225 protein-coding genes, 2 tRNA genes and 2 pseudogenes (2 of these 229 cut by a window edge) are annotated in these 221,818 nt (G+C 64.0%); 105 read left to right on the top strand and 124 right to left on the bottom strand.

Annotated elements, in window-relative coordinates; all coding sequences use genetic code 11:
• On the bottom strand, positions 1–72 hold the start of the coding sequence (locus BV210_RS20195; RefSeq protein ID WP_172824876.1) for a hypothetical protein. 84 nt of this gene lie to the left of the window's left edge; the window shows 72 of its 156 coding nt (coding positions 1–72); it begins with the start codon at positions 70–72; the stop codon falls past the left edge of the window.
• Between the two features lie 5 nt (positions 73–77).
• Positions 78–1,010 carry a transcription initiation factor IIB family protein gene (locus BV210_RS05075; RefSeq protein ID WP_077205589.1) on the bottom strand — a complete coding sequence of 311 codons (933 nt, stop codon included), beginning with the start codon at positions 1,008–1,010 and terminating at the stop codon, positions 78–80.
• A 437-nt stretch (positions 1,011–1,447) separates the two neighbouring features.
• On the opposite strand from BV210_RS05075, the gene BV210_RS05070 reads away from it, so the two are divergent.
• Complete coding sequence (locus BV210_RS05070; protein ID WP_077205588.1) at positions 1,448–2,275, top strand: IS5 family transposase; 828 nt, start codon at positions 1,448–1,450, stop codon at positions 2,273–2,275.
• A gap of 356 nt (positions 2,276–2,631) precedes the next feature.
• Here BV210_RS05070 and BV210_RS05060 read toward each other — a convergent pair whose 3' ends face one another.
• The 3 genes from BV210_RS05060 to BV210_RS05050 form a co-directional block, all read right to left on the bottom strand.
• The gene (locus BV210_RS05060) at positions 2,632–3,144 is read right to left on the bottom strand and encodes a hypothetical protein (protein WP_077205586.1); all 513 of its coding nucleotides are present in this window, start codon (positions 3,142–3,144) and stop codon (positions 2,632–2,634) included.
• A gap of 692 nt (positions 3,145–3,836) precedes the next feature.
• The gene (locus BV210_RS05055; RefSeq protein WP_077205585.1) at positions 3,837–4,775 is read right to left on the bottom strand and encodes an ImmA/IrrE family metallo-endopeptidase; all 939 of its coding nucleotides are present in this window, start codon (positions 4,773–4,775) and stop codon (positions 3,837–3,839) included.
• A gap of 246 nt (positions 4,776–5,021) precedes the next feature.
• Positions 5,022–5,858 carry an N-glycosylase/DNA lyase gene (locus tag BV210_RS05050; protein ID WP_216640641.1) on the bottom strand — a complete coding sequence of 279 codons (837 nt, stop codon included), beginning with the start codon at positions 5,856–5,858 and terminating at the stop codon, positions 5,022–5,024.
• Between the two features lie 219 nt (positions 5,859–6,077).
• Between BV210_RS05050 and BV210_RS05045 the strand changes: the two genes are divergently transcribed.
• The gene (locus BV210_RS05045; RefSeq protein WP_077205583.1) at positions 6,078–6,911 is read left to right on the top strand and encodes a DUF6293 family protein; all 834 of its coding nucleotides are present in this window, start codon (positions 6,078–6,080) and stop codon (positions 6,909–6,911) included.
• Positions 6,912–6,917: 6 nt separating this feature from the next.
• Here BV210_RS05045 and BV210_RS05040 read toward each other — a convergent pair whose 3' ends face one another.
• Positions 6,918–7,580, bottom strand: a complete 663-nt coding sequence (locus BV210_RS05040) for a DUF6735 family protein (RefSeq protein ID WP_077205582.1) — start codon at positions 7,578–7,580, stop codon at positions 6,918–6,920.
• 102 nt (positions 7,581–7,682) lie between these two features.
• On the opposite strand from BV210_RS05040, the gene BV210_RS05035 reads away from it, so the two are divergent.
• Positions 7,683–8,546 (top strand): DUF2250 domain-containing protein, encoded by an 864-nt coding sequence (locus BV210_RS05035; protein ID WP_077205581.1) that lies wholly within the window; start codon positions 7,683–7,685, stop codon positions 8,544–8,546.
• Between the two features lie 111 nt (positions 8,547–8,657).
• Here BV210_RS05035 and BV210_RS05030 read toward each other — a convergent pair whose 3' ends face one another.
• The 19 genes and pseudogenes from BV210_RS05030 to BV210_RS04910 all read right to left on the bottom strand — a co-directional run bounded on the left by BV210_RS05030 (position 8,658) and on the right by BV210_RS04910 (position 36,632).
• Entirely contained in the window at positions 8,658–9,242 is a 585-nt protein-coding gene (locus BV210_RS05030) for a hypothetical protein (RefSeq protein WP_077205580.1), read from the bottom strand.
• Between the two features lie 140 nt (positions 9,243–9,382).
• Entirely contained in the window at positions 9,383–11,869 is a 2,487-nt protein-coding gene (locus BV210_RS05025) for an AAA family ATPase (protein WP_077205579.1), read from the bottom strand.
• Positions 11,859–12,116 (bottom strand): hypothetical protein, encoded by a 258-nt coding sequence (locus BV210_RS19730; protein ID WP_077205578.1) that lies wholly within the window; start codon positions 12,114–12,116, stop codon positions 11,859–11,861. The genes BV210_RS05025 and BV210_RS19730 overlap by 11 nt, the downstream gene beginning before the upstream one ends.
• Positions 12,117–12,224: 108 nt before the next feature.
• Positions 12,225–12,704 (bottom strand): PD-(D/E)XK nuclease family protein, encoded by a 480-nt coding sequence (locus BV210_RS05015; protein WP_077205577.1) that lies wholly within the window; start codon positions 12,702–12,704, stop codon positions 12,225–12,227.
• A 506-nt stretch (positions 12,705–13,210) separates the two neighbouring features.
• Positions 13,211–18,964, bottom strand: coding sequence for an FtsK/SpoIIIE domain-containing protein (locus BV210_RS19475; protein ID WP_084802567.1), 5,754 nt, complete (start codon positions 18,962–18,964; stop codon positions 13,211–13,213).
• On the bottom strand, positions 18,948–20,402 hold the full coding sequence (gene dptG / locus BV210_RS04985) for a DNA phosphorothioation-dependent restriction protein DptG (protein WP_084802566.1): 1,455 nt from the start codon (positions 20,400–20,402) through the stop codon (positions 18,948–18,950). Before dptG ends, BV210_RS19475 begins: the two co-directional genes overlap by 17 nt.
• On the bottom strand, positions 20,399–22,054 hold the full coding sequence (gene dptF, locus BV210_RS04980) for a DNA phosphorothioation-dependent restriction protein DptF (protein WP_077205570.1): 1,656 nt from the start codon (positions 22,052–22,054) through the stop codon (positions 20,399–20,401). The genes dptG and dptF overlap by 4 nt, the downstream gene beginning before the upstream one ends.
• 227 nt (positions 22,055–22,281) lie before the next feature.
• Positions 22,282–23,190 (bottom strand): Dam family site-specific DNA-(adenine-N6)-methyltransferase, encoded by a 909-nt coding sequence (locus BV210_RS04975; protein WP_077205569.1) that lies wholly within the window; start codon positions 23,188–23,190, stop codon positions 22,282–22,284.
• A 45-nt stretch (positions 23,191–23,235) separates the two neighbouring features.
• Entirely contained in the window at positions 23,236–25,098 is a 1,863-nt protein-coding gene (locus BV210_RS04970) for an ATP-binding protein (protein WP_077205568.1), read from the bottom strand.
• 442 nt (positions 25,099–25,540) lie between these two features.
• On the bottom strand, positions 25,541–26,935 hold the full coding sequence (locus BV210_RS04965) for a hypothetical protein (protein WP_077205567.1): 1,395 nt from the start codon (positions 26,933–26,935) through the stop codon (positions 25,541–25,543).
• 94 nt (positions 26,936–27,029) lie between these two features.
• Positions 27,030–27,425: a hypothetical protein gene (locus tag BV210_RS04960; RefSeq protein ID WP_077205566.1), complete on the bottom strand. Its 396-nt coding sequence runs from the start codon at positions 27,423–27,425 to the stop codon at positions 27,030–27,032.
• 73 nt (positions 27,426–27,498) lie between these two features.
• On the bottom strand, positions 27,499–27,864 hold the full coding sequence (locus tag BV210_RS04955) for a hypothetical protein (RefSeq protein WP_077205565.1): 366 nt from the start codon (positions 27,862–27,864) through the stop codon (positions 27,499–27,501).
• A 3-nt stretch (positions 27,865–27,867) separates the two neighbouring features.
• Entirely contained in the window at positions 27,868–28,359 is a 492-nt protein-coding gene (locus BV210_RS04950; RefSeq protein ID WP_077207975.1) for a hypothetical protein, read from the bottom strand.
• 104 nt (positions 28,360–28,463) lie between these two features.
• A pseudogene (locus BV210_RS04945) lies at positions 28,464–28,879 on the bottom strand (hypothetical protein).
• 486 nt (positions 28,880–29,365) lie between these two features.
• Positions 29,366–31,033 (bottom strand): hypothetical protein, encoded by a 1,668-nt coding sequence (locus BV210_RS04935; RefSeq protein ID WP_157525832.1) that lies wholly within the window; start codon positions 31,031–31,033, stop codon positions 29,366–29,368.
• Between the two features lie 178 nt (positions 31,034–31,211).
• On the bottom strand, positions 31,212–32,687 hold the full coding sequence (locus BV210_RS04930) for a hypothetical protein (protein WP_157525830.1): 1,476 nt from the start codon (positions 32,685–32,687) through the stop codon (positions 31,212–31,214).
• Positions 32,677–34,041: a hypothetical protein gene (locus BV210_RS04925; RefSeq protein WP_157525828.1), complete on the bottom strand. Its 1,365-nt coding sequence runs from the start codon at positions 34,039–34,041 to the stop codon at positions 32,677–32,679. The genes BV210_RS04930 and BV210_RS04925 overlap by 11 nt, the downstream gene beginning before the upstream one ends.
• Before the next feature lie 392 nt (positions 34,042–34,433).
• Positions 34,434–35,567 carry a homing endonuclease associated repeat-containing protein gene (locus tag BV210_RS19720; RefSeq protein ID WP_157525826.1) on the bottom strand — a complete coding sequence of 378 codons (1,134 nt, stop codon included), beginning with the start codon at positions 35,565–35,567 and terminating at the stop codon, positions 34,434–34,436.
• Positions 35,568–35,777: 210 nt separating this feature from the next.
• On the bottom strand, positions 35,778–36,632 hold the full coding sequence (locus tag BV210_RS04910) for a hypothetical protein (protein ID WP_077205559.1): 855 nt from the start codon (positions 36,630–36,632) through the stop codon (positions 35,778–35,780).
• Between the two features lie 735 nt (positions 36,633–37,367).
• On the opposite strand from BV210_RS04910, the gene BV210_RS19715 reads away from it, so the two are divergent.
• On the top strand, positions 37,368–37,577 hold the full coding sequence (locus tag BV210_RS19715) for a hypothetical protein (RefSeq protein WP_157525822.1): 210 nt from the start codon (positions 37,368–37,370) through the stop codon (positions 37,575–37,577).
• 10 nt (positions 37,578–37,587) lie between these two features.
• Entirely contained in the window at positions 37,588–38,094 is a 507-nt protein-coding gene (locus BV210_RS04900; RefSeq protein ID WP_157525820.1) for a hypothetical protein, read from the top strand.
• Positions 38,095–38,108: 14 nt separating this feature from the next.
• Here the strand turns inward: BV210_RS04900 and BV210_RS04895 are convergent, their stop codons facing one another.
• Positions 38,109–40,061, bottom strand: coding sequence for a hypothetical protein (locus BV210_RS04895; protein ID WP_157525818.1), 1,953 nt, complete (start codon positions 40,059–40,061; stop codon positions 38,109–38,111).
• A 244-nt stretch (positions 40,062–40,305) separates the two neighbouring features.
• On the opposite strand from BV210_RS04895, the gene BV210_RS04890 reads away from it, so the two are divergent.
• Positions 40,306–41,172: a hypothetical protein gene (locus tag BV210_RS04890; protein ID WP_077205556.1), complete on the top strand. Its 867-nt coding sequence runs from the start codon at positions 40,306–40,308 to the stop codon at positions 41,170–41,172.
• 728 nt (positions 41,173–41,900) lie between these two features.
• Here the strand turns inward: BV210_RS04890 and BV210_RS04880 are convergent.
• From BV210_RS04880 to BV210_RS04865, 3 genes are all read right to left on the bottom strand, one after another.
• Positions 41,901–42,116: a hypothetical protein gene (locus BV210_RS04880; RefSeq protein WP_157525816.1), complete on the bottom strand. Its 216-nt coding sequence runs from the start codon at positions 42,114–42,116 to the stop codon at positions 41,901–41,903.
• 1,188 nt (positions 42,117–43,304) lie between these two features.
• Positions 43,305–43,595 carry a DUF3006 domain-containing protein gene (locus BV210_RS04870; protein WP_077205552.1) on the bottom strand — a complete coding sequence of 97 codons (291 nt, stop codon included), beginning with the start codon at positions 43,593–43,595 and terminating at the stop codon, positions 43,305–43,307.
• Positions 43,592–45,064, bottom strand: coding sequence for a lamin tail domain-containing protein (locus tag BV210_RS04865; protein WP_077205551.1), 1,473 nt, complete (start codon positions 45,062–45,064; stop codon positions 43,592–43,594). The genes BV210_RS04870 and BV210_RS04865 overlap by 4 nt, the downstream gene beginning before the upstream one ends.
• Positions 45,065–45,340: 276 nt before the next feature.
• On the opposite strand from BV210_RS04865, the gene BV210_RS19710 reads away from it, so the two are divergent.
• The 3 genes from BV210_RS19710 (at position 45,341) to BV210_RS04850 (ending at position 50,008) form a co-directional block, all read left to right on the top strand.
• Positions 45,341–45,556 (top strand): hypothetical protein, encoded by a 216-nt coding sequence (locus BV210_RS19710; protein ID WP_077205550.1) that lies wholly within the window; start codon positions 45,341–45,343, stop codon positions 45,554–45,556.
• 146 nt (positions 45,557–45,702) lie between these two features.
• The gene (locus BV210_RS04855; protein ID WP_084802563.1) at positions 45,703–46,146 is read left to right on the top strand and encodes a hypothetical protein; all 444 of its coding nucleotides are present in this window, start codon (positions 45,703–45,705) and stop codon (positions 46,144–46,146) included.
• 319 nt (positions 46,147–46,465) lie between these two features.
• Positions 46,466–50,008: an ATP-binding protein gene (locus BV210_RS04850; RefSeq protein ID WP_084802562.1), complete on the top strand. Its 3,543-nt coding sequence runs from the start codon at positions 46,466–46,468 to the stop codon at positions 50,006–50,008.
• Between the two features lie 88 nt (positions 50,009–50,096).
• Here BV210_RS04850 and BV210_RS04845 read toward each other — a convergent pair whose 3' ends face one another.
• The gene (locus tag BV210_RS04845; RefSeq protein WP_077205549.1) at positions 50,097–50,855 is read right to left on the bottom strand and encodes a potassium channel family protein; all 759 of its coding nucleotides are present in this window, start codon (positions 50,853–50,855) and stop codon (positions 50,097–50,099) included.
• Positions 50,856–51,799: 944 nt separating this feature from the next.
• On the opposite strand from BV210_RS04845, the gene BV210_RS19705 reads away from it, so the two are divergent.
• Positions 51,800–52,003, top strand: coding sequence for a hypothetical protein (locus tag BV210_RS19705; protein WP_157525814.1), 204 nt, complete (start codon positions 51,800–51,802; stop codon positions 52,001–52,003).
• 15 nt (positions 52,004–52,018) lie between these two features.
• Here BV210_RS19705 and BV210_RS19700 read toward each other — a convergent pair whose 3' ends face one another.
• The gene (locus tag BV210_RS19700; RefSeq protein WP_157525812.1) at positions 52,019–52,225 is read right to left on the bottom strand and encodes a hypothetical protein; all 207 of its coding nucleotides are present in this window, start codon (positions 52,223–52,225) and stop codon (positions 52,019–52,021) included.
• 234 nt (positions 52,226–52,459) lie between these two features.
• Here BV210_RS19700 and BV210_RS04835 point away from each other — a divergent pair, with 234 nt between their 5' ends.
• From BV210_RS04835 to BV210_RS04825, 3 genes are all read left to right on the top strand, one after another.
• Positions 52,460–53,401, top strand: coding sequence for a hypothetical protein (locus tag BV210_RS04835; protein WP_157525810.1), 942 nt, complete (start codon positions 52,460–52,462; stop codon positions 53,399–53,401).
• Positions 53,402–54,112: 711 nt separating this feature from the next.
• Positions 54,113–55,057: a VOC family protein gene (locus tag BV210_RS04830; protein ID WP_077205546.1), complete on the top strand. Its 945-nt coding sequence runs from the start codon at positions 54,113–54,115 to the stop codon at positions 55,055–55,057.
• Positions 55,057–55,713 (top strand): alpha/beta hydrolase, encoded by a 657-nt coding sequence (locus BV210_RS04825; RefSeq protein WP_077205545.1) that lies wholly within the window; start codon positions 55,057–55,059, stop codon positions 55,711–55,713. Before BV210_RS04830 ends, BV210_RS04825 begins: the two co-directional genes overlap by 1 nt.
• Before the next feature lie 303 nt (positions 55,714–56,016).
• Here the strand turns inward: BV210_RS04825 and BV210_RS04820 are convergent, their stop codons facing one another.
• Positions 56,017–56,751: an SDR family NAD(P)-dependent oxidoreductase gene (locus BV210_RS04820; RefSeq protein ID WP_077205544.1), complete on the bottom strand. Its 735-nt coding sequence runs from the start codon at positions 56,749–56,751 to the stop codon at positions 56,017–56,019.
• Positions 56,752–56,990: 239 nt separating this feature from the next.
• On the opposite strand from BV210_RS04820, the gene BV210_RS04815 reads away from it, so the two are divergent.
• Together BV210_RS04815 and BV210_RS04810 are read left to right on the top strand one after the other, a co-directional pair.
• A complete protein-coding gene (locus BV210_RS04815; RefSeq protein WP_077205543.1) occupies positions 56,991–58,055 on the top strand; it encodes an amidohydrolase family protein in 1,065 nt (354 codons plus the stop codon).
• The gene (locus BV210_RS04810) at positions 58,052–58,414 is read left to right on the top strand and encodes a metal-sulfur cluster assembly factor (protein ID WP_077205542.1); all 363 of its coding nucleotides are present in this window, start codon (positions 58,052–58,054) and stop codon (positions 58,412–58,414) included. Before BV210_RS04815 ends, BV210_RS04810 begins: the two co-directional genes overlap by 4 nt.
• A gap of 90 nt (positions 58,415–58,504) precedes the next feature.
• On the opposite strand, the gene BV210_RS04805 is transcribed toward BV210_RS04810, so the two are convergent.
• The 4 genes and pseudogenes from BV210_RS04805 to BV210_RS04790 all read right to left on the bottom strand — a co-directional run.
• The gene (locus tag BV210_RS04805) at positions 58,505–59,518 is read right to left on the bottom strand and encodes an NAD(P)-dependent alcohol dehydrogenase (RefSeq protein WP_077205541.1); all 1,014 of its coding nucleotides are present in this window, start codon (positions 59,516–59,518) and stop codon (positions 58,505–58,507) included.
• Positions 59,519–59,701: 183 nt separating this feature from the next.
• Positions 59,702–60,742, bottom strand: a complete 1,041-nt coding sequence (locus BV210_RS04800; RefSeq protein WP_077205540.1) for a zinc-dependent alcohol dehydrogenase family protein — start codon at positions 60,740–60,742, stop codon at positions 59,702–59,704.
• A gap of 78 nt (positions 60,743–60,820) precedes the next feature.
• A complete protein-coding gene (locus BV210_RS04795; protein WP_077205539.1) occupies positions 60,821–62,584 on the bottom strand; it encodes a sodium:proton antiporter in 1,764 nt (587 codons plus the stop codon).
• Between the two features lie 249 nt (positions 62,585–62,833).
• Positions 62,834–63,181: pseudogene (locus tag BV210_RS04790) on the bottom strand (rhodanese-like domain-containing protein); the annotation flags it as partial.
• A gap of 198 nt (positions 63,182–63,379) precedes the next feature.
• Between BV210_RS04790 and BV210_RS04785 the strand changes: the two are divergent.
• The gene (locus BV210_RS04785; protein ID WP_077205538.1) at positions 63,380–63,940 is read left to right on the top strand and encodes a class I SAM-dependent methyltransferase; all 561 of its coding nucleotides are present in this window, start codon (positions 63,380–63,382) and stop codon (positions 63,938–63,940) included.
• Positions 63,937–64,305: a rhodanese-like domain-containing protein gene (locus BV210_RS04780; RefSeq protein ID WP_077205537.1), complete on the top strand. Its 369-nt coding sequence runs from the start codon at positions 63,937–63,939 to the stop codon at positions 64,303–64,305. The genes BV210_RS04785 and BV210_RS04780 overlap by 4 nt, the downstream gene beginning before the upstream one ends.
• A gap of 39 nt (positions 64,306–64,344) precedes the next feature.
• On the opposite strand, the gene BV210_RS04775 is transcribed toward BV210_RS04780, so the two are convergent.
• From BV210_RS04775 to BV210_RS04765, 3 genes are all read right to left on the bottom strand, one after another.
• Positions 64,345–64,776, bottom strand: coding sequence for a hypothetical protein (locus tag BV210_RS04775; RefSeq protein ID WP_077205536.1), 432 nt, complete (start codon positions 64,774–64,776; stop codon positions 64,345–64,347).
• Positions 64,777–64,821: 45 nt separating this feature from the next.
• The gene (locus BV210_RS04770) at positions 64,822–65,121 is read right to left on the bottom strand and encodes a hypothetical protein (protein WP_157525808.1); all 300 of its coding nucleotides are present in this window, start codon (positions 65,119–65,121) and stop codon (positions 64,822–64,824) included.
• Between the two features lie 110 nt (positions 65,122–65,231).
• Positions 65,232–66,053, bottom strand: a complete 822-nt coding sequence (locus BV210_RS04765) for a hypothetical protein (protein ID WP_077205534.1) — start codon at positions 66,051–66,053, stop codon at positions 65,232–65,234.
• Positions 66,054–66,708: 655 nt separating this feature from the next.
• Between BV210_RS04765 and BV210_RS04760 the strand changes: the two genes are divergently transcribed.
• On the top strand, positions 66,709–66,897 hold the full coding sequence (locus tag BV210_RS04760) for a hypothetical protein (protein WP_077205533.1): 189 nt from the start codon (positions 66,709–66,711) through the stop codon (positions 66,895–66,897).
• 48 nt (positions 66,898–66,945) lie between these two features.
• Positions 66,946–67,182 carry an HTH domain-containing protein gene (locus BV210_RS04755; RefSeq protein WP_077205532.1) on the top strand — a complete coding sequence of 79 codons (237 nt, stop codon included), beginning with the start codon at positions 66,946–66,948 and terminating at the stop codon, positions 67,180–67,182.
• Positions 67,183–67,383: 201 nt separating this feature from the next.
• On the opposite strand, the gene BV210_RS04750 is transcribed toward BV210_RS04755, so the two are convergent.
• The 10 genes from BV210_RS04750 to BV210_RS04705 form a co-directional block, all read right to left on the bottom strand.
• On the bottom strand, positions 67,384–67,950 hold the full coding sequence (locus BV210_RS04750) for a hypothetical protein (RefSeq protein WP_077205531.1): 567 nt from the start codon (positions 67,948–67,950) through the stop codon (positions 67,384–67,386).
• Complete coding sequence (locus BV210_RS04745; RefSeq protein WP_077205530.1) at positions 67,947–68,717, bottom strand: AAA family ATPase; 771 nt, start codon at positions 68,715–68,717, stop codon at positions 67,947–67,949. Before BV210_RS04745 ends, BV210_RS04750 begins: the two co-directional genes overlap by 4 nt.
• 33 nt (positions 68,718–68,750) lie before the next feature.
• Positions 68,751–70,307 (bottom strand): cobyric acid synthase, encoded by a 1,557-nt coding sequence (locus BV210_RS04740; protein ID WP_077205529.1) that lies wholly within the window; start codon positions 70,305–70,307, stop codon positions 68,751–68,753.
• 165 nt (positions 70,308–70,472) lie between these two features.
• Positions 70,473–71,135, bottom strand: a complete 663-nt coding sequence (locus BV210_RS04735; RefSeq protein WP_077205528.1) for a cob(I)yrinic acid a,c-diamide adenosyltransferase — start codon at positions 71,133–71,135, stop codon at positions 70,473–70,475.
• A gap of 27 nt (positions 71,136–71,162) precedes the next feature.
• A complete protein-coding gene (locus BV210_RS04730; RefSeq protein ID WP_077205527.1) occupies positions 71,163–71,873 on the bottom strand; it encodes an adenosylcobinamide amidohydrolase in 711 nt (236 codons plus the stop codon).
• Positions 71,870–72,922 (bottom strand): threonine-phosphate decarboxylase CobD, encoded by a 1,053-nt coding sequence (cobD, locus tag BV210_RS04725; RefSeq protein ID WP_077205526.1) that lies wholly within the window; start codon positions 72,920–72,922, stop codon positions 71,870–71,872. Before cobD ends, BV210_RS04730 begins: the two co-directional genes overlap by 4 nt.
• Before the next feature lie 36 nt (positions 72,923–72,958).
• Positions 72,959–73,534 (bottom strand): NTP transferase domain-containing protein, encoded by a 576-nt coding sequence (locus BV210_RS04720; RefSeq protein WP_077205525.1) that lies wholly within the window; start codon positions 73,532–73,534, stop codon positions 72,959–72,961.
• Positions 73,534–74,286 carry an adenosylcobinamide-GDP ribazoletransferase gene (gene cobS, locus BV210_RS04715; RefSeq protein ID WP_077207971.1) on the bottom strand — a complete coding sequence of 251 codons (753 nt, stop codon included), beginning with the start codon at positions 74,284–74,286 and terminating at the stop codon, positions 73,534–73,536. The genes BV210_RS04720 and cobS overlap by 1 nt, the downstream gene beginning before the upstream one ends.
• Before the next feature lie 119 nt (positions 74,287–74,405).
• Positions 74,406–75,314, bottom strand: coding sequence for an adenosylcobinamide-phosphate synthase CbiB (gene cbiB / locus BV210_RS04710; protein ID WP_172824923.1), 909 nt, complete (start codon positions 75,312–75,314; stop codon positions 74,406–74,408).
• A 16-nt stretch (positions 75,315–75,330) separates the two neighbouring features.
• Entirely contained in the window at positions 75,331–75,990 is a 660-nt protein-coding gene (locus tag BV210_RS04705; RefSeq protein ID WP_077205524.1) for an HAD family hydrolase, read from the bottom strand.
• Between the two features lie 297 nt (positions 75,991–76,287).
• Between BV210_RS04705 and BV210_RS04700 the strand changes: the two genes are divergently transcribed.
• On the top strand, positions 76,288–76,470 hold the full coding sequence (locus BV210_RS04700) for a hypothetical protein (RefSeq protein ID WP_077205523.1): 183 nt from the start codon (positions 76,288–76,290) through the stop codon (positions 76,468–76,470).
• A gap of 1 nt (position 76,471) precedes the next feature.
• Here BV210_RS04700 and BV210_RS04695 read toward each other — a convergent pair whose 3' ends face one another.
• Positions 76,472–76,774, bottom strand: a complete 303-nt coding sequence (locus tag BV210_RS04695; RefSeq protein ID WP_077205522.1) for a HalOD1 output domain-containing protein — start codon at positions 76,772–76,774, stop codon at positions 76,472–76,474.
• Positions 76,775–77,141: 367 nt separating this feature from the next.
• On the opposite strand from BV210_RS04695, the gene BV210_RS04690 reads away from it, so the two are divergent.
• Both BV210_RS04690 and BV210_RS04685 read left to right on the top strand, forming a co-directional pair.
• Entirely contained in the window at positions 77,142–78,161 is a 1,020-nt protein-coding gene (locus BV210_RS04690; RefSeq protein ID WP_077205521.1) for a site-specific integrase, read from the top strand.
• A gap of 807 nt (positions 78,162–78,968) precedes the next feature.
• Complete coding sequence (locus BV210_RS04685) at positions 78,969–79,280, top strand: hypothetical protein (protein ID WP_077205520.1); 312 nt, start codon at positions 78,969–78,971, stop codon at positions 79,278–79,280.
• Positions 79,281–79,696: 416 nt separating this feature from the next.
• Here BV210_RS04685 and BV210_RS04680 read toward each other — a convergent pair.
• Positions 79,697–79,770, bottom strand: a tRNA-Tyr gene (locus BV210_RS04680).
• A 149-nt stretch (positions 79,771–79,919) separates the two neighbouring features.
• Between BV210_RS04680 and BV210_RS04675 the strand changes: the two genes are divergently transcribed.
• From BV210_RS04675 to ftsZ, 3 genes are all read left to right on the top strand, one after another.
• Complete coding sequence (locus tag BV210_RS04675) at positions 79,920–80,477, top strand: zinc ribbon domain-containing protein (protein WP_077205519.1); 558 nt, start codon at positions 79,920–79,922, stop codon at positions 80,475–80,477.
• Positions 80,478–80,709: 232 nt separating this feature from the next.
• Positions 80,710–80,892, top strand: a complete 183-nt coding sequence (locus tag BV210_RS04670; protein WP_077205518.1) for a ribbon-helix-helix domain-containing protein — start codon at positions 80,710–80,712, stop codon at positions 80,890–80,892.
• A gap of 3 nt (positions 80,893–80,895) precedes the next feature.
• Positions 80,896–82,113 (top strand): cell division protein FtsZ, encoded by a 1,218-nt coding sequence (gene ftsZ, locus BV210_RS04665; RefSeq protein ID WP_077205517.1) that lies wholly within the window; start codon positions 80,896–80,898, stop codon positions 82,111–82,113.
• A 96-nt stretch (positions 82,114–82,209) separates the two neighbouring features.
• On the opposite strand, the gene BV210_RS04660 is transcribed toward ftsZ, so the two are convergent.
• Complete coding sequence (locus BV210_RS04660; protein ID WP_077205516.1) at positions 82,210–83,226, bottom strand: TIGR00269 family protein; 1,017 nt, start codon at positions 83,224–83,226, stop codon at positions 82,210–82,212.
• 41 nt (positions 83,227–83,267) lie between these two features.
• Positions 83,268–83,966, bottom strand: a complete 699-nt coding sequence (locus tag BV210_RS04655) for an alpha/beta hydrolase (RefSeq protein WP_077205515.1) — start codon at positions 83,964–83,966, stop codon at positions 83,268–83,270.
• Positions 83,967–84,074: 108 nt separating this feature from the next.
• On the opposite strand from BV210_RS04655, the gene BV210_RS04650 reads away from it, so the two are divergent.
• Positions 84,075–84,728: a hypothetical protein gene (locus tag BV210_RS04650; protein WP_077205514.1), complete on the top strand. Its 654-nt coding sequence runs from the start codon at positions 84,075–84,077 to the stop codon at positions 84,726–84,728.
• Positions 84,729–84,866: 138 nt separating this feature from the next.
• On the top strand, positions 84,867–85,031 hold the full coding sequence (locus tag BV210_RS19695) for a hypothetical protein (RefSeq protein ID WP_157525806.1): 165 nt from the start codon (positions 84,867–84,869) through the stop codon (positions 85,029–85,031).
• Between the two features lie 158 nt (positions 85,032–85,189).
• On the opposite strand, the gene BV210_RS04645 is transcribed toward BV210_RS19695, so the two are convergent.
• The 5 genes from BV210_RS04645 to trpC form a co-directional block, all read right to left on the bottom strand.
• Positions 85,190–85,993 (bottom strand): 2-amino-3,7-dideoxy-D-threo-hept-6-ulosonate synthase, encoded by an 804-nt coding sequence (locus BV210_RS04645; protein ID WP_077205513.1) that lies wholly within the window; start codon positions 85,991–85,993, stop codon positions 85,190–85,192.
• A 140-nt stretch (positions 85,994–86,133) separates the two neighbouring features.
• Positions 86,134–86,397 carry a hypothetical protein gene (locus BV210_RS04640; RefSeq protein WP_077205512.1) on the bottom strand — a complete coding sequence of 88 codons (264 nt, stop codon included), beginning with the start codon at positions 86,395–86,397 and terminating at the stop codon, positions 86,134–86,136.
• Between the two features lie 32 nt (positions 86,398–86,429).
• Positions 86,430–87,332, bottom strand: coding sequence for a tryptophan synthase subunit alpha (gene trpA, locus BV210_RS04635; RefSeq protein ID WP_077205511.1), 903 nt, complete (start codon positions 87,330–87,332; stop codon positions 86,430–86,432).
• Positions 87,333–88,580: a tryptophan synthase subunit beta gene (gene trpB, locus BV210_RS04630; RefSeq protein ID WP_077205510.1), complete on the bottom strand. Its 1,248-nt coding sequence runs from the start codon at positions 88,578–88,580 to the stop codon at positions 87,333–87,335.
• 3 nt (positions 88,581–88,583) lie between these two features.
• Positions 88,584–89,372: an indole-3-glycerol phosphate synthase gene (gene trpC, locus BV210_RS04625; protein ID WP_077205509.1), complete on the bottom strand. Its 789-nt coding sequence runs from the start codon at positions 89,370–89,372 to the stop codon at positions 88,584–88,586.
• A 91-nt stretch (positions 89,373–89,463) separates the two neighbouring features.
• On the opposite strand from trpC, the gene BV210_RS04620 reads away from it, so the two are divergent.
• The 3 genes from BV210_RS04620 (at position 89,464) to BV210_RS20190 (ending at position 90,987) form a co-directional block, all read left to right on the top strand.
• Complete coding sequence (locus BV210_RS04620) at positions 89,464–90,120, top strand: hypothetical protein (protein WP_077205508.1); 657 nt, start codon at positions 89,464–89,466, stop codon at positions 90,118–90,120.
• 100 nt (positions 90,121–90,220) lie between these two features.
• The gene (locus tag BV210_RS04615; RefSeq protein WP_077205507.1) at positions 90,221–90,685 is read left to right on the top strand and encodes an MGMT family protein; all 465 of its coding nucleotides are present in this window, start codon (positions 90,221–90,223) and stop codon (positions 90,683–90,685) included.
• Positions 90,686–90,825: 140 nt separating this feature from the next.
• Complete coding sequence (locus BV210_RS20190; protein WP_172824875.1) at positions 90,826–90,987, top strand: hypothetical protein; 162 nt, start codon at positions 90,826–90,828, stop codon at positions 90,985–90,987.
• Positions 90,988–90,990: 3 nt separating this feature from the next.
• On the opposite strand, the gene BV210_RS04610 is transcribed toward BV210_RS20190, so the two are convergent.
• The gene (locus BV210_RS04610; protein ID WP_077205506.1) at positions 90,991–91,908 is read right to left on the bottom strand and encodes a CPBP family intramembrane glutamic endopeptidase; all 918 of its coding nucleotides are present in this window, start codon (positions 91,906–91,908) and stop codon (positions 90,991–90,993) included.
• A gap of 3 nt (positions 91,909–91,911) precedes the next feature.
• Entirely contained in the window at positions 91,912–94,026 is a 2,115-nt protein-coding gene (gene lonB, locus BV210_RS04605) for an ATP-dependent protease LonB (protein ID WP_077205505.1), read from the bottom strand.
• Positions 94,027–94,193: 167 nt separating this feature from the next.
• Here lonB and BV210_RS04600 point away from each other — a divergent pair, with 167 nt between their 5' ends.
• Together BV210_RS04600 and BV210_RS04595 are read left to right on the top strand one after the other, a co-directional pair.
• Positions 94,194–94,727, top strand: coding sequence for a nicotinamide-nucleotide adenylyltransferase (locus BV210_RS04600; protein ID WP_077205504.1), 534 nt, complete (start codon positions 94,194–94,196; stop codon positions 94,725–94,727).
• Between the two features lie 22 nt (positions 94,728–94,749).
• A complete protein-coding gene (locus tag BV210_RS04595; protein WP_077205503.1) occupies positions 94,750–95,517 on the top strand; it encodes an S-adenosyl-l-methionine hydroxide adenosyltransferase family protein in 768 nt (255 codons plus the stop codon).
• Here BV210_RS04595 and BV210_RS04590 read toward each other — a convergent pair.
• The 3 genes from BV210_RS04590 to thsA form a co-directional block, all read right to left on the bottom strand.
• A complete protein-coding gene (locus tag BV210_RS04590; protein ID WP_077205502.1) occupies positions 95,514–96,032 on the bottom strand; it encodes a CinA family protein in 519 nt (172 codons plus the stop codon). The two genes, BV210_RS04595 and BV210_RS04590, sit on opposite strands and share 4 nt — an antisense overlap.
• Positions 96,033–96,083: 51 nt before the next feature.
• Positions 96,084–97,439, bottom strand: a complete 1,356-nt coding sequence (locus tag BV210_RS04585; RefSeq protein ID WP_077205501.1) for an APC family permease — start codon at positions 97,437–97,439, stop codon at positions 96,084–96,086.
• A 71-nt stretch (positions 97,440–97,510) separates the two neighbouring features.
• Entirely contained in the window at positions 97,511–99,070 is a 1,560-nt protein-coding gene (gene thsA / locus BV210_RS04580; protein ID WP_077207969.1) for a thermosome subunit alpha, read from the bottom strand.
• Between the two features lie 256 nt (positions 99,071–99,326).
• Here thsA and BV210_RS04575 point away from each other — a divergent pair, with 256 nt between their 5' ends.
• A complete protein-coding gene (locus BV210_RS04575) occupies positions 99,327–100,148 on the top strand; it encodes an amidohydrolase family protein (RefSeq protein WP_077205500.1) in 822 nt (273 codons plus the stop codon).
• A 50-nt stretch (positions 100,149–100,198) separates the two neighbouring features.
• Complete coding sequence (locus BV210_RS04570) at positions 100,199–101,695, top strand: glycosyltransferase family 39 protein (RefSeq protein WP_077205499.1); 1,497 nt, start codon at positions 100,199–100,201, stop codon at positions 101,693–101,695.
• On the opposite strand, the gene BV210_RS04565 is transcribed toward BV210_RS04570, so the two are convergent.
• On the bottom strand, positions 101,680–102,582 hold the full coding sequence (locus BV210_RS04565) for a glycosyltransferase family 2 protein (RefSeq protein ID WP_077205498.1): 903 nt from the start codon (positions 102,580–102,582) through the stop codon (positions 101,680–101,682). The genes BV210_RS04570 and BV210_RS04565 overlap by 16 nt on opposite strands.
• Before the next feature lie 40 nt (positions 102,583–102,622).
• Positions 102,623–103,330, bottom strand: coding sequence for a class I SAM-dependent methyltransferase (locus BV210_RS04560; protein WP_077205497.1), 708 nt, complete (start codon positions 103,328–103,330; stop codon positions 102,623–102,625).
• A gap of 273 nt (positions 103,331–103,603) precedes the next feature.
• Here BV210_RS04560 and BV210_RS04555 point away from each other — a divergent pair, with 273 nt between their 5' ends.
• Positions 103,604–103,891: a helix-turn-helix domain-containing protein gene (locus BV210_RS04555; protein ID WP_077205496.1), complete on the top strand. Its 288-nt coding sequence runs from the start codon at positions 103,604–103,606 to the stop codon at positions 103,889–103,891.
• 39 nt (positions 103,892–103,930) lie between these two features.
• Positions 103,931–104,704: an MBL fold metallo-hydrolase gene (locus BV210_RS04550; protein ID WP_077205495.1), complete on the top strand. Its 774-nt coding sequence runs from the start codon at positions 103,931–103,933 to the stop codon at positions 104,702–104,704.
• On the opposite strand, the gene BV210_RS04545 is transcribed toward BV210_RS04550, so the two are convergent.
• Complete coding sequence (locus tag BV210_RS04545; protein ID WP_077205494.1) at positions 104,701–105,648, bottom strand: MoxR family ATPase; 948 nt, start codon at positions 105,646–105,648, stop codon at positions 104,701–104,703. The two genes, BV210_RS04550 and BV210_RS04545, sit on opposite strands and share 4 nt — an antisense overlap.
• Before the next feature lie 105 nt (positions 105,649–105,753).
• Here BV210_RS04545 and BV210_RS04540 point away from each other — a divergent pair.
• Positions 105,754–105,838: transfer RNA gene (locus BV210_RS04540), tRNA-Ser, on the top strand.
• Between the two features lie 628 nt (positions 105,839–106,466).
• Entirely contained in the window at positions 106,467–107,795 is a 1,329-nt protein-coding gene (locus BV210_RS04535; protein ID WP_077205493.1) for a cytochrome P450, read from the top strand.
• A 6-nt stretch (positions 107,796–107,801) separates the two neighbouring features.
• On the opposite strand, the gene BV210_RS04530 is transcribed toward BV210_RS04535, so the two are convergent.
• Complete coding sequence (locus BV210_RS04530; RefSeq protein WP_077205492.1) at positions 107,802–108,053, bottom strand: hypothetical protein; 252 nt, start codon at positions 108,051–108,053, stop codon at positions 107,802–107,804.
• Between the two features lie 160 nt (positions 108,054–108,213).
• On the opposite strand from BV210_RS04530, the gene BV210_RS04525 reads away from it, so the two are divergent.
• Positions 108,214–110,523: a cation-translocating P-type ATPase gene (locus BV210_RS04525; RefSeq protein WP_084802559.1), complete on the top strand. Its 2,310-nt coding sequence runs from the start codon at positions 108,214–108,216 to the stop codon at positions 110,521–110,523.
• Here BV210_RS04525 and BV210_RS04520 read toward each other — a convergent pair whose 3' ends face one another.
• On the bottom strand, positions 110,524–111,312 hold the full coding sequence (locus tag BV210_RS04520) for an enoyl-CoA hydratase/isomerase family protein (protein WP_077205491.1): 789 nt from the start codon (positions 111,310–111,312) through the stop codon (positions 110,524–110,526). It abuts the gene before it with no gap.
• Positions 111,313–111,402: 90 nt separating this feature from the next.
• Here BV210_RS04520 and BV210_RS04515 point away from each other — a divergent pair, with 90 nt between their 5' ends.
• Both BV210_RS04515 and BV210_RS04510 read left to right on the top strand, forming a co-directional pair.
• On the top strand, positions 111,403–111,840 hold the full coding sequence (locus BV210_RS04515; protein ID WP_077205490.1) for a bifunctional nuclease family protein: 438 nt from the start codon (positions 111,403–111,405) through the stop codon (positions 111,838–111,840).
• 71 nt (positions 111,841–111,911) lie between these two features.
• Complete coding sequence (locus BV210_RS04510; protein ID WP_077205489.1) at positions 111,912–112,367, top strand: universal stress protein; 456 nt, start codon at positions 111,912–111,914, stop codon at positions 112,365–112,367.
• On the opposite strand, the gene BV210_RS04505 is transcribed toward BV210_RS04510, so the two are convergent.
• Together BV210_RS04505 and BV210_RS20185 are read right to left on the bottom strand one after the other, a co-directional pair.
• Entirely contained in the window at positions 112,368–112,838 is a 471-nt protein-coding gene (locus BV210_RS04505) for a phosphopantetheine adenylyltransferase (RefSeq protein ID WP_077205488.1), read from the bottom strand.
• 84 nt (positions 112,839–112,922) lie between these two features.
• On the bottom strand, positions 112,923–113,066 hold the full coding sequence (locus tag BV210_RS20185; protein WP_172824874.1) for a hypothetical protein: 144 nt from the start codon (positions 113,064–113,066) through the stop codon (positions 112,923–112,925).
• Positions 113,067–113,170: 104 nt separating this feature from the next.
• On the opposite strand from BV210_RS20185, the gene BV210_RS04500 reads away from it, so the two are divergent.
• On the top strand, positions 113,171–113,644 hold the full coding sequence (locus tag BV210_RS04500; RefSeq protein ID WP_077205487.1) for a DUF4112 domain-containing protein: 474 nt from the start codon (positions 113,171–113,173) through the stop codon (positions 113,642–113,644).
• Positions 113,645–113,691: 47 nt separating this feature from the next.
• The gene (locus BV210_RS04495) at positions 113,692–115,173 is read left to right on the top strand and encodes an AMP phosphorylase (RefSeq protein ID WP_077205486.1); all 1,482 of its coding nucleotides are present in this window, start codon (positions 113,692–113,694) and stop codon (positions 115,171–115,173) included.
• A 130-nt stretch (positions 115,174–115,303) separates the two neighbouring features.
• Here BV210_RS04495 and BV210_RS04490 read toward each other — a convergent pair whose 3' ends face one another.
• A complete protein-coding gene (locus BV210_RS04490) occupies positions 115,304–116,056 on the bottom strand; it encodes a hypothetical protein (protein ID WP_077205485.1) in 753 nt (250 codons plus the stop codon).
• A gap of 174 nt (positions 116,057–116,230) precedes the next feature.
• Here BV210_RS04490 and BV210_RS04485 point away from each other — a divergent pair, with 174 nt between their 5' ends.
• The 9 genes from BV210_RS04485 (at position 116,231) to BV210_RS04445 (ending at position 123,572) form a co-directional block, all read left to right on the top strand.
• Positions 116,231–117,304: a bifunctional oligoribonuclease/PAP phosphatase NrnA gene (locus BV210_RS04485; protein WP_084802558.1), complete on the top strand. Its 1,074-nt coding sequence runs from the start codon at positions 116,231–116,233 to the stop codon at positions 117,302–117,304.
• Positions 117,305–117,339: 35 nt separating this feature from the next.
• A complete protein-coding gene (locus BV210_RS04480; protein WP_077205484.1) occupies positions 117,340–117,765 on the top strand; it encodes a DUF5791 family protein in 426 nt (141 codons plus the stop codon).
• A 2-nt stretch (positions 117,766–117,767) separates the two neighbouring features.
• Positions 117,768–118,658: an SDR family oxidoreductase gene (locus BV210_RS04475; RefSeq protein ID WP_077205483.1), complete on the top strand. Its 891-nt coding sequence runs from the start codon at positions 117,768–117,770 to the stop codon at positions 118,656–118,658.
• A 100-nt stretch (positions 118,659–118,758) separates the two neighbouring features.
• Entirely contained in the window at positions 118,759–119,931 is a 1,173-nt protein-coding gene (locus BV210_RS04470; RefSeq protein ID WP_084802557.1) for a bifunctional oligoribonuclease/PAP phosphatase NrnA, read from the top strand.
• Positions 119,932–119,990: 59 nt separating this feature from the next.
• The gene (locus tag BV210_RS04465) at positions 119,991–121,061 is read left to right on the top strand and encodes a DUF4352 domain-containing protein (protein ID WP_077205481.1); all 1,071 of its coding nucleotides are present in this window, start codon (positions 119,991–119,993) and stop codon (positions 121,059–121,061) included.
• Positions 121,062–121,136: 75 nt separating this feature from the next.
• Positions 121,137–121,352, top strand: coding sequence for an antitoxin VapB family protein (locus tag BV210_RS04460; protein ID WP_077205480.1), 216 nt, complete (start codon positions 121,137–121,139; stop codon positions 121,350–121,352).
• Positions 121,353–121,757: a type II toxin-antitoxin system VapC family toxin gene (locus BV210_RS04455; protein ID WP_077205479.1), complete on the top strand. Its 405-nt coding sequence runs from the start codon at positions 121,353–121,355 to the stop codon at positions 121,755–121,757.
• Positions 121,758–122,000: 243 nt separating this feature from the next.
• On the top strand, positions 122,001–122,423 hold the full coding sequence (locus tag BV210_RS04450) for a hypothetical protein (RefSeq protein ID WP_157525804.1): 423 nt from the start codon (positions 122,001–122,003) through the stop codon (positions 122,421–122,423).
• A gap of 60 nt (positions 122,424–122,483) precedes the next feature.
• Positions 122,484–123,572 carry an aldo/keto reductase gene (locus BV210_RS04445; RefSeq protein WP_077205477.1) on the top strand — a complete coding sequence of 363 codons (1,089 nt, stop codon included), beginning with the start codon at positions 122,484–122,486 and terminating at the stop codon, positions 123,570–123,572.
• Here the strand turns inward: BV210_RS04445 and BV210_RS20180 are convergent, their stop codons facing one another.
• On the bottom strand, positions 123,573–123,743 hold the full coding sequence (locus tag BV210_RS20180) for an HVO_0758 family zinc finger protein (protein ID WP_172824873.1): 171 nt from the start codon (positions 123,741–123,743) through the stop codon (positions 123,573–123,575).
• Between the two features lie 145 nt (positions 123,744–123,888).
• Here BV210_RS20180 and BV210_RS04440 point away from each other — a divergent pair, with 145 nt between their 5' ends.
• The 6 genes from BV210_RS04440 (at position 123,889) to BV210_RS04420 (ending at position 128,063) form a co-directional block, all read left to right on the top strand.
• Positions 123,889–124,986 (top strand): glycosyl transferase family 2, encoded by a 1,098-nt coding sequence (locus BV210_RS04440; protein ID WP_077205476.1) that lies wholly within the window; start codon positions 123,889–123,891, stop codon positions 124,984–124,986.
• 42 nt (positions 124,987–125,028) lie between these two features.
• The gene (locus BV210_RS04435) at positions 125,029–125,499 is read left to right on the top strand and encodes a hypothetical protein (RefSeq protein ID WP_077205475.1); all 471 of its coding nucleotides are present in this window, start codon (positions 125,029–125,031) and stop codon (positions 125,497–125,499) included.
• A 57-nt stretch (positions 125,500–125,556) separates the two neighbouring features.
• Positions 125,557–126,156, top strand: coding sequence for a CoA pyrophosphatase (locus BV210_RS04430; RefSeq protein ID WP_077205474.1), 600 nt, complete (start codon positions 125,557–125,559; stop codon positions 126,154–126,156).
• 137 nt (positions 126,157–126,293) lie between these two features.
• Positions 126,294–126,464: a hypothetical protein gene (locus BV210_RS19690; RefSeq protein ID WP_157525802.1), complete on the top strand. Its 171-nt coding sequence runs from the start codon at positions 126,294–126,296 to the stop codon at positions 126,462–126,464.
• Positions 126,461–126,910 carry a hypothetical protein gene (locus tag BV210_RS04425; protein WP_077205473.1) on the top strand — a complete coding sequence of 150 codons (450 nt, stop codon included), beginning with the start codon at positions 126,461–126,463 and terminating at the stop codon, positions 126,908–126,910. The genes BV210_RS19690 and BV210_RS04425 overlap by 4 nt, the downstream gene beginning before the upstream one ends.
• Before the next feature lie 25 nt (positions 126,911–126,935).
• Complete coding sequence (locus BV210_RS04420) at positions 126,936–128,063, top strand: FAD-binding oxidoreductase (protein ID WP_077205472.1); 1,128 nt, start codon at positions 126,936–126,938, stop codon at positions 128,061–128,063.
• Here BV210_RS04420 and BV210_RS04415 read toward each other — a convergent pair whose 3' ends face one another.
• Complete coding sequence (locus BV210_RS04415) at positions 128,064–128,534, bottom strand: Hsp20/alpha crystallin family protein (protein WP_077205471.1); 471 nt, start codon at positions 128,532–128,534, stop codon at positions 128,064–128,066. It abuts the gene before it with no gap.
• The gene (locus BV210_RS20175; protein WP_172824872.1) at positions 128,531–128,689 is read right to left on the bottom strand and encodes a hypothetical protein; all 159 of its coding nucleotides are present in this window, start codon (positions 128,687–128,689) and stop codon (positions 128,531–128,533) included. The genes BV210_RS04415 and BV210_RS20175 overlap by 4 nt, the downstream gene beginning before the upstream one ends.
• A gap of 69 nt (positions 128,690–128,758) precedes the next feature.
• Here BV210_RS20175 and BV210_RS04410 point away from each other — a divergent pair, with 69 nt between their 5' ends.
• Positions 128,759–129,550 (top strand): DUF429 domain-containing protein, encoded by a 792-nt coding sequence (locus BV210_RS04410; protein ID WP_077205470.1) that lies wholly within the window; start codon positions 128,759–128,761, stop codon positions 129,548–129,550.
• Here the strand turns inward: BV210_RS04410 and BV210_RS20550 are convergent.
• Positions 129,541–130,185 carry a MaoC/PaaZ C-terminal domain-containing protein gene (locus BV210_RS20550; RefSeq protein ID WP_084802556.1) on the bottom strand — a complete coding sequence of 215 codons (645 nt, stop codon included), beginning with the start codon at positions 130,183–130,185 and terminating at the stop codon, positions 129,541–129,543. The genes BV210_RS04410 and BV210_RS20550 overlap by 10 nt on opposite strands.
• Before the next feature lie 85 nt (positions 130,186–130,270).
• Entirely contained in the window at positions 130,271–131,098 is an 828-nt protein-coding gene (locus tag BV210_RS04395; protein ID WP_077205469.1) for a hypothetical protein, read from the bottom strand.
• 112 nt (positions 131,099–131,210) lie between these two features.
• On the opposite strand from BV210_RS04395, the gene BV210_RS04390 reads away from it, so the two are divergent.
• On the top strand, positions 131,211–132,932 hold the full coding sequence (locus tag BV210_RS04390; protein WP_077205468.1) for a radical SAM protein: 1,722 nt from the start codon (positions 131,211–131,213) through the stop codon (positions 132,930–132,932).
• A gap of 20 nt (positions 132,933–132,952) precedes the next feature.
• On the opposite strand, the gene BV210_RS04385 is transcribed toward BV210_RS04390, so the two are convergent.
• The gene (locus BV210_RS04385; protein WP_077205467.1) at positions 132,953–133,138 is read right to left on the bottom strand and encodes a hypothetical protein; all 186 of its coding nucleotides are present in this window, start codon (positions 133,136–133,138) and stop codon (positions 132,953–132,955) included.
• Positions 133,139–133,341: 203 nt separating this feature from the next.
• On the opposite strand from BV210_RS04385, the gene BV210_RS04380 reads away from it, so the two are divergent.
• Positions 133,342–135,204 carry a flippase-like domain-containing protein gene (locus BV210_RS04380; protein WP_077205466.1) on the top strand — a complete coding sequence of 621 codons (1,863 nt, stop codon included), beginning with the start codon at positions 133,342–133,344 and terminating at the stop codon, positions 135,202–135,204.
• On the opposite strand, the gene yjjX is transcribed toward BV210_RS04380, so the two are convergent.
• The gene (gene yjjX / locus BV210_RS04375; protein ID WP_077205465.1) at positions 135,201–135,707 is read right to left on the bottom strand and encodes an inosine/xanthosine triphosphatase; all 507 of its coding nucleotides are present in this window, start codon (positions 135,705–135,707) and stop codon (positions 135,201–135,203) included. The two genes, BV210_RS04380 and yjjX, sit on opposite strands and share 4 nt — an antisense overlap.
• A 148-nt stretch (positions 135,708–135,855) precedes the next feature.
• Here yjjX and BV210_RS04370 point away from each other — a divergent pair, with 148 nt between their 5' ends.
• The 7 genes from BV210_RS04370 to BV210_RS04340 all read left to right on the top strand — a co-directional run bounded on the left by BV210_RS04370 (position 135,856) and on the right by BV210_RS04340 (position 142,277).
• Positions 135,856–137,169 (top strand): condensation domain-containing protein, encoded by a 1,314-nt coding sequence (locus BV210_RS04370; RefSeq protein ID WP_077205464.1) that lies wholly within the window; start codon positions 135,856–135,858, stop codon positions 137,167–137,169.
• A 230-nt stretch (positions 137,170–137,399) separates the two neighbouring features.
• Complete coding sequence (locus tag BV210_RS04365; protein ID WP_077205463.1) at positions 137,400–138,371, top strand: transcription initiation factor IIB family protein; 972 nt, start codon at positions 137,400–137,402, stop codon at positions 138,369–138,371.
• A gap of 101 nt (positions 138,372–138,472) precedes the next feature.
• Positions 138,473–138,877: a hypothetical protein gene (locus BV210_RS04360; RefSeq protein WP_077205462.1), complete on the top strand. Its 405-nt coding sequence runs from the start codon at positions 138,473–138,475 to the stop codon at positions 138,875–138,877.
• 32 nt (positions 138,878–138,909) lie between these two features.
• A complete protein-coding gene (locus tag BV210_RS04355; RefSeq protein ID WP_077205461.1) occupies positions 138,910–139,956 on the top strand; it encodes a site-specific DNA-methyltransferase in 1,047 nt (348 codons plus the stop codon).
• Between the two features lie 72 nt (positions 139,957–140,028).
• A complete protein-coding gene (locus tag BV210_RS04350; RefSeq protein WP_077205460.1) occupies positions 140,029–140,994 on the top strand; it encodes a calcium/sodium antiporter in 966 nt (321 codons plus the stop codon).
• Between the two features lie 89 nt (positions 140,995–141,083).
• Entirely contained in the window at positions 141,084–141,773 is a 690-nt protein-coding gene (locus BV210_RS04345) for a type I 3-dehydroquinate dehydratase (RefSeq protein WP_077205459.1), read from the top strand.
• A 96-nt stretch (positions 141,774–141,869) separates the two neighbouring features.
• Positions 141,870–142,277 (top strand): zinc ribbon domain-containing protein, encoded by a 408-nt coding sequence (locus BV210_RS04340; protein ID WP_077205458.1) that lies wholly within the window; start codon positions 141,870–141,872, stop codon positions 142,275–142,277.
• 19 nt (positions 142,278–142,296) lie between these two features.
• On the opposite strand, the gene BV210_RS04335 is transcribed toward BV210_RS04340, so the two are convergent.
• The 11 genes from BV210_RS04335 to BV210_RS04285 all read right to left on the bottom strand — a co-directional run bounded on the left by BV210_RS04335 (position 142,297) and on the right by BV210_RS04285 (position 155,199).
• Entirely contained in the window at positions 142,297–143,814 is a 1,518-nt protein-coding gene (locus BV210_RS04335; RefSeq protein ID WP_077205457.1) for an aldehyde dehydrogenase family protein, read from the bottom strand.
• A 92-nt stretch (positions 143,815–143,906) separates the two neighbouring features.
• Positions 143,907–144,164 (bottom strand): hypothetical protein, encoded by a 258-nt coding sequence (locus tag BV210_RS04330; protein WP_077205456.1) that lies wholly within the window; start codon positions 144,162–144,164, stop codon positions 143,907–143,909.
• 120 nt (positions 144,165–144,284) lie between these two features.
• Positions 144,285–145,451: a 3-dehydroquinate synthase II gene (locus BV210_RS04325; RefSeq protein ID WP_077207965.1), complete on the bottom strand. Its 1,167-nt coding sequence runs from the start codon at positions 145,449–145,451 to the stop codon at positions 144,285–144,287.
• A 109-nt stretch (positions 145,452–145,560) separates the two neighbouring features.
• Entirely contained in the window at positions 145,561–148,677 is a 3,117-nt protein-coding gene (locus BV210_RS04320) for a hypothetical protein (RefSeq protein WP_157525800.1), read from the bottom strand.
• The gene (locus tag BV210_RS04315; RefSeq protein ID WP_077205454.1) at positions 148,674–149,573 is read right to left on the bottom strand and encodes a hypothetical protein; all 900 of its coding nucleotides are present in this window, start codon (positions 149,571–149,573) and stop codon (positions 148,674–148,676) included. The genes BV210_RS04320 and BV210_RS04315 overlap by 4 nt, the downstream gene beginning before the upstream one ends.
• Positions 149,573–149,962, bottom strand: coding sequence for a hypothetical protein (locus BV210_RS04310; RefSeq protein WP_077205453.1), 390 nt, complete (start codon positions 149,960–149,962; stop codon positions 149,573–149,575). Before BV210_RS04310 ends, BV210_RS04315 begins: the two co-directional genes overlap by 1 nt.
• A complete protein-coding gene (locus BV210_RS04305; protein ID WP_077205452.1) occupies positions 149,940–150,410 on the bottom strand; it encodes a hypothetical protein in 471 nt (156 codons plus the stop codon). Before BV210_RS04305 ends, BV210_RS04310 begins: the two co-directional genes overlap by 23 nt.
• Positions 150,411–150,444: 34 nt before the next feature.
• The gene (locus BV210_RS04300; protein WP_077205451.1) at positions 150,445–152,190 is read right to left on the bottom strand and encodes a hypothetical protein; all 1,746 of its coding nucleotides are present in this window, start codon (positions 152,188–152,190) and stop codon (positions 150,445–150,447) included.
• Complete coding sequence (locus BV210_RS04295) at positions 152,187–154,094, bottom strand: ATPase, T2SS/T4P/T4SS family (protein WP_077205450.1); 1,908 nt, start codon at positions 154,092–154,094, stop codon at positions 152,187–152,189. The genes BV210_RS04300 and BV210_RS04295 overlap by 4 nt, the downstream gene beginning before the upstream one ends.
• A gap of 26 nt (positions 154,095–154,120) precedes the next feature.
• The gene (locus BV210_RS04290; RefSeq protein ID WP_077205449.1) at positions 154,121–154,615 is read right to left on the bottom strand and encodes a hypothetical protein; all 495 of its coding nucleotides are present in this window, start codon (positions 154,613–154,615) and stop codon (positions 154,121–154,123) included.
• Positions 154,615–155,199 (bottom strand): hypothetical protein, encoded by a 585-nt coding sequence (locus tag BV210_RS04285; protein ID WP_077205448.1) that lies wholly within the window; start codon positions 155,197–155,199, stop codon positions 154,615–154,617. The genes BV210_RS04290 and BV210_RS04285 overlap by 1 nt, the downstream gene beginning before the upstream one ends.
• 109 nt (positions 155,200–155,308) lie before the next feature.
• Here BV210_RS04285 and BV210_RS04280 point away from each other — a divergent pair, with 109 nt between their 5' ends.
• From BV210_RS04280 to BV210_RS04270, 3 genes are all read left to right on the top strand, one after another.
• Complete coding sequence (locus BV210_RS04280) at positions 155,309–156,388, top strand: tubulin/FtsZ family protein (RefSeq protein WP_077205447.1); 1,080 nt, start codon at positions 155,309–155,311, stop codon at positions 156,386–156,388.
• Between the two features lie 55 nt (positions 156,389–156,443).
• The gene (locus BV210_RS04275; protein ID WP_077205446.1) at positions 156,444–156,731 is read left to right on the top strand and encodes a DUF5789 family protein; all 288 of its coding nucleotides are present in this window, start codon (positions 156,444–156,446) and stop codon (positions 156,729–156,731) included.
• An 85-nt stretch (positions 156,732–156,816) separates the two neighbouring features.
• Entirely contained in the window at positions 156,817–157,254 is a 438-nt protein-coding gene (locus BV210_RS04270) for a DUF302 domain-containing protein (RefSeq protein ID WP_077205445.1), read from the top strand.
• Here the strand turns inward: BV210_RS04270 and BV210_RS04265 are convergent.
• The 4 genes from BV210_RS04265 to BV210_RS04250 form a co-directional block, all read right to left on the bottom strand.
• Positions 157,251–157,505, bottom strand: coding sequence for a hypothetical protein (locus BV210_RS04265; protein ID WP_077205444.1), 255 nt, complete (start codon positions 157,503–157,505; stop codon positions 157,251–157,253). The genes BV210_RS04270 and BV210_RS04265 overlap by 4 nt on opposite strands.
• 45 nt (positions 157,506–157,550) lie before the next feature.
• Positions 157,551–157,784, bottom strand: a complete 234-nt coding sequence (locus BV210_RS04260; protein ID WP_077205443.1) for a hypothetical protein — start codon at positions 157,782–157,784, stop codon at positions 157,551–157,553.
• Positions 157,785–157,828: 44 nt separating this feature from the next.
• Positions 157,829–159,085, bottom strand: coding sequence for a DNA repair protein NreA (gene nreA / locus BV210_RS04255; RefSeq protein WP_077205442.1), 1,257 nt, complete (start codon positions 159,083–159,085; stop codon positions 157,829–157,831).
• Between the two features lie 63 nt (positions 159,086–159,148).
• Positions 159,149–160,120, bottom strand: coding sequence for a transcription initiation factor IIB family protein (locus BV210_RS04250; protein ID WP_077205441.1), 972 nt, complete (start codon positions 160,118–160,120; stop codon positions 159,149–159,151).
• Positions 160,121–160,311: 191 nt separating this feature from the next.
• Between BV210_RS04250 and rnhA the strand changes: the two genes are divergently transcribed.
• Positions 160,312–160,905 (top strand): ribonuclease HI, encoded by a 594-nt coding sequence (gene rnhA, locus BV210_RS04245; RefSeq protein ID WP_077205440.1) that lies wholly within the window; start codon positions 160,312–160,314, stop codon positions 160,903–160,905.
• Positions 160,898–161,521: a rnhA operon protein gene (locus tag BV210_RS04240; protein WP_077205439.1), complete on the top strand. Its 624-nt coding sequence runs from the start codon at positions 160,898–160,900 to the stop codon at positions 161,519–161,521. The genes rnhA and BV210_RS04240 overlap by 8 nt, the downstream gene beginning before the upstream one ends.
• Here the strand turns inward: BV210_RS04240 and BV210_RS04235 are convergent.
• Positions 161,518–161,877, bottom strand: a complete 360-nt coding sequence (locus BV210_RS04235) for a PadR family transcriptional regulator (RefSeq protein ID WP_077205438.1) — start codon at positions 161,875–161,877, stop codon at positions 161,518–161,520. The genes BV210_RS04240 and BV210_RS04235 overlap by 4 nt on opposite strands.
• Before the next feature lie 320 nt (positions 161,878–162,197).
• On the opposite strand from BV210_RS04235, the gene BV210_RS04230 reads away from it, so the two are divergent.
• Positions 162,198–162,728: an inorganic diphosphatase gene (locus tag BV210_RS04230; RefSeq protein ID WP_077205437.1), complete on the top strand. Its 531-nt coding sequence runs from the start codon at positions 162,198–162,200 to the stop codon at positions 162,726–162,728.
• Here the strand turns inward: BV210_RS04230 and BV210_RS04225 are convergent.
• On the bottom strand, positions 162,725–164,011 hold the full coding sequence (locus BV210_RS04225; protein WP_077205436.1) for an ATP-grasp domain-containing protein: 1,287 nt from the start codon (positions 164,009–164,011) through the stop codon (positions 162,725–162,727). The genes BV210_RS04230 and BV210_RS04225 overlap by 4 nt on opposite strands.
• Before the next feature lie 608 nt (positions 164,012–164,619).
• On the opposite strand from BV210_RS04225, the gene BV210_RS04220 reads away from it, so the two are divergent.
• The gene (locus BV210_RS04220) at positions 164,620–165,966 is read left to right on the top strand and encodes an alkaline phosphatase family protein (RefSeq protein WP_077205435.1); all 1,347 of its coding nucleotides are present in this window, start codon (positions 164,620–164,622) and stop codon (positions 165,964–165,966) included.
• A 21-nt stretch (positions 165,967–165,987) separates the two neighbouring features.
• Here BV210_RS04220 and BV210_RS04215 read toward each other — a convergent pair whose 3' ends face one another.
• Positions 165,988–166,401, bottom strand: coding sequence for a universal stress protein (locus BV210_RS04215; RefSeq protein ID WP_077205434.1), 414 nt, complete (start codon positions 166,399–166,401; stop codon positions 165,988–165,990).
• Positions 166,402–166,437: 36 nt separating this feature from the next.
• Positions 166,438–167,685 carry an inorganic phosphate transporter gene (locus BV210_RS04210; protein WP_077205433.1) on the bottom strand — a complete coding sequence of 416 codons (1,248 nt, stop codon included), beginning with the start codon at positions 167,683–167,685 and terminating at the stop codon, positions 166,438–166,440.
• A gap of 288 nt (positions 167,686–167,973) precedes the next feature.
• Between BV210_RS04210 and BV210_RS04205 the strand changes: the two genes are divergently transcribed.
• The 5 genes from BV210_RS04205 (at position 167,974) to BV210_RS04185 (ending at position 171,232) form a co-directional block, all read left to right on the top strand.
• Entirely contained in the window at positions 167,974–168,222 is a 249-nt protein-coding gene (locus BV210_RS04205; RefSeq protein WP_077205432.1) for a hypothetical protein, read from the top strand.
• Positions 168,219–169,154, top strand: coding sequence for a hypothetical protein (locus tag BV210_RS20545; protein ID WP_077205431.1), 936 nt, complete (start codon positions 168,219–168,221; stop codon positions 169,152–169,154). Before BV210_RS04205 ends, BV210_RS20545 begins: the two co-directional genes overlap by 4 nt.
• Before the next feature lie 111 nt (positions 169,155–169,265).
• A complete protein-coding gene (locus BV210_RS04195; RefSeq protein WP_077205430.1) occupies positions 169,266–170,165 on the top strand; it encodes a hypothetical protein in 900 nt (299 codons plus the stop codon).
• Between the two features lie 140 nt (positions 170,166–170,305).
• Positions 170,306–170,629: a transcription factor S gene (locus tag BV210_RS04190; RefSeq protein WP_077205429.1), complete on the top strand. Its 324-nt coding sequence runs from the start codon at positions 170,306–170,308 to the stop codon at positions 170,627–170,629.
• Positions 170,630–170,632: 3 nt separating this feature from the next.
• The gene (locus BV210_RS04185) at positions 170,633–171,232 is read left to right on the top strand and encodes a hypothetical protein (protein ID WP_077205428.1); all 600 of its coding nucleotides are present in this window, start codon (positions 170,633–170,635) and stop codon (positions 171,230–171,232) included.
• On the opposite strand, the gene BV210_RS04180 is transcribed toward BV210_RS04185, so the two are convergent.
• From BV210_RS04180 to BV210_RS04165, 4 genes are all read right to left on the bottom strand, one after another.
• The gene (locus BV210_RS04180; RefSeq protein WP_077205427.1) at positions 171,229–171,627 is read right to left on the bottom strand and encodes a hypothetical protein; all 399 of its coding nucleotides are present in this window, start codon (positions 171,625–171,627) and stop codon (positions 171,229–171,231) included. The two genes, BV210_RS04185 and BV210_RS04180, sit on opposite strands and share 4 nt — an antisense overlap.
• 2 nt (positions 171,628–171,629) lie before the next feature.
• Positions 171,630–172,349 (bottom strand): tRNA (adenine-N1)-methyltransferase, encoded by a 720-nt coding sequence (locus tag BV210_RS04175; protein WP_077205426.1) that lies wholly within the window; start codon positions 172,347–172,349, stop codon positions 171,630–171,632.
• A gap of 1 nt (position 172,350) precedes the next feature.
• Positions 172,351–172,728: a nascent polypeptide-associated complex protein gene (locus BV210_RS04170; RefSeq protein WP_077205425.1), complete on the bottom strand. Its 378-nt coding sequence runs from the start codon at positions 172,726–172,728 to the stop codon at positions 172,351–172,353.
• Positions 172,729–173,000: 272 nt separating this feature from the next.
• Positions 173,001–173,495 (bottom strand): PUA domain-containing protein, encoded by a 495-nt coding sequence (locus BV210_RS04165; RefSeq protein WP_077205424.1) that lies wholly within the window; start codon positions 173,493–173,495, stop codon positions 173,001–173,003.
• Positions 173,496–173,662: 167 nt separating this feature from the next.
• Between BV210_RS04165 and BV210_RS04160 the strand changes: the two genes are divergently transcribed.
• On the top strand, positions 173,663–173,845 hold the full coding sequence (locus BV210_RS04160) for a hypothetical protein (protein WP_077205423.1): 183 nt from the start codon (positions 173,663–173,665) through the stop codon (positions 173,843–173,845).
• Here the strand turns inward: BV210_RS04160 and BV210_RS04155 are convergent.
• Entirely contained in the window at positions 173,842–174,339 is a 498-nt protein-coding gene (locus tag BV210_RS04155; protein ID WP_077205422.1) for an NYN domain-containing protein, read from the bottom strand. The two genes, BV210_RS04160 and BV210_RS04155, sit on opposite strands and share 4 nt — an antisense overlap.
• Positions 174,340–174,648: 309 nt before the next feature.
• Between BV210_RS04155 and dapA the strand changes: the two genes are divergently transcribed.
• From dapA to BV210_RS04120, 7 genes are all read left to right on the top strand, one after another.
• Positions 174,649–175,569, top strand: a complete 921-nt coding sequence (gene dapA / locus BV210_RS04150) for a 4-hydroxy-tetrahydrodipicolinate synthase (protein ID WP_077205421.1) — start codon at positions 174,649–174,651, stop codon at positions 175,567–175,569.
• The gene (gene dapB, locus BV210_RS04145; RefSeq protein ID WP_077205420.1) at positions 175,566–176,324 is read left to right on the top strand and encodes a 4-hydroxy-tetrahydrodipicolinate reductase; all 759 of its coding nucleotides are present in this window, start codon (positions 175,566–175,568) and stop codon (positions 176,322–176,324) included. Before dapA ends, dapB begins: the two co-directional genes overlap by 4 nt.
• A complete protein-coding gene (locus tag BV210_RS04140) occupies positions 176,321–177,151 on the top strand; it encodes a 2,3,4,5-tetrahydropyridine-2,6-dicarboxylate N-succinyltransferase (protein WP_077205419.1) in 831 nt (276 codons plus the stop codon). Before dapB ends, BV210_RS04140 begins: the two co-directional genes overlap by 4 nt.
• Positions 177,148–178,395 (top strand): diaminopimelate decarboxylase, encoded by a 1,248-nt coding sequence (gene lysA / locus BV210_RS04135; protein WP_077205418.1) that lies wholly within the window; start codon positions 177,148–177,150, stop codon positions 178,393–178,395. Before BV210_RS04140 ends, lysA begins: the two co-directional genes overlap by 4 nt.
• On the top strand, positions 178,383–179,291 hold the full coding sequence (gene dapF, locus BV210_RS04130; protein WP_077205417.1) for a diaminopimelate epimerase: 909 nt from the start codon (positions 178,383–178,385) through the stop codon (positions 179,289–179,291). The genes lysA and dapF overlap by 13 nt, the downstream gene beginning before the upstream one ends.
• Positions 179,291–180,364 carry a M20 family metallopeptidase gene (locus tag BV210_RS04125; RefSeq protein WP_077205416.1) on the top strand — a complete coding sequence of 358 codons (1,074 nt, stop codon included), beginning with the start codon at positions 179,291–179,293 and terminating at the stop codon, positions 180,362–180,364. The genes dapF and BV210_RS04125 overlap by 1 nt, the downstream gene beginning before the upstream one ends.
• Before the next feature lie 121 nt (positions 180,365–180,485).
• A complete protein-coding gene (locus BV210_RS04120; RefSeq protein WP_084802554.1) occupies positions 180,486–180,941 on the top strand; it encodes a hypothetical protein in 456 nt (151 codons plus the stop codon).
• Here BV210_RS04120 and BV210_RS04115 read toward each other — a convergent pair whose 3' ends face one another.
• From BV210_RS04115 to BV210_RS04105, 3 genes are read right to left on the bottom strand one after another with little or no spacing between them, the layout of a single operon-like run.
• Entirely contained in the window at positions 180,942–181,592 is a 651-nt protein-coding gene (locus tag BV210_RS04115) for a helix-turn-helix domain-containing protein (protein WP_077205414.1), read from the bottom strand. It lies immediately after the preceding gene.
• 55 nt (positions 181,593–181,647) lie between these two features.
• On the bottom strand, positions 181,648–183,036 hold the full coding sequence (gene purB, locus BV210_RS04110) for an adenylosuccinate lyase (RefSeq protein ID WP_077205413.1): 1,389 nt from the start codon (positions 183,034–183,036) through the stop codon (positions 181,648–181,650).
• Between the two features lie 48 nt (positions 183,037–183,084).
• Complete coding sequence (locus tag BV210_RS04105) at positions 183,085–183,279, bottom strand: hypothetical protein (RefSeq protein WP_077207964.1); 195 nt, start codon at positions 183,277–183,279, stop codon at positions 183,085–183,087.
• Between the two features lie 343 nt (positions 183,280–183,622).
• Between BV210_RS04105 and purH the strand changes: the two genes are divergently transcribed.
• Positions 183,623–185,236: a bifunctional phosphoribosylaminoimidazolecarboxamide formyltransferase/IMP cyclohydrolase gene (gene purH, locus BV210_RS04100; RefSeq protein ID WP_077205412.1), complete on the top strand. Its 1,614-nt coding sequence runs from the start codon at positions 183,623–183,625 to the stop codon at positions 185,234–185,236.
• A gap of 65 nt (positions 185,237–185,301) precedes the next feature.
• A complete protein-coding gene (locus tag BV210_RS04095; RefSeq protein ID WP_077205411.1) occupies positions 185,302–185,862 on the top strand; it encodes a hypothetical protein in 561 nt (186 codons plus the stop codon).
• A 43-nt stretch (positions 185,863–185,905) separates the two neighbouring features.
• Here BV210_RS04095 and BV210_RS04090 read toward each other — a convergent pair whose 3' ends face one another.
• Positions 185,906–187,111 (bottom strand): acyl-CoA dehydrogenase family protein, encoded by a 1,206-nt coding sequence (locus BV210_RS04090; protein ID WP_077205410.1) that lies wholly within the window; start codon positions 187,109–187,111, stop codon positions 185,906–185,908.
• A 163-nt stretch (positions 187,112–187,274) separates the two neighbouring features.
• Between BV210_RS04090 and BV210_RS04085 the strand changes: the two genes are divergently transcribed.
• Positions 187,275–187,934 (top strand): hypothetical protein, encoded by a 660-nt coding sequence (locus tag BV210_RS04085; RefSeq protein ID WP_077205409.1) that lies wholly within the window; start codon positions 187,275–187,277, stop codon positions 187,932–187,934.
• Here the strand turns inward: BV210_RS04085 and BV210_RS04080 are convergent.
• The 6 genes from BV210_RS04080 to BV210_RS04055 all read right to left on the bottom strand — a co-directional run bounded on the left by BV210_RS04080 (position 187,925) and on the right by BV210_RS04055 (position 192,667).
• Complete coding sequence (locus BV210_RS04080) at positions 187,925–189,130, bottom strand: acyl-CoA dehydrogenase family protein (protein ID WP_077205408.1); 1,206 nt, start codon at positions 189,128–189,130, stop codon at positions 187,925–187,927. The two genes, BV210_RS04085 and BV210_RS04080, sit on opposite strands and share 10 nt — an antisense overlap.
• Positions 189,131–189,292: 162 nt before the next feature.
• The gene (locus BV210_RS04075; protein WP_077207963.1) at positions 189,293–189,856 is read right to left on the bottom strand and encodes an SCP2 sterol-binding domain-containing protein; all 564 of its coding nucleotides are present in this window, start codon (positions 189,854–189,856) and stop codon (positions 189,293–189,295) included.
• Positions 189,857–190,066: 210 nt separating this feature from the next.
• Positions 190,067–190,798: an SCP2 sterol-binding domain-containing protein gene (locus BV210_RS04070; protein WP_077205407.1), complete on the bottom strand. Its 732-nt coding sequence runs from the start codon at positions 190,796–190,798 to the stop codon at positions 190,067–190,069.
• Positions 190,799–191,007: 209 nt separating this feature from the next.
• Positions 191,008–191,376 (bottom strand): 2Fe-2S iron-sulfur cluster-binding protein, encoded by a 369-nt coding sequence (locus BV210_RS04065; RefSeq protein ID WP_077205406.1) that lies wholly within the window; start codon positions 191,374–191,376, stop codon positions 191,008–191,010.
• Positions 191,373–191,633: a hypothetical protein gene (locus tag BV210_RS04060; RefSeq protein ID WP_077205405.1), complete on the bottom strand. Its 261-nt coding sequence runs from the start codon at positions 191,631–191,633 to the stop codon at positions 191,373–191,375. The genes BV210_RS04065 and BV210_RS04060 overlap by 4 nt, the downstream gene beginning before the upstream one ends.
• A gap of 2 nt (positions 191,634–191,635) precedes the next feature.
• Positions 191,636–192,667, bottom strand: coding sequence for a ribonucleotide-diphosphate reductase subunit beta (locus BV210_RS04055; protein ID WP_077205404.1), 1,032 nt, complete (start codon positions 192,665–192,667; stop codon positions 191,636–191,638).
• A gap of 265 nt (positions 192,668–192,932) precedes the next feature.
• Between BV210_RS04055 and BV210_RS04050 the strand changes: the two genes are divergently transcribed.
• Both BV210_RS04050 and folP read left to right on the top strand, forming a co-directional pair.
• Positions 192,933–193,589, top strand: a complete 657-nt coding sequence (locus BV210_RS04050) for a helix-turn-helix domain-containing protein (protein WP_077205403.1) — start codon at positions 192,933–192,935, stop codon at positions 193,587–193,589.
• 53 nt (positions 193,590–193,642) lie between these two features.
• Positions 193,643–196,081, top strand: coding sequence for a dihydropteroate synthase (gene folP, locus BV210_RS04045; RefSeq protein WP_077205402.1), 2,439 nt, complete (start codon positions 193,643–193,645; stop codon positions 196,079–196,081).
• Between the two features lie 27 nt (positions 196,082–196,108).
• Here folP and BV210_RS04040 read toward each other — a convergent pair whose 3' ends face one another.
• Together BV210_RS04040 and BV210_RS04035 are read right to left on the bottom strand one after the other, a co-directional pair.
• On the bottom strand, positions 196,109–197,557 hold the full coding sequence (locus tag BV210_RS04040) for an acetyl-CoA hydrolase/transferase C-terminal domain-containing protein (protein WP_077205401.1): 1,449 nt from the start codon (positions 197,555–197,557) through the stop codon (positions 196,109–196,111).
• 54 nt (positions 197,558–197,611) lie between these two features.
• Entirely contained in the window at positions 197,612–198,670 is a 1,059-nt protein-coding gene (locus BV210_RS04035) for a glycosyltransferase family 4 protein (RefSeq protein WP_077205400.1), read from the bottom strand.
• A gap of 193 nt (positions 198,671–198,863) precedes the next feature.
• Here BV210_RS04035 and BV210_RS04030 point away from each other — a divergent pair, with 193 nt between their 5' ends.
• The 4 genes from BV210_RS04030 (at position 198,864) to BV210_RS04015 (ending at position 203,159) form a co-directional block, all read left to right on the top strand.
• Complete coding sequence (locus BV210_RS04030) at positions 198,864–200,666, top strand: S9 family peptidase (protein WP_077205399.1); 1,803 nt, start codon at positions 198,864–198,866, stop codon at positions 200,664–200,666.
• A gap of 72 nt (positions 200,667–200,738) precedes the next feature.
• A complete protein-coding gene (locus BV210_RS04025) occupies positions 200,739–201,671 on the top strand; it encodes an ABC transporter ATP-binding protein (protein ID WP_077205398.1) in 933 nt (310 codons plus the stop codon).
• Positions 201,668–202,558, top strand: a complete 891-nt coding sequence (locus tag BV210_RS04020) for an ABC transporter permease subunit (RefSeq protein ID WP_077205397.1) — start codon at positions 201,668–201,670, stop codon at positions 202,556–202,558. Before BV210_RS04025 ends, BV210_RS04020 begins: the two co-directional genes overlap by 4 nt.
• A gap of 124 nt (positions 202,559–202,682) precedes the next feature.
• Positions 202,683–203,159 (top strand): hypothetical protein, encoded by a 477-nt coding sequence (locus tag BV210_RS04015; RefSeq protein ID WP_077205396.1) that lies wholly within the window; start codon positions 202,683–202,685, stop codon positions 203,157–203,159.
• Here BV210_RS04015 and BV210_RS04010 read toward each other — a convergent pair.
• Positions 203,152–204,207, bottom strand: coding sequence for an NAD(P)-dependent glycerol-1-phosphate dehydrogenase (locus BV210_RS04010; RefSeq protein ID WP_077205395.1), 1,056 nt, complete (start codon positions 204,205–204,207; stop codon positions 203,152–203,154). The genes BV210_RS04015 and BV210_RS04010 overlap by 8 nt on opposite strands.
• 43 nt (positions 204,208–204,250) lie before the next feature.
• Positions 204,251–205,240, bottom strand: a complete 990-nt coding sequence (locus BV210_RS04005) for an NAD-dependent epimerase/dehydratase family protein (protein ID WP_077205394.1) — start codon at positions 205,238–205,240, stop codon at positions 204,251–204,253.
• A 170-nt stretch (positions 205,241–205,410) separates the two neighbouring features.
• Here BV210_RS04005 and BV210_RS04000 point away from each other — a divergent pair, with 170 nt between their 5' ends.
• The 4 genes from BV210_RS04000 to BV210_RS20160 all read left to right on the top strand — a co-directional run bounded on the left by BV210_RS04000 (position 205,411) and on the right by BV210_RS20160 (position 207,922).
• Entirely contained in the window at positions 205,411–207,195 is a 1,785-nt protein-coding gene (locus tag BV210_RS04000) for a histidine kinase N-terminal 7TM domain-containing protein (RefSeq protein WP_084802553.1), read from the top strand.
• Positions 207,196–207,223: 28 nt separating this feature from the next.
• On the top strand, positions 207,224–207,439 hold the full coding sequence (locus BV210_RS03995; RefSeq protein ID WP_077205392.1) for a zinc ribbon domain-containing protein: 216 nt from the start codon (positions 207,224–207,226) through the stop codon (positions 207,437–207,439).
• Positions 207,439–207,690, top strand: coding sequence for a hypothetical protein (locus BV210_RS03990; RefSeq protein ID WP_077205391.1), 252 nt, complete (start codon positions 207,439–207,441; stop codon positions 207,688–207,690). The genes BV210_RS03995 and BV210_RS03990 overlap by 1 nt, the downstream gene beginning before the upstream one ends.
• A 73-nt stretch (positions 207,691–207,763) precedes the next feature.
• Positions 207,764–207,922, top strand: coding sequence for a YtxH domain-containing protein (locus BV210_RS20160; RefSeq protein ID WP_172824871.1), 159 nt, complete (start codon positions 207,764–207,766; stop codon positions 207,920–207,922).
• Between the two features lie 176 nt (positions 207,923–208,098).
• Here BV210_RS20160 and gltB read toward each other — a convergent pair whose 3' ends face one another.
• Positions 208,099–212,661: a glutamate synthase large subunit gene (gltB, locus tag BV210_RS03985; protein ID WP_077205390.1), complete on the bottom strand. Its 4,563-nt coding sequence runs from the start codon at positions 212,659–212,661 to the stop codon at positions 208,099–208,101.
• Between the two features lie 267 nt (positions 212,662–212,928).
• Positions 212,929–214,380, bottom strand: coding sequence for a proline--tRNA ligase (gene proS / locus BV210_RS03980; RefSeq protein ID WP_077205389.1), 1,452 nt, complete (start codon positions 214,378–214,380; stop codon positions 212,929–212,931).
• A 116-nt stretch (positions 214,381–214,496) separates the two neighbouring features.
• Between proS and BV210_RS03975 the strand changes: the two genes are divergently transcribed.
• Positions 214,497–214,892 (top strand): transcriptional regulator, encoded by a 396-nt coding sequence (locus BV210_RS03975; protein ID WP_157525794.1) that lies wholly within the window; start codon positions 214,497–214,499, stop codon positions 214,890–214,892.
• On the top strand, positions 214,889–215,608 hold the full coding sequence (locus BV210_RS03970; RefSeq protein ID WP_077205387.1) for a DICT sensory domain-containing protein: 720 nt from the start codon (positions 214,889–214,891) through the stop codon (positions 215,606–215,608). The genes BV210_RS03975 and BV210_RS03970 overlap by 4 nt, the downstream gene beginning before the upstream one ends.
• A gap of 245 nt (positions 215,609–215,853) precedes the next feature.
• Here BV210_RS03970 and BV210_RS03965 read toward each other — a convergent pair whose 3' ends face one another.
• Positions 215,854–216,336, bottom strand: coding sequence for a hypothetical protein (locus BV210_RS03965; protein ID WP_077205386.1), 483 nt, complete (start codon positions 216,334–216,336; stop codon positions 215,854–215,856).
• Between the two features lie 264 nt (positions 216,337–216,600).
• On the opposite strand from BV210_RS03965, the gene BV210_RS03960 reads away from it, so the two are divergent.
• Positions 216,601–218,526, top strand: coding sequence for a beta-CASP ribonuclease aCPSF1 (locus BV210_RS03960; protein WP_077205385.1), 1,926 nt, complete (start codon positions 216,601–216,603; stop codon positions 218,524–218,526).
• Here BV210_RS03960 and BV210_RS03955 read toward each other — a convergent pair.
• The 5 genes from BV210_RS03955 to BV210_RS20155 all read right to left on the bottom strand — a co-directional run bounded on the left by BV210_RS03955 (position 218,523) and on the right by BV210_RS20155 (position 221,164).
• Positions 218,523–218,873, bottom strand: a complete 351-nt coding sequence (locus BV210_RS03955) for a cupin domain-containing protein (RefSeq protein WP_077205384.1) — start codon at positions 218,871–218,873, stop codon at positions 218,523–218,525. The genes BV210_RS03960 and BV210_RS03955 overlap by 4 nt on opposite strands.
• A gap of 234 nt (positions 218,874–219,107) precedes the next feature.
• A complete protein-coding gene (gene nth, locus BV210_RS03950; protein WP_077205383.1) occupies positions 219,108–219,983 on the bottom strand; it encodes an endonuclease III in 876 nt (291 codons plus the stop codon).
• Between the two features lie 41 nt (positions 219,984–220,024).
• Complete coding sequence (locus BV210_RS03945; protein ID WP_077205382.1) at positions 220,025–220,492, bottom strand: hypothetical protein; 468 nt, start codon at positions 220,490–220,492, stop codon at positions 220,025–220,027.
• Between the two features lie 72 nt (positions 220,493–220,564).
• Positions 220,565–220,978: a DUF371 domain-containing protein gene (locus tag BV210_RS03940; protein ID WP_077205381.1), complete on the bottom strand. Its 414-nt coding sequence runs from the start codon at positions 220,976–220,978 to the stop codon at positions 220,565–220,567.
• A 21-nt stretch (positions 220,979–220,999) separates the two neighbouring features.
• Positions 221,000–221,164, bottom strand: coding sequence for a hypothetical protein (locus tag BV210_RS20155; RefSeq protein ID WP_172824870.1), 165 nt, complete (start codon positions 221,162–221,164; stop codon positions 221,000–221,002).
• A gap of 134 nt (positions 221,165–221,298) precedes the next feature.
• On the opposite strand from BV210_RS20155, the gene BV210_RS03935 reads away from it, so the two are divergent.
• Positions 221,299–221,818, top strand: the start of a protein-coding gene (locus BV210_RS03935) for a hydrolase (RefSeq protein ID WP_077205380.1). The gene runs 1,334 nt beyond the window's last position; 520 of the gene's 1,854 nt are visible here — the first part of the coding sequence; its start codon is at positions 221,299–221,301; its stop codon lies off the right edge, out of view.

The raw sequence follows: 221,818 nt of genomic DNA, 5'->3' as shown, positions 1-221,818 counted from the left end.
TCGACACTCGTGGATGGTCTGGCGGCCAGCCGTCCACGGCAGTACCTTAGTGACGAATCCACGGAGACTCATCCTGATCACACCCACTCCTCGGCGAGCAGCGCATCGCGCTGGGTTCTGACCGTTACCGGGCAGACGTCTGCAGCTGCAGCCAGCTCGAATTGCAGCACTTCAGTTCCGTGCTCGGCCGCGGCGACTTCGATGCACGCCGCCGCAAAGCCGGCCGGATTCCGTCCACTCGCCAGCCCTGTCTCGACTGCCTGAGTGGCCAGTTCGCGTGCGGTCCGTTCGACTGCGGGTGCAGCATCGACCGCAGAGGCCAGTTTCGGGATGAACTCCACTGGTTCCTGAGGGGGGACCGGGAGATCGAGTTCCCGGTTCAGCACCAGGTAGGCGTTCCGGATGCGATCCTCCGCAACGCGAGCAACGGTAGTAACCTCGGCGACAGTACAGGGGTGTTCGGAGCACCGACAGGCGGCATACACACAGCCAGCAGCGATCGCCTCGATGGACCGACCCCTGAGGAGGTCCGCGTCCTGGGCCGTCCGGAAGAGGGTCGCTGCCTGTTCGCGAAGGCCTCGATCGAACCCGAGCGCGGAGACCATTCGGGCGATCTCCGTACACCCGTGTCCGAGGTTGCGTTCGGCTTTCGAGCGCCACTTCGCCCGTGTGTGTTCCCGTCGCAGCCGTGCGAGCTGGCGTCGCTTCTGTGAAGACAGGTCGTTACCCTTCCCGTCCTGCCGCTGGCCGATGCACGTCGACAGTCCGCGATCATGGCGCGCGTTCGTCAGTGGACTCCCCGTCCGTTTGCGGTTCGAATCTGTCTCGTCGAACACCCGAGGTCCGCGCCGGTCGAGGCGCGCCGCCTCGATCACCAACCCACAGGATTCACAGCGCGTTTCGCCCCCGTCCGTGACGAGTGTGCCGGGACACTCCGGACAGTCCGTGGTCGATAGTTCGCCAGTCGTTTCCTCGTCGAATCCGTCCGTGGAGATGTCTCTCGTTGCCATCTCGAATCAGCGCGACCACTGCGTGTGGCCCCGCACCCCTCAGGGGCCACAAACAAACCACCACGCGACTGCAATCAATCGAGAACGTACCCGAGACGGTTAGGACTGGAGGTGACTATTCTGAGAATTGGTGGAGCCATGGTATTATGGAACCGAGTCAACCTGAATCCACAATCACTCAGTATGGCAGAATAAGGGGACTCCTCAGACAGATACCTGGTGTCTGTCAAAGATGGTATGCTGAATAGAGGGTGTGAATCTCGTACGCCAAAAGTATCTGAATTATAAATGTTTGAATTTGCTCCGTATCGATAGATAGAGTTCTAGAATGGGTCCTGTAGCGAGATATTGAATAGACCGGCACTGGTGAATCGCAGGACTGCGTCGGATTCGACCGTTAGAACTAGGAAGTTGAAGCGGGAAACCGTCGATGATTCATGTCTAAGATCTCCCGCTTCACAAGCAAAGTCGTTCAGTTAGCTAAAAATGCTGTTGGTGGGCGAGGCGAAGTCGCCGCCCCCGAAGGGGGTGGCGGCTTCGCCGATTATGCCGTCGTATCGCTGCATTGTCTGCGGGTTTACTTGGAGAAGTCCTACCGAGAAGCGTTGGATCTGCTGAGTGAGATGCCACATATTCTCGGGGAGATCGACCTCAAAGCGGCCGATCTCCCGCATCATTCGACGTTAGTGAAGTGGTTTGATAGGATCAAGACAGCACTCTGGCGAGTGCTGCTGCGCCTCTCGGCGCAGCTGCACGACCCATCCGGTCACGCCGCGATCGACGCGACGTTCTTCGACCGCGAAAACGCGAGCAAGCACTACTGCCGTCGGACGAATTACCGTGTTCAAACGCTCAAAACAACTGCTCTCGTCGATACAGAAACTCAAGCAATTCTGGATGTTCACTGTACGACTGAGAAACGCCACGACACACAGCTCGGCTGGCAGGTCGCCCTCCGCAACGCGGGCGACCTTGCCAGCCTCGCTGCCGACAAGGGCTATGACTGGATGGATTTGCGCGAAAAACTCCGCGAAGAAGGCGTAAGACCGCTAATCAAGCATCGTGAGTTCCGGCCCATCGATCACGCGCACAACGCGCGGATCGATGGGCCTCGATACCGTCAACGAGCGATGTGTGAAACCGTCTTCTCGACGATCAAGCGCACGCTCGGCGACGCCGTGCGTGCGCGAACTTGGTACGGTGAATTCCGAGAACTCGTCCTGATGTGTGCGGTTTACAACATCACGCAGGCGGTGAAACAGTGAAATTACGCTACGTCTGGCGATTCACCACAGCCAATAGACCTTACAGAGTGGTCATAGCACTCTTTAGACCATCCATAGATTATTTTCTATGTGGTGTTAGGCACCAATGGGCATACTCAGTTCCGAAACCGGTCAATGTGAACTGTGTGGTGGAAAAGTCTCAGGAAAGAATGGGCAGAAATGTGCAGACTGCGGGGCGTACATCCATGACCAATGTTTGAAGGAACGAGGTTTGGTTGATAGTGGTGGTATTCTCAGTTCCACGAAGGTGAAGTGTCCCCGTTGTCAGAACGTCGGGAAGCCCAGGTAATCCCGTGCACAATTTTTAGATAAATTCTATAATTCTCCAGGGTTAGTTATTCCTCCGCAGCCTCCAAGGCAGTAAGCAATTCAGTAAGCCTGTCCCGATGGGTCTCGATCTCGTATTGATCGACGAGATCGAGCGCGGCCAGAATGGCCCCATCGTTCGTGAGGCCATCCGCTGCGAGTTTCCACAGTCGCGTAACTGCGGCTGCTTCGTCCGTGTCGCACCGATGGAGATCGGGTACGAGGTCGAGACTCAGTTGCTTCCAGTCAGTGGCCGTTCCAGTGAGTTCTATCGACCAGTCGTCGATATCACCGTCACGCTGGTAACCGTCCATCGCGTGTTCCGCGAGGAGACCGTCGATGATTACGGGCTCGCAGACTGTTGGTCCACTACCCCTGAACGTGGGATCGACGACTGTCTCGAACGCGTCAGCCGACCGGATCTCCCGTTCGATGTGCAGGCTAACACTGTCGTGTTCCGCGAGAATGCTCGCTGCCTCATCAGTGCTCACCTGTCGGGTGAACGTCGCAGGACCGGTTGCGACAACCGACAGCGTCGGCACCGATGTGTCTGGTGTTGTCTGTGCGTGTGTGGTATCGGTCGTGGATTCGGGTAGCTCCGAACTCATCGTTTCTTGAGGGTATTGCTCCCTCCGCCCATGGAGGGGAGACAAAAACACAGTCGCTGAGAGCTGATTAGGATGGATATGTAGCTGGATGCTGGAGAAGTCATACAACGGTTCTCATACCGATCCGTCGCCCCTCAATCCGATCAGTACAGAGAGTGTAGTCGGCAGGGATAGATACAAGCGGTAAAAATATCACGAGTTCTATTCATCACGAAAACGGTTCCAATCAGAGGCTGAAAATGGATACACTCAAAATGGCGGTCGCTGCCGGCATTTTTGCGTTGCTCGGGACAGCAGTCACTCAATTAGTACAGCTGACGTTCATCGAATCGACTGTGGCCAATGCAGCAATAGAGGGACTTTTCGTAGGCGCAGTCGTCTATCTCGGTCTCAAAGCGCTCAAACGCTCTGTAGATGCAGGGTAATTCGCATCCAGTTTAAGAGGGCGTGTCTCAGACGGCTGGGGGTATCGGCGGTTTCAGTACTCGGCAGGGGCAATATATGCAGTCACACTGTGCAGGAGATACATTCCCAGACGTCCCGAAATCAATCTCCCAGGGAACGGTTCCATAACATCCTGTGAATGGTGTACTCGAATCTAAGAGACGATAGACAGGTAGCCGATGCTACGTTGTGTAGTCCCCCAGTTGGTCGTTGACTGCGTCGATAACTGTCGTTGCCGTCGTACTGATCCGCTGCAGGCGATCAGTGATCGTCTCAGTATTGTCCTCAGCCCACGCCGCCAGGTAGAACGCCGCGTTACGCGTATCGAGTCCGAAGTACCGACCGACGACGTACGCCACCGCTTCGGCTTCGACCTCGCGTTTCGCCCGTTCGCTGTCGTCGGCCACCTGGAAATGGAGCAACGCGTGGGCGTACTCGTGGATCAGTGTCGTCGCCAGATCCGCATCGTTCGCTCTGTTCTTTGCCTTCACTACCGGGAGCTGGTCCCCTCCTGACTGACTACAGACACCCTTGGCACCCGGATGGGACCAGTCGGACTCAGCCACGATCTGGACCTCCACATCGAGAGTGAGTGCAGCCGACTGTAGTGCGTCGACTAGCTCGCTTCCATCGCCGTACGTCTCAGTATCGAGTTCGGGAAGCGGCTCACCCTCGGTCTGGGAGACGTCGAACACTGGTGCGGGCTTGAACCCGACCAGCCCCTGGTCCCACTCCTCCGGTGGTGTCTCGTCGTACTCACAGTCCGATTCTCCGTGGTAGCTTGGCGCGTTCTCACACTCCGGGCACCGCGTCGTGATGATCGGTGCCCAGATCCAGATCGCCGACTCGCCCTCCTGGACGTGCCTGTCGAACTCCTCTTGCCACGTTCGGTAACCCGCGACCTTGGTCGCCTCTGGACATTGCTGTTTGATGAGCAGTGTATTGCGATGCGAGTAGTCGTGGAAGCGGCTCTTGACATCCAGCCACTCCTGGAACTCCGCGCTGGCCTGTGCTTCGTCGACGAGATCGGTGAGGTCTTCGACCCACTCGTCGATGGTCGCTCGCATCTGCTCGTCACGCGTCTCGCGGTCGTCGAATGTCGTGTTGTCACTAGTCGCCATCTCGAATCAGCGCGACCACTCCGTGTGGCCCCGCACCCTTCCCGGGGCCACAAACAATACTACCACGAACGCACGACAGGAGTCACGCTTCGATCAGTTGGCAGCCTTCGCAGGTGTCTCACTGAGGAGTGAACCGACGTTCTATCAGTGTTGTTCGCGGCCGCAAATCCCTATCCAAGACATGTGCGGTTTAGGGTATGACGCCCCCATCGTTGCAGATCCCAAAAGTCTCGAATCGACCTGGCCTTACATCTCGGCGGTCAGTTCACGAGCCAGGTAGTCTGCATCGTCGGCCGGGATGCCGACGTGTTCGAAGTGGTCAACAAGTGCCTCGCGAGCGGACGTCCGATTGGGTTCGTGATTGCCGATGATCTGGCCGGCCTGCCAGACGATCGAATCGATTCGGAGCAAGGAGACGTGCCGGCCGAGGCGGGCACTGATCGTCTCCATGACGTGGGCCCACCCACCCATTACGGTCTCGGCGTCGTCGCGCTCCGTGAGACCGGCCGTCTGTGCGACGCGTTCGACCTGCAAGTCACAGGGAATCGGGATGTCCGAGGGGAACTCCAGATACTCACCGTGGCGAACGAGGTGAGCAATGTCGTAGACCTTCATCGCGAACACGACGGTCTTGGCCCGCTTGCGCGTCTCCATGTCGGCAGCGAGACGCTCCCAGACCTCGATGGGAGCGGCCGACTCGTGCGTATCGAGGAACCACTCGTCGAACCCGTTCTCGAACAGGCGAATCAGCCGGTCGCGCTTCTGGTCGTTCAACCGCGCGTTCACGTCGGCGGCCATGAAGTCGCCGAGAACGTCCCGGACAGTCTGTGCGGAGTCGAGCGTCTCGTACTCCCGGACCGTCCGGTCGAGCGCCCGCCAGAACGCCTGGGCGTCACCGTTGAGCTGATAGTCCTGGGTTGCCGCACAGAGGGCCAGTAGCTTCACGTGCTCCGCCGAATCGAAGCGGTCGTACAGCGTCTGGAGCGTCTCGTACTCCGGTTCGGCACGATCGAACGCGGCAATGCCATCGTAGCCAAGGGCAACGATGGCCTCGGCGACCGAGTAGATACGTGTCTCGTTCAAGTTAGTGTACGGGACTGTCATGTGTTGTGAGTACGTGATGGTGGCGATGGTTCGCGTGTGAGCAGCGCCGACCGTCGACGCACTGACTGCCTCAGGCCGTGAACTGGGGCCGCTGGGTAGTCTGCGCGAACCACAGGGACAACCCGGGAGAGTGGAGAGGAGAATGTTAGTACGTTACTATCGTTACTATCAAGCTACTCTGGGGCCGACAGTGTCGGCATGGACGTTAGCGAGCGGGTCCACATCGCACCGCTCGGGTTCGAGTACGACCGCATCGTCGAGCCAGCGGTCGAGTACCGGGCCGACCGCGTCGTGCTGCTTGATTTTATCGCCGAGGACATCACTCGGCCAGCATACCACGAGGACGTGCTGGCCGATCTCGAGGCTGCAGGGATCGCCGTCGAGGTGGTCGACTGTGATCTATTCGACCTCTATGAGAGTATGGCAGTCATCGCCGACCAGATCGTCCAGTATGCTGACCAGGACAACCAGGTGTACGTAAACCTCGCCAGCGGGTCGACGATCACGGGTATCGCCGGGATGATCGCCTGCATGGTGACGGGTACTGCCGTACCATATTACGTCCGCGCCGAGGAGTACGCCTCCGGTACAGAGCCGGTCGGCCACGGCATGGAGTTCGCCGCTGAGTTACCCCGGTATCCTATGGAGGGCCCGGACCCCCAGCAGGTCGCCGTGCTGGCGTACCTGACTCGTGAATACCGGCGGTGCGAAGACGGCCCGTACACCTACAACGTCCGGAAAGACGATCTCATCGCGTTCGGCAAAGCAAACGACTTGCCATTCGCCGCGGCGTACACTGGCGAGACAGAGAAAGGGTACTACCGGCGGCTGGACAGTCACATCCTCGATCCGCTTGTGGAGCATGAGTATATCGAGATCGAGTCAGTCGGCCGCACGAAGCGTGTCGTCCCCACCGAGATCGGCCGCCGGACCGCGCGGGCGTTCAGTTACCTGCTTCGGGAGACAGCCGTGGATATCGACCCCGACGACATCGCCACTTCCGACAGGCCAGCCGGCACGCTTGGATCGTGACTACGGCTACAGGTAGTGGTCGGTTTCGGGGACCGTTTCGGATGCCCCCGGTGTGTAGACAAGGAGATCCTGTTCCTCGGTGAGCCAGTCGGCCAGTTTCGCCTGCATGTACTCGGTGGCGATCGCGGGTGTGAACACACCACGGTCGATCATGTCGCCGACAACGTCTTTCAGCGCCCGGAACTCCCCGCGGATGAACCCATCACCGACAGGGTGGCCGTCGAACCAGCGAACCGTCGCCAGCGCTCCGTTGCCGACCGTCGAACTCTGGTCGATGGTCTCGCAGTCGTACTCCAGGCCGAACCAGAACGTGCGGTACGCGGCCACGTCGAAGTCAGTGGGAACCTCGTAGAACGCTTCGTGGTGGAGATAGTCCAGATAGTGATTGCAGATTTCCTCGCGCGTGACCGCGACTGCCAGCGGGTCGCGGTCGACCTGTGCCGTCCCCAGTGAGCCCTCACCGACGTGGTGGCTTGCGCCCTCCTCGTCGTAGGCCTCGGTGAGTGCCTCGAACAGTGCCACCGTCCCGTCCGTGGATGACGCCTCCCCGAACGGTGTCTCGGGTGTGATGGCGTGTTTCAGTCTGAGGTCGCTTGCACCCCAGTGGGAGTAATGCAGGTTGTACAGGCTATCCGGTCGTTCGTATGCGACGAGTGCTCTGTGTCCCATTTCGAATCACGCGGGACGGGTGATCGCCCCGCACCCCTTCGGGGGCGATAAACAGACCGACGCGGTGGGTTCAAGCGGGCGAGGGGTGTACTGAGAGCCAGGATGGTCTCCGAGGCCGAGATCGAGCGCCTCCGGCTGGAAGCCGACACGATCATGACTCGCTATCAAACGGTCGAGGAGGTACTCCAGCAGGCGCGCAACGAATCCGGCGACCACTGGGAGGAAGGCGAACTCACGGTCACACTGGAGACCCCACAGGGTGAGGCCATCGAAGTGGTGCTGGATCTCGACCAGGACCCAGCGGCCAACGCCCAGCAGCGCTACGAGCAGGTGAAAGAGTTGGAAGCCGAACTCGAACAGCAACAGGCCGTCGTCGGCCAGCTCGCACCACTGCCGGCCGATCCGGTGGCCTATCGGATACTATATCACCTCGACACGGTCGAGGGGAACTATCCGCGGTCGATGGCCGGTCACCTCGATGCCGAACGGAAACAGGTCGAAGCGCTGTGTGAGAAAATGGAGACGGCCGGCCTTCTGGAGCGCGTCGAGTCGGGGACCGTCAAGCAACGCCGCGTGAAGGCCAAGCAAGCCGACGAGGTCCGCCAGCACCACACCTACTACCGGCTCTCGCGGGAGGGCGATCATCTCTTGCGGTTTCTGGCAGAACGAGAGGGGAAGAAGAACATCCTCCGGCACCTGCCGGATGGACAGACTATCGCGAAGCGGTTGGCTCGTGGTGGTCCCGACTACCCGCGGATGACCGCTGAGGAACTGGCTATGGACTTCGAGTACGTCCGCCATCTCTACCGTGCGCTTCGGCGTGTGGGACTGGTGACTACCTACGAGGGAAGTACGATCAAAGGCAGCGAGCGTAAGCTGAAGCCCAAAGACGAGACCCACCGCAAGCACACCTACTACGTGACGACATCCGTGGCCGAAGAATTGCTTCGGGAGTTAGGTGAGTAAGTTTGACTGTGTCCAGATTTTCACATCAGCACTGTTCCAACAACTGGATGAAAGGTAGGAGATAGGTGGTTCTTGAGGCTACATCTGGGACTGATCTGTATAACCCTCCACTCACACGAGCGAAAACGTGACAGTTGCTGTAACCGTGACCTGCTCATCAGCGTCTGCAAGAGAGGCTGCCGTATTGTCGAATATCAAATAACGTTGGGAGTATGGCTCTAATTCAGTGGTCCGAGACCCAGTTTGGTCAAGCAGAACATCGGTAAGTGGACTGGATTCAATGTCGCCACCATCGTCATACCTCTTAAACTCACTAGGACCAAGAAGCAAGACATCTATAGTCTCATTGGCCACTGTCTCGAATTCATAGGATAGTTCTGCTCGCTGATTGGCCCGGGCCGAAAAGCCAGCATAATAGCCAGACGGTATCTCGAACGTCTCTGATACTGTCTGGTTCTCAAGGGCTGTCTCAATCCGGTGTTGCCGGACTACTCTCTTCCCCTTGTTGGCGGCGTCATCAATGACGGACCCACTCTCATCGCCACCTCGGGCCACATCATCACCGCTCCTAGAACCAGCCTCAATGATTTCGTCACTACCGCGGGCGAGCATTGTGGCCGCCTCATCTCCGAACCTAGCCCCTGCAGCGACGAGTCCAGTAATCAGGTACAGTATCCCACGTCGTTTACTCGCCATTCTTGTGAGAGACGAATATCAGTGGTATTGAGTAAATAATATTTCGACAAATCTCCCGCAGAGGACAGCCGCATTAAGAGGAGATATCATTTTAGTTCATATACATGTTTGGGTGAATATTGGACGTGGCTGATGTTCGATTAATCGTTCATTCGTAGATTCCAATTGACTGAGGAGCAATTACATTTAACACTATCATCTGTATGTCCGTCTTTGACCACACGAAGACAGGAATCACACTCATTGCACCATAACATCTCATATAGTTCCCTATAGACATTGATTGCGGGCCTCAATTCTCCTGGCGTACAATTAGCGAATTCAGACTCCGTTTCATTCCAGTGGACATTCGGGTTAAGAGCAGCACCATCATGTGAAATACGCTCACTGATTTCAGTCATCTTATTGTCAAGCTCCTCAAAGTGGCTTACCCTCATATCCCGATTCCATGAATCCGCCGAAGCCTTCGCGCTCTTCACCAAGGACTTGTATCTTGATATAACACCCTGCTGGAAGTCACCTAAATTCCACTGACTATTTGCTTTGAATGGTACTTTTCCATCCAAACGATCGCATGCTTCACGCAGGAACCACTCAGCCATGCGTCGTGTCTGATGGGCCGCAATTGAAACGTTCCCATCATTGAGCTCTTCCTCAATCGTCTCCCACTCCATTTCTGGCCGATCAATTATTTTCGGCCCATCCTCGATGTTCCAATCTGAGAATTGAACTACCCCATTGGAGTTGACTACACCAGAAGAACGAAGGTGGCGGTGCCAGAGATCATCATGAGTTGTGATGAACAGTTGGTGATCCTCTGCAATCTCTGAGGCCATTAGCCTGGCTAGAGGCCGCCGATGCTCAGAGTCTATTGACATGACGACGTCGTCAAGCATCATGATCGATATTTCTTCCTGCTCTTGAAGCCAATCATAGAGAGCGAAGTAAAGGCAGATCCCCATACTATCTTGATGACCCTCGCTATGTAGGGCATGGGGCGGATGTTGGCCACGATCGTAGAATTCAACCTCCATTTCAAGTCCAGTCTCAGTAGGATCTAATCCAGCGCCAAAGTCTGTCTCATCGGTATGAATAGTCGTATAGTATCTCTCAAACTTATCTTCGATTTCGTCGTAGATTCGGTTTAGAACGGAATCACGGGCCTCGACGAATTTCTGGTGTGTAGTCCTGACATCTTGAGCGACTCGTCGATACTCAGCGGCGTTTCGACTGTTAGAATGCATCTCGTCATATCGCTGATTTGCCGCCTGAAGGTTTGACCACGCTGACTCCAGCTCATCTAACTCAGGTCCCGATGAAATATGTTGGTCTAACTCTTCAAGCATCGACTGAAGATCATCGGGTCGTAGCAATGCGTCACGATCGTCCTTCGTCATTTCGTCTTTAGGGGGCTTAGAAAGGAGGTCTTGATTATAGGCATCTTCCCAATCCTGAACCAATTCGACGAATTCCTCCAGTGGTTCCCCATCGAATTCGTCCACTCCAGTTAAGGTCTCATGTAGAGATTCGGCAACAACACGTACATCAGTCAATGATTGTTGAGCCGCATCGCGACGTTCTTCTAACTCATCAAGTTTCTTTTGTAGTTCTTCTGCCTCCTCAAGACGTTCAGAAAGATTTTCACGGAGCTCTTCCGGGTCCCACTCATTAAGACATAGAGGACAACGTTCGGCGTCGTCATCGATGGCCTCCTTTCCTAGTTCCACGAGACGTTGTCGTTTCAGATCACGGCGGGCCTCACCCTCTATATCGATCTCATTCCACTGTTCACGATAAGCTTCGTCTGCTTCGAGAAAATCCTCCACATCGGTATCGAACCATTCTTGGAGTTCCTCGATTCGCTGTCGGCCATCTGATCGCAAAAGCGGGGAAGCAATGACGCGTCGTGAGGGCGAATCGATATCCGAATCAAATTGCTCATCTAAATTTGTGAGTTCATTGCCACCGAGGTCCTCACGGAGATCGTTAACAAGTTGAAGAACAGAATCATCACTATCTGATTCTGATTCAAGAGCAGTATAAAGGTCCTCACGGAGACGATCTGCCTCACGTTCTAATCTGTTAGCTTCATTCTCAAAATAGCCAGCTGCATTATCTAAGGCAAGCCTTCTAGATTGAACATTTTGAAGGTCGAGAAGGGATCGAATGCTTTCGGATCGACTTCCAGCCTGAGCGGTAATAAAATCGAGAATTTCATCCCGGGATAACAAATGTAGCCCTCTTTCCGCCGCACGCGTCACTGATTCAAAATCCTCACCAAATTCTTCCTCATCGTCATCATCCCTGCCGATGGATGGATTAGTTCGATCTGAAACACTTCGGCGAACAGTTAGACTGTCTCCATTTAACATAAACTCGCCTTCAACCCAGGCATCGGTTGGATCCGAATCGATGTGGGGCCCGTGACGGGTTTCAGTCAACGATTGAGACCCTTCACCCGATAACTCCCTAATAGAACCAGTAAGAAGAAAATCAATCGCGGCGATCACCGAGCTCTTTCCGGATCCGTTCGGACCAACGATTACAACGTTCTCTGTTTTAGGTTCTAGTTCGAACTCACCATTGATACCTCGGAAGTTTGATATAGTGAGGCTATTAATCTTCATCGTCCAACATTTCCTCCTCAATGCATTCAACAATGAGATCTTCTCCACCGAAATCATCCTTATGGAGAAGCCCATTCATGACATCGGCCATGTCCACATCAACATCAGATTGCATTACCTTGAATATGAATGCGCTAGCAATCTGATCTTCTACGTCCCCATTTTCTTGAGCTGCAAGGTCTATATCTAGCTCATCATCTGATACATCTCCTCCAAGTCTCTGGTCTTCTCCCTGACCTTCTGACATAGAAAAATTGGGTACTGGTGAATTCATTAATGTATCGGAGAGTTAACTATATTGAAGCGCATAGAACCGAGCCCCCTGAATCTAAAATAATTCACTGATGTACGGGGTTTATTCCTCTATTACTGGTCGGACCAGGTCCATTAGATCCTCATGCGTAACCGGCTCGATATCGACGCGCTCGCCCTCAGCAGTGTAGAAGATACTGGTCGTGACGGTTCGGTCCGGATACCAGGCAGACGCCACGTGATAGTAGACACTTAGTTGCTTCCCGTACTCCGCCTGGGCGTGACGGCCACGATCGGTCTTGTAATCGATGATCTCGATACGCCCCGGCAGCACGTGGATGAGGTCAACGACGCCGGAGATCGTCACGCGCTCGTCATCGACGGTAAGCGGGAGAAACGCCACCTCCTCAACCAGTAGCTCGCCATCGAGCGAGTCGATCAGATTCCGGACGTGCGTATAGTCAGCTTCCCTGCCAGCGTCGGCCGAGTCGCCCAGTGCGTACGCTTCAGCGAAATCATGGATCTGTGTCCCGAAGTCCGTCCCTCGGCCCTCAGTGACATCCTCGAAGACATCGCCTTGCATCAGCGTGTGGGGAGTCTCACCGACTGGACCATCTGGTGTAGGAATAGTGGCACCGAGGGTTGTCTGTTCATGTGCAGGCCGAGACGTCTCTGATAATGCTGGTTCGTACTCTCTATTGTGACGTCGAGTTCTTCGAGGAACGTGTTGGGGGAGTCCCGGCCGGCGTAGACGACGTGATTTTTCGCTCGAATCGTCGCCATGTACAGAAGACGGCGTTCCTCGTCGTAGCTATCAGGTAGACACCGCCGCAGGATCTCCAGCCGCCAGTTGTCATAGACTTGGGAATGACCGTGATCCTCGGCGTAGATTTCGTGCTGGCGCAGACCGATCAACTCATCGTAGGTGATCGTCCCATTGGATCGGCTTCGGGGTGGTGGAGATTGGGAGGCCGCAAGTAACCAGAAGATCCACAGAGCTGACTTTCGGCTCCCAGTGAGTTAATTCGTATCCATCCGTGAACCACACCTTCCTTTGTGTAAGTTTATACTGAAACTTAATCCAGATGACTAGTCGTCACTGGTGATGTGTGCCCTGATAGTAAGAGCATCCTCGGGACGAAGTAAATATGACTGTAGATGGTGTTCATCACCAGCTGATGTCAAAGCAATCATGTCTCCTGCCCCCTCCAGATCTTCTGCGCCCGGTTGATCAAGGATCACTCGAGAGTCGGTGTTGGAAGGCAATTCAAAGCTAATTCGACAGTTGAAATTCGTCTTGATATTGCCGGACACAATATTTGCATCCGGCCGTTGGGTCGCGAGCAAAATAGAGTACCCCAGTGCCCGTCCGATCTGTGCAAGTCGCCCGACTGCATCCTCGAACTCCTGCTGAGTATCCGACAGGGCCATAATCAGATCAGCGTATTCGTCAATAATGATAACACGATATGGTATCCGATCGATGTCTCGGGATTCTGCAAGTTGGTTATATTCTTGCACCGATGAAGCGCCCATTTCCTGTAGCAAGTCACGTCGATCCTCCAGCTCAGATTCAAGTAGTCCTTCCAGGTACTCAACACACTGTTCGCCTGTGTCTAGATAGGTATCTACCTGCGGTAGGGGCTCAAATCGACCAAAGTCAATCCCTTTGGGATCGAGTAGACTCATTTTGACTAGGTCTGGAGAGTAGTTGACGGCGAGACTGCAAATCACAGATGCGAGGAAATTCGACTTACCAGAGCCTGTAGCACCACCAACCAGTGCATGATGTTCCTCAAGTAGGTCGATCGTCTTGTGTTCGTTCTCTGTGGTCACTCCAAGTGGAATATGAAGTGGTTCATTGAACGACTCAGCCGATGCCTCCAGTCCCTCACGAAGGTGGATATCTCGCGGTTCCCCATGTGGGATTTCCAAGCGGATTGCTCCTTCCGCGGGATTAGCAACACCAGTGACAGAACCAGATGCTTGGATATGCACACTCACCGAGTTCAGAACATTGATTATACTGTCGACTTTCTGTCCCGACTTCGGTCGAATATTCACGCCGATTTTTCGCGGACCGACTGACACATCGGCAGGGTTCGGTTCGTAGATATCGACCCCTAACGATTCGAATTGCTCCTTTAGATCGGTCGTGAGCCGTGTTACGTCTATGGATAGCTCTTGTTCAGGGCTCGGGTCCAAGGTTTCGATCAATTGCTGTCTGTCACTCGATGTCCACGAGTAGGCTCTTGTGCCACGTGCGTCTGCCGCATGTGTGTCCGAAGCTTCTGACGTATCATCATCTACTTTACTGTCAGAGTCTCCCTCATCATCTTCGGAGTTCTGACTCTGAATAGATGCTGATGCTTCTTCAGTGTCGCTGCTGTCAGTCGACTCTTTTTCCTCTTGCTGTTCGCTCTGTTTCTCAGCTGCAGCAGTGTCAGTCTCAGACTCCTGTCCGCTTGTTGTCCCGGAATCCTCTACTCGCTCCGGTTGTTTTTCGGATTGCTCAGTTTGGGCGTCTGAGCCAGTTGAGCTTGCTGACTCAGTCGTTGCTTCCTCTGTCTCTTCCGAGCCTGAAGAGGTATTTTGAGTCGGTTCTGCACCCTCAGCGATCGTTGACGAAGGCTCAGCAGTTTCTGCCTGTTCAGAATTCTCAGCCTCGGCCACACTTGTCTCTGCCTCTTCCACAGCCGCTGTCTCGGCCTCAGTTGTCTCTGTCTCTTGTGCACTTGCCGGCGTCTCGAATGAGACTTTCTCAGCTTTCAGATCCGGGTGGATCGAATTCTCACTAAGATTTTCGCTATTAATAAGTGATAACACATCCGCCGGTAGTTTGAGAACACGAACACCATCCTGAGTCTCAAGAGCGGGCAGCGCAATGTCTCGTTGAATTCGAATAACTTCTCCAATTCTCCGTTGGCTGTCCTCTAACAGGTTGATAGAGTATTCACCGTCAACTAGAGGGTCTGTATGCTGTTCGATTGTCTGTAGCCGCGTCTCGGAGATTACCCCGTAATGATACAGTCTACGCGCGATCTGCAGGATGATATCGCCAAATTCACTCCGGAGAACCTCGGTGTCAGCATAGTCCTTGTCCGGGTCAAACAGCTCTTTGAGGTTCTCTTTTGCTCCTTTGACCTGCTCGACTCCTTTCGAGATACCCGATGTTCCGCCTTTTGTCTCGACAATCCACAGATAGAGATTGAGATCTCCGGACTCAGCGTCTTTCGGGACACCCACGAAGCACAGGTCATCCGATGCTGCTCCCTCACCGAAGTACTGGAGCAGGCCCTCGTTTCCACCACGATATTTGCGATCGTGGCGAGCAAATTCGTCTAAACTGATTGGGATCCACTCGTACTCTGGCAACTCCCGAGCAAGCAACTCTCCGCTGACTGCCAGTCCCCCAACCAAACCGAGTAGTTCCATGACGGTGTTGTTTTCTGCGCTTTGGAGATCTAAGGCTAGCTCCCCGTCGATAGCAACCAAACGCGTAAGCACGGATTCCGGGTCGAGTTCATCCAGACCCGGAGTTGCCTCTAACTCTCGTTCAAGAGTCTTAATATATGGATCACGCTTGTCCGTTGTCGTGATGATATCGAATCCGGGGGAGGCAGCGTCATATTGATCACTGTAGTGGATCATCAAGGCCTCATCCGAAATGTCCGACGACTGGGAAGTAGAATTGATGTAGAAGCTGAGATCCACTTTCGGCTCGACGTGAAGGACCCAAAGGGATTGGTTCCAAATGTTCGGCAGATTTGATCGCCCACCAGTTGTAACCACTTTGCTGAGTGTCCGACCGTAGTTGAACTCACTGTCACGCATGCTCGCTTCTAATGTATTGATAGCGGCACCGATCTCACCAAGAATACCGCCCTCTTTAGGATCGAACGCAGCCCCTGAGCGAGAGACTATTTCACTCCCTGCAGACTCAACTTGGATTTGGTCTCGGGGTAGAAGTCCATTCAGCCGTGTTGCTCTAGGGAAGCTCGCAGTTTCAACGGCGCCCGGCTGTTCTTCCAGAATGCCGCGGAAAAGGGTGAGATGCGCGGATCGCTGTGTGTCTTCGTTGAATTTAGAATCAGCTCGAACATAGCTCACACGCCGGTCTAGCTTTTCCAGGATCTCATCTGTGTCTGAGGAGCCGCCCAACTGCTCTCGAAGTGGCGAGTCCCCACTATCAGTTGCAAAGAACCGCTCGAGCGTCCGGCCCTCATTTGGACCGCCGTAGATCTGTAGATTGACTTGCGGGAGATTCAGCTCTGGGTGTTCATTGACGTATTTGAAGAAGTCATATAGGCCCTCAATTACCGGCCCAAGGTCCCCCATATTCACCAGATTAATGTTGAGCGTTCGGTCCTCATGCAGTTTGAATAGGAGCGGGAACGCTCTGGCGAATGCTTCCAATTTATCGGAGATTACGTCAGCAATATAGTTCGGAGTGTCCGAACCCGGACCCGCGATTGGGGCATAAGAAGCCCAGAGGTGGTTGTTTTCCATCGTGTGCCCCGAAAGGATATTCCCACCGTCGCTTTGGCTCCACCTGAACGGTGAGAATCCAACAGGGTTGAACAGCGACCGGAACCGGCTAAATCTAAATCCATCAGTCATTCCAGCCTCCAACAGTTCATCGCGCCATCCTGCTACCCGCAGCCCATATGCCAACATCAGGGGATGAAAAGGGGTCAACCAGACGACATTCGCGGACGTCGACTGAATCGTGCCGAGCCGACGATATGGATTGAATTGTGGGGTTGTCCTTCCTGCCTCTATCGCCTGGATCGCCTTCGAATAGTTCTCCAAGACATCTGCAACATGGTCCTGCGTTTCCTGATCCCAGATGTCTGTCGATGGTATTGTATCACGTTGATCGAAGTGCTCGAGCAATGCCGTATATGCACTGATGAGATCTGGAGCGATATTCTCGAGTTCGACATCATCAGGAACGACTCCGAGCCCGACATCGACTTGCGCTGTCTCACGAGGGGCGATCGTCCCCTTCTGCACAATTCCTTGTTCTAAAGCGAGAAGTTTCCGATCAGGGTCAGGGATTTCAATCCGGCCGCGGGTCGGCGAGTGGAATTCGCCTGTGTCAATATTGGTGACGACAGCAGAATCGATTTCTAGGGAATCATCCCCAGCCCAGTCTGTCGGTGACATCAGTGCGGCGAAGGACAGTGGGAACTGGACTTCTTCCTGTGTTGGCTCATCTACCTCAGAAATGAAGTCAATATTGAGCGGTACAGGTGTGCCCGATGGAAGTGTAAGCTTACACCGAACCCGTCTGCCGCCTGGTAGTGGTTTGGGCCGGAGCAAAGCATGCAGATCCGCCTTATGATGAGTTTCTTCAGTAATTTCAACCGTTTCTGGGTTGTCACTCTCATCCGCTTCCGGCGGCGTAAGCTCGATCAATTCCTCGTCAAATGCTGTCAGAGACTCCTCATCAACATCAACACCGAACGTCTTGTCACCAGTCGGCAGCGTGTGGAACAGCGACTCAGGGATGAGTGCAAAATTGAATTGATTCTGCGGTGTTCCGCCCTTCGTCTTGTGTCCGATATATACTTCCAGGCGGTAGAACTGTGGCGCATCCGTATCGAGTCCCGACAATGAGACTTTTAGCTCATTGTTTTGTTGCTCCCAATCATCGCGCTCATTGCCGGCTCCATCAGTCAGCTTCACTGGCTCTCCTGAGATATCGATGTCATACTCAATCGTCGCTGAGAGGGTTCCAGTGTCCATCCCAATGATGACATTCCGGTCACCCTCAGCCTGACTGCCAGCTCCGTAGATTCGAACCAAGTCTTGTTCGACGGTTATATCCTCGAATTCCGGATCTCGACCTGTTCCAGTCTCAGACGTACCTGAGCTACTCGTGGTTTGACCACTTTTTCCAGTGCTTGCCCCCGTAGAACTACCACCACCCGTAGTACTGACCTCTCCGTCAGCTGCGTCAGACCGAGTTATTGTTCGCCAGTTTGACCTGCTGACTACTATTTCGATAAAGTCCTCTGTGTAGTAGGCTTTCAGTTCTGTTTCCTCATCCTTTGTGACACTCTTGGCGTCCGCAATCCGCTCTGCATGCTCTTGATTACGGTCCAAAATCTGTTCAGCCTGGCTTTTGAGTTCAGACTTGCTGTTTGTCTTGTCAAACCATTCTTCATCAAAGGCAGTTTCTGTCAGATATGTTCCGATCTTCGGAATGAGACTGGGCATTGCATCCCCATCAGAACGCATACAGGCATCATAGATGCCACAGTACGTGCGGAGCGGATCCAGGTTGTCTAATGGGTCATCTGGAAGTTCAAGCCGCGATTCAACGATCTCGATAAGCGCCTGCCCGGGGTCAGACAGCTTTTCTTTGCTTCCAAGTATCCGTTCTTGGAAGTCGGTTAGGGGGAGCTGTTCGTTGTGTGCAAAGAGAAGGTGGGTGGTCTCAAGCGTTTCAATGGCCACACCGGACTCATAAATCATGACGAGAGCATTATCGGCGAGGTCATCTTCTCCCTCGGCGATAATGTTCCGTAACGTTGTGGCATACGATCGGGATACCTCAAACTCACGACTCACAGCATCGCCCTCTCTCCGCACAGAAACGACGATTACTGACGTACCATCGACATCAATAACCGGAACATCCTGTTGTTCACCCTCGTACTCTACAGTCTGAAATCTAACCATCCCCTCGGAGTTTTCAAGAATAGACTCGGTGATTTTTTCCGCCGTTTTCGGGTCTGGGAGCTTCCCTGCATACCGGTCTCCCGACTGGGGATCCAGTTCCGGCATCTGTTCATAGAACCATCGAGCGACGTTCTGCTCAAAGGGTCTCGACATACATTGCCTCCCCACTGTCGCTTTGCTTCTGCAGCAGTCCCATTGCCTCTAATTGTGAGATTACCTCTTCTTTTGACCGGCGGTCAAATCTAATTCCTCGCCCTCGCATATACTCCCAGAACTCGTCTATATGACCCCGTTGCTTTCGAGCGTCAAAGAGCCGAGCAAACAGCCGAAGACTGCCTCTGTCCAGTCGGAGAATCGTTCCGACACCCCGACGTCGCTCTATAAATTGTCGTTCTGCACCTGTTCCAAGATCGCGAACCGAGTTCTCGCCTGCCGAATAGGCAGTTTGTGATGACGGTGTCTTACCCATGTTTTCGTAGTATCGGCGAACTGAGTGTGTGAACCTGATCGCTACGTCTCCCAGATCCGAGTCGACGTCAGGTCGTTGATCATCAGGGAATTCATCGAGTAACCGATCGATGACGTCCTGTTGGAGTTCATCTGGGAAGGCTTCAAGTGCTTCCGAGAGTGTGTATGGTTTTGCGTCAATCTGATTTCCGGAGTCCATCGCAACGCTCACTACGTGATTTAGTACCGCAAGCCGCCCCCAGGAGTCGTACAGGGCCCTCGATAGACCATCACCTTTCCAGGCATCCACGAATTCTCTGGATTCGGATGCAGTTTCACTCGCTAACCCAAACGGCACTGGGATGATGTCAAATGAGTATTCATACGGTGGCCCATCTTTGATCGTCTCGTATTCCTCTTGGAGAGTGTAGGCGGTTTGAATGACATACATCATATAGTGGTAGTTGAGGATATCGCGCAGTCCAAGCATCCACCGGGAGGCAGATTCAGATTCTCGGACATTGAGCCAAGCCTTGAGATCCTCGCGAAATGCTTCCGCACACCCCGGTACGAGCGGATCAATCTCAATCGGCGTCTGGTTGGAGAGAATTTCAGTAGCATCTGACGCCAATTCAACACCCTCTAGATTCTCGATCCCGCTAATAACAATTTCCTCTAGAAGGTTTGATATATCCATATCGAAGAGACCCTCAACGAATTCTGAGTGGAGATCCTCAACGACACCATCCCCTGGATCAGTCATCAGTAGCCAATAGAGGCGAGACCAGCGACGTTGGTCGATCTCAATTGCTGACGCTACAGCGTGATTGAATGGCACAAGGTAGTCCGCTTCATCGTTTTTTCGACCAAATCCTTTAGCTGAGACACCATATCCAGAGGTGAAAGCATTCCACAACTCTTCGGCTGTCTCGTCATCGCCGTCCAGTGCTGGCAGGTCTTTGAATGACTTCTCCAAATCAGCAATTTCGTGGCTGGGAGCGGCATCTAAGATTCCGGATAGTGTCTCGGAGAATGTTGCTTCTCGGACTGTCGCGGATATTGATACCGGGAAGTACGCGCGCTGATTTGTTCGGCCAGGTGCAGAATCGAATTCTGGAACGAATCCAAATCCACTATATGTCATTTGCTACCCTCCCGAGATATTCGCAGCGCAAGATTGTCGTCCTCGATAGTCACTTTTGTTTCATTTGACCGTCCCTCTACGACCACCTTTTCTCGTTTGTTCGTGAAGTCTTCCAAGCGTGAGTGGAGCACCCTGATAGCATGCGACTGATTAAGGTCGGTTGCATTGGGGGTATACCCTTCACTCACCTGTGTCAGCAGCTGATAGATATTGAATGAGATCGGGATCGGAATGAGTGGCTCTTCGCTGCTCGACGGCTCAGCCATTAGTTTGAGACGTCCAGGAACGGCTAGCGATTCGGTCTCCTCAGCGCACTTATCGGCATCAAACTCGGGCTGTTCCCAGTCCGAGAGATATCGATATGATGCGGACCGCTTTGCGTCAATGAACTCAACCAGGCCATCGCCTCTCTGCCGGCCGGTCCAGCCACCTAGAGCCTTCTGAACAGTACTGAGTAATTCCTGTGTCCGGCTTACATGTTCTTGCGGCCTACCGTTATTGAAGTACGTCAGTGCGGCAGCAAACTCTTGAAATGTTGGCTTGTCAAGGATAGTCTTCCCGTCACCCATGTTCAGGTATTGCTTTCGCAACACTGTACGAACGCGTTCGACTGACTCGTCAAACTCAACGGCTGGAAGCGAGGGTAGTGCCTCTTCGGTCCCGTTAGCTCCAGTTGCCCACTCCAACGCTTGTTGATCAATGGCAAATGTTGTGTGACTTGCGGGATCAATCTTACTGGCTTCATTCCGATTGTTTGTCCCCAGTGTATCGAATGTCGCATTCCATATGAGGTCCTCTGGGTGAGCAGTTGTGGTCCCATTCTCTAATGCAGCTCCGATAGGACAGACCTCATGATCCCGATCGTGAGGCTGGGATTTTGGGAGGAGGAGCGAGGCGATATTGTCAATGATGGTCCGTGGATTCAGATACGAACCTGTGACCACACTCCAGCCTGCAAACAACCGTGCGAGTTGCCTTTTGACTGATGTGGTCGAGAGTTGCCGGATGTTGTATTGAAGTGGGCAGTCATCGCCGGCAGGACACTCTGACTTTTCTCGTTCATAAGCCTCTGTGAACGGGCTATTTTCGTTCATTGGATCAAACCGATCAATCAGGTCGTAAACTAACCCCTCACCCAACGACTCAGGGGCAGTCTCGTATGTTTCGCGATGGCTCAAATTGAGTACGGAAATATTGTGCTCGGTCGACTCGTAGAAAAGTTCATTCTGTGATTCATCTATTGCACCCCAGATCTCATCAAATGTGTCTGCCATCCCTTTCCGCTGGAAATAGTCGATGGCAAGACCGTAGTTGATAGCAATCGCACTTCTTGGCCCGGACTCGGACTGAATGTCAGATTCGATTGTGTCAAAAAAAGAGGTGAGTCTGTCAGAATAATTCTCGTCCCGTCGTCGTGCCTCTGTCGCGTCCATCTTAACGCGCTCTTCTGGAATGTTTCCTTTAGCCTTCTCATAGCCACGGGCTAGCAAGGCACTCTTGCCGTCACCAGCACTCCCGGTTAGTATCAGCAGTCGCCCATCGTTCTCGTACTCATTATCAAAAAAATCAGCAATGTTTTCATCCTGATCTTGTTCCACGTACAACCCCTCACGGAGGGTATCTTCGTCAGTATGGCCGCCAACGATTGCCACTCGCTGGCCCCGTTGACAGGCATACAATAAGTCATAAAGAGAATCACTTGATTTCGTTAGTGACATTGGCGTCGGTTGACTTGATATGTTGCGTAGCATAAAATAAACCTTTGCCATAGCAGGCACCCCACAACGCAACCGAGCTTCGAATTTGATTCTGGTTCAGACTACGGGTGCTGGATGCTAAGTATCCAATATATTACTACATAGAATGAATTTTGCTTTGATTATCTGTAAGCATCAAATTCTCTTTGTTCCCAGAATTGTGGCGAATTCGTGACAATAATATCAGTAGCTCCAATTTGCGAGCGCTGAGACGAGTCGCTGTTGATTGACCGAGCAGCTTCGAGTTCCATCATTCTGAAGTTTTCCATGAACTCGCCATCGCTGCGGTACAGATCTTCGGCTTCATCAGAGTTCGTAATCATCACATACGCACCCCGATGATGAAGTTTTAGAGCGAGATCTCGGACATCAATTTGTCGATCTCTCCCAAATCCACCGGTGCTGTACTGGTTAAAGTAGCGTGCGTCAGAATTGCTTATGTATGGTGGATCCAGGAAAATTAGGTCCCCTTCTTCGACTTCTTCCTCGATATATTCGAAGTCTTGTGATGTTATCTCCGCATTTTGTAAAACCTTGTGCCCTTCTTTAAGCTTTTCTTCGATTGATTCGGTCAGGATAACCTTCTTTTTCATTGGGACATTGAAGTCACCCTTCTCGTTGGTGCGGTAGAGACCATTGAAACACGTCCGATTCAAGAAGAGAAAGAGAACTGCCTCCCGCAGTTCATCCTCACAACATCCGTTCTGCAACTCGTTGAACTCTCTTCTACGGGTATAATAGAATTCTTTCTTTGCGTCAAGTGTGCTATAGCGATTGAGGGCATCGTCCAGCTTCTTATTTTCTCTAATTATATAGTCTAGATTATTTTTGAACAGCTCATAGAAGTCCATCAGCGTCTCATTGATGTCGTTAATGAACGCGTTGCTCGGCTTCAGTTCAAAGAAGACAGCACCACCACCAAAGAACGGCTCGTAATAGTCATTATAGTCTCTTGAGGGTGGGAGCCTAGTGACTATGTCGTCGATAATCTGGCGTTTCCCGCCAGCCCAACGCAAGATCGGGTCTGCCATTCGTGATATTCAAATGAAGACGGTATCTATAAAGTCGTCCGGTCTTCAGTTCAGCGTATCATTGAGCCGTTGTTTCAATTCTTCCCAGAGGACTTCATCAGATGCTGAATGGTCGATATCAAGTTGACTAATTAGCTCGCGACGCGTAGTGTCCACTACTTTAGACCCCCGTTCATCCTCGCCATCGCCACCTAATACCAAGAAAATCTCGGCGTCCTCACTTGTTTTTGAGTCGTCCTCAAGTTCTTTAGCCGTATAGACGGCAGCGCCATGTTCAGTCGCGGCCTGACTCCTGTCTGCTACAGACAATTCAGCCCGAGAGGCCGGGAGATCTTCGGAAAGTTCATCAACGATTCTCAGATCCTGTTTACCGTGTCGCTCCATGAATGAATTGTAGCGAGCAGCCTCCCAGTCTTCCAACTCATCAGGGTGATAGACCCCATAGTCATAGTGGCGGTTTGCCAGTTCACCAATTTGATTCGCTATTTCGTGTGGGTGTTTGATTGCCTCTTCAGGTGGCTCCGAGGTAACCTGAGTCAGGTTCTCGCGGTTTCGGTCACTCTCATGTTCGAGCTGAATATTGTATGCATCGACCAGGCCGCTGTCAATAGCATTCTCACGGGAGATCAGCAAAGTAGCATCTGACTGCGCCTTTTGCGTCACCAATTTGACTTTCGGTATGTCCGTATCTGGACGGTGTTCATTTGTCACATGCGACCGGCCAGAATAGTCGTGGACTTCTGGCTTTCCCCCGTTTGCTGCCGCGGGATGATCTGCGCCATATGGCTCCAAGAAGGCACGTGGAACTCGATCTGCATCCATATCGAAGTATGCCTGGACCGTTCTCCGGAGCCAGTTGTAGACTCCGCGACAATGATCGGTCCCGCGCATTAGCGGATTGTGCCTGTCGATTGAGGACTTCTGTGTGTCCCATGGCAGTGCTTGGCCGTCGCCCTCAGTTTCTAATTCAACGATCACCTTAAGACGTTGGTGGCGAGGGTTGAAATTGCCAAGTCGATCTTTGCCAGTCCCAAACCCGCCCTGATCATCCCGAAGTCGGCCCGCAACTTTTCGCTCCTGACAATAGATATCCGTGCCGGCCTTCTGGTTGTCTTTCTTCGTCAATAGTCCAACCGTAATATGTAGGTGGACAACCTCATCGAACTCTTCGATATCCAATTCGATGTTCTCATATCGGCGAGCATGAAGTCCATCGAATGGAGGATAGGACCAGTCAGGCATGCCCTCTGGTTCGACCGACTGGCCATCGACAGTAATATTCAGCTCATAGTCTGTACCTCGGATTTTTTGCATCTCTTCGCTCAGAAAGAGGTTATAAGCCCTGCCCAGACGGTCGCGGAGTCCTTCAGCAGTTTCTTCGCTCCAGTTGTAGTTGAGATCCTCAATGTGGATCTCAGTTGTTCCCGGTGGAATGTCCTCTGCATCATGGACCGGCACCGTCCAATCCTCATCATCCTCAAACCACTCTTCGGTAATACGGTAGGTCCAACCGATATCTGCGGACTCGTGTCGTGAGACAATATGAAATGGGAGGCCCAAGTTCACTAAACTCTTTTTTGCCCCCACACCGAACGTACCAATTGCACCAGGGACCTCGTTCTTTGCAGTTTTGCCGAGTCCAAAGAGCATTGCGGCATCTTCTCGAGGAATGCCACCCGCGGTGTCTCGAATGACCAGTTCCGTTTGATCTCTGCCCTCATTGACTTCAATTTCGATTTGTGTAGATGTCGTTCGATTGCTGGAGCGTTTCCATGCATCAAGTGAATTATCACACAATTCTAGGATGGCCGATTCAAGCGTGACATCAGACTTGAGCGCAGTGAGAGTATCCTTTGTGGGGAGGAGTTGAGCATGGTCAGGGGTAGCATCCTGGTAGAACTGGGACATAGTGTTTATCGGGATCGACACTAGTTTAAAAGTTCCGGGTAGCAAGGTGGTGAGGCCGACTCAGTCCTTATGTCAATAATTTATTAAATATCAACGACCTCTATTGAAATAAAAAATCCGGTTCTGTCGAAAGACACTAATTAGCAGAAATGTTTCGATGAATCCTAGTTGGCTTCTTGTCGACATCAATCATAACCATCAGGTGTACGGTGGCGCGCATGGCGGGCGCACCAACAACAAGTAGAAGCTGCTTATCTAGGAGCGATAAACTGCCTCCATGAAACCCCAATTTTTCTAAACTGAACTTCTGAATAAAGAGCCTCCATTCAGTAAGTTCGCCTGTAGAGATGGTAGAGGGGAAACAGCTCTGCACTTAAGAAAGCTATCATGGTAAAAAGGACCATCAGCGGATAGGTGTTTGCCGTAAGATTCGGGAAGGCCGTCAGTGACAGTCCTCGACGGGGCGAAATTCAAACTCGCGACTGTTCGCGGGTGCGTCACCTGGGACTTCGTTGTGATTGAGTAGGTAATCGGGCCACGCCTCGTATGCGAGTCCGACCAGTAGCGGCTCGACTTCTGCGAGGTATGCTGGATAGCCGTACGGCCCTGGATACGTATCCGGGTCCCACGCGCGGATCCACAGGTACGTCTGCTGTTCAAGCTGGCGCGTCCCCTGTTCGAAGAGTTCGCTCGCCCAACTGAGTTTCTTCGACGTCTCGCCGAATACTGTCTCCGACAGCTCACCTACGTGCCAATAATTCCCGTCGCCCCACCGAGCGAAGCTCCGAGTTCCGCTCCGGTCTTTCGCTATCTCCTCGAAGTTTGCACTCAGTTCGTTCTTTTTTCCGTATGCCTCTGCTTTGCCGATGTACCGTGGGACGACATCCGTTGGGGAGGGATTCTCGGAGTTGAGTTGAAACATGACATAGAGTAATCCACTCTCTCCAGATCTCACACCGTCACTGTGCACACATCGTTTGCCCTCTCGACGGATCCGTTCGTCAATGGCGTCGCTTCGCTTGAGCACTGCCGAGGAGCCGAGAGTCTTCGTCTCGACAACGAGGTCGTCGTCAGTCTCGAAGAGCGGTATCGGATCTGTCTCTTCGGAATCGTTGATGTCTCGACAGATGGTTTTTTCGACCCACTCGTACCACAGTTCGGTCTTACTCTCCCCAGTCACCTTCTCATCGGGGAGTTCAGCGAGACGTGCTGGTTCTTCGTTCGATGGTTCGTTTTCGTCGTCGACCCATTCGGGCCCCACTTGGCCCATCTCGTGAGGAACGCGGTTCGGAACGAAGTCGCGATTGGCGAAGACGCGATCGAACCGTGGGAGCGAGTGAACGAGACCGACCATCTTCCCCTCGAGTTCGTGTCGGTACGTCGGGTACCCGTACGGACCTACCTCCAGGTCGTCAACGTTGACCACCCATGCGTATAGCTGTGAAGCCGATCGTTCGTAGACGGTCGCAATGTGATCATACTTCCCGTAACTGCCCCATGACCCATCGTCTTCCCACTCCGAAATGGGGAGGGCGTCCCGGAGCTTTCTGAAGTGGTTCATCAGTCGACTCGCGACGTTGCTCGTTTCACCGATGTACACCGGGATCACATCTTGGGGTCCGTCTGCGGATTCCTCAAGGAGATACAACATGTACAGATAGTCACCACTCCCTCGACCCAGACGGTACGTATCGTACTCGTCGGCCATCGACAATTCCGAGCCGCTGTCGTCGACCATTGGTACCGGGTCCGGGGTTGCAGCCGACTGGATATCTGCGAGAATTGTCCTCCGCACCCACTCCTCCCAGACATCCTCTTTCGATTGTCTATTCGTCATTGCTGGGAGGACACAACAGACGATTAAAAAGTTGATTGCGACGATTCAGAGCAATACTCGAGTACCAGTGGCCTATGAAGGATTCAACAGCTGACTACGCTAGATGGGACACTTCGTCGGGTTCCTCGACGTCGTCGAACTCTCCGCGCTCGACAGGTTCCCAGTCCTCACCCGGCTCCGGACTCCACCAGTCGACCTCGTAGTCGTCCGGTGCGCCGAAGACCTTCACGCGTGCCGACCCATCTGGAAGATCGCGACGAAGCTTCTCGTCGATGTGAAGGTTCCACGTCGTGTCGGTATCGAAGCAGGCGAGCACGGCCTCCTCGTAGCCGCGTGTCTCTCGGGACTCCTGAAGTTCGACCTGCGTGTTGCAGTTCTTGCAGAACACCCCCTCGAAGGGGATGTGGGTGAACACCTCCTGACCGCAGACGGGGCACCAGAGGAAGTCGAACAGTGCCTCACTGTGTCGGTCAAGTATTTCGAGACTCATTGTTTGCCCAACCCGGTCATACCGGGCTACCCCCTCGTGCCCGGACAAAAAACAGCGCCCAGCGCTCACCCTCTCACCGTTCAGTGCCGTAGACGATGCGTGAGGGGGCTTCGTACCCACAGTCCGGACAGTCGTACCACCGCTGGACCTTCGCCCCGTCTGCTGACTTCTCGCCAACGAGGACGTCGTCGCTCGGACACTCGGGGCATGCGAGCTTGGGTGCTGGCCGCTCTCGGAGCTTGTCACGGAACGACTTCTCGTCCTTCGTCTCGTACCCTCGTGACCAGACCGGGTAGCCGTCGACGAGGATTGTCCCACGCCACTTGTACCGGTAGGAGTCCGGCGCTCGATGCAGGATGGCTCGTGCATCGGTCTCGGTGTTCCGATACGCGAGTGCCGGCGAGCGCCTCTCACGTCGCCAGTTAGTGATCCTGGGCATTGGTCAGAAGTGGACGTCAGCGGGCACGATCCAGAGATACTCACTCTCCTCGAGAAGTCGATCCAGCTGCTTACGGTGGCGAATGCCAGTCGCGTGCTCGGTGTACAGGAAGATCGTCGGGCCGTCGTACGCACCGACCTGGTGGAAGGCGTGCCGGGCGAGGCCCTCGTCGCGCATGATCTCCTCGTCGGAGAGCTCGTCGAGGGCTTCCTTCACCCGATCGAGATTGCGCTCGAACTCCTCCTTCGTCGCCTCCCAGCCACGCTCGAGCAGGCCCTGGCCGTCATCGGAGTCGACAGGAACCGCTGCAGGGAGCTCGCCCCATCGCGCCTTGCCTGCGACAGACGTGTCTTCCTGGTCGAAACAGACGTAATAATCGAAGACGGCGCCAGCGTGTGGGTCCGCGCCGACCAGGCGGTCGAATACCGTCTTTCCAGTGGCCAAAGCGTCGTCGTGCGTCGATGCCTCTACGAGTGCGTAAATCACCATATGCATCTTGAACACCTCGAAACGCCGACGCATCGGGTGTCGTTGCTCGCTCCAGCTGCGCCGGCACCCATCGCCGGCGCTCGAAAAACTCTCCTCGTGACAGTGGACTCTCAGGATTCGTCCGTTCGTTCGACAGTGATCGTTAGTCGCCCGATTCGTAGTCGGCCTCGAAGTCGACGGCGAACGCGTCCGCCTCGTAGGCGGCGTGGTAGGCGCGGTGACGTTCGAGCGAGCCTGTGGCCTTGAAGTGGAAGAACGCGGCCGCCATGTAGGGCTTGCTCTGTGTTTCGACCTGCGACTCGTCGGATGCGGGCAGTGCGATCTGGGGCGTCTCCGTGTCGATACTCGCAGCGAACCCCTTCGCTTCCTCGACGGTGGCTTGCGAATGTGCCGGTGTCTTGTCGGTCAACACGTTCAACGGGGATTCCGTCTCGTTGGTGAACAGGGCGTCTTCCGAAGTGTACGTTCCGAGGATCGCCTCGGGGTCCAACTCACAGTCGTGTAACAGGTCGTCCTCTGAGGCCATCGAATCGCGAGCCTATGGCGGGGCTCACCCATTCCGGCCCCAGAAAAACAGCAGCTGCCACGAAGCAGATCGAACTGGGAATGGTCCGGGGTCCCCTTTTCGAAGAGGGATTCCCCGGTCTGAATGAGCACCTCCTGTCGGTCCCCGACTTGCTCGGCCAGCTTCCGTTTCAGGTACTGTCTCGCGGTCGACGGCGTGTAGACGCCCTTGTCGATTTTGTCGCCGACGACGTCTTCTGAGTTAGGCACGACAATGATTAGATCCCCGCCAGTGGTGTTAGCGAAGAAAGTGACCTCAGCCAAGAATTTTTCTTTGTGGCCGTTGTCCCGCGGGTTGAGTTCTCGTTTGAAATCGATTTCTTGCTTCTCCGTGGCTCCGGTTTCCACAAACCGTTGAAGATCCTTGACTTAAATGTCATCTATGCTTGGTTAAAACATGATACTCTGGCGATGCTTAGAGCGTAAAATAACCCGGATTTCACAGGGTTTAGCTATGGATATCGTAGAACACGTCCTCTCCATGCTCTACCATTTGGTAGAGCTCTAAGTCGGTAATGAACCGGACGCCCTGCTTCTTTATGTACGACGGCACCACGTTCGACACCACAAGCATCTCGACATCCAGATCGTTCCAGCTCTCCGGGACCTCTTGCTGCTGATACCCCCCGTCACCACTGACCTGCGAACGGAACTCCTCTCCTGATTCAAGACCCTTCCAACCCTCCACTTTCTCAGGGAATGGCTTACCCTCTGGCTCCCGGCTGGTATTCTCGTTTACCTCGTTGAAGATAAGCCGGTCAAACTTCTCATTCAGTTCTCTGATGCCATCCGGGTCGTTGATTCGGATCGGCGGCATCAGATACTTCACTTCGATAATCTGGAGGCAACCGTCACGGACGCATATCAGGTCCACCTCGTTCTTGTTCTTCTGTGTTTCCGCTCCATGGTAGCATTCGATTCCGTGGTCAGTGAGGAAATCGTAGAGGTTTCGCTCCCGTTCCGTGCCTCTGTCGCCGGCAAGTTCAGACAAGATTTGATGCCCTGACTCAGCGATATCGCCGTTACGTAGCAGCGGAAAAATCTGGAACTGTAGCAACTGGGAGAAATAGCGTGGATAGTAGATCTGCTTCTTAGGAACATAGCTTGGACGACGATTGCCTGGCAGCTCTTTTTTTGCCCTGAAGTCTAGTTCAAAGAGTAGTGGGTGGGCGTCCAAGTTATCCTCACTGAGAATTATCCTATCTCTCACCTGATCCCAGTCATCTCCGAATGCTTTCTGACCGCAGCTTTCAACCCTTCGCTTTCTGAGCGGAGCTACCCATGCTTCTTCTCGGAGTTTCCTCGCTGGTTCCTCACTGAACAGGCTGTCCAACCGGTCCAAGAATTCCTTCAAATCGAAGATGGTGACGTCTTCGGGAAACTTGGTATAGTAGGTCGGACCAACCATATCATCCGATCCAGCCATAAACCGCAGCTGCTCAATCACTTGATACCAGGCGTCCCCGAACTCCCGTGATGTCTGTTCTTCGCCAGCTTCGGTCTTATCGACCGCCCGCAGAACATCGGCTACGTAGCTGAAATCATCGAATGCATCCATGTCGTTGCAGATTACGCTATTCAGACAACGGCTGAAACATAGCCCATACTCTGACTGGAAGCGGTTGTAGTCAGAAGCAAAGTTCTCGAACCGCCTGGTGAACTCGTCTTTACGGATGCAGACTGTGAACTGGTTTCGGGCATGTCGGAGTCGGAAAATCAGTTCTGAATACGCATCTATAACGGTTTCAATCTCTTCGGTGCTCTCGGGGCGATCTTCAACTCGTTCATCGCCGAAGTCTTCCAGTCCATAGATCTGCTTCAGAACGTAAGCCAGGTAGCCGAATTCAGAGACAGGGATACCTTGCTTCAGTTCGTTGTAGAAACCATAGGACATCTGGTTCAGCCGTTTGAAAAGGTTGTAGATGAGGTTGACCTTGCTGTAGTCCTGTAGAACTCTGAGAATAGCCTCGTCGGTGAAGAAGTCCTTGGTCAACCAGTTCACCTTCGCATTCACTACTTTCTGAGATTCTACTGGTAGACCACGGCAGCGAGGACAGAACAGTGATTTGCTGTCTTCTTTTCGTATGAGTAGCTGGCCGCAGTCCTTGCACGGCATCTTGTCTCGTCTTTCATATCCTGCAGATATAAAATCCGCTCTGCTGCCGCGAATGACGCAGTGGGATCACCCGAGGACGTCTTCTGCTTGAATACGAGAAAGAAGACGTTTCACAGAGTACATAGGTCGAATGCCCTGGATGCATAAAAGTAGTTGAACCGCAGTAAACTCAGTTCAGCTACTCCACTTGGAACAGCGAGTCTGTGTCGTGCTGCTTAGAATGTATGCCATCAATCCACTCTAGAACCATCTCTTGGGTCACAATCAGCAGCTCATCCTCGGCCTGATACCGGTGCTGAGTCTCCGGCTCCGTCCCACTCCACTCAGATAAATCAAGTAATTCGGCTACGTCAACGAACTCAGGCCGTGTATACAGCTTTGGGTCAAAGAAATACCTGAACACGTGCCGCGTATCAAATTCTCCTCGGTTAACCGCTGAAAGTGCCAGTGGCGACTGATTCAAATCCACCATTGACCGAAGAGCATCAGCGGTCAGCACCACCATACCCGTCTGATCAGGGTAATGCAGTTTAGCGGTTTCATACCAGTCAAGCACTTTCTCAGCATCAAAGTCGAAGACAACGAAGAGATGGAGCTTCGTGAAGGACTGGTAGAGCTTGTCACCTTTGATTTCGTCAAAGTAGTCCAGCTGCTTTGAGACTGCTTCACCGTCGAAATCCACTTGAGAAGCCGATTTAGCATCTACAACTCCGTGCAGCCGTGAGAGCTCTACCCGGTCCGGGATCTCCATAGGAGGATACCCGATTACTGCATCCGCTACCTCGCTGCCCTCATTGTCGACACCTCCCTGCCCAACCTCCAGTTCGAAGTCTAGATAGGCGAAAGCCGCCTTGCACACCTTCTCAAATTCAGTCCAGACCGTTCGGCCAATCCCGTTCCGCTCGTGCTTACTGTTCTCACGGAGAGTCCGCAGCGTGGAAAGCTTGCTTTTGATGAGAGACGGATGATCCTCTAACTTCCACCGTACGTCGTCTTTCCCAATCTTCTGTTCGTCAAAAAGAGTCTGCTTGTGCTCGTACTCTGATGTCAACGATACTGTGGTTTCTTGGACAAAGTCCTCGTCGGAGAACCTATTCAAGGTCAACGCTTGAATGATACCAACGACCGCGTAGGGTTCAATCAGGTAATGCAATTCCTCAACCGACTGTCTCGGAGTAACGATGAACGCAGGTACCTGATTCTCGAGAATGTAATTAACCGCTGATTGAACCGAGTTATCGTAGTTCTTCGCGGATCCAATTAGACAAACCAAGACGTCTTCCTCAGTTCGTTGAACGGCAAACTCAGGGAATAAATTCGCCACGTCACCAGTAGATGTGAGCCCAGCGGTATCTGCGATGTCCTCGAGTAGTGGAGCAAGTTCGACTTCATACTGTGTCAACTCTTTCTTTGTGACTGTTGTCTCGTGTTCATGGGATTCGAGGCAGACCAGTCTAAACAAGTCATCCGAATCCCCTGAATCGTAGAGAGCCGCTTCACCGCCACACGTAGGGCAGGTATGTGACTCCGGTATTGGTTTCTCAGATACATATTCTGTATCCAGAAGCTGCTCTGGTAAGTCCGCAGAATCAATCCTCTCCGGGTTTGACCGGAGCACCGAACTCAAGTCTTTCAGAACACCACTATTCATCATAGTCATCGAAAAGCCGCTGTAACGTGTCGTAGACGTCTTGACTTACTCCACGGAAGTCATCCCAGTCCCCGTAGCCAGTTGTGAAGAAGTTCGGACGGTCTTCTTCAGGTGAATCCATTCTAAAAGCCAGTCTGATGTTCTCTTTATCGGCTTCGCGGAGAAGCGACCGTGTAGCCTCGTTGAACTCCTCTATCTGCCCCCCGAATTCAGCGAATGGTCCTTCTGACCGGACCCGGAACTGTTCGATACCGGTCGCCTGATCGTTCTCAATGTTGAATCCAACAAAGGTCGGGCTCCCGTTCTCTAGCTGCTGTTTTACGATTTGGTCCTCTTCGTCTTCATCATCAAGCTCGGATTCTGTATCCTCCACGATCTTATCCATTCCGTCTTGCAAATCCCCGGCGACATCCACGTCCTCCTCGTCCTCCTCAACCGCATTTTCGGCTGAGTCAACAAGTGTATCTACCAATTTCTTAGCGTTAGTCGATTGAACTCGATCCCAGCCTTCAAACGCGTCAGGGTCATTGGCCACTGTTTTTAGAAGCTTCTTGAACAGCTTCTTCATACCGCTATGGTTCAGATTGTCAAAGGTATGTATCTCCACCCCATCTTCTATTTCCTTCACTTCGGCTGCAAAGGTCTTCACCGGGTATCTAGATTCGGTGGTTACCTTGGGCACGCTAGGTGGGCCAGAAGGTGACTCTTCAAATTTGTATACGCTCTGCCGGTTACGGCGTCTAAACAGTTTCACCCAGAACCCCGATTCGGTTATTCCACTCCACGCTGGGATGGTCTCACCTTCTTGGTTTTGCCGCTGTAGAAACTGGTTGATTCTGCTCTCTATTTCATCAGACTCGTCGAACGGGAGTGAAGTGTTGAATCGATAGCGGCCGTCAGTCCGTTCATGACGGATCTGTGCCCGTCCAACCATGATATCGAAATCAGTAGAGAGAGTATCGTTGACTGGATCGTAGAAAACGGCCATCGACACCAGAAGAAGCCTTTCGAATGAGTCGAATATGCCGGGTTTGTTCAGCGTATCCCGATCGTAGTGCCTTGGGGACAACGCGTCGATAATACCTGATTTTGCGACTTCGCCGGGTTGGAAATACATGTCGTGTAGTTCGATAAATCGTTGGGCAGCATTCGGATACGTGGAGACAAGGTAGTCGATATCCGAAGGGGAACCTGCTTTTGAGGCTAAACCTACAAAGTATTCTTCAACAGGATTGGCGGAACGGTCGCAGATGTCACGTAGATATTTGATATCGAGGTCATTCAGCCTTCTATTGATCTCCCTCTTCAGTTCCTCTTCTGCGATTCTGTCTCCGTTGTCGCCCCCCGGATCTTCCATCTTATATGTTTGTTTTTTGGCTTATAGCCGCTTAAGCATTGCCTCTGCTACAACGTTAGTGATAGACGCTGTTGACGAATCAGATTCAATCCACATATGAAATGCCGGAGCTATTAACTATCACACCGGTGCTCTTGAATCCGCTCTGGAAGCCTGACCTTCCCACACATGGGACACTCCCGAAGGGCTGTCGGCGGCAGGTCGTTCCAAGCGTCTATCGCAGCGTCTGACTGTGCTTCCACGATTGGCGAGTCGGTTTGTCCGGCGGGCTTCGCGGGGGTGAATGCGAAGCCGTTCACGGGTCGTGAGTGTCGTGTCTTTAGTCAAAGTCGATGGGGGAGCGGGTGTCCCCGCCACCCATCGCCGGGAGCAAGAAATACCACCGGGACCGGTTAGCGGATATCGGGTTGGAGCGGAGCGAACTGCTCCCACAGCATATGATGGCGCCGACAGAGCGTGACCAAGTTCTCAAGTCGATTCGACCGTTCGTAGTCAAGGACACCGTCGGCATCGATGAATGTGTCAAGCGGCGTAATGTGATGGACGTTTAGGTCACGGTCCCAGAGCTCGCGGTGGGTCTCACGGTCGATGGAACAGTCCGGCATCTGGCACTCAAATCCGTCCCGTTCTAGCGCACGTTTGCGCTGCTTGTACCAATTTGGCCCATACGAAATATCCCCGTAGCCACCTTTCCAAGTAGGATGATCAGGTCCGCTTGGATAGCCGCGATATTCCATCCCAGCCGCCTCCACGGCCTGCTTCCATGATCCATACCGCCGGATGTACGGGTAGATAGTGTTCTCTCCATGTTCTCGCATTTCAACAGTTGAGGGTACGTGACCCAAATCATCACAGAGTTGAGTGAGCTCCTTCAGTAACTCCTCTTCAGGTATATTTCGCCGCTTATGAGGGTCAAAGCCTGCCTCCTGAAGTGCAGCGTTCCAACTGCCGAAGCGCTGTTGGGCGACTTTTGTTGCATGCTCTCCTAGGTCATCCATTTCGTAGGCGGTCGGTGGCCGCCCAAGGTCGTCAGCAAGTGCCTGAATTGCTGTGATTACTTCTTGAGGAGTGACCTTGGTCGATTTCGTCGTCGACAGCCTTGCAGCGTCGAGTCCGGTATTCCACGATCCAAATTGCCGTTTTACCGTAGCTGGATATACCTCCCCATGTTTCTTCATTTCCATTGTTGACGGAGAGTGACCGAGCTTCTCGGCTACGCGCCGTAACTCGTCGATTAGCTCCTCTCTCGAGTACGAGTGATCAAGTGGTTCAAGCCCCGCTTCCAGTAGTCCTTCTCTCCAACTTCCGAACGTTGATTGTACCGCACCAGCAGTGAAATCCGTCTCCTCCTCAACTTCGGGTTGCTTTGGTGGTCGGCCTTTCTGCTCGGCGATACGTCTGAGTTCCTCGCTGATATGGTCAGGTGTGATGGATCGCTTGTGACCTGCCATGTGGCTTGCAATCTCGACGTTCGTATCGAACGATTCGCCGCAGATGTCGCACATATAGTCTCCTTCGACTTTCATGCGTAGCTCCGAGTGTGGACACAACCGCACCCCTCGTTGGGTGAGACAAACCCACCCGTTCGACCGCTCATTCCCCCGATTTTAGGAATGAATTTCAGAAAGGCTTCCAAGGTTGTGGCTGCGCGCGCAGCGAAGCGAGCACGGAGCGGTGGGTGGGGCGGCGGGGTAGGTTGAGGTGGCACGAGAAAAGAAAACCGGGGAGCCTGTGGCCTACTGGTCAGTCCATCGGTCGCGATCCGGGAAGTGGATGTGACTCTGCCCTGTCAGAGCCACCGAACATCGACCCTGGTACCAGTTCTTGGCTACATTCCGGAACACGACCCGGTCACCTTCCTGAACGATGGGCATTCTGGACTTTACCCAACTGGTGAACCTCGTACGGCCGCTTTCGTCTTCGATCAACCCGACCTGACTGATCGCCGGACTGTCTGCGTTCCACAACACCTCGATCGTCCCACTGATGCTCACTGTCGCTCGATCCACCTCGGGAACGGCCGCGATCGGAACCACCGTCCCTGGCTCGCGCTGACAGCCCTCGACCACGTCCAACACTGCCCGTGAGATGTCGGCACCGTCGACGACCCGCGCCGCCAGCCGCCGCGCGATGGCTGCTCGTGACCACCCGTCGACCTCTTCGACCAGCCGGGCCGCCTGCTCGTTGATCGTCGCCAGTTCCGTCTGGGAACACAGCTCTCGGGGATCGCTTGACCCCTGTGATGGAGCCACACTCGCCGCGCGTTCCTCGAACTCCTGCCGTCGCTTACGACTCCTCCGACTGGCCACGTCACGAGACCGTCGCTCCCGGTTCGACTGTTGCCGGCGATCCAGCCGCTGGCGTGTCCGTCTCTTTTCCATTTTCCGCGCCAGGTGCGTCTCCTCGCCTTCGAGCGTCATCCCTTCCGGGCGTGCATCGGGGTGGTTGGTGTCCACCTTTGCCTGGGACTCCAGTTCCACCGTCGCCCGGAGCTCAGGCTCGTCTTCGACTGCGTACTGCATCTCGTCCGCGTACTTCGCGTTCTGTGCATCGACCAAATCCTTATCTACGACTGTCTTTCTAGAAGTCATTGGAGTAACTCTCCGAAGGCGCTCACGCGCCGCCACCGCGATGCTCCACCATCGCGGTTTTCCGACGACAACGACCGACAGTACCATCTGCGCGCTCTCGCTCGCGCCTTCGCGAGCGCCCCTTGGGGCGCGAGCGAGAGCGCGCCATAGGGCGGCCACCCAACCAGCACCGCGCGCCGACCCGCCCGGAGCGAGCGGCCAGCTTTAAGCCGTTTCTCGCGTCCGGCCCGGACTGCGGGTCCGTGTCCAGGGCGACGGTCGTGAGCACGGCGAGCCGGGGTGTGGCTCGCCGCGCGGAACGGCCCAAAGCGCTGGAACGCGAAAGCCCGCGAGGGGCGCAACCGAAAACGCGCTTAATGCTGGCGTCGAGACCAGATTTACTTTAGCCCGGAACGGCGAGCTTGCTCGCCGCATGCCCGGAATGGTCGGTCGCGAGCGAAGCGAGGGCGGCACGCGGCGAGCGGTGCGGGCCGTCACGAACCACTGTACAACCGCTTCCATCGCTCGGCGAATCATCCGCCGTCCTGGCGGACTCAGAAAGGGCGAGGCCGCCTCGACCACCGGGAGACGGCGTCTCCCGAGCTCACGGGGCGAAGCGCCGTGAACGTCCCCCGACCCCGCAAGCACCGCAGGCACGAGGCGCACAGCGGGGTTCCCGTGAGCGGAGCGAACGGGAGCAATCGAGACGCAGTCCCGCGTGGTCGCGGGATGTAGAGCGACCGAGGGCTTTCGGGGGTGGTTTCAGACATCGACTATGATCTCGCTACTGGTCCGGTAAAGTCAAGATCGGTCGCGAACGCGACAGCAGTCTTCTGGCCATCAGAGAACGAACTCGGCATCGAGATCAACCACCTGTGTTTCGAGTATCTCTGGACGGTCATGGACCCGAAAACAGGGACCTACTCCTTACTGAACGGTCATCAGGAATCAATAGGATACCTGTGACAGTGAATCTATGACAGTCTGTGACGACTGCGGGAATACGGAACTCCCATCGGCAAAATACTGCTCGAACTGCGGCACACAGTTACAGCGCGACATGAGGGATCTCTCGGAGGGGTTCCTGAGTATCGCTGACCGCGGCCATATACAGGAAGCGATCGACGGGAACCGAAGACCACCGGATGGCTACCATGACCGACTCCATGAAACAGTCCGCCACGCATTCGCCGATTTCTGCCAGCTCAATCGCTGGGACGAGTTCGACAATCGGACGGCTTTACTTGGTGATCTGGCCGATGGGGACTTCCCCGAGGACTTCACAGCAGAGGACGAAGCGTTGAGTCACCTGTATCGACTTACCTGCCCATTCCGGTTTATACACACCGCAGTAGGTATTGACGGGCTTGAAACGCTCCTCGAAATCAGCCTGCTGGTCGAATATCGAACCAAGACTGACCAGGAACCTGATGCGGATACTGTCTCAGTATCGATCGACGTGGACGTCGACAAACCTGCCTAGAACAGCTACCTGACTTAGTCGAACCACGTAGTGCGAAGCCTGTCAAGGAACCCACCCGCCTCGTCCACGTCCCGTTGCAGCCAGCGCTCGAAGGCGTCGACGGACGTAATCCAGATTTCGTTGTGGGTGCGCCGGGCTCGGATGTGCCGAGGGAGGTTCCGGAGGTACGCGTTGTCGATTTCATAGGAGGCGATATCATCGTCAAACAGGGCAACGAGTCTGTCGTTACGGCGCTGGAACACGAGATACTCGTTATCAATCGCTTCGTGCCAGCGCTGTCGACCGACGTCGTGCTCCCATTCAGCTGGTTGTTCAGGGAAATACGCCGGTAGCGAACGGTCGGCATACTCGTACAGGTCCATGACCGTGTCCCGGACGACTGCCAGAATGTCATCACGGTCGGTCTCCTCGTCGACCAGATCCGCCATCTCGATATCGCGTCGCAGATACTGGTGTGTGAACCACTTGTAGAATGGATTATCGGCTTCGACGATTTCTCGCATTCGCATCCGAGCTGTCGATCGCCCAGTAAACATCAGCTTGAAATGGAGCATCTTTGCCCGCTGGAGGAACCACTCGTTGGGCTTGTTCTCGTTGCTCGTAATGATGATCGCCGGGTATGGTTTGCCGTTCCAGTTGTCCCAGTAATTCCGGAGGCGTCCCAACCGACCGAACGTCTGTCGCTCGACGTCGTCGAATGCAACGGGAAATGCCGTCACCGGTTCGCGAACTTTGTTCGGCGTCCGACTTCCGACGGTTGCACCATCGATCGGGCTGACGACAGAATTGTCCGAAATGAGCCGGAGCGCGAACTCCAGGAATGTTCCCTTCCCGGCATTTGGTTCACCATGGATGTAGAGAAACGGCACGCTCTTTTCAACGTCACCGACCTGCCCTGCCCCGAACGCCTTGGCATACTGGTTGACAAACGGGGCCCAGAGAAAGTACAACAACCCCTCGTACATGTGCGCTTTTGCGGCCGCTGCATCGTCAGTTTCCGCCTGGTCGACCGTCTCAAGATAAGCTTCGATGTTAGCGAGACTCGTATCGACCGCCTGTGGATTGGGTGGTGGCTCGGTCAATTCGAGGTGCCGTCCACTCGGAGTAAGCAGGTGCACTCCATCAGCAGTTACCCACAGCTTCGGAATATCGTAGTTGCTCTTGACGGCACGCCCGTATTCACCGATCGATGTCCGGAAAAGGCTATCATTGAGCGTAATATCAAAGGGCTGGAACAGATCCTGCATCTTCGAGTGCGTGCTATCGGAGTACTGCTGCAGCGATTCGTGGATTACCTCATCAGCATTGATCGACGTACCGAACTCGCCGAGTTGGGTAGAAATTGAACCGTGAAACTCCCTGAGTTCGTTGTCCTCTTCTGCATCGCTTACCGTGAGCCAGCGCTCAATGACCTCTTCAGGTGGATCATCGGATGCATCGAGTTCGTCCGTCAGGTCTTCCAGAAACGGGTCCGGATCACAGAGCTCCAGGTATTCATCGTAGAGTTCGAGTGCCTGGTGATGCCATTCGGACTCTGGCGCGCAGTTGAATACGTCGAGGTTGTTGACCTGATACCGATTCGTCCACGCTGAATCGGTGAAGTTCGGTGAGCCGGTCAAGATCGTGATTCCCCCGTCGGATCGCAAAATATAGAGTTTCGCATGGATATCACGGTCGGGTGAAAGATAGATCAACAGGTCCCCACGTCGCTTGTATCGTTCGAGTTCCTGGGCGACGGAGACGGATTTGATTTCCTCACGAAAGTCGGTTTTCTCGCCAACGATCACCTCCAGTTTTTCCAGGTCATGTTCGTTGAAGAGTTCGAGAAGCATCCGCGGAGAGGTACAGTAACTCACGACCTTCATCCGGTTAGCTGACGACAGGTACTTCTCGAAACCCCTGTAGCTGCGAAGAGAGACAAACGGTGACAGCGATCGCATGTCGGCAGATGATTCCTGTGGCTCCATGGTAGGTGGTCCAGAGACCGCAGGATTATTCTTGTTACCATGTACCATTCGATTCCATAGCTGGCGTATCCGCTATACGACTGATAGAGATCCACTACACAGCAGTGACCAACAATCTCGATCAGTTCTCGGTCTCCCCGTCGAGAGGTCCCACTACGCGCCGTGGTACACAAGATCACTCCGTCTCGTGAATCGAGCGTGTTTCACAACAATATTTAGGACCACCCGACGGAATCGAGCATCAATGGCGGGACGGGTCGCGTACCACCACCCGGAGAACAGCCGACTCTCCATCGATTATCTGGCATATGAGTTTGAAGAGGCAGAAAAGAGAGCAGCCCAGTGCGAGGCTGATGAAATAACGCGAATCGAGGAGTGTGAGTTGAATGAGACAGTATACGTGGTGTACAGGGGACGGGAAGTCCCGGACGTGACGGAGGATATTGAATACGAACTCCGACAGGAAGTCGCGGACATGGAGTGGGCGAATCAGATCATCACGACCCGGATATTGCGGTTGTTCGAATCTATCGCTGCGGAGAAATACGAACAGGAAGACGAACGTCTTGCAGCGTACAAAGAGATCGAGATTACGCGGATCCCGGAAGCGCTGGACCGAGTCACGTGGGATGAGTCAGTGGCAATCGCGGGTGGGGAATTGGTCTCGGGTCTGATCTTGCGTCATGCATTGCCAAATGCAAACCACAGAACAGCACTCGGAATGCTGAGTCTCTATTTCGAGGCGATCTCTGGAGGATTCGATATGCCGTCCACTGCGACAGAAGAGTACGACTGGGAAGGGTGGGTCAATGAGTATATCGAAGATTCAAAGCGGCTTTTGACGGTTCGCAGAAACGTTCCCCGGTTCAGGCACCTTTCGAACGCAGGGTGTACCGTGGTCGAACGGAAAGATGGGCTGCGAATACACCTGAACGACTACGATTTGACGATGGATCACTGGGATGCGCTCGCGGAATACGCCCAAATCCATAATCGGCAAAGTATTGAGTTTGCCCAGGAGGTGCTGGATCGGGCGGGGACGCCAGAACTACAGGAGGGAAAACCGGTGACGAAACAGGAGTTCGCAGAACGGGTTCAGAAGATGGAGTAAAAGCGCAAATTAGTCGCGGAGATGTGCAACCGATCGGCCGATCTGCTCGACTCGAGTACTGTCGGTCATATCCAGGTCGCTTTCCAGAGACTGGATGGTTTCTCTGAGGGTCATAGTGTGATTTCTTGTTCGCGACCAGTTTGGGAACAGGTAAACGCTTTTCGGCCTGACTTTGCCCACTGATTTCTGGTCACGCTGCTCGTTCGGACTACTAGATAGAGGATCCACACACATAAGCCTGAGCCAGGAATTACAATGCAAAAGTCACCCCCGCCGTTCCTGTGGCATTCGGTAGGGGAAATTGGACGCGCTGGGCAGTACCGACTGGGAGATACGACCGATTCTCGGATATCCTTACCTTCGAACGATTCACGATGGACGGTGCCACCGGTCAGCGAGAACGTGACCACGACCAGCAGCCATGCCGCTGATGGGGGCTGCGACACTGCACGTTGTGTGCAACGGTTGGGTCCTTACACCGACCACCTACCCATCCCATAGCCTGACAGACTGACCGGGTGAGGGGGACCGTGTAGTGAGCGGAGTGGTCGTGGCTCCCCGCACAACGAAGCGAAAAGCGACACATGGCACGCGCGAACGGGCGAAGACAAACGGAAATAGGCGGATGTGTAGAGCTCCTTGGGCACGGCCGGCTCGTCCCGCTTCGATTTGACGCAACTCACGAGGCCGATCTCACACAGTGACGCTGATTTCATACTACCAGCTTGTCACATCGCTACCGTCAGTTCATCGGCGAGCCGTCGAGCAGGATCGGATTCCAGCCCGACCGTCTCGAAGTGTGACACCAGCTCGGCACGAGCCGCCGCCCGATCGGGTTCGTGGCGGCCGATCACCTGGCCCGCCTGCCAGACGATCGAGTCGATCCGCAGCAACGACACATGCTCGTCGAGGCGATCGCTGACAGCTCGCATGAGCGCGCCCACACGTCGAGCACCTCGTCGGTCTCCGCACTGGAGGTGAGTCCCGACGTTCGAGAGACACGCTCGACCTGCAGATCACAGGGAATGGGGATATCCACTGGATCGTCGACGTTAGGACGAAGGCACTGGTAGCAGACGAAGAGCCGAGCGCGCCTGCGAAAGCTTGCACGAGAAAGGCTAGGTCACCGTACGTTTATCCAGGTTACGAGCGTTCAGCCACTTCGATACACTTGTTCCTCGCCCAGATATACACGAGCGGACCACCGATCGGGACGAGACTAGCGATTGCCCAGTAGAGGTGGTCAGTTGTAGTCACCGTATCCGTGAGGACGCTGTTCAAATCTTGACGAATAGCCAGCGGTGTAAGAACGATCCAGAATACACAAAGCGTCAGGAAAAGCGCGAACGAGAGGATTCTAAACCAGTTAGTGTAGTGGTTTAGGACTACGACACCGGATGTGAGTATCCAGACGACGATGGACAGGAGAATACAGTAGTACCAAACACCCCGTGTAGGGATAACCCTGTCCGGTGAATCAGTATCCAGAAACGGTAAACTGTAGTTCATTGTTCCCAACGAGGAGACGACCGTAATCGCGATTGTGAGTAAGCCGAAAAAGCGGGCAACCAGATTCACTGCTGTGACGAGCAGAACGAACGGCGTGACGTTGCTCGCGAATGCCGGTAGCTGTGTCTGATTCGAGGGGGATTGTCGCTCCGGACTGTGGGTTGGACTCGTCGAAGGACTGTCGCCGCGCGTATCTCGCTCTGGTGATGTCCGCGATTCTGCTGGTGGATGGGTTCCCTGAGGCGGTGGCTGTTCCGGGCGTGTTTGAGCTTGTGTCTGTTCGACAGTCGGTGATTGCTCCGGTGGCCCACCCGTCGCTTCCTCGACTGGCGTCTCGTCTGCTGGCGGTGGTGTGGGTGCCTCAGTCACATCACCCGATAGGAGTCCCGTTGGAACAGTACTGGCAGCGACAGAAACAGCAATAAAAGAGATTGCTAACAACCACCACGCTCCGAGAGTTCGGCGGTTGGTCACATCCACATGAGATTGCGTCCTGAATGAACGTCACTCCTTGGAAATAGTTACCAAGGGCAGAATGTCTGTAACCACGGCGCCGTCGAATCGTCACAAAATTACGCTCAAGTCCAGAGTTCCTCTACTTCGGTATCAGCGACGCTCCGACGTCACACTTCCTCGTCGTCATCTGACGGGGGCCGTTCGGACAGCCGATCAAACCGTGACTGCACACTTTCTTTCCGCTCGTCAGTCTCCGCTTCCTCGTACCACACGTCGTCCAACTCGCCATCCTCGACAACCACGGTCACCACCGCATCGACGTGCTGGCCATCCTCGGGTAGCTCCTCCCGCTCCACCACCAACTCCCCGACCAGATCCTCCTCCCCTTCGACCAGCAACACTGCGAGGTCGTCCTCGAATCGGTCCAGGACCGCCGTATAGGTGCCATCGTCGATCATGGGTACGCCTCCTCGATCACGAGCTCACCTGCATCGTCCCGGACGATAACCGTATCGCCGCCGTTGTTCCAGATCGGACTGCCCGACCCCCAGTAGAGATCCGTTTCAGTGTCCTGTCCACTCCCGGTGTGCACCGTCACCTGGGCACCGGCATCGAGCGTGAACCCGGATGGGAACGTGTAGGTGTGATCGGCCGCATCCCAGACAGTCCACCCCGACAGATCCAGTTCCTCGCCACCACTGTTCTCGAAGACGACGTACTCGTCGTTCAGGTTGTCGTACTCGTCACCGGCAGGCTCCTCGTGAATCGTGGCAATCGCCAGTGCACTGGACTCACCAGGCGTCGACGTGGGTGTCGACGTCGGCGTATCAGAGCCGCCGTCGGTCACGATGGGATCAGCCTCACCACCGACCTCGAACACCGTCCGCTGCTGGACGGCACCGCCAGTTCCCGGTGCAACCGCGTCACCATCACGCAACTCCACTGCCGATGTCGGTGCAGTCTCCTGAGTCGCGACTGCAATCGCCGTCCCGTTGCTCGTCAGGACGATGTCGCCGTGAGTCGCCGTCCAGTAGGTCTGGATCGACCGTGCCGCGAACCGCTCCAGCACGGCCTCGTCGGGATGCCCGTACTGGGAGTCGTAGGCACTGGAGATGACCGCCACCCGCGGCGTGGCCGCATCAAGCAACGCCGCACTCGAACTCGTATCACTGCCGTGGTGACCCGCCTGCAGGACTGACACGTTCAGCGCCGAGTCGTACTCGTCGACGAGATACTCCTCACCCTCGGGGCCGGCGTCACCGGGCAACAGGAAACTCGATCCGCCGTGGGCCACCCGAAGGACGATACTGTTCTCGTTACGATCGCCACTGGCGACGTAGGACTCCGGTGGTGCGAGTACGTCGACCGATGCCCCATCGAAGGAAATCCCATCACCAGCTCGCGTCTCGTACAGTGTCACGTTGTGGGCCTCGACGGCGTCGAGGTAGCGCTCGTAGGTCTGGCTACTCGACGTGATGCCGGGATCGTACACGGCACCGACGCCGTCAGCCTCGGTCTCGAAGTACTCGATCACTGCCGCGTGCCCACCGATGTGGTCGGCGTCGGCGTGGGTCGTAACCAGATGGTCGATCCGGTCGATGTCGTTGGCCCGCAGATACTCGAGGACGTCCTCCCCGTCGTCCCGCCAGTCGCCACTGTCGATGAGTATCGTCTCGTTCGTGGGGCCGACGATCAGCGTACTCGACCCCTGCTCGACGTTGATGAAGTGCACTGACACCGAGCCATTTGCACTGGCCTGTCCAGTCGCAGTGGTCGTTCCGTCGTCAGTTGTCCCGGCTGTCGGTTCGCCATCAGTCGGTGCGGTCGTCGACGCCGGTGTCCCGTCCGTCCCCACGCCGGTCGTGCCCCCACAGCCTGCGAGGACGACCAGAAGGGCGACGAGAACGAGGGGAGCCCATCTTCGCATAGGTTCGAAGGGGAGGGCCAGTTGAATAGGTCTGCCGGGACCGTCGCTGGAAGATCGTGGCCTAACATTCGGTTCACGGGAACACTCGGTACACCTGGATAGATCCGTCATCGCGGTGCAACCGACACCCCAGCGTGTCATAGAACAGTTCTCAAAGTGATTAGTTTCAAAACTTCGGGGTATGGATTACCTGCTCAGTAAGTGTGCGTATTGCTCATTGAAGCTTTGATCAAGCACCGAAATGCTCAACAAGTCGTGTGTGGTATTTATACTGACATGCCCTCCCCAGAATCCGAGACTGAACAATTAGCGTCATCACTTCACCGTGGGCTCTTAGGGCTGCTTCTCGGAATAGTTGGTATATTTGCTATCCAATTAGCAGGGAGACTTCTGGTAGGGGATTACCTGATCGGTATTATCGGTGTGATCGTTACACTTGGAACAGGCTACTGGATACTCTCGCTCTTTTTTGAAGGCCTTCAGGAAAGATAAGCCGGTAGTCTGTTCAACTGTACTGACCGCGTAGGCAGAAGAGTCGATGAGCTATACGTGTGCTTACCGACCGCTAAATGTACCGTCCATTTGCCGCAATCTCACGGAGGAAAGCATATTCCTGAGTAACAAGAACAAACCATTCAATGAACCGGCGAACCTTCCTCCAGGTCGCAGGTACAACTTCGGTCGTGGGGTTCAGCGGCTGTCGTGCTGTGGGGAAAGACGATGAGAACAGCAGAACACGCCGACACATAAAGTCGTCATCGGTGTGGAATGGCGTTCCGACAGCGATTCGGCAGACGGTGTTCATTCCCGATGTTGTAGTGAAGGACGGCCAAGTCGATGTCCTCACCAGCATTGGCATGGATCTCCCAACAGAGTCCCCATACAAGCCTACAGAAGCAACCGTCAGTCTCGTGGTCGATGCGGTTGCCGATGAATGGACCAGGCAGTGGGAGAGCAGGGAGCTGCTATCCGGGACACTATCTGCCCAGCTACAGGGGGGAGACACGATCTCGATCACTTCTGAAACGACGTTTGAATCAGGCGGGTCAGTCCAAACCACTCGCTATGAGGAAGTGCGCTAACGAAGGATCCACCCCAGATTGGACACAGTGACTGACGAGAGGATTACTGAGCCGACCTTCTGTACTGACCGAATCAATAGAGCTGAGACCAGGCATGAGAACCGTTCTCTGAAACCCTGACCAACAACCGGTTCATCCAATTCACTAACATTTATTTCGCAGACACCGAACCGGAAGATACACGCAGTAGGTGATCAAACGCGTGACGACACCGCCACCCAATAGCGATACGCCGTCCGAACAGCTGCCCGTTCCCGCCAGCACTGGCCGTCCCTACCTCCGTATTCAACCGTCCACGGATCCGCTCACCGCCCGGACGGTGACCTCGACGCTACGACAACTCCACGGCCTCGACCTGCAGACCGACGACGGCTGGCTGGACATCTTCCGACCGTCGCCACGACCGACGATCGAGTGGCTGCTGGTCTCGGATGGCCAGACCGCCGCGATCGACTACTACCTCGGGATCGACCCGGCCGAGGCACTCGACCAGGTGACGCCACTCTGTCGAGGGCTGGTCCCCAACAGCTACGAGTTCAAACGCGTGGAGTGGCACCCCGACCACCTCCAGACCGAAGACCGCTCGATGGCCGCGGTCGACTTCCAGGCCGACCTTGACCGCAAGCGTGACTGGCTGACGCGGCTGACGCCGTTTGGCGACTTCAAGGACGCCGACGACGCCCACGTCCCGCTGGCCACGATCGCCGAACTGATGGCGAACAGTTCGGTCCCGATGGTCTACCAGGCACTCGTCCAGCCGCTCCCCGACAAAACTGGTGAGGCCGAAGTTCGCCAGCGCGAGATCGAGACCGGTGAGGATACGCTGAGCGGCACGCTGATCAATGCGCTCGTGGGCCAGCCCGACGAGGACGATATCAAGCTCACGGTCGCCGACGAACAGCGAATCGACGAACTCGCCGAGAAGGATCTCAGACACCCGTTCGTCGTCAACGCACGGGCGGTCGCGTTCGCCGACCAGGAAACCACAGCAGCTCGTACCATCGAACGTCTCTCCAGCGCACTCGGTGACGTGAGCTACACGTCCGCCGACATCACCGGAAGGGTACACACTGGCTCGGATGCACAGGACTGTTTCGACGCCCTGGCCGAGCGCACCGTGGTGCCGGTGAACGACCGATCGCTTCGTTCGTACCTCCCCGGCACGCGGACGACGAGCCGGGGAATCGTCGCCGATCCCACGGAGGTTGGGAACTTCTGCCTGCTCGACGGGAGTGCCCTCCCCACCGGCGCACAGCGGGCACTCGAAACAGTGCCCAAGTCACAGACGTCGATCCCACTCCCGCCGGAATCCGTGCTGGACACCTACAGAACTGATGGTCTGGTACTGGGGCGACCGGTGACCAGTGACGGGACGACAACGGAGCCGATCGCTCTCCCACCCGAGATGCAGACCCGCAACGTCGGCTGGATCGGCCAGACCGGGACCGGCAAATCGACGAGTCTCATCACCGCGGCCCTGGAGAACCACCAGGCGACCGACGGCCCCGAGATCATCTTCGATCCGAAGGGTGGTCGGATGACCCAGGAGTATCTCCGCTGTCACTACGCCAGATTCGGGGACCTGGACGACGTCATCTACTTCGACTGTGCAGAGTGGCTGCCCGCCATCTCGTTTTTCGATATCCAACCCGACCTCGAGGCTGGGGTCCCCCGCAGCGTCGCCGTCCTGGACCGGATCGGCCACTATCAGGAGATCCTCCGCCAGCTCATGGGTGCCGAGCAGTACGACCGTGCCATCGGGTCGACGGATATGATCAGAGACATGCTCCGGGCCCTGTACGATCCGATCCACGGGCGTGACGTCGTCACCAACCGGGGCATACGACAGGCACTCGAACGGTTCAGGAGTCGTAAATCACCGCCCGCAGTTAGCAACCCCGACCTTCGAGACCGTCTCCGGGGGGCGGTCGAGAACGACGATCCAGAGATATTCAGGAAAGTCATGAACGGTGCGGTCAATCGTGTCGATAAGGTAAGCTCGTCGCCCCATCTCAACCGTGTGTTCAATCACCGACCGACCGGCATCGAGGCCGACCAGCCTGCCTTCGATTTCGCCGATTGGCTCGACGACGACGTGGTCATTCTCTTCGACACTGGCCGGCTCCAGTCCGAGGCCAAGCGCGGCCTGACGCTCGTCCTGTTGTCGAACCTCTGGTCTGCGCTTCGTCGCCGTCGTCGACGGAACGTCAATGTCGACCTCCCGCTGGTCACCGTGTATCTGGAGGAGGCCGCCGACGTTGCGAACGGGGATTTGCTCGCCGAACTCCTCGCCCAGAGTCGTTCGTTTGGCTGTGCGCTGGTCCTGGCCATGCAGTTCCCCGGACAGCTCGAAGCGACCGATTCGGACCTGTACCAGGAGCTGTTGAACAACGTCGGGACGTACGTCACTGGCACGGTCGGTGTCGATCACGACCTCGCGCATCGCTTCGCCACCGACGCGATGGGTCGAGAGTCGACGGCGAACCGCCTGCGCGGACTCTCAGCCGGACAGTGGTTCGTCGATCTCCTCGGAGAATTCCAGGGTCGCAATCCGAGGCCATTTATCGCCGAATCACTGCCCCGTCCGGAAGGCCATCCTGACCGTACGGATAGCGGTCCTGGCGCTGGCTTCACCACCGCACACGACGGCCTGCTCGATCGGACGAAACAGGACTACGGCCTGCCGATCGACGATCCCGATTCGAGCCCAGCCGAAGGGGCGACGACAGACGACGATCCGTGGCAGCCGGCGGACGGACCCGTCACTGCTGGAGCCGATAGTGAACGGGCGGGCGGTATTGACGGTGAGTCGTCCCCTGTGGAGGACGGCGAAGTCCCACCGATCCTCTCTTCGACGAGTCGGATGCCATCGTTCGTCCGCTACGACGAGGACAGTGACGCGCTCGTCTGTACGACCTGTGACAGCCGATTCGATTCCACGGCCGACGGGATGCGGACGGCGATCCAGTGCTGTCACGATCTCGCCAGCGTGGACCTGGACGACGTGCCGATCACCAGTTGTAATGTGACGCTGAGTCCCGACGAGATCCGGGCGAGCAAGTGGTCACCGCGACAGCTCACCTTCCTGCAGGCAGTCCACAACGCCCAGCAGCGGCGGTACGATCCGATCGAGTACGATATCGTCCACGACAGCATGATCCGCCTCAAGGAAGACGTCGGGATCGATCAGGACGAAATCGACGACCTCCTCGATGCCGGCTTGCTCCGCCACGACGGGGACCATCCCCAGCGGTACTATTCGGTGACCGCAGCGGGCCGTGACGCGATCGACGAGGAGTTCCAGGCGGGCGTGGATTTCGGCCATGGGAAAGGTGATCTCGACGAGTCCAGCCAGCACGTCGCGATGATCGAGGCGAGTGCCCGGTGGCTCCAACAGGAGCGCGTCGACGATCCCGAGTATCCGGACGCCGAGGTCGTCACCTATTACGAGGTCCGTGAGGGGAGTGCCGACGCTGCCGCCTTCATGGGGAGTGATGCTGACAGCACTGTCGAGAATCTCGAACAGCGACGACTCGACTGTGTGACCCTCGACGAGAACGGTGACGTGGTCGTCGCTGTCGAGGCCGAGCGGATCAATCACGATGTCACTCGTGCTGTCCCGGAGGACTACGACAAGATGGCCGCCTGTGAGCCCGACGATGCCATCTGGGTCGTCCTGAGCCAGTCCGCTGGCCACGATGTCCTCGCAGCACTCAATGAGCCCGCTGATGGTGACGCCCGCGTCGAGAAGACCTACAGTTCGACTACGCCGCCTCAGCAGTTCCGTATCGACCAGCCCGGGCTCACTGCAATCTATCCGATGACGTGGCTCCAGCGACAGGTGCAAACTGATTCTGGATAGGGTCAGTTAGATGTAGAGGGTGTATGCAGCACTCGATCACGGTTGGTCTCAAGCTGTTACCGGTGAATTAGCTGCTCAGTGTATCTGCTTATTCCTCAATAAGTTGTTTTTGCTCTTCGAGCGTTTCCTCGTGGTCTTCAACAGCATCTTCCCGAGCCGCTGCATCACCTCTGAGCCGGTCTGACAATTCTTTGAGACGGTCTCGTTTCCCGTAGAGGACGAGCGTGTCGTCCGGTTTCGTCTCCGTATCTGGTTGTGGCGCACCAATATATGAATCATCTCGACGGATGCCGAGTATCAACACCCCTTCGCGTGGTAAATCCAGTTCAGAAATCGACTCCTCTGCCAGCCAATCACCCTCGCTGATTTCCACTTCCGCTACACGATATTCGCGTTGCAATCCGAGTAACTGGGCATAATCCGAGATCTCTAACTCTGTCGTCTCACTCAGCGCCCACTCGATGAGCGGCGTCACAAGGCGGTTGAACCACCGACTCCGTGCGAACAGAATAATTACACCGGCACCGCCGAGAATATACAGTAAGTTCAATAGGTCGTCGCCACCAGCACGCGTGAACGAAAGGATAAGTGACGAAATTGCACCGAGGAGTCCAATACTGCCGAGCCGAATGAGCGCCTTTACGGTTTTGCGGCGGCCGACGGTGGTGATAGCCTGTTCTGCCTCTTCGGTCGTATATCCGGCTCCAGAGAACGCCGACGTGGCTTGGAAGGAGGACACATCTGGTGAAAGGCCCGTCATTTCCAGTGCAATCGAGCCGGTACGCACAATCAACAACGACAGCGCGAAGATGATCAGTAGTGACAGTATTGAGTACGTGGCAACCATACCTAGTGGAGCAATCCCATCTCTGTAAACTTCATCACTACGCGAAAGTACACGCTCTGTACTGACCGTTCGCCAGGTAGTTATAAAGGAAGTATGCGACCCGTTCTATGACGCCCTCATGTGGATGGAGTTATCCAGCCCGACACATGAACTGAAGTCCGAGTCCTTATTCGTATCAGATGGCGAACACGCAAAACCCAACATCGAGTGATTCAGCCTAATGCCGGCTTATTCAGATAGGCACTGCCGACTTAAGTAAATCGCCACGGTAGCAATACTCACTATGTCCAATTGGGATACCGTCAGTCTCGTAGTGAGTTCCCAATACCGGATTGCAGTCCTCCGGCATCTTGCCGAGGGGCCAGCAACACCGTCACGAATCGCATCCGACGCCGATCTCGGCATTGCTCACATCTCTCGTGCGCTTCAAACACTGAACCAAGAGGGTTGTGTCGAACTCCTTGTTTCGGAGGACCGGCGGAAAGGCCGTGTATACGGCGTAACAGAAACCGGGGAAGAAGTCTGGGACACAATCATGCGAGAAAATATGATTGCCGCTGAAGAAACTCCGTAAATCCGCAATTCGGTCAATATTCCCAGTTGAATATTGATAGCAAAGGATTGTCAGTAGGGAGTGGGCCACAATAATTGCTCAAAGTGTGACCGCGAGACAGACCGGTGTGTCTGCCTTTATTCTCAAACCGAAATGATCTACTCAGACAACTGGAAGGATTCGCCACCAACAACCACCGCTACAAGAGTGATTGTTGAATCTACACCCTGTACTGAGCAATCTATCCCCCGTGCTCGAAAGGCAACTCTATGCGGAATTCACGCGATCCATACGTAACGAATGGTCCCGTATATCAAGCGGCTTTGTGGCTTCCCGGAAGTTCCGGAAATACCCCTGCAAGAGCTAATACTGCACCGCTGCCAGCAAAGGTATGTCCAACTACTGGACAACGATCCGACTCACGAAGATCGACGAGCGATGGACAGCCACCCAACGTGGCGTCGACGCAACTGGAACAGGTGAGACAGCCCAGCAAGCGGCCGCGAATTACTGTGAAAAAGTCGGGGAGAGGGTCAACGGAACAACAGACGGTATGAGTGAGCACTCGGATCGAGTTACTCTCGAAGAAGCCTGACCTGTCCGAAAATCATTACACACCGAATTTCCGGTGAAACGGAGATGTCTTGAGACATCGCAATGCCAGTGCCAGCACAACGCAGATAGGCGTCGTTGGTGGCACTATTCTGAGCAACCGGGCGTCAGACAGTTGGCTGACGAAGAGTTCCGGATCACCGTCCTGTCCGGCGGTTTTCAGTTTCGGTGTGGCTGGCTTGCCTATTTCCCCGTTCTTGCTCATACATCGGTAGCCATGATCAACCGGATAAAACAAGCAGTCACACGACAGCGGGAATCTAGTGTATTCTGCGAGTGTCGTCACTGTGGCTCGAGTGTCAGCGATCTAGCGACGAACTGCTCAGTATGTGGGTCCTCAGAAGTGGCACGGTACGAAGTGGACTAGGAACCAACAACAAAAACCACCGGGGAAGCATGGTCCAATGCCTATGAGCATCGCACGACCAGCCATCGCCCGATGGCGACGGACCCCACAACCACGGTAATCCATCTCCCCCGGGACTGCTCGTGGACTGACTCGAACGACCCAACATGGCCGACACCAGATGATCCCGACCAAATCCTCACCTACACGAATACGACCCGAACGCTCGTCTGCTGTCCCACGTCGGCCATACCGACCATCGAACGAGGGAGTCCACACTTCATGACGAGTACAGTCAGGACAGAGGCATCTCCTGGAGCTATCGCGACCACGCTCGAAGCGATCGAGGCGCACTGGCACCCCACCCAGTCCTGTTACTACGGGGTTCGACACGGCCAGGTCCAGGCCTACGGCCGTGGACCCGACCAGTTCTATGAAACACTGATCGATCCCGTGGACGAGGAGTTCCTCCCGTCACCATCCACCGAGCGGCAACTGAACCCCTACCACGTTGGCAGCTGTTGTTGGCCGACCGAGTTCGGCTGGGCCATCCTCGAGGCTTCGCGCTCTGACTACTCGGACGAGAGTACATTTAACCTCAAAGTCTGCTTGCTCTCGCTAGGCCCACTTATTCGCCCCGGGCCCGTTGAGACAGTGTTCGAGACACTCGGTGAGTCACTCCCGCAGGTCCAGACCATGTGGCCTCTCCGCAAGCTCATCATCAAAGGCGATAGACAGACACTCGACCGGATCGAACCCGTCACGGAAGCAACCTTCGGTACACCCGGTGAGTTCCACCAACTCCGATGCCACGGCACCAATCCACTCTACGGGACCCGTGCCGAGGACCTCCCGACACCACCGACGACACTCAAAGTGCATGTGTATCGTCCACTCTCAAAGGTGAGTACACTCATGTATAATCCGGAACCGGATGGCCCGGACCGCGAATGCGAGCTCGGTTCTCTGATGCTTGTAGATCCACCCCTGCAAAACACTCTGTTTGTTACCGGGACCCTCCGGCGTGCTACCTAACAACTGAGTTCACGCCTAAAGTTGAAGTGACGGTCCACAGATTCGGCTGACGTGTCCGTTGGAATCATAATCAGTACGAACAGCGTGTCGCCACGGAGAACGTCGTTTGGTCTCCCTGAGCTACTCAGTGGGTGTCCATAATCAGGTCATAGCTCCGCAAGATAGAGTGACAATAGCGTATGAAACGGATGGACCCCCGACAGGTGAGACGACGACTGCCCCGTAGTTGCCAGAGCAGGTGGAGCAGCCCACAGGCGACCGTATCCGGGGCACGGGGACCCGAAATATCGACACCCAAACCAAAGTCATAATCGGACCGAACCACCCGACATGAACCGATTATGAAAATCGGGGTCCCAACCATCTCTCATATTTCAGTCATCCCCTGCTGTTTCAGGGCGTTCCCTCGGGTGTACAGCCCTGCTATCGCCTGGTTCGGATCCGCGACGCTGCACTCCAGTCAGTCCTAGTTCTCCTTCTTGGTCTTTCCCTCTTATCTTGCGGGCTGTGAGAACCGGTTATGAGACACATCGACTACCCTAGCTCTTTCCAAACCGCCCAGACACACTTCTCAGCCATTGATCCCGATTATGATTTGCTCGGCTTCTCCAATGGACCGCTATCGATGACTGTCGGCGATTGCGAACTCGGTGAACGGGGGCTAAATGACCGCGTCGTTCTTAACGATCCCACCCGACTAGACGACAATCGATGCTCACTGATACGCCCGGCATTCATCATATCACGGGTATCGTTCGAGATGCCCAGCAGAACGTCGATTTCTATACGGGCGTGCTCGGGCTCCGCCTGATCAAGCAGACGGTGAATTTCAACGAGAAATTCACGCGGCACCTCTTCTACGGTGACGAGACGGGCTCGCCCGGAACGGTCCTGACGTTCTTCCCGTATCCTGCAGAGGATGATGGGCGGCCTGGCAAACCCCAGATCAGCACTGCGGCCCTGGTAATACCTCCAAACTCGGTCTCGTACTGGCATGACAGACTTTCGGACCACGGCATCGACGTCGAGGGGCCGGTTGAGCGATTCGAGGAGCAGGTACTTCGGTTCACAGACCCGGATGGTACCCAACTCGAACTCGTCACCGGCACATCATCTGTAGAACCGTGGGTAGATGGACCAGTCCCGTCAGCACACGCGATCCGGGGTATCCACGGTGTGAGCCTCCTCTCGACGAGTGTGTACGTTACTGCAAGCGTCCTGGAGACACTGGGGTTCGAACTCATCGATCAGGAGGGCGATCGGGTACGGTACCAGGCGCCGGGCGATCGTGCCACCGTCATCGACGTACTCGACCGAGACGTGGAGTTCGGCCGCGAGGGTGCAGGGTCGATCCATCACGTCGCTGTGCGCGTCCCCGAGAAAGAGCAACTCTACGAGTGGCACGATCTCTTCCGGGACCGAGGCTACGATGTCTCGCGGGTGAAGGATCGGCACTTCTTCCACTCGCTGTACGTCCGCGAACCCGGTGGGATCCTGTTCGAACTCGCCACGGAAGAGCCGGGACTCACAGCCGAAAGCGATTTGGATACTCTCGGCGACTCACTGTTCCTCCCACCGTGGCTCGAAGAAGATCGGGAGATGATCGAAGGTCAGCTGCAGCCACTCGAACGTACACAGACCACGGAGAGAGATTGATGGGAGAGGATGCCGACTCAGCCACACCCACGGAGCCACACGCCGGCCAACCAATCGAAACGGCCGGCGCACCGCCACAGGCAGCTGAGGTTGCCGTGGTTCTACTCCACGGTCGGGGATCCTCGGCCCAGTATATGCTCCGGCTCATCGACGAGTTCCTCCATCACGGGGTGATGTATCTCGCGCCGAAGGCGGCCCACAGTTCGTGGTATCCCTATTTAGGGGCCTCGTTCGAGAAGAACGAACCGTGGCTGTCCTCGGCGTTCGATCGCATCAGGAGTGCAATGGAGATAGCTGGCAACGCCGGTATCCCACCTGAGCGCACACTTCTCCTCGGGTTTTCACAAGGTGGGTCCGTCGTGAGCGAATTCGTTGTCCGAAACCCTCGTCGGTACGGTGGCCTCGTCGTGTTGTCGGGTCGTCTCCTCGAGCCAGAACCCGACCGCGAGCCGGATGGCAACCTCGATGGAACGCAGGTCTTCTTCGGCTGCAGTGCGGATGATCCCTACGTTACCGTCGATCAGGTTCGCACTTCCGCGCGGATATTTGAGCAGATCAATGGTGACGTGGAGAATCGGCTCTACGACGATCTCGGTCACGAAATCAACGACGACGAAATTCGTATGATCAATTCGTTCATCGAAGAGCTACTCTGAGCTACAGTACTGCTGGCTGAGTAGACGGTGTCGTCCTCGCGGTCGCGCTGGACGTGACGATGACGACGGAGCGCGGGAAACGAAGAGTGACGTTCGTCGTCGGATCGGGGTAACAAACGACGATCCGCTCACAGTGCCTGCCCAGCACCTCCAGCGTCACGGGCGATGCAATGCAGACAACCATCCAGTGGCCCACCGAGACGGGTTCACTCCTGGCATCAAACCGCGGGCCCTGTGCTGCCCAGTCTGTGGCGACTTCGGCGTTCTAGAGGTACTGAAACAGGCTATCTGTTCAGCCGTCTGTTACCCGAGCCGTGCTTCCCACTCGTCGGCCGCCATCGACTCCCCGGAGATGCCGTCCGGACCCTGAGCAGCCAGCAGTACCGCGGCTTCGTCCATCACGTCAGGGTCGAGGATCTGTTCGCGCTCCTCGTCGGGCAAATGCGCCCAGATGTCCGTGTCGACCCGGCCACCAGGGTCGATAGCGTTGGCGTTGACGCCGCGGTCCGCTCCTTCGAGGGCTGTCACCCGAGTCAAGCCTTCCAGACCCCACTTCGAACTCACGTACGCACCTGCGCCCGGAGCCGCCTGCCGACCGAGCCCCGAGGAGACGTTGATCACGTTGCCTGCACCCTGGTCGTACATGTGGGGAAGGGCTTGCTGGGTGAACAGGAACACACCCTTGAGGTTGACTTCGAGGACGGTATCCCACTCGTCCTCGGTGACATCAACTAATTCCTTTCGGGAGTTTTGCATACCCAAGAGGCTCACGCCGGCGTTGTTGACTAGCGAGTCGACACCGCCGAACGACTCGACTGTCCGCTCGATCACCCGTTCGACGGCGTCAGCGTCACGAACGTTCGCCGGAACGACGCACGTCTCGCCGGGCAGATCGTCGGCGACGGCCTGGAGTCGTTCCGTGTCCCGTGCTGTCAGTGTGACGCGGGCGCCCTCCTCGGAGAATCGTTCGGCCATCGACCGACCGAGACCGCGGCTCGCACCCGTCACGATGATTCGCTCGCCGTCGAGCGTTGTCATACGTCCGCTTTCATGTCGGCGCCCTTCAAGGCTCGCGTCGATAGAATCTCCCTCTTGCAGCCGAATGATCGACACAGTATGTGAACAGTCAACCGGTCGACCGAACTGCGGGTGGGAGTGAATCCGGCACCCGCATCGATATGACTAGTCGTACCAGCTATTGCAGAGGAGATCACTGACTTAAACGGGGTTACTCATACGGCGACGTGGATAAGTCGCCGAGCGAACTGTGGGCCCGTATGGCTCCACTCGACGACGTGTTCGTGGCCGATGCGGTCACACACGCCTACAACCTGCACCCGTCGAACTACGCGATCGAGGAACACGCCCAGAGTGTGATCGACCTGATGCTCGGCGTGGAGAAGGCGATGCCGGAGCGGTACCGGCGGACGGAGGAGACGTTCCTCACCGACTGGGACTCGACGGTGACGAGCAACATGCTGTTCCGCGAGAGCCAGGTGGATTTCGCGGTGTTCCATCCCCAGACGATCACGATCTTCGATGACGGGCTGACCGCCCTCGGGAAGGCCGAGGAGTTCATCGACCGCCACCCGAACCGGGCCGCGTCGCTCGCGAGCGTAGACGTCATCGGGATGGACGACCCGCAGGCCGAGCTCACCCGCCAGGTCGAGCGATTCGACGCCCACGGGATGAAGGTGTACCCCTCGTACTGGGCCGACGACGAGCACGTCGGCTTCGAGATGGACGATCCGAAATCGGCCTTCCCGCTGTGGCAACACGCGGTCGATCTGGGGCTCGACGTTGTCGCCGTCCACAAGGCGGTTCCGTTCGGCAACGTGCCGATCGACTCCTACCTGGTCGACGACGTCGACGAGGCGGCGAGCAGTTTCCCCGAACTCAACTTCGAGATCGTCCACGGCGGCATGGGGCTGGCCAAGGAGACCGGCTATCATCTCGCCAATCACTCGAACGTGTACGTCAACCTTGAGATCACGGCGGGTGACATCGCGACGAATCCCGAGCGGTTCGTCGGGTCGATGGAAGAACTCCTCCACGCCGGCGGTGCGGACGTCCTCGACAAGGTCATCTGGGGAAGTGGCACACCCCAGTACCACCCGCAACTGCTTCTCGAAGCGTTCTGGGAGTACGAGTTCCCCGAGCTGGAGACGGCCAACGGCACTGTCCAGATCACCGACGCCGACAAGCGGGACATCCTCGGCCGGAACCTCGCCGACGCCCACGGGCTGGACGTCGACGAGCTCCAGTCCGACATCGAGGACGACGACCGCGACGACGAACTCGCCGAGCCGTTCTCGACGACGCCGTTCGAGGTGGTGGCGTGACGATCGACGACCAGGTCCGCGAGCGACTCCACGACGTCGTGGATCCGTGTGCAGCGGCGACCGGCTCGAACCTCGACATCGTCGAGATGGGACTCGTCGAGTCGATCGACGTCGACGACGGCCACGTCCAAGTCGACATGCGCCTGACCTCGCCCGTCTGCTATCAGGTACCCTACTTCGTCGAGGAGATCGAGGAACGGGTCCAGCCGCTCCCGGCGGTCGAGTCGGTCACGGTGGAAACCGACGACGGGATGGAGTGGACCCCGGAGATGATCTCTGATGAGGGGCAGGCACGCCGTGAGGCCGTTCTGGACGGCTACGCCGCTCGCGGCAGTCGCGAGGAGGCGACGACCGACTGACCGTCCGATCGATCCTCATCCCGTCGTCCGCGGTCCGAATGCCGTCAAAACCGGTCGCGAGCGGTACCGTACGGCCGCGACGGCGCTCGCTCAGGGGGTGAGCACCGCCCGCCGGTGGATATCGCCGTGATCGAGCCGTTCGAGCACGTCGTTCAGGTCCGAAAAGCCGACCGTCTCGACGCCGACGTCCAGCTTGCCGCGGCGAGCGATCCCGAGTACGTCCCGGAGCTCGGGGAGACTGCCCCAGTAACAGCTCGTCGCCGTGACTTCGCTGCCGATCAACGGATTGAACTGGACGTCGAAGGTGCCGTCTCCCAGTCCGACGACGAACATCTGCCCCTGCGCCGCGAGTGTGTTGCTACACCACTGCAGCGTCTCCTCGTTGGCCACGAAGTCGATGGCGACCCTGACCCCCTGCCGATCGGTCACGGCGCGAATCCGGTCCCGGACGTCTTCGGTCGCGGCGTCGATCGTGACGTCGGCACCCAGGTCCTCGGCGAGGTCGAGTTTCGCCGCGTCGAGATCGACCGCGACGACCTGTGCGCCCGTCATCGCGGCGAACTGGACGGCGTACTGTCCGAGACCACCGATCCCGATGATCGTCAGCGTGTCCGCTGGGGAGAGGTGCTCGCGAGCGCGACTGACCGCCCGGTACGGCGTCAGCGCAGCGTCGGTCAGGGGAGCCGCTTGTACCGGGTCCAGGTCACCGATCGGCAGGACGTATCGTTCGTCGGGAACCAGAACGTACTCTGCGTACGCACCATCCTGGCCGATGCCTTCCCACAGCATCACGTTGCAGAGTTGCGTGTCCCCACGGGCACAGACGTCACAGTGGCCACAGCCCCACGCGCCGTGGACGGCAACGGACTCACCTTCGGTGACGTTGTCGACCCCGGCCCCGACCTCGGCGACGCTGCCGGCCGCTTCGTGACCGAGCGTCCGCGGCGTCGAGATCGGAACGTCGCCCTCCAGAATGTGGAGGTCCGAGTGGCAGATCCCACAGGCCTCGACCTCCACGAGTACCTCACCGGGCCCCGGCGTCGGCCGGTCCACAGTTTCGATTTCCAGCCCCGTCCCCGAACCGTAGAACCGTGCTGCTTGCATGTCAGTCGCTCCGAGAGACATCCAGAAGTAGTGATTGCCGTACCGTTGAGGGAATTTAAACCATGGCTGGTCGCGCTTGCCTGGTCGTCCTCGCGGTCGCGCTGGATGTGACGGTGACCATCGAGCGCGGGGAGCGACGGATGACGCTGGTCGTGGAGCCGAGCTAGCGTCTAGTATCCACTCTCAGGGCTTGACAAGTACTTTCAGTGCCTCGCGGTCTGACATCGCCTGGTACCCCTCCGGCACGCCCTCCAGATCGACCGTCTTCGTGAAGATCGGCGCGGGGTCGAGCGTCCCGCCGAGTACGTCGGCCATCAGGTCCTCGGCGTAGGCTCGCACCGGCGCGACGCCACCCCGGAGCGTGACGTTGTCGCCGAAGAAGTCGTACAGTTCCAGTCCGGCGGCGTCGACGCCGTGCGGGACGCCGACGTAGCCGACCGTTCCACCGGGGCGACAGACCGAGACGGCGGTGTCCATCGCCGATGCCGCGCCGACGCACTCCATGACGTGATCGGCACCGCCGTCGGTAACCTCGCGGACGCGTTCGACCTCGTCGCCCTCGCCGCCAAGCACGGTGTCGGTCGCGCCGAACTCGTCGGCGAGGTCGAGGCGGTCCTCGTGGTGGCCGACGGCGACGATCCGGCGAGCACCCAGTCGCCGGGCGGCGAGGACGCCACAGAGGCCGACCGCGCCGTCGCCGACGACTACGGCGGTACTCCCGGGTTCGACGCCGGCGCTGACGGCGGCGTGGTGACCGGTGCCCATCACGTCCGTCAATGGCATGAGCGATTCGAGCGCGTCTTCGTCGTCGGCGTACCGGTCGGGGACCCGGACGAGCGTCCCGTCGGCGTGCGGTGCGCGGACGTACTCGCCCTGTGCGCCGCCGTTCTCGCCGCTCCAGGAGTCGCCGTTTACACAGGATGTGTGCAGGCCCTTCCGGCAGAACTCACACTCGCCGCAACTGATGACGAACGGTGCGAACACGCGGTCGCCGGGCTCGACGCTTCGGACGTCGTCGCCGACTTCCTCGACGATACCCATCGGTTCGTGACCGACTCGGGAACCCTGCTCGCGGTCGCTGTCGCCGTTGTAGAACCACAGGTCGGAGCCACAGATCGCGGTGTGGGTGACCCGGACGAGCGCGTCCGTCGGCTCGGTCAGTTCGGGTTTCGGTACGTCTTCGATTCGAACGTCGCCCGGCCCGTGGAACACTGCTGCGCGCATACTCCGTCCAAGGGGGGCAGGTCCAAAGAGGTCACGCCGGGACAGTGGCACCCGGGGATGGATCTGTGCCGCCGACTGTCAGTGTGAATCACCGTTGCCGTCGCCCCCATCTTCGTGGTTCGGGTCGAAGACGTCCCGATGCCGACTCGCGCGTCCGTCCTCGAGCCCGAGATCGAGGTCGACTGACACTGCGTCGAGCAACGTCTGCCAGTCCGGTGGCTGCTCTGTGGCTGTGAGACTGTGAGACGATCGCTCGTCGGTCACGATGCGATCGAGATCTCGCTCGATGTCGGCCAGCAATTGCTCGCCCACGTCGCCGCGAATCTCGGCTTGCTGGGTCGCGCGCTTGATCGCCTCGTGTTCGGCCAGCAAGACGCGGCGCTGGCTCCGTCGGCGCTCGTGAGCTTTGAGATCCGGATACGCCCGCAGCAACCGTTCGGTAGCATCGACGAGTGTCGCCCGCTCGTTCCGATAGGCCTCGGTGATCTCGACGTACACGCTCTCGGGCATGTCGTCGTCTTCGAGCAGACTGTCGGCGGTTTCGAGGGCCGCGTCGACACCGTGGAGTCTGCCGACGAGAGCGTCGTAGAGCCGTCGGTGCGGATCGTCCCGGCTCAGATCGAGCCACGCGACGAGGCGGGGCATGGTCGTCCCGTTGACGACGAGCGTGAACGCGGCGACGCCGAACAGCAGCGCGGTGAACTCGTCGGCGAGGGCGGCCGGGAGTTGCTCGCGGGCGTCAAGCGCCAGCGCGACCGAGACCGAGGCGTGAATACCCGACCACGCGAGGACGTGCTGGAAGGTGTGCGGTATCGACTGCGTCTGCCACCAGTTGTACAGTTCGAGCAACGGGTAGACGACCACCGCACGGGCGAGGAACGCGATGACGATGACGGCGGCGATCGCCGGCACGTAGGCGAAGAGGAGGTCGACCGGTGTGATGAGGCCGATCGCCACGAAGACGATGGTGTTTGCCAGCACGGCGACGATATCCCACGCGAATCCGATCGAGAAGTGAATCTCCGGGGCGATGTCGGCGTGTCCGTTCTCCGCCCCGAGGACGAGCCCGGCCGCGAGGGTACCGATGACACCGCTGGCCCCGAACTGGTGGAGCAGGAGATAGACGCCGTAGGCGGTCAGGACCGAGACGATCACGGCCGTGAGCTGGTCGTCGGCGGCAGCGACGACGGCCGCGGCGAGGTACCCCGCAGCAGCCCCGACGACGACACCGCCCACGAACGCGACGGCGATCCCCGCACTCACGTCGAGGAGGAGTTCGACCGGGTCGGAAAGCGGGGCGGGACCGGCTCCGGCGGCTCGGGCTTCGAGGACGCCCAGTACCGTCGAGTACACCACGATCGCGACCCCGTCGTTCAGGAGGCTCTCGCCCTCGACGAGGAGGGTAAGGCGTTCGGGTACGTCGAGTTCTTCGAAGATCGCCACGACGGAGACGGGGTCGGTCGGCATGAGGATCGCACCGAACAGGATCGCGACGGCGAGCGGGAAGCCAAGCAGGGCGTGGCTGGCAACCGCGACCAGTGCGATCGAACAACAGAAGCCGACGACCGCGAGCAACAGGATGGGGGCGAGATTCGCACGGAGTGCGCCGGCGTCGATCGTCACGGCGTCTCTGAAGATCAGTGCCGGGAGCAAGACCAGCAGGATGAACTCGGAAGTGATTGGATCGGGGACCGGTGGACCGACCGCGGCGACGAGCAAGCCGGTGACGACCAGCCCGATGGTGTACTGGATGCGAGCGTCCCGGGCTGCGATGACGCTGACGACGGCGGCGATGCCGAACAGCGCCAGCAACGCCCACAGTTGCCCCTCGATCCCGGTCATACGTCCGGTTCCACGTTGGACCGGAAAAGCGCGGGGCCGACTCGCCGGGGCGATCATTTCGGTTCGGATCGAATCCAACGCTGGCGGTGAACGGCGGATTCACCACGACCGACCAGTCCGAAAATTCAGACACTGTCGATCGTGCTCGCGACGAGAAAAGCCACCACACTCGTCGTCGACCCGAAACTACGCCGCAGAGATGGACTGAGGCCGCCGTGACGTCCGAGTGATCCCTGCGCTGCCGTCCTACTCGGCCTGGAGTTCGTGGTCGACACGTCCCCAGGCGGACATTCCGTCGCGGACGGATTTCGCGTCGAAGCCGTGGGCCCGCAGGAACTCGGCGGCCCGGGCGGAGGTGACACCGGCCTTGCAGACGACCGCGATCTCCTCGTCGCCGGGGAGGTCGTCGAGATGATGTTCGAGTCCCGAGTAGTCGTACCGCAGCAGATCCTCGTAGACCGGGAGGTTCGTACTTCCGGGAATCCGCCGGCGTGCGTAGTCGCGTTCCGTTCGGACGTCCAGAACGAAGAGATCGTTCGTCTGCTCGGTCTCGAGTCGCCGCGCGACCTCCGCAGCCTCGATCTCGGTATTGCTCATATTCATCAATATCACAGATCGAGCCGGTGATAAGCATGCTGGAAACGAGACGAACGGAGACACGCCGTGGCTGGTACGAATAGCGGCCACGCGATCCATCTGCAGACGGGTCCCACCACGGAGTGACCACCCGTGGCAACCGAACAGAGATCGTCGAGATCCAGCAGCTACTTCACGATACATACACAACTACCGACGATGGGACACCACACGTTCGATGCGGGGAAGGCGGCGAAACTCGAAGACGCCGCGGCTCGCTATCAGTCAGTCTCCCGCGAGGAACTCCTCTGGGGACTCGACCTGACGGGCGCGGAGACGGTGGTCGATCTCGGGAGCGGGACAGGCTTCTACACGGACGACATCGCGCCACACGCGGACCGCGTGTACGCGGTCGACATCCAGGAAGAGATGCACGACCACTACCGGGAGAAAGGTGTCCCCGAGAACGTCGAACTCGTCACCTCGGGGATCGAGGACCTCCCGTTCGACGACGACGAACTCGACCGGGCCGTCTCGACGATGACTTATCACGAGTTCGCCACCGACGAAGCGCTCGCCGAACTCGCGCGAGTCCTCGCCTCCGGTGGCCGCCTCGTCGTCGCCGACTGGTCGGCGGACGGGACTGGCGAAGACGGCCCGCCGCTGTCCGAACGGTTCAGCGAGCGTGAGGCAGCTACGGCGCTCGAAGACGCCGGGTTCGAGATCGAGTTCCGGGCGACGCGGCCGGAGACCTTCCTGATCGTCGGGACGAGACGATGAGTTCGATCGGGCCGGGACGACTCGACGACCGACGCGCCGCCGAGGACGTGTTCGTCCTTGACATCAGACCGGCGGACGCCTACCGGGACGGCCACATCGAGGGGAGTCACAACGCGCCGGTGTACGACGACCTCCGGGAGGGGGAGGTCGAGGCTCTCGATCCGCACCTAGACGAACTCCCCGAGGACGGCGAGATCGTCACGGTCTGTAAGGCCGGCGTCGTCGCCCGATCGGCCACTAACCACCTCGAATCGGCGGGGTACGACGCCACCACGCTCACCGGCGGCTACGCCGGGTGGCGACAGTACGAGCGAAACACGGTGCTGTACCGCCTCGCCGCGTTCGCTCGCCGCGTCTTGCCCTGACAAGAGGCGGATCGGTCCTCGACGAGCGGGCCGAGACGCTCAGATCTCGACGACCCAGGACCGGTACTCCTCCTCGCGGCCGTAGACCGTCTGGAACACGCGGTCGAAGAAGTCCCCCAGCCGCTCCGGATCGGCACGGGCTGTGATCCGGACGTTCGTCCCGTGGGCGTCCTCCGGGCTCGTCAGATCGTCGATCCGAAAGGCCGGGTACTCGTCCAGCAGGCTCTTCAGCCGCTCCAGTTCCGTGTCCGTGCAGTCGAGGTTCACGGTGTCCTCGGCGAGTTGGATCCAGGGAATCGTCTGCTCCGGTGCGTCTTCGGGTAGATCGTCGTCCTCAACCGCGGCCGCTTCGGCGGGCGTCGGCTCCGGTTCGATCGTGAGGAAGGGGCTTTCCCGTTCGCGGTGCGCCTCGACGGCCGCGGCGTACAGGTCCCGGCGTTCGTCGGGGGTGTCGGCGTCGAACCGTGTCACGCCCCGGTGTTCGTCCGCCAGCCGGAAAAGAGCGGGCGAAAATCCTCACTCCACTACGTAGGACTGGTGGTCGCCCCGCGTCTGCACGTCGACGAACTGGTGGCGGGTTTCGTCGCCAACCGACCCTGCGAAAGAGGCGTCGGCCTCGCCGGTCTCGTAGACGTCGTTCGCGCCGTAGCAATCGTGTTCCTCGAGGCGCTCGCGGATCTCGGCTGGGACGCTCCCGGTCCGCAGGTCGACGACGAGCAACCGGTCGGTGAAGCTCTTGGCGAGCCAGGCGTCTTCGACCGCGTCGTGCTCGCGGAGGTCGGTCGCGAGTCGACGTAGTTCTGCGGTCCGATCCATCACCGTCCCGTTCGATCCGCCCCGGGAAAGCCACGGTCCCGAACGTCTTCACCCACGCCTGAGAGCGAGATTCACCAGGGGCTCCGTCGGTCTCGGCTGTCCATCCGCAATCAGTCCGGCATCGAGAACTCCGGCTCCTCGTCGATATCGAAGTCGAACTCCGGTTCGTCGTCCACGTCGAAATCGAATTCAGGTTCTCCCTCGTTCACGTCGATGTCGAATTGGGGTTCCCCCTCGTCCACGTCGATGTCGAATCGGGGTTCCCCCTCGTCCACGTCGATGTCGAATCGGGGTTCTCCCTCGTCCACGTCCATGTCGAATTTCGGTTCCTCATCGATATCGAAGTCGAACTCCGGAGGGTCTTCATCTACGTCGAAGTCGAATTCCGGTGGGTCGTCGTCAACATCGAAATCAAAATCGGGTGGGTCGTCGTCCACGTCGAAGTCGAATTCCGGTGGATCCTCCTCGTCGAAGTCGAACTCCGGCGGATCGTCGGAGTGGTCCGCGGGTTCGTCAGCGTCGTCGTCGGCGCAGTCGACGCGGGCCACGCGGTCCCCGTCGTGATACACACAGACACCGGCCGGTTTGTCGTCCAGTCCATCCGCGTGGATCGTGTACCCGATTGTGACGTGGTGGTCCGTGCAGTCGTGACCGTCCTCGACGGTCTCGATCCAGAACTGGAGGTCGCCGTCCTCGCGGCCGTAGTCGACGAGATCCGCTGTGTGACAGGACTTCGTGCCGACGATTCGACCGTCGACGGTCGTTGGTGTTCCGCAGTCGACGTCGACGGACTCGTCGTCACCGGACTCGCGATCGTCGACCTCGAACGACACGTCGACGCAGCCGGCCAGTGCAGTCCCGGTCACGCCGTTCGCGACGCCGGCTGACACCGCGCCGACGCCCGCATACTTGAGCAGGGTTCTCCGTTGCATCGGTCCGGAGTTTCGTTCTGGAACGTCCCGTATGAAACCAGTCCCCACGGGCAAGCGAGGGTGGACACTCCGGTGGCAAACCGGACGTGATCGTAACCAAACGGATGGCAGATATGCCGAGAGCGAACGTGACCGGTGCAGAACGGGAAGCGACCGTACGCAGTCGGAACGGACCGCGCGGACGGACGTGACCGGTCGCCAGCCAGTTCTGATCGAACGGGAGACAGTCGGAGGTACCCCGGCCATCGCGAGCCTGATCCGTACGGAACAGAGACGGAAATATCGAGATACGTATCATTCTCATCGGGGTCCGGTCGTGTCCGGCAGTTTCACTTTCACTCCGCGTGGCTCGGGTACATATCCTTCCAGCCGGTATGGTGATGTAGAGGGCGACCAGCCCTCCCCTGTCACACGCTCCTTTCGATGACCCGAACTACTACCCAGGAGAGCCTCGGAACCTGCCCCCGTTGTGGTATCGCGGTCCCGTCCCACAACCTGTTGATCCGGTACGAGCGGGCCGGGAGCAAAGCCCGGTACGCTACGTGTCCGGACTGTGAGACGCCAGTCCGGCCGGAGTGACCGGTGGACTTCGGCCGTCGGGCGACCGAAACGACGGGGACGTTGATATTCGAGGCCGTCGTAGTCACGGGTAGCCGTGAGTTCACCCGCACATCGGTGTGATGGCTGCGGTGCACTGCTCCAGTCCGTCGACGAACTCGACCGGCAGGACGGGGCTGCCGGCCGGTCGTGGTCCTGTACGTACTGCGGAACCTCCGTCCCCGGCATCGTCGGGGAGAAACTCAGTCACCGACGGGACGGCTCCGCGACTGACCGCCGGTCCTGACCGACTTTCCACGAAGGAAATAAGTGCGCCCGCGGAGAGGTCCCGCACATGCCAGAGGCAGGTCGCGAGACCGAGTACACCGAATCGAACGTGCTCGACGTATTCACGTCGCGCGACGACTACGCGGAACCGCTGACGGCGACGGAAGTCGCCGACCGACTGGACTGTTCGCGCCGGACGGCGCTGAACAAACTCCACGACCTGGCCGAGAAGACCGACGTGACGAGCAAGAAGGTGGGGGGCCGGAGCCGCGTCTGGTGGATCCCGGTGCACATCGACGATTGAAAAAGACGACTCCGCATCGGCGTCCGCGCCCGCGTCAGTGGACCCAGAGTCCGTGCTCACTCCGGGCGTGCTCCAGCAGTTCCTCGGTGGAGTCGAACTGCTCACCACAGCCACACGAGTGGTAGGCCGTCGAGGGTTGGCGTGTCGCCATACGGTATGACAAACGCCACGAAACATCTTAACTGTTTGTGCGGGACTCCGTCACTCACACACGTCGTCGAGATCCCACTCGACGGCACGCTCGCGGGCCTCCTCCCGGGCCTGTTCGCGGATCGCCTCGATCTTGTCCTCGTTTTCGAGGAACGCCTCGACCGCGCTCTCCTGGGCCGGGTCGTCGCCATCTGCGTCCTCCCCCGGCTGTTCCCGGACGCGGTCGTCGGGCGCGTTCGCTCGCGTCCGGGCCGCGAGGTCGGGGTCGCCCGCGAGACGCTCGGCGGGCATTCCGGGCGGCACGCGGAGCACGGGCGTGTCGTGCAGGTCGTCGAGGACGTCGGCCGAGAGCGAGACGAGTTCGAGCCGGTAGGGGCCGGGGACCGCCAGATCGGCGAGTGCGGGCGGACCACCTCGGTCGGTCTCGGTGTGGTACGCGAGGACGGGGACGCCATCGTCGAACGTGAGCACGCCCCGGGCATCGGCGGCCAGCAGCAGCGTCTCCTGTGGCTCCAGCACGGCGTAGCCGGTGAGTTCCCGGTCGAGAGCGGCCGCCAGCGCCGAGCCGGGATCGTCGACCACCCGGGAGTGGACCAGTCGGCCGCTGGGGAGTTTCATCGTCTCTCGGGGATGACGGCGCTCCGGAAGCGGTCCGCCACGTCGTCGGCCGTCCCGGTACGCACGTCGAGTTTGCGGGCAGCCTCGCGGTACGCCTCGGCAGCCTCGGTCGCCGGTGCGTACGCAAGTAATGGTTCGCCCGCACGGCGGGCCTCGCGAGCGGCGTCACTGTCGGGCACCGTCGCCAGCGTCGGCCCGTCGAAGTACCGCCGCGATTTCTCCGCCACCGACTGCACGTCGTCTGGTTCGGTCACCTTGTTGAATATCGTGCCCGCCGTGTCGGTGCCGTAGGAGTGGGCGTACTCCTGGACTTTCAGCCCGTCTGAGAGCGCGGGGATCGTCGGCTGGAGGACGACCACCACCCGGTCGGCCAGCACGATGGGGAGGACGGCCGATTTCGAGCCCAGCGTCGCTGGCGAGTCCAGCAAGATCACGTCGGTATCGACCGCCAGCGTGGCGACGACCTCGCGCAGACGCTCGGGTTCGGCCGCCTCGAAGCCCGCCAGACTCGTCCCGCAGGGGACGACGGACATCCCGAACCGGTCGTAGACGGCGTCCTCGACTCGCGCGCCACCCTCGATCAGCACGTCGTGCAGCGTCGTGTCGACAGAGGACAGCCCGGCGTGAAAGAGCAGGTTCGCCATCCCGGTGTCCGCGTCGATCACCGTCACGTCGTACTCCTCGGCCAGCGCCATCCCCAGCGCGAGCGTACTGGTGGTCTTGCCGGTCCCCCCTTTCCCGCTCGCGACCGCGAACGCCTCGACCATTACCAGATGGTGGCCGCGGTTTCTCACTTAAACTTACGGGCACTCGCCGTCGCCGCGCTGAGGGAACGGGAGTGCGTCCAGATCGACGTGGTCCCGGAGCAGCGCCGCCGCCCGGTCCGCGGCCGCGTCGATCCCGCCGGTGACATTCCCGCCGTTGCCGTCGGCTCTACCGGGACGCTCCCGACCGACGGCCGCGAACACCGCTTCGACGAACGCATCGCGTGCGACCCGATTCTCGAACAGGCCGTGGAGGTAGGTCCCCAGCACGCGGTCGGTCGCAGCACCGTCGGGGTCGCGTTCCCCGTCGCCCGGGAACGGACGCTGTGCGTCGCCCACCAGCCGAGTCTTCCCCATGTGAATCTCGTAGCCGGTGACCGACCCTTCGGCACCCGCGAGCGGCCCGACACCGCGTAGCTCCCGTGTCACCGGTTCGACCCGCTTGTCCGACTCGAACTGCGTCGCGACCGGGAGCAGACCGAACCCCTCGACGGCGTCGAGGTCGTCGGTACTCTCGACGCCCGCGTTGGTGATCCGGTCGCCGAGTAGCTGGTAGCCGCCACAGAGCCCGACGACTGGCCCGTCGAAGGCCGCGATCTCCTCGCCGAACTCCGCCTCCCGGAGCGCGCGCAGGTCGTCGACCGTGTTCTTCGTCCCCGGGAGGACGACGGCGTCCGCGTCGTCGAGCGAGGCCGAGAGCGGCAGGTAGGCCACCCTGACGCCCGGCTCGCGGGCCAGCGGCTCCAGATCGGTCATGTTCGAGGCGCGCGGGAGGCGAGGCACCGCGACCGTCACTGCCCGTTCGTCGGGCACGCCGTCGTCGTCACCGTGAACGGCTCGCTCGCCGACCGGTGGGAGCGACACGCTGTCCTCTTCCGGTAGGCCGGGGTCGTCGTAGGGAACCACGCCGAGGATCGGAATCTCAGTGCGCTCCTCGAATTCCTCGATGCCGGGTTCGAGCAACGAACGGTCGCCGCGGAACTTCGTGATCACCGCGCCGACGACCCGTTCGCGGAGGTCCTCGGGCATCAGTTCGATAGTGCCCACGAGGGAAGCGAACACGCCGCCGCGTTCGATGTCCGCGACCAGCAGGATATCGGTGTCCGCGAGGCGTGCGGTCTCGACGTTCGCCAGGTCGCGCTCGCGGAGGTTCGGCTCGGCGATGGACCCTGCGCCCTCGGCGACGATCGCCTCGTGGTCGGCGGCGAGACGTGCGTGGGACTCGCGGGCGGCAGCGAGCGCGTCCGTCCAGTGGTCCTCGTAGTACTCGCCGGCGCTGTAGTGGGCGACGGCCTCGCCCCGGAGGATCAACTGGGACTCGCCGTCGCCGCGGGGTTTCAGGAGGACGGGATTCATATCCGCGGTCGCCGGGACGCGTGCGGCCCGGGCCTGGACGTACTGGGAGACGCCGATCTCGCCCGTCTCGCCGTCCGGATCGGCCACCGCGCGGGCGTTGTTGCTCATGTTCTGGGCCTTGTAGGGAGCGACATCGACGCCCCGATCCGCCAGCAATCGGCAGAGCCCGGCGGCGACGGTACTCTTCCCGACGTGACTGGCGGTGCCAGCGACGAGCAACGTTCTGGCCTCGCTCACACCCGTCGGTGGGGGGCGAGCGACTAAACCGATTCGACCGAAGGAGCGTGTGACTGTGGGGGGAGCGCGTGTCGCGCCCGTCCGCCACGACGATGGAGGGGAGGGGCCGGGTAATGTGTCTTGTGGTGGTGTTCGCCACGCGTCAGACAGCCGTCCGTCGGTTTTTCAGAACTCCGTCCCCTTCCGGGCACCCTGCCCCGCCTCGATGGGGTGGCTGCCCTTGCCGACTTCGGTGACCAGATCCGCGCGCTCGGTGACGTACTCGGGTCGGTCGTGCCCGCCCGTCAGGACGAGTTCCAGATCCTCGGGTTTGTCCTCGATCAGCCCGATCACGTCGTCGGGATCGATCAATCCCCTGTTGGCGGCGTACAGTACCTCGTCGAGAACGAGCATGTGGACGCCGTCGTCGGGGTCGCCGTCGAGCGGGAACGACGAGGTGAGGTCGGCGTCGGCGGCCCCATCGATCAGTTCTCGTGCTCGCGCGAGCGCGCCGCGTGCGCGAGCCTCGTGTTCGTCGTCCTCACTGCCGTCCACGAAGCCGTGCCAGCCGTAGTGACCCGCGTTCTCGTAGGAGATACCGGGCATCGTGGCCATGGCGTTGTACTCGCCGCGTACGTCCTCGACGCTGCTGGTGCCACCTTTCATGAACTGGAGGACGTGGACGCGGTAGCCGTGGCCCGCGGCCCGGAAGCCCATCCCCAGCGCCGCGGTGGTCTTGCCTTTGCCGTCGCCCCACCAGACCTGCACGAGTCCGAACTCCTCGGGTGCGCTCGGCTCGATCTCGTGTGGGCCGAGCGGGTCGTCGGCATCGTCCGTGGCGTCGGTCATACCTGCCCTCGGAACGCGGGGACCGTATCACTCCCGGTCTGTGAGTTCGAAGACGAGCGCGCGCTCGTCGGTCCGGACGCCGTGGTCGGCCTCGGTTACGCTGTCGGGAATCTCACGGTCGGCGTATCTGGATCGGAGACTCGCCCGGACTGCCTCGCGGACGCAGGCTCGCGTCGCCGCGCCGACGGACGTCCCGCTGCCCGCGAACTCGGCAGACTCGCCGTCGGTGTCACAGCCGACGACCACGGCATCCGACGTGGTTCCAGTAAAGCCCGTCAGGGACTGCAGAGTCGCGGTCTTCGCCTCGACGGCGCTCGCGAGCAAGGTCGCCAGCGCGCCGCGGTCGAGGGCGCGAGTCGTCCCCACGAGCAGGTTGACCGTGCCGATCTCGCGGTCCGGGGATTCCTCGTTCACCGTCGTCACCCCAGCATCGGGATCCATCGGGAGCGTCGCGGGGTTCGAGAGCCCCGCGGTCGCGACGACGGTCACTGATCCCTCGCGGGCACCGCGAGCGTGTACGAGGTCGACGCCGGTCAGGAGGGCAGGACCGTCAGCCTCGAACCCCGCCCGCTCGCGGCGCTCGGCGACGTAGGTGTCGAGGTCGGTCCGGTCGAACCCCTCGGGGACCGAGACGTTGTAGGCTGCTGGTGCAGTCCGAAAGCCCCCGCCCGGTCCCGTGGCGAGCCAGCGGTTCGGATTCGTCACTTTGAGCACGCCGTCGGCGACGACCGTCCTCATACGCCAAGGGCGGCGAGCAGGCGGTCGTTCTCGGCGGACATTCGGACAGCGACCCGGAAGTGCGAGTCCAGCCCGCGGAACGTCCGGGCGTCCCGGATCGCGATATCGTGTTCGCGGGCCTCGGCGACGACGTCCTCGACGGCTTCGCTCGATCCGGCGTCACAGAGCAGGAAGGGTGCGTCCGAGTCGAACACGTCGAAGCGGTCGCCGAGCCGGGAGGCCATCCGGGGGCGCTCGCGGGCGATGCGCTGGCGCGTCTCGGCGACGAACTCCGTCTGTCGCATGCAGTGGGCTCCGACGGCCGCGGCAGGTTCCGACAGCGACCAGGTGAGCCGGGCTGCCGCGAGCCGTTCGCGGAGCTTGCCCGTCGCGACTGCGAAACCGGCCCGGAGGCCGGGCAGGCCGAACATCTTGGTGAGCGAGCGGGCGACGATCACGCCCGGCTCCCCCGCGAGTGAGGGAGCCTCGGTGAAATCGAGGAACGCCTCGTCGACGAGCAAGACGGTGTCGTGTTGGCGACAGCGCTCGGCGTACTCACGGAGGCGGTCGGCGTCGTACAGTTCGCCGGTCGGGTTGTTCGGGTTACAGACCGCGACCATCGCGTGGCCCGCGGGGTCGGCCGCCAGCAGTTCGTCGTGGGGGACGAATTCGGGCTCGCCGCCCTGGAGGCGGACCTCGCGGGCGTACTCGCTGAAGGTCGGCGCGGGTACGAGCACCGAGTCGCCGGAGTGGACGACCGTGCCCATGGCGAGTCGGATCGCGGCGAGTCCACCTGCAGTCGGGATTACGGACTCCGGGTTACAGCCGACGTACTCGCCGGCGGCCACGCGGAACGAGCAGTAGTCGTCCGCGGGGTACTCGCGCGCGGTCGGGAGCGCCGTCTCGAAGATCCGCGGGACGGCCGTGGGGTACTGGGGGTTCGTGTTGGCGCTGAAATCGAGCAGGTGCCGGTCGTCAGACCCCCCGTGGGGTACCCGCGCACCGTCTTCCACCGGGTCGTCCCCGCCGTCCCCGGTCGAGAGCAGGGCATCTACCGCGTCGGGATCCATCGCCAGAACCCAGCGTCTCCGGCCGAAATATACTTTTCATTCCTTCGGCGCGTCGAGCCGTGGGGCCAGCCACGCCGCCACGGCTCCGTCACCGCGCCGGTTGACGTTGACCGCAAGCTCCGGGGCCGACGTGACCCACACAGTTCCATCGTCGCCGCCCACCACGTTCAGCCCCGTGGGCGCGAGTTCTCGGCCCGCCTCCTCGAAGGTCGTGTCGACGCTCACCCCGAGCCGGCGTTTCAGGGCCGCGGGGACGGCGACGGTCAGCGAGTCGGCCGAAGCGTTTCCGAACGCGTCGCGGGCCTCGTCGACCACCGGCGGCGAGAGCAGGGGGAGGTCGGCCACGCAGGTCATCGCGGGGCGGTCGAGTGTGGACAGCGCCGCGTCGAGATCCGAAACGTACCCCTCGCCGGGCGTCTCGACGACCGCGACGCCACGCTCGCGAAGATAGGACGCGGTCTCGGGCGTGTGGGGCGACACCGCGGCGACGACCGACTCGACACCGCTCCCGGCCAGCGCGTCGTGGACGCGGTCGACCATCGGTCGGCCGCCGACCTCGTAGAGGGGCTTCTCGACCGGCGCGTCGAGTCGGGTCCCGCGGCCGCCACACATCAGGAGAGCGTCCACGCGATCACCCCCGCGTGGAGCGCGACGACGCGCGCGAGTTCGTTCGCGGCCCCGAACACGTCGCCGTTGACACCGCCGAGGTGGGTGTCGGCCCACCGCCAGAATACGAGCGTCGTGAGGACGCCCGTGACGAGCGCCGCGGCCGCGGCCGGCGAGGGGATCCCGAGGAACGCGGCCGGCAGGGCGAGCAGCACGGGGACGAGCGGGGCCCGCTCGCTCGAAACGCGGGTCAGCTGTGCACCCAGTCCGTCGGCCGGCGCGGTCCCGAGGCAGGCCAGCAGCGCCATCCCGAGTTTCGCGCTCACCTCCGCGGCGACGACGACGGCGAGTGCTGCGAGCGGCGGGAGTCCCGCGAGCGCGGCCCCGGCGGCGACAAGCCCGGCCACCAGCAACGCGAGTGCGAGTGTCCCGCCGACGCCGAGCGAACTGTCCTTGAGGACGCGTCGGCGGGCCGCGATGGGATCCTCGCCACCGTGGACGACCGCCGCGTCACCCACGTCCGCGATGCCGTCGGCGTGGTTGATCCCCGTGAGCGCGACCAGCGCGAGCGGGAACAGGACGGCCACGGTCGCGGCAGGGAGTGGAAGGACGACGGGGACGGCAGCGAGCGCGCCGACGAGGTAGCCCACGGGGACGAACGCGGCAGGCGTCCGCCGGAAGGCCTCCCAGGCCTGCCGGTCAGTTCCGACCGGTGCCCGTGTGAGAAAGCCGAGCGCCCCGCGGGCGGCGTCGACGATGCCGGCAGGAGGTGATTCGGGCTGCTCGCCGGTCGCGTCCGCCTGCAGGTCGTCGTGTGACGAGTCGGACGCCTCGTCGTCGGACGTGTCCTCGCGCGTCACACTGTCGTCGGACACGGTCAGCGCACCTCCGGGAGCAGTACGACCGCGGCCGTAGTCGCGTAGGCGAGGACGCCCGCGACGGCGACGACCCGGACGGCCGCCCGGGCGTCGTCGACCGTCGGCAGTCCGGCGTCCGGGTTGAGGACGTACACGCCGGGCTTTTCGAGTCTGACGTCGAGCGCGGCCGCGAGCGTCCCCATCGGCCACCCCGAGTTCGGCGAGGGGACCGACCCGACCCAGCGAGTCGCGCGACGGAGCGCCGTCGGCGCGGCAGCCGCGACAGCGAGCAACAGCGCGCTCGCGCGTGCGGGCAACCACATCACCGCGTCGTCGAGCCGTGCCGGACCCCACCCGACGGGTTTCGAGTGGTAGCCGAGCATCGAGTCCATCGTGTTGATCGCCTTCACCCAGACGGCCGCGGCCGCGCCGACCGCGAGGGAGAACTGTGCGCCCAGCGCGAACGCCGCGAGCGGTGCGACCAGCCCGTCGGCGAGGTTCTCGGCGGCGCTCTCGACGGCCGCACTCCGAACCGCTCCGGCCGACAGGTCGGTGGCGTCCCGGCCCGCGAGTGCGCGCAGATCCTCGCGTGCAGTCGCGAGGTCGCGCTCGCTCGCCTCGCTGACGTCCCGGGCCGCCGACAGCAGTCGCCGCAGGCTCGTCGTGACGAACAGCGCCAGCCCCGCGACGGCCGCACCCGCGAGGGGTTCGACGCCCGTCGCGACCGTGACCCCACCCCAGACGACCGCGGCCGCCGTGAGTGGGAGCGCGAGCGCACCGAGGAGGCCGACCAGCCGCGGCGCAGGCCAGTCCCGGTCCAGCGGGCCGACGGTGTGGCCGAACCAGGCGACGGGGTGTACAGTAGTAGGCGGTTCGGCGACCGCGGCGTCGAGGGCGAGCGCCAGCCCGACGGCACCGGCGCTCAACACGGCCCGCACACCCCCGTCAGTCCCACGCCCGACCCTCCATGTACGCCGGGAGTTCGTGGAGGGGCACGTCTTCGAGGAGGACGTGAGTCGGCCCCGCGGTGTCGGGGGCGTCGGCCGTCGATTCACGATCGAGGACCTGGCCGTCCGTCCGCGGATCGTCGCCGACGTGATACAGCGCGTCGATGAGCACGTCGAGGGCCCGGGCGGCCGCCGCGAAGGCCCGTCGATCGGGTTTGCGCCAGCCACAGCCGATGCTCGTGACCGTGGCGTCCAGCAGCTCACGGTCGACGGCCGAGCGCGTGAGCACGCGCGAGGCGAGGTGCGGGACGCTACAGTTCGAGAGGACGCCGACGGGGCCGTGGTCCGCGGCGGCGCGGACGGCTTCGACCGCACCGTCTCGCGTCTCGACGGCTGGGTCGAACGCCGAGACGACGGCCCGTCGGACGGCCGTCCCGGGAGCGTCGACGCCGCGGCTGGCCAGCGCGGCGCTGACGTGAGCCGGGAGCGGTACGGCCGCGCCGTCGGGGGCGTCGATGTGTCGCTCCCGGTAGGCGCTCGCCCAGTCGTCGGGCACGTCGACACCCCTGTCCGACAGCGCCGCGGCGACTGCGGCCGCCGGGTCGGACGAGCGGTCGACGTCGACCAGCGTCCCGAAGAGATCGAACGAAACTGCCACGCGCGAACCCACCCGCGGCACTCACAAAAACGACGCGGTCACGCGACCGCTCGACGTGTGTACGAGCAACCTACCCGCACGAACACCGCCAGATACGCTCTCGGATTCGGCAACTGTAACTGGAATTGCAAACCGGGGATATACCGTTGCAGTCTGCCGGTTGAACGGTAGGGTGTATTCATTAGCGGGAGGGGCGTCACCCTGTGATATGACTGAGGCCCGCGGTCGGTATCCCCCCGTTCACGAGACGATAGTGCACACTCCGACACGCCCCCGGCGGACCCCGAGGTGAGCCGGATGGGGACGCTACTGCGGTTGAAGGAGTACCTGTCGAGCGACCAGCCGGACCGATACGAGTGTCTGGCCTGCAGCGCGACCTTCGAGCGCCAGCCACAGGTCTGTCCGAACTGTGGCGGGTACGATATCAGGTCGAAAGAGTGGCTGGACAGCGGTGGGCGGCCGCCCGAGAAACGACCGTAGCTTACACCTGTTCGCGGAGTTCGATCTCCCCGTCGCTGTGGACGACGACGAGCAACCCCTCGTAGTTGAAGGAGAGCGAGCCGTGGGTCCCCGACTTCTCGGCCGTCGGATCGAACACGTGGTCGAGGGCGTCCGGGTCGACGTACTGGTCGAGGGGGTCGAGTGCTGTCGGCTCCGCATCTCTGACCGCACCCACGGCTTCGAGGACCCGGATGCTCGGGCTCTGCGTCGCTGGGTCGTAGGAGGTCCGGTACGTTCCGGTCTCCGCATCGTACTCGACCTCCCTGTCGTCGGGAACTGTCATATCGATCTGGTGCGACCGGGGCTACCACACGACAACAAAATCCTCTCGTTCCGAGGTTAGCGACGTGACTATTTAACGTGTCGTTCTCCATTAGTCGTCGACACTGCAGGTTGGACCCGGTCGCGAAACACGGGTCTCGAAGCCGAGCGCCACGAAAACCAAGTCCGCCCTCCCCGATTGTGAACACTGTGAGACGTGCTCGCTTCGCTGCGCGCGACTTCCGAGCCCTCGTTCGCTACGCTCACGAGGACGGGGGACACGTCGATCTCCGGTCGACTACGAATCGACTGAAAACCAAATCCGCCCTCCCCGATTTGAACGGGGGGCAGAGCCTCTCTCTGCCTCTCACGGCGTTCTGTGACAAACCATGTCCACGAACGACCTACAACCGCTTACCCCGGAGAAGGCCAAGGAAATGTATCTCCGGGAGCGGAAAGGAGAGGTATCGGATCGAACCCTCCAAGCGCACCATTATCGCTTGGTACACTTCATTCGTTGGAGTGAGAAGAACGGAATAGAGAACATGAACGATCTCACGGGACGGGACATACACGAGTTCCGTCTCTGGCGGAAGGATGACGGCGATCTAAACGCTGTTTCACTCCAAACACAGATACAGACCTTACGGGTGTTCCTACGGTTCTGTGAGTCCATAGACGGCGTGAGAGAGGGCCTTAGCGAGAAAGTGCGTATGCCTACGGTATCATCATCCGAAGAACGTAGCCAGGAAATGCTATCCGCAGAACGGGCGGAGAATCTATTACAGTATCTCCGGCGATTCGAGTATGCGTCCCGGTTTCACGTCGTTGTTGAGCTACTCTGGCACACAGGGATTCGGATGGGTGCGTTACACGCTCTTGATGTGGGTGATTTCTACCCGCAAGACGCCTATCTCGAAGTCGAACACCGACCCGAGACGGATACAGCATTGAAGAATGGGACCGAGGGAGAACGGTATGTCGGGCTATCTCTCGACGTATGCGAGACTGTGAGCGACTGGATAGAACAGACCCGTCCCGACGTAACGGACGAACACGGACGAGAACCATTGATTGCTACACGACACGGACGAATCGCCAAGTCCTCAATCCGTGCAATCGTCTATAACGTCTCCAGACCGTGCTATTACGCCGACGAGTGCCCTCACGGGAGAGAGATAGAAACGTGCGAGGCAACCGAACAGAGCCATCACAGTCGGTGTCCTACGGGCGTGAGTCCCCATGCAATCCGTCGCGGGAGTATCACGCATCATCTCACTAATGACGTTCCCGAGAAGGTTGTGAGTGACCGTATGAACGTGAGTGCCGACGTGATCGACAAGCACTATGACCAACGGAGTGAGGAAGTGAAAGTCGAACAACGGAGGGAGTTTATCGACGGTATCTGAGCGAATCCTAATACATCCTTATATAGAAAGCCAACTGATTTGAGATTCGTTGTCATAATAGGGAACCGGTTATTAGTCTAGAAATCGAGCAATCTGTAACGAGCGCAGTCCCGAGATAACAGGGGTACCCGCTCCCGCAATCCCCGTTCTACAAGAAGAAGACCGCAAGCCCCAGTTGGGGATGAGGAAGCAGGGAAGGAACGAACAAGCGAGTTACAGGAGCGAACGCATCGTCTCGTGATATAACAGGATAACTGTATAGCGTATTGTTTGTTGTGAGAGACGGGTCTGTTGTTCTTGTCTATAGAACGGTGCGGGGTTCTTGATCTGGGGCCAGCTGTTGCGGTGTGACGTTTCGTTTTGATCTGCTGTAGGCGGCACTATGCACAGAACCCCAGTCTACTGTTCGAGTATGTCACGCAACTTCTTGTATTCAGAGTTGTTTCAATACCGCTCTGTTCCGTGCGGATCGACGGACGCAATCGCACATGGATTCACGCGGTTAAACGAGAGACATTACGCACAGACTGGGCGAGAACCTCAGTTGCGCACAGGTCCAGACATCGTTTGAGTAGTGGTGAGAGTCGGCAGATTGTACTATATTAATTAGTAACTGTGCGGTTTCTTTCTTACTTACCTGATTGAGAGGCTATTCGGTTCTATCCTCACCCGGTCCCTGAATGAAACCACAGAGTCGGTTTGATAGGCGTTAGAGAATCTTAGCCCGACGAATTATACTATTTGCTTGAGCGAGTTTGCCCCCGGCATAACCCCATATATTTCATACATACGATACTTTGATATTGGGTGACGGGAAACCTCTTTCTGGAGTTAGTGATAGAAATGAATCAAATCGAACGTGCGAAAACGCTCGCGAAAGCGTTCGTGAGTGACGACAGAGCGCAGACCGGAGCGGATCGGGCGGTAAATGTCGTAGTCGGACTCACGGTTACGGGACTGGTTGCGGCGTTCCTGATCCCAATGGGTATCTCGGAGATCGTGGCGGTAGAAACCTCAAGCTGGAGTAGCGGCGCATCGTCTCTGTGGGGCATCCTCGACGTTATTATCGTGCTGGCGGTGTTCCTGATGATGATTACTCTCGCAACTGAGAGGGCGTGAGAAACGTGAGTATGATCCCCTGCGAGGACTGTGGCGAGCCGTTCCCGGAGTATGTCCTTCGTCTCCTGGGGCAGAAGGGAATTGATGGCTGTCCGGCGTGTGCTGAGTTTACGATTAGTGATGGAGAGTCGCAAATGAGACGGGTAGATCGGGACCGTGAGTCAGTCTGTGAGTAGTATATCGAACGCGATTGTTCCGATTGCTTTCGGAAAGCGGGTTTCTCGCAATCTCTGCCGTTGTTCATAGGACTAAGTGAGTGGACTGTTCGACTCCTGCTAGAACGCCGAAGGCACGGGGTGCGTTATGTTCCCTGTTCAACTCCGGTGTGAATACGCCCGTCGAAGACTGGTAGAGCAGTCGACTGTAGAGCGCGCTAATGGCTCTACTGTGCGTATTCATTCCGACGTAAAGGGAAGTCCGCCCTCCCCGATTTGAACGGGGGGCAAGTCGATCTACAGTCGACTGCTCTACCAGTCTGAGCTAAGGGCGGACGCATCACAACGTAGGACGACTGGCAGACTTAACCGTTATCATTCGAGAATCGACAACGGGTCCAGGGGTCGGCCTCGAAGCGACTGACGACTGTCAGACGGTCGGGAAGATTGAAATACCTTGGTTGAGTACTAAGTGACAGGTCGAATGAGCAAGATAACGTTCCGCGCGGACGACGAACTCATCGAGCAACTCGAGGAGTTCGACGCGTCGAAAAGCGAAGTCATGCGGGAGGCCCTCCGGACGTACCTCGACGGGGAGGCCAGCGGGCCCTCCCAGAACGCGGCGTCGGCCACTGGAGCCACGCCGACCGAGGACAGCCTCGACGACCTCGTGGCGGAACGTGTCGACGCGATCATCGCCGACCGACTGGAGACGGCGTTTACGCCGCGCCAACCACAGGATATCAACGTAAACATCGCTCTCGACGGCGATTCCACCGAGTCCGACGACGTGAGCGTCGACCGACGTAAGACGCCAGTCGAGGAGGACGCGGACACAGGGGACTCGCCCGCGGACGAGCGTACTACGTGCCAGCAATGCGGCGAGAATCTGGGCGCAGATCACGTTTACTGTCCGAACTGCGGAGAGAAGGCGGCCCGTCGAGTGTTCTGTGAGTGTGGCGACGAGCTCCGGTCGGACTGGGCGTTCTGTCCCGGCTGTGGCCGTCGGACCCCGGCCGCCGACGTGTTGGACAAGCCCTAACCCGGCGTAAACGCTAGTAGGCCGGCGTTTACGTCGATACTAACTCCGTGTCTTACGGTAGGGGAAACCTTTATAACCCAACAGTATGATGTAAACTCTGCGTAAGACGGTGCGTCTTACACACCGGATCCGACACACGGCAATCGACTGCCGTGGTGCGGTTTTCGGTGTGTAAAACACATGGGGCGCAGTGGCACACCCCTTTCCGTCTTACCCAACAGGGGAACCAAATATGGAGCGTGTGACACTACGGATTCCGAAACAGCAGATCGAAGAGGTCGAACGAATGGTCGATTCCGGGGAATACCCGAACCGGAGCGAGGCCATACGGTCGGCCGTCCGCGACATGCTAAATGAACAGGAGGATACCCGGGAATCCTCTGAGAAGCGCAAGCGTTCCTGGGCCAAGGTGTAGACGATGCAGGACCTCGTGAAGTCGGCCCTGGAGAACGACGAGAAGGAAAAGGAGAAACAGGAGAACGCCGGTGCGGAAGGCTTCGGTGACCCCCGGATCGTCATCGTCGGCGCAGGCGGTGCCGGGAACAACACGGTCAACCGGCTGTACAACATCGGCGTCGACGGTGCCGAGACCATCGCCATCAACACCGACCGCCAGCACCTCGAGATGATCGAGGCCGACACGAAGATCCTGGTCGGGAAGTCCCTCACCAACGGACTCGGCGCGGGCGGCGACCCCAGCATGGGCGAGCGCGCGACCGAGATGGCCCAGGGCACCATCAAGGAGGTCATCGGTGAAGCGGACCTCGTCTTCGTAACCGCAGGCATGGGTGGCGGCACCGGGACCGGTGCGGCCCCCGTGGTCTCCAAGATCGCCAAGGAGCAGGGTGCGATCGTCGTCGGCATGGTGTCGACGCCGTTCAACGTCGAGCGCGCCCGCACGGTGAAGGCCGAGGAAGGTCTCGAGAAACTGCGCAACGAGGCCGACTCGATCATCGTGCTGGACAACAACCGCCTGCTCGACTACGTCCCGAACCTGCCGATCGGCAAGGCGTTCTCGGTGATGGACCAGATCATCGCCGAGACCGTCAAGGGCATCTCCGAGACGATCACCCAGCCCTCGCTGATCAACCTGGACTACGCCGACATGTCATCCATAATGAACAAGGGTGGCGTGGCAGTCATGCTCGTCGGCGAGACCCAGGACAAGAACAAGACCGAGGAGGTCGTCAAGGACGCGATGAACCATCCCCTCCTCGACGTGGACTACCGCGGCGCCTCCGGTGGGCTGGTCCACATCACCGGTGGCCCCGACCTCACGCTGAAGGAGGCCGAGGGTATCGCCCAGAACATCACCGACCGACTGGAGGCCGACGCCAACGTCATCTGGGGCGCGCGCATCCAGGAGGAGTACAAGGGCAAGGTCCGCGTCATGGCCATCATGACCGGCGTCCAGAGCGCCCAGATCCTCGGTCCGACGGCCCAGAAGCAGGCCAACAAGTCCAAGCAGGCGATGGACGCGGACGAGGCCGAGTTCGAGGGCACCTTCGACGCGAGCGAGAACGTCGAGAACGGGATGGGTAACACCACCGGCGCCCAGAGTGACGGCTGGGCCGACGGCGGCCAGGACGAAACCAGCGAACAGAAAAACGGGCTCGACGTCATCCGGACGAACTGAGCCACGCACTCGCGGAGCCGAACACCAACTTTCCGCTTTTCTCGCGAAAACGTCCGCATAGCCGCTGCTCTATCGTGACTTGCGATACACAGCGCCCTAATCCGCAGCCTGCACCGCGTCGACCAGCGAGCACTTCCGGCAGACGTCGCGGGTCGTCGTCGCGCCGCAGCGCTCGCACTCGCCGTACTCGGGGCCGCCGCCGTCGCGGTAGGCGCGGGCGGCCATCGCGGCCAGGTCCTCGTAGCCAGCCATGATCGAGTGTCGGACGCCCGGATGGTTCTCCTCCATATCGAAGAGGAGTTGCTGGATCTCCCCGCGGTAGGCCTCGCTGGAGTGAGGACACTCGGTGATGTGGGCGGGCAACTCTTTCAGCTGGGCGTAGAGGGCGATCTCCTTCTCTGGCACGTCCCGCAACGGCTTGGCCCGCGGGACGAAGGGGCCGTCGGTGCTGACGCGGGTCGGAGTGCCGTCGCGGTCCGACGGATCGGCCGGATCGTCCCCACTCGGGAACGCGCCGAGGCTCGCGTCGAAGTGTTTGGCCATCTGTTCGACGTCGCCCTCGAAGAAGTTCATCAGGGCGGTCTGGGCCTCGTCGTCGAGGTTGTGGCCGGTCAGCAGCTTGTCGGCATCGTACTCCTCGGCGTACTTCGAGAGCAGATCGCGACGGAATACGCCGCAGTAGGCGCAAGGGGCCATGTCCATCGGGTCGTCGACGGCCACGTCGTCCATCCGGAGGTCGAACTCCTCCTCGTAGGTGACGAGTTCGTGACGGATGTCGAGGTCGTCGGTCAGGTCGAGACAGGCCGACAGCGACTCGTCGCGGTAGCCCTCGATCCCCTCGTGGATGGTCAGGGCGACCAGTTCGACCCGCGGGTCCTGGGCGAAGGTGTCGTGGAGGATCTCCGTGAGGACGACGCTGTCTTTCCCGCCGGAGAGCCCGATCAGCCAGGTCTCGGGGTCCTCGGGGGAGGCGTCGTCGGGCAGGAGGTTGTCCTCGCGGACGCGCCTGCGGGTCCGGGTCTCGACGGACCGACAGAAGTGGTCGGCGCACATGTGGAGCCCGGAGTAGGCGGCGTGCATCACCGCCTCGTCGCCGCACTTGTCACAGTCCATTACCGGCGGGTTGTCGCCGGGCGGGCTTCCCGGTTTCGCTCTCAGAGCGCGTCGGCCCCCGCGTCGACCGCCGCGAGTACCTGTTCGATATGCTCGTCCCGCGAGCGGGAGTTGAACAGTTCGTGCCCGCCTTCGTAGGCAATTCGGTTCTCCCGTGGGGTCTGGACTTCGATAGCGTCGGGACTGACGATGGTGTCGGTCGACGAGTAGAAGACGGCGTCGTCGGTGTCGAACGGGGGCATCCGCTCCTGGGCTCGCTTGGCCTCCCGCAGGAAGGTCGGGGCCGCGCGGTCGGGGGCGTCGGCGTACCACTCGTCGGTCGCCAGTTCGCCGAGTTCCGCGCGGTCGCTCTTGGCCGGCAGGATCGGCGTCGAAACGGGGAGCTTCATCGCCAGCGAGACGACGGGGTTGTCGAGGCTCTCGTGGAACCCCCACCACGGGCTCAGGTAGGTCCGGGTGATCGGTTCGTCGTCGGCGACGTAGCGGGTGATCAGCCCGCCGGTGCTGTGGCTGAGCAGGCGATACTCCGCGAGGTCGTCGAGGTGGGACTGGACGGGGTCGAGATACTCCGACTCGAAGTCCGTGATGGTTCGCGGGATCTCGAGCGTGTCGACGCGGTAGCCGGCCTCGACGAGGTGGTCGACCAGCCAGCGGACCCCGTCGAATCTCGGCCGATTCCCCCAGCCGAGGACGAACACGAGCGGGTCGTCGCCGTCGTCGCCGAACGTCTCCAGTTTCATAGGCGCGGGGTATTCACGGGAGGAACAACTAGCTACTCCCGATTTCACGGTCTCGACACTGGGACCGAGCGGAAACCGTTTTCCACGCGCCCGTCCTACCGGCGGGCGATGACAGAGTTCGAGCGCCAGGATGCCGTCGACCGCGTGGCGGCCCTCGTCGAAACCGTCGCGTCCGAACCGATGCCCGTCCCCGTCCGGGAGGTGTGGGTGTACGGCGACGTGGCGCTCGGCCTCGACCCCGTCGAGCGACTGGACGTCTACGTCACCAAGGACATGCTGTTCGGCCGCGACTCCGACCGCGAGCGCGAGTTCCGCGAGTCCCACGGGATCAAGGGGGTCGGCGAGACCGTCGACGCCGACTGGGCCGCCGAGTACGACGAGTACCTGCGGGCCAACGCGAACGGTCACGCCGCACCGGAGAAGTGCCTGGCCGCTCATCTCGTCGACGACGACGAACCGATCCACCTGGAGGTGTGCAACGCCTCCTTCGAGGACAACGTCAGACAGCGACTGGAGGGTGCGATGGCCCGCGAGAACTACGAACAGATCCTCGATCCCCGCGGGGTTTGCCTGTGGGCCCAAGACCAGCGTAGCGACGAGGCCTTCCGCAAACTCCGGGAGAGCGAGTTCGCGTTCCCACCGCTGTCGGGGGCGCTCGAGATGCTCGGTCTGGACCCGGAGGAAGCGACGGAGGCCGCCGAGGCGGTGAAGGAGTACCGGGCCGAAGCGGAGGGGGCGACGGTCCGGGGCGACGTCGTGTAAACGAAGCGGAGATGGTTTTCCGGCGGTCAGACCGGGTATGCCCGATCGCGGGGTGCTGGTCTACGGCAGCCTCCGTCACGAACCGACGTTCGCGGCAACCTTCTCCGAGGCGACTGTCGCCACTGTGTCCCGGTCAAGGTGGACGGCTATCGCCGCCGGTTCGACAGGGTCTCGGCCTCCCGCGAGGGGGAGGGCGGCGAGACGGCCATCCTGAACGCCACATTCGAACCCGGGAGCTGGCTCACCGCCGTGCTCGGTCAGGACGTCCCCAACGTGAAGTTCGAGGAGTACGAGCGACGATGAAAAAGGGGCTGTACTAATCGAACTGGGGCGAGCGAAAACGGATGTGTAACCCGTCGTGTGACACCACCGTTGGGTTACTCCGGCATCCGCGGCGCGATATCCGTCGAGAGAGCGCTTCGGTCTCTCGAACCACCACCCCAGCGAAAATAGGTGCGCTCTCAGGCTTCCACTGCCAGCCCAGCCTCGCGGGCGGCCTCCTCGGCGCTCGCGTCGTCGTGGAGGACGCTGGCGACACCCTGCGTGATCGCCTCGGGGTCGTCGTGCTGGAAGATCGACCGACCCATCGAGACGCCGGCCGCGCCGGCATCCATCGCACCCCGAACCATCTCGAGGGTCTCCCGGTCAGTGCCTTTCGCGCCGCCCGCGATGACGACCGGCAGGCTCGTGGACTCGACGACGTGCTGGAAACTGTCGGCGTCGCCGGTGTAGCCGGTCTTCACGAGGTCCGCGCCGAGTTCCTCGCCCAGTCGGACCGCGTGCCCGACGGCCTGATTGTACTCCTCGCTCTCGGGGTCGATGTCCGGTCCACGCGCGTAGGTCATCGCGAGGACGGGCATCCCGTAGCGCTCGGCCTCGCTCGTGACCGCCGCGAGTTCCTCGATCTGTTCGCGTTCGTACTGCGAGCCGACGTTGATGTGGAAGGAGACTGCGTCGGCCCCGGCCCGGATAGCGTCCTCTACGGTCCCGGTCGTGCGCTTGTCGTTTTCGTCCGGACCGATGGCCGTCGAACCGTTGAGATGGCAGATGTAGCCCGCGCCGTTCTTGTTCTCGTGGACGCGCCCAGCGATGCCCTTCTGGGTGAGAACTGCGTCCGCGCCGCCCCGCGTGATCGCGTCGATGGTCGATTCGATGTCCTTGAGGCCCGTGACGGCCCCCAGTGTGAGGCCGTGATCCATGGGGACGATGAGGTGGCGTCCCCCTGTCCCGATACGGGCCAGCCGTGCTGTGTTCCCCGTGCTCATGTTATGGGAAGGTGTGGCAAGTACAGACATAAGCGTTGCGAGACGGCGATCCGAACCGCCCCAGCAGGGCCGTCACAGACGGCGGTTTTCCGGCCCAAAGCCCCGGACTGCGACCGTTATCAGCGATCCGAACGGTCGGGTCAGACGTACCAGAAATACCGGTCCCAGATCGCCACGGCTCCCCGCGTCAGCGTGAAGGGTTTCCCGCCACGCATCGCGGCCACGGATCCCAGTACGACCCCGACGGCCAGTCCAACCCCGGCGACGGCGAGTGCAGCTGTCACGCGCGGATACGACGGGACGTAGTAGCCGATCTCGAACGCGAGCGCGGCAGCGATAGCCGACGGGACGAACGCGTCCACCAGCCCGAGCAACGCGTAGCCCACCACCCGTCCGACGCCCATACCGATCACCGGATCCGCCGAGACAAAATAGCTTACCGGTCGTCGCCGGAGACGGTCTCGGTGCGCTGGTCGGCCCCACGCAGGGCCCCCGCTTTCAGCTCGCGGGCCTTCGTTTCCAGCCGATCGGCCACTTCCGAAACGGGATCGTCGTTCTCGTAGCCCTCCGCGACGTTCCCGGACTCCGTCTGGGAGCCCGCTGAGCCGTGGTGCTCAGCGACGATGTCCACCAGCGCGGAGCCGACGATGATCCCGTCGGCCCCGGCGCGGACGATCCGCGCCGCGTGGTCACCTTCCTTGATCCCGAAGCCGACGGCCTTGGGCACGTCCCAGTCGTCGATGCGGGCCAGGCTCTCGTCGGTCTGGTCGCTCACGTCGTCGCGCGCGCCGGTCGTGCCCAGCCGCGCCTGTACGTAGACGTAGCCAGAGACCTGCTCGCGCATCCGGTCGAGGCGGTCGCCCCGCGTCGTCGGCGCGACGATGAACACGAGATCGAGGTCGAACTCGTCGCAGGCCTCACGGAGCGGGTCGGCCTCCTCGGCAGGCAGGTCCGGTACGACGAAGCCCGTCAGTCCGACTTCTGCGGCCTTCTCGACGAAGGGTCGGGGGCCGTCTTCCTCTCCATACTGGTAGATGAGGTTGTAGTAGGTCATACAGACCAGCGGCACGTCCACGTCCAGGTCCTCGACGAACTCGAAGAAGCGGTCGGGGGTCATCCCGCCTTCGAGCGCCCGGACGATGGCGTTCTGGATCGTCTTCCCCTCGGCGATGGGTTCTGAAAATGGCAAGCCGAGTTCGATCACGTCCGCGCCGCCGCGGGCCAGTGCCTCGACGTATTCCAGCGAGGCCTCGTAGCTGGGGTCGCCCGCGGCCAGGTAGGGGACGAAGGCGGGCTCGTCGCGCTCGAAGACCGCTTCGAGGTCGGGGTTGTTGGCCATCTACATCGCACCCCCGGCGGCGTCGAAGACCGACATATCAACGTCCACGTCCAGGTCCCGCTTGTCGGTCTCCTCGATCACGGTTTCGAGGTCCTTGTCGCCCCGGCCGGAGACGTTTATCACCGTGACGTCGCCCACCGCGTCGGGGTTCTCGTGGAGGAAGCCGAAGGCGTGAGCCGTTTCCAGTGCGGGGATGATCCCCTCGTCCTGTGAGAGTCGGTGGAACGCCTCCAGCGCGGCGGCGTCGTCGACGTTCGCGGGCGTGACCCGTCCCTCGTCGACCAGATGGGCGAGCTCCGGGCCGACGCCGGCGTAGTCGAGGCCAGCGGAGACGCTGTGGGACTCCATGATCTGCCCGTCCGAGTCCTGCAGGAGCTTCGTGCGCGCACCGTGGAGGACGCCCTCGTCGCCCGTCGACAGCGTCGCGGAGTTCGGGGCGACGCCCTCCGCCTCGTCCACGGTGAGCGAAGACCCGCCGGCCTCCACAGCGAGGAGGTCCACGTCTCCGTCGTCGACGAACTGGGCGAACGCACCCATCGTGTTCGAGCCACCGCCAGCGCAGGCCACGACCGAATCGGGAAGGCGACCGATTCGTTCCTGCGCTTGCTCGCGGGCCTCCTCGGAGATCACCGACTGGAACTCACGGACCATGTCCGGGAACGGCGCGGGGCCGACGATCGATCCGATGACGTAGTGGGTGGTCTCGACGGTCGTCGCCCAGTCCCGCATCGTCTCGCTGATGGCCTCCTTCAGCGTCCCGCGGCCCACGGTCACGGGGTTGACCTCGGCCCCGTTGAGCCGCATCCGGAACACGTTGGGCCGCTGGCGGTTGATGTCGGTCCGGCCCATGTAGATCTCACAGGGCATGTCCAGGTGGGCGGCGGCCATCGCCGTCGCGGTGCCGTGCTGGCCGGCTCCCGTCTCGGCGATGATCCGTTCTTTGCCCATGTACTTCGCCAGCAGGACCTGTCCGAGCGCGTTGTTCAGCTTGTGTGCGCCGCCGTGGACCAGATCCTCGCGCTTGAGGTACACCTCGGTGTCGTAGCGGGCCGAGAGTTGCTCCGCGTGCTGGAGCGGCGTGGGTCGGCCGCCGAAGTCCCGCAGTCGCTCGCGGAACTCGTCCATGAACCCGTCCTCGTTGTCCAGCACGTAGCGCTCGTAGGCGTCCGTCAGCTCCTCGATGGCCGGCATCAACGCCTCGGGCACGTACTGGCCGCCGTACTCTCCGAATTTGCCTGTATCGCTCATATATCAGTCTCTGTGTGTCTCCCGCTCGGCGTTCGTCAACCGCGCCGTGTTCTCCCCGACCGGACCGTCCATGATCGCGCTGCCGATCAGCAGGCCGTCCGCACCCGCCGTTCGCATCCGGGTCACGTCCTCGGTCGTCCCGATCCCGCTCTCGGCGATCATCGTCACGTCGTCGGGGGCCTCGGGTGCGACCCGTTCGAACGTACCCAGATCGACGTCCAGTTCGGCCAGGTCGCGGTTGTTCACGCCCACGATATCCGCTCCGGCGTCAAGTGCCTGCTGGAGTTCCGCTCCGTCGTGGACCTCGACGAGCACCTGAAACCCGCGCTCCCGGGCCGCCGCCAGCAGGTCCGCCAGGTCGTCGGTGTCGTCCTCCTGCAGGAAGCGGACGATCAGCAGGACCACGTCGGCCGCCACGGTGTCCAGTTGCGCCTCGCGGACGACGAAGTCCTTCCGCAGGACCGGCACGTCGACGGCCTCGCGAACCCGCCGCAAGTTCTCGGGCGACCCGCCGAAGTGCTCGGGTTCGGTCAGCACCGACAGCGCCGCCGCCCCGCCCGCGACCATCTCCTCGGCGAGGGAGACGGGGTCGTCCGTCCGCTCGCCCTCGGTCGTCGGACTCGTCGGCTTGACCTCCGCGATCACGGGCACCCGGTCGTCGGCCTCGGCGGCTGCGAACGCCTCGGGCAGCGACCGCGCGTCGACCGACAGCCGGTCGTCGCCCCCGCCCCGCTCCCGCGCGGCCGCGAGGATCGACTCGACCGCTGGTGCAATCGCTTCACTATCGTCCATTACTGTACATTGACGGACGGAACTGCACATAAGGCTTGCGTCACGGCGACGAACAGGCTCAAGTGACAGTGGGGGAAACTGTCGGACGTAAATGACAGGAAGACGTGGGTTCCTCCGGGGGCTGGGAGTTCTCGGGGTAGTCGGTGCGGCCGGGTGTCTCGGCGAGGACGGCGGTAGCGACGACGAGCGGACGACGCCGACCACCATCGGCCCGGGTGCGGTCGAGAGCCATGGGTCCGAATCGGACGGGTCCGAGGAGGAGGGATCGCTCCCGTCGGCCCTCCGGGTGGTCTCGGCGGTCGGGACCAACGTCGAGTCGCGCCGGATCGGGACGGTGGAGGTGACCGTCGCGAAGGCCGACTGGGTCGAGGAGGTCGATCTGACGGCCGTCACCGCCGACTGGACCGTCCCCGGCGACAGTTACGAACTGGCCGCGGCCGCCGCCGACACGGACGCCGACGGGTACTTCGGGATCCAGCCGGACAGAGGGACGGCGGCGGACGCGACGCTTGCGACGGCCCACGAACGCCACCGACTGGTGTTCGATCTGGGGGACGACGACGTCGAGAGCGACGACTGGCACCGGCGACTGGAGACTGACACCACGCACTTCGGCGATGTCCTGCGGGAGGACGACGTGGTCGGCCTCCGTCTCAGGACGGCCGGTGGATCGACCACGGACGCCCGGCTGCTGGCCCCCGACGACGTGATGAAGATCGAAGGAACCGTCGAGTTGACCGTCGACTGACTGCGGCAAAGGGGCTGGACCCGGCGGCGTCGGCGAGGCTCCGGCAAACGGGGGTCGCCCTGTAGGCAGTTTCAAGGTACTCTCGCCCGTCCCCGGGAGTATGAGCAGTGACGTTGCGGGCATATACGCGCGTGAATCGCCGTATCTCGACCGCTACGTACAGGTCGGGATCGCACAGGGCCGAGTCATCTCCCTTTCCTTCCCCGAGACGCCCGACGAGGGTGCCGAGAGCGAGCACGACATGCTGGACCGGATCGAGTCCTACCTCGACGGCGTCGAGGAGAGTTTCGACGACGTACAGGTCGCGCTGACGGTCCCGACCGATCAGCGGCAGGTGCTCGAAGCCGTTCGCGAGATTCCATACGGACAGGACTCCTCGGTCGCCCAGATCGCCCGAGTGACGCCGGGGCTGGACGACGAGAACGACGACGATCTGCGGGCGATCCGGGAAGCGCTCACCGAGAACCCCGCGCCCATCCTCATCCCGGACCACCGGATCCGGGACGGCCCCGGCTCGACCCCGCCCGCCGTCGTCGACAAACTCCGATCCATCGAGGGGCTCTGAGGGGACGCTCCGTCGCCGCGGTCCGGAGTGACGACTCCCGCACAGATCGCCGACCGGTCTCCGAACGGTATTTTCGACTCCGTACTGCCGGACGCGATCGGTTCAGTTGGTTTTAGGTCCGTCGGGGAGCGAGCACGCGTATGGCACTGCCACTACACGTCGGACTCGAACACCCGAATCTCACCTGGCTCGTGATCGTCGGTATCCTGACGTTCGCGGCCGGGCTCGGCGTGAACCTGTACCGCTCGCTCGGCACCGACACACAGACTGACCCCGCCGACGACACCGACCACTCGGAGTAGCCGCTACCAGTTTTCGCGCAGTCGTTCTGCCCACTCGATTCCCAGCAGTTCGTGGACCACGAACTCCAGGGCGTTGACGAGGTAGTGAGCGACGAACACGACCAGAACACTCTCCGTCAGGACGAACGCCGTCGCGAGGACGAACCCCAGCGTGCCAGTGACGACGACGCCGACCCGGCCCTGTGCGCCGTGGCCCAGCGCGAAGGCGATCGAGGAGACGACCGCCAGCGCCCACGGGGAGGTGCCGAACCCGGCGGCCGTCGCACCGATCACCGCCGCCCGGAAGATGAACTCCTCGACGCCCGCGATGATCGGGAGCACGCCCAGCAAGAGGATCAGCCACCCAGCCGTCGAATCCGGCGAGAGCATCCCGCGGAGTCGCTCGTCGTACTCGACGCCCGCGGCGTCGGCCGTCGCCGCCCCCACCGCGTTCACAGCATAGAGCGCGACGCCCAGCAGAGTACCCACCGCCAGCGCCGGCAGCCCCGTCGAGAGGGGGGCGTCGGTGACGCCGAAGGCCCACGCGGGAATCCCGAAGTACCACGCGCCGGCGAACAGGAGCCCGCCGAACAGTCCCTGCGTGAGCGCGACGTTCGCGAGCAGGGCCCCGGTCGAGAGGTCGTCGGCCGTGGGGTTCGGGTCGCGCCGTCCCGTCCCGGTCGCCGCGAGTTCACCGTTGGCCCGGGGCGGCCGCTCGCCGGGATGAGAGTCGACGTCGGTCGCGTTCGCGCTGGCGTCCGCGTCCGGCGGGACGAACCGCGGAATCTCGTCGGAGTGTCGCCGGTCTGGCGACCGAGAACGTACGTCGTTCGCTGCCCCTCCCGCGTCGTCGCGGACGGCGTGCTGGGAGAGGCGAGCGAGTGCGAGCAAAAGAGTGAGGACCACGCCGGTCAGTCCGACGAACGCGGCCCACTGCGCCACGGCTTACTGGGGGCTGGGGCTGCCGCTCCCGCGACCGACCTCGCGCTGTTCGAGCGCCTTGCCCGTAATGTTCTTCAGGCGGTCGACGAGCCCGTCCTTCTCGGGTTCGCCAGCCAGCGCGACCTCCAGCACCTCGCTGATGTGGGAGACGGGGACGATCTCGATCATCTCCTCGTACTCCTCCTCGATCATCACGTCCTGCTCGTTGGCCTTGGGGATGATGACCGTGTCGAGGCCGGATTTGGCGGCGGCCTCGATCTTGTGCGTGACGCCGCCGACGGGGAGCACGTCGCCCCGGACCGACAGCGAGCCGGTCATGGCGAGGTTCTGCTCGACGGGCACGTCCTCCAGCGCGGAGATGACGGCCGTCGCCACGGTGATGGAGGCGGAGTCGCCGTCGACGCCGCCTTCACCGGCCTGGACGAACTGGATGTGAACGTCCTTCTCGGTGATGTCCTCGTCGCTGAACTTCTTGATGATCGCCGAGACGTTCTGGACTGCCTCCTGAGCCATCTCCTTGAGCTGGCCCGTGGCGATCACTTCGCCGGGACCCTGACTCGGCGTGACCTCGGCCATGACGGGGAGGACGATACCGGAGTCCTCGCCCATGACGGCCAGGCCGTTGACGCGGCCGATCACGTCGCCCTGGTTGACGGTCAGCTCGTAGTCCTTGCGGCGTTCGATGTAGTTGTCCGCGAGCTGTTGCTCGATGGAGCGGCTGCGGCGCTTGGCCTGCAGCACGTCCTCGCGCTCGGTGTACTCCTTGTCCTCGGCGCGGGCGATGTCGCCTGCGACCCGCACCAGCCCACCGAGGTCGCGCAGTTTCAGGGTCAGGTGACCCTTCCGGCCGGCGCGACGGCGGGCTTCGAGGATGACCTCTTCGACGGCCTCCTGATCGAAGTGGGGGAGCCGTCCGTCCTTCTCGACTTCCTGGGCGATGAAGCGGGTGTACTTCCGACGCATCTCGGCGTCGTCCTCGATGGTGTCGTCCATGTACACCTCGTACCCGTAGCCCTTGATCCGCGAGCGCAGGGCGGGGTGCATGTTCTCCATCGCGTCGAGGTTCCCGGCCGCGATCATGATGAAGTCACACGGGACGGGCTCGGTCTGGACCATCGCGCCCGAGGAGCGCTCGGACTGGCCCGTGATCGAGAACTTGCCCTCCTGGATCGCCGTCATCAGCTTCTGCTGGCTGCGGATGTCGAGGGTGTTGATCTCGTCGACGAACAGCACACCTTTGTTGGCCTTGTGGATCGCGCCGGGTTCGACGCGGTCGTGGCTGGGCGTCTCCATGCCGCCGGACTGGAACGGGTCGTGGCGGACGTCGCCCAGCAGCGCGCCGGCGTGGGCACCGGTCGCGTCCTCGAAGGGTGCGGTGTTCTGCTCGGCGTTGTTGACGAGCAGGTTCGGGATCATCGCGTCGTTGCCCCGCGAGCCGTAGCGGAACGCGAGGTAGATGACACCGGCCGCGAGGATGCCCAGCAGCGGTTGCTGGACGATCAACAGCGAGTAGCCGATGACGATGGCGATGATGATCCACATGAGGAAGCTGCGCATCTGGTTGCGCTTGCGGGCTTCCTCCTTGTGGGCGTCGACGATCTGGTCCCCTTTGCCGGCGGGAACGGTCCGAACTTTCGGCTCGTTACCGTCGTCGGGGTTGTGGTAGACGAGGACGTCCTGCAGTTCCTCCTTGGGGAGCAACTGACTCATCGCCTTCGCGAGCATCGACTTCCCGGTCCCGGGCGAACCGATCATCATGACGTGGCGACGCTGCTTGGCCGCCTTCTTCACCACGTCACGAGCGTGGTCCTGCCCGATGACCTGATCGACCAGTCGGTCCGGGACTTCGATGTCGTGGGTCGAGTCGATCTTGAGGCCGCCCAGGATGTCGTCCTCGGCGTTCTCCTCGTCGACCGGGGCATCGATCTCGACTTCGCTGCCGAGGTCGTCGATGCTGCCCTCGTTGCCGTCGGGAACCCCGGGCTCCTCGTCCCCGTCGCGGACGCTCTCGACGTCGTCGATGTCGTCGACCACGTCGTCGAACGCGTCCGGGGACTCCTCTGTGGAGTCGGGCCCCCCGTCTTCGGGGTCGTCGTCGGTGTCCGTATCGTTGCTCATAGAACCGTTGCTGTTGCCCGAACGGAAGGGCTGTCGACTGATATACTTTCTCCCCTATTCCGGTGGGTGAGAACGAAAAAACCGCAGGACGGCGGTCCGTCAGACGTTCCGTCGGGTGATCGAGAACGACTCGCGTGATTTATCAAACTGCTCCCGTACGTACGGGTATGACCCGGGGGTTCTACATCGGCCGTTTCCAGCCGTTCCACGACGGCCACCGAGAGATGACCGACCGCATCGCCGAGGCCGTCGACGAGGTCGTCGTCGGGATCGGCAGCGCCGACGCCTCACACACCGTCCGCAACCCCTTCACCGCGGGCGAACGCATCATGATGGTCTCGCGCGTCCTCGAAGACATCGACACCCGCACCTACGTCGTCCCCATCGAGGACATCGATCGCAACTCCGTCTGGGTGAGCCACATCCGGAGCATGGCACCCGCCTTCGACGTAGCCTACTCGAACAACCCGCTCGTGATCCGCCTGTTCCAGGAGGCCGGCATCGAGGTCCGCCAGTCCGAGATGTACAACCGCGAGGACCTGAAGGGGTCGCGCATCCGATCGCGGATGATCGACGGGAAAGACTGGAACCACCTCGTCCCCGACGCCGTCGTCGACGTGATCGACGAAGTCGACGGGCTAGAGCGACTCAGACAGGTCGCCGGCGACGACGGCGGCGACGCCACCGAGAACGACAACTGACTGGAGCCACGAACCAGCGACGATGATCACCCTCGCCTCCGATTTCGGAACGCCGTACCCCGCGGCGATGAAAGGCGTCATCCTGCAGGAGTCGGACGCCAGACTCGTCGACGTGGCGCACGACTTCCCCCGGCAGGACGTACGAACTGCCGCGTTCTGGCTTCGGGAGGTGCTCCCGTACTTCCCGCCGGCCGTCCACCTGGTCGTCGTCGACCCCGGCGTCGGCACCGACCGCGCCGCCGTCGTCGTCCGCGCCGGCGATCACGCCCTCGTCGGCCCCGACAACGGCGTCCTGCTGCCGGCCGCCCGTCGACTGGCCAGCGAGGACGGCGACATCGAGGTCTTCGAGATCGATCTCGGAGACCCCGCGAGTTCGACCTTCCACGGGCGGGACGTGTTCGCGCCCGCGGCTGCACTCGTCCACGAAGCGGGTATCGAGAGCGTCGAGACCCGCGAGGAGTTCTCGTCGGTCGCGGAGTGGGTCGACCTGACCTTCCCCGAGCCGACGGAGGAGGACGGCCGCGCTGTGGGCGAAATCCTGGTCGTCGACGGCTTCGGCAACGCGATCACGAACGTCCCGGGCAGGGTGCTGGACGGACACTACGGCGGGACGGTGGGAGTGAACGGCGAGTCCGCGCCGGTCGAACCGACCTACGCCGCCGTCGAGACGGGCCAGCGACTCGTGACGGTGGGGAGCCACGGGAGCGTCGAACTCGCGGTCAACAGGGGCCGGGGCGAGGACGCGTTCGGGATTGGCGTCGGCGACGCGGTGTCACTCGATCTCGATTAATCCAGCTCCTCGATCCGGTCGAGCAGATCCGCGAGGGCCTGCCGGGCCACGCGTTCCTTGATCTCGGTCCGGGAGCCGTCGAACTCGTAGCGCTCGACCGTGGTCGTCGACTCGCCGCTGCCCCACGGCGCGGCGTGGGCGACGCCGACGAAGACCGTCCCGACGGGGTGGTCCGCGCGGTCGCGCTCGGGGCCGGCGACGCCCGTCGTCGAGAGCCCCCACGTCGCGTCGGCGGTGTCGCGAGCGGCTTTCGCCATCTCCCGGCCGACCCGTTCCGAGACCGCACCGTCGGTGTCGAGCGCCTCGCGGGAGACGCCCAGTACCTGCTGTTTCGCGTCGTAGCTGTAGGTCACGTACGAGCGGTCGAAGTACTCGCTCGATCCCGGCACGTCGGTCACGAGCGAGGCGACGAGGCCGCCCGAACAGGACTCGGCGGCCGCCAGTGTCTCGCCGCGCTCGGCCAGCGCGTCACCGACCTGCGTCTCGATCAGTGGCTCTTCCCCGAACCCGTGCATGCTCGGAGCAACGTGACCGGGGGAGTTGAATGCCGCGACCGACCCGTCGAGTCAGCCCGACGATTCGCCGACCGGAATCTCGTTTTCGAACCGTTCGACCTCCCGCGCGATGGTCTCGCGCTCGAAGTAGAGCAGTTCCACGGCGACGACGAGCACGGCGATGACGACCACCATGTAGAACGTGTTCGGCTCGCGCCGGGACAGGTTCCACAGCATCAGCGGGAAGAACCCGACGGTCCCGACGACCCCGACGAGCGGTGGGACCGGGTGGATCGACCCCTGATCGCGATGGCGGAATGCGAGGTAGCTCATCGCACCGAAGACGACGATGAAGGAGAGGGAGGCGAAGGAGGTGATCGCGCCGAGGCCCCCGACCGCGGTGAACGCGGCGGTGACCACGCCGAGCAGGACGACCAGTCGCGGCGGCGCGCCGTCGGCGTCGCTCGATCCGATCCGGTCGGGCAGCAGATCGTCGCTCAGCATACCCTTCGCGAAGTGGGCCGCCGAGAACAGCGTGGCGTTGATCGCGCTCCCCGTCGAGAACAGCGCCGACAGCGAAAGTACTGTGCCGCCTAGCGCCGCCAGCCCGTAGGGCCGGGCCATCAGGCTGGCCGCGTCCTTCAGCGCGACGTGGGGGTGAGACTGGAGTGCCTGCGGCACGAGATTCACCGTCACGACCCCGACGAGGAGGTAGACGACGATCGCGACAGGGATCGCGACGTAGACCGCCGTCCGGATCGTCTCGACGGGATCGGCGATCGAATCCTGATCGTAGAAGAGCAACTGCCAGCCCTGGAAGGCGACGAAGGAGATGGCCGCCGCCACGACCGGCCCGAACCCGGTGAGCTGGCTCGCTCCGGACCGGATCCCGCCCCCGGCGCCGAAGGCGTACACCAGCCCGAGCACGCCGAACGCGAGCAGGATCGCCACCTTCGCGGCCACGAGGATGTTCTCGACGGTACCGGTCGTCCGCGCGCCGAGGACGTTGAGCCCGACGAAGCCGGCGACGGCGAGCACCGAGAGCAGGGGACGGGCCGGCACCCCCGCGATGTCGGTCGGAATCGCCCCGAACGCGACCGCGAACTCTCCGAAGGCGAAGGCGTACATCGCCATCGACCCGATGTAGCCAAAGAGGAGCGTCCAGCCAGTCATGCCCGCGAGCGTCGTGTTCCCGGTGAAACACTGGACGAACGTGACCGAGCCACCCGGGCTGTCGCTGAGCCGGTTCAGGGCGTTGTAGGAGTAGCCCGCTGCGAGCGCGACCACGCCCGCGAGGACGAACGCGGCCCAGGTCGCGTACGTCGTGATCCCGGCGACCACGCCCATGACGGCGTAGATTCCGCCACCGATCATCCCGCCCAGCGCCATCGACACGGCTTCCGTGAGCCCGAGCTGTTGCTCACTCATCTCTCGGTGTCAGGATACGACCCGCAAGAAATGTGGGAGTAGTGCTTGCCTGTGAAAGCAGGACGAGCCCGTTACTCCGCCGCGATAACGTCGTCGATGCGGACGATCATCGTCGACGCTTCGGTCGCCGACTCGACGGCTTCCTGCTTGACCGCGGCGGGGTCGAGGACGCCGTACTCGACGGGGTCGCCGATGATGCCCGTCTGGCCCTCGGAGATGATGCCGGCGCGGCCCTCGCTGTCGAACTCCGAGCGGAGGTCGACGAGCGCGTCGATGGGGTCCATGCCGGTGTTGGCCGCGAGCGTGCGCGGGAGCACGTCGACGGCGTCGGCGAAGGCCTCGACGGCCAGCTGCTTGCGGCCCTCGATGCTGGCGGCCTCGTCGCGGATGTGGGCCGCGATGGCGATCTCGGCGGCACCGGCACCGGGGACGACACCGCCCTCGTCGAGCGCGGCGGTCACGACGTCGAGCGCGTCGTTGAGGGCGCGCTCCAGTTCGTCGGTGACGTGTTCGGTGCCACCGCGGGCGAAGACGGTGACGGCGTCGGCGGCCGCGCCGCCCTCGATGAAGACGACGTCGTCGTCGTCGAACTTCTCGACGCGGACTTCCTCGGCCTCGCCGAGGTCGTCGGCTTCCAGATCCTCGACGGAGCCGGCACGGGAGCCGCCCGTCGCGGAGGCGATGGACTTGGCGTCGTCGTCGCCGACGCTCTCGAAGGCGAGGATGCCACGCTTGGCGAGGAAGGCCTTCGCGCGGTCGGCGATGTCGCCGGTGACGAAGACGACCTTCGCGCCCACGTCCTCGATCTGGTCGACGTAGCCTTTGAGCTCCTCTTCCTCGGCCGCGATGGCCTGGTCGAGCTGGTCGACCTCGGTGATGTTGTACTCGGCGTCGATGCTCGACTCCTTCAGGTCGACGTCGTTGTCGACGACGGCGATCGAGGCGTCAGCGACGGAGCGAGGCATGTTCTCGTGGCCCGGCTCCTCGTCGACGAGGACGCCCTCGACCAGTTCGGTCGCGGAGGAGGACGCGCCGGTCTGGGTCCGGACGGTGATGTTGTCACGGACGACACCGGCGTCGGTGTCGACGTGCTGGACGGCCCCGACGACCGTCTCGGCCAGGCTCGCGGCGTTCACGTCGCCGGTGCCCTTGCCGGTCATGGAGGACTCGGCGACGGACAGCAGCGTCTCCTCGTCGACGTCGGCGTCGAGGGTCTCGGCGTCGATGGACTCCTGGGCCAGCTGTGCGGCCTCGTGGTACCCTTCGACGATGGTCGTGGGGTGGACGTCGTCGTCGAGCAGGTCCTCGGCCTGCTTGAGGAGTTCGCCCGCGAGCACGGAGGCGGTCGTCGTGCCGTCGCCGACCTCGTCCTCCTGGGTCTCGGCGACTTCGACGATCATCTGGGCTGCGGGGTGTTCGATCTCCATCTCCTCGAGGATCGTCGCCCCGTCGTTGGTGATGACGACGTCGCCGGAGTCGGAGACGAGCATCTTGTCCATCCCGCGAGGGCCCAGTGTCGTCCGTACCGCCTCGGAGATTGCCTTCCCCGCGGCGATGTTGGATGTCTGTGCGTCTTTCCCCTCCGTCCGCTGGGAATCCTCGTTGAGAATGAACATGGGCTGGCCGCCCATCCGTCGCTGTTGGCTCATAGTCACTAATGAGGTGGTCAGCGGTTCTATATAAAAGTTACTATCGGCGGAAAGCGAGAGACGGCGAGCGGGTGTCTCGGTGCCGGGACAGTCGGACGGACGGTCGGGGTCGGTGAGGGGTAGTCGTGTGGACAGTCAGGTCGGGCGACGGAACTGTTGATCGGACGGCCGGGTCGGGTGACGGGACGCGTCGTCTCGCGGGCAACCGTTATTACAGGGCCGTTCGTTGGCTCGGTGGATGCTGGAGCTGGAACACGAGTTCCGCGTCGTCGACGTTCACGTCTGTCTCGAACCCGACGAGTCGCGACGACCCGACGGTCGGACCGGCGACCCCGAGACCATCGAACGAGAGATGCACCAGGCCGGGGTCGTGCGATCCGTGGTGTTCCCGGGGCCCCGTGACGGGAGCTATCTCAAGATAAACAACGCGGTCGCCCGGATGAGCGTCGGGCGTTCGTTCGCGGCGTTCGCCCGGATCAACGGGGCCAGGGACGCTGGATCGAGTCCGGGCGCGCGCCTGCGCAACCTCGCCAGTTCCCGCGAGGACCACCACACCTCGCCCGAGGACGTCGAGCAGTACGCCTACGACGACCGCTTCGCCGGGTTCAAGCTCCACCCCGCGGCCGACGGGCTCCCCGACGAGGAAGTACTGGAACGGCTCGCCGACGTGGGTCTCCCGGTGCTGGTCCACGGGGGCCGGCAGTTCCCGCCACAGGCCATCGCCGACCACCTGCTCGATTACGAGTTCCCCGTGATCGTCGAGCACTTCGGCGGTTATCCCCTCGACCGCGAGTTGATCGAGGACGGCATCGCCCTGCTGGATCGCTGGGAGTCCTGTTACCTCGATACGAGTTTCGTCCGCATCCGGAACCCGCTGGAGCGGGCGATCATGGAACATCCCGACCGGATCTGTTTCGGCAGCGGCGCGCCGGCAACCCACCCCGACGTGGGCGTCATGGAGATTCTCACGCTGGACGTACCCGAGGACGCCATGCGGAAGGTCTTCTCGAAGAACCCCTCGCGGGTGATCCCGGAACTCGGCCCGTCGGGCGGGGAGTGACCCGCCCCGTCTCGTAGTTTTTATTCCCACCACCTGCAGAGGGGAGGACAGTGAACGGGCGCATCGACTGGCGGAGCCGCTATACGGTCGCCCTCGCCGGGATCGTAGTGCTGGGCGCGGCACTCCGGCTGTACGGCCTCGGCGTCGAGAGCATCTGGGTCGACGAGGCGATCACCCTCCGGTTCGTCGCGAACCACGGCCCCCTCGAACTGCTGTGGGTCATCCCGAGCGAACAGCCCCACCTCCCGCCCTACTACGTCTTTCTGGATCTCTGGGTCGCGGCGTTCGGCACCGGCGCGACCGCCGTTCGCTTCCCCTCCGCGGTCTTCGGGATTCTCTCGCTGCCCCTGCTGTACCTGCTGGGACGTGAGCTGTTCGACCGGAAGACGGGGCTGGTCGCGACGCTCGTGTTTGCAATCGCGCCGTTCCAGCTCTACTACGCCCAGGAGACGCGGATGTACAGCCTCTGGACGCTGCTCACCCTCCTCTCCTTCCTCGCATTCCTGTGGCTCCGCCGGCGGCCGAGCCGTCGACTGGCCGCAGGCTACGCCGTCGCGACGCTCGCGACCGCCGCCGTCCACCCGTTCGGCCTGTTCGTCGTCGTCACGCAGGGGGTGGTCCTCGTGGTCGACCGCCTGCTGGCCGGCGACGGACTCGTGGGCAGCGGGCTGACAACACTCGAGCGTACGCACGCGGCCTGCTGGGCGTTGCTCGCGCCGGTTCTCCTGATCGGTCTGCTGAAACTGGATTCGGCCGTCGCAGGCTTCAACTTCATCTCGCCGCCGGGGCCGGAACGGGTCGCCGGCACCGTGATCGAGTACTTCACGACCGCCGGTGGAACGGCCGAACTCGCGGTGGGCCTCCTCGTCGCCGTCGGCGTGGCCCTCGCGCTACGGTCGTGGCCGCTCGGGCGCGAGCGTCGACTCCTAGTCGTCTGGGCGCTCGTTCCCGTCCTGGGGCTGGTCGCGGTGTCGTATCTCGTGACGCCGCTGTTCTGGGACCGCTACACCATCACCGCCGCGCCGGCGTGGGTCCTGCTGGCGGCCTACGGGTTCACGAGTCTCGACCGCGACCGACTCGGATTGGGTCTCGAACGCCGTCACGTCGGTTACGCGCTGGCCGGGCTGCTCGTCCTCGCGATCCTGCCGGCGACCGTCGGCTACCACACGACCGACGGGAAAGAGCAGTGGGACGAGGCCGTCCCGGACCTCGAAGCGGAGGCCGAACAGGACGATCTGGTCCTCGTGATCGACCGGGCGGGGCTGTCGGCGTTCGAGTACTACCGGACGCGGTCGGATGTCACCGTCCGGCCGATCCACGCCGGATGGCGATCGAACGGGAGTTACGTCACGCCCAACGCCACGCTCCGGAACGTGACCGCCGACCACGATCGGGTGTGGCTCGTCCTGACACACCTCTGGTTCCTGCCGGGCGAGCGCCAGCGGATGCTCGACGTGGTGGGCGACAGGCGTGAAGTGGTCCGCCACCGAGGGTACAACAGCATCGAGGTCTACCTGTTAGCGAACCGGACTCAGCGCCAGTCGTAGACGGAGACGGCGCGGTCGGTGCGGTCGGTCCGGCCGTTGGGGTTGCGCGCCTCGGTCCGGTCGCGCCACCGTGCGCGGATCCCGTCTTTGAGGCCGATTCCCAGCCCCGCGACCACGTCGCGGCCGTTGCCGAACCACTCCGACGGTTCGACTGAGCCGCCTGCGACTGCCCGCAGCCCACCGCCCGCGTCGCGTGCGGCGTGGCCGACGAGACGGCGAACCACGGTCGGCCGAAGGCCGTAGTTCTTCGACAGGCGGTAGGCGAGCGCGCGGTACTTCCAGCGCCAGTCGGTGTCGGTCACGCCGCCGTCGGTGCCGTACTCGCCCCGGACCGACATGTCGCCGCGCCAGGCCACCTCGTAGTCCTGGTCGGCCAACCGGTGGGCCACGTCGCGCGCGCCGCCGGTCCGGAGGTACTCGTCGAACCCGTCGATGGCGTCCAGTACCGGTCGCGAGAACGCGGCGTTGTCGCCGTTGAAGTATGTGACCGTCCGACCTTTGATCGTCGTCGATTCGACGCTCTCGGTCGTCATGCCGGCCTTGAGTTCCTGGTGGGTGGGGCCGGTGACCACGTCGGCGGTCTCGATGCCGGCTTCGAGCGCCGCTCGCCAGTCGGGTTCCACGGCGAGTTCGTGGTTGAGGAAGGCGATCACGTCGCCGCTCGCCCGGTCGAGGCCGGCGTTGCGTGCCACGTTGAGCCGCCGGTCGGCGATCTCGACCAGCAGCGACACGTCGTCGCGGTCCCGGACCATCCCCGTCGTCCCGTCCGAGGACGGGCCGTTGACCACGATTACCTCGGTGTCGGGCACGTGCTCGGCCAGCGCGTCGAGACAACTCGCCAGCCGCTCGCGCCCGTTGAGTGTCGGGACGACCACCGAGAGATCCATACACCCCGTTCCCCGCCGGACCCCTAAAAAACTCGCGCCGTCAGGGGACGCGCGTATGCCAGTACGAGACCGAAGCCAGGCGCTTGCCCAGCGGCGACTTGATCAGTGTGGTGTCGATATCGCGGAACACGCTGGCGAGTTCGTTCGGAATCTCCCGATACAGCCCGTAGGGGAACGCGAAGTCGTGATCCGATTCCACGAGGTGGAGCCCGGCGCTGTCGACCAGCCGGGACACCTCCCACCGGGAGTAGAGCCGCGACCCCATCGGGAGCGCCCAGTTGTACAGCGAACGCGTGGTGAAGCGGTTGAACGTGTCGAAAAAGACCTTGTTGCGCGAGACCCGTCGCATCTCGCTCAGGAAGGACGCAGGCTGGTCGGCAAGATGGAAGAATCGCATGGCGATCACCGAGTCGAAGCTATCGTCGGGGAACGGAAGCCGGCCCGCGTCCCCCCGCATCAGATCCATGTTCTCGGAGACGCCCGCGAGTTCGGCTTTCTCCCGGCCCTGCTGGAGCATCGGTCCCGAGATGTCGAGGCCGACGACGTTCGCGCCGCGCTCGGCCAGCATGACCGTGAACCGACCGGTCCCGCAGGCGATCTCCAGCACGTCCCTGTCCTCGACCGGTCCGATCGCGTCCAGCACGGCCTGTTTCTCCCGCCGGTCGATCAGCCGTCCCCCCCGTGAGAACCGCTTTTCCTCGTACTCCTCGGCGATATCGTCCTCTTGATACCACTCCTGTCCCTTCACGGTTTGTCCCTGATTGCCGCTCCCAGTCCATAAAACGATACTGAAACGAACCGCACGGCCACCCCGAGATCGACGAACGGTAACTCAGATAATACATATGGGGTGAAACGCGGTAGCGACCGGCCGGAACCGACGGACAGAGAGACGATGTCGGTTCCGGCAATTTGTGTCGGTAGACTTTGTATAAGGATGCATAATACGCACTTATTTGTTCCAATTGTTTTGTCATACATATAGCCAAGTTTTACCCGTGGTGTTCGGCCACGTGCAGGTATGAGTACGACGCCGGACGAAAGTGCAGCCACCGAGAACAGTGAGGAGAGTCCGCTGGCGGATCCGGAGTTCCGCGAGCGGCTCCGGGAACTCCCCCCGAGCGCCAAACTCGTCGCCAAGGTGCTGGAGACCGACGCGCCGCTCTCGCAGGGCCAGCTCGCCGAGGAGTCGCTGCTGCCCGATCGCACAGTAAGGTACGCGCTGAACCGGCTCGAGGAATCCGAGCTCGTGGGATCGCGCTACAGCTTCCACGACGCGCGCAAGCAGGTCTACTACCTCAGTAACTGACCGCAGGCTCTTTTGCCCGGCGTACCTCAGGGGTGGGGTATGGACGTTTCCCGGGTTCCCGTCGAGACCGCCACACGCGGCCCCGGCGGCGCGACGAACGCGTACCTGCTCGGTAGCGACAGCGCTCTCCTGATCGATCCGGCGGCTCGAACCGACACCCTCGACGATGCCGTTGCAGCGGCCGATCCATCCCACGTCGCAGTGACACACCACCACCCCGACCACGTCGGTGCAGTCGCCGACTACGCCGACGCCTGCAATGGGACGCTGTGGGCGCACGCCGGCCGCGCCGAGGCCTTCGAGCGGGCCACCGGCGTCGCACCCGACCGCCGGTTCCGCCCCGGCGACCGCATCCAGACGGGTGACGGCCCGATCGAGATCGTCGACACGCCAGGCCACGCGCAGGAACACGTCGCGTTCGCGTGGGGCGAGGGCGCGGTCGTCGGCGACCTCGCGGTCGCGGCCGGCAGCGTCGTCGTCGGCGCACCCGAGGGCGACATGCGCGCGTACCTGACGAGCCTCCGCCGGCTCCGCGGTCGCGGCTTCGAGACGCTGTATCCGGGCCACGGACCGGTGATCGAGGATCCGGAGGCGACGCTGACGCGGCTGCTCGACCACCGCCTCGACCGCGAACGGACGGTCCGGGACGCGGTCGCCGATGGAGCCCGGACGGTCGAGGCGGTCCTCGACGGAGCTTACGAGAAGGATCTCACCGGTGTTCGGGACCTCGCGCGTGCGACCGTCCGCGCGCACCTCGAAAAGCTGGCCGTCGAAGGGGACCTGGACTTCGACGGCGAGCGCGTCGAACGTTAGACCGTGGGCACGGGAATCTCGTCGAGGATCTCCCGGACGATCGACTCCTTCCGTACGTCGTCGACGCGCGCGTCGGGCGTGAGCACCAGTCGATGGGCGAGCGTCGGCTCGGCGACCCACTTCACGTCGTCGGGTGTGACGTACTCCCGGCCCTCGATCACGGCGCGGGCGCGGGCGGTCTCGAAGAACCGCTGGGTTCCGCGGGGTGAGACGCCCACCTCGACACGGCGGTCCTCGCGGGTCGCGCGGGCGATGGCAGCCATGTAATCGAGCAGGTCGTCCTCGACGCGGACGGCCTCGGGCGCTTCCCGGACGGCTTCCACGTCGCCGGGAGCCAGCACGGACTCGACGCTCGGGCTGAGCGCGTCCCGGCCGCGCCGGCGCTTCAGCAGTTCCACCTCGCCGTCCTCGTCGGGGTAGCCGATCCCGGTCTTGACGGCGAAGCGGTCGACCTGTGCTTCGGGGAGTTCGAAGGTCCCCTCCATCTCGACGGGGTTCTGCGTGGCGACGACGAAGAACGGCTCCGGAAGCTGGTAGGTCTCGCCGTCGACGGTGACCTGTCCCTCTTCCATGGCCTCCAGAAGCGCCGACTGGGTCTTCGGCGGCGCACGATTTATCTCGTCGGCCAGTACGACGTTGGCGAAGATCGGACCTTCGGCGAACTCGAAGGTGCGGTCGCGCTCGTTGTAGACGTTCGTCCCGGTCACGTCCGAGGGGAGGAGGTCGGGCGTGAACTGCACGCGGGAGAAAGAGAGGCCGAGCGACGTGGCGACGCTGCGGGCGGTGAGGGTCTTTCCGGTGCCGGGTACGTCCTCCATGAGGACGTGGCCGCGGGCGACGATGCCCAATAGTACTGTGTCGAGGAACTCGTCGTCGGCGACGACGGCCGAGCCGACTTCCTCGCGGACGGATTCCAGGGCGGAACTCGCTTCGGGGACTTCCATGTCCGGTCCATCCACGTCGTCACATTTAGCCGTTGGGTCGTTGAAAGATTCGTCCGTCTTCCGAATCGAAACGGATAAAGACCAACCGGCAGAAGGTTTGGGTGAGCCGAGGTAGCCTAGCCTGGCCAAGGCGGTTGCTTCGAGAGCAACTGTCCTCACGGACTCAGGAGTTCAAATCTCCTCCTCGGCGTCATTTTCGCGGTGCATTACGGTGAGCGAAGCGAACCGTCAGCGCCGCGAATGATCCGCAGGAGATTTGAACGAGAGGAGTCGCAGCCCGCGCAACGAGCGAAGCGAGTGAGCAGGACCGTCTCCGCGTGGTTCAAATCTCCACCTCGGCGCTTCTGCCGACGTAACCCGACGAGCTACGCGAGTCGGTACCGTCGGCAGAACGGTGATTGGAATTTGAATAAGAGGAGTCGCAGCGCGAACGAAGTGAGTGACCGTCTCCGCGTGGTTCAAATCTCCTCCTCGGCGTTTTCCACGAGCCAACACGGCGAGTGGAAACGCAATCGAGAGATTTGAGCAGACGAGTCGCAGCCCCGGACCGGCCGAGCGAAGCGAGTCCGCACGCCCGGAACGTCTCCGCGTAGTTCAAATCTCCTCCTCGGCGTTCTCCACGAACCAATACGGTGAGTGGAGACGCCGTCAGGAATTTGAACGAGAGAACACGCACGCTCGACCGCAGGGAGAGACCGTGTTCGCGTAGTTCAAATCTCCGCCCCGGTGCGGTACGAACGAACCGCCACCACCACCGCTTTTCAAACCCCCGTGAAGGGAGGCGGTGAGACCAAGCGGCGGCGTGTGTATGCGACAGTATGGCAGAGACAGACGCGGGCGGGCCGGAGGGGCCGGACGGCTGGCCGGTCGTCGGCAACACCTTCCAGTTCGCGCGCGATCCGTTCGCGTTCTACGAGCGGTGTACCGACTACGGGGACGTCGTACCCTACGAAGTCGGCGGGATGCCGTTCTACCTCGTCACCCACCCCGAGGACATCGAGCGGGTTCTCTCGACCGAACACCGCAAGTTCGAGAAGGGGGCCTTCCAGCGCGAGCAGCTGAGTGGTGTGCTCGGCGAGGGACTCCTGACGAGCGAGGGCGAGCGGTGGCGCGAGCAGCGCCAGCGCATCCAGCCCACGTTCGGTCCCGAGAAGATCGACTCGTACGTCGAGGTCATGACGGACTGCGCCGAGGAGGTGAGCGACCGGTGGTGGGACGGCCGCCAGGTCGCGGTCGACGACGAGATGCGCCGGATCACCGTCCAGATCCTCGCGCGCTCGCTGTTCGGGACCGACATCAGCGACCACGTCGAGACCATCGCCGACGCGATGGGCGACATCGGTGCACAGGCCGAGGCCCCGGCGGCGACGACTCTCCTTCCGGAGTGGTTGCCGACGCCGTGGGATCGGCGAGCCCAGCGCGGCGTCGACGCCGTCGACGGCGTGATCGACGACCTGATCGAGCGCCGTCGGGGCGACGCCGCAGGCCGGGACGACCTGCTCTCGACGCTGCTCGTGGCCCACGACGAGGGCGAGATCACGCGGGAGACACTCCGCGATCAACTCGTGACTTTCCTGCTGGCGGGCCACGAGACCACGTCGCTTGCGCTGACCTACACCTGGTACCTGCTGGCCGAGAATCCGGACGTTCGCGAGCGGTTACACACCGAAGTCGACGACGTGCTCGGCGATGCGGTGCCGACGATGGCCGATCTCGGGAGTCTGTCCTACACCGAGCAGGTCGTGACGGAGGCGATGCGGTACTACCCGCCGGTCCACCGGGTCGTCCGCGAGACCAGTGAGGACGTGCAGTTGCGCGGCCGTTCCGTCGCAGCGGGGTCCATCCTCACGATGCCCCAGTGGATCGTCCACCGGGATTCGCGGTGGTACGACGCCCCGCTCGAATTCCGCCCCGAGCGGTGGGCCGAGGACCGAGACCGGCCCGACTACGCGTACTTCCCGTTCGGCGGCGGGCCGCGGCGCTGTATCGGGATGCGTTTCGCGAAACTGGAAGCCCAGCTCGTTCTCGCGACGATAGCCAGACGGTTCCGACTCGAACTGGTCGGCGACGGTGGCCCGCTGGACCTCACGTCAGGTGTGACGGCCTCGCCGACCGACCCCGTCGAGATGGTGCCGCGGGTGCGCTGACGACGATCACTTCGTTCGCTCGACATCACCTTTCACATCACCCGTCCGATCCGTCGCGAATCCGGTCCGGAAGGCGATGTACGCGAGGACGCAGATGAACAGGATCGGCGGCAGGATCATGAACCCCCAGAGCCCGTCGAGCCCCCATCCGAGGAGGAGGATCACGTCCGCGACCCCGAGCGCGAGAAAGGGCACGATCCAGAGCGCCGCGCGCTTGCGACTGACTCCGCCCCCATCGCCGGAGAGCAGTTCGTCCATATCCGACCTTGGGCGTTCGAGGTGAAAAGCACCGCGTTGTCCACCCTGATCGATCCAGGCCGAGTTGTTAACAAATCCTCCCTCGATTATTAAGGAAAGGCAGTACGGGGCGGGGTAGTAACAGCGCGATTAATAAGACCTGAGCGGCTACGGTCACGTAATGACCGACGGTATCGTGGACGGCGACGGGGGCGCGGGCGAGGCGGTCCAGCTCCGGCTGGAGGTGCCGGAGATGGACTGTCCGTCGTGTGCCGGGAAAGTCGAGAACGCGCTCGACGGCGTCGAGGGCGTAACCGGATCGGAGTTCAGCCCGGCGACGGGCGTGGTCACGCTGACGGCGGCCTCGGCCGAGGCGCGCGAGGCGGCCGTCGAGGCAGTCGAGGCGGCGGGCTACGAGGTGACCGACGCGTCAGAAGCCGGCACAGAGCGCGCGGGGCCGGCCGCGGCGGAACCGGTCTGGAAGACCACGCGAGCGAAAAAGACCGCTGCCGGCGCAGTGCTGTTGCTGGTCGGGCTCGCCGTCCGGTTCCTGCCGCTGGGGCTGGACGTGGCGGTCGCCCGGCCGTTCGGCCACCCACTGTTCGCCGCCGACGTGGTTCTGCTCGTGGCCATCGCCGCGAGTGGCGAAGTGATCGTCCGGAACGGCTACTACTCGGCGCGGAACCTGAGTCTCGACATCGACTTCCTGATGACCGTCGCGATCCTCGGCGCGACGGCGGTGTCGCTGTTCACGCCCGAGCGGCTGCTGATCGAGGCGGCCTCGCTCGCGGTCCTCTTCAACGTCGCCGAGTTGCTGGAACGCCACGCCGTCGACCGGGCGCGCAACTCCCTGACCGAGTTGCTCGAACTCGCACCCGAACGCGCCCTCGTCCGGCGCGACGGTGAACTGACGGAGGTCCCTGCGGGCGAAGTCGATGTCGGAGAGACGGTCGTCGTCGAACCCGGGGAGAAGGTGCCGCTGGACGGTGAGGTGACCGAGGGCGAGAGCGCGGTCAACGAGGCCCCGATCACCGGCGAGAGCGTCCCGGTCGACAAGACCGTCGGCGACGAGGTGTACGCCGGGTCGATCAACGAGAGCGGCTATCTGGAGTTTTCGGTCACGGCGGGAGCCGACGACACCACGCTCTCGCGGGTGATCGACCTCGTGGAGGGCGCACAGGAGCGCAAGACCGACCGCGAGCAGTTCGTCGACCGCTTCGCCGGCTACTACACGCCCATCGTCGTCGCCGCGGCGATCCTCACCGCGACCGTCCCGCCGCTGGTCCTCGGGTGGCCCGGGATCGAGTGGCTCGTCAACGGCATCACCTTTCTCGTGATCGCCTGTCCCTGCGCGTTCGTCATCTCGACGCCGGTCACGGTGGTCTCGGGCGTGACGAGCGCGGCCCGCAACGGCGTCCTCGTGAAGGGCGGCGACCACCTCGAAGCGATGGGCGAGGTCGACGCCGTCGCGCTGGACAAGACGGGGACACTGACGACTGGCGACCTCGGCGTCACCGACGTGGTGCCGCTCAACGGGAACGACGAGGACGACGTGCTCCGCTGTGCCCGCGGGCTGGAGGCCCGGAGCGAACACCCCATCGCCGCGGCCATCGTCGGTCACGCCAGCGCCGAGGGCGTCGAGGACGGCGACCGCGAGGTCGAGGGTTTCGAGAGCCTGACCGGGCAGGGCGTCCGCGCGGACCTCGGCGGCGCGACCCACTTCGCCGGGAAGCCCGCACTCTTCGAGGACCTGGGTTTCGACCTCGGTCACGTCCACTTCACGACCGACGCGGGCGAGTTGCCAGACGACGCCCGCGACCGGTGTGAGCGGGCGGGCTGTCTCGACCTCGTCGAGGACACCATCCCGCGACTTCAGAGCGAGGGCAAGACCGTGATCCTCGTCGGCACCGAGGCGGAGGTCGAGGGCCTGATCGCCGTCTCCGACACGATCCGGCCGAACGCGGCCCGCACCGTCGACGCCCTGCGTGAGCAGGGACTGACCACTGTGATGCTCACCGGCGACAACGAGGGAACCGCCCGCGCCGTCGCCGAGGACGTCGGCGTCGACGAGTTCCGGGCCGGCCTGCTCCCGGAGGAGAAAGTCGAGGCCGTCGAGAGCCTGCAGGACGAATTCGGCGAGGTCGCGATGGTCGGCGACGGCATCAACGACGCGCCGGCGCTGGCGACCGCGGACGTGGGCGTCGCCATGGGCGCGGCCGGGTCGGACACGGCCATCGAGACCGCCGACGTGGCGCTGCTGGGCGACGACCTCTCCCGATTGCCCTACCTCACGAAACTCGCCAGCCGGGCCAACGGCGTCATCCGGCAGAACATCTGGGGCTCGCTGGGCGTGAAGGCCGTCCTCGCGCTCGGGATTCCCTTCGGCCTCGTCGGCGTCATCCACGCCGTCCTGATCGGAGACGTGGGCATGACCAGCGCAATCACCGGAAACGCGATGCGACTGGCGCGGTTGAAGCCCGAGGATCTGTAGTCACTCCCCCTCGAATTCGGGCTCCCGATCCTCCAGCATCGCCGCGAACCCCTCGCGGTGGTCGTGGCTGTCCCAGACCTCCCGCGATCGGTCGTACTCCATGTCCAGCCCCTCCTCGAGGGACACGTCGAACGCGCTGTTCAGGCACTCCTTGGCGCGCGTCATCCCCATCGGGGCCCGCGTCGCGAGTTCGTCGGCGTACTCGCGGGTGGCCTCGTCGACCGTCCCGGGTTCGACCACCTCGTTGACGAGACCGACCCGCTCGGCCTCCTCGGGGTCGATCTGATCGGACTTCATCACCAGCTCCTTCGCTTTCGCCAGCCCGATCAGCCGGGGGAGGCGCTGGGTGCCGCCGCCGAACGGGAAGATGCCGAGTTTCGTCTCCTTGAGGCCGTAGGCGGCGTCGGCACCGACGATCCGGAAGTCGAAAGGCAGCGTCAGCTCGAAGGCCCCGGCGATGGCGGCCTTCTCGACGCCGACGACGGTCGGGACCGACAGCGCCTCGATGCCGTCGAAGACGCCCCGGAGGCCGGCGTAGATCTCGTCGTGGCCGTCCATGTCGGCCTCGGCCATCAGTTCCAGATCCATCCCGGCCGAGAAGACGGGACCGTTCCCGAGCAGGGTCATCACGCGCACGTCCTCGCGGTCGTCGACGGTCTCGATGGCCGCCCGGAGGTCGTCGACGACCGTCAGGTCCATCGCGTTGCGCTTCTCCGGCCGATCCAGGAGCACGTCCGCGCGGTGGTCCTCGAACGAGACGGCGACGGTGCCCGAGCCGATCGATTGCATGGCCCCACCGACTGCCGAGGGACAGAAAAAGGCTCGGTCGCGCTCCCGCCTGCGGGATATCTTTTCATACCCGCCGGTCGTACTGTGGGTATGAACGAGGCCACCGTCGAAGGCGTCGGTGTCGGCGTCGGCGACGAAGGCTCGGGTGCGCCGGTCGTCGTCCTGCGTGCGCGGGACGAACTCCTGCCGATCTTCGTCAGCAGCGATCAGGCCCAGTCGATGCAACTGGCCATCGAGGGCGAACCGTTCGACCGGCCGCTCACACACGATCTGTTCGTCGAGATGGTCGCCGAGTTCGGCGGTGCCATCGACAAGGTGCGCATCGACGACCTCGCCGACGGCACCTTCTACGCCAAGATCGACGCCGAGCAGTACCACGGCGGCGAGCGCAAGGAACTCGTCTTCGACGCCCGCCCCAGCGACGGCATCGCGCTGGGTCTCCGGGTCGACTGCCCGGTCCTGGTGTCCGACGAGGTGCTCGACGCCGCCGGTCGCCCGCCCGAGGAGTTCGACGTCGAGGGGACCTGACCGGGCGAGTGGACTCTCAGTCACTGGGAGCCGACGACCCTTATTTACGCGATCGAATCGAATCCCGACGTATGACCGAGTACGACACGATTCTGGTGCCGACCGACGGAAGCGAGGGAGCGCTGGCCGCGGCGGATCACGCCGTCGGACTGGCCGAACGCTACGACGCGACCGTCCACGTCCTCGCGGTCGTCGACGTGGACGAGGTGGCACTGACGACGCCGACGGACGTGAACGTCGGCGACCTGAAATCGACCCTGCGAGCCAGCGCACAGTCGAACGTCGACGAGATCGTGAGCCGCGCCGAGCGCGCGGACCGGCCCACCGAGGAGGCGATTCTGGTCGGCGTCCCCCACCGGGCGATCGTCGACTACGTCGAGGACGAGGGGATCGATCTGATCGTGATGGGAACCCACGGGCGGACGGGCGTGCGGCGCGTCCTGCTCGGGAGCGTCGCCGAACGCGTCGTTCGGACCTCGCCGTCCCCGGTGATGACGATCCGTCCCGACGCGGACGCCGCGGAGTGATCAGTCGCGGACGCGCCCGTGTTCGTCGATCTCGCCCCGAACGATCCGGGTCGAGGAGATACGTTCACCGTCCTCGGCCAGAACGTAGGGGGCGACGATCCCCTGGATCGGTTCGAACCCCTTCTCGCGTCGGCCGTCGTTGATCGCCGCCAGTTCCTGCGCCGTCTCCGGCGAGACGACCAGCGCATCGATCTCGGGGTCCTCGCTGACGATGCCGTGCTCGTCGGTTAGCCGTCTGATCTCCACGGGTCTGTCCCACTCGTCGAGGTCCTCGATCGCGGCTTTCAGTGCTGTGCGCCGCTGCTCGAATGGCGGGACTGCACGCGTCCGTGACGCCTGCGCGAACGCGTCGCTGGTCAGTCCGACGATCACCCCGTCGTCCCCGTACTGCAGCGCCGTCCGCAGGAGGTTTCGGTGGCCGTCGTGGAGCGGCCCGAAGGTCCCGGCGACGGCGACGCGAGTTCCGGTCACAGCCGACTTTCACGCGCCAGGTACTTCAACGGCGACGACCGCGTGTCGGTGCACCGATCGGGAGGGGAGCGGGGCCGGCCCCCTTCACAGTCCGACGAGGTCGTCGAGTTCCACGTCGGCGAGGCGACCGCCACAGACCGCACACTCGTCGACGTGGTCGGGAGCCGTCCCGCCCTCCATGTGCAGGTTGCCACAGTCCGTACACACCTCGAACGCTGCCTGAAGCATACGAGCCCGTCCCGTCGTCCCAGGCATGTGTTTTGTGGCTGGTTATCAAAATTCAAATAAGACTGGCGTCGGTCTTATCCGTCGCGGAACCGAACCCCTCGGGTATGAGCTGGGATCTGGAGGCGCGACTCGACGAGACGTTCGACGGGGACCGGAACCTGCCGGACAGCATCGACGAGGCAGCAGTCGACCGGCTCAAAGCCGTCGCCTACGTCATGGACGAGAGCGTCCGGGTCCCGGGCACGGAGTTGCGTGTCGGACTCGATCCGCTGGTGAGCGCTGTACCCGTAGTGGGTGACGTGATCAGCGGGGGACTCTCGCTGTACATCGTCGTCGAATCGGCGTATCTCGGCGTCTCGTACGCGACGCTGGCGCGGATGCTGGTCAACATCGCGATCGACGTGGGTGGCGGTGCGCTCCCGTTCGTCGGCACCGTCTTCGACGCGTTCTGGAAGTCGAACGTGCGCAACGTCGAACTCCTGCTCGACGAACTGAGCGGGACGGACCAGCCGGATTCGGTCACCGGGTCGACCGAGCCCGACCCCGTGGTGATCGAGGTCGAGGAATCGGCGGACTGACGCGGCGTCCTCCCGACACTTATTTTCCCTCGCCGACAGGGACGGCTATGAAACTGCAGGCACGGGAGATCGACATCGGCACGCGGACGCCGACGGTACTCCTCAACGAGGGTGACGCCGCCGAGATCGGGGTCCACCCGCTCGACAGAGTCGAGATCGAACACGACGGCCGGACCGTGATCGGCGTCGTCGAGCTGACCGACGAACTCGTCGACGAGGGTGAACTGGCGGTGACGCGCCCGCTGGGCCACATCGAGGGCGAAGTCCGTGTGTCCATCGCCCCGAATCCCAGTTCGGCCTCGTTCGTCCGGAAGAAACTGGACGACATCGAACTCGAAGCCGACGAGATCGAGGCGATCGTCACGGACATCAAGTACGACCGCCTCACCGACGCCGAACTCTCGGCGTTCGTCACCAGCGTCTACACGAACGGCCTCTCCCGGGCCGAGATCGTCGACCTCACCGAGAGCATGATCGCCGCCGGCGAGACGATGCACTGGGACGGTGACCCCGTGGCCGACAAACACTCCATCGGCGGCGTCGCCGGCAACCGCGTGACGCCCATCGTCGTGTCCATCGTCGCCGCCGCGGGCGTGACCATCCCCAAGACCTCCTCGCGGGCGGTCACTTCCGCGGCCGGCACCGCCGACACGGTCGAGGTGTTCTGTGACGTGGAGTTCGACATCGACGAGATCCGCGAGATCGTCGCCGAGACCGGCGGCTGTATGGTCTGGGGTGGCGGCGTCAATCTCTCGCCGGTCGACGACAAGATCATCCGCGTCGAGACGCCCCTGTCGCTGGACCCACCGGGCCAGATGATCGCCTCCGTCCTCTCGAAGAAGAAAAGCGCGGGGTCGACGCGCGTCGTCATCGACATCCCCTACGGCGAAGGGGCGAAGGTCTCCAGCCTCGACGCCGCCCGGGAGATGGCCGAGGACTTCGACCGGGTCGGCGATGCCCTCGACATGCACGTCGACTGTGCGATCACGCGGGGCAACCAGCCAGTGGGCACCGGGATCGGCTGTGGCCTCGAAGCGCGGGACGTGCTCGCGGTCCTCGAGGGTGAGGGGCCCGAGGACCTCCGGCAGAAAAGCGTCAGCCTCGCCGAGATGGTGCTGTCGGCCTGTGACTGCGAGGACGGTGCCGCCCAGATCCTCGACGACGGCCGCGCGCTCGCGAAGTTCCGCGAGATCGTCGCCGCCCAGGACGGCGACCCCGACGTGACCGCGTCCGACCTCCCACTCGGGGGCCACACGGCGACAGTCGAGGCCCCGCAGGCGGGTCTCGTCGGCCACGCCAACAATCGCCTCGTGAACGAAACCGCCCGCCGCGCCGGCGCGCCCAAGGACAAAGGCGCTGGGGTCGACCTCGCGGCGCGAGTCGGCGACACCGTCGAAGAAGGTGCGCCGCTGTTCACCGTCTACGCCGAAACCGCGGACAAACTCGACGAGGCAGTCCAGTTCGCACGGGAGAACCACCCGCTCCGGGTCAGCGGGCCCGACGAAGCGCTCGTCGAGCGGTACACCTGACCTGCGGTCAGTTCAGACCACCGTTTCCCGCTCTGGTTCGCGCTTCGCGTGGACCACTCGCGACGAAAACGTCTCCAGAGATCGGAGATCTCTGGCAAGTTCTCGGGACGATCGCTCCCGCGAACGTGGGTCAGAAGAGGAATCGCTTGTCCGTCTCCGCGGCGACGTCGACCATCACGAGCTGGGCATCCATGTACTGCAGGGTGTTTTTCATGTCGGCAGTCACCTGGAGCGTGCCGCCCATCACGCCGTCGAGGAGGGACAGATCACCCGAGAGCAGGCGTTTCCACTCCTCGTACTCGCCGGCGATGCGGACGCGGTGCTCGCGCTCGTCGAGTGACTGCATGGTCGCGGTCTCGCGGCAGTCGCCGTCGACCATCTCGAGCCAGGCGAAGACGTGGCCCTCGTCGGTGACGTGGTCGTCGAGTTCGTCGACCAGCGAGTCGAGCACCTCCGGCATGATGTTGCGCAGCCCCGGCCAGACCTTCTCCGGTGACTCGACGAGCGGCGTTTCGAGCAGTTCCGCGGACGCGCGCTCTTGAAGGGTTCCGGTCCGGTTCTCGACGTTCTCCTGGATCTCCTCGGGCGCGGTCTGCATGACGGCTTCGAGCGTGCTGTCGGGGAGCTGTCGGATGGCCTCCCCGAGGTTGCGCCAGAGTTCCTCGGGCAGGTCGTTGACGGCGTTCTCGAAGATCGGCAGGTTCCGGATCTCGAAGACGAAATCGCCGTTCCAGCCGACCCCCCAGCCGTCCATCTCGCGGTCGAGCGCCTCGCTGGCGCACAACCGTTCGGCGTAGGTCTCTAGCCAGGCCGTCGTCGGGAAGTACTCGTCCAGTTCGTAGTAGGTCAGTTCGTCCGCTGGCGTCCCGTGTTGTGTTCCCATGGTCTTCCACCCCGTGATCGTCGCGGGCGGTATCGACCCCCTGATCCGCGATATCGCCCGCCGTTACAGTAGCCAACGCCACGCGCGGCCTAATATGGTTTCGGGTGGCGGTCGCAACCGACTGGCAGCTACACGGCGAGGACGCTTATAGGGCCGAAGCCGCCGGTAGAACGTATGGGGCCCGTACAGGAGGACGAGGGGGACGACCGCGGTTCGGAGCCGGCGGCTCCGCAGTCGGTCCCCGCGCGACTCGAACGCCTGGCGTCCGTCCTGGCCGACTCGGAGTCGCTGGGCATCGTCTGTCACGACAACCCCGACCCCGACTCCATCGCGAGCGCGCTCGCGCTCGAACTGCTCGCCGACGCCTGGGGCGTCCCCGAGATCGAGATCGTCTACGGCGGCTCGATCACCCACCAGCAGAACCGTGCGTTCGTCAACCTGCTCGATCTGGATCTGAAACAGCTCGAGAACACGGATCTCGACGCGTTCGACCGCATCGCCTTCGTCGACCACTCGATCCCCGGCGTCAACAACAGCGTCCCGTCCTCGACGACCGTCGACGTGGTCATCGACCACCACGACTTCCCGGAACCGCCCGATGCCGAGTACGTCGATCTCCGGGACCGCTGTGGCGCGACCGCGTCGATCCTCGTCGGCTATCTCACGGGGAGCGACGTGCCAATCTCCGAGCCGGTCGCGTCGGCGCTGCTCTTCGCCATCCACCGCGAGCGACTGGACTACGTGCGCCACCCGACCGCCGACGAGTACCAGGCCGCGCTCACCGTCTTCCGGCAGGCCGACGTGCCGCTGGTCGAGGAGATGTACGGCTCGTCCTTTACCCCCGCCATGCTCGACGCCATCGGCGAGGCGATCCGGAGCCGCACCATCCGCGGATCGAGTCTGGTCGGGATCGTCGGTCGGACGAACGAGGGCGGTGCGATCCCACAGGCCGCGGACTTCCTCCTCAACCTCGAAGGGATCACGACGGTCCTGGTGTTCGGGCTGGTCGACGGGACCGTCCGGCTCAGCGCCCGTTCGATCGACTCGCGGGTCGACATCGCCGACACGCTCCGGGACGCCTTCGCCGACGTGGGACAGGTCGGCGGCCACGGCGACATGGCCGGCGGGCAGATACCGCTGGGGCTGTTCGCCGACCACGACGAGGACGACCCCGACCTCCTCTCCTTCGCCGCCCGCCGGGTCCGGGGCCGCTTTTTCGACGCGATGCACCTCGACGACGACGGGTGAGCAGTGATTTAGGTGCCGACGCCATACCGGCGGGTATGCTCAGAGACGAATTCGAGGCGGTCGGGGACCGCGACTCCGACGACCTGCTGGCCGCCTACGAGGCGGTCCTCACGGACGTGATCGAGAGCCAGGGTATAGAGACCGTCGCGACCGAGACCGGCATCGACGAGGCGACGCTGTCGGCGCTGGTCGCCGGTGACTCGCCGGACCTGACACTGGAGGAGGCCGCGGCCGTCCTCGCGACCGATCCGGATCGGCCCGACGCGGACTTCCTCGTGGCCGACGCCCGCGATATCCTCATGATGGGGATGAGCACCGCCGTCCTCGACGTGGAGGCGATCCAGTCGGGGATCGACAGCGAACTCGAAGCCAAGGAGATCCAGCAGAAAGTCGAGGGTCGCCACCCGATGACCATCGCCGAGTACGCGCTACTCCACGGATTCATCGAGAGCAAGAAGTGACCATGCGCGTCGTCATCCTCGGATGCGGGTACGTCGGACTGGAACTGGGCCGGCAACTGACCCCGGAGCACGACGTGGTCGGTGTCCGCCGCTCGGATTCGGGCGTCGATGCCATCGAGTCGGCGGGCTTCGAGGCCGTGCAGGCGGACGTGACCGACCCCGCCGACCTGCAGCGGGTCCCCGACGCCGACGCTGTCGTGTTCGCGGCCAGTTCCGGCGGCCGCGGAGCCGAGGCCGCGCGCGAGATCTACGTCGACGGTCTCCGGACGGCGGTCGAGCAGTTCGCCGCCCGCGAGAATCCACCGGAACGGCTGATCTACACCTCCAGCACGGGCGTCTACGGCGACCACGACGGCGACTGGGTGGACGAGGAGACGCCGCTGGAGCCGACGACCGAGAAGACCGAGGTCCTCGCGGAGGCCGAGCGGATCGCCACCGAGGTCGCCGGCGAGAACGGTATCGACGGCACCGTCGCCCGCTTCGCCGGCCTCTACGGCCCGGATCGGTACCGGCTGGAGCGCTACCTCGAGGGGCCGGTGACGGAGGGATACCTGAACATGGTCCACCGGGACGACGCCGCCGGCGCGATCCGGGACCTGCTGGAGACCGACCGCGGCCGCGACGACGCCGTGCTGGTGGTCGACGACGAACCTGTCGCCAAGTGGGAGTTCGCGGACTGGCTGGCCGCCCAGTGTGACCTGCCGGAACCACCCAAACGGACGAAAGCAGAGCGGCTGGCCGACGACTCGCTCTCGGCGGCAGCGCGTCGCCGGATCGAGACGAGCAAACGGTGTTCGAACGACCGACTCCGCGAGTGGGGGTACGAGTTCGCGTTCCCGACCTACCGCGAGGGCTACCAGGCGGCCATCGAAGCCTATCGTACCGCCGAATAGAATCCGAGAAATGGGGGCGTAGCGCCCCTCTATTCGCCCGTATCGGGGTATCGCACAGATGGGGAACATTCATGTTCGTCCAGCGAGACACAACGCGAGTATGCCACTTGCAGCCGCGGGTGGTGTCGGTGTCGATTCGGTCGTCGATACCACCGCGGCGTTCGCCCTGGAAGGCCCACCGCTCGTGGCGGTCGCTGTCGCCACGCTGGTCGCGCTCGCCGTCGTCGCCTGGCTCGTCGTTCGCCTCCGCCGGCCGAAAGGGGCGAAGCTCAAGCGGCTGCTGGCCGCCCGCGACGAGGTGTCGGTGTTGATGCACCCCAACCCGGACCCCGACGCGATGGCCAGCGCCATGGCCGTCCGGACGCTCGCCGAATCCGTCGACACCGACGCGACGATGCAGTACACCGGACAGATCCGCCATCAGGAGAACCGCGCCTTCGAGACCGTCCTCGACCTGAACTTCGAGCGCGTCGAAGACGCCAGCGAACTCACTTCCAAGGAAGTCGTCCTCGTCGATCACAACACACCCAGAGGCTTCTCCGGCGCGGACGGCGTCGACCCCTTCGCCGTCGTCGACCACCACCCCGGTGAGGGCACGGGCTCGGAGTTCACCGACGTGCGCACCGACACCGGCGCCTGCGCCACCATCTGTGCGGAGTACTTCGAGGACCTGGGGTGGGAGACGGTCGACCCCGACGACGAAGTGGGGACCGACCAGCTCCCGACCGACCTCGCCACCGGCCTCATCTACGGCATCCAGGCCGACACCAAACAGCTCACCAAGGGCTGTTCGGCCGCCGAGTTCGGGGCCGCCGCCTACCTCTACGAGGGGATCGACGAGGACATGCTCGACCGCATCGCCAACCCCGAGGTCGACGCCGAAGTGCTGGAGGTCAAGGCCCGCGCCATCACGAACCGCGAGGTCCGCAACGCCTTCGCCTTTGCCAACGTCGGCGAGGTGAACAACGCCGACGCCATCCCGCAGGCCGCCGACGAACTCCTCCGACTGGAGGGCGTCACAGCCGTCGTGGTCGCCGGCGAGAAAGACGGTACCGTCCACCTGTCGGGACGGTCCCGCGACGACCGCGTCCACATGGGCAAGACGCTACGGGCCGCCATCGACGACATCCCGATGGCCGAGGCCGGCGGCCACGCCCGGATGGGCGGCGGCCAGATCTCGCTCGATCACATGGAGGGCCTGGGCCCCTCGACCGGCATCTCGATGCCCGAACTGACGGATCGGCTGTTCGACGCCATGAGCGGCGACATATAGTCGATTTCGGCAATCGTTCCGAGCACTAGTTTTATTCAGCCGAGCCGAAACCCCGAGGTATGCGACGTGACGACGACACGGCAGCGGCCTGGAGGTCCCTGTCGAACGATCGGAGTCGCCGGGAGTACGTACTCGCGCTGGCGGGGCTGGCCAGTGTCGGCCTCGCGGGCTGTTCGTCGGACGACGTAGCTCGGCCCGAGGAGGTGACCGACGGAACCGGCGACGGGACGGACCGCTCCACGGCCGGCGACGGGACCCCGGAGTCCGCCGACCGGACCGGATCGACACCGGGGACAGTCGACGCCGCACTCGGCGAGGTCATCGAGGGCGACCAGCTCGCGCTGGTCGCGTACAGTGTCGAACGGCGAAGACAGGTCGGCCAGTTTACGAGGGCGGACGAGGGCAACGAGTTCGTCGTCGTAGAAATGGCCGCGAAAAACAGGACCAGCGAGGAGTTCATGAACTTCTCGTCGTTCCTGCAGGTGAGTCTGCACGACGACGAGGACTACGAGTACGACCAGACGATAACCGGGAGCGGGGGGTCCCTCGACAGCGGCGAACTCGCGCCCGGTGAGGTCACACGTGGGACCCTCGTGTTCGAGGTTCCCGAGGGAACGAGCGGGCTCGCGCTCCACGTCGACCTCGACCAGTCGATCATCGGATACGACGGGGTAGAGATCGACCTCGCGTCGCGGGGGTCCGGGCGGACACTGACTCAGGACCTGCAGGTCGAGGTGTACGAGACCGGCGACACCCTCGACTACCAGGACACGCGGTTCACGGTCAACAGCGTCCGGACGTCCTCGGGCGAGGGCTTCGCCCAGCCCGACGAGGGCAACGAGTTCGTCCTCGTCGACGTTACCGTCGAGAACACCGGCGACGACGAGTTGACCGTCTCGACACTGCTCCAGATGGAACTGAAAGACGGTCGTGGGCGGACCTACGACATCTCCATCGTGGGAGCGAGCGTGTCCGACCGGGACTTCTCGCAGGGGGACCCGATCCCGCCGGGCGGTCGGCGGCGGGGCGAGGTCGTGTTCGAGGCCCCGGAAGGGATCGACCCGCTGTACCTGGTGATGGACTTCGACGTGTTCGCGGAGGGCGACAAGTCCTTCTTCCAGTTGCGATAGCGCCCGGGACCGCCACACAATAACCGGTGCGGAGCGGCGAAACATCTACCACCCTCTCGTACACAACGTATACGCATGAGTACGATTCGGGTCAGCGAGGAGGTCAAAGAGCGGTTACGGGACCTCAAGCGGGACGACGAGAGTTTCAACGACTTGCTGGAACGGCTCAGCCGGACCGAAAAGGACGTGGAACGGATCGCGGAATCGCTCCCACCCGTCGACGACGAGGAGATCGAACGGATGGACGAGGCACGCGAGCGGTTGAACGAGTCGCTGGAGGAGCGACGGTAGATGATCGCACTCGACAGGGACGTTCTGGTGAAACTCCGAAACTCCGATCCGGCGATTATCCAGCACCTCCAGCAGTACAGCTCCCAGGAGTGGACGATTCCCGCCCACGTCGCCTGGGAGTCGTTTCAGTACCAGACCAATCGGGAGGACATGCAGCAGGAACAACACCGTCTCCAGTCGACGTTCGACCGGATTCTCTCGTTCACCGACGATACGGCCCTCGAAGCGTCCTATCTCGACGAGAAACTCCAGTCCCAGGGCGTCGTCCTCGACGCTGTCGACCTGTTCAACCTCGCAACTGCCTACGCCGAAGGCGGGACCTTCGTCACCCACAACAAGCACGACTTCGACAAAGGGCCGGTTCACTCGCTGGCCGACGTCGACATCGTTCACACGCCGGAGTGACGGTCTCGACTTCGCCCACCCGAGCGGGAGAAAACACTTACCGTGACCACCGCCAGTCGAGTTCGCATGCGTCGCCGTCACGTCCTCGGCCTGCTCGGTGTCGGATTCGGTCTCGGGACCGCCGGATGCTCTTCCGTGAACAGTCCTACAACCCGCACCACAGGTGATCCGACACCGAGCGGACGGTCCTCACCACCCGTATACGACTGCGGCGAGACCAGTCGGCCGACGCTGACCGACGATGTGCGAGAACGCGGCGACTCCGTCGAGCCACTTGAGTATCCCGACGACGGACCGCCGCCGCTGGGTGACGATCAGGCTGTCGTCGGGTACGTCAAACAGTACGAGCATGCCTTAGTGCAGAAGCGAATACGCTCCGAGACCCGCGGACGGGTAACCGGATTCGGGCTGAGCGGCGATGCGCGAACGTTCGACGCACCGCCGGATGCCGCGATCGTCCGGTTCCGGTACAGCTACCATTACGGATTCGAGAACCATGCGGGGAGTACCGTCCACTCCGATTCGCCCACCAACTACGCAACCTACTACGTCGACGAGTCGGTGGTCGTGCGCGCCCACCGGAAGGGGTTTCTGGACGACGAGAAAGAGCAAGCACTGATACCGGACCCATGGGGAAGCGGCGATCCTGTCCAGTGTTTCGACTGAGGAGACGAAAACCGGCCCGCGACCGTCCCGCCTTTACTGCCCGCGCTCCAACCCACGCCCATGGCTACCCGCGAGGCAACCTGGGACTATCGCGACCGCCACCACGAGCGGTTCGCCCGCACCTACTTCCGCTCCTTCGGGAACTGCGTCGTCTCCTCGGTCGGCGTCGGCACCTACCTCGGCGACCCGACCGACGAGGCCGACGAGGACTACCACGAGGCCATCGTCGAAGCCCTCGAATCGGGCGTCAACGTCGTCGACACGGCGATCAACTACCGGTGTCAGCGCTCCGAACGCGTCGTCGGCGAGGGCATCGAGGCCGCCGACGTGGACCGGGAGGCCGTACTGGTCGCGACGAAGGGCGGGTTCGTCCCCTTCGACGGAGAGCGCCCCGCCGACCCGGGCCAGTTCATCCGCGAGGAGTACGTGGAGACGGGACTGGTCGACCCCGACGATCTCGTTCGGGGCCAGCACTGCATCGCGCCCGACTACATCGACGACCAGCTGGATCGGTCGCTGGACAACCTCGGACTCGACACCGTGGATCTCTACTACGTCCACAATCCGGAGACCCAACTCGAAGCGAAGTCCCGGGAGGCGGTCTACGACCAGCTAGAGGACACGTTCACCCGCCTCGAAGAGCGGGCGGCCGACGGGGACCTGCGCCACTACGGGGTGGCGTCCTGGGAGTCGTTCCGGGTGGGACCTGACGACGACAGCTACCTCTCGCTCCCGGAGGTCGTCTCGCGTGCGCGGACGGCGTCGGACCGTGCGGGGACGGACTCGACCCACCTCCGGGCGATCCAGTTGCCCTTCAACGTGTTCATGGCCGACGCGTTCACCGTCGCCGCACACGACGGCGCGGACGGCCCACAGTCGGCGCTGTGGTTCGCCAACGACGCGGGACTGGACGTGTTCACCAGCGCCTCGATCATGCAGGGACGGCTGGCGACGGAGATGCCCGAACAGGTGGAAGCGAGACTCGACGGGGAGACCCGGGCCCAGCGGGCGATCAACTTCGCGCGGAGCGCTCCCGGCGTGACGAGTTCGCTGGTCGGGATGGGATCGCCGGCTCACGTGGCCGAAAACGTCGCGGCGGGTACCTTCCAGCCGCTCGGCGCCGACGCCTTCGACGCGGTCTTCGAGTGACTAGCCGAGTTTCTCCCACTCGCGGTCACAGCTGGGACAGAACCTGACGGTGTTGAGCGCGTCGGGGTCGTTTTTCGTCCCGAGTTGCTCCCCACACTCCGCACAGGTGAGCCGCTCGTAGGTGTCCTTCTCGATGTCGCCCGAGCGTAGCCCCTTGCGGACGGAGTCCATGCCCGACTCTACTGGCGGCCACAGTAAAAAGCCCGTGCTGTCCCGTCTGACGCGCGTTCGACGACGGTGTCTGGACACTGGTCAGGAAGCCGACGCAGGGACGAGAACGGCGGCTTTTTTCGGGGGCAGGCCCAACGACGGGCCGATGGAATACGTTCAGGAGCGGGTGGCGACGCTCCACGCGTTCGAAGACCGGGTTCCCGAGGCCCCCACGGAGAACGCCGCAGTCGTGGTCCCACTGACCGAGCGGGAACACGCCAGCCTCGCGGCCGAGCGCGTGCTGACGACGCTGGATCGGGTCGACCCTGCCCGCGTGATCGTCGCGCTCCGGGCGAGCGAGGAGCGGGTCGACACCGTCGCCCGCTGGCTCGACTCCTTCGAACTCGGCCCCGAGGTCCTCTGGTGTAACGCCCCGGAGGTCCGGGACGCCATCGGCGAGCACGGGTTGAACGGTCCGGCCGGGAAGGGCCGGGACGTGTGGCTGGCGCTCGGGCTCGCAGCCCAGGAGGAGTACGTCGCGGTCCACGACGCCGACGCGACGACCTACTCGCGGGCTCACGTCCCACGCTTGCTCTTCCCGCTCGCCCACGGCTACGACTTCTCGAAGGGCTACTACGCTCGCGTCGAGAACGACCGGCTCTACGGCCGCCTCTTTCGCCTCTTCTACACGCCGCTGGTCCGGGCGCTCGCCGAGACGGACGACGCGCCGGTCGTCGACTACCTGGCGAGTTTCCGCTACGCGCTGGCCGGTGAGTTCGCGGCCACGAGCGACCTCGCCCGCCGCCTCCGGGCCCAGCGGGGCTGGGGGTTGGAGGTCGGGACGCTCGGCGACGCCTTCGCGACGGCCGGCTTCGACGGCACCGCACAGGTCGACCTCGGCCGGCACGAACACGACCACCGGGCGGTCGGCGGCCCGCAGGGTCTGGGCGATATGTGTCGCGAGGTCGCGACCGCCCTGTTCCACGCCGTCGAGGATGCGGGCCTCGACCCCGACTACGACCGACTCCGAGAACGCTACCGGGAGACAGCGGACGAACTGGTCGACCAGTACGGGACCGACGCGGCGTTCAACGGGTTCGCGTTCGACGCTGCCGGCGAGCGCGAGCAGGTCGACACCTACGCCGAGGCCGTCGCGCCGCCCGCCGAGGACACCAGGCTCCCCGCCTGGGACGAGACGGATCTCGACCCCGGCGCGGTCGAACGGGCCGCCCGGCGGGGGCTCGACCGCGCGACCGATCGGTAGCCCTGCGCCAGAGTAAAGAGGGTGCCACTCGCCGGTCGGAGCATGGACGTGACGGGCGACGAACTGGCAGGGATCGTCGACCTGTTCGACGCGCTGACGGCCGACGAACTCCGGCGGGCGCTGGTCGAACTCGCCTACCGGCAGGGCGAGGAACTGGATCCGAGTGCCTTCGACGGCGATATCGCGGCCGCCCTGGAGACGTACCACCTGGTCGCCTTCGAGCCGGCGGACGCGGACGATCCGTGGCTGGTCCCCGGACCGGTGGCGTTCCCGGAACTCCCGGAGAACGCGACGGATCTGCCACACATGCTGGACGTGCCGGCCCGCTCGGTCGACCGCGACCGGATTGGGGCGGCCGCCGAAGAGAAATTCCGGTCGGACACGGCCGAGGCCGTCGCCGACGAGAACGAGGCGCGCATTCGTGAACTGCTGGACGTGAGTTACGAACTCGAAGTGTGGGGTCCGGTGGACCTCGCGTCGGCGCGTGAACGACTCGACGATGCGTTAGCATGACCCACGTGAGCGAGTGACCCCGGGTAAATTAAGAGCGCGCGGGACCACATGGGGGGTATGGACCTGGAGCGGGTCGGGAACTTCCGGGCGACCGGAATAAGCGACGAGGAGCGCGAGGCCGCCGTGCTCGCGCCGATCATCACCCGCGACAGCGGCGAACACTTGCTTTTCACCAAACGGGCGGACCACCTCGGGGAGCACCCGGGCCAGATGAGCTTCCCCGGCGGTGGTCGCGAGCCAAGCGACGCCGATCTGGAAGCGACCGCGCTCCGTGAGGCCAACGAGGAGATCGGCCTGAACCCCGACGAGGCCGACATCGTCGGCCGCATCGACGACATCAGTACCGTAACCAGGTACTCCGTCCGGCCGTTCGTCGGAACGATCCCCGACAGGGAGTACACGCCCGACGAGCGTGAGGTCGCCGAGATTGCCGTCCTCGCGGTCGACGACCTCACCGATCTGGACAACTACGAGTCCGAGCGCCGGGACCACCCCCACTATGGCGACATCCGTCTGCACTTCTTCAACGTCGACGGCTACACAGTCTGGGGCGCGACCGCACGGATTCTGGTGCAGTTGCTGGAACTCACGACCGACTGGGAGATGCCACCGGAAGTGGATCGAGAGGTGGATCCGGACGCGGACCTCCCAATGTAGCGGCCGGCGGACGCGAATCGAGGTACGCGTTCGGAGGATGCGGACCGCCCGATGTAGCGAAACAGGAACGACAGCGTTTTGCGGGCCACTCCCACACTGGCGCACAACGGGCCGCGGGGACGCGGCCGATCGAGAGTATGGTGAGCGAGAGTGTGCTGGCGAGGACGAGCATCGACGCGGTGGCGCTGAAACCCACGGCGGTCGACGTCTCACGAGCAGCGTCGCTCCCGGTCGACGCGATCGGGGACTACGCCGCCCGTCGGGAACCGGTCCTGGTGAGGGGCAGCCTCGACGCGCTCGGACGATGAGTGTCGGTCGGGCCCGCGCGGCCGGTGTCGTCGGCGTCGTCGGCCTCGTCCTGACGGTGGTGGCCGCCGTCCTCGAAACGTCGCCGGGACTGGCCGCCGCGGCCGCCCGGGCGGCCGATCTGTTCGTCTACGTCTCCTTCAGGATCGCCGCCGTCACCGTGTTCTGTCTCGGATTCGCGGTCATCGTCTACTCGGCGTACCACCAGCGCCGGGGGAGTGTCGACGAGGCGGTCGCTCGCCGGATCGCCTACGGCGTCGCGGCCGTCCTCGCGCTGTCGCTTTTCTTCCCCCTCGTCGTGCTGGACGACCTCGTCGTGCTGGCCGGCATCGCGGTGGAATGGGCCGGGATCGACATCCCCGAGCTGCTGCTGCTCTACGCGAGTTTGGCGCTATTCGGCACGTTGACGCTGGTCGGGCTGGTCGACGCCGTCCGCCGACGCCGGTAAGTGCGACCGGGCCGGAGAATCTGTAATGACCGACTCGGTAGCCGTCGTCGGCGGCGGCGCGGTGGGTGTGACCGCCGCCCGCGAACTCGCCGCCCGCGGCGCTGACGTGACGCTGTTCGAGCGCGGCGATATCGCGAGCGAGAGCACTGGCCGCGCGGCCGGGATCTGCTACGACGCCTTCGCCGGCCGGACCGACGCGGCCGTCGCCGCGCGGGCGATGAACCGCTTCCGCGAACTCGCGGCCGAGACCCGATTTTCCTTCCGCGAGCGCCCCTACGTCTGGCTCGCCCGCGACGGCGACGAGCGGAAAGCGGAGGCCATCCGCGAGCAGGTTCCCCGGATGCGCGAGCGTGGCCGGAACGTGGACCTGCTCGACGCCGCCGACCTGCGAGCGGAGTTTCCGACACTGGCGACCGACGACGTGGCCGTGGCGGCCGTGGCGTGGGACGCGGCCTGTGCCGACCCGGCCGAGTACGCCGCAGTCGTTGCAGAGCGTGCCGCGGACGCTGGCGCGACGATCCGGACCGACACCGAGGTCGGTGTGACGAGCGATCCCGCGGTCGTGACCTCCGATGGAACGGTTGATTTCGACGCGGTGCTGGTCGCAGCCGGCGCACACGCCCGACCGTTGCTGGCCGAGGCCGGCGTCGCCGTGCCGATCAAGGCCTACCGGGTGCAGGCGCTGGTGACCGAGCCGATCCCCGGGGGCGAGGGCCTGCCGACGCTGTACGACGCGTCGGGGGAGTTCTACGTCCGACCGCGTGACGGCGGGGTACTCGTCGGCGACGGCGTCGAACGGCGGGACTTCGACCCCGACGACTGGGACCGGACGGCCGACGACGCCTTCGTCGAGGGCGCACTGGAGCGGATCGACGTGTCGCTGGCACCGGATGTGGACCGTCCAGACGGTTTCGACAGAGCCTGGGCCGGACTCTGTACCGCCACGCCGGACCGGGACCCGCTGGTCGGCGAGGTGGAACCTGAACTGTTCGTCGCGGCGGGGTGGCACGGCCACGGGTTCATGCGCGCGCCGGCGCTGGGGCGGACGGTCGCCGGTGAGATTCTGGGCGACGACGGCATCGCCGCGTTCGACCCGACGCGGTTCGACGGAGACGAACAGTTCCCGGTCGTCGAGGGGATGACCGTCGAGTAATCAGGCCTCGGGTGCGTCGGTGTCTTCGGTCGTCTCGGTGGATTCCTCGATGTCTTCGATGTCGGTCGACTCCGCTTCGACGTGCATCTCGCTTTCGTCACCGTCCTTGGGGATACGGACTTCGAGAGTCCCGTTGCGTCGGAGGGTGGCGTCGGCCTCGTCGGGGTCCACGGCGGCGTCCTCGGGGAGGCTGACGCGGCCGTCGAGCGAGAGACCCCGACCGGGGACGAGCATCTCGAACCCCTCGTAGAAGTCCCGGAAGCGGTCGATCCGGACCTCGACGGCGTCGTCGTCGAATCGGACCTGCACGTCGCTGCTGGTCGCGCCGGGCGCGTCGAACACCGCGAGGAAGGCGTCCTCGGATTCGAGCAGGTCGACCGGGAGCGGGCGGCGCTCCTGAACGCGACTGGCCGCGCGGCCGACGGTCTCCATGACCGTGTTGCCGAGCGAGCGACCGAGTTCGCGGATCATAGTTCGATCTCCTCCAGACAGTCCGTCCCGCCGCAGTAGGGACAGGAGAAGTCCGTGACCCCCACGTCGTCGGGCATGTCGTAGGTGTAGTGCATCTCGAACATGTCGAGTTCGCAGTCCCCGCTCGTGCACGTGACTTCGAGCGTTTTGGGCATACCCACCGGTAGGGCCGCCGCGCCTATCAAAGCCCCGGCTTTTTGCACCCGTCGCGCCCATTCCCGGGTATGCTCCACGGCGTCGACTTCAGCGGCGCGGCCCAGGCCGGCCATGGAATCTGGATCGCCGAGGCCGCCGTTGACGGGGACGAACTCCGGATCGAAACCTGCGAGTCGGCCGCCGACCGCTTCGGCGTCGCCGAGCGCACACCCTGTCTCGGCCGCCTGACCGAATTCCTCCGGACGGCCGAGACCGTCGGGCTCGATTTCCCCTTCGGCGTGCCCGCGCCCGTCCACGACCGCGACACCTGGGCCGCCAGCGTCGAGTGGGTCGCCACGGCCGCGACCGACGCCGACGAATTTCAGGCCGAGTGCCGATCACGGGCCCGCGAGGCGACCGACGGCGAGCGGGCCGACCTCCGCCGCGAGACCGACGGCCCCGTCGGGGCGCTCTGCCCCTACGGGAGCCACGTCTGGAAGCAGACCTTCTACGGGATCCGGGACGTGCTCGCGCCCCTTTCCCGCGCCGACGCGGTGGCCGTCCGTCCGATGCAGGACGGCGGCGAGGTGTCCCTCTGTGAGGTCTACCCCGCGGCGACGCTGGCCAGTTGCGACCTGCCCGCCGCCGAGTACAAGGACGGCGGCGAACCCGCTCGCGACCGGCGGCGGACCATCGTCGAGGGACTGGAAGCCGAGACGCCGCTGGTCTTCTCGCAGGGGGTCCGGGCCGAGTTGATCGACGACGCTGGCGGGGACGCACTTGACGCGGTGGTCGCGGCGCTCGCGACCTACCGCGCCCGCGAGGCCGACTTCGAGCCGGATCGGTCGTGGGACTCGACCGAGGGGCACATCTACGTCTGAGTCGGCATCTCGTCGATGAGGATCGTGGCGGTCCCCTGAACGACGATGTCGCCGTCGCCGTTCTCGACCCGGGTCGAGACGCGGTAGCGCCCCTTCGCGAGTTCGTCGACGACGGTACACCGCGCGGTGTAGGTGTCGCCCATCGATGCGGGAGCGACGAACTCCAGATGCTGGTCGAGGTAGATCGTCATCCCGGGGAACGCGGCGAGCGCGGCGCTGATGAGGCCCGCGACGAGCGTCCCGTGGAGGATGCGCCCGCCGAAGCGCGTCCGGGCCGCGAACTCCTCGTTGAGGTGGAGTGCGTTGGTGTCGCTCGTAATCTTCGCGAACTGGTCGGCCTCGTCTTCCCCCAGTTGGCGAGTCAGCGTCACCTCGTCGCCGACACCCAGATCGTGTTCGTCGGCCACCGAGAGGTGGAACTCCCCGGGCGTCCCGCCGTAGGGCATCCGGGTGGTTCGCATCCCCTCGATCTCCTGGAGGAAGGGGAAGTCGGCCTCGACGAACCGCGCCGGATCGGCCTCGAAGTGGTCCTTGCAGCCCTCCGAGCAGAAGTGGTAGCTCTTGCCCTCGTACTCGACGGTGGCGGCGGGATCGTCGGGGTCGACCTCCATCCCGCAGGCGATGTCGATCACCATGACCGAACTAGTGGATCGACCGTCCCGTATGGATGTGTGCGGGTCGTTGGCCGGTCGAATTCGGTCGGTTGCGGGACGCGGTCAGTTATCCCTCCCGAGCGACGGCGAGGAAGATCACGCCGAAAAACCCCATGATCGTCGCGGCCCACCAGCCGACCGGCCCGCCAAGTTGCGTCACGGCGGCCGCGCCGGTCCCGAACAGCAGGACGGCGAAGGCCACGGCGACCGCCCTGACCGCGGGATTCGGGTCCCGGTCCGTTTCGTCCTCGGTCTTTGCGACGATCTCGTCGAGTGCGGCCGTCGCGTCGTCGGCGACGGTCGCGGGGACGAGAATCCACGAGGGAACCGCCCCGAAACTCCCGGGTCCGGACGCCGAGAGGGAGACGACCACGAATGGGCCGATCCACCGTGTGCTGAAGTCGGTGGCCCGCGAGAGGTCCCGCTCGCGATAGTGGTCCGCGTAGGTGGCCGTCTCGGGATCGATCTCACCGCGTGTCGAGCAGACCACGCCGACCACACCGGCGAGGAATCCGGCGGCGAACAGCGCGAGCGCCAGTCGCTCGTCGATCACCATCGCAACCGCGAGCGTCAGGCCGCCAACGATGCCGGTCGCGACCCGTTCCCGGCCGGGAATCCTCGGCTCGCGACCGGTAAACGGGAGTTTACGCTGGGACTCGTCGGTGATCATCGGCAGGAGGTACAACAGCGAGAAGGGGCCGCCGATCAGCGCGAGGAGGAGCACGAACAGACGGACTTCCATGCTACCGACGAAAAACACGAGGACGACGCCGAGCACGCCGAGCGCGAGGATCCCGGCGTAGACGCCGAAGACGGCGGCCATGCCGGCCCGGACGAGCCAGCGGAGCCACGGCTCGGTGCCGTAGTCGTACCGCCACGAGACCGCGGAGGGCATGGCCGAGGGTACGCGGGGCGGTCCCAAGAACGTGGGGGAACGGGCCATGATCGTAAGCTCGGGATCGGGCGAGTCAGACACCGTTATACGCGTCGGCGGGCAAGGAGCGAGCATGACCGACCCGGCCGAGATCGACGTGACCATCGTCGACGGCTACGTCGACGAGCCGGCGCACTTCGGCGTGCCGCCCTACATCTCGACGTATCCGCGCTACACCGCCGGGGCGCTGGTCGACGCCGGCGTCCCCGAGGAGCGGATCACCTACCACACTATCGACGCGCTCCGGGACGACTCCTCGCGATGGCGCGACGTGGAGGACGCGGATCTGCTGATCTACGTCGGCGGGATGACCGTCCCCGGGAAGTACGTCGGGGGGACGCCCGCCGAACCCGACGAAGTGCGCCAGATCGCCTGGACCGCCGAGGGCGTCTCGATGATCGGCGGCCCCGTCCGCTTCGGCGTCGGCGAGGCAAACGAAGGAGCCTCCGAGACCGCCCGTGACGACCTGGACTTCGACTTCCTCGCGATGGCCGACGTGGAGGCGGCGGCCTACGACCTCGTTCACAATGGATTAGAGGGGTTCGAGGACCGCTATCGCGGGGTTCCGGAGGAGACTCGCTGGGCGAAACGGGGCGCGTTCGTCGTCGAGCAACACCCCAACCACCCCGAGTACATCCTCGCGGAACTGGAGACCTCTCGGGGCTGTCCCTACCGGTGTTCGTTCTGTACGGAACCGATGTACGGCGATCCGGACTTCAGACCGCCGGAGAGCGTCGTCGACGAGGTGGCCGCGCTGTCCGACCACGGCGTCTCCGACTTCCGACTCGGCCGGCAGGCCGACATCCTCGCCTACGGCGGCGACGGCGAGAAACCCAACCCCGACGCCCTCCGGGACCTCTACAGCGGCATCAGGGAGGTCGCGCCCGACCTCGATACGCTCCATCTGGACAACATGAACCCGATCACGGTCGTGAAGTGGCCGGAGAAGGCTCGTGAGGGTATCCGGATCATCGCGGAGCACAACACGCCCGGCGACACGGCTGCGTTCGGGCTCGAGTCGGCCGATCCGCTCGTGCAGGAGGAGAACAACCTCAACGTCTCCGCCGAGGAGTGTTTCGAGGCGGTGAAGATCGTCAACGAGGAAGCGGGCTTCAGACCCGGTGGTGACCCGGACTCAGCGCCCAACTTCGGAGACGACGCCTCGCCGCGACTCCCGAAGCTCCTGCCCGGGATCAACCTCGTCCACGGGCTGAAGGGCGAGCGGACGGAGACCTTCGAGCACAACAAGGCGTTCCTCCAGCGGGTGTACGACGAGGGGCTGATGCTCCGGCGGGTCAACATCCGGCAGGTGATGGCCTTCGAGGGGACCGACATGGCCGACACCGGCGCGGAGATCGCCAAGGACCACAAACAGCAGTTCAAACAGTACAAAAGCGAGGTCCGGGAGACCATCGACAACCCGATGCTCCAGCGGGTGGCCCCGCCGGGGACGGTCCTGCCGGACGTGCATCTGGAGTACCACGAGGACGGCTACACCTTCGGCCGGCAACTGGGAACCTACCCGCTGCTGGTGGGGATTCCGGGCGAGCGCGACCTCGGGCGGACCGTCGACGTGGCGGTCACGGGCCACGGTTATCGGTCGGTGTCGGGGGTGCCCTACCCGCTCGACCTGAACGCCGCCTCGATGGACGAGCTGACCGAGATTCCGGGAATCGGGAAACGGACCGCAGGGGACATCGTCGTCGACCGGCCACACGAGTCGGTCGGCGAGGTGAGCGCGGAGATCGATCTCGACAGGTTCCTGACGGTCGGGAGTCGCGAGAGTGCGGACTGAGCGAACCGGTCAGGGGACGCTCAGGCCGTCTGCATCTCCTTGAGGACTTCCAGATCGCGATCGGTGCGCATGAACTCGGCGGTCCGGCGCTCGGTTCCACAGTCCGGACAGGAAAATTCCGCGTCGGCGGCCGGGAGATCGGTCGGCGTCGCTTCCCAGTCTTTCTCACAGTCGGGACACAGGAGTTGAACGAACGCCTCGTTCATGTATAGGGGTGCGTCCCGGGGACGTGAAAAAGTGACGGCGGTTCCCGTTCCGAAAGAACAGACTGGACCGGTTTTTCCGGTGGCAGTCCTGCCCGGGCGGCCCAGGTGCGGTGGCGGTTCGGGCCGGGTCGGGTTGTCGGGATCGGGGGCCGGTCCCGTGGGCTAACAGAAGGTACTTTTGCGCGCTGGTGGAAGGACGGGCAATGAGTCCGAGCCGGGAGGTGAGCGTCGTCCTCCCCGCCTACAACGAGGCGGAGACACTGGAGGACACGGTCGAGATTACCCTCGAGACGCTCGAATCCTTTCTCCCAGCCGAGTCCTTCGAGGTGATCGTCGCCGAGGACGGCTGTGCGGACCGGACGCCCGAGATCGCCGAGCGACTAGCCAGCGACGACGAGCGCGTCCGCCACTTCCACAGCGACGAGCGCCTCGGTCGTGGGAAGGCCCTCGAAGCGGCCTTCCGTGCCAGCGAGGGTGAGACGCTCGTCTACTTCGACACCGACCTCGCGACGGACATGCGCCACCTCGAAGAACTGGTCGAGCGCGTCCGATCCGACGAGTTCGACGTGGCGACCGGGTCGCGGTGGGTCCCCGGGGCCGACGCCGACCGGCCCGCCAAGCGGGGCATCCCTTCGAAGGGGTACAACCGGCTGGTTCGCCTGTTCCTGCGGTCGGATCTGCTCGATCACCAGTGCGGGTTCAAGGCCTTCGACCGCGAGGCCCTGCTTTCCCTGCTGGACGACGTGGAGGACGAACACTGGTTCTGGGACACCGAAGTACTCGTCCGGGCCCAGCGAGCGGGCTACCGCGTCGCGGAGTTTCCCGTCGAGTGGACGCCACAGGGCGACTCGAAGGTCGACCTCGTACGGGACGTGTTCGGAATGGGCAGTCAGATACTCCGGACGTGGTGGCAGGTGTCGGTGAGCCCCCGCCTGACGCGGCGGGTGAGCATGACCGCCGGGTCGGTGCTCGTATTCGTCGCGCTGGCGCTGATGCTGGTCTATCTGGAGCCCGCGGCGGTGCTGGATGCGATCACGGGGGCCGATCCGGCGCTGGTCGCCCTCTCGGGGGTGGTCTATCTCCTCTCGTGGCCGCTCCGCGGCCTGCGCTACCGGGATATCCTGTCGCGGCTGGACTACGACGGTGACACGTGGTTCCTGACGGGGGCGATATTCATCAGTCAGACCGGCAACCTCGTGTTCCCGGCGCGGGCCGGCGACGCGGTGCGGGCTTACGTCGTGAAGGCTCGCCGGTCGATTCCCTACCCCACCGGGTTCGCGTCGCTGGCCGTCGAGCGCGTGTTCGACCTGCTGTCGATCACGGTACTCGGGGGGACCGTCCTCCTCGGCCTCGTGGCGACCGGCGGGACCGACGAGGTGGTCGCGGCCATCGCCGCGGACGTGGGGACGATCACCATCGGCGGCGAGACGCTGAACCCTGCGGCAGCGGCCGAGACCGCGATGGGTGTTGCGGCCGGCGTCGGACTGGTCGCCATCCTCGCGGTGGTAGTCATCGTCGTCAACGCTCGCCGGGACACCAACCTCGTGCGGCGGGGGGTCCGCGCCATCAGCAACGACTCCTACGCCGAGTACGTCGCGGGCGTGATCGAGCGGTTCGTCGGCGACGTCGAACGGGTGATCAGCGACCGCGGGGCCTTCCTCCGGGTCGGTGTCGGGAGCCTCGCCATCTGGACGCTGGACGTGGTGACCGCGCTGATCGTGTTCGCGGCCTTCGGCATCCCGGTGACGCCGTATCTGACCGCGGTCGCGTTCTTCGCCGTCTCCGTCGGGAACCTCGCGAAAATCCTGCCGCTCTCGCCCGGCGGGATCGGACTGTACGAGGGGGCGTTCACCATCATCGTCGTCGGCCTGACCGCGGTCCCCGAACTCACTGCGCTGGTCGCGCTCGGCATCGCTATCGTCGACCACGCGGTCAAGAACCTGATCACCGTCGCCGGCGGACTGGTCTCGATGGCCTGGCTCAACGTCTCGCTGACCACCGCCGTCGCCGAGACCGAGGGTGAGACGGGCGCGAGCGCCGCCGAAACCGGCGACGAAGCCGCCTAGTACCGATCCGTGACGAACGGGCCGGCCGCGCTCGCCACGGCGTGGACCAGCGACGACTCGCGGTCGATCCGTTCGCCGGTGAGCACCCCTGCCGCACCCTGTCGCTCGGCCACGTTCTCGGTGTCGAGCAGGTCGTCCATCACCGGCCCGAGTTCGTCGCCGTCCTCGACGCGGGCCGCGACAGGTGCGGGCAGTCGGAGGCTCGGACCGCCGCCGACACCCCACCGATCTCCGTCGGTGACGGCGGCCCACATGATCAGGAAGAGCCCCTCGGTGGCCTCGACGTGTGCGACGCCGCCCTCGATGCCGACCCCAAGCTCCGCCCCCGTCGCTTCCAGTGCGGCCGCGGCGCGGTTCCGCGCGCCGGTGATCGTCTGGTCGCGCCCGCAGGGCTGTTCGGGGACGCCCGACGCCACGTCGACGGGTTCGGCGGAGGCGTCGGGGAGCGCCCGCTCGGTCGCGGCCACCTTCACCGGATTCTCGCTGCCGACTGCGACGCGCATGCCTCCCGCTCGGGGTGGGGTGACCTAATGAATTGCGTGAGCGGGCGCTCGACCACTCCGCACCCAAAAACCGGGCCGATTGTCGTGAATTTATGTGTAGTCACGAACGTGACTCAGATATGTGGGGTCAGAAACGGGGTGAGAACCGGTGAGCACGACAGTGCCGTTCTCGATGATCGAGGAGTCGGTCCATCACATCGAACACGAGTTCCAGCCCTGGAACATCCAGGCGGAACTGGAGACGACGGTCACGGTGGACGTGGATAGACTCGGCGAGGCCGCGGCGACGGCCTGTGCGGTCCATCCGATCGCCGGGGCGCGAAAGCGGCCGAGCGACCTCTCCGATACCCGCTTCGAGTGGTCGATTCCCGACGACGAGTACGCGGTCGAGGTCGGCGAGATAAACGGCGAAGGCCGGGACTTGGAGGAGATCCAGAACCAGCTCTACTACCGGCGGTTCGACCTCACCGAGCAGCCGCCGTTCCGACTCCTGGTCGTTCGAGGGGCAGGGATCGACGGCGGCGACCGGTTGCTCGTGAGCATGAACCACGTCGCCGCAGACGGGGTCGGAACGCTGCGCATCGCACAGGCCATCTGTGAGGCCTACCGCGGTGACGAGCCGATGCAGGACTCAGTGAGCTTTCAGGAGTCCAGAACGATGCTCGACGACCTGCGGCCCAAGTCGCTGGACGACGGGCTGAACGTGGTCGATTCGGCGACGCGACACCTCCAGAACGTGGTCGACTCGCCGACCCGCATCGCGAAAGTCGGAGGCACCGACGAGGACGGCTGGCGGTTCTCCCGGCGGAAACTCGACGCCGACCTGACGGCGCGGCTGATCGGCGACCGACCCGACGGCGTGTCCGTCAACGACGTGTTGCAGGCGGCCCTGCACATGGCCATCGAGGAGTGGAACGCGGACCACGGCAAATCGGCGCGGAAGATCAGCGTCATGATGCCGGTCAACCTCCGACCCGACGACTGGTTCTACCAGGTGGCGGGGATGTACTCGATGTTCGAGAGCGTCGAGACCCGCTCACGCGACCGGACCGACCACATGACGGCGGCCCGGGAGATCGGCGAGCAGACCGAGGAGCTCACCGAGCGCGACCGGGCGGCCGCACTCTACAAGATGCTGGAGATGTTGCCGCCGGGGACGCCGGTGGAGCTGAAACGCCAGCTTCCCCGTCTGCTCCGTGGCCCCGGTCGCCGCCTGCTCGACACCGCGATGCTGTCGAACCTCGGGCGGATTCCCGCGATGCCCTCGCTGGAACCGGACGCCGAGGAACGGCCGTGGTTCTCTCCCCCGGCCTGGCGGGGGACGCCGGTCGCTATCGGCGTCGCCACATTCCAGGGCGAGGTCAACCTCTCCTTCCGGTACCTGCGCAGCCAGTTCAGCCAGCAGGCCGGCGAGGAGTTCGCCGACTACGTCGTCGACCACGTCGAGCAGGCTATCGAGTGAGCCCCACGGCCGATACAGTTTCTCGCTGTCGTGCCAGGGATGTCACACCGTACCAACGTATTAATACCCTAGGTAACCGGCCGAGATTAGACACGTAGACTGCTTTACCCGGGGGATAGCACACGCCATCGAAATGTTTAAATAAGTTTCGTCGTAATGTATTCGCTACCCACGACTGTCCGGGAATTTTCAGGTCATAACCTGCCCGGATAGCATTCGCCTTCCGACCAATGAGCGAGAACACGAGAGCGCGAACGCGCACGACCGACGAGAAGACAGCAGAGGAGACCGACGAGGAAGAAGAAGTAGACTGCCCGGAGTGCGGTGGGCACCTCGTCATGGACAACGAACACGGTGAGACGGTCTGTGAAGACTGCGGACTGGTCGTCGAAGAAGACGAGATCGACCGCGGGCCGGAGTGGCGCGCGTTCGACGCCAGCGAGAAGGACGAGAAATCCCGTGTCGGAGCCCCGACCACGAACATGATGCACGACAAGGGGCTCTCGACCAACATCGACTGGCGCGACAAGGACGCCTACGGTAACTCGCTGGGCAGCCGCCAGCGCCAGAAGATGCAGCGCCTCCGGAAGTGGAACGAGCGGTTCCGGACCCGGGACTCCAAGGAGCGCAACCTCAAGCAGGCACTCGGCGAGATCGACCGCATGGCCTCCGCGCTCGGCCTCCCCGAGAACGTCCGCGAAACGGCGTCGGTCATCTACCGTCGGGCACTCGACGAGGACCTCCTGCCCGGCCGTTCCATCGAGGGCGTCTCGACGGCCTCGGTCTACGCCGCGGCCCGACAGGCCGGCGTCCCGCGCAGTCTCGACGAGATCACCGACGTTTCGCGGGTCGAGAAGAGCGAGATCGCTCGCACCTACCGCTACGTCGTGCGCGAACTCGGGCTGGAAGTCAAGCCCGCCGACCCCGAGAGCTACGTGCCCCGCTTCGCCTCGTCGCTCGAACTCTCCGACGAGGCCGAACACCGCGCCCGCCAGCTCCTCCAGAACGCCAAGGAACAGGGCGTCCACTCCGGGAAGTCCCCGGTCGGACTCGCCGCCGCAGCCGTCTACGCGGCTGCCCTGCTGACCAACGAGAAGACCACGCAGGCCGCCGTGAGCGAGGTCGCGGACATCTCCGAGGTCACCATCCGTAACCGCTACCACGAACTGCTGGAGGCCGAGCAGGACCTCCCGATGGCCTGACTTCCCGTTCGCACTCGGTACGAAACCCGTACTCAAGGGCCGGTCAGTGGCTGTATCGCTTTATCCTTTGTCGTGCTGTACGGTAGCAGTGGTGACGACGAATGCACGAACCAGCGGCCGACATGCCGACCGTGATGGATACTCCTGCGGCGACCGTCCAGCAGCAACGGGACTTCGGGGACGCGACCGACTTCACCGGGTTCAGTGCGGAGCGAATGCAGTTCTCGGCCGGGACCGACATCGCGCCGCTGCTCGAGGGGCTCCCGGACGACACCTGTCAGGTCCCCCACTGGGGATACGTACTCGACGGGGCGATCGACGTCCGGTACTCGGACGACACGGAGGAAGTAGACCGAGCGGGCGATCTCTTCTACTGGCCGCCAGGTCACAGCGTCTCGGTCGAGGAGGACTCGGAGATAATCCTGTTCAGTCCGCAGGCGGAACACCTAGCGGTCTTCGAGCACATGGCGTCGAAGATGGAGGATTCGGACGCGCCGTCTCCGTGAGCTAGAAAAGGGGGCCGGTCGTGGCCTCCCGCATGGAGACCGAGCACAGGGTCGTCCTCGACGACGCGCGCACGCTGTCTGCCGTCGACGACGACGCTGTCGACCTCGTCGTGACTTCACCTCCCTACCCGCTGGTCGAGCAGTGGGACGACCTCTTTTCGGATCTCGACCCCGCGGTCGGCGAAGCGCTCGCCGCAGGCGACGGCGACCGCGCCTTCCGGTCGATGCACGACGCCCTCGATGCCGTCTGGGCCGAACTCGAACGCGTGCTCGCACCGGGCGGGATCGCCTGCATCAACGTCGGTGACGCCACTCGCACCGTGGACGGCGAGTTTCAGCTCTGGCCCAACCACACCGAGATCGTCGCCCGCATGCGCGACCGGGGCTTCTCCTGTCTGCCGGAGATTCTCTGGCGCAAACCCACCAACAGCCCGAGCAAGTTCATGGGTTCGGGCACCCTCCCCCCCAACGCGTACCCCACGCTGGAACACGAACACCTCCTCCTGTTCCGGAACGGCGACCTCAGGGAGTTTCCCCCCGGCGACGACGACAGGTACGAGAGCGCCTTCTTCTGGGAAGAGCGCAACGAGTGGTTCTCGGATACCTGGGAGATTCTCGGGGAAGACCAGCGGCTCGCCGCCGGAGACGGCGCGCGCGAGCGGTCGGCCGCCTACCCCCTGGAGATTCCGCTCCGCCTGATCCGGATGTTCTCGACCTACGGGGACACCGTTCTCGACCCGTTCCTCGGAACGGGAACCACGACCGTCGCCGCGATGGTCGCCGGCCGGGACTCCGTGGGCTACGAACTCGATCCGGCCTTCGCCGAGGCCATCGGCGAGAGTGTCGAGCGGGTCCCCGACCTCTCGGAGCGACTCGTCGCCGACCGACTCGACGCCCACCGCGAGTTCGTCGAGCGACGCCGCGCCGAGGGTGACCCACCGGGGTACGAGGCAGAGAACTACGAGTTCCCGGTGACGACGAAGAACGAACGCCGAATTCAGCTCTACACCGTCGCCGACGTGGCGCGGACTGGGACGGCCGAAGGCCACCGCTATCGAGCGATGCACGAACCGTACTGACCCGCACCGAGGATGACCCGTCAGCGTTGCCGGGAGGTCGGGGCTTTTCCGGTCGAACGCTGAATTCAGCCTATGGCGAGTCTGTCGGTCGCGCTGGCGATGTTCGTCGGTGGACTTGCGGTACTGCTGTGGTCAGCCGACGTGTTCACGGACGCCGCACAGAAGATCGGTCTGGCGCTCGGGCTCTCGCCGTTCGTCATCGGGATGACCGTCGTGGCAGTCGGGACCTCGCTGCCGGAACTCGTCGCGGCCGTCCTCGCGGTGTTGCGGGACGAACCGGGGATCGTCGTCGGCAACGTCGTCGGGTCGAACGTCTCGAACGTCTTCCTCGTGCTCGGCATCACCGCGGTCGTCGGCCGTGATCTGCGCGTCGAGCGCGACCTGATGCAGGTGGATCTCCCGCTGTTCGCGGCCTCGGCCGCCTTCCTCGTGCTCGCCGTCTGGTCGAGCCCCTTTTCCCGGATCGAGGGCGTCCTCGCGCTCGGGGCGCTCGCGGTGTACATCCACTTCACGATCGCCGAGCGTGACGTCTCCGTCCCCGAGATCGTCGAGGAGGTCGAAGAGGTCGAATCCGACATCGAGGAGTCGCCGATCGGCGTGGTGACCTACGCGGCCTTCGCCGGGAGCCTCGTGCTGGTCGTCGGCTCGGCGTCGGTACTGGTCGATTCCGTCGTCGCCCTGTCGGAAGCGCTGGCGGTCGAACCCGCCGTGATCGCCGTCACCGCACTCTCGATCGGGACGGTCCTGCCGGAACTGACCGTCAGCACGATGGCTGCCCGACGGGGCGACACCGCGGTCGCCGTCGGGGCGATCCTCGGCTCGAACGTCGTCAACGCCTTCGGCGTCACCGGCGTCGCGTCGCTGGTCGGCCCGCTCACGGTCCCGTCCACGATTCGCAGCTACGGGCTGCCGGCGATGGCACTGGCGACCGTGCTGTACCTGTTCGTAACGCAGGATCGACAGGTCACCCGCTGGGAAGGGGCGACGCTGGTGCTGTTGTACCTGCTCTTTCTGGTAAATCTGTTCGCCATCACCTGAGTCGGCGGGCAGCCGAGCGATCACAGAGCGGTTCGATCACCTGCCGGCGATTGGATACCTTTTTGTCCGGACTCGGACTGACCGGAGGTATGGACTTCGAGTCGTTCGTGCTGGCGGCGGCCACGGCGGACCTCGGGGACGAGCCGGCCGCCCGCGATGCCGCCGACGCCGTCGAGTTCCGGATGGATCTGGCCGACGACCCGCTCGCCGCACTCGACGATTACGACGGGGAGTTGCCGCTGATCGCGACCAATCGGGCCGACTTCGAGGGCGGCGAGGCCGACGCCGACGACGCCCGCCTGGACGCGCTCCGGACCGCCGCCGAACACCCGACGGTCGAGGCCGTCGACGTGGAACTGCAGACCGCCTCGGAGGGCGACGGCGAGGGCGTGATCGACCACGCACGCGACCACGGCGCGTCCGCGATCGTCTCCACCCACGACTTCGCCAAGACCCCCGAACCGCCGAAGTTGCGGCAGTTGCTCGACCGGGCCTGCGAGTACGGCGACGTGGGGAAACTGGCAGTGACCGCCCACTCGCCCGACGACGTGCTCGAACTGCTGGCCGCGACCCGCGCATCGGTCGCCGGCGGCGACCGCGTCGCGACGATGGCGATGGGCGAACCCGGCCGTCACTCCCGGGCCGTCGCGCCCCTCTACGGTTCGAAGATCGGCTACGCACCCGTCGACCCGGCCGACGCGACCGCACCCGGGCAGTACGACCTCGCGACGCTGCGCCGACTCGTCTCCGAGTTGCGTTCCGAGTCGACCGAGGAGTGATCGGCCGTAGCGCCGACGAACTGCCGGATACGGTCCGAGCGCACCGTTTTTCGAAGGCGGAAGCTTAACAACCGCCCGTCACAGAAATCCGGAACAGTGGTAGCAAGCGCACGCAAGCGGCCGCTACTCGCCGCCGTGCTGGGACTCGTCTATCCCGGACTCGGGCACGTCTACCTGCGGGAGTGGGCGCGTGCGTTGCTGTGGTTCGGCCTCATCGTTCTGACCGGGTCGCTCATGATCCCCGACAGCGTCTACCCGGCGACGCTGACCGTCGAGTCACTGATGCAGATGTCCCGCGCGATGCCGCTGGACGCGGTGATCGCCCTCTCGGCCGTCACGGGCATGAACATGGTCGACGCCTACGTGCTCGCCTCCCGGAACAACGAGGCCCACGAGCGCGTCGCCGAGGGGACGCAGTGTCCCAACTGCGGACGGGACGTCGACCCCGACCTGGAGTTCTGTCACTGGTGTACGACGGACCTCGACGCCGGGGACGAAAACTGATCGCCGGACGCGGCAACTTTCACATCGGGAACTGGCGCTGCTCGCGCTGGACCGAGATCCACTTCGTCTCGGTCAACTCGCGCATGATCGCGTCGCCGTGGAACCGACCGATGCCGGAGGATTTCATCCCGCCGAAGGGGACGTTTGGCTCCTCGTTGATCGGCTGATCGTTGATGTGGACCATCCCCGCGTCGATGGCGTCGGCCACGTCCTCGGCACGGTTGCGGTCGCCGGACCAGACCGAGGCCGCCAGCCCGTACTCGGTGTCGTTGGCCAGTTCGATGGCCTCTTCGTCGTCCGAGAAGGGGACGATGGGCGCGACCGGACCGAAGTGCTCGTTACAGGCCGCGGTCATGTCGTTCGTCACGTCCGACAGCACCGTCGGCTGGACGACCAGCGAGTCCTCGGTGCCGTCGAGTTCGACCGTCTCGCCGCCCGTTTCGAGGGTCGCGCCCTGCTCGACGGTCTCCTCGACGAACTCGAGGATCTGGTCGCGCTGGCTCTCGTTGATGATCGGGCCGACGATGGTCGATCCGTCGTGGGCGTTGCCCGTCGGGATCATCTCGGCTTTCTCGACCATCCCCGCGACGAACTCGTCGTAGATAGACTCGTGGACGAGGTGGCGGTTGATCGAGATACAGACCTGGCCCTGGTGGGAGAACGTACCGAAGGCGCTGCCAGAGAGCGCGTTGTCCAGATCCGCATCTTCGAGGACCACGTTGGGGCCGTTCCCACCCAGTTCCATCGCGGGGAAGGCAAGCGAGTCGACGGCCTGTTTGGCGACGTGGCGGCCGACCTCGGTGGAGCCGGTGAACGCGACCACGTCCACGTCGGGGTGGCCGGCCACCCGGTCGCCGATCTCCGAGCCCTTCCCGGGGACGCAGTTGACCAGTCCGGGCGGCGCGCCGGCTAGCTCGAACAGCTTCGCGATAGCGAGCCCGCTCGTCACGGGCGTGTCCGAGGCCGGTTTGATCACGACGCCGTTGCCCAGTGCGACCGCGGGTGCGACCGCGCGGATCGACAGGTGGAACGGGAAGTTCCACGGCGGGATGACGGCGACGACGCCCGCCGGCTCACGCTTGACGAGGTTCTCCTTGCCCTGGATGGTCGACTCACGAATGTCGCCGCCGGCCCGCGAGGGGTAGGTCGCCGCTTCCGCGACGTCGCCGGCCGCGGTCTGGAGTTCGACGTTGCTCTTGAGCCCGGCGCTGCCCGATTCGGCGACGAGCAACTCGGTGAGTTCGTCTTCGTACTCGTCGATCAGCGCGTAGACGGTCTGGACGACCTCGGCCCGCTGGTCCGGTCCCTTCTCCGCCCAGCGCTCCTGGGCGCGGGTCGCCGCTGCGTAGGCTTCGTCCACGTCCTCGACGGTCCCGGCCGGTACTTTCGTCCACTCCTCGCGTGTGGAGGGGTCCTCCACCGAGATGGTGTCGCGGTCGCCCGGCCCGTGCCAGGTTCCGTCGACGAACAGGCAGTTCCAGTCCGCATCTGCTGATAGCTCCGGCTCGGATCGCTCGGTCTGGGGTGTCTGTGCCATCAATCACTAGTCGTTACGCGAACCCAAAAACACCGTGGTGGCGGAAACTTTGTTGGTTACGTGCGGCGTGAGGGCGATGCCGGTCGGCGCCGTCACCCCTCGCCCTCGGACTGGTAGGGTTCGCCGACGGCGTGCCGGGGGAGGAGGTTCATCACTTCGTTCGAGAGTTCGTCGGTGGACTCGAAGCGCTCGTCGTCGGAAGCTTCGATCACGCCCCCGAGCGTCTCGGTACCGTCGGCGAGCAGTAAGGTTACGTCCTGCCCCTCGGACACGACGGTTTCGTGGGAAACCGGGTAGTCGAACGCTTCGAGAACCTCGTCGAGGTGGGAGAGCGTCACTTCGCGGTTCATATCTGTTCGTTCGCCGGCACCGGGGAAAGCGATACCTGCACCGCGCCGGCCGGATCGTCACCGGTTGAATGCGTGCGGTCGGACGACGATGGACACTGGACGCCACGAGGCCCCATTCCGTTACTTTTCGATGATGCTCTCGTCGACAGCCTCGCCGAAGTGCCGTGCGGTGTCCTCGTAGAACACCTTCAGTTCGTCGCCGGCTTCGAGGTCCGTGACGGCTTTCCGGCCGTCTTTCGTGGCGACTTTGATCGTCTCTGCGTTCTGGAGGAGCGTCTCGATCCGGTCGCCCTCGGCGGTTTCGGCCTGCACCCGGAACATCGGACGCTTCTCGATCTTCACGCGGCCGACGATGGCCTCGCGGGTGTTGCCGTTCGTGTCGACGACCTGTACCTCGTCGCCGCTTCGCAGTTCCGAGAGGTACTTCGTCCCACCGTCGGGCGTGCGGACGTAAGCGTGGACCGCGCCGGCGTTGACCCGGAAGGGTCGGGACGCCACGTAGGGCGATTCGGCCGTCTCGGCGTGGACGAAGAAGAGACCACGCGACATCGACCCGACGAGCATCCCCTCGTCGTGTTCCATCAGGTTGCCCGTGTCGACACAGACCCGGTCGGCGGAGCCGGTCTGTTCGATGGCCGTGACCTCGGCCCACTGCAGGTCGACGGACTCGCGCTGGCTCTCCTCGCGGACCTCGACCGTTTTCCGGATCTCGTCGGGATCGTCGGTGTCCAGCAGGACGCCGTCCGATCCGAGTTCCAGCGTCTCGAAGGCGGTGCGGGCTTCGTCGGCGGACTGGACGCCGGCGATCAGATCCGTCTCCTCGCCGATGCGGGCGATGAGGTTCTCCAGGGGGATGATCTGCCAGTCCTCGCCCACGACGAGGGTGTACTCCGCCTCCTCCGCCACCGACTGTGCGAAGGCCTCGTAGTCCTCGTTCAGGATGCGGACGTAGCCACCCTGGGGATTCTCGCCGTTGGATCGCAGTGAGGAGAGATCGGCGGAGCCGGAGAAGTCGGTCGGCAAATCGACGGTCCCGTCGCCCTCACCGTCCTTGCCCACGACGACAGCGTCGGCGTTCGTCTCGTCTTCCTCGGCTTCCATGACGTGTACGTCGCCGTTCGAGAAGGCGGCGACGTTCACTTCGCCGAGTTCGCGGACGCGTTCCACGTCGGACTCGTCGACCAGTACCCAGTCGACGCCGGCCTCCAGACCGGCGGTGATACGTCGTTTGCGTGTCTCCCAGTCGCCGACTTCGTCGTCGGCTTTCAGCCAGACGGAGCGTGTCATGTGTTCCCCCTCGAAGCCACCCGGCTTGAACATGGCGAAGTCGGGCACATTCACCGTCCGAACGGCGCGTTAGTGGCGTTCCACGCCGTTTCCGACGGTGTGGGGCCGTTCACCGCCGATCGGGCCAGGTGGCCGGGACTGCCGTCCCGTTCGATCTGGCCGGCCGGACGGGCTGCCAGTCCGTCCAGCTTCCGGAGCGCTCGTCGACGTTCCCGTCCTTGTCGCCGACACCCTGGGGCCCCGGCGGGACGGCGATGACGACGCCGGTCTGGGACTCGAACGAGATCCGGTCGGCGTGTCCCAGCCGCTCGTCCTCCCCGTCGCCGTCGTAGTCGACGGCCGCGACGCCGCCGTCCCTGACGTAGGTGAGCGAGCTACCGGGAGCCCCGGCCGCACCGGTTTTCGCCCGCACCGCGAAGCGGTCGTATCCACCGCGTACGTCGACGAACCACGCGTTCGCCGTGAACCACCACGCTGGACCGACCGGAACGATCGGGAGCCCAGCGGGGACCCGGTTCAGGGACCGTTTCAGCCGGTCGTCGAGTCTGTCGGCGAGCCGGCTCGCCCCTTCGCGGGTTGCGTTCTCGATGCCAGCGGCCAGTCTGGCCGTCACTTTCTGCCGGACCAGCTCCCCGGTCGTGCTGATCTTCGCCTGTGAGACCCGCGTGTCCGTTCCGGTCGCGGTCGCGTGTAACACCAACCTGAGCGTGGCCTGCAGGTTGTCCCGTCTCGTCTCGTCGTGTTCGATCGCTCGATCGGCGACGGCCGATGCCGCCGACCCGTTCGTCAGCGCCAGCGCTTTCGCTCCGGGTCCCTCCCACCGCGCGAGCGCGTCCTCGACGATGCGGCGGCGCTCGGATTCGTCGTCGCCGATCTCCATACTGGCGAGCTGTTTCCTGAGCACTCGCCGTGAGTAACCGACTCTTCGCTGGACGACCCCTTCCAGGGACCTGGATTTCCGGTCGAGTGTCTCGTCGAGCGTCTCGTTTTCGGTCGTCAGTCCGCTGGCGGCCTGCGTCGCGCGGAGGGTGCGGGCGGCCGTCCGGAGATCGACGGTCGAGCCCATGTCGACGCTTTCGAGCAGCGTATCCGCCACGTTGCCGTGAGGCGACGCGAACAGGTTGACGTTTCTCGTCGCGAGCGGACTGATGCGAGCGTCCTCGGGTAACGAGTCGGCGTGGTTCGGGCCGACCTCGGCGACCGTCAGGTACGCCGGCGAGCCCTCGACGGCCGTCACGTCGACCCCGTCGATGCCCGGTTCGCGGGCCGTCAAGCCGTTGCCACTCCGGGTCTCCAGCGCCCGCTCCAGCAGGTTCGGCGAGTCGACCCCGACGCTCCCGAGCGCTTTACCGAGATTCCGTCTCCGCTGGGCTTGCTTTCGGGCCCGTTTTTCGAGGAGTTCCCGGGTCTGCTCGGCGTACATCCCACGGGCGGCGAACCGTGCCTTCTCGGCGACGCTTCCGTACTCGTTCGGCGGAGCGACCAGCCCCCCGAGTTTCCGCTCCAGTTTCTCGGCCGGGTTCGCCTCGAACGCGCCGGCCCGGCCGCGCTTTACAGTGACAGAGACGTTCGCGACTCGGTCGCGGAAGCCGACCAGATCGGCCAGCAGCCACCCTCGAATTCCCTCTGGAACCCGACCGTGGACGGTTCGGACGCCCGAGATGTTCTTTCGCTTCCGCACCGCGTCCCTCGCCAGTTCGTCGGGGCCGCCGCGGCCGTCGATCAGCCGGAGTCGCGCCCGTCGACTGACGTTCGCCAGATTCGGCCCGTCGAACGGTCCCTTTCCAGCTTCGTGGACGGTCTCGATTCCGTTGGCCGGTGCGTACGGAGTGGGCGCGTGCCGGCCGATCAGCGCCACTCCGACGTGGAAGCGGAAGGTGTCGCTCGCCTCCGTGACGGTCGTCTCGTTGCCGTCGACCCAGTGACAGTACTTCGTCCGTTCCTGTTTCACCCGGCGGCCGAACGATTCGAACGCGTGCCAGCCGTCCGGGATCGACTGGTTCACCTCGGTCGTCCCCGTCACGGTTGGATCGTCTCGGCCGACGCGCTCGGAGTCGAGTCGCCACCAGCCGTCGGGCTGGACGGTCCAGCAACTCGGCAGCGACCCGCTGGTCCGATCGGTTTCGCCGATCGTCCGAACCTCGGCGCTGTAGACCGACCGGACGAGCGACCGGAGGCTCACCGGCGCGGTGGCCCTGGCCAGTCCCCGGTCGGCGGTGCCGTTGACGCCGACGGTCATCCGATCCCCGGCGTCGGGAGCCGCGGTGTCCGTCTCCAGCGACGGAATCCCGGCGGGCGCGTTCGGATTCGGTCCGGGTCGGCCGCCCTCGAACAGCGTCTCGACGTACCCACCGGGAACCCCCGCGCCGTGAAGCAAGTCGGTCAGGCCGACACCGACCATCGCGCGGTCCATCGCTCGCCGGCCCGAGGCGTCGCTCCGGCCGAACAGGTGGCGCTGCTCGCGAAGGATCGCGCCGTTGGTCATTATCTCCACGTGGCGGTTGGCGAGCACGTTCTCGATGGCGACGCCGCCGGACCCGTACTGGGCGTACCCACGCGCCCAGACCACGCCGAACAGCCGACCCGTCAGTCGACCTGTCAGGCCTGGCCGGCCGATCCCGGCGTTTAGCCGTCGATCGAACCGCTCCATCCGGTCGTGGACGGCGAGCACCGGCGTCCGGACAGTAACCGTCGGTTTCACCGTCCGGCGAACGACCGTTTCGTTCCCGCGCGTGGCGGTCACGGTGACGTTCTCGACCCGAACCCGGAGGCGCGTCTGGTTGTCGTTGGCCGTTTCGACGTGGACGCGCTCCATCGCCGATTCCAGACCGCTGGCGTTCGGCGTCGCCGGGAGCGAGGCGGTCGCCGTCACGTCGTTGCGCGTGACAGTCACGTCGTCGAGTCGCTCCCGCGCTCGCAGGTAGATCCGGACCCGGAGGGCGTCCCGGAACGGCGTCTCGTCGTCGAGAACGTGTCCGGCCGGCGTGTTCGCCCGTTCGAGGACCGGATCCATAGCCGCGGCGTCGCCGGCCTCGACGACCGCCGTCCGGATCGCGGTGGATGACTCGCCGACGGCCCGTTCGACCGCCACGTCCATCGTCGGCTCCGTGGCCGGGCGATCCGGCTGGAGACCCACGAACAGCGCCACGCTCCCCACCAGGAGGACGACGCCGACCAGCGCGAAGGGGAGCCACCCGCGCTCGTCGCCTCTGAACGATCGGGTCACGGCGACCACGTCCGGACGGTGATTCTGACCTGGCCGACCGACACCGCGTCGGCCGCAGCACTGGGCGATTGGAACCGAGTCCGCATATCCGCGGCCAGTCGATCGCCGAGCGCGGCCGCGAGTGCGTCGTTAGCGCCCGTGGCGTTGTCGGCCTCCGCTCGCGCCGTCACGTTCGCTCCGAGGAATCGGCCCAGCCGCTCGTACCGGTAGGTCACGAGCTGTTCGACTGGGTAGTCCCCGAGGAGGGCGCTCCGGGTCCGATTCGGCGGGAACAGCCCCCGGACGACCCGCTGGGCCACGATTGACCCTAGTCGCTCGAAGGTGGCGTTCGTCGCGTTCTCGCTCGTCACACGCCGCGCCGCCTCTCGGGTCGACGGGAGGCCGCTCGCGACGACCACTGTTTCGGCGTGAACGGTCGCGTCCCGTGGTGGCGCGGGACCGACCGTGTACGTGCCTCGAATCGGCGCGTCGGGGTACGGTTCCCAGCGAGCGCGGATCCGCGCGAGGTGGTCGCGTCCGCGGGTCAGGTTCCGCGTCGCGTTGGCCACCGATCGTTGGTAGTCGACCCGTGCGTGACTGACGCGCTGCCCATCGACGGCGAGACTGCCGAGTGCAGCCGTCGAGAGATGGCTCGCGAGCGTACCGTGAGCGGTCCGTCGGAACGTCGCCCCCTCGGTTATCGGGAACGTGACGACCCGCGACGATGCTCGGCGTGCGCCCGGTGCGAGCGAGTACTGGACGGTCGCCGTACTCGTCGTGAGCGCGTCGGCGACGCCGTCGGCCGCGTCGGCGTTCGCCGACGGCGGCGGACTCGTTCCGAGCGCGAGGGTCCCGACAGCGGCCCCGACGAGCAGGAGGAAGAGCGCGGCGTCCAGTACCGTACTGATCGCCCGCATCACCACACCCTCACCGTGAGCCGACCCGGACGAACCCGTCCCGATCCCAGCCCGACGCTCACTCTGGTACTCGCCCGCTGTGCCGATGCCGGGGCCCGATCACCCCGAGTCCAGCGCCGGTCGCCGGCCGTGAGCGTCACGTTTAGCTGACGACCGGCGGGCGTGACGGCGTTGACCCGCGACAGGCGATCCGTCTGGACGACGCCGGCGGTCTCGATGGCGTCCTCGACGGCCGACAGCGTCGGCTGTGCGACGTTCCGGGGCTCGGTTCCTGGGACCGCGTCCTCGACCGCGCCCGCGTAGATGGTCAGGCCGACGCCGAGGGCGAACACAGCGACGATGGCCGCGACTGGCTCGACCTGCCCCCTACGCGCCGACGAGCGTGACATCGATCCCCTCCCAGGTGACTCGGCGGGCCACGAGTCGCCCGTCCGTCTCTCGCCACGCACGAGTGCGGTTCCGCGCCTCCGCGGCGGCCGTCCGGAACTCGGTCGCGTTCGAGAACACGTCCCCGGGCGGTTCGCCCCGGAGGACCGCCGCCAGATCGGTTCCGCCCCGGACCGGCGTGACGGGCCCGTAGGCGAACGCGGCGTGTGTCGTGCCGCCGTCGTTTCGCAGCCCGATGCGTCGACTGCCGAGTTCGACCGCCGTCGCGTCCAGCGTGTGTTCGCCCGTCGCGTTGTGCGGACTGGTCGCCACCGCGTCGACCGTCGCCGCCGCCCGCTGGGCATCCGGCGGGACCGTCGTCGGGAGCGCGGCCGCGACACCGAACGCGAGCGCGCTCGCCGTCGCGACCCCGACCCAGAGATACCAGGTGTCTGCCGGTGCGTCGAACATGGACGGGGATGGTCTCGTTCCGGTATTTAAGGATTCAGACGAACAGGCCGACCGCGTGGATCGCTGCGAGGTAGGTCGCGGTCGCGACCAGCAGCGCCCAGCCGACGCGGTAGCCGACCAGCGCGCGGTCCAGGCCGTGGGCCAGCCCCGTCGCGAGCGTCGTCAGGATCGCCGCGAGGACGAGCGCGTACGCGCCGACGGCCAGTCCGAGACCGGCGGTTCCGATCCCCGAGGCCATCTCTGTCGCCTCCGTGACCCCCGCAGCTCCTATCGAAATCGATCCGCCCGGGTCCATGCTGGCGGTCAGCGCGACGGTCGCACCGGCGACCAGCGGGCCGAACAGCGCGGCGGTGTTGGCCAGCGTCCCGGTCACGGTCCCGATCTCGTGGCGCGCGTCGCGTTCCACGGCCGCGAGTTCCTCGACGTTGTCGGCCATCGCGACGATGGCCCCGCCGGCCGGCCGACCCTCGCTCGCAGCCATTGCCAGGAGCGTGGCGGTACTCCGCGCCCGGGCGCTCGGAACCGTCGCGAGCGCGCCGTGGTCGCCGAGGAACGCCTCGCGGACGCCGACCTTGAGCCGGCGCTGTCGCTTGGCGGCCTCCTGCAGAACTTCGCCGGTCGCGCCACCTACCTCGTCCGCCGCGGTCGCGATGGCGTGCTCGACAGCCTCGCCTTCTTCCACCCGCCGCCCGATCTGGTAGAGGGCGTCGGCCAGTCCGTCCTCGACGGCCCGGACGTGATCGCGGACGGCCGTGATCGGTCGGTAGTAGACCACGAGCGCCCCACCGCTGGCGAACCCGACGGCCGCGAGCGGCCCCGTCCACGGCGCGACGAGTCTGGTCGCGAGGAGCCATCCTGCTCCGCCGGCGACGGCCCCGGCGGCCGGTGCCGGCCACCGACGACTCGGCACGTCGGGGTGATCGCGTCCGACCGACGGCGGCGGGAACGTGACGGGACGGCGGATCAGTAGCCAGACGCTCGCGGCCACGAGGACGGCCGGCAGGGCGAGGTCGTACAGCGCGACGACGGCCGCGAGCGGGACCGAGGCACCCGTCGTCCGAACGGCAGGTAACATCGCGACCAGCGCGAGCGGGAGCAAGACGCCGAAGGCGTACAGCCCCGTCGCCGGCCCCTGCAGACTCGCGGCGAACTCGGCCATCCGGTCGCGGGTCCCGTCCAGGACGGCCGCCATCCCGCGGTCGAGGGCGCGTTTACGCTCCCCGGCGGGAGCCGTCCCGGCGGACTCGACGAGCAGGAGCGAGCGACGTAAGTCGGGGAACCACTCGTCCCACTCATCGGTGAACGAGGGAAAGCCCGACCCTGCGCTCCCGGCGGCACGGCGCACGTGCTCGCCGAGGCTGTCGGCCAGCGGTCCCTGTCCCGTCTCGGCCGCGAAGGCTGCGGCCGTCTCCGTCGCCGGCGTCACGCGCATCCGGAGGACGGCCCGGCTCACCAGCGCCGGCGCTTCCCCCAGCGCCCGTGTCCGCCGGGCCGTCGCGAGCGCGTGGGGCGCGCTGTGAACCGTGTGGACGACGGCCAGGGCACCCGCCGCCCCACACCCGAGGACGAGCGGTGTCGTCCCTGCGGGTGCGACGAGACCGGCGAGAACCACCACAGGGACACACAGCAACGCCGCGCCGTAGCCCGCCCGGACGACGGTTTCGGGTGACAGGTCGGATCCGATGAACCCGAGCGCCCGGTCCAGGTCGGCGCTCCCCTCGGCCGGCCACGGATAGCACCGCGCGAGCAGCCGGACGGCCCGCTCGACGGCCGGATTCATACTGTCCGCTCCGCCCGTCGCCGGGCGTGGGCTCGACGGACCTTCTCGGGATCGGTGCGATCGCCGTCGGCGAGGTCGGCCAGCCAGTCCGTCCGGTCGTGGAGGCGATCCCTGACGGCAGCGTAGCTCTCGCCGGAGCGAGCCAGTCCGTCGAGCAGGCGGCTGTTCCCACGTTCGATCCGCCCGGTCGAGGTCAGGTCGCCGTCGTCGAGTTCGAACAGTGGCTCGAAGCCGACGGCGTCGGCGGTGACGACCTCCTCGATCCGTTTGACCCGGCGAGCGCGACCGCTCGGCGATTCGTAGGGTTCGAGCGTCACCAGCAGGTCGGTCGCGCCGAAAGAGGATTCCGGCACGCCGAGGTCGGTGACGACGCGCTCGCGAACCGCCGCGCCGCCGTCGCCGTGGATCGTCCCCAGCACCGCGCTCCCGCTCGCACCGACCCGCATCGCCTCGTAGAGGACCCCCGCTTCCTCGCCGCGGACCTCACCGAGGACCAGCGCGCCCTCTCCGAGTCTGAGCGCGGTCCGGAGCGCTTCGGCCGGCGTGAGCTCCCCGCCGTCCCCGTCGCCGGTCCGGAGCGACTGCACGTCCCGGCCGGCGTCCTGTAACTGCCCGACCGGCAACTCCGGCGAGTCCTCGATGACGACGGTTCGGGTCTCGGCGGGCAGTTCCCACAGGAGGGCCCCGAGCAGAGTGGTCTTCCCGGCACCGCGGGTCCCCGCCAGCAGCGTCGCGGCGTCGCGTTCGACCGCCAGCGAGAGGAGCGCGGCGGCCTCTACGGGGAGCGTGCCGTTCGCGACCAGCGCCGGGAGCGTCCACGCCTCCCGCTCGTGCGCGCGGAAGGCGAAGGCGACCCCCTCGCTGACCGGTTCGGTGACGCCGGCGACCCGGACGCGCCGGCCGGCGACCGTCGCCGTCGCGTCGAGCGCCGGACTGGCCCGGGAGAAGGCCCGGCCGCTCTCCCGGCGGAATCGCGACGCCAGCGCCTCGATGCCACCCTCGGTGAGCCGGACGTTCGTCGTCAGCGTCTCGCCGTCGACACGGACACGGATCCGATTGTCCGCCGCCGGCGCGGTCACGAACACGTCCGAGACGCGCTCGTCGGCGAATAGGTCCGCGATCACGCCGTATCCGGTCGTGTGCTTTTTCAGGACCCGCTCGAGGACGCCGACCGTCGCGTCGAACTCGTCATCATTGTCGACGACGCGTCGGACCGCCCGGCCCGGTGCCCGCTCGCCCCCGCTCACCGCACCGCTGGCGAGCCGGTCGTAGGCAGCGACCAGTCGCTCGGTGGCCGCCCCGCCGAACCCGTACTCGACCGGTTCGAGGTGGTAGGTCCGGCGCTCGTGATCCGGTTCGTCGTAGATCCGCACGACTGCACCCGTCTCCAGTTCCCGGCGAGACGCGAATCTGGCCGTCGCGGGCGGCTTGAGTCGCACTCGCGACCGGCCGATGGTCGGCCCCACCGCGGGTGCGAGCAGGTCGTCGTAGCCGTCGGCCCGTGCGGCCACCTCGGCCAGCCCCGTTTCGGCCGCCAGTCTCGCCACCGGTCCCGCTCGTCCCGTGGCGGCCCGGGCGGCACCGAGCGGGTCACGGTGTGCCCGGTCGGCGATGCCCTCGTCGTGGAACGCGGCCGCGTCGGCGAACCGGCCGGCGGCCACGAGCGCGGCCGCGGCCGTCCCCTCGTAGGCCCGTTCGGTCCCCACGGCCCGCGTACAGATGGCGTCGGCGTCTCGCTCCCGGAGCGCGTCGACGACCGTCTCACGGCAGGCCGGTTCGGTCGCGAGCCGTCCCTCGCCAGGACAGTTGTCGGCGTCGACCATCAGCCGGTCGCCGTCGAACGACGGCTCACACCCACAGTCCGTCTCATCGTCGTCGCTGCGGACGCGACTGAGTACTCCCATGGCCGTCGCTCGTCCCGTTTCCGGACTTAAACCTCCGGGAGCAGGCGGACGCCGATCAGCCGCCGCCCGTCGCGTTCGATACGCGTCAGTGCGACCCGGTGTTTGCCCGGCGACTCCAGAACCAGCGGCTCGTCGCGGACGCGGCCGTCCCGGTAGTGAACGACGTGGACGCCGGGCAGTCGACGCGCCGTGACCGCACCGCCGTCTACTCGCCACGCGAGGTCGACGGCGAACTCTCCGTACTGTTCCGTCTGGCCCGGCACACCGCCGAGCGCGAGCGTGGATTCACCGGCGTTCGTCCGGGAGCGGGCCGGGATTTCGACCGTGACGATCCGACGCGCGCCGGCGTTCGATCCGACGGCGCTCTCGCGGTTGCGGAGGTCCGCGATGGCCGTTCGGAGTCGGTCGGCCTCTGCTGTGAGCGCCGCCTCGCTTCGCTCCCGGGCAGCGATCTCTATTCCCGGCACACTGGCTGCCACCAGCGCCGACGCGAGGACGATTGCCACGACCACCCGGAGCATCACAGCGCGTCGCGCAGCCCCGAGAGGAACCCGTCCTCGTCGTCGCTCTTCCCCGAACCGGCAGCGGGACCGCGCCCGTCCCGCGACCGGGGCCGTGTCCGTCTGTTCTCGTCGGCGTGGCGATGTCCGCCGCTGTCACGCCCGCCGGCCCCGTTACGTGATGATCGCCGACCTCGCTCGGGTTCGTCTCTGCCGGTGATCCGTCGCGCGATGTCCCCTGGCGATTCGGTCCGGTCGGTGGCCCTCCCGTCGGCTCGATCCGTGCTCTCCGACTGCTCGGGGGAGTGTCGACCCTCACGGTCCGTGCCGCGGCGCTCCAGTTCCTCGACCTTGGCGAGTGCGGCGTCGGCACGGCGCTCCACGTCCTGGTTGACGGTCCGGACGTTGCCGACGTACCCGCGCACTGCCTGGACGCTGGCGGCCAGGTCCGTCACCTCCGATTCGAGGGCGTCGATCCGGTCGCGCAGTTCGTCGAGTTCCCGCGCCTGCTCGGCGGCCTCGGTTATTTCCGTCAGCTCCGCGTCCCCGTCGGCGAGCGCCCGTTCGACCGCTTCGAGCCGTGCCTCCACGTCGTCTCCGTCCATGATCGCCGCTGCTCCCGTTCCGGTACTTGAACGCTCGGATCTCCGGACCGGGCCAGTCCGTTCACTGACACCCCCATCTTTGATTAGTCGGCCTCGTGTCTATGGCGATATGAAAGTCGTCCTGATTGGTGTCGGGCAAGCAGGAGGGAAGATCGCGCAGGCGCTCGCGGAGTTCGACTACGACCGCGGGTTCGAGGCGGTACAGGGAGCCTTCGCGGTCAATACGGCCCGCGCGGATCTCCAGAATCTCGACATCGACACGATGCTGGTCGGACAGGACCGGGTGAAAGGACACGGCGTCGGCGGCGACAACGAACTCGGGGCCGAAATCATGCAGGCCGAGGCCACCGAGGTCATGGACGAACTCGACGGCCGCGTCACCAGCAAGGCCGACGCCATCTTCGTCGTCGCCGGCCTCGGCGGCGGCACCGGCAGCGGCGGCGCACCCATGCTCACCCGCGAACTCAAGCGCGTCTACACCATGCCGGTGTACGGCCTCGGCGTCCTGCCCGGCCGCGACGAGGGCGCCATCTACCAGGCCAACGCCGGTCGCTCGCTCAAGACCTTCACCAGAGAAGCCGACTCCGTGCTCGTCATCGACAACGACGCCTGGAAGACCTCCGGCGAGAGCGTCGAAGAAGGATTCGCGGCGATCAACGACCGCATCGCCGAACGGGTCGGCCTGTTGCTCGCCGCGGGCGAGATGGTCGAGGGCGTCGGCGAGTCGGTCGTCGACTCCAGCGAGATCATCAACACGCTCGCGAGCGGTGGCATCGCCTCGCTCGGCTACGCCTCCGCGAAGGCCGACGAGGACGCCGGCGAGAACATCAACGCCATCACCTCCACTGCCCGGAAAGCCCTCCTCACCGGCACCTCCCTCCCCCAGGCCGTCGAGGCCGACAAAGCCCTCCTCGTGATCGCCGGCCACCCCGACCGCATCGCCCGCAAAGGCGTCGAACGCGCCCGCAAGTGGCTCGAAGAGGAGACCGGCAGCCTCGAAGTCCGGGGCGGGGACTTCCCCCTCTCCAGCGAACGCATCGCCGCGCTCGTCCTGCTCGGCGGCGTCGAACGCTCACAGCGCGTCCAGGAGTTCATGGACCGCGCTCGCGAGGCCAGCAAACAGCAGGAAGAATCCACCGAGAGCGCGAAAGACGCCTTCCAGAACGACGAACTCGACGACCTGATGTAGGCGGTCGCGGCCATCCTTCGAAACAACTAATCAGCGCCCCCGAGAACCACGAAACATGGCCGACGAGGAATCCGAAGACGAGGAACCCGCCGTCGAACTCGGCGACGGCGAGTCCGTCGAGGGCGTGCCGCTGGCACAGGTGTCCGCGCGACTGATGTGGGGCGCGAAGAAGAGCTACGTCCAGCAACGCGAGGGCGACACGACGATCCGGACGCCCGACGGCCCCCGTGACCTCGCCGACGTACTCGCCGACGTCGACGAGACCTACTTCCAGCGCCGTCAGGAGTTCGAGGAAGCCGTCCGCGACGTGATCGGCACCGGTCCCGTCCAGACCGCGGAGTGACGGCACGCCCATCTGGACCACGTCGTGTCACCCCGTTCGCACGACCGAGGTAGCTTTTTCCGCCGCCGCCGACTGGTTTCGGACGATGACGCTTCCGATAGACCCCAGTCTGATCGAGTCCGACGACATCGGCGAGAAACGCGCGACCCTGGAGATGGACCACGAGGACGCCATCGAACACACGCGTGAGACGTTCTCCGAGGCCGGCTTCGGCGTCGCCGTCGAGTTCTCCGTCTCGGACCTGCTCGCCGAGAAGATCGGTTCGGATCGGGACCCATACTACGTCCTCGGTGCCTGCAACCCCGAGGTCGCCGACCGCGCGCTCGACGAGTGCATCGAACTCGGCGGGCTGATGCCCTGTAACGTGATCGTCCGCGAGGTCGAACCCGGCCGGCAGGAGGTCTATCACCTCTCGATCATGCGCGTCGCCCGCTTGCTCGGACTGGCCGAGGACGACGAGGCGTGGGACGACATCGTCGCGACGACGGGCGAACTCGTCGACGAGGCCTTCGAGAACCTCTAGAACTCCTCGCGCTCACTTCCGGTGGATTCGACACCACCGTCCTCCCGCTCGGCTTCGAGATCGTCGATCCGGGCCTCCAGTTCCTCGATGCTCTCGTCGCGTCGGAGATAGAGATACGCACCAGTGACCAGCACCAGCGGGAGGCCGAACACGAGGATAGCGACCAGGAGGATGACGAACAGTTCCGGCGCGCCAGGAACGCCGGGGACGACGAGCGGCGAGACGACCGCACCGGAGGGCGACGATATCATGTGCGCCGGTACTCCCGGTGAGTGCTTCACTGTGTCGACGCGCGATCAGTCGCCGTCGTCCGCCGTGTCCTCGCCGGCTTCGACCTGTGCCTCCAGCCGCTCGACTTTTCGCTCCAGCAGGGCGACCCGCTTTTGAATCTCCTCGGACTCGGGGTGATCCATGAACCCGAGCGCGATTCGGACACCCAGTGCGACGAGACCCAGCAGGAACACGGCGTAGAACAGGAGCACAGCGAGCGCCACGAACAGTTCCGGTAACCCGGGGACGGGGAGGGCCATGTGGAACCGTCACTCTCGCCGACAAAAACCGCACCGATCCCGCCTCAAAAGTCCGTGATCTGTGCCTGCAGGCCCGAGACCATCTCGGATTTCCGGCGCAACTGGGCCAGCGAGATCGGGAAGTGGGGTGCGAGTTCGGTGAGCGCGTCCCGGAAGCTCTCGGCCTCGCCCACTTCCTGCTCGAAGGCGTGGCGGATCCCCTCGCGGATCTGCCAGACGCCGACGGGAGCCCAATACTCGGGAGAGGCGTGTCGAACCACGAGAACCTTGGCCTGCCGGCCGCGCTCCTTCAAGTGTTCCAGCACTGCGAGCCGGGTGGCGTAGTACGCGCCGGAGGTCTCGTCGACGTAGGCGGTGCGGCCCTCGTATCCCTCGCTGTCGGCGGCCATGTACATGCCCGCGTCGGGGTCGGGGTTCCAGATGCTCCCCGGGGCTTTCAGCTCCACGAGTTCGAACTCCCACTGGCCGGGTGTCATGATGACCCAGTAGGTGTTGCCCATGTACTCGTTGACCCGGACCTCCGTCTTGTCGATGGAGTTCGCGTTGCGAATCGTTCCCCGGAGGTACTGGCCCACGGTGTCGTCGACGGCGGTGATCGACCAGCGGGTGGGGACCAGCCGGCGGTTCGCCCCCTGGCCCAGCGCGCCCGCCGAGAGGATCTTGTTGATCTCGTAGACGTCGAACCCGCGGCGGTAGAGGTAGGTCATCGCGCCGTCGGCCCGCCAGTCGTCGTCTTCCAGCGTCTTCTCGACTTCGAGGGGGACGGAGGGGTTCTCCGCGAGTTCGGCGTCACGGGCGCGGGCGCGCGGTCCGCGGGGTGCACCGATGTCGTCGAGATCCACGTCCAGATCGGGCTGGCCGTCGAGACCGATCTCCACGTCGACGGGTTCGTCCGCGATGGCCACCTCGCGCTGGACGCCGACGAAGCCGTCCCACACGTCCTCGACGTTGACCTTCGCCGCTCGCGTCGAGTTCAGGAGGCCGGTCCGGCGCTGGAACACGTCGTCGATGGAGTAGCCCTGCTGGTACCACTCGCCGCTGGTCACGTAGTCGGTCGGGTCGGTCTCGGGGCCAGCCACGGGCGAGAGCAGGCCCGTCGACACGTCCGGGTAGTTCGACCGGCCGACGAAAATCGACGGGGCCGTCGACCCGAAGAGGGAGTCACCCTGGACGGTCTCGTCGAGCTCCCGCTCCACGTCGTCCAGATACTCGGTGATGGCGTAGGACTTCTCCTCGGCCAGCCGTCGCAGGTCGGCCGCCTCGTCGCGCTGGAAGTCCTCGATGAACTCGTCGAGGCGCATCTACCCGTCCTTGGTGACTCCGGGCTATGAATCTGTCCCGTCCGCGCCTTCGCAGACGAGAACCTAACTGTGGATGCCCATCGCTTCGATCTGTTCCTGATAGCGGTTCCGGATGGTGACCTCGGTGACCTGGGCGACGTCGGCGACCTCGCGCTGGGTCTTCTTCTCGTTACAGAGCAGGGAGGCGGCGTAGATGGCGGCGGCCGCGTAGCCGGTCGGGGACTTGCCCGAGAGCAGGCCCTTCTCGGCGGTTGTCTCGATGATCTCGTTGGCCTTCGACTGGACCTCCTCGCTGAGATCGAGTTCGGAGCAAAATCGGGGGACGTACTTCTTGGGGTCGACCGGTTCCATCTCCAGTCCGAGTTCCTGGCTGATGTAGCGATAGGTACGGCCGATCTCCTTGCGTTCGACGCGTGATACCTCGGAAATCTCTTCGAGACTGCGCGGGATCCCCTCCTTCCGACAGGCCGCATAGAGAGCGCTCGTGGCGACGCCCTCGATGGAGCGCCCCCGGATGAGGTCCTCGCTCAGGGCTCGCCGATAGATGACCGAGGCGACCTCCCGAACCGAGCGGGGCACACCGAGTGCGGAGGCCATGCGGTCGATCTCCGAGAGCGCGAACTGGAGGTTGCGCTCGCCGGCGTCTTTCGTCCGGATGCGCTCCTGCCACTTGCGCAGGCGGTGCATCTGGCTGCGCTTCTTCGAGGAGATGGAGCGCCCGTAGGCGTCCTTGTCCTTCCAGTCGATGGTGGTCGTCAGCCCCTTGTCGTGCATCGTCTTCGTCGTCGGGGCACCGACCCTCGATTTCTCCTGTCGTTCCTGATGGTTGAACGCCCGCCACTCCGGCCCGGGATCGATATTCTCGTCCTCGACGACCAGGCCACAGTCGTCACAGATCAACTCCCCACGGTCGGCATCTTTGACCAGATTGTCCGACTCACACTCCGGACAGGCACGCACCCCCTCTTCATCCGTGGATTCAGTTTCGGTCTCGGCCTCGCGCTCGCGCTCCCGCTGACGGGTGGACCGTGTCATCGCACTTTTATAGTAGTACGACGTGGCAGCTTAAATCCTTGGACAAATACTTTATGGTTCGTGTTGCGTGCGTCAGACGTTCGCTCCGAACCGCTACGGATTGATTTCGGCGGTCTCGTGGCGGAGGAATCGCCGGCCGCGGTCGGTCGCGACCACAAACGGTAAACCCGGTCACCGGCGAGTGAGGGCCAATGCCGGTCATCGAGTGCGACGTGGCCGAGGCCCGCGAGCGGTTGGCCGACGCCGGTGTCGACGTGCAGGAGGGGAACACGGACCACGAACGGTGGCGGGCCACGCACGGCGGTGCGACGGCGGTCGCCTACGACGACAAGGTCGTCGTGCAGGGCGACTCGCCGGAAGCCATCGAAGCGTTGCTCCGTGACGGCGGCGGCCGTGCACACGTTTACTTCGACGGGGCGTGCCGCGGCAATCCCGGCCCGGCGGCCGTCGGCTGGGTGGTCGTCACCGGCGACGGCATCGCCACGGAGGGCGGCGAACGGATCGGCCGAGCCACGAACAATCAGGCCGAGTACGAGGCGTTGACGAAGGCCCTGGAGGTGGCCGGCGATTTCGGCTTCGAGACGGTGGAGATTCGGGGCGACTCCGAGTTGATCGTCAAACAGGTCCGCGGGGAGTACGACGCAAACGACCCCGAGTTGCGCGAACACCGCGTGACGGTCAGGGAGCTGCTCGCCGGGTTCGACGACTGGTCGCTGACCCACGTACCGCGGGAGATAAACGAGCGCGCCGACGAACTGGCGAACGAGGCACTGGACGATGACTGACGAGACACCCGATCCCGAGGCGGTACCGGTGGCCGGACCGGGCGCTGTGGCCAGTGACGAAGGTACCGACGAGTCCGCCGAGGTTCCACAGGACGTGATCGACGACGTGGAGCGGCTGACACGGCTGGCCAGGGACGCCGTCGACGAACAGGAGGCGGCGGCCTACCGAAAGCGCCGGGCGTCGTTGCTCGACGAGTACGACTTCACTGCTCGCGTCCGCGAGGACGACACTCACGAGACGCTGGTGCTCCACCCCGAGGAGTGGCTGGAGGACGGGGTGGTCCAGATGGACGCGATCGAGGACGTCGACCGGGGAATCGAGCGACCGCTGGGCGGACCCGGTGACGGTGCGGAGTGGGACGCAATCGCCGAACGCAACCGTGAGATCGCCGAGGCAGTCGGTGCGGAACACGGCGCGGTCCACGGCGAGAACGCCGCGGCGCTGGCGGAGTTCATGAACAACCACTACGCCAAGCCCATCGACTCGGCGACCGACGACGAAATAGAAGAGTTCGTGGCCGAATACTTCCCGCGGAACGCGTGGCCGAGCGAGAAACAGCGAGACCGGCTAGACCGTTCGGTCGCGCTTACGCTCGAGATTGCCGACTCGTTCTAGCGCTGTTCGTCGACGAGCGCTTCCAGTTCGTCGGCCCGACTCTCGTCGGTGACGAACCGACCGAACATCCAGGAGAGCTGATCGAGCAACACGTCGTGACCGGCCTCGGTCAGCGCGTACTGGTTGGTTCGCTTGTCGAGTTCACTCTTCTCGACCAGGCCCATCTCGACGAGGTCGTCGAGGTTGGGGTAGAGCCGCCCGTGGTTGACTTCCGAGTCGTAGTAGGCCTCGAGTTCCCGCTTGATCGCGAGCCCGTACCGGGGCTCCTCACTCAGAATGACGAGAATGTTACGCTGAAACGCTGTGAGTTCGCGCGCGACCTCCAGGTCAGCCTCTACAGTTTGTGACTCTGACATACTTAACTAAATGTCACCACGCCATTTAACCCTTGTTAACTAGAACGGAGTTCCTGCCGATTCGACGCCAGTGTCGCGTGATTTCTCCTTGCAGGTTCGTCTCGAAATGAATATTGTTGTACGCCGCTGGGGGGTTTCAGCCATTCTCATGTCTGATTTTTTATTCACATGGAATACACGCCAGTGGTGGCGTCGTAGCCACCGCCAGCCCTCGGTTCGCGGACGGGGGCTAGCGGGCCACGATACGGGACCGGATGCTCGTCTCGTGCTCGGTACGGATTACGAAAGTACTTTTTGGCCCGCTGTCGCACGGGCAGGTGATGACGAACCTCTGGGAAGACCTCGAAACTGGGCCGAACCCGCCCGAAGAGATCTACGCGGTCGTCGAGTGTCTCAAAGGCGAGCGCAACAAGTACGAGTACGACAAGGACGTCCCCGGCGTCGTGCTGGACCGGGTGCTCCACAGCAACGTCCACTACCCCTCGGACTACGGGTTCATCCCGCAGTCCTACTACGACGACGAGGACCCCTTCGACGTGCTCGTCCTCGTCGAGGACCAGACGTTCCCCGGCTGTGTCATCGAGGCCCGCCCGGTCGCGCTGATGAAGATGGACGACGACGGTGAACAGGACGACAAGGTCATCGCCGTCCCCACCGAGGACCCGCGCTTCGATCACATCCAGAACCTCTCGGACATCCCCCAGCAACAACTCGACGAGATCGACGAGTTCTTCGCGACCTACAAGAACTTAGAGGAGGGCAAGGAAGTCGAGACGCAGGGCTGGGAGGACAAGCAGGCCGCGATGGACGCCATCGAACACGCGATGGACCTCTACGAAGAGAACTTCTAACCCGGCTCCCCCGCGTTTTTTCGGCCGTCACCCGTCGACGAGCCGCGAGGCTGCGGGTCCTCGCGCTCCGTCGCGTCCGTCCCGGCGACGTCCCGTCCCTCCTCGAAGAGCGTGCCCGGAACCTGTCTCAGTATCCACAGCGTCGGCAGCGGGTCCCGGAGCGAGACGAACGTGTGGTCCGCCCGGAGGAAATCCGCGAGGAACGGCCCCAGCGCCCGGTAGTTGCGGTCGGCGAGCTGGTGACCGAGCCACTCGAGATCCTGTCGGGTCCGGCGCTGGATCACGTCGGTCCGGTAGTCGCCGTCGTGGAAGACCGTCTCGCCGCGGAGCTGGCGGTAGTGCAGCCACGGGAAGTCGACGCCGCAGTTGATGGCGAACGGCAGCGACCCCCAGTAGCGCCCGTTGACCTCGATGAGGACGTACTCGCCGTCCGGGCGCTGCATGAACTCGACCTGTGCCGGGCCGGTCCAGTCGATAGCCGCGATCACACGCTCGGCGTAGCGGGCCATTCGGTCGTCGTCGACGACGCTGAGCAGGGCGGAACTCCCGCCCGACGGCGGGACCGTCCGGAGTCGTCGCTCCTGGAAGTGTGCCCGTACGTCGCCCTCGTCGGCCAGCACCACCGTCGTCGTCGTCTCGCCGGGGACGTACGTCTGGACGATCGGCGGCCAGTCCCGGAGGTCTGGCTCGTCGGCCAGCACCGACCGGTAGGTCTCGACCAGTTCGTCCGGCGACGAGGCGTAGCTGCTGTCGTCGACGAGATACGTCGAACACTGCCCGCTGTCGTCCCAGCGGGTCTTGCTCCGGGGTTTGACGACTACGGGATAGGACAGGTCGGGAGCGATCGCTTCGACGTCCTCGACGGTCTCGGGGGCGCGGGTGTCGGGGGTCGGTACGTCCACGTCGGCAAGGCCGTCGAACAGGCGAGCCTTGTCGAACACCGCCGCGAAAGTGTCCCAGTCCTCGACGGCCGGGCGAGTCCCGGTGTCCACGATCTCGCGCTCGTGTTTCGAGAGTAGCGCGGTCATCCAGTCGGTCGGACCGAACACGTAGTCGTGGTCGGCGGTCTCGAGGTACGAGAGCAGGTGATCGAGGAAGCGCTGCGCCCCCGCTCCCGGTTCCGGATGGACGTACCGACCGTCGCTGAACCGCGAGAGCATCCCGAGCGTCGGCTCCTCGGAACCGCCCGCCACGATCGTCACCCCGCGGCGGCCCAGCGACCGGACGATCGCCAGCCCGCTCTGTTGCTGCGTGGTCAACACGAGGGCGCTGCCAGTGGCCATACCCACTCCGCCACGGCGACGGGGATTAGTATTGGTCCGTTGTTCCCGCGTCGTCGAGGTAGAACGGGACGGCTCGGCGACAGAACGCCAGTACGACGGTTTTACGGCTGACCTGTCATCGGTGTGGTCCCCGCGGAACCGGCCGACGACACGCCGCTGCCTACTCGGCCACCGAAAGCCCAGGGTATCGGCCCACGTCCCGCAACCTACCCGAGCTTTCGGCAAAGGAATCCGGGACCACTCTCTGCCACCCAGCAGCCACGACGCCGCCAGCCCACCTGCGGGGCAGTGATGTCCGCCGCCGATCCGTCGTCGGTCCGCACCGCCGATACCTCACAGTTATTCGCTCTCCGGCCCGCATGTATTATGATTATGGGTAATTATTAGAGGGCGGGGACCGTATCTCGGGACGTGATGGCGACTGAACCACAACCCGTCGGCGTGTCCCACGTGACGGTGGTCCCGGAGAACTTCGAGTCCCGCGAGGAGCGGTCGGTCGACGAGGAGACAGATCGGTAGTACGGACATGTTTTGCCGGTGTCCCGTACGGGCGTCGGTATTCCACCGCGAAAAGAAGCTTCTTGTGCCCGGTCCCGGTAACGACCGGTATGGGTCTGTTCGATCGGCTTCGTGGCGACGACGGTCCCCGTGTTGCCTTCTTCGGCATCGACGGGGTTCCGTACAGCATGCTTTCGGAGCATTTCGACGAGTTCGAGAACCTCGCGGCGCTGGCCGACGAGGGGAGTGCGGGGGCTATCGACAGCATCGTCCCGCCGGAATCGAGCGCCTGTTGGCCGTCGTTGACGACCGGCGTCAACCCCGGTGAGACCGGCGTCTACGGCTTCCAGGATCGGGAAGTGGGGTCCTACGACACGTACGTCCCGATGGGGCGGGACGTACAGGCGACCCGGATCTGGGATCGCGTCCAGGACGCCGACCGGCAGGCGACGGTGATGAACGTTCCCGTCACGTTCCCGCCACAGCGTGACGTCCAGCGGATGGTCTCGGGCTTTCTCTCACCCGGTATCGACAAGGCGGCCTACCCCGACGACCTCCGGGAGTATCTGGAAGACATCGACTACCGCATCGACGTCAACGCCAAACTCGGCCACGACGACGACAAGTCCGAGTTCATCGAGGACGCCCACGAGACCATCGACCGCAACCACGAGGCGTTCAAAAACTACATCGAACAGGACGACTGGGACCTGTTTTTCGGCGTCTACATGACGACCGACCGGGTTAACCACTTCCTGTTCGAGGACTACGAGAAAGACGGCGAGTACAAGGAGGAGTTCCTCGAGTTCTACCGCAAGGTCGACCAGTACCTGGGCGAGATGCGCGAGCTGCTCCCCGACGACGTGACGATGGTCGTCGCCTCCGACCACGGGTTCACCACGCTGAACTACGAGGTCCACTGCAACGAGTGGCTCGCCGAGAACGGCTGGCTCAGCTACGAGGACGACGACCACGACGAACTCGGTGACATCGCCGAGGAAACGAAGGCCTACTCGCTCATCCCCGGCCGCTTCTACATCAACCTCGAAGACCGCGAACCGCGCGGGAGCGTCCCCGAAGCGGAGTACGAGGCGGTCCGTGACGAACTCCAGGCCGAACTCGAGGCACTGGAGGGTCCGGACGGCAACGAGGTCGCCGACCGCGTCGTCACCAAGGAGGACGCCTTCCGTGGCGACCACGCCGACATCGCCCCCGACCTCGTGGTCGTCCCGAACCACGGCTTCGATCTGAAATCCGGGTTCAAGGGCGACGACGACGTGTTCGGGAAGGGGCCCCGCAACGGCATGCACAGCTTCGACAACGCCTGCCTGTTCGTCGACGACCCCGACGCGCGCATCGAGGACGCCGACCTGCTGGACATCGCGCCGACGCTGATGGACCTGCTGGACCTCGACTACGACCGGACGGCCTTCGACGGCTCGACGCTGCTGTCCTGAGTCGTCGACCGCGTTCGGCGATCACCGAACGACGGTCACCGGCACCGGCGCTCGCCGGAACACTTTCTCGGCGACGTTGCCGATCACCAGCTGGTCCGCCATCGATCCGCCGTGGGTGCCGAGGACGATGGTATCGTAGTCGTCGGCGGCGCCGAGGATGGCCCGCGCCGGGTGGCCGGTCCGGACGGTCACGTCGATCTCGGTGTCGTGTTCGGCGGCAATCTCGTCGGCCCGGTCCGCGACCGCCTGCCCGTGTTCCTCGGCCGCTGTTTCCATGTCGTCGGCGAGTGCGATAGACGTCGCCTCGCCCCACCAGAACGAGGGTTCGCCGACGACGGTTAGAACGGTTATCTCGGCGTCGTCGAACACGTCGAGAGCGTATTCGAGAGCGTGTTCGGCCATCTCCGAATCGTCCATCGGAACGAGTACGCGCATACGTCCCCTACGTCGGACGCCGACAAACGTGTTGGGTCACAGAAGGAGGGCGAACAGCAGGTAGGAACCGACGACCGACAGCACGGGCGAGAGGATCCACAGCGTGACGATCCGGGCCGTCGCGGCCGGGTCGAACAGGCTCTCGGCGGTCACTTCCTCGAGTTCCTCTGTCCCGATCCCGGGAACCTCGGCTGTCTCGGGCGGTTCGGTCGGCGCTTCGGCCTCGCCGCTGGCGAGTTCGCCGACGGTCGGGCCCGCTCCCTCTTCGCCGGCCGGTGAGGCAGCCAGCGATCCCGTCGCCAGGTCCGTCTCTGCCTCGCCCAGTGGCGTCGGTTTCGCCAGATCCGTCAGCGTCGCGGTCCGGCTGGCCCGGCCCCAGCCCAGCCCGATGATACAGCAGGTCGTGCTCACCGCCAGGCTTGCCGGGATCCCCAGGTGTGAGAGGACGGTGATGATCGTCGCGCCGACGAGCGAGACGATCAACGCCGCGAGGATCGGCAGGTCGGTGATGTCGTTGCCGACGGTCGCAAGCGTCCGTCGGGCGATGGTGAACCCGCCGAGGCCGATGGCCCCGACCGCCAGCAGGATGCCCTGGTTCATCGAGATCGAGCCGTTGCCGACCAGCGGCGCGACCGCGTTGGCGGCGTTCGAAGCGCCCGCGGAAAAGCCCATGTAGCAGGCGATCACGAGGACGAGGGCAGCGCCGACCAGGTCCCGTCGAGAGGCGTTCTCGTTGAGCCCGGGTCGCGGGACGGCACCGGAGCGATCGATCCGCAAGAGTGGGTCGCGCATCCGCCCGAACGCGAGTCGGGCGTCCAGGTGGGGGTAGAGATAGCGGCCGATGACGGCACCGACGGCGAAGCCGATCAGCGGCGCGACGATCCACGCCGAGACGATGGTGAACATCAGCGCCGCGTCGAGCGTCCCCGTCGCAAGCCCCAGGCCGACGATGGCACCGACGGCAGTCATCGACGTGGATGCGGGGACGCCGTAGATGTTCGAGATCAGCAGTGCCAGTCCGGTGAAAAAGAGGACGCCGACGCTGGCGACGGGCGAGAACTGCGCGGCGGGGACGATCCCGTCGCTCATGGTGTCGATGACGTTGCGCCCGACAGTCCACGCGCCGACGAAGGCGAAGGCCGTGAACAGCGCCGCCGCGGTCGTCTTCCGTACGATCCGACTGCCGACCGCGGGGCCGAACGCCACCCCGGTCGAGGATCCGCCGATGTTGTAGCCGACGAACGCAGCCACCAGCAGTCCGACGGCGACGAGTGTCGAGACCATGTTCGTGAGAATCCCGTTAGGGGTGGATTTAGATACACGACCGTGGCCCTTCGGTCTGTCGCTGCTCACGACGCCTCGAGCGGATCCACGGTGTGCAGAGCACAAAGGGTAAGATATCTGAGCAAATATAGTCGAGGTGGAACGTCCGCTCCTCGGCCCTCTGCATATCGTCTTTTATGGTACTAAAGGGCCTCTACCCTGGATATAAGAAGTATCGGACAGTAGCTTGTGATATCCATTCGGCAACTTATGTCAGACAACAGAGTTAATATGCTCCGAGGCTTCTAGATGGCCGTTATGCTCGAAGAGATACGACGCGTGAACCGGGAGACACGCGTCCAATACGCCCTCATGTTCATCTTCGGGGTGCTCTGTATCGGCGTCGCGTTCGCGCCGCTCGAAGAAACCATCCGCATCACCACCGTCGGGACGCTGTTCGGGTTTACCGCTGGCCTGTGGGTTTCACACCTCGTCCAGGTGCTCCGGCGTGCCGCCGAGGCGAAGAACGCCGACGTCACGGGGGTGTCTGGCCAGTGAGCCAGCGAGAACGATCCGGGGACCGACCCGATTCACCGCCAGACACGGCGGCCGACTCGGCGTTCCTCGACAGCATCGAGTTTCTCACCGGCAGAGACCCCAATCTCGGCTCGTTCCTCCTCGTCGTCGGGATGGTGACCTGCGTGTTCATCGCGCTGTTCCAGTTCACGCTCCCGCCGCCGGTCTCGCACCTGCTCACGGCCGGCGTGATCTTCGTCACCGTCCTCAGTGCCGTCTTCGGGTCGATTCTCGACGGCCTCGGCTACTTCGAGCGGATCGCCGCGTCCGCCCCGCCGGAGGCTGTCGACCGTCGGCCGGCCGCCAGGCCGTGGGTTCCCGAGGCGGGACGTTCTGCACCCCTGCCACCGTTGATAAACTTCGACGCGGAACTCCGGGCCTACGCCGACATGTACGATGGGACCCTCCCGAGTGAGTTCGACGCGTTCGTCAGCGACTACCTCCGTTTGAAGACCAACACGCAGAACCGTGCGACCATCGCCAGCGACCTGCGGGCCGACCTCAATCCGATCGGCACCCTCTTCGAGGACGGCTCCGAAGGGGACAGGATATACGAGGACATCTCGGACCGACTCTTCCGGTACATCAGTTCCAGGAGCGACCATCTCACGCTCGAGCGCGTCACGTTCTACGACGGGGATGGCAACGAGGCCGACGTGAGGGCACTCCAGAGCCAACTCGCACACGTCGAACTCGGCGTAACCAACGAGGGTGAAGCAGCCGAGGTGGAAGCCACTGTCACGTTGCAGGACGCCGACGACGCTCCCATCATTAGTCGGACCTGTGACGTCGGCCTCGTCAGACCTGGCGCCACGAAACCCGTCGACGTCGACATCTTCGTCCCCTCGGACGCCGAGCGCGCCAGCACGACCGTCCGGATCACGGGCTCCGGACGGGCCGTTGCGGGGGCCTGAGACCGCTACGCTGCCGTTCTCCTCCCGGTCGCGATGCCCGACGGCGGCGCACCCGTTCGTCTGCCGCGTGTCTGACGGGTTGTTTTGTGGACCGGTCACGTACCGCCCCGCATGGCAAACCTGACGGACGTCTACGACGGCGGCGTCGGCGGCGTCGCGGGTCGACGCCGGCGATTCCTCGGGCTGTCGCTGTTCGGCCTCGGGGCGGCGATGGTCGTCGCCGCGATCGCCATCGCGACGACGGGGCTAGCCGATCAGTTCGGCCTCACGACCTTCGGCGCGCGGGAACTGGCCGGCGTCCTCGCGGGACTCGGGTTGCCGGCGGCCTTCCTCGGGAGCTTCAGCGTCCTCCCCGCTTCCCGGCGCGCCCGGGCGGCGGCCGTGATCGGCGCGAGTCTCTCGGTGTTCGGCGTCGTCCTCTTCCGCGAGGCCTACCCCTACGAGTGGGTCGGCTCGACGAGCGGCCCGGACCTCACCCTGCCCGTCGTGGTCGTCTACTTCCTCGGGACGATCACGCTGTTCTGGTGTCTGTTCGTCGCCGTCGCCAACTTCAAGACCCGAACCGACCCCGGCGGCACGGTCCGGATGGAGGTGACCGAGGAGGGCACCACGCGCGTCCTCGAAGTCACCGGCTCCGTCCCCGGACTCGGCGGAATCGGCCTGTTCGGGCAGAACCCCGACGGCGAGGTCCAGACCCAGACCAACCGCTCCGAAGACGACGAGGAAGACGTACTCTACACCCGCGACGAGCCCGCCACCCCGACCGGCGGCGCACAGGCGGCCAGCGACGGCGGTGCGGCGGCCCAGACGGGCGGCATGGAAGACGCCGAACCCGTCCCCGACGAGGTCGTCGAGGCCGCCGAGACCCGCGGCCAGCCCGACGCCTACTGCGGCAACTGCGAACACTTCCAGTACGTCCGGGTAGACGGTGAGATCCGGCCCGCCTGCACCCTCCACACGAAGGTCATGTCCGATATGGAAGCCTGCGACGACTGGCAGGCCAACAACTGAGCCCCTCTCGCGTCACTCCGCCCTCTTCGTCCACTTCGCTTGGTTGTCCCGTCCGCGGCGTCCAGATCGGGGCCGATAGTCGTGGCGTCCCGTGTGATCCGAGGGGGTTTTAGGGGGGCATCCTGTAACTGGTAGCTAACATGGAGTTCTGTGACGAGTGCGGTTCGATGATGAAGACGGACGACGGAATGTGGATCTGCGGGAGCTGCGGGTACGAAAAGCCGCGTGACGCCGAGACGGAGGCGGCGATGACCTCCACCCAGTCCCAGGAGGAAAGCGAGGTCATCGACACCTCCGAGGTCGACGCCGAGGACATGGGGCCGACCACCGAAGCCCGCTGTCCCGAGTGCGGTAACGACCGCGCCTTCTGGGAGATGAAGCAGATCCGCGCCGCCGACGAGAGCGAGACGCGGTTCTTCACCTGCACCGAGTGTGAACACAAGTGGCGTGAGGACGACCACTGACGAATGAGCGGTGACGGGACCCCGCGGGTGCCCGACGACCACCTCGACGGCTGGGCCGTCACCGACAGGTCGAGCGAGACGGTGTTCGAGCTCCCGGTCGCCCGCGTCGTCGGCCACACGGCCGTCTACGACGACGACGACCTCCGGTCGACAGTAACGAGTCTCACCGGCGGGGCCGTCGACCGGATGTGGCGCTTCTTCTTCGCGACCCGACTGGAGTTCACCCCCACGCTCCCGCCGACTATCGGTCCGGCAGCCGTCTTCACCACCGTCCGCACGCAGGCCAACTCGGTGTTCAGAGAGCGGCTGCAGGAACGGGGCTTCGACGACATCTCGAAGGCCGGCCACGATCGCATCCGTGTCGACTCCGGCGATCGCGCCTCTCTGCAGGCCTACGACGCCGCCATCGAGACCAGCGTCGTCGACGTACCCGTCGAGGGGTACCTCGCCGTCTGGTCGACGGGTGGCGAGTTCCGACTGGCCGGCGGTGCCTACCCCGCCGCGTCGCTGTCCGATCTCCTCGGTATCTCCATTCCGGGGATCGACATCGATCCCGATTCCTTCCGCAAAGAACTGCTCACGCTGGTCAAGTCCGTCCGCTAGAGGCTCCTGACGGCGGCCGCACAGACCCCGGTCGCCAGCAACTCCGTTCGCCCGTCACCGAGCCACCGGCTCACCCGTCCGGGATCGGCACCGACGCCCAGCAGCGCCACCCGCGTCTCCCCGACGTACACCTCCGCCGTGTACCCGCCGGCCCGCAACGTCGCGTCGAGTTGCCCGAGCGTCTCCCCCTCGTTCCGGACGATCCGGACGGCCTCGCGCAGGTGCTCGATCTCGATGTGTACCGGTCCACCGACCGATGGGAGTCGCAGGCGCGCGTCGTCGAGATCCACCAGCAGGTTGGCGGCGGCCTCCACGGCGGGCGCGGTCGCCATCGTGAGCGCACCGTCGACGACCCCGAGCAGCCCCTGCGGGTTCGGATCGCGTCGATCGACCATTGTCACTCCCGACGGGCGAAGGTCAGGAAGCCGGTGTGACCCACGCCTGCCGTCGACGGCCGGGAGCCCCGGTCGTCGAAGTCCATCTCCCGCTGGATCGTCTCCAGCGTCTCGACCCCCTCCAGCCCCGCGTCGCGAGCGGTCCGGGCGACCTCCCGCGTCCCCTCGACGAACGGCGAGTAGACCGCGAGACACCCGCCGGGTTTCAGCAGGTCCGCGGCGTGTTCGACGACGGCCGGCGCGTCCTCGGTATCGAGGGTCACCACGTCCACCGGTCCCACGTCCAACTCCTCGGTTACGTCGCCCGTCCGCACGTCGACCCGGTCGTCGACGCCGGCCAGTTCCATGTTCTCGCGGGCGACATCGGCGAACTCCGGGTCCTGCTCGTAGGTGACCACGTCGGCTCCCGCTCTCCCCATGTACGCCGCGAGCACGCCTGTCCCCGTACCGGCGTCGAGCACCGTGTCGCCCTCGGAGACGCCGGTGTGGCCCATGATCAGTCCGATATCGCGCGGCATCATCGGCGCGCCCGTGCGCTCGAAGTGGTTGAAACAGTCCGGGCCCCGGAGTTCTCGAACCGTGAACGCCTCCTCGAGGTGCGTGGTGACGACCTCGCCGGCCGCGGCGTCCTCCGGTACCTCGAGGATTCCCAGGTCCGTCTCCAGGCGCTCGCCACGCTCCAGCAGGTACTCCCGGTCGTCCCGGACCAACAGGAGCGCCACGTTACTCCAGGCGCTCGACGGCCGCCGCGAGGTCGCCGTCCTCGGCTTCGAGTGCCTCGCGGGCGTCGTCCTCGCTCACACCGGCGCGGTTGGCGACGATTTCGATGTCGGCGTCCGGAATACCACCGGACCCGCCGTCGTCGTCACCACTCTCGATCGCCGACCCTTCGCCGGCCTCGCGGGTCTCGGGCGTGCCGATGACCTGGTAGGTCTCCTGGCCCTGGGCGTCCATCCGCTGGACTTCGGCGTCGGTGAACACGAGTTCCTCGTCGGCCGTGCGGATGATCACTTCCTCGGCGTCGAGCTCGTCGATGTCGATGCCGAACTGGTCCATCATCTGTTGCATCTTCTGCGGGTCGAAGCCGCCTCCTCCGAACATACCCGGGCAGTTGCGGCGCTGGCGGAAAACCCCTTCGGGACCACCTTTTTCGCGAGGGGGTCGACTCGCGACCCCCTCGCAAAAAACGTGGTTCCCGCGAACGAAGTGAGCGGGTGCTCGGAAGACGAGCGAAGCGAGTCTTCCGGTGGCGAAAAAGCGGATCGCGCGCCGCGGCGCGCGATCCGCTGCTGTGCTGGTGCCCGACCGCACCGCATCCGCCCCGCCTCCGCACCGCGACAGCACCGCCACCGCCCCGCACCGCAACCACCAACTCAGTCCTCCTCGATCGCCTCGTCCCCGTCGGACTCGACCCCGTGCCGGACGAACACGGCCATCCCGGTCCCGAAGTCGAGCATGTCCTCGCCGGCGAGTTCGGCGCGGCCCACCCCGAGCAGGGTATCGTCCTCGCGGACGACGGCCACCTCGTCGCCCGGCCGAACGTCCGGATCGGCCCGCTGCACGAACTTCGCGAACGCGTTGCGACCCTCGCGGACGAACGGATCGCTGTCCTCGCCGACGACGACTCTGTGGGTCGGCGCGTCGAGCGCGTCGAGCAACCGTCGTGCCCCGCCCGGACTCAGCGTGAACCGGCCATCGACACCGTACGTGACCAGTCGACCGGCGTCCGCCACCACCTGCTGTGGCCGGCCCGAACTCGTCCGGTAGACCTCCAGGTCCTCCTCGGGGGGAAAGAGCGCCGCGCCCGCGCCCGCCCCGAACTGGTAATCCGCGACCCGGCGGAGCGTCCGCCCGTCCTCGTCGTTCATCGCCTCGCCGTTCCGGGGCCAGCGACTAAACACCTTCCACCCGCGACGCGATTCATTGTCGGTAGTTACCACACACCAATACGTGCGCCGACTGTCACTGGATATCGTGTCCCACACTGGCGGTTTTGGATGGATTTATACGCGAGAATTACATACCCTCGGATATCATGCTATCAGGAACGGCGAAAATCGCGATCGGTGCGGTCTTGCTGCTGATCGGGTCGGCGCTGATTCTCGGCACCGGGCTCCAGCAGTTCCAGATCCCGGGTGTCGTCGCTGGCGTCGCGGCGCTGGTCATGGCCGCGGGGACGCTCCTTCTGGGTACCTCCGAAGCCGGGCAGCCGGTCTAGAGCAGGAACGTCTCCTCGTCCTCGCTGAGGTCCCGGAACGTGTCGGCCGCCTCGATCAGTTCCTCTGCGGTCGACTCACGAAACGCCATGATCTCGACCTTGCAGCCCTCGTGTTTCAGGTGTCGACAGAGCCGCGAGAAGTCGCCGTCACCGGTACAGAGCACCACGGTGTCGACGTGATCGGCCAGGGTCACGGCGTCTAAGCTCATCCCGACGTCCCAGTCGGCCTTCTTCGAGCCGTCGCCGAACGTCTTGATGTCCTTGATCTTCGTCTCGAAGCCGATGTCGACCAGCGCCTCGAAGAACGTCTCCTCGTCTTCTGCCTCCGCTCGGATCACGTAGGCGATCGCGCGCGTCAACTCGCGGCCGTTGACGCCTTCTTCCAGCAGTGACGCGTAGTCGATGTTGCGCGTATAGAGGCTCCGGGCGGTGTGATAGAGGTTCTGCGCGTCGGCGAGCATCGCCACGCGCTGCCCGGGATGCACGTCAGTCATGATCGACGTTTGGAGACCCCACGGGATAAACCCTGTCGGACGGGCACTCGCGAGACAGGCAGCCGGAGAAGTGTCGCAACGACTAAGTCCTCTCGTCACCGTCGCCCGTGTATGCAACGGGCCACGCTGGAACTCGCTGGGTCACCGACCAGCCACCGGTGTGGCGCGGTCCGTTTTCGGGGCAGTAGCAAACTGAAACGCGCGCGATAGGCTCACGGCGGGCGTAGCGCCCCCGTCGCGGGCCGTGTTCGTCGTCTCGCGCGCAGTATCCGATCACTATATCCCCCACGACCGACATACACCACAGCAATGACACACGATACGTTCACCGGCGTGTTCCCCGCGATGACCACGCCGTTTCACGCAGACGAGAGCATCGACTTCGAGACACTCCGCGAGCACGCCCAGTGGCTGGAACAGCGCGGCGTCGACGGCGTCGTGCCCATGGGCACGACCGGCGAGAGCGCGACCCTCTCGCACGACCAGCACGTCGAAGTCATCGAAGCCGTCACCGACGCCGTCGACGACGTGCCCGTGATCGCCGGGTCGGGCAGCAACAACACCCGCGAGGCGCTCGAACTCTCCGAACGCGCCGCCGACGCCGGGGCCGACGGCCTCCTTTTGATCTCCCCGTACTACAACAAGCCCGAACCCGCCGGCATGGAGAACCACTTCCGGCAGGTCGCCGACGCCGTTTCCCTCCCCCAGATCATCTACAACGTCCCCTCCCGGACCGGTCGCAACATCGCCGTCGAGTCCGCCGTGAATCTCGCCGAACACGAGAACATCGTCGGCTACAAGGCCGCCTCCGGCGACATGAACCGGATCACCGAGGTCATCGAGCGCACGCGCGAGGAGAACTTCGCGATACTCTCCGGTGACGACGCGATGACCCTGCCGATCATCGCGACCGGCGGCAGCGGCTGTATCTCCGTCTCGGCCAACGTCGAACCCGCCCGGACCTGCGCGCTCGTCGGGGCCGCGCTGTCGGGGGACTTCGAGCGCGCCCGTGAGTACCACCACGAACTCGGCGAACTCTTTCGGGTGCTCTTCGCCGAGAGCAACCCCATCCCGATCAAGGAGGCCATGGAGATCCGCGGCCACTACGACTCGGGTCGGATGCGCTCGCCGCTCTCCCGCGCCACCGACGAGACGCTCGACGCGCTCCGTGAGACGCTGGACGACCTCGACGACGGGACCGCCCCCGAACCGGCGGAGGTCCAGCGATGACGCGGGTCGCAGTCAACGGCGCGGCCGGCCGGATGGGTCGGACTGTCATCGAGACCGCGGCCGACCGCGACGACGTGGAGGCCGTCGTCGGCTTCGACGTCGAAGGGCCCGACGAGGTGCAGGGCGTACCCGTCGTCGACGCCGGTGAGGCCGCCGACGCACTCGCGGAATACGACGCCGAGGTGGCCGTCGACTTCACCGTCCCCGAGGCCACCCTGTCGCTCGCCGAGGCCTGTACGAACGCAGGGGTCGGGCTGGTGGTCGGCACGACCGGCTTCGACGAGGACGGCTTCGCCGCGCTCGACGACGCCGCCGAGTCCGTCCCGCTCCTGAAGGCCACCAATTTCGCGCGGGGAATCCACGCCCTGCTCCGGGCGATCGAGGAAGCTCTGCCCGCGGTGCCCGACTACGACCTCGAACTGATGGAGACCCATCATAATGGAAAGATCGACGCGCCCTCCGGGACGGCGAAGACGATGCTCGAAACCGTCCAGGATGAACGCGACGTGGAACCGGTCTACGGTCGCGAGGGCCACGCGCCCCGCGACGAGGACGAGATCGGTGTCTTCGCCCGCCGGGCCGGCGACATCCGCGGCGAACACGAACTGATCGCGGCGGGCAACGACGAGGTGCTCTCCCTCTCACACCACGCCGAGGACCGGAGCGTCTTCGCGGCCGGCGCGCTGGACGCCGCGGTCTGGATCGAAAACCAAGAGCCCGGGCGGTACGACTTCGGGAACGTCATCGACCAATGAGCCTACAATCCGACATCGAAGCCCTGTGGAATCGCTACGACGACGGCCTCACGGCCGACGACGCCACCGCCGAGGACGCCGACACGCTCGACGCGTTCCTCGAAGCCCTCGAAGCCGGCGACGTACGGGCCGCCGAACCCGCCGGTGGGGACTGGCAGGTCAACGAGTGGGTCAAGCAGGGCATCCTGCTCAACTTCGGCCTCCGCGAGATCGAATCCCGCGAGTACGGCGACGTGGCGTACCACGACGTACTCCCGCTTCGTGAGACCGCCGACATCGGCGACCGTGGCTCCCGGAACACGCCGGACGGCACCGTCATCCGACGCGGTGCCTACGTGGGCAGCGACGCGATCCTGATGAGCCCCTCGTTCGTCAACATCGGCGCACACGTCGGGGACGGGACGCTCGTGGACTCCTGTGACACCGTCGGCTCCTGTGCCCAGATCGGCGAGAACGTCAAGCTGGGTGCGAACACGCTGATCGGCGGCGTCCTCGAACCGGTCGAGGACGACCCCGTGATCGTCGAGGACGGCGTCTCGCTTGGGGCGGGCTGTCGCGTCACCTCCGGCTTCCGCGTCGGCGAGAACTCCATCGTGGGCGAGAACACGCTGCTGACCCCGCGGATTCCAGTCTACGATCTCGTCGAGGACCAGGTGCTGTACGGGGAACTCCCGCCCGAGCGGCGGGCCTTCGCGCGCTACGTCGAGTCCTCGGTCAGCGACGAGGACCTGATCCCCGGCGCGGCCTACAAGCCGGCGGTGGTCGCGACCGACATCGAGACCGAAACCCTCGAAGGCACCGAGCGCGAAGACGCACTCCGAGAATGAGCTCGGGGGTCGCGGTCCGCCGGCTGTCCGACTGGGACGCCGAGCGACTGCGCGACCTCGCCGCCGAGTTCGACACGCCGCTGTACGTCCTCGATCCCGACCGGGTGCGCGAGAACGCCGCCCGGCTCCAGAGTGCCTTCGACGCCGAGGAGATCAGCTACGCCGTCAAGGCCAACACCACCCGGCCGGTGCTCGAGACCATCGAGTCCACCGGTGTCGGTGCCGAGTGCGCCTCCGCGGGGGAAGTCGAACGCGCCCTCGCCGCGGGATTCGACGGCGAAGCCGTCCGCTACACGGCGGTGAACCCGCCGGAGGAGGATCTGGACTACGTCGTCGACGCCGCCGCCGACCACGATTTGATCGTGACCGTGGGCGCGGCCGACACCCTCGACCGTCTCGACGAGCGCGGCTTTTCCGGCCGGCTCTGTATCCGGGCGAACCCCGGGGTCGGTGCCGGTCACCACGAGAAGGTGTCGACCGGCGCGGCCCCCAAGTTCGGGGTCCCGATGGACCGGGTGCCCGACCTCGCCAGCGAGGCCGTCGACCGCGGGTTCGACCTCGTGGGCCTGCACGCCCACGCCGGGAGCGGTATCTCCGGCGAGGACCTGCAGGCCCACCGCGAACTCGTCGCGCGGATGGGTGACCTTGCACGGAGGGTAATTTCCGACGTAGGCACTATCGAGTTCGTCAACGTCGGCGGTGGCCTCGGGGTTCCCTATCGGGAGGAGGAGGACCCGCTGGATCTGGACGCGGTTGCGGCGGCGACCCGGGAGGCGTTCGGCGATGTCGACGCCCGACTGGGGATCGAACCCGGCCGGTACTTCGTCGCGGACGCCGGCGTGTTACTGACGCGGGTCAATACGGTCAAGCCGACGCCCGAGACGACCGTCGTGGGCGTCGACGCCGGCATGACGACGCTGGTCCGTCCGGCGATGTACGACTCGTATCACACGATCCGCTCGCTGGCGAGTGACGCCGATCGGCGCGAGACCGTCTCGGTGACCGTCGCCGGCCCGATCTGCGAGACGGCGGACGTGCTGGGCGAGGACCGTCCGCTCCCCGACTCCGAGCGGGGCGACCTGCTCGCGGTCGGGAACGCGGGCGCCTACGGCTACGAGATGAGCAGCAACTACAACTCCCGGCCGCGGCCGGCGGTCGTTGCCCTCGACGGTACCGACGCGCGGCTGGCGGTTCGCCGGGAAGCGGTCGCGGACATTACAGAACTGGAAACATGGTCGAAGTAGAGAAGTATCACGGCACGGGCAACGACTTCATCATCGTCGACGCGACAGAGGACGTACCGGACCGCCGGGCGTTCGCGGCCGACCTCTGTGACCGGGAGACCGGGCTCGATCACCCCAACGCGCGCAAACGCGGGGCCGATGGCGTCCTCTTTCTGGCGCTGGAGGACGAGTACTCCCCGCCCCGGGTCGTGATGACGCTGGTTCAACCGGACGGGAGCGTCGCGGCCATGTGCGGCAACGGCGCCCGCTGTGCGGCGAAGTGGGTCGCCGAACGCACCGGTTCCCCGGAGGTCATGATCGACACGCAGGCCGGTACGCGCCGCGCCGAGATCGGCGAGCAGGGCGTCACCATCGAGATGGGTGCGCCCACGTTCGAACCCGATCGTGTCCCCGTCGTCGGCGACGAACCCATGATCGAACGGGAGGTGGAGGGCCTGACGGTCACGGCGGTCAACACCGGCGTTCCCCACGCCGTCGCGTTCGTCGACGACGTGACGAGCGTCGACGTGGAGGCCGTCGCGCCCGCGGTCCGGGACGCCGACGTGTTTCCCGAGGGCGCGAACGTCAACTTCGCCGCGCCACGGGCGGACGGTCAGGCCGCGGACGGGACGGTTCGTGGGTTCGACCAGCGGACCTTCGAGCGCGGCGTCGAGGCCGAAACCGACTCCTGTGGGACGGGTGCGGTGGCCATCGTCGCTGCTGCCGAGCGCCTCGGCAAGGTCGAGCGGGGCCAGCGCGTCCCGGCCCACCCGCCTGGTGGTCGGCTGGTCGTCCAGTTGACCGATCGGGACGCGCTCCTGCAGGGCCCGGTCGAACGCGAGTACACCGGGACGGTGACCGTCGTCGACCCGACGACCTTCGACGTGGAACTCGACACCGTCCCGGGTGACGACTGATGGCGTTCGACCCCCTCGACTTCCACGAGACCGCCGTCTCGATCCCCTCCCACGAGGACGTGACCGAGATGCGCGAGTACCTGGTCGAGACGCTCGAAGACGCGGGCGTTTCGGTCCGCATCGACGACGCCGGAAATACCCTGGCGACGCGCGAGGGGGAATCCGACGGCCCACACATCGTCCTGAACACGCACATCGATACGGTACCGCCCCACGTCCCTCTCGAACGGGACGGTGAGATCGTCCGAGGCCGGGGGTCCTGCGACGCGAAGGGACCGCTCGCGGCCCTGCTCTCGGCGTTTCTCGATGCCGAGATAGCGTCCGGAACAGTGACGCTGGCGGTCACGCCCGACGAGGAAGTGTACTCGACGGGCGCGGCGGCGCTCGACCTGGATGCGGACGGCTACATCGTGGGCGAACCGACGGGACTGGACATCTGTAACGCCGCGAAGGGCCGCTTCGAGGGGACAGTCGAAATCGAGGGCCTCGCGGCCCACGCGGCGGAACCCGAGAGCGGTGCGAGCGCGATCCGTGCAGCTGCGCCCGTCCTGCAGGCCCTCGAATCCTACGACGAGACGGTCGGTCCGCCCGAGCACGACTCGCTCGGGCGACCGACGCTCGAACCCACCGTGATCGAGGGCGGCGAGGCGACGAACCAGATTCCCGCCGAGTGCAGAATAACGATCGACCGTCGGAGCGTTCCCCCCGAGACCCAGCAGGGCTTCCGCGAGCAACTGTCGGCCCACCTCCAGTCCTGGATTCCCGACTCGATGGACCTCTCCTTCGCGTACACCGAGCGCGAGACACCGTTCCTCGAAGCGTTCGCCACGCCCGCCGACAGCGACGTGGTGACTGCACTCCGGGACGCTGGCGCGGGCGAGGTCCGGCCGTTCGGGGCGGCAACGGAGGCCTCGTACTTCGCGGCCGACGCGCCGACGGTCGTGTTCGGACCGGGGGTGCTGGCTGACGACGAGGGCGCAGTGGCCCACGCCGAGCGCGAGTACGTTCGCCGTTCCGAGGTCGAACGGGCCGGTGAGATCGCGACGGCGGCCGTCGAGTCCCTGCTCGACTGATACGCCAGACGTCCTGTCGGCGACCGGAATTACCAGTCCTGATAGCGCCCGGCAGTCGCCCGGCAGACGCCCGTCAGACGCCGCGTAAACGCTTTTGTCGGCGGATCCGAGAGGTATGGATATGGCAATAGCACGGCGCAGACGGTTCGACGTGGAATCGATCGGACGTGCGGGCGCACTGGTCGCGGTCTGTACGCTCGTGTTGACTGCGAGTTTCGTCGGACTGGTCGCACTGGTCTCGGGCCAGGCGACCGGACTGAGTGACCGGCTCCCGGCGTACGTTCTCGGGATGGCGACGGCGTTCGTCGGCGCCGTTCTGATCGCCGAGACGCAGGGATTCGACGGTCGGACGGTCATCGTCGGAGCGGGCGTGGTGGCACTCGGCACGCTCGTCGTCCTGACGCTCGGCGGAGAAGGCCTCCTGCACGCGGTTCGGAACCCGGGGGCCTTGGTCACCTCGCACCTGCTGTTTTACTTCCTCGCGGCGGGGATGATCGCCACCGGCTTCGGGTACTGGGCGATCAATCACTGGCAGGAACTGTCGATCCGGTCGCAGAAGCCGAGCTTCGGCCGCTGATTACCCGAGAAGTGCGTTCAGCAGTCGGGATTCGACTTTTCTGAGGATCTCGCCGACGGTGCCGGGGGCCACCTCGACCTCCTCGGCGATGTCGTCGTAGGTGACCTGTCGTGGCGTGTCGTAGTAGCCCATGTCGACGGCGATCTCGGCGACCTCGCGCTGGCGGTCGGTGAGTCGCGAGAGGAGTCGTTCGTTCTCGGGGGCGTAGTCGCCGAGTTTCTGGAGTTCGACGGAGATCCCGTCGGGGACGGCGTCCATCGCCTCGCGGATCTGGTCCTCGTCGCCGACGATTGTCAGCTTGATGCCGCCGTTGCTTGCGAACTCGATGGGGAAGTCCGGGACGATCTGGTACGTGTGCGGCAGTTCCAGCAGGCCAGTGAGCATCTCGTTCGATTCGAGGTGGGCGTAGGTGATGATGCGGTCCTGCATCGGCGAGACCTGGTAGGTGATGAGTTCGGGGACGTACTCGGCGGCGAACTCGATGACCTCGCGGTCGCCGCTGAGTTCGTACATCGTCGTCACCGTGCCGTCGTCGAGCAGTTCCATCTGGAGGATCCGTTCGTTCTTGATCCCCGGTGCCTGCTGGATGCGCCGCTCGATGGGGTGAATCCACCCGCGTTCCGGCGTCAACAGGCCCTCGACGTATCGCATTTGCTCAGTGATTGCACCCGATCAGCATATGCGTTTGGTACCGACAGCGAACTCGTCAACCGTCCAACTCCTCGACCAGTCCGTCGGCGACGCCGACGTAACCGGCCGGCGTCAGGTCGGTCAGTTCCTCGCGCACGTCCTCGCTCACGTCCAGATCCGCGAACAGATCGTGGAAGTCCTCGATCGTCACGCGCCGGCCACGGGTGAGTTCCTTCACGCGTTCGTAGGCGTCGGTGTGGCCCTCCCGGCGGAGGATCGTCTGGACGGCCTCGCCGATGATCTCCGGCGTCGCTTCCAGTTCCTCGCGCATGACCTGCTCGTTGGGGACGACCTTCTCGAGGCCGCGCTCGCACTTCCGGTAGCCGATGAGACAGTGGGCGAGCGCCGCGCCGACGTTGCGCTTGACCGTCGAGTCCGAGAGGTCCCGCTGGAGCCGCGAGGTGGTGACGTAGTCGGCGAGGAAGACCAGATCCGAGTTGGCTTTCGAGAGGTTCCCCTCGCTGTTCTCGAAGTCGATCGGGTTGACCTTGTGGGGCATCGTCGACGACCCGGTCTCCCCCGCGGTGGCCTCCTGTCCGAGATAACGGTCAGAGACGTAGAGCCACACGTCCAGGTCCAGGTCGAGCAGAATATTGTTCGCGCCCCGGAGCGCGTCGAACAGCCGTTCGAGGTCGTCACAGGGGTTGACCTGCGTGGCGAGTTCGGTGTGGTCGAGCCCGAGGCCCGTGACGAACGACTCGGCGAACGTGGGCCAGTCCACGTCGGGGTAGGCGGCGTCGTGGGCGGCGTAGGTGCCCGAGGCTCCAGCGAGTTTGCCGGAGAGGTCGGCGGCGGCGCGTTCGATGCGGCCCAGTGCTTTGCCGAGGCGGGCGGCGTAGACGGCCATCTCCTTGCCGAAGGTCGTCGGCGTCGCGGGCTGGCCGTGGGTGCGGGCGAGCATCGGCACGTCGCGGTGCTCGCGGGCCATCTCGGTCAGCGCGTCCCGTACGTCCCGGAGTGCAGGCACGAGCACGTCCTCGACGGCCGGCTTGACCAGCAGGCGGTGGGCGAGGTTGTTCACGTCCTCGCTGGTGAGCCCGAAGTGGATCCACTGGGCGGCGTCGAGGCCGTCGGGCAGGTGCTCACGGACGAAGTACTCGACGGCCTTCACGTCGTGGTTGGTCGCGGAGTAGTCCTTCCAGCCCTCGGTTTCGAGGGCCTTGACGATCTCGGCGTCGCCCTCGTCGAACTCCTCGTACAGCGCCCGGAGGTGGTCGCGCCCCTCGGCGTCGATCTCCAGCGGGGTGGCGTCCAGATCGGCGAGGGCGATCAGATACTCGACCTCGACACGAACGCGGGCGCGGATCAGCGCCTGCTCGCTGGCGTATGGAACGAGCGGTTCGGTGTAGCGGGCGTACCGCCCGTCCAGCGGCGAGACGGCGGCGAGCGAACTGCGGTCTGTCATACCCGTCGGTGCGCTCCACCGGCCCAAAGGGATGTCGAAGCCCGTCGGTTACGCGACCTTCCGGTACACCCGCAACAGCACCGAGACGGCGACCCCGAGGCCGGGAATCCGTGTCGAGAGCGCCGCCGCCCCCAGCAACAGCGCACCCGCCTTCGGTCGACCGCGAGCGAACGCGATTACCGCGTCGACCAGTGTCGAGACGATGCTGAGCCCACGCGCACTCCCTCCAGTGAGTTGTGTCATCGTCGGGTCGAGGACCGACACGGAAAAGGGACTGGTGCCTGCACGTGCAAGCCCCCGCCGCCGGGTACAGTTCGAGTCCTATTACGTGAAAAATAGTTATCTACCATCTAGTGAACGATGGAAGAATTTGTGGCTAGATTAGTAACAATGATAAGCGCCGAACGGCGACGTGACGACGGGGAGATCGTTTACCCCAAGTGTGGTTCACTCCACTCTCACTCTCCCTTGTCCCCCAACACCCCCCACATTCCCCCTCTCCCCCCACACCATTTCGGACCGATACCGCGGAGCCACGGCTGAGCGATTCGCAACGCCTTTGCGCCCGGACCGCCCCCCTCCGCACATGAAGCTAGCGGGCATGGCCAGCAACCGCGGCCGCAACTTGCTGAACGTCCACGACCTGGCACCCGGCGGGGCCGAACTCGCCGTCGTTCTCACCAACAGCGAGGACGCGCCGGTCGTCGAGGAGGCCGAGAAACGGGGGATTCCCACTGAAACAGTCGTCCAGCGCGAGGACGAGAGTCGACGGGACCACGAGGAACGCGTCGTCGAGGCCCTCGACGACTACGAGTTCGACCTCGTCTGTCTCGACGGCTACATGCGGGTCCTCTCGGACACTTTCCTCGATCCGATGCCGACCACGCTGAACGTCCACCCCTCCCTGTTGCCCGCCTTCCCGGGCATGGACGCGTGGGGCGACGCGCTGGAGTACGGCGTCGACGTGGTGGGGTGTACCGTCCACGCGGTCACGAACGCCGTCGCCGAGGACGGCTCGCTGATCGACGAGGAAGTCGACGGCGGGCCCGTCGTCACGCAGGAACCGATCCCCGTCTACGACGGCGACGACGAGGAGTCCCTCAAAGAGCGCGTCCTCTACCAGGGCGAGATGAAGGCCTACCCCCGCGCAGTGAAGTGGTTCGCCGAGGACCGCGTCGAGATCGACTGGGATGCCAATCAGGTTCACGTCGAAGGCGACACCGGCGGCGAGTTCCCCGAGCGCCGGGTCACCAGCGAGGACCGCCACGCCGACCTGCGCTACGGCGAGAACCCCCACCAGGACGCGGCGCTGTACGCCGACCGGACCTGCGAGGAGGCGAGCGTCGTCTCGGCCGACCAGTTGAACGAGGGCGCGAAGGGGATGTCCTACAACAACTTCAACGACACCGACGCCGCCCTCAACATCGTCAAGGAGTTCGACGAACCCGCCGCCGCGGTCATCAAACACACCAACCCCGCGGGCTGTGCGACCGCCGACACGCTCGCCGAGGCCTACGCCGACGCGCTGGCCACAGACCCCAAGAGCGCCTTCGGCGGCATCGTCGCCCTCAACCGCGAGTGCGATCAGGAGACGGCCGCACAGATCGTCGACTCGTTCAAGGAGGTCGTCGTCGCGCCCGGCTACACCGACGACGCCCTCGACACCCTCTTCGAGAAGGAGAACCTCCGGGTGCTGGACGTTTCGGACAACTACGACGTGACCGAACCCGTCACCGAGAAGGACCTCGTCGGGGGGACCTTGGTGCAGGAGCGGGACACGCAGGCTCCGACCCGTGACGACTTGGAGGTCGTCACCGACCGGGAGCCCACCGACGAGCAGATCGACGCGATGCTGTTCGCCTGGCAGACGATCAAACACGTCAAATCCAACGCCATCCTGTTCGCCGACGGCACCGAGACGGTCGGGGTCGGAGCCGGACAGGTCTCCCGGGTCGACGCCGTCGAGATCGCGAAGATGAAAGCCGAGAAAGACGCCGAGGGCAAGTCCGCGGCGGGGGCCGTGATGGCGAGCGACGCCTTCTTCCCGTTCCCTGACGGCATCGAGGCCGCCGCAGAGGCGGGCATCGAAGCGGTCATCCAGCCCGGCGGCTCGGTCAACGACGACGACGTGATCGAGGCCGCAAACGTTCACGACATGGCGATGGTGTTCACTGGCTCTCGGGCGTTCCGGCACGACTGAGCGAATTCATTTTTACTCGACACGACAGCGAGTAATTCAAGTCAGTTCCTCGTCTCTGGGGGGATATGAGCCTGCTCAGCGAACTGAAGGGTCCCATCGTGGGGCTGGCGGTCTCGGCGCTCGTGTTCGTCGCGGTCGGACTGTACGGGATATACGACGTGCTAACCGCAATCGCGACGGCCGACTCGGTCGGCGGGTTCGTCGGACTGGTCCTGCTGTACGTCGTCGCGCTGCTGGTCGTCGGCATCGTCGGCGTCGCCTTCCTCGCGTGGGGTGCCGTTCGCGTGGCGAAGTCCGTCGACACGGACAGCAAACTGTTCCAGAACCGGTACGCTCGCGAACTCGGATCGTTGCTGGGGAGCGACGTGGGATCGTCGAATCGGGGCGGAACGCGCAGTGGTGGCGCCCCCGGACAGGTCGGCGGTGGAAGTCCTGGTCAGACGGGTGGACAGAATCCGGGACAGAACACTGGTCAGTCCTCGGGGCAGCATCGAAGTCCCGGGCAGAATCCGGGACAGAACACTGGTCAGTCCTCGGGGCAGCATCGAAGTCCCGGGCAGAATCCGGGACAGAACACCGGCCGGGACGGGGACCCTGACTCGACGGGTAGTCCCGGCCAGCGATAGCAACTCGAAGTGAAACCGACTGCGCGTGTGTTTTCCGGGTCGATCAGGCGTACGCCGACATGTCGGTCATCTCGTAGCCGACGATGAGCTTCATGATCTCCTCGGTGCCGTCGGGGATGGTCATCGTCTGGGCGTCGCGGTAGTACCGCTCCAGCGGGTAGTCGGTCGAGAGCCCGTTCCCGCCGTACAGTTCGACGCCGTGGCGGGCGGTCTCGACGGACTTGTCACAGGCATAGCCCTTCGCCAGCGAGGAGTACAGCCGGGACTCCTCGTCGGCGTTGGCGAGTTTCTCGACGGCCTCGTGGGTGAGCAGCCGCGAGGTCTCGACGTTGGCTTTCATCTCGTAGAGCCGTTCCTGGACCATCTGGTGCTGGGCGATGGGCTTGCCGAAGGTCTCGCGATCGGTCGCGTAGTCCAGCGCGTCCTCGTAGGCAGCCTGCTGGATACCGACGGCCATCGCGGCCATCCCGGTCCGCATGAACGAGAAGATGGCGTTCAGCGGCTTGTGGCTGAGGAACAGGTCGACCATCTCGTTCGGGAACGGCAGGGCCTCCGCGAGGTCGCCGTGTTCGAGGATCAGGTTGCGGATGGCGTTGCTGAGCTTGTTGTCTTCGGGCACGCGCACGTCGTCGAAGAACATCTGGCCGGTCGGCGAGCCCTTCCAGCCGAGTTTGTCGAGTTTGCGCGTGTCGAACGGGGAGTTCTCCTGATCGACGATGAACATGTCCTGGGCGTCGTTCTCCTCGTCCCAGGCGACGATCATCGTCAGGTCACAGATCTGGGCGTTGCTGACCCAGGTCTTCTCGCCGTTGATGACGTACTCGTCGCCGTCCTTGCGGGCGACGGTGTTGGGCCTGCTGGAGTGGCTACCCGACCCGGGTTCGGTGACGCCGAGCGCGCCGATGGCCTCGCCCTTCTCGAGTTTGTCGCCCAGCGCGTTCTGGGTCTCCTCGCTGGCCCAGTTTGCGAACATGGCCGGGAACGACATGTTGAGCATGACGTTCAGGCTCGGCCAGACGCGGGCGATCTCCTCGGAGCCGATGACGTAGTACTTGAGGTCGCCGAAGTAGTCCTGGGCGGTCTCCTGATCGAAACCGATCCCCAGTTTCCGGAGATCCCGCAGGTAGCCGACGGCCTCCTCCTTGGTCATCTCCTGTTTGTCCAGTTCCTGCACGTCCGGTGCGATCTCGCTTTCGAGATAGTCCCGGAGCGAGTCACGGAACATCTCGTGTGTCTTGTCGAATTGCATGTGTCGTCTCCCCCATGGCGGCGCGAGCGCACTGCGCCCGCGGCCAGGTTAGCGGATCTTACGGTGCGATCGCGTAATGTCTACCCCGTCACATACGAGGCTGCTTTATGGCTGGTATCGGTTGGCACAACGGTTTTGGGCTGGAAACCGTAGTCAGCGGTACATGGATCGACCGAACCTCCAGGGACGCGTTCCCGACACGATCACCGCACGGCTCCCGGGTGGGGAGTCGGATGGCGCGGGAACCGAAACGGGTGGACCGACCGACGACGATCGGGACTCAGACAGCGACGGATCCGACTCCCGGCGGTGGACGACACTGCTCACCCTCGCCGGACTGGGGCTGGCGGCGCTCGGTGTCGTCCTCCGCTACGTTCTCGACAGGCGCGGCGACGACGAGGGCGACGCCGAGAACGAGCGCGACCGACCGGACTTCGACCGGGACCGCGACGGCAGCGTCGAGATCGTCGGTGACGCCGGGGCCATCGACGTCGCCGACGACGCACCGACCGACGAGAGCGAGACGACTGCGGAGGAAGGCGACGACGCGACCGACACCGGGAGTGACGAGTCGGCGGCCGTCGCCGAGACCGAGATGGAGGCCGAGGTAGCCGTCGAGACGTTCGAGGCGGATCGGCCTGCCGACGACGACGGCGTCGTGACCGACGATAGCGATGCCGACGCCGAACGTGAGGGACCGCCACGGATCGCGCCGCTGGTCGGCATGGTCGCGCTGGTCGGGATTCGGCTGTTCACCGAGCGAGTGCGAAAACGGGTCGGGGACGCTCCAGCCGGGACCGCGGACGCCGCAGGTCAGTTGTAGGCCGAACGGCCCGTGATCTCCTTGCCGACGATGAGTTTCTGGATCTCGGTCGTCCCGTCGGGGATCGGCATGACGCGGGCGTCGCGGAAGTACCGTTCCAGCCGGTTCTCGGTCTTGAGCCCCTCACCGCCCATCACCTGGATGGCGTTCGAGGTGGCCTCGTGGGCCTTCTCGGCGGTGTAGCCCTTCGCCATCGACGAGAGCAGGCGCGCGTCACTGTCGCCGTTTTCCAGGGACTCGAGCGCCCGCCGGGAGAGCTGGCGGGACGTTTCGAGGTCGACCCGAATGTCGTAGAGCAGTTCCTGGACGAGCTGGTGTTCGGCGATGGGTTTGCCGAAGGTCTCCCGTTCCTCGACGTAGTCGACGACCTCGTCGAAGGCGGCCTGCATGATGCCGACGGACATGAACGACATCCCGGTGCGCATGAAGGAGAAGGTCGCGTTCAGCGCCTTCTGGTCGAAGAAGAGTTCGGCCACCGAGTCCGGGAACGGCACCACGTCCGTGATCTGGTTCCCGTCGCGGATCGCGTTGCCGATGATCGCCGACAGCTTGTTGTCCTCGGGGACGCGGACGCCGTCGAGGTACATCCGGCCGTTGTTGACTGCCTTCCAGCCGATTTTATTGAGGGTCTCGGCCTCGTAATCGGAGTACTCGCGGTCGATCAGGAACATGTCCTGCGTGTCGGCCTCCTCGTCGTGGGCCACGACCAGCGAGACGTCCGCGATGGGTGCGTTGCCGACCCAGGTCTTCCCCCCTTCGAGGACGTACTCGTCGCCCTCCTTCCGGGCGACGGTTCGGGGCTGGGCCGTGTCCGAGCCACCTTCGGGTTCGGTGACCGCGAGCGAGCCGATACACTCGCCGGTCTCCAGTTTCGAGAGCTGGTTGGCCTGTGTCTCCTCGCTGGCGAAGCGGACGAACTGGGCGGGAAAGCCCATCAGCAGTCCGACGTTGAGGCTCGGCCAGTAGTAGCTGATCTCCTCGGAGACGATGGCGAACCGACGCAGGTCACCGAAGAACTCCCCGACGGTGTCGGGGCTGAACCCGATCCCCAGCTCCTCGAGATCTTTCATGTACTTCACCATCTCGTCGCGGGTGAACGGTTCCTTGTCGGCCTCGTCGACGACCGGCTCGACCTCGCGCTGCAGGTACGAACGCAGTTCCTCGCGGAACGCCGCCTGATCTTCGGTCAATTGCATGATTAATTATGTTGAATTGGTGTGTCGGCTCGGGGTCCTGCCCGATCAGTGTACGACAGGACTCGAATTCGGGACGCCGTCGGATCGAATCGGTGTCGATCGCTCCACGTGCCCAGGACGGCGTCCACGTACCGCGGACCTCGTGTCAGTGTGGCGGGAGCGTCAGTTCGGGACGTTGTCGGTGATCTCGCCCATGACGGAGGCGAGCTGGGTGCCCTTCTGGACGGAGCCGTCCAGTTCGTACTGCTGCTGCATGAAGCCCTGCACCGGGTCGATGCCGCCGGTGATGAGGCCCGTCAGCGTGTCGGCGGGGCCCGAGAGCGTCAGGTCGGCGTCCGAGACCGTCCCGGAGCCGCCCGTGATGGTCTCCTCGTCTGCGTCGACGTCCAGGTGACCCTCCATCGGGCAGTCGTCGGCCTCGAAGTTCGCCGTGATGTTCGCGGCGATCTGGTCTTTGATCTCGGGGTTCTCCTCGACGAGCATGTTGACGCCCGTCCAGAGCAGGTCCTGGAACTGGTCACCGGCTTCGGGCTCGTCCTCGTAGAAGCCCGCGATGTCGATGTCGCCCATGCGACCGATGACCTGCGCGAACAGGTCCGGATTCTCGCTGATGAGCTCCTCTTCCTGGCCCTCGATGTCGTCGAGCAGTTCCGGCAGGTCTTCTTTCAGCTGTTCTTCGTCCTTGTCGAGCGTGTCTTCGACGCGTGTGATGAGTTCGTCTGACATGGTTTCGCCCATTCCCCACCGGCACCCTGTGGCCGATGGCTACTACAACGTCCAAGCGCTATCCCCCTGAGGGTATCCCGTCGTATGTGAGGGGGTTTTATATGGCGACGCCAAACCGGTCAGTTTAGTTGTACAACACGAGGGAAATTTACACACTGATGGCTCTGAAACCACCTGGCGTGGGCGAAGAAAATATTCGATTTGGGACAGTTAGAACAGGAACCGCTTGTCCAGGTCGCTGGCCACGTCGGTCATCGTCAGCGCGGCGTCGGAGTACTGGAGGATCTTCTGCATGTCGCCGTCCAGTTCCAGCTTGCCGGACATGATCGCTTCGACGACGTCCAGATCGCCGTTGACCAGGTCGACCCACTGGTCGAAGTCGCCGGTCAGGACGAATCCGTGGTCGCGTTCGTCGAGACTGTCCATCGTGTCCGTGTTGTAACAGCCACCGTCTTTCAGCCCGATCCAGGCGTACACCGTGCCGTCGTCGGTGACGTTCTCCTCGAGTTGGGTGAGCAGATCGTCCATGATGTCGGGCATGACACGGCGCAGTCCCGGCCAGACCTTCTCGGGTGCCTCGGAGACGTTCGTCTCCAGCAGTTCCTGAGCGGCACGCTCGGGGAGGGGCCCGTCGCGGGACTCGATTCCCTCGCGCACGTCCTCGGGTGCGTCTTCGAGGACGGTCTCGAGCGTGTCCTCGGGGAGCTGGGAGATGCCCTGTTCGAGCGCCTGCCAGACCTCCTCGGGGAGGTCGTTCACCGCCCGCTCTTCGACCGGGAGGTTCTGCATCTCGAAGACGAAGTCGCCGTTCCAGCCGACGCCCCAGCCGTCACCGGTCTCCTCGAGTTCCTCGCTGTCGTCGAGCGCGTGCTGGTACCTGGTAAGCCATGCCGTGGTCGGGAAGTAATCGTCGAGTTCGAACTGTCGTTCCTGTGTACTCATGGGTATCACCCCGTTGCGCGGTCACGCGTCCCCCAACTGAGCGCCCGCCAACGGATCCACACATACGAACACCGGAAACACTGAAAATAGTTCTCCCGGCAATCTGAGGTTGTTTAAATACCGTTCGACGGGGAACGTTAGGGTAATTAAGTAGTCACTGTTCGGTAGTGTGAGCACCCGAAAAAGCGACGAAACGGCGTCTCGACTCTCTAGAGGATGTCCATGTCGCCGCCGAACAGGTCGCTCTGCGTCTCGGTCTCGATGGTGCAGTCGGATTTCGGGTAGCTGATACAGAGGAGCGCGAACCCGTCGTCTTCCTGCATCGGGTCCAGCGCCGCGCCCTCGCTCTGGTCGATCTCACCCGCTTCGACCGTCCCGACACAGGAGGTACACTGTCCCTTCCGGCAGGAGTAGGGCAGGTCCAGCCCCGCGTCCTCGGCCGCGTCGAGGATGTACTCGTCCTCGTCGACGGCCAGACTGATCTCCTCGCCCTCGTGGACGAGGTCGACCTCGTAGGTGCCGCCGTCGGTCGCGGGTTCGTTGGCCGCGTCGTCGGCCGTGTCTGCCCGCCCGCTCATAGTTCCTGGCGGAGTTTGAACATCTCGAGCGCTTCCAGCCGCGGGTCGTCGTTCGTGTCGACGTTGTCGCTGGCGGCCGCGCCGGCGACGCCCTCGTTGTTAGCTCGACCCGTACCGGAGTCGAGGATGTAGGCGACTTCCTCGGAGACCTTCTCGGGCGACATGCCGAGGTCGTCGGCCGCTTCCTCGATCGCCTGTTCGATCTCGTCGTCCGATGCCGTGAAGTCCGCGCCTTCGATCTCCGTGAGTTTCGTCATGGTCAGTCACCTGCCATCTTCTGCGAGTAGATGTGGTCGTACTTCTCGATGACCGCCTCGTAGTCGCTGCCCTGGGCGTTCTCCATCGCGTCCGCGGAGGCCTGCATGAACTCCTGGGCGCTCCCGGCGTCCAGGTCGAGGGTGTCGAACATCATGTCCCCGGCCAGTCGCGCACCGCGGTTGACGAGTTCGGAGAAGTCCACGTCGAGCGGGTCGCCGACGGATTCGGTGATGAAGTAGGCCGTGTCGGTGATGTAGCCGATGTCCTCGATGGCCTGCTCCCAGATGGCGTTCTCGACGCCCTGGTACTCCGGAATCCCTTCGCGTTCCTTCTCGATGAGTTCGTTCAGCACTTCGAGGCCGAACGTAATGTGTCGACCCTCGTCGGTGCTGATGAACTGGAAGCCCTTGTTGAGCAGCTTGAGGGGCGCTTCCTGCATCATCCGGTTCTTGGCGAAGTAGCCACCCCGGGCGAGGATCCCCTCGACGCCGATGTGGTAGTTGGTCGCCGCGCGGGCGATGTCGACGGGTGCACCGCCGTCAGCAGCCTGGGCCTGCAGTGTGCCCTGGCGCTCGAACATCTCGCCCGCCCCGCAGGCCTCGGTCCGGGGGATCTGGATGCCCCCGCGACGCGTGTCGAGTTCGTACTGCGGGAACTTATCGACCATCACGTTCGTCAGGTACAGGTCGAAAAACTGCGTGTGCTTTGCCTCCTCCAGCGCGAGTGCGGAGGCGAACATCTCCTTCTCGATCGACCGGTCGAACCACGGCGAGGACACCGTCTTCATGATGCGACGGGCGTCCTGTGCGACCGCGTGTTCGCCGTCGATGAAGTACGAAATGAGCCGCGACCACTGCTCTTTCTCGTTCTCGTCGAGCCCCTCCCAGACCTCGCGATCCTCCTCGAACCCGACCTTCCGGACCAGTTTCTCCGCGTCCCACGTCCCCAGTTCGACCGACTTCTGGTACAACTCGTAGTACGTGTTGTCGGTGTCGATCCGCCCCGCTTCGATGGTATCTGTGCTGGCGTCCATACCCATGCCACTGTACAACAGACAACTGGATACATATACCCCCGATAATGTGGGGAACTTTTTAAGCAGGGCCGGACGCCGCAGGTAGTCAACGAGACATCGATATGTGTGGCTGACAGATAATACCACGGCTTCCGGGGACGCACAACCGCCCGGGTCTGTCATCATCGAACAGGGAGTTCAGCGGTTGTGGCGACAGTTACTGGGCCCCTCACCTCACATCACTGCCGAACCCCTTTTGTTCCCTTGGCTAGAACTGGAGGACATGCGGGAGTTCAACATCGTCCTCCGGACGGAGGACGGCACGTACAATCCGCTCGACGAGGCCATCGTCGAGCACCCCGAGTTGTCCCGCGAGGCCGCACTCCACTTCGATCTGATGTCCGACGGGACGAGCGTCCTGCTCTATCACCTCATCGGCGACGCCGACGAACTGGAGACGATTCTCGACGAGGAGGAGAGCGCACTCTCCTACGACGTCTTCGACGTCGACGACGACGGCGTGCGCGCACACGTTCGCTTCGCGGCGAACACGGTGCTCTCGGCGATGATCCAGCTCATGGACGAGTACGACCTCATCATCGACCCGCCGATCGACATCGACGAAGATGGCGGCCTGCACATGTCCGTCGCGGGCGATTTCAAGAAGATCCGCGAGGCCGCCCGGATGCGCCCCGGCGACCTGGACATCGAACTGCAGGAGGACGATTCGGGCCCCGTCGACCGCGTCGACGTGACGACACTGCTGACAGACCGCCAGCTCGAAGTGCTGGAGGTCGCGCTGGCGAAGGGGTACTACGAGATTCCCCGACAGGCGACCAACGAGGACATCGCGGGGGAACTGGACTGCTCGACCAGCACCGTCGGTGAACACCTGCGGAAGATCGAGTCGCGGATCATCTCACAGGTCGGCCCGGACTGACCCAATCGGGGGAGTCCGACACGCTAAAGCGCGCCGCTGTGCTCGGTCGCCGTATGGAGTTCCACGACGCGGCGAACTTCCTCTTCGATCTGCGCCGGTACCCGCCGCGGGCGGGCACGACGCCGACGCGGGACTTTCTCGCACATCTCGACGACCCACAGGAGTCCGTTCGAGCGATCCAGATCGCCGGCTCGAACGGGAAGGGCAGCACGGCCCGGATGACCGAACGCGTCCTCCGCGAATCCGGTCTCGACGTCGGTCTCTACACCTCTCCACACCTCGACGACGTGCGCGAGCGCGTCCGGATCAACGGCCACAAACTCACCGAGTCGGCCACGATCGAGTTCGTCGAGGAGGCGGGCCCCTACGTCACCGACCGCGCGGCCGACGGCGAGGCTCCCACCTTCTTCGAGACGCTCACCGTGCTGGCACTCTGGGCCTTCCGTCGTGCCGACGTCGACGTCGCAATTCTGGAGGTCGGCATCGGTGGCCGCCACGACGCCACCAGCGTCGTCGACCCCGTCGCCAGCGCCGTCACGACCGTCACGCTCGAACACACCGACCTGCTGGGCGACACCGTCGCCGAGATCGCCCGCGACAAGGCCCACGTCGCCCCAGCCGACGCGCCCCTCGTGACGGGCGCGACCGGCGACGCCCGCGAGGCCGCCCGTGCGGTCGCCGGCGACCTCTACACCGTCGGCGACGACGGCGCAGCGGACTGTACCGTCACCTACGGCGGCCGCGACGGCCTGGAAGCCGCCGTTTCCCTCGACGGCGACGGCTGGGCCGTCGACACGAAACTCCCGCTGCTCGGTGACCACCAGGCCCGCAACGCCGGCGTCGCGGCGGCGCTCTCCCGACAGGTCGCGGACGTGGACGGCGACGACCTCGCCCGGGGCCTGCGCAACGCCCACTGGCCCGGTCGATTCGAGGTGATGGGTCGGGATCCGCTGGTCGTCCTCGACGGCGCGCACAACCCCGGCGGCTGTGCCGCCCTGGCCGACACGCTCGACTCTTTCGACTACGACGACCTCCACGTCGTGATCGGGGCGATGAGCGACAAGGACCACCGCGGGATCGCCGCGGCGCTGCCCGACCCCGAACGAGTCGTCGCCTGCGAACCGGATCTGGACCGGGCCGAGGCCGACGACGTGCTCGCACGCGCGTTCGAGGCCGAGACCGACGCCACGGTCGAGACCCGCAGCGACCTGGCCGGCGCGTTCGAGATGGCCCGTGAGGCCGCCGGAACCGACGACTGCGTGCTGGTGACTGGCTCGCTGTACTGCGTCTCGGAGGCCCGGGAAGACTGGACCCGACCGATGGTCCCGACACACGTCGACTCGGTGGCCGAATCCCGCGAGACGCTCGAACGCGCCCACGTCACCGATGCTGGCGTCTGGCGGATGGGCGGGAAGGGCGTCCACCGCGTCCTGCGGACCCGCGTCCAGCCCCGACAGGCCCAGTACCTCAAGGAGGAACTGCTCTCGCTGGGCGGGGAGTGTGCCGTCTCCGGGCTGGTCGATCAGGACCGCGAGAACGTCGACGCCGTGCTCATGGGGACGCTCGCGCAGTTCAAGCGACTCTGCGGGAAACTGGACGGCCAGCCCTACGGCCTCTCGCCGCTCGCCGACGACCTCCGTGCCACTCTGGAGATCGAAGGCCACGGCCCCGACGAGCGGGGGTATCCGTGGGAGGACGGGACGGCCGTCATGGGAATCCTGAACGTCACACCGGACAGCTTCCACGACGGCGGGGAGTTCGAGGCCGTCGAGGCCGCCGTCGACCGCGCCGAGGCGATGGTCGATCACGGCGTCGATATCATCGACGTGGGCGGGGAATCGACCCGTCCCGGTGCGGAGCCGGTACCCGTCGAGAACGAGATCGACCGCGTCGTCCCGGTGATCGAACGGATCAGCGACCTCGACGTGTCCATCGCGGTCGACACGCGCAAGGCCGCCGTCGCCCGTGCGGCCCTCGACGCCGGCGCGGACATTCTCAACGACGTGTCGGGCCTCGAAGATCCCGAGATGCGGCTTGTCGCGGCCGACCACGACGTACCCGTCGTCGTGATGCACAGCGAGGAGACGCCGGTCGATCCAGACACCGAACGCGAGTACGACGACGTGGTCACGGATGTCCTCGACGAACTGACCGAACGCGTCCTGCTGGCCGAGAAAGCGGGACTCGACCGCGAACAGATCATCGTCGACCCCGGACTCGGGTTCGCCAAGTCTCCCGCCGAGGACTTCGAACTCCTCGGTCGGATCGACGAGTTCCGGGCGCTCGGCTGCCCGGTACTGGTCGGCCACTCCCACAAGTCGATGTTCGGGCGGATCGACCGCGACCCCGACGAGCGACTGGCCGCGACCGTCGCGGGGACGACCATCGCCGCCGAGCGCGGGGCCGACATCGTCCGCGTCCACGACGTGAAAGAGAACGTCGCCGCGGTCCGGGCGGTCGAGGCCGCGGACGATCCGGCCGACGCCGAGTGAGCCGCGTCGGGCTCACGAAGGGGGTGACTACTCGGTGTGCATATCGAACGCCGACGGCAGGTCGTGGGGCATGTGCCCGCCGTCCTCGGCGGCGCGTTCGCCGTAGCGCCGGAGGTCCGGTCGGAAATCGGGATGGGCACACTCGCCGACGAGTTCCTCGAACCGTTCGTCGGGGGTCAGCCCCCGCAGGTCGGCGACGCCGTGTTCGGTCACGACCACCTCTACGTCGTGATCGGGGTGGTCGACGTGGGAGGCCATCGGGACTATCCGCGAGATCTCGCCGTCCTGTGCCGTCGAAGGTAACACCATCATCGAGAGCAGGCTGTTGCGGGCGAAGTCGCCGGAGCCGCCGATCCCCTGGAGGAGTTGCGACCCGCGCACGTGCGAGGAGTTGGTGTGGCCGTACACGTCGACCTCGACGGCGGTGTTGATCGCGACGACGCCGAACGCCCGGATCAGGCCGGGGTCGTTCGAGACGCTCATCGACCGCGTGAGGACGGTGTCCGCCACGAGTTCCGGGCGGTCGAGCAACTTATCGATGCCGTTCTCGCCCAGGACGAGCGCGGTCGCGCTCGCGGCCGAGAGCGTCCCCGACTCCAGCAGGTCGAGCAGACCGTCCTGTGCGACTTCGCCGAAGTAGACTGCCTCGCGGTCGCTCAGGTCGAGGTCGCCGATCCGTTCGGCGATCTCGTTACCCAGTGACCCGATTCCGACCTCGAAGGCGAATCGCTCGCGAAAGGCCGGGTTCTCGGCCAGTTCGTCGGCCAGAAACTCGACCACGTTGTCCGCGATGGTCCGCTCCACGTCGGAGGGGTCACGGAACGGGTACGCGATCGGATCGTTCTCGGTGCGGACGACGGCCGCCAGTTTGTCGGGGTCGAACCGGACGAACTGGTCGCCGAGGCGCTCGTCCGGCGCCGACAGCGCGATGGGGTCGCGGGGCGGCGTCGACGGTGTCCAGGTGTCGTGCATCTGCTGGAGTTCGAGCGGCAGGGCCTCGTTGACCTCGACGATCACCTCGTCGGCCGCAGCGACGAACCCCGGGACGCCGCCCACTGCGGTCGTCGGGATCAGCCAGTCCTCGCCGACTGCGAGGGCTTCTACGAGGGCCACGTCGGGGTCGCCGAAGTAGCCCTGTGCGACCGACTGCTCGACGACCGAGAGGTGGTCGTCGACGAAGCCGACCCGTCCGTCATTGATGGCGCGCTTGAGGTTCGGCCACGCCGAGAAGGGATAGCGGAGGTCGAGCGCGTCGGCGTTGGGGAGTTCGGTGTCGGCGACGAAGCCCGCGTCGGCGCTCGCGGGGACCGAGAGCGACAGGTCCCGGTCCGAGGCGGCGAGTTCGTGGGCGATATCTTTCGGGCCGGCGCTGAGGCCGCTCGTCGGGACGATGCCGTCGTCGGGGATCAGGTCGGCGGCCGCGGCGGCGTCGGTCGTCGTGACACCGTCGGCGACGCGCTGGGTCGGCTCCTGCATACCGGCCCTTCCAGCGGCGAACGGAAAACCGGGACGGCACAGAAGTGAGCCTGCTCAAAAGAGACCGCGTTCCTCGCGCAGGTCGCGGTAGCAGTCGAGGTACCGGTCGAGGACGTTCTCGTGATCGTACCGGTCCAGATCCGGGTCCCGGTCGAGTCGCTCCATGCCGGCGGCCTCCTCGATGGCAGCGGTGAGTTCCTCGTCGTCGGTGACCCGGAAGCTCCGGGGGTAGGTCTCGATGAGTTCGTGGGCGCTCGACTCGGCCTGGTACTCGACGATGCCGATACAGCCACAGGCCAGCGCCCACAGGAGTTCGGTGGCGAAGTTCTCGCGGAAAGCGGTGTGGACGAAGGTGTGTGCGCCCCGGTAGATCGAGAGCCGTTCCTCACGATCCAGGTCGCCGGCGAACGTGATCCGGTCGTCGATGCGCAGATCCGCGGCCTGCTGTTCGATCTCCTCGCGGCGAGGGCCGTCACCGATGATCGTCGCCGACCAGTCGCGCTGGCGCAGTTCGGCGAGGGCGAGCAACAGCGTCTGGACGTTCGCGTCGGCGTCGAGTTCTCTCGCGTAGACGATGTCGGCGTCCTCGTCGGGGTCGACCTCGTCGATCAGCGACGTGTCGATGCTCTCGGGGACGACCCGGGTGTTGTCGCCGGTCGCGCCGTGTTCGCGGACGGTCGTCCGGACGAGTTCCGAGGGGGCGATCACGGTGTCGGGCAACTTCGCGGCGTACCTCGTCGCCCGCGAGTCGGGGAGGTCCTCGTCGCCGAACCATTCGACGACCAGCGGCGCGCGGGCCGGAATCGCCGCGAGTTTCGCGGCGGTGACGACCCACGGCGGTTCCGGCGTCGCGTGGATCACGTCCGGTCGGTCCAGCGCCACCGTCCAGGGGATCCGGGCGAGGAAGGCGGCCTTCGAGTCGGAGACGGTGATTCCGCGGTAGGTGATGCCCTCGTGGTCGATGGTCTCGGGGTAATCCGGCCACCACTGGGCGCAGTAGACGGTCACGTCGTGGCCGCGAGCGTCGAGGTTCGTCGCGATCCGGTGGAGGCGCTCCCGCCCCTCGGTGGATTCGTGGAACACCGTCCGCTCCGACACGAAGGCGACCCGCATACCCGGGGGGACACGGCGGCCGCTCAAAAATCCCTGTCCTTTGTCCGGGACTGTAGCTCCCGCTTCGCTCGCGTTCACCCTATGGCGCGGCGCTTCCCGGCTCGACCGGACCCTCCGATCGGTGATCGGACACCACACCCACTGGCACCACTCGCGCCGGCACCACTAAACCGCGGCCGCCCGTGGCTCCGACATGCACGACCTGGAGCGGTATCTCAACGTCCGCAGCGCCTACGGCGCGTCGGTCGGCCCCGAGGGCACGGTCGCCTTCCTGATGGACACGACGGGGACACCACAGATCTGGACGCTCGACGAACCCGGCGGCTGGCCCGAGCAACGCACCTTCTACGACGAACGCGTCACCTTCTGTTCGTTCTCGCCCGAGCGCCGCGAACTCGCCTTCGGTATGGACGAGGGCGGCGACGAGTTCACCCAGCTGTTTCGACTGGACCTCGACTCCGGCGAGGTCACGCCGCTGACCGCGACCCCCGACGCCATCCACTACTGGGGTGGGTGGTCCCACGACGGCGACCGCCTCGCCTTCGCCGCCAACCGCCGCGACGAGTCCGTCTTCGACGTGTACGTCCAGGGCCGCGACGAACACGGCGACGAGGCAGAACTGGTCCACGAGGGCGACGGCTGGCTCGCGCTGGCTGGCTGGAGTCCCGACGACGACCGCCTGCTCGTCACCGAACACGCCTCCTCGTTCGACAAGGACCTCTACGTCCTCGATCTGGACTCTGGCGACATCGAACACGTGACTCCCCACGAGGGCGAGGTCAGGTACGACAGCCCCTCGTGGGGCCCCGACGGCGAGGCGATTTACTGCTGTACCGACTGGGACAGCGATACTCTCAGACTCGAACGCCTCGACCTCGACACCGGCGAGTTCGAGGTCGTCGAGGACGGTGGCGAGTGGAACGTCGACGGCATCGCACTCGACGACGAGACCGGGAATCTGGCCTACTCCCGGAACGTCGACGGCTACACCGAGATCACCGTGGGCGAGTTGACGGGCGCGACCACCTACGAGACCCGGCCTGGGCCGGACCTGCCCGACGGAACAGCGGGCGGTGTCAGTTTCAGCCCCGATGCGGACCGGTTCGCGCTCTCTGCGTCCAGCCGTACGGACAACACGAACGTCCACGTCGTCGAGTTCGAGAACGGCGACACCGAGCGCTGGACCCGCGCCTCGACGGCCGGCATCCCACGGTCGTCGTTCCGCGAGCCCGAACTCGTCCACTACGAGACCTTCGACGACCGGGAGATTCCCGCCTACTTCACGCTGCCCGATCAGGAGAACCGGCCCTCGGACGGCGTCCCCGTCGTCGTCGACATCCACGGCGGCCCCGAGAGCCAGCGCCGCCCCTCGTTCTCGGGACTGACCCAGTACTTCCTCTCGCGGGGCTACGCGGTCTTCGAGCCCAACGTGCGCGGATCGACGGGCTACGGCACGGCCTACACGCACCTCGACGACGTGGAGAAACGGATGGACTCGGTGAAAGATATCCGGGCGGCGGTCGACTGGCTCGCCGAGCACCCCGCGGTCGACCCGGACCGGATCGTCGCCAAGGGTGGCTCCTACGGCGGGTTCATGGTGCTGGCGGCGATGACCGAGTACCCCGACCTCTGGGCCGCGGGTGTCGACTCCGTCGGCATCGCCAACTTCGTCACCTTCCTCGAGAACACCGGGGCCTGGCGGCGGGAACACCGCGAGGCCGAGTACGGATCGCTCGAAGACGACCGGGAGTTCCTCGAATCGATCAGTCCGATCCACGACGCCGACCGCATCGACGCCCCGCTGTTCGTCCTCCACGGCGCGAACGACCCGAGGGTGCCCGTCGGCGAGGCCGAGCAGATCGCCGCGGAAGTCGAGACACAGGGCGTCCCCGTCGAGAAACTGATCTTCGAGGACGAGGGTCACGGTATCTCGAAACTGGACAATCGGATCGAGGCCTACACCGCGGTCGTCGATTTCCTCGATCGGCACGTCTGACGCTTCCGGGTGGGTCTGACCTGTCACTGTCGAAGGGGAAAACTTGTTGGCGGGGCGGTAGAGAGGAGGCATATGGTCGCGATCGAGACGGACGGTCTGACGCGACGATACGGCGACGTGGTCGCCGTGGACTCGGTCGACCTGACCGTCCAGGAGGGGGAGGTGTTCGGCTTTCTCGGCCCGAACGGAGCCGGGAAGTCGACGGTGATCAACATGCTACTGGACTACACGCCGCCGTCCTCGGGGGAGGCGCGCGTGTTCGGCCATCCGACGCGGACGGAGGCCGTCGACATCCGCGAACGAGTCGGCGTCCTCCCCGACGGCTACCAGCTCTACGACCGGCTCTCAGGTCGTCGCCATCTGGAGTTCGTGGTGGAGGCCCGGGGGGCCGACGACGACCCCGACGAGATTCTGGACCGGGTGGGACTCGACCCCGAGGACGCCGAGCGGAACGCCGGCGACTACTCGAAGGGGATGGCCCAGCGACTCGTGCTGGGGATGGCGCTCGTCGACGAGCCGGATCTGTTGATCCTCGACGAGCCATCGACTGGGCTGGACCCCAACGGGATCCGGCTGATGCGCAACGTCATCCGGCAGGAAGTGAACCGCGGCGCGACCGTCTTCTTCTCCAGTCACATCCTCGGGCAGGTGGAGGCGGTCTGTGACCGGGTCGGGATCATGAACGAGGGGCGACTCATCGAGGTGGCGTCGCTGGACGAGATCCGCGACACCGTCGGCGTCGGGACGACGCTACACGTGACCGTCGACAGCCAGCCGGATCTCACCATCACGGATCTGGAGGCGATGGACGACGTGTCCAACGTCCGGGCCGACGGGCCGGAGCTGACGATGACTCTGTCGGACTCGACTGCCAAGGCCAGAGTGATCAGCCGGATCGAGGACGCGGGCGCGACGGTCACCGACTTCGAGACCACCGAGTCCTCGCTCGAAGAGCTGTTCGCGGAGCTGATCGACGAGGACGAGGCCCGGGAGGTGTCGGCATGAGGGACCGACAGCTCTCGGTCATGGCCCGGAAGGACTTCGACGACGCCGTGCGGTCGAAGACGGTCTGGGTCGTCAGCGCCCTCTTCGCGCTGCTCGTTGTCCTCGCCGCGTATCAGGTCTCCCGGATGGACGTCTCGCCGGAGGTTCCGGCTGGCGTCCTCCCGAAACTCGTGCTGGTCTCGCTGACGAGTCCGATCACCTGGATCGTTCCGATCATCGCGCTGATCGTCGGATACATGTCGGTCGTCGGCGAGCGTCGCTCGGGCAGCATCAAACTCCTGCTCGGGCTCCCCTTCGAACGCGCGGAGATTTTCGTCGGAAAGATCCTCGGCCGGACCGCGGTGATCTCGGTGAGCGTCGCCGTCGGGTTCGTCACGATGGCGGTCACGATACCCGTGCTCGTCGGACTCGGCTCGCCAGCGGAGTTCTCCGTCGCGGTTCTCGGCCTGTTCCTCGCGACGCTCCTGCTCGGGACCGTGTTCACGACGCTCGCCGTGAGCCTGTCGGCGCTCGCCAGCACGCGGCGTCGGGCCATTACGAGCGTGATCGGCCTGTTCTTCGTGACCCACGTCGCCTGGACCGGCCTGATCCAGTTCGTCGCGCTGCCATTCGGCGGCGCTGGCCCCACTCGCTGGTACCTGCTGTTGAGCTACCTCAGCCCGACCGCCGCGTACACCCGCATCGCGTCGATCGTGTTCACCGACTTCCCGGTCCCGTATCCCGGCATCAGGATGGACGGTCTGGGGCCGCGTGGCGCGATGGTCGGGAATATGCAGTCACCGCCGTTCTACCTCACCGAGTGGTTCGCCCTCCTCACCCTGCTCGTCTGGGCCGTCGGAGCCGGAGCGCTCGCCTACTACGTCTTCCGCGACGCCGACCTGGGCTGACCCTTCGGTCGCCCCGGCGCTCGATATCGTCCACTCTCGTAGTGCGTCAATCGGGGGTTGTGTGCTTCCCACGAGGTCGAAAAGATGTGACGGGTTTATTTCCGGACCATGTCTGGATGGGTGCATGAAATTTGCCGGTCGGTCACGGGACTGCGTCGAGGACCTGTTGGCCGAACTCGAAGCGGGGTATGGGTCGTTTCCGGTGTCACAGACGACGGTGTCGGTCTCCTCGGAGTGTTACGAGGAGATCGCCCGGGAGTGGGAGGGGACGGTCGGTCGCGTGGACGTCCACGTCCGCAACGATGCCGACGAGGTGCTCGTCCGTCCCGATGGGGAGGCGGTCCGTGCCCCGGCGTCCATCGTCAGCTCCGGCGCGTCCATCGAGAATCGCGCCCGGAGTGCCGTCCAGTCGACCGGGGTCGAGTGCCGAATCGACGGGCTCGAAGCGGTCACCATCGCGGGCGTCCGGAACGAAGACGACGCCGAGGCCGACCCGGTCTATCGACTGCTGGTTCTGTTCACCGGCACACACGTCGGCGGCACACCTCCGGCGGAGTGTCAGTGGCGCGCCGAGCCGCCGGAGAGTCAGCTTCTCATATGACGCCGGTCGCGCGGGCGGCCTCGCGGGCCGCGGGTTCGCTCACGCCGTCGCCGAGGATCGTGTAGCGATCCCGGATGCGGTGGGCGGTCGTCAGCGCCTCGATGACGGTCTCGTCGTCGATCCCCAGTTCGTCGGCGGTCGTCGGCGCACCGATTCCGGCCAGTGCGTCCCGGATCTTGCGCCACTCCGTCTGGCCGCTGTGGAGGTACTCCGTGATGATCGAGCCGACGCCGACCTGATGGCCGTGGAGCGCCTCGCCGGGCACGAGCCGGTCGAGTTGGTGCGAGAAGAGGTGTTCGGCCCCGCTCGCGGGCCGGGACGAGCCCGCGATGGACATCGCCACGCCCGAAGAGACCAGCGCCTTGACGACGACCCACGCCGACTCTTCGAGTTCCTTCTTCACCGAGTCGGCGTTCTCGACGAGCATCTCGGCAGTCATCTGGCTGAGCGCGCCGGCGTACTCGGAGTACTCGACGTTTTTCAGCCGGTGGGCCAGCTGCCAGTCCTTGACGGCGGTGTAGTTGCTGATGATGTCGGCACAGCCCGCGGTGGTCAGCCGCCAGGGAGCCGCCGCGAGGATCTCGGTGTCGGCGACGACGGCCAGCGGCGGTTCGGCGGCGACGCTGTGGCGCGTGTCGCCCTCGGGGACCGAGCCGCGACCGCTGACGATGCCGTCGTGGCTGGCCGCGGTCGGCACCGAGACGAACCCGAGTCCGAGGTCGTCGGCGGCCATCTTCGTGATGTCGATGACCTTCCCGCCGCCGACGCCGATCAGGAACCCGACCTCTTCGGCGCGTGCGGTCTCGATGACGCGCTCGACCTCGGCGAAACTGGCCTCCTCGACCGTCGTCAGCGCCGGTTGGGCCCCCTCGGCCCCGAAGGCCTCGACGACGCGGTCTCCTGCGACCTCCTTCGGCGTCGGACTCGTCACCACCAGCGGCCGTCCCGTCAGGTGGAGTTCGGCGACGGCGTCAACTGTCTCGTCGAGGACGCCGTGCCCCACCACCACGTTCCGGGGTAGACGGATCCACGAAGACTTCTCGAACATACGCTCCCGTGTCGTGCCACGGATTAATGCGTTCCCCCTCGTCTCAGGCCAGCGTGTCCAGCACGCCCAGCACGCGCTCCTCGCGCTCGCGGTCAGGCCCGTGTTCGCTCCCGTCGCGCTCGCTCTCGACGTAGTCCTCGACCGTCGCTTCGAGTGCCGATTCCACCGGCGTCGCCTCCCAGCCCAGTCCGGACAACTTCGCCGTCGAGAGCAGGTGCGGGTAGTCCCGGTAGAGGGGGAACTCCCCGGGGTCGATATCGCCGGCCGCGAGTTCCCGCGGCCCGGTGTGGACGATCTCGACCGACTCGTCCAGTACCGAGGCGATCCCCTCGACCAGTTCGTCGAGCGTCGTCGCCCGCCGGTCGCCGACGTTGTAGGCCTCGCCCGGGTCGCCTTCTTCGGCGACGATCCGGAGCGCCGATGCCACGTCTTCGACGTAGGCCCGGTGCCAGACGTTCGTCCCGTCACCGGGGACCAGCACTCGATCGTGAGTCGAGACGCGCTCGATCCAGTAGTCCACCCGGCCGGTGTAGTCGTGGGGTCCGTAGACGTTGCAGGGGCGGACGCTCGTCGCGTTCACGCCGTCCTCGGCCGCAGCGAACACCGCTCGATCCCCCGCCGCCTTCCGGGGGCCGTAACTGTCCGCCGAGTCGTCGGTCGCCTGCTCGTCGGAGCACTCACAGAGCGCCGTCTCGCCCTCGCGTTTCGGGATGGCCTCCTCGCCGTAGGCCGCGCCGCTGGAGACGTAGACGTAGGCCTCGACGTCGTCGAAGATCCGGGTCGCGGCCCGCACGTCGCGGGGCTGGTAGGCCACGCAGTCGATCACCACGTCCGGGGAGACGGCGTGGGCGACGTCGGCGAGGTCGCCGTCGTCGGTGCGGTCGCCCTCGACGTGTTCGACCCCGGTGTCGTCGAAGGGGTTGTCGTGTTCGCCGCGGTTGAAGATCGTCACGTCGTAGCCGTGGTCGCGCAACTCCGCGACGGTGTGGCGACCGATAAAGCGCGTCCCACCGATGACCAGCGCCCGTGTCATATCTGCTTCCACGACGCCACGGGTGAAAAGGTTCGGTCCGGGATCGGCCCCCGCTCGGGCTCCGGCCAGACTCGGCTGTATCGGCAGCCAATACACGGCCAACCTTTTATCGGCGCTCTACCGTCTGTCCCGGCGGTTACGTCTCCGAAATCCCCGGGCCGGTTCCACTGATGAGACTCCAGCACACGCCGTATACGGTGCCACTGATCGCGAGTGCGTTGCTCGCCCTCGTCAGTGCGTATTACGTCCGGCGGCAGAGCGACCGGCTCTCCGCGAGCATGTACGCGTGGGCGATGGTCGCGATGGCGCTCTGGGCCGGGAGTTCCGCGGCCGCGCTGTCCGTCGTCGATCCCCTCACGACCCGGGTGCTGGTCGGGAGCGTCCTGGCCTTTGCCGCGCTGACGACGGCCACCTGGTGTCTGTTCTGTCTCAGCTACAGCGGCTACGAACGGTGGCTGTCGTGGCCGCTGTTCACCGCCTTCGGCGTCGCGGTCGCCTCGATCACCGCGCTCACCGTCTCGAACCCCCTGCACGACCTCGTGTTCGTCGAGCGGACGGTCGACCGCACCGGCGGCTGGGTCGGAGTCGGCCACGAGTGGGCGATCGGTCTCTGGCTCTCCGTGCTGGTCGTCTACGTCATCCACGCGCTCACCCACGCCGTCCTGTTCAAGAAGTTCCGGCGCTCGCGCAACCTCTATCGAACGTTCACGGTGATCCTGTTGCTGGCCAGCATCACCATCTGGCTCGCCAACATCCTCTCGGTGATCGGCTACAGCCCGCTGCCACACATGATGTTCGTCCCGATCGTCTTCCTGTTCTGGGGCGTCTTCGGGCTGGTCGTTCTGGCAAGCCGCCGGTTCGTGCGCTCGCTGCCCATCGACCGGTTCCTCGAACTCCTCGACCCGCGTTCGGACGACGTCGTACCGCTGGCACGTGACTTCGTCGTCGAGGAGATGGACAGCGGGGTCGTCATCCTCGACGCGACCGACTACGTCGTCGACGTGAACACGACGGCCAAAGAGATGTTGGACACCCAGACACGGCTCATCGGCAGGCCGATCTACGACGTCGTCGACCTCGACGAGTTCTTCGAGGACGGGCTGGTCAACGACGGGAGCCGCCAGCAGATCTGGGTGCAGTCCGATGGCGAGCGGAACTGCTACGACGTGAACGTCTCTCCGATCACCGGCGGGGACGACTCGCTCGTCGGTCGGGCCATCGTGATGAACGACATCACGAGCCAGAAGGGACGCGAACAGCGACTCCGCAACCGCGAGGGGGAACTCCAGACGCTCAAACAGGTCCTCTCGCGGATCATCCGGCACAACATCCGGAACGACGTGAACGTCGTCCAGGGCAACGCCGAGTGGATCGCCGCCAACGCCGACAGCGACGACGTGGTGACACGGGCCGAACAGATCGTCGAAACGGCCGAGGACCTCGCGACCACGAGCCGAAAGACCCGCATCGTCGACCGCGTCGTCGGCACCGATGCCGACCTGGTCGACGTCGACCTCGAACCCCTGCTCGAGGACACGCTGGCCGATTTCAGAGCCGAATACCCGGAGGCGACGATCCGTGCCGAGGTGCCGTCCGGCGTGTCCGTCCGGGGGAGCGTCTACCTCTCGGCGGCCTTCGAGAACGCGATCGAGAACGCCATCGTCCACGATCCAGGCCCGGAGCCGACGGTCGATATCGAGGTCCGGGCCGACGACGACACCGTCACTCTGACCGTCAGCGACGACGGTCCCGGGATCCCCGAGCAGGAGATGCAGGCCATCGAGACCGGCGAGGAGACCGAGCTGATCCACGCGAGCGGAATCGGTCTCTGGCTGATCGACTGGATCGTGCGTAACTCCGGCGGGACGGTCTCGTGGTCGAACACGGATTCCGGCGCGGCGGTTCGGATGGAACTCCAGCGGGCCACGGAGTCGGACGAGCCGGCAAAATACTGATAGGGGTACAGGTTCCAGACTCGTACGTATGCCCCCTGAAAACCCCTCCGAGCACGGCTGTCCGAAGTGCGGCCACGACGACGCCGAAGTCGACACGATCACGACTACCGGCGGCGGCCTGTCCAAGATGTTCGACATCCAGAATCGCGGGTTCAAAACGGTCTCCTGTACGAACTGCGGCTACACGGAACTGTACAAGTCCGACGCGGGCACGAGCAACCTGCTGGACGTGTTCATGGGCTGATGACCGCCGGCGGGTTCGTCCTGGTGTTCGGTCTGGTGTTCGCGCTGGGCGTGCCGCTCGTGCTGTGGGCGCTGGTTAACGCCGAGACCGACGACACCGACGTGATGGACCGACAGCGAGCGGAGGAATCGGCTCGCGCCGACAGGCGGACGGCAGTCGAAGATCGAGCGGACGACCAAACAGCGGCCGATAGGAGCCGTGCGTCGTGGACGCGCCGAGACGCTGACGACGGGTCCGACCGCAGGTTCTGACCGGTTTCGGTCGCGGTTTGGCAACGATTCTGCCACAGCTTTTACCACTCGCGAGTGACATATCCCGGGTGCAATGTCCGACAAGACCGACGACGCTCTCGAACGAGTTCGGGACGCCTTCGACAGTGCCGTCGAAGAGACCGAGCAGATGAGCGAGTCGGCCAAACAGGAGGTCCGGGACGCTATCGACGACCTCGAAGGTCGTATCGAGGGCCTCCGCAACAGTAACTGACGCCGTCGGAGCGGTTTTTTAGCGGTGCGCAGTCGAACCCAGTAGCCGGTGGTGCGGCGGACGGCCAGCATAGCAACCGCGAGCGCGCCGACGGCGCGCGAGCGGCCTTTTTCCCCAAGTTTTTGCGCAGGGGGGTCGCCGTGGGCGACCCCCCTGACGTAAAAAGTGGGTGCGTTCTAGTCGTCAGCCTGCCCCGCCGCCGGCTCGCTGGCGTCGGCGCTCGGGGTGGCGGGCTCGGGCGGTTCGGTCCGCACGTCGGCCTCGTCGTCGTCCGCGATGATCTCCGCGTAGGCGTCGGGGAGAACTTTGACGAAGTTCTCCAGTTCCGCTTCCCAGTTGTCGAGGATGTACTGGCCGCGATCCGAACCGGTGTAGGCGACGTGGTTCTCGATCAGGCGGCGCAACATCTTGCGGTCCCGTTCGTCGAGGGTGTCGAACGTCGAGACCATGCCGCGGTTGACCTTCCGGTCGAAGTCGCCCTCGCGGTCGAGGACGTAGGCGACGCCGCCGGACATGCCGGCCGCGAAGTTCTTGCCGGTGTCGCCAAGCACCGCGACCGCGCCGCCGGTCATGTACTCACAGCCGTGGTCGCCGACCGACTCGACGACCGCCCGGACGCCGGAGTTGCGGACGGCGAAGCGCTCGCCGGCCTGGCCGTTGACGTAGAGTTCGCCCTGGGTCGCGCCGTAGAGGGCGACGTTGCCGATCAGGGTGTTCTCCTCGGGCTCGTAGGGGGCCTCGGCTGGCGTGTTGACGATCATCTTCCCGCCGGAGAGGCCCTTGCCGACGTAGTCGTTGGCCGTCCCCGTGAGCTCGAAGGTGACGCCGTCCTGCAGGAAGGCCCCGAAGCTCTGGCCGGCGACGCCCTCGAAGTCGACGCGGATGGTGTCACTGGGGAGACCGGGCGTGCCGTGTTCCTGTGAGATCCGGTTCGAGAGGGTCGCACCGACCGCGCGATCGACGTTGTCGATGTCCATCGACAGCGAGACGGGCTCGCCGGTCTCGACGGTGTCGCCGATCTCCTCTAGGATATCCCAGTCGAGTTGCTCGTCGACCTCGTGGGTCTGCTCGCGGGTCTTGTAGCGGTCGTCGTCGCCCGCGGGCTCGGCGAGCACGGAGGAGAGGTCGAGTTTCTTGGCCTTGGGATGGTCCACGTCGTCGCGCTGGGAGAGCACGTCGACCCGGCCGATCATGTCGTCGACGGTCTCGAAGCCGAGGTCGGCCATGATCTCGCGCAGTTCCTGCGCGACGAAGGTCATGTAGTTGATGACGTTCTCCGGCGTGCCCGGGAACCGGGCCCGAAGCTTCTCGTTCTGGGTCGCGACGCCGACCGGACAGGTGTTCTCGTGGCACTGCCGGGCCATCACACAGCCGGAGGTGACCATCGAGGCGGTCCCGAAGGCGTACCCCTCCGCGCCGAACATGGCGGCGACGGCCACGTCACGGCCGGTCTTCATGCCGCCGTCGGTGCTGACCTTGATCCGGGAGCGCAGGTCCGTCGCCCGGAGCATCTGGTTGGCCTCGGCGACGCCCAGTTCCCAGGGCAGGCCCGCGCTCTTGATCGAGGTCTTCGGCGACGCGCCGGTCCCGCCGTCGTGGCCCGAGATGTGGACCACGTCGGCGTTGGCCTTCGCGACGCCCGCCGCGATGGTGCCGATGCCGTCCTCGGCGACCAGTTTGACGTTGATGTCGGCGTCGGGGTTCGCGGCTTTGAGATCGTGGATCAACTGCTTGAGGTCCTCGATGGAGTAGATGTCGTGCAGCGGCGGCGGGGAGATGAGGCCGACGCCCGGCGTCGCGTACCGGACGTGGGCGATCATCTCGTTGACCTTCTTCCCGGGCAGATGGCCGCCCTCTCCGGGCTTTGACCCCTGAGCCATCTTGATCTGGATCTCCTCGGCGGCCGAGAGGTAGTCGCTGGTGACGCCGAAGCGGCCGGAGGCGACCTGCTTGGTCGTACACTCCTTCTCGGTGCCGAAGCGCTCGGGCGGTTCGCCGCCCTCGCCGGTGTTGGCGTTGGCCCCCAACCGGTTCATCGCGATGGCGTTGTTCTCGTGCATCTCCGGGGAGAGGCTCCCCAGGGACATCGCGGCCGTCTCGAAGCGCTCGACGATGTCCTCGATGGGTTCGACGTCCTCGATGGGGATCGACTCCCGATCCTCTGTGTCGAACTCGAGCAGGCCCCGGAGGGTCTGGAGTTCCTGGGTCTGGTCGTTGATCTTCTCGGCGAACTCCCTGTATTTCTCGTAGTCGCCCTGCCGGACGGCCTGCTGGACCGTCCCGACCGTCTCGGGGTTCCACTGGTGGTGGATGCCGCCGGTCCGGTGCTCGAACTCGCCCTGGCGCTCGATCTCGGGGTCGTCGCTGAAGGCCACGTCGTAGCGGGTCCGCAGGTCCGATTCGAGGTCCTCGATCTCCATGCCTTCCGTCCGGCAGGTCGTCCCCTCGAAGTACTCGGCGACGAAGTCCGAATCGAGCCCGACGGCCTCGAAGATCTGTGCGCCCTGATAGCTCTCCACCGTCGAGATGCCCATCTTGGCCATCGTCTTCAGGAGGCCGTCCTCGACCGCGCCGACGTAGGCCTCGATGGCGGTTCCGAGGTTCGCGCCGTCCGGCCCGGCCACGAGGTCCTCGATGGTCTGGTAGGCCAGGTAGGGGTTGACCGCGCCCGCGCCGTAGCCGATCAGCGTCGCGAAGTGATGGACCGTTCTGGGGTCACCCGACTCGACGACGAGTCCGACGTGGTTGCGGAGGCCGTTGCGCACGAGGTGGTGGTGGACGCCGCCCACGGCCAGCAGGCTCGGGATCGGGATGGCGTCTTCGCCCGCACCCCGGTCCGAGAGGACGAGGATGTCGTTCTCTTTGGCGGCCTCGTCGGCCTCGGCGCGTACGTCCTCGACGGCCGCTCGGAGGTCCTCGTCGGGGTCGTATGTGATATCGACGACCGCCGTCGACATGCCGTTCTCGTCCAGTTCCTTGATCGCCGTCGTCTCCTCGTCGGTGAGGATCGGTGAGTCGACGACCAGTTGCCGGGCGTGAGTCTGGGTCTCGTCGAGCAGGTTGCGCTGGTAGCCCAGCCGCGACTCCAGCGAGGTCACCAGTTCCTCGCGGATGTAGTCCAGCGGCGGGTTCGTGACCTGCGCGAACAGCTGTTTGAAGTAGCTGAAGAGCGGCCGGTTGTGGTCGGTTAGCACCGACAGCGGCGTGTCGTCGCCCATCGAGCCCACGGGGTCTTTCCCCTTCTCGGCCATGGGCTGGATGAGGTGATCGACCTCGTCGTAGGTGTAGCCGTACAGCGCCTGGTAGGAACGAAGCGCGTCGACCTCTCCCTGGGGCTCGGTCTCGTGGTCGGCCACGTCGTCGAGGTGAACCTGCTCTCGATCGACCCACTCGGCGTACTTCTCGTCGGTGAGGTCGTCAAAGACCTCGTCGTCGGGGACGACCCGCCCCTCCTCGGGGTCGGCGAGGAAGAGCTGCCCGGGCTGGAGCCGGCCGCGTTCCTCGATCTCCGCGGGGTCGTGATCCAGCGCGCCGGCCTCGCTGGACATCACGAGGCGGCCGTTCTGCAGGATGTCGTACCGGCAGGGGCGCAGACCGTTGCGGTCCAGCACCGCGCCGACCCGTTCGCCGTCGGTGGCCGCTACGAGGGCGGGGCCGTCCCACGGCTCGACCAGCGAGGCGTGGTAGTCGTACCAGTCCCGGCGCTCCTGTGAGATCATGTTCGCCTCGCCACGCCAGGCCTCCGGGATGAGCATCCGGAGCGCGTGGGGGAGGTCCCGGCCGCCCTCCATGAGCAGTTCGAGACCGTTGTCGACGCTCGCGGTGTCGGACTGCTCGGGGTCGTCGATGATCGGCTTGAGCTTCTCCATCTCGTCCTCGGAGAAGTGGTCGGCGAAGCCCTCCGCAGAGAGGTCCGTCTCGCGAGCCCGCATCCAGTTGATGTTGCCCTGGATGGTGTTGAACTCGCCGTTGTGGATGATGTTGCGGTAGGGGTGTGCGAGGTGCCACGCACCGAGCGTGTTCGTCGAGAATCGCGCGTGGACCATCGCGAACGTCGAAGTCATCCGCTCGTCGGTCAGTTCTGGGTAGTACTCGGGCAGTTGCTCCGCGAGCAGGAGCCCCTTGTAGACGACCGTGTCCTGATCGAGCGAGACGACGTAGAAGCGTTCGTAACCTGCCGGCCGCTCGTCCTCGACGGTGTTCTCTACTACCCGCCGGGCGACGTAGAGGCGCTTGTCGAACTCCTCGTCGTCCACGTCGCCCTCGGGGCGGACGAACGCCTGCTCGACGCGGGGCTCGGACTCGATTGCCGTCGCGCCGAGCGTCTCGTTGTCCGTCGGGACGGTGCGCCAGTGGAAGACCTCCAGTCCCTCCGAGGCGAGTGTCGACTCGAACAGATCCTTCAGACCCGCGGCGGCGGCCTCGTCGTCGCGGGGGAGAAAGAGCGATCCGACCGCGTACTCGCCGCGGGGCGGGAGATCGGCGTCGACCTCGGCCGCGAAGAACTCGTGAGGCATCTGCAACAGGATACCGGACCCGTCGCCGGTGTTCTCCTCCGCGCCCGTGGTTCCGCGGTGTTCGAGGTTCGCGAGCAGTTCCAGACCGTCGGCGACGACGTCGTTGTCCCGACCCCCGTCGAGATCCATCACGACGCCCACGCCGCAGTTAGACCGTACATCAGTGGGATCCGCGAGCCCGACCTCGCTCGCAGACTCGTTAGTAGTCCGTTGCCCAACCATACGCGGTACTTCGACTGCCCCAATAAGAGACTGTCCCTCAAGGGCTAAGGGTCTGTTAAACTCAAATAAGGGGATATAAACACATTCACAACAATACTGACACTATGTATTGAAAAACCGTTATAGTTGTGCGAGAGGATGCGAGGCGGTGGAACAGTCGAGTCAATGACGAAACTGCTTTTCGTCCGACTGGTCGCCGTGTGCTACCGTCACAGGCCAAGAACCGGTGATCTAGCGGCGAAAAACTCCGCCTTCTGCCGGCGGTGGTCAGTAACTCTTCGCGAAGTAGGCGGTTTCGGTCGCGTCCTCGCCACAGATCGCGCAGTCGTCGCCGATGGGGTCTTCTTCGGGGTCCATCGGGACCATCACGATCTCGGCGGCGATGGCCTCCTTGATCGGGTCCTCACAGTCCTCGTCGCCACACCACGGTGCCTTGACGTAGCCGCCGTGCTGGCCGATGGTCCCCAGAATGTCCTCGCGGCTGTGGGCCTCGCGGACGTTCGCTTCGAGGTTCTCCTCGGCGTCGGCCTTCAGTTTCGCGAAGACGGTGTCGAGGTGGTCGTCGACGGCGTCGGCCAGCCCGTCGCGGTCGACGGTCTCGGTCTCGCCGTCGGGTCGGTGGACGAGGGTGACTTCCTCGTCGTCGACCTCGTTGGGCCCGACCTCGATCCGCAGCGGGACGCCCTTGAGCTCCCACTCGTTGAACTTGAACCCGGGGTTGCGCTGGTCGCGATCGTCGAGGTGGACGCGGAACCGGTCGTCGAGGTCCAGCGCCAGGTCCTCGGCGTACTCCTGTACGTCCTCTTTGGTGTCTTCCTGCCAGATCGGGACGATCACGACCTGCTCGGGCGCCAAGGCGGGCGGGAGGACGAGTCCCTGATCGTCGGAGTGGGTCATCACCAGCGCGCCGAGCGAGCGCCAGGACAGTCCCCACGAGGTGGTGTGGGCGGTCTGTTCGTCCTCGTTCTCGTCGACGTAGGTCACGTCGTAGGCCTCGGCGAACGACTGGCCGAGATAGTGGGAGGTCGCGCCCTGGACGGACTTCCCGTCGGGCATCAGCGCCTCGACGGTCGTCGTGGTGTCGGCCCCGGGGAACTTGTCGTGGTCGGGCTTGCGACCGCGGAGGACCGGAATGCCGAGCACGTCCTCGTAGAGTCTCTCGTACTGGTCGAGGCGGGTCATCGCCTCGTCCCACGCCTCGTCTTCCTCGGCGTGGGCGGTATGACCCTCCTGCCAGAGGAACTCCTTGGTGCGGAAGAAGGGCTTGGTCTCGGTGGCCTCCCAGCGAACCACGGAACACCACTGGTTGATCCGGTGGGGGAGGTCGCGGTGGCTCCGGGTCCACTGCGCGAGGAAGGGGGTGATGATGGACTCGCTCGTAGGTCGCACGGCCAGTCGCTCTTCGAGTTCGTCGTAGCCGCCGTGGGTCACCCACGCCACCTCGGGGTCGAACCCTTCTACGATGTCTTTCTCCTTCTCCAGGTAGGACTCGGGGATGAACATCGGGAAGTAGGCGTTGGTGACGCCCGTGTCTTTGAACCACGAATCGAGGTGGTTCTGGAGGCGTTCCCACAGTGCGTACCCGCGCGGGCGCGTCACGATGAACCCGCCCATCGGCGCGTAGTCGGCGAGCTTGGCCTTCTGGATCACTTCGGCGTACCACTCGCCGGTGGCGTGTTCCTTGCTCTCGGTGATACCGAGCTCCTGCGAATCGCTCATACAGGATAGTCCGACACGGGCGTAATAAACCCGCCGTGTCCGCCCCACACGTTCCCCGGAGTAACTCTATTTACGCCGCCAAAATACATAAACCAACCTGCGATACAGATATGGCCATGGGAGCGAATACCATGCCTGCCACACCCCCTGCGGTCGACGGTCGACTGGAGGCGCTCGCGAACTACTATCGGCGGTTTCTGCTCTACTACCTCCGGGAACACGGGTCCGCGACCCGGACCGAACTGACCGACGTGTTGGCCGGCTGGCTGGCCTCGGTCCAGGGTGTCGATGCCGACCGACTGGCTCACGAACAGACGCAGATCGCGCTGCGACACATCCACCTCCCGAAACTCCTCGACTGTGGCCTCGTCGAACACGACGCAGACACTGGAGTCGTCTCGCTCGGGGCGTATCCCAGTTGGGTGGACGAGTGTCTCGACCTGACCTTCCGGGTCGAGGCCCAGGCCCGCGGAGAACGGCCCGAGTCGCTCCGCGACCTGATCGACGGATGACCGAGTCGCTCCGGGCGTTCGTCGACGACCTGTCGGCCGGACGGCGGACCGTGACCGTCTACGCCGCCGACCCACCGTCAGACCTCGCCGACCGCCTCTCGGAGTGGCACGTCGACGTGCGGTTCGATCGACTCCCGGACGGGTCCGCCGACGGGTTCGTTACGGTCCGGCAGGGTGACCGATTTCTCGGCTCCGTTCCCCTCGAAGCGGTCGCGACACTGTTCGAGCCGACAGCCGGCGTTCTCGACGCCGAGACCCCCCAGACCGGCTCGCTCGAACCGCTGCTGGAACTGCTCGACGACACGCTCTTTCAGTCATTCGAGCGCCGGCAACTGCTGGCGGCGACCCGGGAGATCGAAGATCGGGCCTGGCGACACGGTCGGGGAGAACTCCACGCCGGCTTCCAGCGACCCGAGGCGCTGGCCGCTCAGCGATCCGTTTACGAACGTCTCGCGAAGAGCGATCTCGACGTGCACGTCTACTTCGACGGCCGGTGGGACGCAGCGCCGATTCCCGGCGTCACGGAACACACCGAGTCCGACGGTGAACTCGGGCGGTTCTGGTTCGTGGGATTCTGTCCCGATACACAGTCCCAGGCCTGTGCGCTGATCGCCCGGGAACGCGAACCCGACACGTACGGCGGCTTCTGGACGTACGACCCCGACCGTGTCGAGCGACTGGTGACGCATCTCCGGGCCGCGCACGTCGAGGGTTAGCTGGGGCCGTGGCCGGTTGTCGACGATAATTTATAAATGACCCTCTATATCCGGCGAAGGGTACACCCCTGGAAAGCGTGTGTCACCGTATAGCCCGATGGCTGGGGGGCCATCGGGGCTGGGCCCGTGGTACGGTCCTCCGACGGTACCTTGGGGGGTACAGGGGACTGACGGGGTGGGGTCCCGAGGGTGGCACCGACACGCGCTCGCCGTTCTCCGGTTTCTGTCTGTCACGAAGCCGTCGCTCAGTCGCTATCGAACGGACTCGCGGTTTCGGTCCACTCCCAGCCCGGGAGTCGCGTCTGGAAGCCGGCGGCCAGCGCGGCGTCCAGGTCGTCCGCGCCGGCCGACTCGTCGGCGTCGCCGTGGGTCAACACGTCCGCGTAGTGAAAGGTCGCCTCCCCGAGCATGCGGAGCGGCTGGGTGCCGGCGAGCATCCCGGCCAGTTCCCGGCCGAGCAGTTCGTCGACGACGAACCCGGGATAGTCGCCGTCAACGTCGAGATTCCGGAGCAGGCGGACCAGCGCGGTGACGTTGACCGCGAGGTCGCCGTCGGCGAAGACGGTATCGACGGCCTCGTGGTACTGCTCGACCGTGACCGTTGCCACGTCGGTCCCGAACTGCTCTCCCAGTTCGGTCCGGACGGTGTCGATCAGCGCGACGACGGTCGGCGCGCGCTCGCGGACCCACTCGTGTTCGGCTGCGACGACGGCAGGTGAGACGTGCATGGTGTCGATTTCGTGGTGAAATACCTACTGTTTTGCGAAGGCTTTTATAATGTAGGGGCAATAGAGGCGAATACAGGCCGGTTTTCCGGACTCATCCTGCAGCGACGAGTTCGGACCGCTTATCGCGGATCACACAAACGACACTATGACCCTTACAGGAGACAGCCTGTGTCCCGCCGTTCGGGGGCCGGTGGGGGCCATCCCCATCGACCGCCGGCGGTGTTCCGTTCGGACACAGGACCGCTTTTTGGCCATTTTCGAGCTATGAGTACGGTAGAAAATCAGTTAGACGAGTTGAAAGCAGAGATCGTCAGCGAAGTTCCCGAGGACATCTCCATCTCGGACGTCCAGTACGAGGGACCGGAACTGGTCGTGTACACGCGCGACCCCAAGAAGTTCGCCCAGAACGGCGATCTCATCCGCCAGCTGGCGAGCCAGTTGCGCAAACGCATCACCGTTCGGCCGGACCCCGACGTGCTGTCCGTGCCGGACAAGGCCCGCGAACAGATCATGGAGGTCACGCCCGAGGAGGCTGGCATCACGGATCTGGACTTCCACGCCGACACCGGCGAGGTCGTCATCGAGGCCGAAAAGCCCGGGATGGTGATCGGGCGACACGGCTCGACGCTGCGTGAGATCACCCAGAAGGTCGGCTGGACCCCCGAGGTCGTCCGGACGCCGCCCATCGAGTCCTCGACGGTCTCGAACGTCCGTAACTTCCTCAAACAGGAACGCGACGAGCGCCGGGACATCCTCGAACGGATCGGCCGGCAGATCCACCGCGAGGAGATGTCCGACGACGAGTGGGTGCGCATCACTACCCTCGGATGTTGCCGCGAGGTCGGGCGTGCTTCTTTCATCGTCTCGACGCCCGAGACCCGCGTTCTGGTCGACTGCGGTGACAAGCCCGGGGCCGAGGACGAAGTGCCCTACCTGCAGGTGCCGGAGGCCCTCGGGTCGGGCGCGAACTCGATCGACGCCGTCGTCCTGACCCACGCCCACCTCGACCACTCCGCGTTCATCCCGCTTCTCTTCAAGTACGGCTACGACGGGCCGATCTACTGCACGGAGCCCACGCGGGACCTGATGGGCCTGCTCACGCTGGACTATCTCGACGTGGCGGCCAAGGAGGGCCGTGCCCCGCCGTACGACTCGGAGATGGTCCGGGAGGCGATCAAACACTGCATCCCGCTGGAGTACGGTGACGTGACCGACATCTCGCCGGACATCAAGCTCACCCTCCACAACGCGGGCCACATTCTCGGCTCCTCGATCGCCCACTTCCACATCGGCGACGGCCTCTACAACGTCGCCTTCTCCGGTGACATCCACTACGAGGACACCCGCCTGTTCAACGGCGCGGTCAACGAGTTCCCCCGCGTGGAGACGCTCGTCCTCGAATCCACCTACGGCGGTCGCAACGACTACCAGACCGATCAGGAGGATTCGGAACGCAGGCTCAAGGAAGTCATCAACGAAACCTACGACCAGGGTGGGAAGATTCTGATCCCCGCGTTCGCTGTGGGCCGCTCCCAGGAGATGATGCTCGTCATCGAACAGGCGATGCGCAGCGGCGACATTCCGGAGATGCCCGTGCATCTGGACGGGATGATCTGGGAGGCCACGGCGATCCACACGACCTATCCGGAGTACCTGCGCGACGACCTGCGCGACCGGATCTTCCACGACGACGAGAACCCCTTCCTGGCCGACCAGTTCAACCACATCGACGGCGGCGAGGAGGAGCGCCAGGAGGTCGCCGACGGCGGCCCCGCGATCATCCTCTCGACGTCGGGGATGGTCACGGGTGGCCCGATCATGTCGTGGCTCGAACACCTCGGACCGGACCAGGATACGACGCTGACCTTCGTCGGCTACCAGGCACAGGGGACCCTTGGCCGGAGCATCCAGCGAGGCCAGGACCAGGTTCCGATCGGCAGCAGTCGCGGCCGCGGTCGCTCGGACTCGCTGACCCTGAACTGTAACGTCGAGACCGTCGACGGGTTCTCCGGCCACGCCGACCGACAGGGCCTGGAGAACTTCGTGAAGACGATGAACCCCCGCCCGGAGAAAGTGCTCTGTGTCCACGGCGACGAGTCCTCGACGCAGGACCTCTCGTCGGCGCTGTACCACGAGTACAACATGCGGACGTTCGCGCCCAAGAATCTGGAGACCTTCCGGTTCCTCTAGTCCTCCCAAACCGTATCGTCCTCGGCCAGATCGGCCTTGAACACGAGGATACGAAACGGTTCGTCGGACTCGTTGTACACCTCGTGAACGTCACCCGGTTCGCAGACCACGACCTCGCCAGCCGCCGGTGTCACCTCGGTCCCGTCGATCACGAACCGCCCGCCGGCCTGCTGGACGTAGAACACTTCCCGTGTCTCCCGGTGGAAGTGCGGTTCGACGTGTTCGCCGGGCGGTACCTCGACCACCTGTAGCAGGTTCCCCTCGGAGCCGATCTCGTCTTCCGTCGCCAAAATCTGCTTCCGGTAGCTGTCCCGTGCTTTCCATTCGGAGGGTTCCGGTCGTTTCACGGTCCTATCCTGGCGGAGAACGCGTTTCAATCTTCGCCACCGATGTGGACAAGCGACGGACCCTCCGTCACTCCGGCCGTAGGTTTATATCCAGAACCGCGACCAGTCCCGCCCGTGACCTGACCGCGGCCGCGGAGCGCACTGGGCGGGTGTGCGACACGCCGCTCCGCCGGATACCCCCCGTGTCGCCTGCTCGCCTCAATCCGTCGGGATGACGGTCACATCGTTTTCCGCTCAGTCGTCGGCGATCCCGACATCGGCGGGATCGGTGACCTCGCCCGTCTCCGGGTCGACCCCGACCTGATCGCAGAGATCGGCCATCGGACAGGCATCGGGGTCGTCCAGACAGGCGGGGGTGCGGGCCGAACAGTACTCGCGCCCGAACTGGATCATCGCAGTGTGGCCGAACCCGCACTTCTCACCCGGTACGTCGCGTTCGAGGTGCTCGCGGACCCCCTCGTGGTCGGCGTCGGGTGGTGCCAGCCCGAGCCGGCGCGTGATGCGGTGGACGTGCGTGTCGACGGGGAAGACGCCGTCGCGACCACCGGCGAACAGCAACACGCAGTCGGCGGTCTTGGGACCGACGCCGGTCATCTCCAGCAGGGCGTCCCGGACCGCCCCGGGGTCGTCCTCGCGGACGAACGCGTCGAATTCGTCTTCGCCGCCGTACTCCGTGACGATGCGGTCGGCGATGTCGATAATCCGCTCGGACTTCTGGTTGTAGAGGCCGGCGGAACTGATCGTCTCGGCGAGTTCGACCTGATCGGCCGCTGCGAGAGCTTCGGCGAGGTCACCTGCGCCCCCCGATCGTGGTTCGCTTCGCTCACCGCTCGCGCCGTTCGAGGCGCTTCGTGCCTCCGCGTATCGGTCCATCAGGGCGTCGTGGGCCGGTTGGCTGGCCACGTCGCTGGTGTTCTGGCTGAGGATGGTGCGGACGAGACACTCGAAGGCGTTCCGACCGCCGTAGGACTTCTGCCAGTACAGGTCGCCGAGACTGTCGACGACGGCCTCGGCGCGGGTCGCCGGCGTGTCGGCGTCGAAGGTGTCGGCGTAGCCGCCACCGGCGGTCCCGCCGCTGATGTTCTCGGCCGGTTCGGGGTCGTCGGACATACCCGCGCTAGCGACCGAGCCTCGAAAGGCTCACCGGATCCTCAGAGACGGACGCCGACGCCGGGGAGGATGTTCTTGCCGTGGTAGAGCCGGATTGCCATCACGAAGCCGACGAAAAAGAGGATGCTCTGGCCGGGGCCGAGAAGCGTTCCCAGATTCGTCTCGACGAGTTCGTTCGTCGTCGCCACGATGATGCTGTTCAGCAGATCGCCCGCGTAGACGACGGCGCTTCCCTTGAGCAGCGCGTCCTTACTTCCCTGTGTCGCCACGGCCCAGAGGACTGCCCCGATCATCGCAGCCTGGTAGGGGATGCCATACAGGTGGTTGACGAGGAGGTCGGCGAAATCGATCGAGCCACCCTGCAGACTAATGCTGAACACGCTGTAGACGACACTCCCCACGAAGACGACGCCTGCCGCCGCGAGCGCGATCTTGCCGGCACGTTCCGGCGTGATCGGTCCGCGGGTCTGTACCCCACCGGGCTGTCCCTGTGCCTGTTGTCCTGCCATATCGGTAGTACCCGACCAACGTATTGAAGTGATTTTACATTTCGGGCCCGGCTGTAACGCGATTCGAGCCGGTCACTCGACGGAGATCGTCACCGTCAGTTCGGCACCGTCGGCGAGTGCCGCCACGAGATCCCGGCCCAGATCCCCCGCGGCTGCGTCGGCGTCGACGAGGATGGTGCGATCGTCCACGTAGTCGCTCGTGCGGCCGACAGCGCTACGCTCGTTCTCGAAGGACAGGTCGGGGTGGCCGCGCCCGGTGACGGTCTCGGTGTGGCCACTGGCTTCCAGCGTGACGGTGATCGTCGCGTCGGCCGACTGGCAGGCGGCGACGAAGTCGGGGTCGAAGTCCGCGGGGACGCGATTGGCCTCGATGCCGAGGATGCAGTCCCCGGCGGGGGTGAGGTAGTCGTCGCTCGTGACCTCGAAGGTACTCGCGTGCTCGGCCGAGACGTTCTCGTGGCCGCGTGCGCGAATGACTTCTTCCATGGCCGGGCGGAAACGCTCAGTTCACTTCAGCGGGTCGTTTCGGCGCGCGACGGTGATCGTCACGGCACCGCAGGCACACTCGTAGGCGCGGCGCTCGCCGCCATCGGTCCGGTAGGTGAGTCGGAGCGACTCGTCACGGAGTTCCCGGTCACAGCCGCGACAGGTACAGGACAGTTCTTCGATCATGTCAGCACAGAGGGGAGGATCACGTATCAAACCGAGCCGTCCGCGGAGTGAAAGTGAAAGTAATCGACTGCGCCCCCCTTCGAGGGTCGAATGTCGCGTAAAGGATATGGCACAGGCGGACGCCCGGACAGTATATGCTGGGCGAGTGGACTGGGACGTCGGTCGAGCCGGGCACGGGCAAACCCGAACCGGACGTGTGGACACCGGTGGAGATACCGGGTCGGCCGGACGTGTTCGCCGACGCCGAGGCCGCCGCGTACCGCTCCGTGTTCGACGACCCGCGGTCGGGCGACGAGGACCGCGCCGTCGTCGAACTTCGGGGACTGTACGCCCACGCGCGAATCTGGCTCAACGGCGACCTCGTCGGCGAACACGACGCGTACTTCCGTCCATTCCGCCACTCCTTCGAACCCGAAGCCCAGAACGAACTGATCGTCGAGTGCCGGCCGCCCGAGGACCGGTTCGGCGGCGTCCACGACACCGATCTCTTCCCGGAGGGCGACAGCGTCCCGGGAATCTGGTGGGACGCGTCCGTCGAGACCCACCCCGGCACGTACATCTACGATCTGGACGTCCACCCGCGGCTGGTCGACGGGAACGCCGAGATCGACGTTCGGGCCGTCGTCGAGACGGACACCGACATCGACGACCGCG

It is taken from the genome of Halorientalis sp. IM1011, from assembly GCF_001989615.1.
Classification (GTDB): domain Archaea; phylum Halobacteriota; class Halobacteria; order Halobacteriales; family Haloarculaceae; genus Halorientalis.
The sequence above is the reverse complement of the archived record's forward strand: the minus strand, read 5'-3'. Positions and strand labels throughout refer to the sequence as shown.

What these genes read in the sequence shown, in the direction of transcription:
- BV210_RS05075 (WP_077205589.1), bottom strand. Translation starts at nt 1,010, where the DNA reads ATGGCAACGAGAGACATCTCCACGGACGGATTCGACGAGGAAACGACT.
- BV210_RS05070 (WP_077205588.1), top strand. Translation starts at nt 1,448, where the DNA reads ATGTCTAAGATCTCCCGCTTCACAAGCAAAGTCGTTCAGTTAGCTAAA.
- BV210_RS05055 (WP_077205585.1), bottom strand. Translation starts at nt 4,775, where the DNA reads ATGGCGACTAGTGACAACACGACATTCGACGACCGCGAGACGCGTGAC.
- BV210_RS05045 (WP_077205583.1), top strand. Translation starts at nt 6,078, where the DNA reads ATGGACGTTAGCGAGCGGGTCCACATCGCACCGCTCGGGTTCGAGTAC.
- BV210_RS05040 (WP_077205582.1), bottom strand. Translation starts at nt 7,580, where the DNA reads ATGGGACACAGAGCACTCGTCGCATACGAACGACCGGATAGCCTGTAC.
- BV210_RS05035 (WP_077205581.1), top strand. Translation starts at nt 7,683, where the DNA reads ATGGTCTCCGAGGCCGAGATCGAGCGCCTCCGGCTGGAAGCCGACACG.
- BV210_RS05030 (WP_077205580.1), bottom strand. Translation starts at nt 9,242, where the DNA reads ATGGCGAGTAAACGACGTGGGATACTGTACCTGATTACTGGACTCGTC.
- BV210_RS05025 (WP_077205579.1), bottom strand. Translation starts at nt 11,869, where the DNA reads ATGAAGATTAATAGCCTCACTATATCAAACTTCCGAGGTATCAATGGT.
- BV210_RS19730 (WP_077205578.1), bottom strand. Translation starts at nt 12,116, where the DNA reads ATGTCAGAAGGTCAGGGAGAAGACCAGAGACTTGGAGGAGATGTATCA.
- BV210_RS05015 (WP_077205577.1), bottom strand. Translation starts at nt 12,704, where the DNA reads ATGCAAGGCGATGTCTTCGAGGATGTCACTGAGGGCCGAGGGACGGAC.
- BV210_RS19475 (WP_084802567.1), bottom strand. Translation starts at nt 18,964, where the DNA reads ATGTCGAGACCCTTTGAGCAGAACGTCGCTCGATGGTTCTATGAACAG.
- dptG (WP_084802566.1), bottom strand. Translation starts at nt 20,402, where the DNA reads ATGACATATAGTGGATTTGGATTCGTTCCAGAATTCGATTCTGCACCT.
- BV210_RS04975 (WP_077205569.1), bottom strand. Translation starts at nt 23,190, where the DNA reads ATGGCAGACCCGATCTTGCGTTGGGCTGGCGGGAAACGCCAGATTATC.
- BV210_RS04970 (WP_077205568.1), bottom strand. Translation starts at nt 25,098, where the DNA reads ATGTCCCAGTTCTACCAGGATGCTACCCCTGACCATGCTCAACTCCTC.
- BV210_RS04965 (WP_077205567.1), bottom strand. Translation starts at nt 26,935, where the DNA reads ATGACGAATAGACAATCGAAAGAGGATGTCTGGGAGGAGTGGGTGCGG.
- BV210_RS04960 (WP_077205566.1), bottom strand. Translation starts at nt 27,425, where the DNA reads ATGAGTCTCGAAATACTTGACCGACACAGTGAGGCACTGTTCGACTTC.
- BV210_RS04955 (WP_077205565.1), bottom strand. Translation starts at nt 27,864, where the DNA reads ATGCCCAGGATCACTAACTGGCGACGTGAGAGGCGCTCGCCGGCACTC.
- BV210_RS04950 (WP_077207975.1), bottom strand. Translation starts at nt 28,359, where the DNA reads ATGCATATGGTGATTTACGCACTCGTAGAGGCATCGACGCACGACGAC.
- BV210_RS04935 (WP_157525832.1), bottom strand. Translation starts at nt 31,033, where the DNA reads ATGCCGTGCAAGGACTGCGGCCAGCTACTCATACGAAAAGAAGACAGC.
- BV210_RS04930 (WP_157525830.1), bottom strand. Translation starts at nt 32,687, where the DNA reads ATGATGAATAGTGGTGTTCTGAAAGACTTGAGTTCGGTGCTCCGGTCA.
- BV210_RS04925 (WP_157525828.1), bottom strand. Translation starts at nt 34,041, where the DNA reads ATGGAAGATCCGGGGGGCGACAACGGAGACAGAATCGCAGAAGAGGAA.
- BV210_RS19720 (WP_157525826.1), bottom strand. Translation starts at nt 35,567, where the DNA reads ATGAAAGTCGAAGGAGACTATATGTGCGACATCTGCGGCGAATCGTTC.
- BV210_RS04910 (WP_077205559.1), bottom strand. Translation starts at nt 36,632, where the DNA reads ATGACTTCTAGAAAGACAGTCGTAGATAAGGATTTGGTCGATGCACAG.
- BV210_RS04900 (WP_157525820.1), top strand. Translation starts at nt 37,588, where the DNA reads ATGACAGTCTGTGACGACTGCGGGAATACGGAACTCCCATCGGCAAAA.
- BV210_RS04895 (WP_157525818.1), bottom strand. Translation starts at nt 40,061, where the DNA reads ATGGAGCCACAGGAATCATCTGCCGACATGCGATCGCTGTCACCGTTT.
- BV210_RS04890 (WP_077205556.1), top strand. Translation starts at nt 40,306, where the DNA reads ATGGCGGGACGGGTCGCGTACCACCACCCGGAGAACAGCCGACTCTCC.
- BV210_RS04870 (WP_077205552.1), bottom strand. Translation starts at nt 43,595, where the DNA reads ATGATCGACGATGGCACCTATACGGCGGTCCTGGACCGATTCGAGGAC.
- BV210_RS04865 (WP_077205551.1), bottom strand. Translation starts at nt 45,064, where the DNA reads ATGCGAAGATGGGCTCCCCTCGTTCTCGTCGCCCTTCTGGTCGTCCTC.
- BV210_RS19710 (WP_077205550.1), top strand. Translation starts at nt 45,341, where the DNA reads ATGCCCTCCCCAGAATCCGAGACTGAACAATTAGCGTCATCACTTCAC.
- BV210_RS04855 (WP_084802563.1), top strand. Translation starts at nt 45,703, where the DNA reads ATGAACCGGCGAACCTTCCTCCAGGTCGCAGGTACAACTTCGGTCGTG.
- BV210_RS04845 (WP_077205549.1), bottom strand. Translation starts at nt 50,855, where the DNA reads ATGGTTGCCACGTACTCAATACTGTCACTACTGATCATCTTCGCGCTG.
- BV210_RS19705 (WP_157525814.1), top strand. Translation starts at nt 51,800, where the DNA reads ATGTCCAACTACTGGACAACGATCCGACTCACGAAGATCGACGAGCGA.
- BV210_RS19700 (WP_157525812.1), bottom strand. Translation starts at nt 52,225, where the DNA reads ATGAGCAAGAACGGGGAAATAGGCAAGCCAGCCACACCGAAACTGAAA.
- BV210_RS04835 (WP_157525810.1), top strand. Translation starts at nt 52,460, where the DNA reads ATGGCGACGGACCCCACAACCACGGTAATCCATCTCCCCCGGGACTGC.
- BV210_RS04830 (WP_077205546.1), top strand. Translation starts at nt 54,113, where the DNA reads ATGCTCACTGATACGCCCGGCATTCATCATATCACGGGTATCGTTCGA.
- BV210_RS04825 (WP_077205545.1), top strand. Translation starts at nt 55,057, where the DNA reads ATGGGAGAGGATGCCGACTCAGCCACACCCACGGAGCCACACGCCGGC.
- BV210_RS04820 (WP_077205544.1), bottom strand. Translation starts at nt 56,751, where the DNA reads ATGACAACGCTCGACGGCGAGCGAATCATCGTGACGGGTGCGAGCCGC.
- BV210_RS04815 (WP_077205543.1), top strand. Translation starts at nt 56,991, where the DNA reads ATGGCTCCACTCGACGACGTGTTCGTGGCCGATGCGGTCACACACGCC.
- BV210_RS04805 (WP_077205541.1), bottom strand. Translation starts at nt 59,518, where the DNA reads ATGCAAGCAGCACGGTTCTACGGTTCGGGGACGGGGCTGGAAATCGAA.
- BV210_RS04800 (WP_077205540.1), bottom strand. Translation starts at nt 60,742, where the DNA reads ATGCGCGCAGCAGTGTTCCACGGGCCGGGCGACGTTCGAATCGAAGAC.
- BV210_RS04795 (WP_077205539.1), bottom strand. Translation starts at nt 62,584, where the DNA reads ATGACCGGGATCGAGGGGCAACTGTGGGCGTTGCTGGCGCTGTTCGGC.
- BV210_RS04785 (WP_077205538.1), top strand. Translation starts at nt 63,380, where the DNA reads ATGGGACACCACACGTTCGATGCGGGGAAGGCGGCGAAACTCGAAGAC.
- BV210_RS04780 (WP_077205537.1), top strand. Translation starts at nt 63,937, where the DNA reads ATGAGTTCGATCGGGCCGGGACGACTCGACGACCGACGCGCCGCCGAG.
- BV210_RS04770 (WP_157525808.1), bottom strand. Translation starts at nt 65,121, where the DNA reads ATGGATCGGACCGCAGAACTACGTCGACTCGCGACCGACCTCCGCGAG.
- BV210_RS04765 (WP_077205534.1), bottom strand. Translation starts at nt 66,053, where the DNA reads ATGCAACGGAGAACCCTGCTCAAGTATGCGGGCGTCGGCGCGGTGTCA.
- BV210_RS04755 (WP_077205532.1), top strand. Translation starts at nt 66,946, where the DNA reads ATGCCAGAGGCAGGTCGCGAGACCGAGTACACCGAATCGAACGTGCTC.
- BV210_RS04750 (WP_077205531.1), bottom strand. Translation starts at nt 67,950, where the DNA reads ATGAAACTCCCCAGCGGCCGACTGGTCCACTCCCGGGTGGTCGACGAT.
- BV210_RS04745 (WP_077205530.1), bottom strand. Translation starts at nt 68,717, where the DNA reads ATGGTCGAGGCGTTCGCGGTCGCGAGCGGGAAAGGGGGGACCGGCAAG.
- BV210_RS04735 (WP_077205528.1), bottom strand. Translation starts at nt 71,135, where the DNA reads ATGACCGACGCCACGGACGATGCCGACGACCCGCTCGGCCCACACGAG.
- BV210_RS04730 (WP_077205527.1), bottom strand. Translation starts at nt 71,873, where the DNA reads ATGAGGACGGTCGTCGCCGACGGCGTGCTCAAAGTGACGAATCCGAAC.
- cobD (WP_077205526.1), bottom strand. Translation starts at nt 72,922, where the DNA reads ATGGATCCCGACGCGGTAGATGCCCTGCTCTCGACCGGGGACGGCGGG.
- BV210_RS04720 (WP_077205525.1), bottom strand. Translation starts at nt 73,534, where the DNA reads ATGTGTGGCGGCCGCGGGACCCGACTCGACGCGCCGGTCGAGAAGCCC.
- BV210_RS04700 (WP_077205523.1), top strand. Translation starts at nt 76,288, where the DNA reads ATGGGGACGCTACTGCGGTTGAAGGAGTACCTGTCGAGCGACCAGCCG.
- BV210_RS04695 (WP_077205522.1), bottom strand. Translation starts at nt 76,774, where the DNA reads ATGACAGTTCCCGACGACAGGGAGGTCGAGTACGATGCGGAGACCGGA.
- BV210_RS04690 (WP_077205521.1), top strand. Translation starts at nt 77,142, where the DNA reads ATGTCCACGAACGACCTACAACCGCTTACCCCGGAGAAGGCCAAGGAA.
- BV210_RS04675 (WP_077205519.1), top strand. Translation starts at nt 79,920, where the DNA reads ATGAGCAAGATAACGTTCCGCGCGGACGACGAACTCATCGAGCAACTC.
- BV210_RS04670 (WP_077205518.1), top strand. Translation starts at nt 80,710, where the DNA reads ATGGAGCGTGTGACACTACGGATTCCGAAACAGCAGATCGAAGAGGTC.
- ftsZ (WP_077205517.1), top strand. Translation starts at nt 80,896, where the DNA reads ATGCAGGACCTCGTGAAGTCGGCCCTGGAGAACGACGAGAAGGAAAAG.
- BV210_RS04660 (WP_077205516.1), bottom strand. Translation starts at nt 83,226, where the DNA reads ATGGACTGTGACAAGTGCGGCGACGAGGCGGTGATGCACGCCGCCTAC.
- BV210_RS04655 (WP_077205515.1), bottom strand. Translation starts at nt 83,966, where the DNA reads ATGAAACTGGAGACGTTCGGCGACGACGGCGACGACCCGCTCGTGTTC.
- BV210_RS04650 (WP_077205514.1), top strand. Translation starts at nt 84,075, where the DNA reads ATGACAGAGTTCGAGCGCCAGGATGCCGTCGACCGCGTGGCGGCCCTC.
- BV210_RS04645 (WP_077205513.1), bottom strand. Translation starts at nt 85,993, where the DNA reads ATGAGCACGGGGAACACAGCACGGCTGGCCCGTATCGGGACAGGGGGA.
- BV210_RS04640 (WP_077205512.1), bottom strand. Translation starts at nt 86,397, where the DNA reads ATGGGCGTCGGACGGGTGGTGGGCTACGCGTTGCTCGGGCTGGTGGAC.
- trpA (WP_077205511.1), bottom strand. Translation starts at nt 87,332, where the DNA reads ATGGCCAACAACCCCGACCTCGAAGCGGTCTTCGAGCGCGACGAGCCC.
- trpB (WP_077205510.1), bottom strand. Translation starts at nt 88,580, where the DNA reads ATGAGCGATACAGGCAAATTCGGAGAGTACGGCGGCCAGTACGTGCCC.
- trpC (WP_077205509.1), bottom strand. Translation starts at nt 89,372, where the DNA reads ATGGACGATAGTGAAGCGATTGCACCAGCGGTCGAGTCGATCCTCGCG.
- BV210_RS04620 (WP_077205508.1), top strand. Translation starts at nt 89,464, where the DNA reads ATGACAGGAAGACGTGGGTTCCTCCGGGGGCTGGGAGTTCTCGGGGTA.
- BV210_RS04615 (WP_077205507.1), top strand. Translation starts at nt 90,221, where the DNA reads ATGAGCAGTGACGTTGCGGGCATATACGCGCGTGAATCGCCGTATCTC.
- BV210_RS20190 (WP_172824875.1), top strand. Translation starts at nt 90,826, where the DNA reads ATGGCACTGCCACTACACGTCGGACTCGAACACCCGAATCTCACCTGG.
- lonB (WP_077205505.1), bottom strand. Translation starts at nt 94,026, where the DNA reads ATGAGCAACGATACGGACACCGACGACGACCCCGAAGACGGGGGGCCC.
- BV210_RS04600 (WP_077205504.1), top strand. Translation starts at nt 94,194, where the DNA reads ATGACCCGGGGGTTCTACATCGGCCGTTTCCAGCCGTTCCACGACGGC.
- BV210_RS04595 (WP_077205503.1), top strand. Translation starts at nt 94,750, where the DNA reads ATGATCACCCTCGCCTCCGATTTCGGAACGCCGTACCCCGCGGCGATG.
- BV210_RS04590 (WP_077205502.1), bottom strand. Translation starts at nt 96,032, where the DNA reads ATGCACGGGTTCGGGGAAGAGCCACTGATCGAGACGCAGGTCGGTGAC.
- BV210_RS04585 (WP_077205501.1), bottom strand. Translation starts at nt 97,439, where the DNA reads ATGAGTGAGCAACAGCTCGGGCTCACGGAAGCCGTGTCGATGGCGCTG.
- thsA (WP_077207969.1), bottom strand. Translation starts at nt 99,070, where the DNA reads ATGGGCGGCCAGCCCATGTTCATTCTCAACGAGGATTCCCAGCGGACG.
- BV210_RS04575 (WP_077205500.1), top strand. Translation starts at nt 99,327, where the DNA reads ATGCTGGAGCTGGAACACGAGTTCCGCGTCGTCGACGTTCACGTCTGT.
- BV210_RS04565 (WP_077205498.1), bottom strand. Translation starts at nt 102,582, where the DNA reads ATGGATCTCTCGGTGGTCGTCCCGACACTCAACGGGCGCGAGCGGCTG.
- BV210_RS04555 (WP_077205496.1), top strand. Translation starts at nt 103,604, where the DNA reads ATGAGTACGACGCCGGACGAAAGTGCAGCCACCGAGAACAGTGAGGAG.
- BV210_RS04550 (WP_077205495.1), top strand. Translation starts at nt 103,931, where the DNA reads ATGGACGTTTCCCGGGTTCCCGTCGAGACCGCCACACGCGGCCCCGGC.
- BV210_RS04545 (WP_077205494.1), bottom strand. Translation starts at nt 105,648, where the DNA reads ATGGAAGTCCCCGAAGCGAGTTCCGCCCTGGAATCCGTCCGCGAGGAA.
- BV210_RS04535 (WP_077205493.1), top strand. Translation starts at nt 106,467, where the DNA reads ATGGCAGAGACAGACGCGGGCGGGCCGGAGGGGCCGGACGGCTGGCCG.
- BV210_RS04530 (WP_077205492.1), bottom strand. Translation starts at nt 108,053, where the DNA reads ATGGACGAACTGCTCTCCGGCGATGGGGGCGGAGTCAGTCGCAAGCGC.
- BV210_RS04525 (WP_084802559.1), top strand. Translation starts at nt 108,214, where the DNA reads ATGACCGACGGTATCGTGGACGGCGACGGGGGCGCGGGCGAGGCGGTC.
- BV210_RS04520 (WP_077205491.1), bottom strand. Translation starts at nt 111,312, where the DNA reads ATGCAATCGATCGGCTCGGGCACCGTCGCCGTCTCGTTCGAGGACCAC.
- BV210_RS04515 (WP_077205490.1), top strand. Translation starts at nt 111,403, where the DNA reads ATGAACGAGGCCACCGTCGAAGGCGTCGGTGTCGGCGTCGGCGACGAA.
- BV210_RS04510 (WP_077205489.1), top strand. Translation starts at nt 111,912, where the DNA reads ATGACCGAGTACGACACGATTCTGGTGCCGACCGACGGAAGCGAGGGA.
- BV210_RS20185 (WP_172824874.1), bottom strand. Translation starts at nt 113,066, where the DNA reads ATGCTTCAGGCAGCGTTCGAGGTGTGTACGGACTGTGGCAACCTGCAC.
- BV210_RS04500 (WP_077205487.1), top strand. Translation starts at nt 113,171, where the DNA reads ATGAGCTGGGATCTGGAGGCGCGACTCGACGAGACGTTCGACGGGGAC.
- BV210_RS04495 (WP_077205486.1), top strand. Translation starts at nt 113,692, where the DNA reads ATGAAACTGCAGGCACGGGAGATCGACATCGGCACGCGGACGCCGACG.
- BV210_RS04490 (WP_077205485.1), bottom strand. Translation starts at nt 116,056, where the DNA reads ATGGGAACACAACACGGGACGCCAGCGGACGAACTGACCTACTACGAA.
- BV210_RS04485 (WP_084802558.1), top strand. Translation starts at nt 116,231, where the DNA reads ATGGGGCCCGTACAGGAGGACGAGGGGGACGACCGCGGTTCGGAGCCG.
- BV210_RS04480 (WP_077205484.1), top strand. Translation starts at nt 117,340, where the DNA reads ATGCTCAGAGACGAATTCGAGGCGGTCGGGGACCGCGACTCCGACGAC.
- BV210_RS04475 (WP_077205483.1), top strand. Translation starts at nt 117,768, where the DNA reads ATGCGCGTCGTCATCCTCGGATGCGGGTACGTCGGACTGGAACTGGGC.
- BV210_RS04470 (WP_084802557.1), top strand. Translation starts at nt 118,759, where the DNA reads ATGCCACTTGCAGCCGCGGGTGGTGTCGGTGTCGATTCGGTCGTCGAT.
- BV210_RS04465 (WP_077205481.1), top strand. Translation starts at nt 119,991, where the DNA reads ATGCGACGTGACGACGACACGGCAGCGGCCTGGAGGTCCCTGTCGAAC.
- BV210_RS04460 (WP_077205480.1), top strand. Translation starts at nt 121,137, where the DNA reads ATGAGTACGATTCGGGTCAGCGAGGAGGTCAAAGAGCGGTTACGGGAC.
- BV210_RS04455 (WP_077205479.1), top strand. Translation starts at nt 121,353, where the DNA reads ATGATCGCACTCGACAGGGACGTTCTGGTGAAACTCCGAAACTCCGAT.
- BV210_RS04445 (WP_077205477.1), top strand. Translation starts at nt 122,484, where the DNA reads ATGGCTACCCGCGAGGCAACCTGGGACTATCGCGACCGCCACCACGAG.
- BV210_RS20180 (WP_172824873.1), bottom strand. Translation starts at nt 123,743, where the DNA reads ATGGACTCCGTCCGCAAGGGGCTACGCTCGGGCGACATCGAGAAGGAC.
- BV210_RS04440 (WP_077205476.1), top strand. Translation starts at nt 123,889, where the DNA reads ATGGAATACGTTCAGGAGCGGGTGGCGACGCTCCACGCGTTCGAAGAC.
- BV210_RS04435 (WP_077205475.1), top strand. Translation starts at nt 125,029, where the DNA reads ATGGACGTGACGGGCGACGAACTGGCAGGGATCGTCGACCTGTTCGAC.
- BV210_RS04430 (WP_077205474.1), top strand. Translation starts at nt 125,557, where the DNA reads ATGGACCTGGAGCGGGTCGGGAACTTCCGGGCGACCGGAATAAGCGAC.
- BV210_RS19690 (WP_157525802.1), top strand. Translation starts at nt 126,294, where the DNA reads ATGGTGAGCGAGAGTGTGCTGGCGAGGACGAGCATCGACGCGGTGGCG.
- BV210_RS04425 (WP_077205473.1), top strand. Translation starts at nt 126,461, where the DNA reads ATGAGTGTCGGTCGGGCCCGCGCGGCCGGTGTCGTCGGCGTCGTCGGC.
- BV210_RS04420 (WP_077205472.1), top strand. Translation starts at nt 126,936, where the DNA reads ATGACCGACTCGGTAGCCGTCGTCGGCGGCGGCGCGGTGGGTGTGACC.
- BV210_RS04415 (WP_077205471.1), bottom strand. Translation starts at nt 128,534, where the DNA reads ATGATCCGCGAACTCGGTCGCTCGCTCGGCAACACGGTCATGGAGACC.
- BV210_RS20175 (WP_172824872.1), bottom strand. Translation starts at nt 128,689, where the DNA reads ATGCCCAAAACGCTCGAAGTCACGTGCACGAGCGGGGACTGCGAACTC.
- BV210_RS04410 (WP_077205470.1), top strand. Translation starts at nt 128,759, where the DNA reads ATGCTCCACGGCGTCGACTTCAGCGGCGCGGCCCAGGCCGGCCATGGA.
- BV210_RS20550 (WP_084802556.1), bottom strand. Translation starts at nt 130,185, where the DNA reads ATGGTGATCGACATCGCCTGCGGGATGGAGGTCGACCCCGACGATCCC.
- BV210_RS04395 (WP_077205469.1), bottom strand. Translation starts at nt 131,098, where the DNA reads ATGCCCTCCGCGGTCTCGTGGCGGTACGACTACGGCACCGAGCCGTGG.
- BV210_RS04390 (WP_077205468.1), top strand. Translation starts at nt 131,211, where the DNA reads ATGACCGACCCGGCCGAGATCGACGTGACCATCGTCGACGGCTACGTC.
- BV210_RS04385 (WP_077205467.1), bottom strand. Translation starts at nt 133,138, where the DNA reads ATGAACGAGGCGTTCGTTCAACTCCTGTGTCCCGACTGTGAGAAAGAC.
- BV210_RS04380 (WP_077205466.1), top strand. Translation starts at nt 133,342, where the DNA reads ATGAGTCCGAGCCGGGAGGTGAGCGTCGTCCTCCCCGCCTACAACGAG.
- yjjX (WP_077205465.1), bottom strand. Translation starts at nt 135,707, where the DNA reads ATGCGCGTCGCAGTCGGCAGCGAGAATCCGGTGAAGGTGGCCGCGACC.
- BV210_RS04365 (WP_077205463.1), top strand. Translation starts at nt 137,400, where the DNA reads ATGAGCGAGAACACGAGAGCGCGAACGCGCACGACCGACGAGAAGACA.
- BV210_RS04360 (WP_077205462.1), top strand. Translation starts at nt 138,473, where the DNA reads ATGCACGAACCAGCGGCCGACATGCCGACCGTGATGGATACTCCTGCG.
- BV210_RS04355 (WP_077205461.1), top strand. Translation starts at nt 138,910, where the DNA reads ATGGAGACCGAGCACAGGGTCGTCCTCGACGACGCGCGCACGCTGTCT.
- BV210_RS04350 (WP_077205460.1), top strand. Translation starts at nt 140,029, where the DNA reads ATGGCGAGTCTGTCGGTCGCGCTGGCGATGTTCGTCGGTGGACTTGCG.
- BV210_RS04345 (WP_077205459.1), top strand. Translation starts at nt 141,084, where the DNA reads ATGGACTTCGAGTCGTTCGTGCTGGCGGCGGCCACGGCGGACCTCGGG.
- BV210_RS04335 (WP_077205457.1), bottom strand. Translation starts at nt 143,814, where the DNA reads ATGGCACAGACACCCCAGACCGAGCGATCCGAGCCGGAGCTATCAGCA.
- BV210_RS04330 (WP_077205456.1), bottom strand. Translation starts at nt 144,164, where the DNA reads ATGAACCGCGAAGTGACGCTCTCCCACCTCGACGAGGTTCTCGAAGCG.
- BV210_RS04325 (WP_077207965.1), bottom strand. Translation starts at nt 145,451, where the DNA reads ATGACACGCTCCGTCTGGCTGAAAGCCGACGACGAAGTCGGCGACTGG.
- BV210_RS04315 (WP_077205454.1), bottom strand. Translation starts at nt 149,573, where the DNA reads ATGCGGGCGATCAGTACGGTACTGGACGCCGCGCTCTTCCTCCTGCTC.
- BV210_RS04310 (WP_077205453.1), bottom strand. Translation starts at nt 149,962, where the DNA reads ATGTCACGCTCGTCGGCGCGTAGGGGGCAGGTCGAGCCAGTCGCGGCC.
- BV210_RS04305 (WP_077205452.1), bottom strand. Translation starts at nt 150,410, where the DNA reads ATGTTCGACGCACCGGCAGACACCTGGTATCTCTGGGTCGGGGTCGCG.
- BV210_RS04300 (WP_077205451.1), bottom strand. Translation starts at nt 152,190, where the DNA reads ATGAATCCGGCCGTCGAGCGGGCCGTCCGGCTGCTCGCGCGGTGCTAT.
- BV210_RS04295 (WP_077205450.1), bottom strand. Translation starts at nt 154,094, where the DNA reads ATGGGAGTACTCAGTCGCGTCCGCAGCGACGACGATGAGACGGACTGT.
- BV210_RS04290 (WP_077205449.1), bottom strand. Translation starts at nt 154,615, where the DNA reads ATGCTCCGGGTGGTCGTGGCAATCGTCCTCGCGTCGGCGCTGGTGGCA.
- BV210_RS04285 (WP_077205448.1), bottom strand. Translation starts at nt 155,199, where the DNA reads ATGGACGGAGACGACGTGGAGGCACGGCTCGAAGCGGTCGAACGGGCG.
- BV210_RS04280 (WP_077205447.1), top strand. Translation starts at nt 155,309, where the DNA reads ATGAAAGTCGTCCTGATTGGTGTCGGGCAAGCAGGAGGGAAGATCGCG.
- BV210_RS04275 (WP_077205446.1), top strand. Translation starts at nt 156,444, where the DNA reads ATGGCCGACGAGGAATCCGAAGACGAGGAACCCGCCGTCGAACTCGGC.
- BV210_RS04270 (WP_077205445.1), top strand. Translation starts at nt 156,817, where the DNA reads ATGACGCTTCCGATAGACCCCAGTCTGATCGAGTCCGACGACATCGGC.
- BV210_RS04265 (WP_077205444.1), bottom strand. Translation starts at nt 157,505, where the DNA reads ATGATATCGTCGCCCTCCGGTGCGGTCGTCTCGCCGCTCGTCGTCCCC.
- BV210_RS04260 (WP_077205443.1), bottom strand. Translation starts at nt 157,784, where the DNA reads ATGGCCCTCCCCGTCCCCGGGTTACCGGAACTGTTCGTGGCGCTCGCT.
- nreA (WP_077205442.1), bottom strand. Translation starts at nt 159,085, where the DNA reads ATGCGCCTCGACGAGTTCATCGAGGACTTCCAGCGCGACGAGGCGGCC.
- BV210_RS04250 (WP_077205441.1), bottom strand. Translation starts at nt 160,120, where the DNA reads ATGACACGGTCCACCCGTCAGCGGGAGCGCGAGCGCGAGGCCGAGACC.
- rnhA (WP_077205440.1), top strand. Translation starts at nt 160,312, where the DNA reads ATGCCGGTCATCGAGTGCGACGTGGCCGAGGCCCGCGAGCGGTTGGCC.
- BV210_RS04240 (WP_077205439.1), top strand. Translation starts at nt 160,898, where the DNA reads ATGACTGACGAGACACCCGATCCCGAGGCGGTACCGGTGGCCGGACCG.
- BV210_RS04235 (WP_077205438.1), bottom strand. Translation starts at nt 161,877, where the DNA reads ATGTCAGAGTCACAAACTGTAGAGGCTGACCTGGAGGTCGCGCGCGAA.
- BV210_RS04230 (WP_077205437.1), top strand. Translation starts at nt 162,198, where the DNA reads ATGACGAACCTCTGGGAAGACCTCGAAACTGGGCCGAACCCGCCCGAA.
- BV210_RS04225 (WP_077205436.1), bottom strand. Translation starts at nt 164,011, where the DNA reads ATGGCCACTGGCAGCGCCCTCGTGTTGACCACGCAGCAACAGAGCGGG.
- BV210_RS04220 (WP_077205435.1), top strand. Translation starts at nt 164,620, where the DNA reads ATGGGTCTGTTCGATCGGCTTCGTGGCGACGACGGTCCCCGTGTTGCC.
- BV210_RS04215 (WP_077205434.1), bottom strand. Translation starts at nt 166,401, where the DNA reads ATGCGCGTACTCGTTCCGATGGACGATTCGGAGATGGCCGAACACGCT.
- BV210_RS04210 (WP_077205433.1), bottom strand. Translation starts at nt 167,685, where the DNA reads ATGGTCTCGACACTCGTCGCCGTCGGACTGCTGGTGGCTGCGTTCGTC.
- BV210_RS04205 (WP_077205432.1), top strand. Translation starts at nt 167,974, where the DNA reads ATGGCCGTTATGCTCGAAGAGATACGACGCGTGAACCGGGAGACACGC.
- BV210_RS04195 (WP_077205430.1), top strand. Translation starts at nt 169,266, where the DNA reads ATGGCAAACCTGACGGACGTCTACGACGGCGGCGTCGGCGGCGTCGCG.
- BV210_RS04190 (WP_077205429.1), top strand. Translation starts at nt 170,306, where the DNA reads ATGGAGTTCTGTGACGAGTGCGGTTCGATGATGAAGACGGACGACGGA.
- BV210_RS04185 (WP_077205428.1), top strand. Translation starts at nt 170,633, where the DNA reads ATGAGCGGTGACGGGACCCCGCGGGTGCCCGACGACCACCTCGACGGC.
- BV210_RS04180 (WP_077205427.1), bottom strand. Translation starts at nt 171,627, where the DNA reads ATGGTCGATCGACGCGATCCGAACCCGCAGGGGCTGCTCGGGGTCGTC.
- BV210_RS04170 (WP_077205425.1), bottom strand. Translation starts at nt 172,728, where the DNA reads ATGTTCGGAGGAGGCGGCTTCGACCCGCAGAAGATGCAACAGATGATG.
- BV210_RS04165 (WP_077205424.1), bottom strand. Translation starts at nt 173,495, where the DNA reads ATGAACGACGAGGACGGGCGGACGCTCCGCCGGGTCGCGGATTACCAG.
- BV210_RS04160 (WP_077205423.1), top strand. Translation starts at nt 173,663, where the DNA reads ATGCTATCAGGAACGGCGAAAATCGCGATCGGTGCGGTCTTGCTGCTG.
- BV210_RS04155 (WP_077205422.1), bottom strand. Translation starts at nt 174,339, where the DNA reads ATGACTGACGTGCATCCCGGGCAGCGCGTGGCGATGCTCGCCGACGCG.
- dapA (WP_077205421.1), top strand. Translation starts at nt 174,649, where the DNA reads ATGACACACGATACGTTCACCGGCGTGTTCCCCGCGATGACCACGCCG.
- dapB (WP_077205420.1), top strand. Translation starts at nt 175,566, where the DNA reads ATGACGCGGGTCGCAGTCAACGGCGCGGCCGGCCGGATGGGTCGGACT.
- BV210_RS04140 (WP_077205419.1), top strand. Translation starts at nt 176,321, where the DNA reads ATGAGCCTACAATCCGACATCGAAGCCCTGTGGAATCGCTACGACGAC.
- lysA (WP_077205418.1), top strand. Translation starts at nt 177,148, where the DNA reads ATGAGCTCGGGGGTCGCGGTCCGCCGGCTGTCCGACTGGGACGCCGAG.
- dapF (WP_077205417.1), top strand. Translation starts at nt 178,383, where the DNA reads ATGGTCGAAGTAGAGAAGTATCACGGCACGGGCAACGACTTCATCATC.
- BV210_RS04125 (WP_077205416.1), top strand. Translation starts at nt 179,291, where the DNA reads ATGGCGTTCGACCCCCTCGACTTCCACGAGACCGCCGTCTCGATCCCC.
- BV210_RS04120 (WP_084802554.1), top strand. Translation starts at nt 180,486, where the DNA reads ATGGCAATAGCACGGCGCAGACGGTTCGACGTGGAATCGATCGGACGT.
- BV210_RS04115 (WP_077205414.1), bottom strand. Translation starts at nt 181,592, where the DNA reads ATGCGATACGTCGAGGGCCTGTTGACGCCGGAACGCGGGTGGATTCAC.
- purB (WP_077205413.1), bottom strand. Translation starts at nt 183,036, where the DNA reads ATGACAGACCGCAGTTCGCTCGCCGCCGTCTCGCCGCTGGACGGGCGG.
- BV210_RS04105 (WP_077207964.1), bottom strand. Translation starts at nt 183,279, where the DNA reads ATGACACAACTCACTGGAGGGAGTGCGCGTGGGCTCAGCATCGTCTCG.
- purH (WP_077205412.1), top strand. Translation starts at nt 183,623, where the DNA reads ATGAAGCTAGCGGGCATGGCCAGCAACCGCGGCCGCAACTTGCTGAAC.
- BV210_RS04095 (WP_077205411.1), top strand. Translation starts at nt 185,302, where the DNA reads ATGAGCCTGCTCAGCGAACTGAAGGGTCCCATCGTGGGGCTGGCGGTC.
- BV210_RS04090 (WP_077205410.1), bottom strand. Translation starts at nt 187,111, where the DNA reads ATGCAATTCGACAAGACACACGAGATGTTCCGTGACTCGCTCCGGGAC.
- BV210_RS04085 (WP_077205409.1), top strand. Translation starts at nt 187,275, where the DNA reads ATGGATCGACCGAACCTCCAGGGACGCGTTCCCGACACGATCACCGCA.
- BV210_RS04080 (WP_077205408.1), bottom strand. Translation starts at nt 189,130, where the DNA reads ATGCAATTGACCGAAGATCAGGCGGCGTTCCGCGAGGAACTGCGTTCG.
- BV210_RS04075 (WP_077207963.1), bottom strand. Translation starts at nt 189,856, where the DNA reads ATGTCAGACGAACTCATCACACGCGTCGAAGACACGCTCGACAAGGAC.
- BV210_RS04070 (WP_077205407.1), bottom strand. Translation starts at nt 190,798, where the DNA reads ATGAGTACACAGGAACGACAGTTCGAACTCGACGATTACTTCCCGACC.
- BV210_RS04065 (WP_077205406.1), bottom strand. Translation starts at nt 191,376, where the DNA reads ATGAGCGGGCGGGCAGACACGGCCGACGACGCGGCCAACGAACCCGCG.
- BV210_RS04060 (WP_077205405.1), bottom strand. Translation starts at nt 191,633, where the DNA reads ATGACGAAACTCACGGAGATCGAAGGCGCGGACTTCACGGCATCGGAC.
- BV210_RS04055 (WP_077205404.1), bottom strand. Translation starts at nt 192,667, where the DNA reads ATGGACGCCAGCACAGATACCATCGAAGCGGGGCGGATCGACACCGAC.
- BV210_RS04050 (WP_077205403.1), top strand. Translation starts at nt 192,933, where the DNA reads ATGCGGGAGTTCAACATCGTCCTCCGGACGGAGGACGGCACGTACAAT.
- folP (WP_077205402.1), top strand. Translation starts at nt 193,643, where the DNA reads ATGGAGTTCCACGACGCGGCGAACTTCCTCTTCGATCTGCGCCGGTAC.
- BV210_RS04040 (WP_077205401.1), bottom strand. Translation starts at nt 197,557, where the DNA reads ATGCAGGAGCCGACCCAGCGCGTCGCCGACGGTGTCACGACGACCGAC.
- BV210_RS04035 (WP_077205400.1), bottom strand. Translation starts at nt 198,670, where the DNA reads ATGCGGGTCGCCTTCGTGTCGGAGCGGACGGTGTTCCACGAATCCACC.
- BV210_RS04030 (WP_077205399.1), top strand. Translation starts at nt 198,864, where the DNA reads ATGCACGACCTGGAGCGGTATCTCAACGTCCGCAGCGCCTACGGCGCG.
- BV210_RS04025 (WP_077205398.1), top strand. Translation starts at nt 200,739, where the DNA reads ATGGTCGCGATCGAGACGGACGGTCTGACGCGACGATACGGCGACGTG.
- BV210_RS04020 (WP_077205397.1), top strand. Translation starts at nt 201,668, where the DNA reads ATGAGGGACCGACAGCTCTCGGTCATGGCCCGGAAGGACTTCGACGAC.
- BV210_RS04015 (WP_077205396.1), top strand. Translation starts at nt 202,683, where the DNA reads ATGAAATTTGCCGGTCGGTCACGGGACTGCGTCGAGGACCTGTTGGCC.
- BV210_RS04010 (WP_077205395.1), bottom strand. Translation starts at nt 204,207, where the DNA reads ATGTTCGAGAAGTCTTCGTGGATCCGTCTACCCCGGAACGTGGTGGTG.
- BV210_RS04005 (WP_077205394.1), bottom strand. Translation starts at nt 205,240, where the DNA reads ATGACACGGGCGCTGGTCATCGGTGGGACGCGCTTTATCGGTCGCCAC.
- BV210_RS04000 (WP_084802553.1), top strand. Translation starts at nt 205,411, where the DNA reads ATGAGACTCCAGCACACGCCGTATACGGTGCCACTGATCGCGAGTGCG.
- BV210_RS03995 (WP_077205392.1), top strand. Translation starts at nt 207,224, where the DNA reads ATGCCCCCTGAAAACCCCTCCGAGCACGGCTGTCCGAAGTGCGGCCAC.
- BV210_RS03990 (WP_077205391.1), top strand. Translation starts at nt 207,439, where the DNA reads ATGACCGCCGGCGGGTTCGTCCTGGTGTTCGGTCTGGTGTTCGCGCTG.
- BV210_RS20160 (WP_172824871.1), top strand. Translation starts at nt 207,764, where the DNA reads ATGTCCGACAAGACCGACGACGCTCTCGAACGAGTTCGGGACGCCTTC.
- gltB (WP_077205390.1), bottom strand. Translation starts at nt 212,661, where the DNA reads ATGGTTGGGCAACGGACTACTAACGAGTCTGCGAGCGAGGTCGGGCTC.
- proS (WP_077205389.1), bottom strand. Translation starts at nt 214,380, where the DNA reads ATGAGCGATTCGCAGGAGCTCGGTATCACCGAGAGCAAGGAACACGCC.
- BV210_RS03975 (WP_157525794.1), top strand. Translation starts at nt 214,497, where the DNA reads ATGGGAGCGAATACCATGCCTGCCACACCCCCTGCGGTCGACGGTCGA.
- BV210_RS03970 (WP_077205387.1), top strand. Translation starts at nt 214,889, where the DNA reads ATGACCGAGTCGCTCCGGGCGTTCGTCGACGACCTGTCGGCCGGACGG.
- BV210_RS03965 (WP_077205386.1), bottom strand. Translation starts at nt 216,336, where the DNA reads ATGCACGTCTCACCTGCCGTCGTCGCAGCCGAACACGAGTGGGTCCGC.
- BV210_RS03960 (WP_077205385.1), top strand. Translation starts at nt 216,601, where the DNA reads ATGAGTACGGTAGAAAATCAGTTAGACGAGTTGAAAGCAGAGATCGTC.
- nth (WP_077205383.1), bottom strand. Translation starts at nt 219,983, where the DNA reads ATGTCCGACGACCCCGAACCGGCCGAGAACATCAGCGGCGGGACCGCC.
- BV210_RS03945 (WP_077205382.1), bottom strand. Translation starts at nt 220,492, where the DNA reads ATGGCAGGACAACAGGCACAGGGACAGCCCGGTGGGGTACAGACCCGC.
- BV210_RS03940 (WP_077205381.1), bottom strand. Translation starts at nt 220,978, where the DNA reads ATGGAAGAAGTCATTCGCGCACGCGGCCACGAGAACGTCTCGGCCGAG.
- BV210_RS20155 (WP_172824870.1), bottom strand. Translation starts at nt 221,164, where the DNA reads ATGATCGAAGAACTGTCCTGTACCTGTCGCGGCTGTGACCGGGAACTC.